This is a genomic window from Qipengyuania gaetbuli (assembly GCF_009827315.1).
Taxonomy (GTDB): domain Bacteria; phylum Pseudomonadota; class Alphaproteobacteria; order Sphingomonadales; family Sphingomonadaceae; genus Qipengyuania; species Qipengyuania gaetbuli.
In genome coordinates this window covers 1,119,917-1,344,463 of sequence record NZ_WTYF01000004.1, presented here as the reverse complement: position 1 = coordinate 1,344,463, position 224,547 = coordinate 1,119,917, and the positions used below count along the sequence as shown (strand labels likewise).

Below are 224,547 nucleotides of genomic sequence, written 5' to 3'. Positions count from 1 at the left end.
CACTGCAGCAAGACGGCCGTCGGCCAGCCATGCGGCATCGACCGCAGCTTCGGGCGCGCCCGCGTTCAGCGCACGGAAGCTGCCGCTTGCCACGTCGACGAGGTGTAGCGTCGTGTCGGCGGGGTCGTTCATGTCGACGCCCGCGATCATCGACAGCTGCTTGCCGTCGGGCGAAACCTCGATATCGCCCAGCTTGCCGGGCGTTTCGACCACGGCCAGCACCTTGCCGGTGGCAAGGTCGATCACATGGGCACGCTTGGAAGTGTATTCGTCGTCGATCTGCGGCGTGGGCGCGCTGTCGACCACGGCGGTCTTGCCGCCCGGCGCGACCTTGAAGCCGCTGACGTAGCCGGGGATGGTCACGGCCTTCGGCTCGGCATCCACTTCAGCGCCGACCTTGGCGGAGAAAAGGCGGTTAAGGCGGGCTTCCTCTTCATAGACGATGGCGTTGAACCCAGCCTTCGACTCCTTTTCGCGGTCCTTGTCCTTTTCGGCAGAGGCCAGCATCCAGATGGCCGAACCGTCGGGCGCCCAGGCATAGGAGCGCACGCTCGCGTCCTTGACTGCCGCCAGCTTGCGATGCGCGCCGCCGTCGACCGGGATGCCCCAAACGGCGCGGTCGCCATCCTTTTCGGTCCACAGGAAGCTGATTGTGCGGCCATCGGGCGAATACTGGATGGCGGAGACGTTCATGCTGTCGGGCAGAAAGTCGCGTGCATTCATGGGGCCGTAGGCGAGCTTCAATTGCTGCTCGGTCGAACCGTTTTCCTCGCCTTCGGTCACGTCGGGGAGGGCGGCAGTGGTGTAGGCGATGCTGCGGCCATCGGGCGAGACGGCCACGGTGCCCACGCTTTCGAGCGCGGCGACGTCTTCGGGCGTCATCGGGCGTGCTTGCGCCTGCGCGGCGATCGAGGCGGTGGCCAGCAGGCCTGCGGCAAGGACGGTACGGCGAATTCGGGTCAAGGTTCTCTCCTCTGGGAATCGTCTGGCGGTCTCATAGCGACCTCGCGCCGGAGGGCAAACCGGGGCTTGCGGGCGGCGGGCGGTGCAGGCATCAGGCGGCCAAGGGACAAGAGGAGATTCCATGCGCAAACTGATCGCCGGGCTGACTGCCAGCCTGCTCGCTGCCATTTCACCGCTGGCCGCAGAGACGACCATCATCCATGCCGATGGCCTGGTGGTCGATGCCGCCAGCAAGCCGATGGGCAAGGCCACCGTCACCGTGAAGGACGGCGTGATCGTCAGCGTGGAAGAGGGTTGGACCGGCGTGCCCGACGGCGCGAACATGGTCCATCTGCAGGGCCGCACGCTCGCGCCGGGCCTCATCGATTTGCACACGCACCTGACCGGCGATCCGGGCGGCGACTTCTGGAAAGCGACGACCGAACCGACCGAATGGGACGTGGTGATCGGGGCCAAGAACGCACGCCTCACCGCCAAGGCCGGCTTCACCACCGTACGCGAGGCGGGCAGCGCCCAGCATACCGCCTTCTCGCTGCGCCGCGCGACCGCAGAAGGCCTCGTCGCCGGACCGCGCATCGTCGCTGCCGGACCCTCGCTCGCCATCGTCGGCGGGCATGGCGACACCAATGGCTTCCTGCCCGAAGTGAACGCGCTGCTCGATGACGGCTACAATTGCACCGGCGCGGTCGAATGCGCGGAGAAGGTCCGGCTCGCCAGCCAGAACGGGGCCGACATCATCAAGATCACCGCGACCGGCGGCGTGCTGAGCCAGCAGGGCCGCGGGCTGGAGGCGCATTTCACCGATGCCGAGATGAAGAGCATCGTCGATACGGCCCGCTCGCTCGGCCTCAAGGTCATGGCCCATGCGCATGGCGCACGCGGCATCGAGGCCGCGGCCCGCGCCGGTGTCACCTCGATCGAGCACGGGACCTATATCGACGAGGCCGCTGCCAAGGCGATGCGCGATAACGGGACCGTGCTGGTGCCCACGCTCATGGCCTTCCAGGGCATCCGCGGCAATCTGGGCAAGGGCGTCTACACCCCGGTCGTGGAAGACAAGGTCCGCGCTGTCGCCGCCTATGCCGAAAGCATTGTCGAGCGGGCCCGCAAATGGGGCGTTACGATCGCCTTCGGCACCGATGCCGGCGTGTTCGAGCATGGCGACAATGCCAAGGAACTCGGCCTCATGCGGGCTGGCGGCATGTCCGACCGCGAAGTGCTCGCCAGCGCGACGACTGGCGCGGCCAGGGTACTGGGCATGGAAAACCAGATCGGCCGCATCGCGCCGGGCTACTCGGCGGACATCATCGCAGTGCCGGGCAACCCGCTCGAGGACGTGACGCTGGTCGAGCAGACCGACTGGGTGATGGTGCGCGGCCGCATCATCGAATGAGGGCGATCCTCGCGCTGGCTGCCGCACTTGGCCTCGCAGTCCCGGCTGCCGGGGAAGAGGGCGGCGTATGCGAGCGCGAGCTGGTCGTCCTTGGCGCAGGACAGGACGCAGGTGCGCCGCAGATCGGCAATGCGGACGACGCAGGGGAGCGCCTGCTGCCTTCCTCGCTCGCGCTGATCGATCGAGGGTCGAACAAGCGTTACCTGTTCGACGCCTCGCCCGCGATTACCGAACAGCTGGCGCTGCTCGACGGGAACGAGCCACCCACCGAAAGCCTCGGCATCGATGGCATCTTCCTGACCCATGCGCATATCGGCCACTATCTCGGCCTCGCCTGGCTCGGGCGCGAGGCGGCAGGCGCGAAAGGCGTACCGGTCTATGCCCTGCCGCGCATGGCGCAGTTCCTGCGCACGAACGGCCCGTGGAGCCAGCTGGTCGAGCTCGGCAATATCGAGGTCAGGCTACTGGCGAACGGGGGCATTACCCCGCTCGACCTCGGGCGCCTGCGCGTGCTGCCCTACGCCGTGCCTCACCGCGACGAATATTCCGAAACGGCAGGCTTCATGGTCTTCGCCGGGAAAACCGCCTTCCACTACGTGCCCGACATCGACAGCTGGGCGCAGTTCACACGCGGCGATCGCTCGGCCCTGTTCGAACTGGTCGAGACGGGGCGCTATGTCTTCATTGACGCGACCTTCTGGGACGACAACGAACTGCCCGGCCGCGACATGAGCGAGATCCCGCACCCCCGCGTCAGGGCGACGATGGACATGCTCCAGCACCTGCCCGCCGACCAGCGCGCCAAGGTGCGCTTCATCCATTACAACCACACCAACCCGATCCGCGATCCGGCCTCGGCCGAGGCGCGCGAGGTGGAAGCGCGCGGCTTCGGGATCGCGCGGCGCGGCGACCGTTTCTGCCTCGATTGAGCGGCATTGATCGACGCGGGTAGGCCGCCCGTCCGCTTTGCCGCTTGCAGGGCCTGCCGGTGCGCCATAGGCGCTGGCGCGTCAAAACAGGGATAGAGCCGATGAAACCGATCCGCCTCGCGCTGGCCTGCGCGTCCGCCATCACGCTTGCCGCCTGCGCAGCGACCCCGCCGGTTGCAGACAGCATGCCGGTGGCGCAAGCCGACGAGGTGAGCGAGCACGACAAGCTGTTCGGCCTGTTCGAGGATGCGGACGAGCGCAGCCTCAAGCTCAACCCGATCTCCGCCCTGTTCCGCGGTGACATGCGCTATGCCGACCGGCTGGGCGATTACATGACCGACGAGTTCAACAATGCGACCCGCGCCGACGCGCAGCTTAACCTTGCCAAGCTGGCCGAGATCGACCGTTCCAAGCTGTCGGCGACGGACCAGCTGGCTTACGACGTGTTCGCCTATAACCAGCGCGAGGTGCTGGCCGGGCTGACCCCTGAAATCCTCGCTGCGACCAGCGTGCGTCCGGTCAACCACTTTGCAGGCTTCCACACGTTCTATCCCAGCTTCGCCAGCGGGCAGAGCGCGGCGCCCTTCGAAACGGTCGAGGATTACGAGAACAATTTGTCGCGTCACCGCGACTATGTTGCCTTGACCGACCGCTCGATCGCGCGCTTCCGCGAAGGCATGGCGAGCGGGGTGCTGGAAACGAAGCTGACCATCGGCAATGTCATCAGCCAGCTCGACACGCAGCTGGCGATGGATATCGAGGAATCGCCCTTCTTCATGCCGGTGAAGAACTTCCCCGACAGCTTCTCCGCTGCCGACAAGGCGCGGCTGGAGGCGGAATATCGCACCGGCATTGCCGACATCTATGCCGCTCATGCGCGCCTGCGCGATTTCCTGCGCGATGAATATTACGCCGCTGCGCGGGGCACCGTGGGCCTGTCCCAGATGAAGGGCGGCGAAGCGCTCTATCGCCGGCTGGTGGAGGACACGACCACCCTGCCGCTCGAGCCCGACTATCTTCATAACCTCGGCCTGTCCGAAGTCGCGCGCATCAAGGGCGAGCTGGAAAAGGTGAAGGCGGAGGTCGGCTTTGCCGGCTCGCTCAACGAATTCTTCGACTATGTCCGCACCGATCCCAAGTTCCAGCCGAAGAGCCGCGAGGCGCTGACGCAGACCTATTACGATATCGGCAAGCAAGTCGATGCGAAGATCCCGCAGTATTTCTCGCTGACGCCCAAGACTCCGCTTGAGATCAAGCCTTACGAGGAATATCGCGAAAAGTTCGAGGCTGGCGGTTCGTACCAGGGCGGATCGCCCGACGGATCGCGTCCGGGCACCTTCTATTTCAACGCCTACGACCTGCCCAGCCGCCTGACGACGGGCAATGTCACGCTCTACCTCCACGAAGGTGCGCCGGGGCATCACTTCCAGATCAGCCTCGCGCAGGAGAACGAGGCGCTGCCCGCCTTCATGCGCTTTGGCGGGACCACGGCCTATGTCGAGGGCTGGGCGCTCTATGCCGAGACGCTGGGCTACGAGATGGGCTTCTTCGAGGACCCGTGGAACCGCTACGGCACGCTGCAGGACGAACAGCTGCGCGCGATGCGGCTGGTGGTCGACACGGGCCTTCATTCCAAGGGCTGGACGCGCGACCAGGCGATCAACTTCATGCTGGAAAACTCGGGCATGACCCGCACCGAGGTCGTGGCAGAGGTGGAACGCTATATCGCCATTCCCAGCCAGGCGCTGGCCTACAAGGTGGGCGCGCTGAAGATCCAGGAACTGCGCCGCAAGGCAGAAGCCGCGCTGGGTGACGATTTCGACATTCGCGCCTTCCATGCGCAGGTGCTCGACACTGGCGGCCTGCCGCTGCCTGTGCTGGAAGGAAAGATCGACCGCTGGATTGCAGCCGGCGGCAAGTAAGCTTGCAAGGGGACCGAGGAGAGACGATGATGAAGACTTTCGCAGCGAAGACCGCGATGGCGCTGGTTCTGGCAACTGGAGTGGGCGCCTGTTCGACCGTCGGCACCTATGCCGAAGCACCGGTGGCGGCAGCGAAGCAGGCCACGGCTGCAGTGGCGCTCGATGCCCTGCTCGACCGGAGCGAGGCGGCCTATCTCGACCGCAATCCCACCTCCGCATTCTTCCGCGGCGATTTCTCTGACGCGGATACGCTGGGCGATTTCTCGCCTGCCTATTACGCCAAGGAACGCGCTGCCGCGCAGGCGGACCTTGCCGCGCTGCGCCTGATCGATCGCAATGCGCTGAGCGAGACGGGCCGTATCGTCTACGACACCTTCGAATACACGATGCAGCGCCGGATCGCGGAAACCGATCCCGAAATCCTGCCGACCATCCTGGCAACGCCGATCGACCATTTCCGCGGCTTCCACGTGTTCTACCCGCGCCTGTCGGCCCCGGGTGCGCTGATGCCGTTCGACACGGTCACGGATTACGAGAACAACCTTGCCCGCCATGCGTCTGCGGCCAAGGGCATGGACGACATGATCACGCGGATGCGCACCGGCATGGCGCGGGGCATCACCCTGCCGCGCCTGACGGTGGAAATCATGATCCAGCAGTTCGACACGCAGCTGGGCGCAGCCGATGCCGCGAACCCATATTACGCTCCGCTGGGCGCCTTCCCGGCCAGCTTCTCGCAGGCCGAAAAGGACCGCCTGACCGCCGCCTACCGTGCGAGCGTGAAGGACACGCTGTTCCCGGCGATGAAGCGGATGCGCGATTTCCTCGCCAGTGAATACCTGCCCAAGGCCCGCGCCAGCATCGCGGCGACCGACGGCCCGGGGGGCGATGCCTATTACGCCTTCCGCATCGAGGAAATGACCACGCTGCCGTTGACGGCGGAGGAAATCCACCAGACCGGCCTTGCCGAAGTCGCGCGCATCAATGCAGCGCTCGCCAAGGCGAGGGCAGAGGCCGGCGACCGCAAGCAGGTGACCTACACCACCAAGGCGGACCTGCAGGCGGCCTGGTACGAGGTCGGCCGCAAGGTCGATCCGCTGATGGACCGCCTGTTCCTCAACCAGCCCAAGACCCCGCTGCGGATCGAGCCTTACGAAGAGTATCGCGAGGCCTTCAACCTCGCCGCCTCCTACTATCCCGGCAAGATCGACGGGTCGCGTCCGGGCACCTTCTACTTCAGCGGCTACAACGTGGCGGAGCGCAAGCTCGGTACCTCGGTCGCGCTCTACATGCACGAAGGCAATCCGGGCCATCACTTCGAGACCATGCTGGCCTACGAGAACGAGGAACTGCCCGATTTCATGCGCTACAACGGCTTTACCGCCTATGGCGAGGGCTGGGGACTTTATGCCGAAAGCCTCGGCTACGAGCTGGGCCTTTATGACGACCCGCTCGACAGGATCGGCGCGCTTGCGGGCGGCGAACTGCTGCGTGCAGTGCGCCTCGTCGTCGATACCGGCATGCATGCCAAGGGCTGGAGCCGCGAGAAGGCCATCGAATACATGGTCGCCAACGGCCAGCCGCGCGATTTCGCCGAAAGCGAGACGGCGCGCTACATCGTGATGCCGGCCCAGGCGCTGGCCTACAAGACGGGCGAACTGAAGATAAAGGCCCTGCGTGCCAAGGCCGAGAAGGCGCTGGGCAAGGATTTCGACGTCCGCCGCTTCCACGACCAGGTGCTTTCGACGGGCAATATCCCGCTGTCGGTGCTGGAAGCCAAGATCGACGCCTGGATCGCCGCTGGGGGCAAGTAAGCCGCCACGCGTGACAGCAAAGCGCCGCGCGCCCTAGACGGGTCCTCGAAGTTCCGGGGAGGGCGCGCGTGCTCACACATCTTCGCGAAGCGGACTGGCTGACCGCAAGGCGCGTGCGCGGCTATGCGGTGCTGATCGCGATCGCCTCGCTGGCGCTGCTGGCGAACAGCTACATCAAGGCGATGCAGCCGGCCGGGACCGATTTCCTCGCCTTCTGGGGCGCGGGCCATGTCGCGGCGGCAGGCAATCCGGTGGCGGCCTACGACCTTGCCGTGCAGGAAAGCGTGCAGACCGCCACGGGAAGCGAAGGCTGGTTCGTCTTCGTCAATCCGCCGCCCTTCCTGTTTGCCGTCACGCCGTTCGGCGCGCTGCCGTTCCCGATTGCGTGGATTGCCTGGGTGGGCGTGACCTATGCGCTGTGGGCCTGGGCGAGCATCCGCGCCTTCCCGCGCCTGTGGCCGCTGGTCCTCGCCTATCCGGGCGCCTTGCTGGCCGCTGGCCACGCGCAGACGGGGCTGCTGACCGGCGCGCTGCTGGTTCTGGCGGCGCAATCGCTGGCGCAGCGTCCGGCATTGTCGGGCGCGGCCATCGGGGCGCTGGTGGTAAAGCCGCACCTTGCCGTGCTCACGCCCTTCTGGCTGGCGATGGGCGGCAAGTGGCGCGCCATAGTCGCTGCGGGAGCGAGCGCGCTCGGCCTGCTGGCAGCCTCGTGGCTGGTGTTCGGCACGGACACGATGGCCGGCTACACCACCAGCTGGGAAGCCAGCCGCGCCATCATGGGCGAGCGCAGCGACGACTTCTTCCTGCGCATGGTGACCTTCTATTCGCAGGTCCGCCACTGGACGGGTGAGGGACCGGCGATGGTCGCAGGTGTCCTGAGCGGTCTTGCTGCGCTGGCGGCGGCCATGCTGGCATGGCGCAAATCCGGCGAAGACGTGCGGGCAAGCGCGTCGGCCATGCTGGCGGCCACCGCGCTCGCCTCCCCATACTTGTTCAATTACGACCTGCCCTTCCTGATCTTCCCGACACTGTGGCTGGTGGAGCAGGGGCTGGAGCGCGGCTTCAGGCCTTACGAGAAACTCGGCCTCGTCGCCTTGTGGTTCGCGCCCTACGCCACACGCGCCGCGGCGCTCCCGCTGGAGGTCAACTTCATGCCGCTGTGCTCGCTTGCGCTGCTGTGGCTCGTCTGGACGCGCGCCGGTCAGCGCTGAGGGGCCGCAGTCCCGATAGGGGACAAGCGCCCGCCCTGCCTCGATTTTCGCGGGAACCCGATAGCCGCATAGGGGGTTCTACGCGGCAGGACGGTGGGAAAGTATTTCATGGAGGAACCCCATGTCGAGCTTGTCCTTCCATAGCAGCCGCCCCGATCGGTGGGTGAAGCCGAAGCCCTATAGCGACGCGTCCCTGCGCTACAGGCAACACGGCAAGATCCTCCCGATGGAAGAGCCGGGTTTCTTCGCCCGCCTGTTCGGGGCTCGCTGAACGGTTCAGTCGGTTAGGACACCCTGAAAAGGGAAGGGGCCGGAGGTCGAAAGACCCCCGGCCCCTGATCTTTTGTGCCGTACGTGACGGCCGGAGGTCAGTATTCCTCCGGCTCTTCCGGCGTATCGGCCATGTGCGTGGGGCCGGCATCCTTGATGCCCTTGGCCAGCTTGAACACCACGCCGCTCAGCAGCGCGAGCGCCAGCAGGTTGGGCAGGGCCATCGCCGCGTTGGAAATGTCGCCGAGGCGCCAGACCAGTTCGGAAGGCTGTGCCGCGCCGAGGAAGATCACCACGCACCACAGCACGCGCCATGCCATGTGCAGCTTCTTCTCGCCCGCACGGTTGGACCCCTTCATCCGGTCGTAGAGGAAGGTGATCGCACGCTCGCCGTAATAGGACCACGTCAACAGCGTGGTGAAGACGAACAGGATCAGCGCGATCGAGGCGACCAGCGTTCCAATCGGCACGCCAGCCAGCATCATCGGGAAGGCCGCGGCAAAGGCGCCGCTGGTCATCTCGAAGCCGACCTTGTCGGATTGCCAGGCGTGGAGCACCGCCTCGCCGCCCGCGGTAAAGTCGCCGCGCACGGTGAGGATGACCAGCGCCGTCATGGTGCAGATCACGATGGTGTCGATGAATGTGCCCAGCATCGCCATGCGGCCCTGCTGTTCGGGATCGTTGGTCTGCGCCACCGCGTGGGCGATGGCAGTCGAACCCTGGCCGGCCTCGTTGGAAAACAGGCCGCGCGCGACACCGGCGCGGATGGCGATGATCATCGCCGCGCCGACGAAGCCGCCGCTTGCCGCCTGCGGGTTGAACGCCCCGTGGAAGATCAGTGCGAAGGTTTCACCCAGGTCGCCGAAGTTCAGGATCAGCGCGATCACTGCCATCACGATGTAGGCCGCGGCCATGAAGGGCACGACCTTTTCCGCCACGTTGCCGATCGACTTGATGCCGCCGATGATGACGATGAACACGAGGATCGCGACAATCAGCCCGCCGAGCCATTCCTCGATACCGAACAGCTCGTTGAGACCGTCCGCCACCGCATTGGCCTGGATCGAATTGCCCGTGACCAATGCAGAGAACAGCGTGCCGAGGCAGAAGACCACGGCGAGCCAGGTCCATTTCTTGCCCAGCCCCATCATGATGTAGGTCATCGGGCCGCCGCGCAGCACGCCGTCGCTGGTGCGCTCGCGGTAGCGGATGGCGAGGCTGCCTTCGGCGAAAGCCAGTGCCATGCCGAATAGCGCGGTGATCCACATCCAGAAGATGGCGCCGGGTCCGCCCAGCGCGATGGCGGTGGCGACACCGGCAAGGTTGCCCGTGCCGACCTGCCCGGACAGCGCGGTCGAAAGCGCCGCAAAGGGCGAAATCTCGCCTTCGCCGGCGCTCTTGCGGCCGGCAAACAGCCCCTTGATCGCCGCGCCCAGTTTCAGGATCGGATAGAATTTCAGGCCGACCATGATCCACAGGCCCATGCCCAACAGGAAGATGGTCATCGGCGGGAAGGGAATGACTTCCACCCCGTTCCACGTCCCTACCCAGATAAAATCGGAAATATTGGTGACCGGCTCTACCAGCCGTTCTCCCAAGCTCGGTGCCTGGCTTGTTGCCATGTCAGGTAACCCCTCTGTGCGTCCCTTGGATGTCAGGCGTGGCACGCTAGAGAGCGATGGCCCGCTTGAAAACCCGCAAATCCCCCGCTCTCCCCCGCTTGCCTTTTGGCGAGGTGCGGCCTACATGGCTGCCTGTCTTCCGACATCGACGATGGAAACCTGCCCCTCCCGGACTTGAACCGGGGCGGCGAAACCCCCATCCCGGAAGACAAGAGCAGTTCTATTGCGAGAGTGACGGGCCATGGCCGACAAAGACAGCAAGACCTCCCCCGCCGAATTCATCCGGCAGGTGCAGACCGAACGCCGCAAGGTCGTCTGGCCGACGCGTGAAGAGACGATCCGTATCTCGATCTTCGTCTTCATCATGATGGTCATTCTCTCGCTCTTCTTCCTCGGCGTCGATTCGATGTTCGGTGCCGTCGTGCGCTGGCTGATGACGCTGGCCTGATCCGCTAACGGGAAAACGAAAACACATGGCACGCTGGTACATCATCCACGCCTATTCCGGCTTCGAGAACAAGGTCCGCGATTCGATCATCGCCGAGGCCGAGCGCCTGGGCCTGTCCGAAGGCGTCGAAGAAGTCGAAGTCCCGACCGAGACCGTGACCGAAGTGAAGCGCGGCAAGAAGGTCCAGGTCGAACGCAAGTTCATGCCGGGCTACGTGCTCGCCAAGCTGAACATGACCGACGACATCTACCACCTGGTCAAGAACACGCCCAAGGTGACCGGCTTCCTCGGCACTAACAACAAGCCGCAGGCGATCTCCGAAAAGGAAGCCGCGCGCTATTTTGGCGGTGTGGAAGAAGCCAAGGCAGCACCCAAGAAGCAGGTCGATGTCGATTACGAAATCGGCGACCAGGTCAAGGTGCTCGACGGCCCCTTCGCCAGCTTCAACGGCCTTGTCGAGGAACTCGATTTCGACAAGCAGAAGGTCAAGGTTTCGGTCTCGATCTTCGGCCGCGCCACCCCGGTGGAACTCGACTTCGAGCAGGTCGAACTGGTCAAGTAACAGTCCGCCCGATGACGGCACGAAAAAGGGGCGCTCCTCGGATCGAGGGGCGCCCCTTTTCGTTGGCGATGCTCGTCAGCCAGCGACCGGCAGCAGGCCCATCTTCCCGGCATAGGCCGTGCCCATCATAAGCGTGTCGACCATCGCGTGGGCGATCACGCAGGCCCACAGATTGCCGCCGCTATGGGCGCGCAGGTAACCGAGGCCGAAGCCGACGACGCCGGTGATCAGCACGCCCGCAAGGCTCTGGTAGCCGTGCGAAATGCCGAACAGCACGGCCTGGATGAAGATCACCAGCCACATCTTGCCGGCAAGGCCCGGCAGGCGGTTGAGGCGGTCCATCAGGAATCCGCGGTAAAGCAGCTCTTCGCCAAGGCCGGCAGTGAACCACGCCACCACGACGATCCACAGGAGCAGGCTGGCCGGGCTTTCGGTTACGAAGTCGAGCACGGCGGCCACTTCCGGCGCGCCGAGGCCGAGCTGGCGCGTCAACAGCGTGCCGAGTTGGAACCACGCGATGATGAGGCCGGCGCCCAGTGCGCCGACGGCAAGCGTGCGGCCCCAGCCGATGGCGGGCTTGCCCATGTCCCACGCCTCGGCCAGCGCGCCGTCCCTGCGCAGCCAGAACCAGCACACGAGCAGGGCCGCAGCCATGCTGCCCGCGACCGAGCCGAGCAGGCCGGGCGAAGTCATGCCGAAGATGATGACGGCCGGCGCCGAAGCGGCCAAGAATACCAGCGTGACGGTGATGAACTGGAGGATGAAGCGCCCCCAGCCCAGTGTTGCGACCTTGCTATCGTCCATGCGTATCAGACCTCCCCGCCTGTCACCCGGCAATCGCCCGGTTGGGGCAGGGCTTCAACTCCCAAGTGCCTGCCAATCCCCGGAAACCGGGACGGCATGGCGGAGGCAGTCAGGCAGCCTTGCTGCTCTTGCCGGCCTTTTTCGGCTTGGCGGGCGCAGCACTGCGGATGGCGGCAAGCTCGTCGTCGACGAGGCGCTCGCGGCGCATTTCCTCGATCTCGCGGTCGACCGAGGCATTACCGCGGCCCACGGCGTCGTCTTCGGTCGCAAAGGCAGTGCGCTTTTCGAGGTTGGCGATGTGGTCCATCCGCTTTTCGGTCCGGCTGGCGAAGCCGCCGCGCGGGGCCGAACCGGAGGCATTGCCATCGGCGGCGAGCTGGTCGGCGAGGCGCTTGCGCACATCGTCGCGCTTCGCCTCGAGCTGGATTTCCGCTTCCTGCATCTCGGTCATCTCGGCATCAAGGCGCGCGATGTCCTGCTTGAGCTGCGCAATCTTGCTGCGACTGTCCTCGCGGGCGTGCAGTGCCTTGCGGGCCAGATCCTCGCGGCCGTTGTCCATGGCGACGCGGGCCTTGGCGCCCCAGTCGGCTTCCTGCGCATTGGCTTGCACCAGTTCGGCCTTGAGCCGATCTTGCTGGCGGCGCGCCTTGGTGGTTTCCCCGGCAAGGCCGATCAGCGCTTCCTCGATTTCCCGCTGGAGCCGGGCGAGCAGCTTGGCCGGATTGGACGCACCGTCGAGCGCGCTGGTCACGTTACTGGAAATGAGCTCTCGCACCTGGATGGCGATACGAAACATTGCAGTCCCCCTGAATTCCTGCCCCGTTTAATAGTATTCAATTCTTAATGGAAGAATATTGACGCCGATAACCGGAATTAACCTTCAAGGGGACACTTGCTTTCCTACTTGGCCGCCAAAGTCTAGCTGCGGCGAAATGCTGGTGACGCAAAAAAGGCAGGAAGGACACGAAACAGGAGCGGCGCGCGAAGGGCGGGAATTTTTCCGCAAGGACAGTGTTCCATCCGTTCCATCCTGTCGGGGTGCAGGGGAGGTTTTCCAACGCGGGTCCAACAGGGCGCTTCGCGCTTGCAATCTGCGCCCAGATCGCTATGTGCGCGCCTTCCCAAGCGACAGCGAAGGAAACCCGTGCGGGAGAAGGCCCTGTCCTTCGCTCGACCGCTCAACATGAGGCGGCGTTCGAAAAAGCACCGCCGACAGTGTGAAAGGAGGCCATCATGGCCAAGAAAATCGAAGGCTATATCAAGCTGCAGGTGCCCGCCGGCACTGCAAACCCGTCGCCCCCGATCGGCCCGGCACTGGGTCAGCGCGGCGTGAACATCATGGAATTCTGCAAGGCGTTCAACGCCGCCACGCAGGACCTCGAAAAGAGCGCCCCGATCCCGACGGTCATCACCGTCTATGCCGACCGTTCGTTCAGCTTCGTCACCAAGACGCCGCCGGCATCGTTCTACCTGAAGAAGGCTGCCAAGCTGAAGTCGGGCTCGAAGGAGCCGGGCAAGGTTTCGGCCGGGACCATCAAGCGCAGCGCCGTCAAGGAAATCGCTGAAGCCAAGATGGCCGACCTCAACGCGAACGATATCGACCAGGCCATGAAGATCATCGAAGGCTCCGCGCGTTCGATGGGCCTCGAAGTGGTGGAGGGCTAAGGACATGGCAAAGCAGACGAAGACCCAGCAGGTCCGCGCCAAGCTGGACGCTGAAAAGCTTTACACCGTGGACGAAGCCATCGCCACGCTGCGCGAGCACAAGGCCAAGTTCGACGAAACCGTCGAAGTCGCCATGAACCTCGGCGTCGATCCGCGCCACGCCGACCAGATGGTCCGCGGCATGGTCTCGCTGCCCTCGGGCACGGGCAAGGACGTTAAGGTCGCTGTCTTCGCCCGCGGCGACAACGCCGACAAGGCGCTGGCCGCCGGTGCCGACAAGGTTGGTGCCGAAGACCTCATGGAAGACATGCAGAACGGCAACCTCGACTATGACCGCGTGATCGCCACGCCGGACATGATGGGCGTCGTCGGCCGCCTCGGTAAGGTGCTGGGTCCCAAGGGCCTGATGCCGAACCCGAAGCTGGGCACCGTGACCCCGAACGTGGAACAGGCCGTGAAGGACGCCAAGAGCGGCCAGGTCGAATTCCGCGTCGAAAAGCAGGGCATCATCCACAGCGGCATCGGCAAGCTGTCGTTCAAGGACGAAGACCTGAAGGCGAACTTCAAGGCCCTGACCGACGCGATCGTCAAGTCGAAGCCCTCGGGCGCCAAGGGCAAGTACGTCCGCAAGGTCACGCTGACCTCGTCGATGGGCCCGGGCCTCAAGGTCGACCTCGGCGAAGTCGAAGGCGCTTAATAGCGCGCAGGTGATAAGCCGCTTTCCTACTTCGGTGGGATTTGACTATCCCTGCGTTCATGTAGCGAAGCGATAGCGCAAACAAGAAACGGGCCGGGGGGAAACCTCCGGCCCTTTCTCATTGTGGTGTCGGCTCGCTGCGCAATTGGCGAGAATAGAACCAGCCGATGCCAATGAGGCTAGCTCCCAGTGCCACGAAGCTGGCGATGCGCACGAGGCCTTCGAGGCCGGCGGTGTCGAAGACGAACACCTTGATCGCGGTGCCAGTCATCAGGACGAGCGACCCGACCCGCCAGCTGCGCTCTGCCCGGCGGCTGCCGATGAGCAGGAATGCGACGGCCAGCACGATGCCGACCAGCGAACGCAGCAGGTCCTCGGCCTGCGACATGGGCAGCTGAGGCAGGTAGCTCCCGGCAAAGGCCTGCCGCAGCAGGGTGATTGCCCCGAGCGTCGCGGTCGCCATGACCAGCGCGTCGATCCATACCCGCCAGCGCGGATGCCACAGGCGCAGCGACAGCAGCCCGGCGATGGCGACGGCGAAAGCGGCCAGCGCGAGGTTCGCCAGCGGGACCGGACCGACAGCCTGCAGCGCGAAGAGCGGGTTGTGCCAGAACAGCGTGAAGATCGAGAAATGCGCTAAAGAAAGGACCGCCAGGCCCGTCGCGACACGCCGGTCGGCCGGCATTTGCCCGATACCCTTTGCCGCGCCCCAGGCGAGCGAAAGCAGGAGGGCTTCGAAGACGGTCCGCTCTGCCAGGCCTGACGCGCGGAAACCGGTCATCGTCTCGATGGCGAAGATCTGCTTGAACAGGACGTGGAGCACCACGAACCCTACCGGCAGTGCGGCCCAGCCCAGCGCCATGGGCGACTTCAGGAAGCCTCGCTCCGAAATCTGGACTGCGGCAAGGGCCAAGGCAAGCGGGAGGATGTGCCCCAGCGTGCTGCGAAGCGAAGACAGCGAGGAAAGGAGGAAAGGGTCCCCGGCGAGCGAGACGGCTCCCGCTCCGGTCCAGTCGACCAGGGGCAGGAACGCCCACAGGCCGATGGCGGCAACCAGCGCAAGCATGGCCATGTCGCGCCCCGGCATGCGCCAGCGCAAGGCCAGCACCCCTGCAGTCGCGGTCCAGACGAGGGCGATTGGCGGTAGCACCTGCGCCAGCGCGGCAAAGGCTGCAAGCGCGGCAACGGCCTCGGCAATCCCGCGGCGCAGTCCGTCGCGCTCCAGATGGGCGAGGAGGGCGAATGGCGCAGCACTAGCCAGCCAGCGCAGTATGCCGGTCAGATTGGTATGGTCGGTCCCGGTCACCAGCGCGTCCATCTCCCGCATCAGGGCGTCGCTGGCGGGTACGCTCGCCAGCGCAGCAAGCGCGGCAGTCCACGTGACGGCGGCGAGCGGCAGGGTTTCCTGCAACCGGCGCCGGAGCAGCAGGCAGAGGCCGGCGGCGATAGCGCCCAAGAGGAAGGGCGTCGCCATGGCCGGCAACACGCAGAGCCCTGCAAGCACGGCGAGGACGGCAGCAGAGGCCAGATTCACCGCAAGGCTCACCGCATCCTCGCGGTTCCAGAGCAGCCAGGCGGCCGCTCCCGGCAGGGCGGCAAGCGCGAGACAGGCCAGCGCTTCCGCGATACGCAAGTTGTCGCTGTCAAGCGTCCCGAAGGTCAGCAGCATGGTGATGTCGAGCGCGAGCGGGACGAGCGCCGCGCTCAGCCGGTCGACCAGCTGGTCGGACCTTGTGTGTAGGTGGAACAGGGGCACACCGGCGAAAATCGTGGCCAGCGCGGCGGCGACTGCCGCAAAGCCCGCTTCGGGCGGGGCAGGCCAGAGACCGAGCAGCAGGACCCCGATGGTCGCTGCCATGGCACTGGCAGGGCGGACCTCGGGCTTGCGCCATCCGAACCATGCCAGCGCGCCGCCGAGCAGCAGGTAGAGGCCCCAGGCAAGCGCCGAATAGCCGCCCTCGTCGACGAGCACGGCTAGTTGCAGGCTGGCAATCGCGGCCGATGCGAGGCGGAGCGGCCGCTCGAGCTTCTCGGTTGCGAGGAGCGCGGGGAGGACTGCGCCGAGGAGGACGAAGTAGAGGCCCAGCGCGAGGATATCGACGCCCGACATCCCGCCAGTGGTCAGCAGCAGCCCGCCCCAGCCGAGGCCGCCGATTAGCGCGCCGAGGCCAAGCCATGGGCGCCGCTGGCGATTGCCGGTCTGGGTCAGCCCGCCCGTGACGAGTGCAAGGTACAGCGCCAGCAGCGGCAGGTTCGCTTCTTCCCCGCCGACCAGGGCGGGCGCTGCGAAACCGCCGACCAGACCCAGCACGGCGCTTGGCAGGCCGAAACGATAGGACAGGCCGATCGCCGCTGCAGTCACGACCGCCAGGCCGAGGAAGGCGACGGTCTGGCCGATCAGGTCGTACTGGCTGCCCGCTAGGTAGAAGCCTGCATAAAGCGTGGCGAGGCCGGCCCCGGCGAGTGCCTGGCACACCCGTTCGTCCCCGACCCGCTCGGCATTGCGATAGGCGGCTTCCGCGCCGCCGAGCAGGCCAAGCCCGAAGAGGAAGGAGAGGGCCACCCGCACGCTGGGAGTAAGCAAGCCCGCTTCGATCGAGTACCGGACCAGCAATACACCCGCCACGGCAAGCGTGACGCCGCCCGCCCAGATCGGGAGGCGGCGACCGAAGAGTTCTTCGAAGTCGAAGGCGAAGCGGCGCTCGGGTTCTTCAGGCTGTTGCTCCGGCTCCGGAAGGAGAGGCTGCGGCTGAAGGTCGGCAACCGGCTCCGGCTTCGACACCGGTTCGCCGGTTCGCCTGACCACCAGAGGAACAGATGCGGTTTTCGCTTTCGCCGGTTCCGGGGGCGCTACTGCTTCCGCGACTTCAGCGCCCTTGCCCTCTCGCAACAGGGCCAGCACATGATCGATCGCACCTTCGAGGCTTTCGACCCGGTACTGCAAGGTGCGCAGCTTCTCGCGCTGGTAGAACGCCAGAGCGAACAGGACGAGAGCCAGAAACCATTCCATCGCGACACCCCTTCCGCCCGAAGGCTAGCGCAAGCGCTAGGCGAGGCAAGGCGCGATCAGATTCCCCCGTGGGTAAAGGCGAAGCCCTGCTGCTCCAGCCCGTCGCAAAGCGCGGCCATGCAGGCATCGAGCGCGGCGCGGTCGGTCGAGCGGACCACGAAGTTCGACCCGACCTTGCCTTCGCGGAAGAAGGGGTAGCTGCCGATCTGGCAGTTTTCGTGCGCCTTTTCGACATCGCGGAGCGTCACTGCGACTTCGCTTTCGGGAATGAAGCCGCCAACCGTTTCGCTCAGCAGCGGATCGCCGCCTTCGAGCGTGCCGGTGAGCGCGTCGAGCATTCCGGCAGTTATATGCGGTACGCCGGCCATGAGGTGGAGATTGCCGATACGGATGCCGGGAGCGCCCGACATGCGGTTGGGGATCAGTTCCCCGCCTTCCGGCACGCGGGCCATGCGCAGGCGGCCTTCGTTGAGGCCGCCCTTGTCGGCGTAGTAACGTTCGAGGATCGCGCGGGCTTCGGGGTGGATGATCACCTCCACGCCCAGCGCTTTCGCCACGGCATCGACCGTGATGTCGTCATGCGTCGGGCCGATGCCGCCGGTGGTGAAGAGATAGTCGTTGTCTGCGCGCAGCGCGTTCACCGCTTCCACGATCTTGTCGATCACGTCGGGCACCACTCGCACTTCGGCCAGGCGGATGTTCTGGACCTGCAGCCAGCTGGCTACCTGCGCGATGTTCTTGTCGTGCGTGCGTCCGGACAGGATCTCGTCGCCGATGACGACGAGCCCGGCGGTATAGATGCGCTTGTTCATGCGGCCACAGTTAGGGGCGCCGCGCGCGAAATGCTACTCCGCAGCTTCGAGTGCCTCGTCCGTGCGCCGGGCATTGGCGCCCTTGCGGTAGAAGGTGAGGATGCCGTCATCGACCGGTTGCTCGCGCATGAGCTTGCGATCGGAGATGTATTCCTGGTTGAGACGCCAGGGGAAGGCGACGGCATTCTTCGGCATGATCGACTTGCCGCGCTGGATGTAGCCGGACGAGAAATCGAAGATGTCGTCTTCTTCCAGCCCGTGATCTTCGGGCAGGTTCGGCACGGCGATGTCGACGCCCATGCCTTCCATGAGGTTCAGCACGCGGCAAATGTAGTCGGAATTGACGTCCGCCCGCAGCGTCCAGCTGGCATTGAGATAGCCGAACACCACTGCAAGGTTCGGGATGTTCGAGAACATGCAGCCCTTGTAGTAGAAGCGCTGGGCGAAATCGACCTGCTCACCCTCGACCGACACCTTGATCTTGCCGGCGACGGCCAGCTTGAGGCCGGTGGCCGTGACGATGATGTCGGCGGGCAGGAAGCTATCGTCGGTGAGGCGCACGCCACCCTTTTCAAAAGCCTTGATGTGGCCGGTGACGACATCGGCCTTGCCGCTCTTGAGCGCTTCGAACAGGTCGTCGTCCGGCACGAGGCACAGGCGCTGTTCCCACGGCTTGTAGGGCGGAGTGAAGTGCTTGAGATCGTAATCCGCACCCATCGACTTGCGGATCCGCTTGTGCAGCCCTTCGCCCATTTTCTCGGGCTTGGTGCGGGCGCGCTTGAAGCCGAAATCCTGCAGCTTGATGTTCTTCCAGCGAGTGATCTTGTAGGCGGTCTTTTCGGGCAGGACCTTGCGCAGGAAGTTTGCTAGCGCGTCCTTGGCCGGGCGCGAGAACATCCATGTCGGCGTGCGCTGGAGCATGGTGACCTTGGCCGCCTTGTCCGCCATCGACGGGACGATGGTAACGGCAGTCGCGCCCGATCCGATCACGACGACATTCTTGCCCGAATAGTCGAGGTCCTTGGGCCAGAACTGGGGGTGGATGACCTGCCCTTCGAACTCGCCGAAATCGAAGCCCGGATCATAGGGTTCATCGTAATCGTAATAGCCCGATCCGAGATAGAGCCAGTTGGCGGTGAGGTGCTTGCGCTCGCCGTTTTCGCCTTCGACGGTAACGTGCCAGCGGGCGTCCGCGCCGCGCCAGTCGGCCGATACGACCTTGTGGTTGAAGCGGATGTGCCGACGGATATCGCGTTCATCGACGATGCGGTCGAGATATTCGAGAATGGCCGGACCATCGGCGATCGACTTCTCGTGCTTCCACGGTTCGAAATCGAAGCCCAGCGTGTGCATGTCGCTGTCGGAACGGATGCCGGGATAGCGGAACAGGTCCCAAGTCCCGCCCAGGTTTTCGCGGCGTTCGACGATGGCAAAGCTGCGGTTGGGCGACTTCTCCTTCATATGCGCGGCCATCCCGATGCCGGAAATGCCTGCGCCCACAATCAGGACGTCAAAATCGGTCGCGCGATCGCTCATTGGTCTCTCTCCCATCCGGACAGCGTAACCCAACATTCGGCGGTGCGCCAGCCTCGGTTGCGATGTGAAACTCGATTTCATCGTGCAGGCGTATTAGGGCAGGTTTACGCAAGGGGAGCAGCCGCGCTTGGCACCGCATTTCCATGGATTGCTGATCGTGCCGGAGGAAGGCGAACGCACGGCGAACCTGCCGCCGGGCGAATCGCCGCTCGACGTCTACCTGCGCTGTGCGGCGCTGAGTGCGCGCTCGTTCCGGCATTTCGGCTGCGATTGGACGCTGATCACGGACAGGGCCGATCTGGTCGCGGAACGGTGCGCAAGGATGGGCATCGACGATCTTACCCTGCGGGAGGAGGGCTTCCCGCTCGAGCTTCCGGCGGGCATTCCTTTCAGGCCGGCGCACTACAAGCTGGAACTGTTGGGCAAGTTCGGGAAAGGCGCATTCGGGGATGCGGTGGCGCTGGTCGATCTGGATACGCTTTGCCTTCGCGAACTGCCGGATGGAGCGCGCCTTCACGAAGGGCTTCATGGCTACCTATTAGGTCCCCGCGATGGTTCGGAAGGCGACGACGCCAGGCTACCCGACAGCTTGCGCCTGTTGCTCGGCGAGAACTTCAGGCGCGAATGGTGGGGCGGGGAATTCCTGTCAGGCGAAGCCGCCTGCTTCGCCGCGCTCTTGCGACACATAGAAGCGCTCTGGCCGACCTATGCCGAGCGGTGGACCGAAATGGTCCATGCCGGTGACGAGATGGTGCTCGGGGCAGCACTCCAGCGCTATCGTGACAGCGGCGGCTACCTCGCCGATTCCGGCGAGAAGGGTGTCATTGCGCGGTACTGGACCGCGCGAACGCAGCACCGACCAAGGGCATTTCGCGACCTCGACGACGTCGCCATCCTTCACCTTCCCGCCGACAAGGATTTCCTGGCCGGTTGGACGGAACGGCCTTTCGATCCGGCAGAATTGCGGGAAAGCCTCGATCGTCATGTGAGCAGGAAGGTACGGTATCGCCGCCTTACTGGGCTGCTGGGCCGCGGATACGCACCCCGCTATCGCTGATCGCTGGCCTGCCGGGCGAGGTTGCGGCGACGCTCTGCCGGCGTCTGCGCGAGGAAGTCGCTCACCGGGCCCTCCCATGCATGGGCTTGGGCCGCTCGTGACGGACCGAGAATGCGCAGCAATAGCATGACCACCAGCAACGGTCCGAAGTAGAAGGGCAATTGCCTGACGAAGGTCAGCAGCGTGCCGTCGCGCAGTACGTTGAAGGCCGTTGCAATCACCAGCGCATAAGCGATCTGGGCCAGCGGAGAGGTCTGGCGCATGAGCAGGCGGCGATAGGCGAAGGCATAAAGCAGCGCGAAGAATAGCGCCTGGATCGCGACGCCCGGATAGCCGAGCGACATCCACCCGGCACCGGGCAGGGACACGGTGATGCCGATCGGGCGGCCATAGTCCCACAGCCTGAAGTACTGGACCGGTGCGCCCACAGGCTTCTCCTTCCATAAGGCGCGCGGGACCGGTTCGGTGAAGACCTGCAGGTTGCTGGTGAAATAGTCGTAGGTGCCGGTTCGCTGGGGGACGGCGTAAACGACGTATTCGAAATATTCGAGATTGGCGAAATCCATGCCTTCCAGCGGTGCAAGGTCGGCAGCGCCTGCGTCGCCCGCCGAATCTGCCTGACCCACCGCATCGCGCAGGCCGGCCCCGCGGTCGACGACGATCTGGCCGAAAGCAAACAGGGCGGCGAGGGCTAGTACGGTCGTGCGCCAGTCGAACCACTGGCGGCGGGATTCCAGCAGCGACAGGATCGCAACCGCGGCAGCGGCGAAGATGATCGGCCCCCGCGTGCCGTCGCCTGCCTGCAGCACCATGAACACCGCGAAGATGCCCCAGCTCCACCAGCGATAACGGGCGAGCCAGATGAGCATGACTGTCAGCGGGGCGAGGAACATCGAGGCGTCGGTGAGCCAGCCGATGGTGTCGGTATTGGTCGCGATGCCTGTCGCCGCATCGCGGACCATCGAGGCATATTGGTCTTCGCGTCGCTGCCAGTTCAACAGCTGCGCATAGGTGCCGATCGGGGCAAGGATGACCGCCGTGATGAGGATCGGCTTGCCAAGCTGTGCACGCATCCGCCCGTAATCCTGAGGCGGGACGGGCTTCACCGGCATGGGCGCTGCGTAAACGGCGGCCGCGACGAACACTATCATCGCGAGATTGGCTGCGAGGATGACCGTGATCTTGTCGCTAACTGACGGCAGGAAATCGTACAGTCGGTATACGAAGCTGAAGTCGTAGACGCGTGCCACGATCGAGCGCAGGACGAAGACGAAGCCGTGAAACGCGAGGTAGAAACTCGCCGGGTGCATCAGGCTGGCTGCCGGATGCCGGGCATAGGCCGCGCTGACGGCCGCAAACAGTATCAGCGAGGCAAGGAGCAGCAGGTCGTACACTGTGGGCGCTTGTCTACGCCGCCGGTGTCCCTTGCGGCAAGGCGCTCAGCGGCTTCTCCGCAATTGGTTCAATAGCGCGCGGATATCCGCCAGCCTTTGTCGAGACGCGAGCATTCTCAGGAATTGTGCCGGAGTGATCGCGAGGACACGCATCGCATCGCGCATGGCGGGGACCAGCTGGCTCGCTTCGCTCAGCAGCAAGGGCACGATCACGACTGGCAAGGAAGCGCCGGACCTTGCGAGCAACAGTGCAAGGCCTAGGGCGATGGCGGAGCCAGCGAGATAGGCCGTCATGTAGCGCGAATGCAGGTTGGCCGCTGCAAGGATCGCGGTGGGAGATGCTGCCAGCGCGCGCAACGTGGCGGCCGCCAGGAGGATTGCAGCCACCAGCGGATCGAAGCTGGTCTGCCCCAGCGTGTAGAAGTCCTGCAGCCACGGACCCACGCCGAGGAGGAATGCGGAGAGCGCAAGGCAGGCCAGCAGCGACACTAGCGTCATGGTGGCGAGCAATCGGCGCTGGATATCCTCCTTGGGCCCATCGAAATGTCCGCTTTCGTAGAATTGCGATGCGTAAGTGAAATTGGTGTATAAATCGATGATCCGGGTCAGCGTACGGGTCGCGACGAACCCTGCGAGCGCGGCCGCGCCCACGCTCAGGCCAAGCACCAGCACGAAGCCTTGCAGGTTGATGCCGAAAATCAGCGGGGCAAGCATGAAAGCGAGCGAGGGCTTTACCAGTGGCCGGAAGCTCTCGCGGAGCGGCTTGCCCGAACGCCGGAACAGTTCTGGCGCGTAATTCTTGCCCAACCGGAAAATCAGCAGCGCGCCGGCGCCGCGCGACAGGGCAAGCGCCATGGCGAGCGTGGCAAAGCTGTCGCTGGTAACGACGCTGAGTGCGATGACTACGATCTCGACCAGCGAGGCCGCGTTGAAGCTGGCGATATACTCCGGGTACTTGCCCGCCGCGCGGAAGGGGATTTCCGCGATCATCGTCTGGCTGACAGCGAAGATGTAGAGCGCCAGCCAGGCCAGCGTCGCGGTCCCTTCGCTTGCCGATAGAAGGTCGAGACCCGACATCTGCGGGACCACTGCCGCCATGCCGATGAAGAAGAGCAACGCCAGTACGCCCGTTGCGATAGTGGTGACCAGCCACGAGGCATGGAAATCGGCGGCGGCCTGTTCCTTGTCTCCCGCCTGCATCGCGGCAAGAGCGCTATTGCCGCCGGCGGCCGCGAAGCCGGTGGCGGCGATCGCGACATAGGCCGGGATGGCGAAAAGGAGGAGCCAGGTCCCGACGCGGTCCGCGCTCCAGCTGGCGAAGAAGACGGGCAGCGTGACGAATTGCACCGCGATCCTCGTGACGAGGGTCGCGGCATGGGCGGCAATCCCCTTGCGTATGCGGGCCTGCGAACTCACCTGCCTGTTCCCTGCGCCGGCGCATCGTCGGACCAAGCCGACGCGAACCGCCTCAGCCTGCGTCTTCCGACATGAATTCGGCGATATGGCCCAGCACGCTGGGATGGAGGGGTGTCACGAACTCCGCGCCGACGATGTTGCCTTCGCGCCAGCGGACATGCGCCTCAAGCGGGCCGATATTGCCGAGCTTCAGGAGCACTTCGGTGCCCACCCGCAGCACGGAGAACTTGTCGAAGAAACGGCAACCATACTCCGACACGTCCTTGATCCAGATTTGCCGCGAACCGCTTTGCCGCGCGCGATAGGCGCCCGCGACATGGACCAGATGGCGATCTTCCCGGCGTGTCTCGATGGTGGCCCCCTGTTTCTGTGCGATTAAAATCTTCTCACGCCTTGGCTGGCAGCGCAAGCACCCCCCGTGTCTTTACTGGACGGGCATATCGGCTAGCTATAGGGGCAAGTGCCGAGGGAGCGCGCGGAGAGCCATGACGACAAACAGGCCGCACAGGGTAACGTCGATCGACGTCGCCGAACGGGCAGGGGTGAGCCAGTCCACCGTGAGCCGGGCGCTGTCCGGGTCCGAAACCATCACCGAGGCTACCAGGCGCCGGGTCGAACAGGCCGCGGCGGAACTCGGCTATCACGTCAACATGCGCGCCGCCGGCCTGCGCAAGGGCGAGACGGGCAGCATCGCCATCGTGGTGATCGGCCGCGACGGGCAGGGGCCGGCCGCAATCAATCCGTTCTACTATAGCTTGCTAGGCAGCACCTGCGCTGCGGCGGCCGAGCGCGGCTACGAGGCGCTGGTTTCATTCCAGGCGAAGGAAAACGAACTCTTCGGCCACTATGTCGCCCGGCGGCAGGCCGACGCGGTGGTGGTGATCGGCACGGCGACCAATTCGGCTGCATGGGATTATTTCCGCTCGGTAGCCGACGACAGCAAGGCCATCGCCTTCTGGGGCTCGCCCTTCGACGATGCCGTCTGGGTCCGCTCCGACAACCGCGAAGGCGGGCGGCTGGCAGTCGAACGGCTGGTAAAGGGCGGGGCGAAGGATATCGTCTTTGTGGGCGATCCCAATTCCTCGCAAAAGCAGTTCCGTGAACGGTTCGAAGGCTACCAGGCGGCAATGGAAAGCGCAGGACTGGACGCGCGACCGGCATTCGTGTCGATCGGTTCGGACCGCGTTTCGCAGGGCCGCAATGCGATTATCCGCCTGACCGAAAGCGGGACCAAGTTCGACGGGCTGTTCTTCGCCTGCGACGCCATGGCGCTGGGTGCGCTGGAAGAACTGGCACTGCGCGACGTGAACGTGCCGGGTGCGGTCGGAGTGGTCGGTTTCGACGGCCTCGGCTCGGGCGAATTCAGCAATCCGCCGCTCACGACAGTGGAGCCGGACTTTGCCGAAGCAGGCCGCATGCTGGTCGAAACCGCGCTTGCCGGGGGCGAGGAGCAGGCGGAACGCCGTGTCCCCGTGCGCCTGGTGGAACGCGCCAGCGTCGCCTGATTACCGTCGTTCGTCGAACAGGCGTTTGCATTCGCGCGTGAGGCACGTCTAAGCCGCTCCCGACTGTCAGGGAGAAATACATGAAGTCGAGCATTGCTTCCGCCCTCGCGCTGGTCCTGTGCGCGTCCGCCGCACACGCACAGCAGGAAGAGCCCACGCCCAGCCCCAATCCGGTCGAGGAGCAGGAAGTCGACGCCTCGCAGGCCGACCTGCCGCATGAAGGCACCGGCCAGCAGGTGCAGGCCGCCCCGGCAACCGTCCCGATTGCCGGCGAGGAAAAGAGCGACGAGAAATGGGACGTGACCGCACCGCGCGGCGCGCAGCTCAAGGAAGTGCCGATCCGTACCGATGAAGGCACGTGGATCGATGTCGACGTATCGCCCGACGGGCGCACCCTCGCTTTCGCCCTGCTCGGCGATATCTACACCATGCCGATCACCGGCGGCACGCCCACGCGCATTGCCGAAGGGCTCGCATGGGAAGTCCACCCGCAATTCTCCCCCGATGGCAGCAAGATCGCTTTCACCTCGGATCGCGGCGGCGGCGACAACATCTGGGTCATGAACCGCGACGGTTCGAACAAGCAGCAGGTCACCAAGGAAGACTTCCGCCTCATCAACCACCCCAGCTGGTCTCCCGATGGGCGGTACATCGTTGCGAAGAAGCATTTCACCACGCAGCGCAGCCTGGGCACGGGCGAGGTGTGGCTCTACCATGCATCGGGCGGCGGCGGCGTCCAGCTGGTCAAGCGCGCCAGCGAAGCCCTGCAGAAGGAACTGGGCGAGCCGGTCTACGCTCCCGACGGCAACGCGATCTACTACACGCGCAATGTCACCTCGGGCCCGATCTTCGAATATGCGCAGGATTCCAACGCCGGCATCTTCCGCGTCGAACGCTATGACATCGACACCGGCGAAGTGACGACCGCCATCGGCGGCTATGGCGGCGCCGTGCGCCCCACTCCCTCGCCCGATGGCAAGAGCATCGCCTTCGTGCGGCGAGACAAGGACCAGTCGCAGCTGTGGGTCAAGGATATCGCCAGCGGGCGCGAGCGGATGGTCTACGGCCAGCTCGATCTCGACATGCAGGAGACATGGGCAGTCTACGGCGTCTACCCGATGATGGACTGGACGCCGGACGGCTCCAGCATCGTCGCCTGGGCCGGCGGCAAGATCATGCGCATTGCTTCCGACGGGTCGGGTGCCAGCGAAATCCCATTCCGCATCGATGATACGCGGACTGTGGCCTCGGCGCCGCATCCGGTGATCGACGTCGCGCCCGATAGCTTCACGGCAAAAATCCCGCGTTTCGCCTCCGTGTCGCCCGATGGCCGCACCGTGGTCTTCGAAAGCCTCGGCAAGCTCTACACCAAGCCGGTCGGCGGCGATGCCGCGCCGCGCCGCCTGACCAGCAGCGACGACGCCAGCCTCGAGCTGTGGCCGACCTGGTCGCGCGACGGGTCGCGCCTTGCTTTCGTGCGCTGGACCGATGCCGGGCTCGGGCGGATCGTCACCATCGACAGCCGCGGGCGCGACGAACGCGCGGTGACCCGCGAGCCGGGCCATTACGCGGTCCCGCAGTTCTCGCCCGACGGCAGCACCATCGTGTTCGAAAAGCGCAGCGGCGGTTACCTCACCACGCCCGATTTCTCGGAGAACGAGGGCGTTTACGCTGTCTCCGCGTCTGGCGGTTTGCCGCGCCTCGTCACCCGTGACGGATCGGACCCGCAGTTCGGAGCGGATGGCAACCGGCTGTTCATGCTTGCCCGCTCTGGCGGCAAGCTGCAGCTGATTTCCAGCGATCTCGACGGAGAGGCGCGCCGAGTTCACGCCGAGGGCGAACTGGCCAACGATTTCCGCGTCAGCCCGCGCGGCGATTACGTCGCTTTCCGCCAGAATTACGAGGTCTTCGCCATGCCGCTGCTTCCCGGCGGGCAGGCGGTGACCGTGGGCGAGAAGTCCAGCTCGCTTCCCGTGACCAAGGTCAGCAAGGGCGGGGCGGACTATATCGGCTGGACCCAGAACGGCTCCACGCTGCACTGGTCGATGGGGCCGGTGCTTTACCGTGCGAGTACCTCGGCGCTAACGCCGAGCGCGCCGCAGGGCAAGGATGCACCCAGCTTCACCCCGCCCGACAGCGGCACCTCGCTGGCCCGCACCGTGCGCGCCGACAAGCCGAGCGGGATGGTCGCCATCACCGGTGCCCGCATCCACACCATGGCAGGCAACAGTGCCGGAACGATCGAGAACGGCACGATCCTGATCGACGGCGATCGTATCGCCGCGATCGGCTCGGCATCGGACGTGACCGTGCCGGCCGGCGCGAAGGTCGTCGATGCAGCTGGTCGCACGATCATCCCGGGCCTCGTCGATGCGCACGCGCACGGCGCGCAAGGGTCGGGCGATCTCGTCCCGCAGCAGAACTGGTCGCTGATCCAGAACCTGGCGCTGGGCACGACGACGATCCACGACCCCTCATCTTCGGCGAGCATGATCTTCTCCGCATCGGAGCGCCAGCGCGCCGGCAATCTGCTCGGTCCGCGCATCTATTCGACCGGCGAGATCATCTACGGCGCGAAATCGCCGGGCGTCTATGCGCGCGTCGACAGCTACGAGGACGCGCTGGCCCATGTCCGCCGCATCAAGGCGCAGGGCGGTATCTCGGTGAAGAACTACAACCAGCCCCGCCGTGAACAGCGCCAGCAGGTCGTCGCCGCTGCCCGGGCGGAAAACATGCTGGTGGTGGCCGAAGGCGGCTCGCTGTTCGGCATGGACATGAACCTCATCGCCGACGGCAACTCCACGCTGGAGCACAACATCCCGCTCGACGTGATGTATGAAGACGTCCTGCAGATGTTCGGCCAGTCGGACACCAATTACACCCCGACGCTGGTCGTGACCTATGGCGGCCTAGCCGGTGATCCCTACTGGCGCCAGGCGACCGACGTGTTCGACAACCCGCTGCTGGTCCACACCCCGCCCAAGATGCTGCTGGCCGCAACGGCCCGCCGCACTAAGGCGCCGGAATGGGCTTTCGTCGACGACAATTCCGCGCGCGAAGCCAAGAAGCTTGCCGAGCGCGGCGTGAAGGTCAGCATCGGGGCGCATGGCCAGCAGGCCGGCATCGGCGCGCACTGGGAGCTGTGGAGCTTCGCGCGCGGCGGCATGAGCGCGGTCGAGGCGCTGCGCGCCGGGACGATCGAGCCGGCCCGTTCGCTGGGCATGGACAAGGACATCGGCAGCCTCGAAGTCGGCAAGCTGGCCGATCTCGTCATCCTGACCGCCGATCCTGCGCAGGACATCCGCAATTCGGACGATATCGCGCAGGTCATGGTCGGCGGGCGTCTGTACGACGCGCGCACCATGAACGAGGTAACGACGGGCAACGCCCGCCGCATGCCATATTGGTGGGAGTGACGCGGGGCCGGTGAACGCCGGCCCCCGCCAGCCTTAGCCCGCGCGCACCTTCGCAAGGAAGGTGTCGACGCGGCTGCGCAGGTTCGAAGCCTGGCCCTGCAGGTCGGTAGCAGACGACAGCACCTGGCTGGCCGATGCACCGGCCGCGAGGCTGGTTTCGCGCATGATCTCGATATGGCCGGCGACCTCGTCCGTGCCGCGCGCGGCAAGGTCGATGCTGCGGGCGAGGTCCTGCCCTGCGACCGACTGCTGGTCGACCGCGCTGGCAATCGAGATGGCAGTGGTTTCGAGTTGCTTGATCTGTTCGCCGATGGAACGCAGCGCGCTGACGCTGGCGCCGGTGGAATTCTGCATGGCGCGGATCTGCTCGGCGACTTCCTCGGTCGCGCGGCTGGTCTGCGTGGCCAGTTCCTTCACCTCGCTGGCGACCACGGCAAAGCCGCGGCCCGCTTCGCCGCCGCGCGCCGCCTCGATCGAGGCGTTGAGGGCGAGCAGATTGGTGCGCTGTGCGATCGACTGGATCAGTTCGACGATCTGGCCGACCTGTTCCGCCGAGGAAGCGAGGGTGGAGATCGTCTGGTCGGCATCTTCAGCATCGTCTGCGGCCTTGCGCGCCAGTTCGGCCGAGTGCGAGGCCTGTCGGCTGATCTCGCCGATCGACATGGCGAATTCGTCGGAAGCGGCTGCTGCGGCGGTTACGCCGGTCGATGCCTGTTCCATCGCGCCGCTGACCTGCGCGGCCTGGCCCGAGGCGTGCTCGGCGGCCTTGGCCATCGCGGCGGCAGTTTCGTTGAGCTGCGTGGAAGCTGAGGCGACGGCAGACACCACTTCGCCGATCTCATGCTCGAACGAGCGGGCGAGGAGGTCGATTTCGCGCTTGCGGCGTTCGGAACTTTCCTTGCGGCCGGCGAAGAGTTCGTCGAGCTTGTGGCCCGATTTCAGGAAGACTTCGAGAGCCCGGGCAAGATCGCCGATCTCGTCGTTGCGGCCCACGCCGCTGACTTCGACGTCGCGGCCTCCGGCAGCAAGCTCCTTCATGCCATCGGCCACGGCCTTGAGCGGCTTGATGGTGTCGAGGATCATCCGGCGGGTCGCGAGATAGCCGAGTACCAGGCAGATGGCGGCGGTCACCAGGACCAGCGCCTGCATGACGGGTTGCGCGCCCTCTGCTGCAAAGCCGATATAGGCGAACAGCGACACGAGGCCCGTACCGATCATCGGTGCGAGCACGGCCAGTTTCATCTTGTTGGCGAGGGTCTGCCCATTGAACCAGTCAGCAAGCCAGTAGCGCTTGAAATTGCCGTCTTCGGCATCGGCGGAAAGCGAAACGTTGGCGATTTCTTCGGACAGCTCGGCGTCGAATTTGCTGATAGCGTTCATGTTCACCCCTCTGAGGATGCCTTCGAGGTAACCGAACAGCGTTTCGATATGGTAAACGCCGGGTTCGAAATCACTGGTTTGGCAGGGATTTGCGTGGGGCCCTTCGCCGCATCGGCGAGGTAAACGCGATGCTGCTCTCAGGCGACCTTTGCTGAAGTTTCGCGTTCGCCCGGCAAAGCTGCCCCGATCGGGTGGCCGAGGTGCTGGGCGATTTCATCGGCCGGCATGGCCTTGAAGTAGAGCCAGCCCTGGATCTGGTCGCAGCCTGCGGCCCGGACCATGGCGGCCTGTTCTTCCGTTTCCACGCCTTCAGCCGTTACGCCCATCTGCATGGCGCGGGCCACGGTAATGCTGGAAAGCATCATGGCGCGGCTGGCATCGTCTTCGCCGGCCTGCACGACGAGGCTGCGGTCGAGTTTCAGCTTCTCGAAACGGAACTGGCGCAGGAAGCCGATGGAAGCATAACCGGTTCCGAAATCGTCGAGCGCCACCCGGACGCCGAAACCGCGGATGACCGCGAGGCTGCGCTCCGCCACGATCGGGTCGAGGACGAGGCACGTCTCGGTGATTTCGAGTTCGAGCCGCTCGGCATCGAAGCCGGTTTCTTCGAGGATATGGCCCAGCTGGATCGGGAATTCCGGGTTGCGCAGTTGCGCAGCCGAAATGTTCACCGACAGAGTGATGTCGTCCCACGCCATCGCGTCCATGCAGGCCTGCCGGAGCACCCACAGCCCGATCGGATTGATCAGGCCCGATTCCTCGGCGACGGGGATGAAGATGTTCGGCCCGACGCGCTTGCCGTCGGGACGCTCCCAGCGCATCAGGCACTCGACCGCGACCACCTTGCGGGTGCGGCTGTCGACCAGCGGCTGGTAGTTGAGCCGGAATTCCTCGTTGGCGAGCGCCATGCGGAGCTCGTCGTCCAGTTCCTTGAGCTGTTCACGGCTCTGGTCGAAGGCTTCGGAGAACCAGGTGCAGCGCATCTTGCCGCCGCGCTTGGAGGCATACATCGCAACGTCGGCGCGGCGCAGCAGCTCGCTGGAGGAAATGCTGTCGTGCGGCAGGCGGCGCGCAAGCCCGATGCTGGCGCCCAGCGTGAGGCGGCGATCGTCGACCGCAACCGGCTTGGCCAGGCGTTCGATGACGCGGCGGCAAATTCCTTCGAGGAGCGTGCCCGACAGGCTGCCCGACATGAGAATAGCATATTCGTCGCCGCCGAGGCGGTGGACCTGCGCGTTGCCTTCGCAGACCTGCTCGAAAATGCGCCCGACTTCCTTAATCGCCGCATCGCCGACGAAATGGCCGTAATGGTCGTTGAGGAGCTTGAACCCGTCGAGATCGACCAGCGCCAGCGCCACTTCCTGCTGGGCGCGGATTTCCTGCTGGATGCCGATGTGCAGAGCGCGGCGGTTGGGAAGCTGGGTCAGGCTGTCGGAATTGCTGAGCTGTTCGAGCCGGCGCAGGTGCCTAATGCCGAGCCGCCCGAACAAGGCGGTGGCAAGGCCGAATGCGGCAGCGCCGGCCACGATGATGACCGGCAGGAGCGATACGTTGAGGCTGAGCGCGATCAGCGCCGCAATCGCGGTCGCCGATACGATCATTGCGAGCACGGCAAGGGGTGCGAACAGGAGAACGCGCGTATCGTGACCGGTGCTGTCACAGTTTAGGCTCACGCGTAAAAATCCCCCGATGGTAACGCGAAACTGGTAATTCCCGCTTTTCATAGAGGGGATTACCTAAGGAACGGTAAAACCGCCGTTTACCCTCGGAACGGCGAGCCGCCGCCAGCTTGGGGCCGACAAATCAGCCGTTGACCACAGCCTGCCGCGGCCTGATCGACAGGCCCAGCGGGGCGCTGCCCGCCTGCTGCCGCAGCGAGTAGAGCGCCGAGCCATGCGAGGATGGTTCGAACCGCTCTGTCTGGCCGACCACAGTTTCGCCGGCGCCCAGCATCAGGAACCCGTCCGGCGCAACCGCGCTGGCCAGTCGGTCGAAGGCCGATCGGCGCGTTTCGGGCGCAAAATAGAGCAGGACGTTGCGGCACAGGACGAGGTCGAAGCGGCCCGGCATGGGCGGGAAATCGAGGACGTTCTGCTGTTCGAAGCGGAGCATCCCGCGAATGCGGTCGCTGGCCTGCCAGCCGCCCTTCGTCTCGCTGAAGAAATTGAGCATCTGCGCGACCGAAATGCCCCGCTGGATCTCGAATTGCGAATAGGTGCCGCTGCGGGCCTGTTCGATTGCCTTGCCGGAAATATCGGTGCCGATGATGTCGATCGTCCAGTCGTGCCAGCGGCCCGGCTGTTCGGCAAAGGTCATGGCGAGCGAAAGCACTTCCTGACCGGTCGAACAGCCTGCCGACCAGATCGTCAGCTTCTTGCTGTCCGCGCGCTTGCGGGCGAGATCGGGCAGGACCGTGTTGGCGAGCGTGCCGAAATAGGCATGGTCGCGGAAGAAATAGGTCTCGTTGTTGAGCAGCGCCTCGACCACGCGGGTCGCCAGCCGGTATTCGCCCGGCCGCTCCAGCATGCAGGCAAGCTGGTCGACGTTCTGGATGCCCAGTTCGCGAAACAGGCCCGACAGCGCGGTGGAAATGCGCCACCTGCGGCTTTCGGTGAGTTGCTGCCCAGTGCGCGAGGCCAGCAGGTCGGCGATTATGCGGTTCGAGGCATCCTCTATCGCCATACCTGGGCTCCGGCGCTGGCGAGCACCGTTTCGGCCAGCTCTTCGGGAGGAAGGGCGGCAGTCGTCAGTCCCATTTCCGTAACCGCGCGGGGCATACCCCAGACGGCGCAGCTGTGCGCGTCCTGCGCGTAGATCGAGCCGCCGGCATTAACGATGGACAAGGCCCCGTCGGTGCCGTCGCGGCCCATGCCCGACAGCAGGACGCCGGCGACCTCGCCGTCATAAGCTTCGGCCAGCGTCTCGAACATCGGATCGACCGAGGGCATGCAGCCGCTCTTGACCGGATGGTAGGCGAGGCCGGTCACATGGCGCGTGCCCTTGCGGTGCACGACCATGTGGCCATGGCCCGGCGCGATCACGAGATTGCCGCGGCAGATCTCGACGCCTTCGTCGGCAAGGATCGCCTGGCGGCCCGAGGCGACTTCCATCTGGCGCGCGAAGACTGGTATGAAGCTTGCCGGAAGATGCTGGGTGATGAGGATCGGGAGTTCGAAATCCTTCGGCAGCTTGCGGAGGAATAGGTTGAGCGCGTGGATGCCGCCGGTCGATGCACCGATGGCCACGACCTGGGGGCGCTTGCCGGCACGGCGCGAGGCAGGGCGCACGCTGGCGCGGCGCACCTCTTCCACGCCCATGCCCTTGAGTGCGCGGATCTTGCCGAGCAGCTGGTCGCGATAATCGTCGTTGAACCCGCCGGGGCGCGGCTTGAGCATGGTGTCGGCCGCGCCCATGCGCAGCGCCTCGACAGTGTGCTCGGCCCCTTCGGCAGTGAGCGAGGAAATGACCAGCACCTTGGTGGAAGGCGAGAGGGCGAGGATCTTGGGCAGCGCCTCGAGCCCGCCCATGCCGGGCATTTCGAGGTCGAGCAGAATCACGTCCACTGCCTGTGCCCGTAGTTCGTCGAGCCCGCGCTCGGCAGTGCTGGCGGTGGCGACGACGCTAAGGTCGGCTTCCTTCGCCAGCATGCGGGAGAAGACGGTCCGCACAGTCAGCGAATCGTCGACCAGCATGACCTTGACGCGGGTGTCGGCCTCGTCGGCAGGTGAGTTGATGTCGGAATTCTGGCGCAGGGCGGCGACCATATCGCTGCTCCGGATCAGGCCATGCCGACAAGCTGGAGCTTGATCTGCAGGGTTTCGTGATCGAACGGCTTCATGACGTATTCGTCGGCCCCGGCACTGATCGCCTCGCGGATGTGCGCGACATCGTTTTCCGTCGTGCAGAAGACGACCTTGGGCTTGTCGCCGCCCTCATGCTTGCGCAGCTGGGTGATGAATTCGATGCCCGTCATGACCGGCATGTTCCAGTCGAGCAGGATGACGTCGGGCATGTTGACCTGGCACTTGTCCAGGCCTTCCTTGCCGTTCTCCGCCTCGTCCACGGAGAATTCGAGCGATTCGAGAATGTGCCGGGACACCTTACGGATAACGCGCGAATCGTCGATGATGAGGCAGGTCTTCATGTGGGATTTCCTTGAGTTTCAGTGCGCATCATAACCAATGGCGGTAACCAATCGCTTAAGCTGCCAGCGCGGGTGGACCCGCAATGATCGTTTCTACATCGACCAGCACCACCGGACCGCTTTCGGTCTCGACCATGCCGATGGCCGCACGCTGCCAGCCTTCACCCAGGCCACCGGGAATGGCGACGGGATCGCTGGTTGCCTGCGCCACGTCTTCGGCGGCATCGACGAGCAAGGCGTAGGTATGGCCGTCGTGCTCGATCACCGCCGCGCGGCGTTCGGGCGAGTTGCTGGGCTGGTCGAAACCCAGCGCCAGCGAACAGTCGATCACGGTCAGCGCCTGGCTGCGCAGCGGCGTGATGCCGCACACATAGTCAGGGGTGCCGGGGATCGGAGTAACGGTATCGATCTCGAGGACCGACTGGACACGCAAAGCAGGGATCGCTGCGCTGCGACCGGCGATGGTGCACATCAGAAGCAGTTCGTTCATGCCGCCCTCCCGGTGCGGACCCGCTTGAGCACGGCCATCAGGCCGTCGCGGTCGTAGCGATAGATGGAGCCGTCGCCGGTATCTTCGGGATCGGGGCGCAGGCGCACCGTTTCGCGGGCACCCGGCGTCTCGTCGGCGGTATCCCCGGCGAGCGCGATGGCGAGATCGGCCTCTTCTTCTGCGTCGCCGGCAATGCGATAGCCGGCGGCCACCACCAGCGGTTCGAGGATGGTGCGCGCCCATTCGCTGTTCTGCGGCAGGCGGCAGACCAGCGGGCTGTCGCTGCGCTGGGGAACGCCGTGGCGCTGGAACAGCGTGTGTCCGTCGATCAGCGGGACCGGCTTTCCGCCGATCAGCGTGACGCCTTCGATCGAGCGATCGTTGGCGGACGGCACGATCTCTTCCGTCATCTCGGCTGCGTCGAGCACCTCGGAGACGGCATAAACCACTTCGCTTTCCCCGTCCGAAAGGCGCAGCAAGCGGCAGCGGTCGGCGGGCAGGGCACCGTGTTCGATACCGGCGAGCGGGAAAATACGGCCTTCGATGACGGCCTGTGCGCGGTCGCCTTCGATGTCGAAAGCGTCGGCGTAGACCGTGTCGATGCGGCGAACCAGTTCGAGCCTCACGGCGCGCTTGCGGCCGTCGAGCCCGGCGAAAAGCATGACCGGCGTCGCGGCCTTTTCTTCCTTGTCCTGCGTTTCTGCGATGATCGCGGGCTTGGAGCGCAGTTCGCCGACAAGGCCGCGCATCTGGGCGATGCTCGGCAGGTCGATCAGCATCATCGGGCTGCCGTCGTCGAGCAGGGTCGTGCCGGCATATAGCCTGGTCGCCATGATCGCCGGGGCGATCGGCTTGACCACGACGTCCTCGTGGTCGTGGACGCGGTCGACTGCGAGCGCGAAAACATCGTCGCTGGCAAGGCGGATCAGCACCAGCGTCTTGCTTTCCCAGTCGCAGCGCTCGTTGCTTTCGGTGCCGAGCACATCGGCAAGCGAGATGCAGGGCACTCGGCGGCCGCGGAAGGTCACGAGGCGGCGCTCGCCTGCCTCGGCGAATTCGACGCTGCTGGAGCTGCCGAAGACGATCTCCTCGATATAGCTGCGCGGCAGGGCGTAGTGCTGGCCGTCGCTGCTGACCGTGAGCGCGGCAATGATCGACAGGGTCAGCGGAAGCTGGAGATGGAAGCTGGTTCCTTCGCCCGGCTTGCTCGACACGGCGATGGCGCCGCCGACGCGTTCGAGGTTGGAGCGCACGACATCCATGCCGACGCCCCGGCCGGAGATCGAGCTGACCTCGGCCGCGGTGGAAAGGCCCGGCTCGAAGATGAGCTGGAGTTTCTGCGCCTGCGACATCTGCTTGATTTCGGAGTGGCTGTAGATGCCCGCTGCAACAGCCTTTTCCGACAGGCGGTCGACGTCTATGCCATTGCCGTCGTCGGTCACCAGAAGGCTGATCTGGTTGCCCGACTGGCGCGCGGCGAAGCGCATCAGGCCGATCTCGCGCTTGCCCTTCTTGAGCCGGTCGACAGGCTTCTCGATCCCGTGGTCGATGGCATTGCGGATGATGTGGGTCAGCGGGTCGCGGACCATCTCGATCATCTCGCGGTCGAGCTCCACTTCTCCGCCTTCGAAATCGACCATGACCTGCTTGCCGAGTTCGTTCGACAGGTCACGGACGAGGCGCGGCAGCGAGGAGAAAAGGTGCTCGAGGCGCTGCATCCGCATCCGGGTTATCGAAGTGCGCACATCGGCAAGGATTGCGGACAGGCGCTCGAACGGGCCGTCGATGGTCGGCTGTTCGCCCGCTTCGCGCAGGCGGCGCGCTAGGTCGTTGCGGGCGAGCACCATGTCGGAGACGCCCTTCATCACCTCGTCGAGCAGGTCGACGGGCAGGCGGATGGACCGCTGCATGGACTGCCGCTGGCCCTTGGCCGGTGCGTCTTCGCCCGCCTCGTCCACCGCTTCGGGCTGGACCGTGACCTCACTCTGGATTTCGGTCGGGCCGCTTGCATCGAGCGCCGCGATCAGCGCGTCGTCATCCTTGCCGTCCAGTTCTTCGCCCGCTTCGATGGCATCGGTCATGGCGCCGATGCGGTCGATGATGGCGAGCACTGCGGAAACCAGCGCGCTGTCGGGTTCGCGGCGACCGGCGCGGCATTCGGCCAGCGCGTCCTCGGCCGCGTGACTGAGCCGTTCCAGCTGCGGGAAATCGAAAAAGCCGCAGTTGCCCTTGACCGTGTGTACGAAGCGGAAAATCGTGTCGATGCGTGCCTTGTCGGACGGATCGGCTTCCCAGGCGACCAGCTCGGTGCCGCTCTGCTCCAGCATTTCGCGCGTTTCGGCGATGAAATCGGCCAGCAACTCGTCCATGATTTTCGCGGATCCCCTGTATCTGGGGATCGCTATGGACGAAGATGGTTAACGTTTGGTTTGGCTGGAAGCCTCGCCGCCGTCGCGGTCCGGCCCTGCGCGCAGCACCCGCCACGCGATGAAGGCGGCAAGCCCGCCGCCCAGAAGGTTTGCGACCAGTTCCGCACCGTAAATGGCGCCTGCGCCCCATGCCGGGCGGAGCAGCCAGCCGAAGGGCAGCATGACGAGGAACACGCGCGCGGCGCTCTGCGTCAGTGCAAGGCCGGCCCTATCGACGGCGTTAAGCGCTCCGTTCGCGGTAATGAGCAGGCCGAAACCCGCATAACCCCAGACCGAGATGGCCAGGTAGTTCTCGAACTCAGCCACGACCTCGGGATCCTCGGTAAAGAACTGCGCGAACCAGCCGCCCGTCAGGTACAGGAGGATGGCGGTCGCAAGGCCGTAGACGAGGCAGAAGCCTGCCGCCCACTTCATCGCTGCGCGCGACCTGTCGGGCAGGCGCGCGCCCCAGTTCTGCCCGACGATGGCGCCGATCGAACCCGACAGGGCAAGCAGCGGCACAGTGGCGAAGCTCTGCAGACGACCCGCTGCTCCGAAGCCTGCAACCGCGGCCTCTCCTTGCGAGGCCAGCAGGGCGGTGAGGACGGACAGGCCGATCGGGTTGATGGCGTTGGAGAAGGCCGCCGGCCCCGCCACGCTCAGGATCGCGCGGCTCGAATCCTTGATGTTGCAGGTGCGGATCGAGGAGGGATGGATGGGCAGCTGCGCCTCGCTGATGAGGTAGAGCGCCATCAGGATCGCGATTCCGAAGCCGATGATGGAGGCATAGGCCGCGCCCGCGATGCCGAAGCCCGCAAATCCGAACGCGCCGGTGATCAGGATCGGGTCGAGGATCCAGTTTGCCACTGCAAAGGTAATGGACACGTAGCTGGTCTTGCGCGCCTCGCCCTGGCCGCGCAGCACGCCGTTGAGGCCCATTTGCAGCAGCAGGACCGGCAGGCCCAACGCATAGGGCTGCATATAGGCGCGGATCAGCGGCAGCAGCGCATCGCTTGCCTGCATCAGGCGGAACAGCGGGTCCAGCAAGGCATAGAGCACCAGTCCCAGCACGACCCCCGTGCCGAGCGCGAAGACCGCACCGAAATTGGCGCGTCTTTCCGCCCGTTCGACATCGCCTTCGCCCAGGGCACGGGCAATGACCGAGTTGATGCCGACCATCACGCCGACCCCGAGGCTCGAGATCGCGATGGTGATCGGGAAGATGAAGCTGACCGCCGCCAGTTCCTGCGAGCCCAGCTGGCCGATGAAATAGGCGTCGATCAGGCCGACCGACATGATCGCGGCCACGCCGATGATCATGGGCGCGGTCTGCCCCACGAGATGGCCGACAATGCTGCCCCGCGTCAGTTTTGCCGTCTCGCTCATCGGCTGGCAGCGCTAGCGGGGCAGAGCCCGCATGGGAAGCGCCCAATTGCGCCAGAATGCTTGCCCCTGCACGCGCGGGCGTGCGATAGAGGTTGCAAATAGAAACCCGGAGGAGAGTCCCCATGGCAACCCAGATGAAGCCCAAGTTCGAATGCACCGAAGCCGAATGGAAGGTCCGTCAGGATCTCGCGGCTTGCTATCGCATCTTCGACCACCTCGGCTGGGGCGAGAGTATCTACAACCACATTTCGGTTGCCGTGCCGGGCGAAAAGGACACTTTCCTCATCAACCCCTTCGGGCTGCTTTATGACGAAGTGACGGCCTCGAACCTGGTGAAGATCGACGTCGAGGGCAACAATGTCGGCCACTCGCAGTACATGGTGAACAAGGCGGGCTTCACCCAGCACGCCCACTTCCACAAGCACCTGGGCGAAAAGGCGACGGCCATCTGCCATGTGCACACCACGGCGACGATGGCGGTGTGCAGCCACAAGAACGGGCTGGTTCCGACCAATTTCTACGCCTGCAATTTCCAGGGCCAGATCGGCTACCATGATTTCGAAGGCGTGACCGTGCGTGCCGAAGAGGGAGACCGTCTGGTCGAGAATCTCGGCGATCACTCCATCCTGATGCTCCGCAATCACGGGCCGGTGGTGATGGACAAGACCATCCCCGGCATGTTCGTGAAGATGTGGGCGCTGCAGCGCGCCTGCGAAATCCAGGTCGCCACCCTGTCGCAGGGCGAGGCCAATGTGATCTCGCAGGAAGTGGTCGACGTCCACCAGCGCGACCTTGCCGTCATGGCGAGCCAGGGCGGCGCGGGCGTGTTCGACTTCGAGGCATGGAAGCGACGCGTCTCCAAGATCGACGACAGCTGGATGAGCTGATGGCGGCTGCGAAATCCTGCCCGAAATGCGACGGGCGGATGGAGGAAGGCTTCGGCGTCGATCGCGGTTACGGCGAAAACCACGTGGCGGGCTGGCATCCGGGCAAGCCCGACACACGCTGGTGGGGATTGAAAGCTAACCGCAAAAGCGTGCTGGCGATTTCCAAATTCCGCTGCAACAAGTGCGGCTACCTAGAAAGCTACGCGAACTGAGCCGCATCCACCCATGTCCCGCATGACCGTAAACGACCGACCGGTCGAATTCCTGATGGACGACGATACGCCCCTGCTGTGGGCGCTGCGCGATGCCGCCAACCTTACGGGGTCGAAATACGGCTGCGGGACCGGCGATTGCGGTGCATGCATGGTCCACATCGACGGCGAAGCGCTGCGTTCGTGCCTCGTCACCATCGGCGAAGCGGAAGGCCGGTTCGTCACGACCATAGAGGGGCTGAGTGGGGACCGTTCCCACCCCGTCCAGCAGGTGCTGGTGGCGGAGCAGGCGATCCAGTGCGGCTTTTGTACGCCGGGCATCGTCATGGCTGCCGCAGCACTGATCAACCGCAATCCCGCCGCCTCGGAAGAGGATATCAAGGCCGCGGTTCCAAACCTGTGCCGCTGCGGCGTCTATCCGCGCCTCGTCCGCGCCATCCAGCGGGCAGGCCGTGTCGCAAGGCGGCAGGAGCGCATCAGCGCAGCCCCGGCCCCCGGCATCAGCAGCGAGGATGCGGCCCGCGAGGTCCCGGCACTGTCCGGACAGGCGCCCGCAAAGCCGCGCAATTGATGCAATCATGAAAAAACGGCGGCAGGTCTCCCCGCCGCCGCCGCCGTTTTCCTGACAAGCGCTGCCCCGGGATCAAATCTCGAAGCGGACGCCGATACGTGCGCTCAGCGGATCGCCCGGCTGGATGTTGTTGTTGCCATGGGCCGAGGGGTAGTAATCCTCGTCGAACAGGTTCTCGACATTGAGCTGGAAGCTCAGGCGGTCGCTGACTGTGTAATAGGCGGCCGCATCGACGCGCCAGTAGCTCGGCAGGACGACCGTATTCGAGAAGCTGGCATACTGTTCCGACTGGTGGATGACGCCAAGGCCGAACCCCAGCTGTTCATTCACGTCGAAGCGGTTCCAAGCGCTGATCGAGTGCTTGGGTAGCTGCTGCAGGCGCTGGCCGGCATCGCCGAACGCGCTTTCGTTGAGCAGTTCGCCGTCGAGGTAGGTGTAGCCGAGATTCGCCTTCCAGAAATCGGCGATTTCACCGACCGCGCTGATCTCGAACCCTTCGGCGCGGCTTTCACCGGCGAGGACGGTCAGGGTCGGATCGGTCGGCGAAGGGGCCTGGATATTGGTGCGCTCGAGGCGGAAGATCGCGGCGTTGACCAGCACCTTGTCGAGCGGGGCCCACTTGGCGCCGATTTCGTAATTGGTGAACTTTTCCGGATCGAACTGCGCATCGCCCTCAGAGAGGATGAAGAACTGGTCGCCCGCCTGCGGGAGGAAGCTTTCCGAATAGGAGGCGTAGAGCGACAGGTCCGGGGTCGGCTTGACGATCAGGCCGATGCGCGGGCTGAACTTCTCGTCTACGCGGTCGGCAGCGGGTCCGCCCAAGAGGTCCTCGGTCTTGAGGTCGAAGCGATCCCAGCGCAGGCCGCCGACTAGTTCGATATGGTCGCCGATCTCGAGCTGTTCCTGCACGTATACCGACAGCGTTTCGAGGTCGCTCTGGCGCGAACGCGATACCGGGTTCAGCTGGAAGGGCGGGATGAAGAGCACGTCGGCGAGCGGGGTCTGGTTCGGCGCCAGGCCGTCGACGCCGGGCGCACGGGTGAAGCCGACCGTGCTGCGCTGGTTGGCCGAATCCTGCTTGCTCGCTTCGACGCCGAACAGGAGGGTCGATGCGATGTCCGAACCCATTTCGGCTTCCCAGACCAGGTTGGCCTGGCCGATCCAGTTGGTGCGCTGCTGGGCGTCTTCATAACCGCTCAGGAAGACGGTGCTGCCATCGGTGCTCGAAGGCACGATATTGGCATAGACCTTGTCGTAATCGGCGAACTGGACCGTGGCATTGGCAGTGAGTCCACCGTTGAAATCATGCTCCAGACGCACGCGGCCGATGTGGACCTGCGCTTCGGCGCGGTTGAAGTCGCTGTCGCCGAAGAAGGTGCTGTCGTAGCCCTGCAGCGGGCCGGTGCCGAGTGCCGGGAGGCCGCGGTCGGTGACGCGGCTGTCGTCGTCATAGGTGTAGCTGGCGACAAGCGTGGTGTCGGGGCCGAGCGCTGCGGTCAGCGTGGGCGAGAAACCGATGAAGCGGCCTTCGTAGAAATCGCGGTCGTTGTCGAATTCCTCGTAAGCGGCATTGAGGCGCAGGGCCACGCCATTGGACAGCGACTGGTTGACATCGGCAGTGACGTCGAAGGCGCTGAAAGTGTCGACCGATGCTTCGCCGGAAATGAAGCTTTCGCCCAGCTCCGCGCGCTTTGCCACGCGGTTGATCGCGCCGCCCCCTGCACCGCGTCCGAAGATCAGGGCATTGGCGCCCTTGAGCACTTCGACGCGCTCGATATTGTAAAGCGGTCGGTAGTACTGCGCATCGTCACGCAGGCCGTCGATGTAGAAGTCGGCGGTCGATTCCTGGCCGCGGATGAAGACTTCGTCGCGGTGGCCTTCGCCGCTTTCCATGCTGATGCCCGGGACATAGCGGAGCGCGTCGTTGAGCTGGCGGATCGCCTGGTCTTCCAGCTGGTCCTCGGTGATGAAGCTGACGGCCTGCGGCACGTCGATCAGCGGGGTCGGCGTCTTGGTCGCACTCGATCCGTCCTCGTTGGCATAGCCTTCGTCCCGGTCGCCGCTGACCACGATGTCGGCGGGCAGGTAGTCGCGGTCGGGCTGCACTTCCTCGGCCGCGAATGCGGGGGTGGCGAGGGCGGTTCCGGCTGCGAGCAGGGCGAGCGTGGAGGCTTTCATGGACTTCTTTCTGTTCTTGCGATTGATTCTCAAAACGTGAGCCCCTGCTATTGCGAGCCATTCGCATTAGCAACCTTCAATTGCGCAATCGCCGGTGAAAAAATCGCAACACTGCGTTTGACTGATAGGTTCAGTCGATTAGAGCGCGCTCCAAAGAGAAGGAGACACCATGAAAGCGACCATCTGGCACAACCCGAAATGCGGTACTTCGCGCAAGACGCTGGCCATTCTCGAGAACCTGTCGAGGGTCGATGTCGAAGTGGTCGAGTATCTCAAGGATCCGCCGACCAGGGAAAAGCTCGCGCAGCTTTACCGCGACGCAGGGATCACCCCGAACCAGGGTCTGCGCCTGCGCGGTACCGATGCCGAGGAACGCGGCCTGCCCGATGCCGATGCCGACTCCGTGCTCGAAGCTATGGTGGCAGACCCCATCCTGATCGAACGTCCGCTGGTGGAAACCGACAAGGGCGTGCGCCTCTGCCGCCCGCAGGACACGGTCCTCGAAATCCTCTAGCGGCGGTCCTGCGTCAGCCTGCTGTCCATCTGCAGGGTGAGCCAGCCATAGACGAAGACGATGGCGCAGATGGCCACGATCAGGCCGAAGCCCAGCCAGTCCGAATGGCCGTATAGCCACACGCCCAGCGCGGGTGCGTAGATGTAGCTCGCTCCTGCGACCGAGGCCGTGACGCCGGACGCCTGACCTTGCTCGGCGCGGGTGACTGCCAGCGAGGTGCCGGAGGTCGAGCCGGGACGGAACAGCCCGAAGCCCAACGAGGCGACGGCAAAGGCCAGCGCGATCGAGTGGATGTTGCCTGCAACGCCGAGCATGGCGACGCCGAAGCCGGCAATCGCAATGCCCGAAAGTGTCGCTGCTCTCGGACCCAGGTTCAGCCGCGGGATGAGCCCCCACTGCGCCAGCAATGTGGCGATCGCACCCGCCATCAGCACGAGGCCGACCGGGCCGGTGCCTTCCGCGGGCGTGGCGCGCAGCCCGAGCCGGTCGAGCACGAGGAAGCCCGCAATGCCGAGCACCATGGCCTGTGCGTGCCCGCCCAACAGGCCGACCACGACCCAGGGGCGCAGCCGCGGTTCGAACCAGCGCAGCTTGTGTGGTTCGACTTCTTCCTCGTCCTCGTCCTCATCGTCGGAATTGCCGGAGAAGTCGGCCGTGGGGCTGCCCGAATAGGACGGATCGTAGGTCTTGCCGCGCGCGGGGAACTGCGGCTCGTCATTGGGAAGCTTCCAGCGCAGAGCGATCAGCGTGGCCACGCCCATCAGCGAGAAGATCAGGAACGGGCCGGTCAGCCCGATGAAGGGCAGCACCATCAGCGGTGCAAGGGCAGGACCGATGACCGTGCCCAGGCCAAAGCTCGACGCGATCAGCGACAGGGCCTGCGTGCGTTCCGAACGCGGGGTGCGGCTGGCGACATAGGCCTGTACGGCAGGCGGCGCCGCGCTGCCGAACCCGCCGTAAAGGCTGCGCGCCGCAGCAAACAGGATCAGCGCCCAGAACGCGCCGATATATCCCGACAGGCCGAGCCAGAGCATCAGGCCGCACAGTGCAAAGCTGGCGATGAAGCCGACCAGTCCCAGCGCCATCATCGCCTTGCGGCCCCGGCGGTCGGACCTTTCGGCCCACAGTGGCGCGCAGAACACCCAGAGCAGCGCCGACCAGCTGTAGGCGAGGCTGATCCACACGTCGTTGATCTGCAGCGCGGTGCCGATGGACGGCATGACCGACTGCATGGCCGTATTGCCTGCCGCCGTGGTCAGCATGACCGCGAACAGCAGCGTCATGCGCCCGCGCGAAATCGACGGCTGGCGCACCGGGAGCGGTGACGTCACGGCGTCGGACGGATCGGCTTCGGCCATGGGATAAGCGGCTACGCTGCTCCACGCGCCCTTGCAATGGCGCAGGCGCACTGCCAGACGAAGTATCTGTCTTATCGTCGAAAGAGGGGTCAGTCTTGACCGGTTACGACAATGCCCCGGCGATCCCGCGGCGCAATTTCAAGGAAAAGGCCGCGCGCTTTTTCGGCCAGTGGGGCGTGTTCTTCCGCGGCTTTGTCCAACATCCCAAGATGGTCGGCTCGATCATCCCCTCCTCGCGCTTCACCATCGAGAAAATGCTGGCGCCCGTGAAGTGGGACGAATGCAAGCTGTTCGTGGAATACGGGCCTGGCGTTGGCACCTTCTGCCAGGCCGTGCTCGACCGCCTGCCGCGTGACGGCTCGCTGATCGTGATCGACACCAACCCGCTCTACATCGACTATCTGCGCAGGCATTTCCGCGACAGCCGGTTTTCTGCCGTCCACGGTTCTGCCGCGGACGTAGAGGAGATCGTGAAGGCGCATGGCCACGACCATGCCGATTACGTGCTGTCCGGCCTGCCCTTCTCGACGCTGCCCGCAGGCATCGGTCCCGCCATCGCGGCGGCGACCTACCGCGTCATCCGCCCGGGCGGCGCATTCCTCGTCTACCAGTTCTCGGCCAAGGCGCGCGATTTCATGGCGCCCCATTTCGAGCGTATCGAAAACGGCTTCGAACTGCTGAACGTGTTGCCCTGCCAGCTCTTCTGGGGTTGGAAGGAACCGAAGGGCTAGGCCTCTTCACCCTTATCTGCTGCGGACAGGCGCGAAAGCTGCGCGTGGATCGCGGCAAGGATGCTCACCACGAAGACCGCGCCGAGGGCATCGATGAGCCCTGCCGAAAGCGCCGCGCCGAAGCTGGAGGCTTCCTCCCCGCCGAGCGCGAAGACCAGGCCGACGATCCAGCCTAGGAGCAGCACCAGCACGGCGGCCGCGACCACCAGCAGGACGAAGAAGGCCAGCAGGCGCAGCGAATTGCCCTTGGTCATGGCCCAGGACCGCTTGAGCGCGGCCACCGGGTTGCGCTCTCCCTCGATGCCGATGATGGGCGTGGAGAGAGACAGCTTGATGCTGATATAGACGACCAGCGGAATGGCGAAGAGCGCGCCTAGCAGCGCAACAGGTTTGAGGCCGACTGCGGCGGGCAGGCTGATCAGCACGAAGATCGGCGCAAGATAGGCGAGGACCTGCAGCAGGTATGCGCCGATGAAGGTCGGCAGCAGCGATGCCCCCGATGCCAGCGCCTCGCCGACGGTCGGGGAAGAACGGCGGCGCAGCAGTGCCAGCATGGCCAGCTGCGCGAGGCTGGTGAGCAGGAACACGCCGAGGAACAGCCACCAGTATTCGCTGAACATCGTCACCAGCGCGCCCTGCAACTGCTCCATGGTCGGCTGGGTCGAGCCTTCGAGCGAGGATTCGATGCTCGCGCTCGGGAAGATGATCGCGGCGAAGGCCGATGGCAGGAAGATCAGCACGCCCGCGATCGTCGCCAGCAGGCTGAAATTGCCCTTGATGAGCGTCAGTGCCTCGTTCCAGCCCTTGTCGAAATCGAATTTCATCGCCGAACCCCTCTCTTTCGCTCTTGATAAGCGCGACTTGCGTCGCCACGCAATTCCCCATGTCCGAAATGCTCACCGAAACCGTCGAATGGCGTGCCGAGAAGGGGCAGGTACCCTATCGCGATGCGCTCGCGGAGATGGAGGCGCGCAACAAGGCCGTCTCCGAAGGCGAGGCGCAGGAACTGGTGTGGCTGCTCGAGCACCCGCCGGTCTATACCGCCGGGACCAGCGCCGACGGGGCCGAACTGCTCGACCCGCGCTTCGAAGTGGTCGAGGCGGGACGCGGCGGACGCTACACCTATCACGGCCCGGGCCAGCGCGTCGGCTACCTGATGCTCGACCTCAAGTCGCGCGGGCGCGACGTGCGCTGCTTCGTCCACTCGGTGGAAGGCTGGGTGATCGCCACGCTCGGCGACCTCGGCGTCGAATGCTGGCGCAGCGACGGGCGGATCGGCATCTGGACGCGCGATATCGACGGACGCGAGGCCAAGATCGGCGCGATCGGTGTGCGGGTTCGCCGCTGGGTCACGATGCACGGCTTCTCCGTGAACCTCGCCCCCGATCTCACCCACTTCACCGGCATCGTGCCCTGCGGGATCGACGAGTTCGGCGTCACCAGCATGGCGCGGCTCGGCCTCGATATTGCGCCTGATGCCTTCGATGAGGCATTGAAGCGGCGGGCAGGCGATTTCCTCGCCGCGCTCGAAGGAAAGGAATGCGCGCTGCCATGAAGCGACTGATGATTATCGCACTCGGGGCGCTGACCCTTGCCGCCTGCCAGGAGCAGGCCGGCGATCAGGGTGCGGCAGGCGATGCGCAGCGCGCTGAGGGCGAAGTGCTCGGCGGCACGATCGACGATTCCATGCTTCCGCTCGATACCGTGACCTCGCAGGCCCCTCCGCTGCGGCAGGCACCCAGCGAGGGCTCTTCCGGCGATAGCGAGGATGCGACCGGCGAAGAGGGTGACGAGGCCGATGCCGATGCAGCGCCCGAAGAGGACGCACAACCCGAACCCGCTGAAGAGGCGGAGCCGGAAGCCTAATCCTCGCCGAGCAGCTTTCGCGCGCGTGCGAGGTCGCCTTGCCGGACATAGCGGCCCCGCGACGGTAGCGCTTCCGCACCCGGATTGAGCGCGAACAGGCCGACGATTTCACGCGCTTCGGCGATTTCCTCGGACGTGGGTGCGAATGCGGCATTGATCGCTTCCACTTGCGAAGGATGGACGGCGATCATGCCGCTGAACCCGTCCCCGCGCGCGGCGAGCGCTGCGCGTTTCGCCCCCTCGGCATCGCGCGTGTCGCGAAAGCCCGCCTCGATCGCCATCAGCCCTTGCGCATGGGCGGCCAGCAGGACCTGCCCGCGGACATAGGCCAGTGCATCGGTCCATAGCCCTCCCGGACCGCGCATCCGCCGCGCGCCGACCGAACGGGCGAGCGCTGCGGCATCCCAGCCAAGCCCGACGATGCGGGCATGGATTTCCTCGGCAAAGGGTTGGAGGTGCAGGGCCGCAGCGGGATTGGCGCCGAGTTCCGGGATGATCTTGGTCGCGCCGCTGCGCACGCCTGCGCGGCTTTCGCATTCATACAGGGCCGCGGCGAACTGCTGGACTTCGTCGGTGCCGATGCATTCGGCCAGGACCACGCCGTCGGGCGCGCCTTCCATCGCAGCCTCGAGATCGGCGCGCCAGTGCGGGCTCGACACGGGGCCGATACGTACCCAGCGCGCGAAACTGCGCGCCGCCACCACTTGCGAGCGGTGCGAGACCAGCCAGTCACGCGCGGCCAGCCGGGTATGTTGCTTGGTGTCCTCGCTGGCGGCGCGGGCGAGGTCGATGACGACCGCGTCCGCGCCTGAGCCTGCTACCTGCCCCAGTGCCTTGTCCTTGTCTGCCGGGACCACGATCCACGAGCGCATTTATCGACCCTCCTGAGGGACGATCCGCGCCGGGATGGGCGAATCACCCGCCGACAGTTTCCTCGCTTTTGGTTAGCATGGGGTAATCGATGTACCCTTCCGGCCCCGGAAGGTACCAGCTTTGCGGAACGTTTACATTGGGTTGCAGCTCTGCACCCAGCCGAAAACGTTCAGGCAGATCGGGATTGGAGATGAAATCCCTGCCCCAGCTGACCGCATCGCAGCGCCCTGCCTCGATATCGGCAACCGCCTGTTCGGGCGTGTAGTCGCTGTTGAGCACCAGCGGGCCGGAATAGATCTGGCGGATCAGCGGGCTCTGCTTGGGCACGTCGGTAGCGCCGAAGGTGCCATCCGGACCCGGCTCGCGCAGTTCGAGGAAGCCGAGGCCGAGTTCCTCGACCACCCTGGCGGCCGCGCCGAAGGTCGCCGGCGGATCGCTGTCGTCGCAGCCCTGCGTCTCGCCATTGGGCGACAGGCGTACGCTGACGCGGTCTGCGCCCCAGACGTCGATCAGCGCGGTCAGCACTTCGCGCAGGAAGCGGGTGCGGTTTTCCGGGCTGCCGCCGTATTCGTCGTCGCGCAGATTGCTGCTGTCGCGCAGGAACTGGTCGACGAGATAGCCATTCGCGCCGTGCAGCTGGACACCGTCGAACCCGGCGCGCTTCGCGTTTTCGGCGGCATGGCGATAGTCGTCCACCACGCGCGCAATCTCGTCCTTGCCGAGCGCACGGGCCGGTTCGTAATCCTTGCGGCCTTCGAAGGTGTGGGCATGGCCAGGCGCGCAGGTGGCGCTGGCCGAAACAGGCGGGTTGCCGCCGAGGAAGTCGGGGTGGACCAGACGGCCCATGTGCCACAGCTGGAGGACGATGGCGCCGCCTTCTTCGTGAACGGCATCGGTCACCAGCTTCCAGCCTTCGACCTGCTCGTCGCTCCAGATGCCGGGCGCTGCGGGCCAGCCGAGGCCTTCCACGCTGATGCCGGTGGCCTCCGAAATGATCAGGCCCGCACTGGCGCGCTGGCGGTAATAGGTCGCCATCATCTCGTTCGGGATCGAGCCGGGCTGGGTCGACCTGCCGCGCGTGAGCGGAGCCATGAGGATCCGGTTTTTCGCTTCGATGGCGCCGAGTTTGAGCGGGTCGAACAGCTTTTCATGCATCGCGGCAAAGTCCCTTTTTGCTGACTTGTATGTGCAAGGGGAGCTAGGGAGCCGAAATGGGGGACACAAGCACCATCGCCGACAAGAATGGCTTTCAGCCCGGTGCATGGCACTTTGCCGCGCTGATTGCGGGCAATGTCGCGCTCGCCCTTGGCCCCTGGCTGGTGCGCCTTGCCGATACCGGCCCGGTCGCCTCGGCGTTCTGGCGCCTGTTCCTGCCGATCCCGCTGATAGCGCTCTTGGCTTGGCGGCAAAGGGCGCCCGGCCCGATCGACAAGCGGCTGGCGCTGCTGGTCGTCGCAGCGGGCTGCTTCTTCGCGCTCGACCTTGCCAGCTGGCATATCGGGATCGAGCGCACGCGGCTGGGAAATGCAGTGCTTTTCGGCAATTCGGGCAGCGTGATCCTGATGATCTGGGGGCTGGTGGCCCTGCGCCGTGCGCCATCGGGCCGCGAATATGCAGGGGTTGCGGCGGCCTTGCTGGGTGCGGCGATCCTGCTCGGCCGCAGCCTCGAAATTTCGAAAGCGAATCTGGTCGGCGACCTATTCTGCCTCGCTGCCGGCCTGTTCTATGCCTTCTACCTCCTGCCCGCCCAGAGGGCGCGCAGCGCACTCGGCCCGTGGAGCGTGCTGCTGCTTGTCAGCCTAGCCGCCTCGCCCCTGCTATTGCTCATGGCACTGGCGCATGGCGAGCCCGTCTGGCCGGGCGCGGCAGGTTGGACGCCTGTCTTCGTCCTCGCCCTGACCAGCCAGGTGGTGGGGCAGGGGCTGCTCGTCTACTCGCTGCGCCACTTCCCGCCGCTCATCATCGGCATGGCGTTGCTGCTCCAGCCTGCGGTCGGGGCGAGCGTGGGCTGGGCGGCTTTCGGCGAACTGCTGGCTCCGCTGGATGTGCTGGGCATGGCGCTGGTCGGCGCGGCACTGGTCCTTGCGCGCAGTACCACCGGCGGGGCGAGGGCCCCGCGGCCGCGCTGATCGCTACCAGAAGTTCCGGTTGAACTCGGCGTAGCGCGCCTCGAACCTTGCAAGGTCCGGGCCGACGAGGCTGACGCTCACTTGCTGCGCGAGCAGTTCACCTTCCGACTTCAGCACGGCCTGCCGGTCCTCGTGCCTCAAGGGAATCGCCGCATTGGCGAGCGTGTCGAGCATGACCTCCGCTGCAATCGGAGAGGTGGCCACCGCGCTGCGGATCGCACCGAAGCCGCGCTTCACATAATGGTCGAAGCCGTCGGGCGCGGGAATGACGGGGCAATCCTCCTCGTCGCTGCCGCACACGTCCTTCCGCAGGTCGCGGCGCCCGATCTCAGCCGTCGCCGCGCCCAGCCAGTGCAGGGCATTGATGGCGGTGAAAGGATCGTTGATGCCGGGCGACAGGGCGCGAAGGCCGATCTCCACCAGTTCGTCGATGAGGAATTGCGGGTCCTGTTCGGGTGTCCTTGTCGCGCCAAGCGTGTAGCAGTCGCGCACGCGGTCCTCGATATTCTCCGGCTTGCAGCCTTCGATCAGCATCAGCGGCATGTCGCGGTGGACGAAGTCGCCGGTCCGCACGACCAGCGAGAAGGTGCAGCCGCAGCCGCGGGCGATTTCCACCAGCCCGCCGAAGTCGATCATCTGGACATAGCCCGTGCCGGTCGCCGTAATCGGTTCACCGCCCTTGGGCTCGACCGCATCGGCGAACTCGTCCTCGACCGGATAGGTGTCGCGGATCTTGGCGAGAAGGCGCTCGCCGATCCCCTGCAGGACCTTGTTGATGCGGATGCTCGACGGGATGTGGTTGAGGAAGAACACGAGCACGGCGACGCACAGCGCCATCAGGGCATAGGCGACCAGCAGCGAAAGTTGGGGGGTGAAGCCGGGCAGCGCGGTGGCTGCCGCATCGGACAGGGCTGCGGGCGTCTCGTCCTCCGCCCGCACGGCGCGCAAGACGATCAGCGCATAGACGAAGCTTCCGATGAAGGTCGCAAGGCTCAGCTGGTTGCCCCGGTCCTCCATGAAATTGGTCAGCAGGCGCGGGCCGTAATTGCCGCTGGCATAGGCGACCGCCGCAATGGTGATGGAAAAGACCGTGGAGGCGACCCCGATCATGCTGCCTGCCATCACGGTCAGCATGTCCGCCGCGCCCTTGGGGCGTGCGGGCACGATCCAGTCGACCTCGTTCAGGAATTCGGCAAAGCCGTTCCTGTCCAGCCAGACCATGGAAAAGGCCAGCAACGCCGCCGCGATCGAGAAGAGCGCGGGGTAGAACCAGTAATTGGCGTTGAGGCGCGCCCAGAAGAAGCGGATATCTGCCGTCATGTAGCGCCCAACGCGTGGGCGCAGAGTAGGTGCCTCAGACCTTGCCGAGGTCGCCCTTGCCGATCGTGCCGCTGGCCATTTCGAGCATCCTGTCGAGGCTCTGCTTGGCTTTCAGGCGCAGGCCTTCCTCGATCTCGATACGCGGTTCGAGATCGCGCAGGCAGGCGTACATCTTCTCCATGGTGTTGAGGGCCATGTAGGGGCAGATGTTGCAGCTGCAGTTCCCGTCCGCACCCGGCGCGCCGATGAATGTCTTTTCGGGCAGTGCCTTTTCCATCTGGTGGATGATGTGCGGTTCGGTCGCCACGATCAGCGTGTCGCCTTCGAAGGTCTTGGCGAACTGCAGGATGCCGCTGGTCGAACCGACATAGTCGGCATGGTCGATGATGGTCGGCGGGCACTCGGGGTGCGCGGCCACCGGCGCATCGGGATACTGCGCCTTCAATTTGAGCAGCTCGGTCTCGCTGAAGGCCTCGTGCACGATGCACACGCCCGGCCACAGCAGCATATCGCGGCCGAACTTGCGGCTCATGTAACCGCCGAGGTGACGGTCCGGGCCGAAGATGATCTTCTGGTCTTCCGGGATCTGGCTGATGATCGTTTCGGCCGAAGAGCTGGTCACGATGATGTCGCTGAGCGCCTTCACCTCGGTCGAGCAGTTGATGTAGGTCAGCGCGATGTGATCGGGATGCGCTTCGCGGAAAGCCTTGAACTTTTCCGGCGGGCAGCTGTCTTCGAGGCTGCAGCCTGCATCCATGTCCGGCAGGACGACGATCTTTTCCGGGCTCAGGATCTTGGCGGTATCGGCCATGAACTTCACGCCGCAGAACACGATCACGTCGGCATCGGTTTCCGCTGCCTTGCGCGACAGTTCCAGGCTGTCGCCCACGAAGTCCGCGATATCCTGGATATCGGCGGTCTGGTAGTAATGAGCGAGGATGATCGCGTTCTTCTCCTTGCGGAGGCGGTTGATCTCCGCAAGCAGGTCTTCCCCGGTCGGCAGGCTGGTTTCGGCAGTCATTCTCTGTCCCGTCTGATGCGTTTGTGGCGCTTATAGACAGAACGGGCGCAGAGGCGAGGGGGTTCCTCGCCTACATCGAGAAGCCGGGCGGCAGGAACGCTTCCATCGGCCGGTCGGCGCCCGGCGTTTCCGCAATCACGCTTTCGGTCACGCCGATCCCGAAGCTGCTGTAAGCGATTGCCAAGGAGACGAGGAACACACCGACATAGATGCCGAGGCCCCACCAGTAGGCGGGATGCACACGGCCGGCGCTGCGCTTGTCGGCGATCATGCCAATGACCGGGAAGACCATCGTCGCCAGCGTCGTGATCAGCCAGGCATTGGGGATCATCAGCGGCAGGGGCAGCAGACGGCCAAGGCCCGGGCCGGTCAGGATCGCCATTGCGCACAGCATAAGGCGGCGGTGCCATCCGGTATAACGTTGCCGGCGCAGCGCCCAGAACGCGAGGAAGCCGAAGGTCCACAGGAGCATCATGTTGCTCCAGAGGAATTCGCTCACATGGAAGAAGAAAGGGCCGCCGTTGCGCCGGGCGACCACGATCATAATCGTGCTGCCGGCCAGCACCATCAGCGGGATGAGCGCATAGGCGATCTTGCCCAGCTTGCGGTGGAAGGCCCAATTGCCCGAGGACGCGCTCAGGTGCTGGGCGACGTAGAGACCGATCCAGAACATGAAGATGACGCCGTGCACGTGGTAGGGCAGCGGCACGTCGAAGCTCGAACGCCCCATCGCCAGATTCAGCGAAAAGCCCGCCACGATGACGAAGGACATGACGAGCGCCATGATGGTGAAGAAGCGGGTATTACCCCGCGTGGAATTCTGCGCCTGATCACCGGCAGCAAGACTGGCCATGGTCGGTTACTCCCCCCAAAGTTTCCGCGACCCCTTATCTTTTATGGTCTTAGGGGTATCGGCCGGGGGAGGAGGCGTCAATCAGGCGGGCGGACTTTCCCCGTCGAAGCGGACGACCACCTCGATATCCTCCCAGCCGGCAACCTGTAGCGGGATCGCGAGATTCTGGCGCACCGCTTCCTTGGCGGCGCTGCGTGCCATGGCCAGCACCTGCGGGTTCTTGGCGAAGGCGGCGGCCTTGCGTTCGGCCTGCTGCGAATTGTTGCGCGCCAGGTCGCTGCTGGCATCGCGGCTGACATAGGTGCCTTCGGTGAAGGTCGTCTGCGCCGCCTCGTCGAGATTGGGGCGCGAGATCTTCAGCGCGGGCAGGATCACCGTCAGCGTCTCGCTCGCCGCATTCCATTCGAACCGGTCGCGGTCCATGTTCGACAGGTCGAGCCGGTATTCCACCGTGGCTGGGATGACGGCCGCTTGCCGGCTCTCGAGCAGGTCGACGCCCAGCACGCCGCGCTTGTCGACGCTTTCGGCGACGACTTCGAAGCGCGACGAGAAAACGGTGAGCGAATTCTGCTTTTCGAACGCAAGCATGGCGCTGCCCACCGGATCGCCTTCTTCGTGGTAGAAGAACGCCCGCCAGCCGAGCCATGCGCAGGCGGCGATGAGCAGGATAACGATGAACCACGGACCTGCCTGCACCCGCGCCAGCGACTTGTCGCCGTAGCGGTCCGGCGTGGAAACCGTGCCCGGTTTTGCGTGCTTCAGATCGTCTGCCATATGTCCCCCGAACGTTGCACCAGCCCCCGTCGTTCCAGATCGAGGAGGTGTGCTGTCACCGACATGCGCGCCGCGCCGTGCAGCCTTTCATCGAGGCCGCGATACATCTTGGGCACGAAATCACCCGCCGCGTGCGGCCCGTCGCGCAGGTGCCGCAGGATCTGGTTCTCGCGCTGCCTTCGGTGACCGATCATGCCGCGTACCAGCTGGCGCGGCTTGTCGATCGCCTCGCCATGGGCGGGATAATAGACCCGATCCTCGCGCACGTAGAGCTTTTCGAGGCTCGCCATGTAATCGGCCATGTCGCCATCGGGCGGCACGACCACGCTGGTCGACCAGCCCATGACGTGGTCGCCGGTGAACAGCGCGCCGCTTTCTTCGAGGGCAAAACACAGGTGGTTCGAGACATGGCCGGGCGTTGCTACCGCGCGCAGCGTCCAGCCGGGGCCGGTCATCGCCTCGCCATCGGCAAGGACGCGGTCGGGCTCGTAATCCCGGTCGAAGGATGCATCGGCGCGCGGTCCGCTGTCGTCCAGCACCAGCGGCGCACAGCCGACGATGGGCGCGCCGGTGCGCTTGGCCAGAGGCCGAGCGCCGGGCGAATGGTCGCGGTGTGTGTGCGTGCACATGATCGCGCAGACGTGTTCGTCCCCGATCGCCGCATCGAGCGCGAGCAAGTGCGCCGGATCGTCCGGCCCCGGATCGATGACCGCGCAGCCGCCGCCGATCCCGACCACGTAGGTCTGCGTGCCGGTATAGGTGTAGGGCGACGGGTTGGGTGCGAGCACGCGCCGCACCAGCGGTTCCAGCTGCTGCGCTTCGCCCGTGGGCCATGGTTTGGGAGGAGGACCTGCCATGGGGTTGCATATGGGCGGTGTCGCGGTTCATGTCACCACCCGCCAGCGAGAAGGGAGATTTCATGGCCGAGTGCATTCTGGTCCTAGATGCCGGGACGACATCGACACGCGCCATGGTCTTCGGCCGCGACGGCAAGCTCGCCTCGGTCGCGCAGGCCGAATTGACGCAGCATTATCCCCGGCCCGGCTGGGTCGAACACGATGCGGAAGAAATCTGGCAGAAGACGCTGTCCTGCATGCGCGAGGCGGTAGGAGAAGAGGGTGCCGAAGACATTGCGGCGATCGGTATCACCAACCAGCGCGAGACGGTGGTGGCGTGGGATCGCGGTACGGGCGTGCCGCTTGCGCGCGCCATCGTCTGGCAGGATCGCCGGACGGCCGATTTCTGCGCCGCGCTGAAGGAAGCAGGGCACGAACCGCTGGTGCAGGAAAAGACCGGCCTGCTGCTCGACCCCTATTTTTCCGGCACCAAGATGCGCTGGCTGCTCGACAATGACGCGGGCGTAAAGGCTGCCGCAGCAGACGGCTCGCTCGCTTTCGGGACTATCGAGAGCTGGCTCGTTTTCCGGCTGACCGGCGGGGTGCACATCTCGGATGCGAGCAATGCCAGCCGCACGCTCCTGTTGCCGCTCGAAGGGGCCGATTTCGACGAGGAACTGTGCGAGCTGTTCGGTGTGCCGCGTGCAGCGCTCCCGCGCGTGGTCGACACCCACGGCCCGCTGGCGGAAGCGGGCGCGGAATGGCTGGGGCGGACGATCCCGATCTGCGGCCTCGTCGGCGACCAGCAGTCCGCCACCATCGGGCAGGGCTGCCTGTCCTTCGGGGAGACCAAGGCGACTTACGGCACGGGCGCCTTTGTGCTCACCAACAAGGGGGCGAAGGTTCCGCGTTCGGAGCATCGCCTGCTGGGGACCGTGCTGTGCCAGGGCAAAGGCAAGCGCACCTATGCGCTGGAAGGCGCGTGTTTCGTGGCCGGCAGCCTGATCCAGTACCTGCGCGACCAGCTCGGCCTGATCGGCAGCGCGGCAGAGACCGAGGATCTCGCCCGCTCGATCGAGGACAGCGGCGAGGTGGTCATCGTGCCTGCGCTTGCCGGACTTGGCGCGCCGCACTGGAAGCCCGATGCCCGCGGGGTCATTTCAGGCCTCAGCTTTGCCAGCGGACGCGCGCAGATCGCGCGTGCGGCGCTGGAGGCAATGGCCCACCAGACCCACGATCTCGCGCAGGCCTTCGCCGCCGACGGCGCGGCATGGACCCGGCTGAAGATCGACGGCGGGATGAGCGCGAACGACTGGATGGCGCAGGACCTGGCGAATATTCTCGACCTCGAGGTCGAACGGCCTGACTTCGTCGAAACGACCGCGCTTGGCGCGGCCATGTGCGCGGCCGTTGGCGCGGGGCTTCATCCCGACCTGCCTGCAGCCGCCGATGCCATGCGCGGCAATGCGGCCTGTTTCGCTCCGGATATGGACGAGGAGGTCAGGAAGGCGCGGCTGGCGCGTTACGCCCGCGCGCTGTCCGCTGCCTGATCAGCCGGCGTTGAAAGCCTGCGCGATGCGTCCGCGCAGGTCGCCGACCGGATCGTCGTTCGCGGCACGCACGCTGCGCTGTTCCGCGTCGAGGCGCGCCACACGGCCATAAAGGCGTTCGGTATCGCGAATGAGGGCGCGCATTGCGATCGGCAGGACCGCCATATTGCGCGGGTCGGACGGACGTTCGGTGCCGAGCGTGCCGGCCTTCTGCAACTGGCGAGCGGAAATCTCGCCGGCCAGGTACGCGCGCTGGTTGAGCAGCCACGCGAGCACGTGCATCACCCGCGTGGTGGTGCGAAGCCCCTCGATCGACATGGCGATGCGCGTTTCGTTGGAATTTTCGGGACCGTCTTCGGTGCCGTCGCGCAGGTCGAAGGCCGCACGCGTCTCGTCGGCCAGCAGCAGGGCTTCCGCGTAGAGGTCCTCGACGACCTTTTCGGTTACGGTGCGATCCATCGTTCTCTTCCAATGCCGCGTTACAGTCATCGATGCCCGCCTGCCAGCGCGCAGCGCGCGCCTGTCCCGAGGTGAGACGCGGGGCCTTACGCGATGATGTCGGGGATCAGATTGTCCTCGATCAGCGAGATACGGTCCTTCAGCTGCAGCTTGCGTTTCTTGAGGCGCGCGATCTGCAGCTGGTCGACGAAGCCGCCTTTCTCGCCCGCTTCGGACAGCGCCACGATCGCGACATCGAGGTCGCGATGCTCGCTCCGGAGCAATTCCAGCCTCTTGCGCAGCTCCTGTTCGTTCACCGTCGTCTTCCCCGAATCTCGCTTCGTCGCATGGCCCGAAGCGGGCGCTTTGTAAATTCGCAAGAATGTGATTTGATAATTGGCCTGCGGCTCGTTCCGCAACGGCACGAGTCGCCTTTGAGGGGTCGCAACCTACGAAGGAGACCATCCGATGCACTCATCACATGTCGACGCACTGAAGGCCAAGCATGCCGGGCTCGAAGCTCGCCTGCACGACGAACAGTCCCGACCTGCGCCCGACATCGCGATGATCCAGCAGATCAAGAAGCAGAAGCTCAGGATCAAGGAAGAACTCGCCGCGCATTAAGCGCATGATATCGCGAGCGGGGCGGGGGCAAAGACCCCGCGTCCCGCTTTCGCGGCGCCCCTTTTTGATATAGCAGCGAGCCATGTCCGCCGTTGCATCCGCTCGCCAGATTCTCACGCGCCTGCACGAAGTCATGGCAGGGCGCACTCATGCCCAGCACAAGCTCGACCGCGTGGTCGATATCATCGCCGATGCGCTGACCAGCGAGGTGTGCTCCATCTACCTCCTGCGCGAAGGGGCGCTGGAGCTTTACGCCACCCGCGGCCTCAATCCCGAAGCGGTTCACGTTACCCGCATGGCGGTGGGCGAAGGGCTGACCGGCACGATTGCCAAGAACATCGAGACGCTTAACCTCGCCGAGGCGCGGGCCCACCCGGACTTCCTCTACCGCCCGGAAACGGGGGAGGAGAAATACCATTCCTTCGCCGGGGTCCCCATCGTCTACCGCGAACGGGCGGTGGGCGTGCTCTGCGTCCAGCACGTGGAGCCGCGCCGCTACGAGGACGTGGAGATCGAGGCGCTCCAGACAACGGCGATGATCCTGTCCGAACTCATCGCCCACAAGGAACTGGTCGACGGCGAGAACGCGTTCGACCTTGGCGAGGCTTCGACCGAAACCGAAATCCTAGAAGGGCTGACCTTGGTGAAGGGACTGGCAGCAGGCGCTGCCGTCTTCCATCAGCCGCGCATCGAGATCGACCAGGTCGTCGCAGAAGACGTCGAGGCGGAACGCCAGCGCGTCTACCGCGCCTTCGACAAGATGCGCGACCAGATCGACGCCATGGCCAAGGAGCCGGAATTCGGGAAGGGCGGCGAACACGTCGAGGTCCTCGAGACCTACAAGATGTTCGCCTATGACGAAGGCTGGAGCCGCCGGATCAACGAAGCGATCGACAGCGGTCTTACTGCAGAGGCGGCGATCGAGCGGGTCCAGCAGCGCACCCGCATGCGGATGCGCGAGATCGACGATCCGCTGCTGGCCGATCGCATGCACGACCTCGAAGACCTGTCGAACCGCCTGCTGCGTATCGTGTCGGGGCAGCTCGGCACGGCGGCCTCGCAGGGGCTGAGGCGCGACACCATCCTGATCGCGCGCAATCTCGGTCCGGCCGAGCTGCTTGAATACGACCGCCGCCGCCTCAAGGGCGTGGTACTGGAGGAAGGTTCCCTCACCGCGCATGTCGTGATCGTGGCGCGGGCCATGGGTATTCCGGTCCTCGGCCGCGTGCACGGGATCAATTCGAAAGTCTCCGAGGGCGACGAAATCCTCGTCGATGCGGACAAGGGCACGGTCACCCTGCGCCCCTCGCAGCCCATGTGGGATGCTTTCGATGCGCGCTTCGCCAAGACGCGCGAGAAGCAGGCGGCCTATGCCGAACTGCGCGATGTCGAACCCTTCACGCGCGATGGCACGCGCATCACGGTGATGATCAACGCCGGCCTGCGCGACGATGTCAGCGCGCTGCAGCTCACCGGCGCTGACGGGATCGGCCTCTTCCGCACCGAGTTCCAGTTCCTCGTCTCGTCGACCCTGCCGCAGCGCGAGCGGCAGATGCGGCTCTACCGCGACGTGCTCGACGCAGCGGATGGAAAGAAGGTCATTTTCCGGACGGTCGATATCGGCGGTGATAAGGCCGTGCCCTATCTCGACAACAACACGGCCGAGCGGGACGAGAACCCGGCGATGGGCTGGCGTGCGCTGCGCCTCTCGCTCGAGCGCGAAGGCCTGCTCAAGGTCCAGGCGCGCGCCCTGCTCGAAGCGGCGGCGGGCCGCCAGCTTTCGGTCATGTTCCCCATGGTGTCCGAGCCGTGGGAATTCGATGCAGCGAAGGAAATTTTCGAAGACCAGGCCGAATTCCTGCGTGAACGGCGCAGGCAGATGCCCGACAGCATCGAATACGGCTGCATGCTCGAAGTGCCCTCGCTGGCCGAGGTGCTGGATCTGCTGCTGCCCAAGGTATCCTTCGTGTCGGTCGGCACGAACGACCTCACGCAGTTCCTGTTTGCCGCCGACCGCGCCAATCCCAAGCTCGCCGAACGCTACGACTGGCTGAGCCCTTCGATCCTGCGCTTCCTCGACCGCGTGTCGAAGGCGATGGTCGGCAGCAAGGTCCGTCTCGGCATTTGCGGCGAGATGGGCGGGCGCAGGCTCGAAGCGCTCGCGCTGATGGGCCTTGGTTATACCCGCTTCTCGATTACTCCGGCAGCGGTGGGCCCGATCAAGGAACTGGTGCGCAAGGTCTACTTGCCCGACCTCACCAAGCACATGCAGCGCCTGCTGCTCAATCCGCCGGCAGACATGCGCGCGGCGCTGACGGAATGGGCCGAGGCGAACGACATCGAACTCGACTGATTTCGTCGCTTGCGCGGTGCGCCTCGTCCCTGCGTCCGGTCTGTGATACTATCTGTGCTTGACAGGTAGGGGGTCACTCCCATTCTACCGCGCACGGGAGCGGGAAAAACCCGCCGGGTACTAACATTCGGGAATCGCATGGAAGAAGAAGACGCCATCGTCGAACAGGAAGGCACGCGTGCGCTCAGCGCTGGCGAGCGGCTGCGTCAGGCGCGCGAGGCAAAGGGCCTCGGGCTTGAGCAGGTCGCCGCAGAAACGCGCATCCCCCAAAGGCATCTCCAGGCCATCGAGGCGGGCAATTTCGCGGCCCTGCCTTCGCGCACCTATGCGATCGGTTTCAGCCGGACCTATGCGCGCACGATGGACCTCGACGAGCGCGACATCCTCGACCAGGTGCGCGAGGAACTGGCGCAGGACGGCGGCGATCATCGCAATGCACCGGCCAAGTTCGAACCGGGCGATCCGGCCCGCGTCCCCGGTCGCGGCCTCGCGTGGTTCACCGTTTTTGCCGCAATCCTGCTGATGGGCGGCATCTATGCCTTCTACCGCAGCTATTTCGCACCCGGCCTCGGCCCCGCACCGCTGCAGGACCCGGCCGAGCAAGTTGCGGCCAACGAAGGCGCGCAGCAGGCGACCCCTTCTCCGGCGGCCACGCCTACCGGCGGGCCGGTGGTATTCACCAGCGAGATGGACGGCACCTGGGTGCGTTTTTACGACGCGCAGGGCGAACGCCTGTTCGAAGGCCTGATGGACAAGGGTGACACCTTCACGGTTCCGGCAGATGCGGAAGGGCCGCAGATCCGCACCGGGCGCCCCTATGCCTTCGCCATCACGATCGGCGGACGTCCCGTCCCAAAACTGTCCGAAGAGGACACGGTGGTCAGCGACATGCCGGTTAGCGCAGAGGCGCTGCTTGCACGTCCCGCTGCCCCGGCCCCCGCGCCGACCGCATCCGCCACGCCAGCCGCCGCGGCCACTCCGGCAACCTGATCGCGGCGGAAAACCGCCTTCATCCCCTCGACAGTTTCGCGGGGCTAGGGCTAGATTCACTTTGATTTTCGACATGAGGAGAACGGGCGTGAAGATCACGCGCATTGCACGCGGATTCGGTCTCGGTGGGATCGCACTGGCCATGGCGGCAACGGCGATGCCGGTCGCCGCACAGGACGACGGCGAGGCACGCATCCGCAAGCTCGAAGCGGAAGTCCGCGCGCTCCAGCGCAAGGTCTTTCCGGGCGGGGACGGTCGCTATTTCGAGCCGCAGATTACCGGCCAGCCTGCCGCCCAGCCGAGCACGGCCAGCACCACCTCGACCACCGCAGTGACCGATATCCTAACCCGTCTCGACGCGCTCGAGGCACAGCTGCAGCGCCTGACCGCGCAATACGAAGTCGGCAGCAACGCCATGCGCCTGCTCGAAGAACGCATCGAGGTGCTCGAAGCCGGTGGCACTGCGACCTCGGCTCCTGCGCAGGTGGCTGCTGCCCAGCCGGCCACGCAGCCGTCTGCAACGCAGCGCCCCGCCGCACAGCCTGCGGCCCAGCAGCCCGCCGCTTCGCAGCCGAGCCCCGAGCGTGTCGCTGCGGTCCAGGCCATCGCCAAGCCGCAGACCGACGATCCGGCGGATGACGAATACTCCTACGGCTTCCGCCTGTGGGAAGCGGGCTTCTTCCCCGAAGCGCAGCAGCAGCTGACGCTTTTCGTCGAACGCTACCCCAGCCATTGGCGCACCACCTACGGGCGCAACCTGCTGGGCCGCGCATATTTGGACGACAAGAAGCCCAATGAAGCGGCACCGTGGTTCCTCAAGAACTACCAGTCGGACAAGGGCGGTGCCCGCGCCGGCGACAGCCTGCTCTACCTCGCCGAGACCATGATCGCGCTCAAGGACACCAAGCGGGCCTGCATCGCGCTCGCCGAATTCGGCGAAGCCTATCCGGCACTCGCTGCCGGACGCCTGCAGGGCCAGTACGAGCGCAATCTCGGCAAGGTGACCTGTAGCTGACATGCAGCTGCCACAGGGGCTCGTTGACAGGTTTCGCGCCGATCTCGAGCCCCTGTGGCCCTTCATCGACCAGCCGGAAAGCCGGATCGGCCTCGCCGTGTCAGGCGGCGGGGACAGCCTCGCGCTGCTGCTGCTCGCCCATGCGGCGCTGGCCGGCCGCGTAGAAGCGGCGACGGTCGATCACCGGCTACGGCCGGAAAGCGCGGCAGAGGCAGGACACGTCGCCGCGCTTTGCCGCGAACTCGGCGTCCCGCATCGCATCATTCCGGTGAACGTTGACGGGGGGAACCTGCAGGACCGGGCCCGTGCAGCGCGCTATGCCGCGCTTGGCAAATGGTGCGAGGAGCGCGGGCTCGACGGGCTCGCCACGGCGCACCAGATGGACGACCAGGTCGAAACCTTCATCATGCGCGCCAACCGCGGCAGCGGGGTTTCCGGCCTCTCCTCCATCCGCGCGCTCGGCACGGTTCCCGGGGCGCCACTGCGCCTGATCCGCCCGCTCCTTGGCTGGCGCCGGAAGGAACTGCGTGACATCGTCGAGGCGGCAGGCTGGGATGCGGTGGACGATCCGTCGAACGAGAACGAGGCTTTCGACCGCATCCGCATTCGCAAGGCCCTGTCCGAAGCGGACTGGATCGATTTCGACGGGGTGGCAAAATCCGCCCGCCTGCTGGGAGAAGCGGTGGCCACGATCGACTGGATGGTCGGCCGCGAATATTCCGAATGCGTGGATGCCGGGGCGGAGGAGACGACCTATCGCGCCCTGCAGACCGGCATCGGCGGAGCGCTTGTCGCAGGCGGCGTGATCAGGTCCATCTTCCGCGGTTTCGGGGCGCAGATCGACATGGGCTCGGCCGCGAAGCTGGTCGAAGCGCTGAGGGCAGGGCGCAAGTCGAACGTCGCGGGTATCGAGGCCTTTGTGCGCGATCAGGACGGCGAGCGGCTCTGGGTATTCCGGCGCGAGGTGCCGCGCCGCACGGGCTAGATGATAGGGTCGCCCACGCCGATGCGCTTGCCGTCGGTGATAATGACCTTGTCGCCCTTCTGAGCAATTTCGAACAGCTTGGCCGCCAGAGGATCGGGAATGGCCACGCAGCCGTGGCTGGCATAGCCATTCTCCACTTCCGAGCCGCCATGGATGGCAATGCCGTCCCAGGTCAGGCGCAGCGTCCAGGGCATGGGTGCATTGCCGTATTTCTCGGACACGTTGTGCCGTTCCTTGGTCAGGATCGGGAAAGTGCCGGTGGGCGTGGGATGTTCGTCCGTGCCGAGCATGACGGCGGCGGCACCGATTTCATAGCCGTCGCGGAAGATCGAGATGGTGCGCGCCTGCAGGTCCACCGTGATGAGCAGCGGGCCTTCCGGTACGGCTTCGTCGTCCCAATGCCATTCGCCGTATTTGATCGGCCCTTCGATGGGCAGGACGCGGCGGATGGTGAAGGGGCGGCGCGCATCGGCCTCGAGCTTGGCGAGGATCGCGCCTTCCGGCTCAATCGAGGCGGCTGCGGGGACTGCGATGGCTTCGGGCTCTGCCTGCGACGAGACGCCATAGGCAAGGGCGGCAATGCCCAGTGCGATCACGAATGTCGTGCCGCCAACCCATTTCAGAATCGCTGTCATGGCCGCAAGTATAGGCGGCCAAGGACCGGATTTCCAAGGCTGGACGGGGGCAGTCCCGTATCGGAACGCCCCGCAGCGCCCTTCTTACCCGCCCAGTGCGGCTGCTTCGCGCGCCACGGCCTCGACAGCCGCTTCATCGACCGGTCCGCGCGGTGCGACCCAGCTTCCGCCGACGCACAGCACGGGGTCGAATGCGAGCCATTCGGGCGCGTTTTCCAGCGTGATGCCGCCGGTGGGGCAGAACCGGCACTGGCCGAAGGGCGCCGCAAGCGCCTTCAGCGCCGGCAGGCCGCCGGCCGCCATGGCGGGGAAGAACTTGAAGTGGGTAAGTCCGAGATCGAGCCCGCGCATGATGTCGCCTGCATTGGCGATGCCGGGCAGGAAGGGAATGCCTGCCTCGATTGCCGCCTCGCCGAGCGTGTCGGTGAGGCCCGGCGAGACAATGAATTCGCTGCCTGCCTCGAAGGCCGCGTCCAGCTCCTGCCGGTTGGTGACAGTGCCTGCGCCCACGATTGCGCCTTCGACCTTGCGCATTTCGCGGATGGCATCGAGTGCGGCGGGTGTGCGCAGAGTGACCTCGAGGACGCGCAGTCCGCCTGCCACCAGGGCGCGGGCCAGCGGCGCTGCGTGTTCGACTTCGTCGACCACGATGACCGGGATCACCGGGGCGGTCTGCATGATATCGGCGATATGGGTCACTGGGCGGCCTTTGCGTGTTCGCATGCGAATGCGGCAGCCGCGCCGAACAGGCCGGGCTGCGGGTGGACGATGAGCTTGACCGGAATGCCGGCCATCATGCTCTCGAAGCGGCCTTTGGCGCGGAAGCGTTCCGCAAAGCCGGACTTGAGCAGGGTTTCGCGCAGTCGGTAGCCGAGGCCTCCGGCGATCACGACGCCCTTGGCCCCGTGCGCCAGTGCCATGTCCCCGGCGACGCTGCCGAGCGACAGGCAGAAGCGGTCCACCGCGGCTGCGGCAAGGCTGTCCTCGCCGCTCATGCCCTTGGTCCAGATCTCGATATCGTCGATCTCGGGCACGGCCTTGTGCTCCATCGCGGCGAGCGTCTGGTAGATATCGGAAATAGCGGGCCCCGCCACCACGCGTTCGACCGAAACGCGGGTGTGCCGTTTGCGCAGTCGGGCAAGGATCGCGTCCTCGATACTGTCGAGCGGGGCGAAATCGATGTGACCGCCTTCGGTGGCGGACACGCGGTAAGTGCCGTCGGGTTCGCGGTAGAGATGCGCTACGCCCAGGCCTGTCCCGGGCCCGAGAACGGTCAGGCGACCGGTGGGCGGAAGCGGACCTTCGGGGCCGGTCATATGGATGAACTGGTCCTCGCTCGCCCGCGCAACTGCATGGGCGACCGCCTCGAAATCGTTGACGATCGTGTAGTCTTCGACCCCCAGCTTTTCTTTCACGAGGGCGGGCCGGATGATCCACGGGTTGTTGGTGAAGCGGATAACTTCGCCGCCGACCGGACCGGCAATCGCCATCGACACGCGCGGAGGCAATGTGCCGCCCATGCGGTCGCGGTAATCTTCCCATGCGGTCTGGAAACTGGCGTGGTCTTCGGTGTGCAGGGTCTCCGGCTCGCTCAGGCTGATCGAGCCGTCATCCGCGATCGTGGCGATGGCGAAGCGGGCATGGGTGCCGCCGATATCGACGCTGACGAGGTCCATCACTTACAATCCTGCCATGGCTAGCATTGACGAGGCACCCTGTTCGGCGCCGTCGGCATTGGCTCTGAACATGGCATAGAATTCGCGGCCCATGCCGATTTCGGGCTGCGGTTCGGCGGCTGGCTCGCGGGCGGCGAGGTCGGCCGTCGTCGACAGCGTGCCGGTTTCGGCACAGACTTTGACGACGTCGCCATCACGCAGGAGCGAGAGCGGCCCGGCGCCCAGCGCTTCGGGGGTGCAGTGGATGGCTGCCGGCACCTTGCCGCTCGCCCCGCTCATGCGGCCGTCGGTGACGAGCGCGACGCGGTAGCCCCGGTCTTGCAACACGCCGAGGGCGGGCGTGAGCTTGTGCAGCTCGGGCATGCCGTTCGCCCGCGGCCCCTGGAAACGGACCACGACCACGACATCGCGGTCCAGTTCGCCCTTCGAGAACGCCTCGTTGACCGAATGCTGGTCCTCGAACACGCGGCAGGGCGCCTCGATGGTCCAGCGCTCACGCTCGACTGCCGAGGATTTGAAACAGGCGCGGCCAAGGTTGCCTTCGACAAGCCGCATGCCGCCATCGGGCTGGAATGGATCGGAGGCGGGACGCAGCATCTCGGTATCGCCCGAGGGCCCCGGATCGCGCCAGGTCAGCGCATCGCCGTCCATTCCCGGTTCGCGCGAATAGGCTTCGAAGCCGCCGCTCCAGACCGTGAGGATGTCGCCGTGGGCGAGGCCTTCGTCGAGCAGCGTGCCGATCACGTAGCCCATGCCGCCGGCATCGTGGAAGTGGTTCACATCGCCCGAACCGTTCGGATAGACCCGCGCCACCAGCGGAACGGCTGTCGACAGCTCGGCAAGATCGCTCCAATCGAAGCGGATGCCGGCTGCCCGCGCCATGGCGGGAATGTGGATCGCATGGTTGGTCGATCCGCCGGTCGCCAGCAGGCCGATGGCCGCGTTGATGATCGCCTTCTCGTCGACCACGCGGGCGAGGGGGCGGAAGTCGTTTCCGCACTTCCCGATGGCGGCCAGGCGGTGGGTCGCAGCGCGCGACAGTTCCTGGCGCAGCTTGGCGCCCGGCGGGACGAAGGCCGCGCCGGGGACGTGCAGGCCCATCATCTCCATCATCATCTGGTTGGAGTTGGCCGTGCCGTAGAAGGTGCAGGTGCCCGGCGAATGGTAGCTCGCGCTCTCGCTCTCGAGCAGTTCGTCGCGGCCGACCTTGCCTTCTGCGTAAAGCTGGCGGACGCGCTGCTTTTCCTTGTTGGAAATGCCGGTACCCATCGGGCCAGACGGGATGAAGATCGCCGGGACATGGCCGAACCGCAGGGCACCCATGAGGAGGCCCGGGACGATCTTGTCGCAGATGCCGAGCAGGGCCACGCCGTCGTACATGGCGTGGCTCAGCGCGACGATAGTCGAAAGGGCGATGGTGTCGCGGCTGAAGAGCGACAGTTCCATCCCCGCCTGGCCTTGCGTCACACCGTCGCACATGGCCGGCGTCGCACCCGCGACCTGGCAGGTTGCACCAACCTCGCGCGCCCAGATCTTCATCCGTTCCGGGTAGCGATAATAGGGCTGATGGGCCGAGAGCATGTCGTTGTACGAGGTCACGATGCCGAGGTTGGGCCCGCGTGCCGCCTTGATGGCCTGCTTGTCTTCTTCCGCGCCGGCAAAGGCGTGGGCGAGGTTCGAACAGGACAGCGAATGGCGGTTCACCTGCCGGTCGCCTTCACGATCGGTCAGGTCGAGATAGGCCGCGCGGCTGTCCCTCGAATTGGCGATGACGCGCTGCGTCACCTTGTGGATCACGTCATTGAGCGGCTTAGTCATCGTGCCAGGTAACCCCGTCGCGTTCGGCCAGCGCGATTGCCGCGCTCGGCCCCCAGGTGCCTGAGGAATAGGTCTTGGGCTTCATTTCATGGTCGACCCACAGCTTGCGGATCTGGTCGATCCATTCCCACTGCGCCTCGACCTCGTCACGGCGGACGAACAGCGTCTGGTCGCCTTCGATCAGGTCGAGCAGCAGGCGTTCGTAGGCAATCCGGCGCACCGTGTCCGAAAAGGCATCGGGCATGGCGATATCGAGCGGGACCGGCCGCAGGCGCAGGCCTTCGCGGCCCAGGCCCGGGACCTTTGCCATCATGGTGAGCTGGATGTTTTCCTTGGGCTGGATCTCGATCACCAGCCGGTTCGGCTGTGTCGTCGCACCGCGGCTTTCGAAGATCGAATGCGGGATGCAGCGGAACTGGATGACGATTTCGGTCACGCGCTCGGGCAGTCGCTTGCCGTGGCGAAGGTAGAAGGGGACACCGCGCCAGCGCCAGTTGTCGACGTGGGCCTTCACCGCGACAAAGGTTTCGGTGTCGCTTTCCTTGCCGAGTTCCTCGTCATAGCCGGGCACGCTTTTGCCTTCGACGGCACCGGCGCGATACTGGCCGGTCACGACTTCGTCCTTGCTGACTTCGCGCAAGGCGCGCAGCACCTTGACCTTCTCGTCACGCACGGCCGTCGCATCGAAGCTGGTCGGCGGCTCCATCGCGACGAGCGCGAGAAGCTGCAGCATATGGTTCTGCACCATGTCGCGCAGCGCGCCGCTGTCGTCGTAATAGGCAACGCGCGATTCCAGGCCGACCGTCTCGGCCACGGTAATCTGCACGTGTTCGATGTAGTTGGAGTTCCACACCGGCTCGAGCAGGATGTTCGCGAACCGCAGGGCCAGCAGGTTCTGTACCGTTTCCTTGCCCAGATAGTGGTCGATCCGGAAAATGCGGTGCTCGGGGAATGCGGCCGCGACCGCATCGTTGATCTCGCAACTGCTTTCGAGATCGACGCCGAGCGGCTTTTCGAGGCCGATGCGCACGTTGCCTTCGGTCAGGCCGGCCCTTTCGAGGCCCTTGATGGTCGTCTCGAACAGGCTTGGGGCCGTCGACAGGAAGATCGCAAGGCCGGTATAATTGCCGACCGCCTTGGCCAGCTCGTCATACCCTTCGGGCGTGGTCGCATCGACGGGCACGTAGCTGAGCCGGTTGAGGAAATCCGCCATGCCGCCGCGGCGATGTTTGGGCAGGAATTTCTCCAGCGCCTCGCGAGCGAAATTGCGGAACGCCTGCGTGTTCATGTCCGACCGCGCTGTGCACACGATGCGCAGGGCCGGATCGAGCAGGCCATCGGAGTTCAGCGCACAGAGCGAGGGAAGGAGCATGCGCTGCGACAGATCGCCGGTGGCTCCGAACAGGAGCAGTCGGTCTGCGGTGAACCCTATTTCGTGCATGGAGCGTCCATGTTCGGCAATTCTCCCCATTTCGGACTGCGGCCTACCAGCGCGCGCAGCGGCGCGCCAGACAGGTGCATTCCTATTCGTATCACCGCCTGCTTAAGGCGGCCGGCGAGCGGAGGAAACCGCTCTGCCAGAAAGACGTGAGGAAGCAGCCATCCGCGGCATCGCGGCATCGCGGCAAAGTGCGGAGACATGGCGTGAAGAGATCGAGTCAACCGGCGTCATCGATCCGAGCGTGCGCGCATCGTCGCGGCGGATGCCCCTGCATTCGACGAAACTGCTATCGATCGGAATGGCCATGCCTGACCAGCGGCGGGGCAGACAGAGAGTTTCCAGGCCGGTAGATAGAGCTAGCCGGAAACGAAAAAGGACCCCGAAGCGGGGTCCTTTAAAATTCGTGCTTGTGGCCTATTAGGCGCGCGGCGGCTTGCCGAGCAGCCATTCCCAGAAATTCCACATGGTTTGCCTCCTGTTGTGGTTTCAACAGTAAGCAATCCATTAACCAAGCTTGTTTGTAAAGCCTTAACTATGTTCCCGAAGCGACCTCTTTTGAAGAAACCTTGTATTCCAACAGGTTAGTAAGAGACAGTGGACGGGCCAAGGCATAACCTTGGACGTAGCGACAGCCGATTTCGTTAAGGATTTGAAGGGTTTTTGCGTCTTCCGCACCTTCAGCAACCACGGTGATTCGCGCGGCATTGCCCATGGCAACCATACTAGAAGTAATGGCCCTGGCCTTTGCGCTCCGACTAATAGAATCCACGAACAGTCGATCGATTTTCAGTTCATCGAAAGGCAATTCGAAAAGCGTTTCGAAATTAGCGGAGCCGACACCGAAATCATCGATGGAAATACGAAGACCGAGGGCCTTCAATTCGGTCAGGATAGCCGCTGCCGTTTCGAGGTCGCCGATACGCGATGTCTCGGTGATTTCCAGGATCAGGTAGCGTGCATCGAAGCCCGTCGCCTGCAGCGTGTTCCGCACGATACCCACGATGCGCATGTCGCCGAGCAATGTCGCCGAAATGTTGACGGACATGGAAATCGCGGTGCCACGGAAATGGAGCAACCGGCCCGCATTGCAGGCCGTCTGCAGGACGTAGCGTGTCAGGTGCTCCATCCGCCCGGCCTTTTCGCACTGGGCGATGAATTTCATCGGCGGGATGAAGCCGCGTTCGGGATCGTGCCAGCGCACCAGCGCCTCGACACCGGTAAGGGTGCCGGCGACCGTGTCGATCTTGGGCTGGTAGACGCAGAAGATCTCCCCTGCCTGCATTGCATCGTCGATGCGGGCGCGCAGGGAAATGTCCCACAATTCGTCATGGCGCGAACCGACTTCGGCGATCTTGATCGGACGATGTGCTTCGGAGGTTTCTTCGGCAGCCGCAGCGGCTGCCGGGACGGCGTTCAGTCCCACCGCGCCAAGGTCCGCGAGACCGAACGTAATGCCGACGTCGACGCTCTCCTCGCCCACCTGGATGGGCGCTGCGAAGATCGCACGCAGGCCCTCGAGGTGGTCCACGAGGCGTTCTGTTTCCGCTTCGTCGGATTGCCACGCGAGGTAGTGGCCCTCGATATATATCGTCAGTTCGCTGTCGGCAGCCCGGAGGCGGTCGACCAGCCGGTGGACGTAACGAGCGCGCTCGGTCGAACCGAGGGTCTTGATGACATGCTCGAACCCGTGGAGCCTTGCGACGACGATATGCCCCGACTGGGGCTGCGTCTTGGCGATGATCTGTTCCAGGATGCGAAGCTTGGGCAGTCCGGTCTCGCTGTCGATGCTTGCGACACGGAGCCTCCACCGCGCCCTCGAGCGAAGCGCTGCGTAAACGAGCAGGAGCGCGAGGGCATAGGTGATCTCGACCCGGACGCCGGTCTTCGCTCCGAATACCATCAGCCCCGGCAGCGCGATGACGACGCCGAGATAAAGCGCGCGCCGTACGCCCTTAACTGGATTGGCCAGAATGATCAGCGCCATCGCGGCGCAAAGGAAGGCCAGGACTGTGAGGCCGCCGACGAAGCCAATCCGTCCCGATTTGAGCGTTTCGGCCGCGTAGATCGACACGAAGCTGGGCGGCGCATCGACGAGTCCGGGGACCTTTACATTGGAAGCGCCGGCTTCGGCGGCAGGTCCGATCAGAACCGTCTTGCCCGACAGGTCGATATCCTGTTCGGTCCCGGTCTTCGCAACCTCACCCAGTTCCAGTGTGGAAATCAGCGACGGATCGAAGCCGTAATCGATCTGGAACGTCTTCGCATCGAAAGTGTCGACACCGGCAATAGAGGCAGCCAGCGACTTGCGACCTTCGCTCAGGTCCTCGTCATAAGCGAAGAAGTCCTGCCACATGTAGCCGAGGTAATTGGCCGAATGCGTCGAAGCGACGCGAGGGTGCTCGGTGCTGAAGCGATCGTTCGATTTGACCAGCTTCCGCTTAAGGCCATCGGAAGTCACTTCGATCTGGTCGACCAGCACCACCCGGGGGCCGAGCTGGGCCAGCGCTTCTGCGAGGTCGGCGTCGACCTGTTCACTGGCACCTTCAGCCAAGACGAAGTCGACATAGACCTTGCCGACACCCTGTGCGTCGAGTTCCTGCAATGCCTTGGTAAGTTCGCGGCGTTCCCCGACCTGCGAAGGTTCCTCGACCTTGGAGGAGGTTCCGACGAAGACGATATCGCCCGAAGGCTGGTGACCGCCGAGGCGGGACTGGATCAGCCAGGACAGCTGGGTGACGGGTTCGAGCAGGAATACTGCCAGCATGGCGAACGCCACCGCACCCGCCCAAAGCAGGTGTTGCAATCGCTTCAGCGTACCGGTCGAGCGGGGCCTGAAGGCCAGCCGCTGTCCGGCGCCGGGCGTGGAAGCGAGGGCGGTTTTCTCGTCCATTCCGCCCCCTATGAGGCGAATAGGATTAAGAAACTTTCAACGCGCCCCGATCTTTCCCCCGGTGGCCGTGCAAAACTGCGGGATGCGATGGTTAATTCGACTTAATGGGCTAGGCTTAACGAAACCGGCCGGATCGGTTTACCCTGCCCCTTACTGCGAGCCGTAAGCGCGCTGTTTTTCGGCGCAATTCAGCCGTTCGTCTCGCCGGACGAAACGTTAACATTGCGCCGTTCGGGGCATGTGCAGATTAGGCGATTACGCCGAAAAGATCGTGCTCGTCGGAATCTTCGACATAAACTTGCACGATATCGCCCTGCGACAGATCGGATCGAACATTACGCAGATAGACCGCGCCGTCGATTTCAGGCGCGTCGGCCTGGCTGCGACCGGTGGCACCAATATCGCCGTCCTCGTCCGGCTCGCCCACTTCGTCGATGATCACGCTCAGCGTCCTGCCGACCTTGGCAGCGAGCTTTTCCGCGCTGATGCGCGCGGTGAGGTCCATGACGCGGGCATATCGTTCTTCCTTGACCTCTTCGGGCACCGGGTTGGGCAGGGCGTTCGCCTGCGCACCCTCCACCGGCTCGAAGCGGAACGCACCGACACGGTCGAGCTGGGCCTCTTCCAGCCAGTTCAGCAGGTACTGGAAGTCCTCTTCCGTTTCGCCGGGGAAGCCGACCACGAAGCTGGAGCGGATGGCGATGTCCGGGCAAATGGTGCGCCAGGATTTGAGGCGCTCGAGCACCTTTGCCTCGTTCGCAGGGCGCTTCATGGCGCGCAGGACGGACGGGCTGGCGTGCTGAAACGGGATGTCGAGATAGGGCGTCAGCAGGCCCTCGGCCATGAGCGGGATGACCGCATCGACATGCGGATAGGGATAGACGTAATGGAGGCGCACCCAGGGCGGGGTGCCGCCGCCGATATCGAGCTGGCCCAGTTCACGCGCGAGATCGGTCATGTGCGCGCGGACGGGATGCCCCTTCCAGTCGCGCTCTTCGTGCCGCATGTCGACGCCATAAGCCGAGGTGTCCTGGCTGATGACCAGCAGTTCCTTGGTGCCGGCAGCGACCAGCTTTTCCGCCTCGCGCAGCACGGCATCGACCCGCCGGCTGGCGAGCTTCCCGCGCAGGTCCGGGATGATGCAGAAGGCGCAGGAGTGATTGCATCCCTCCGAAATCTTCAGATAGCTGTAGTGGCGCGGGGTCAGCTTGACGTCGGGCTGGGGGATCAGGTCGACGAAGGGCCCCTGGCTGGGCGGGGCATGTTCGTGCACGGCCTCGACCACCTGTTCGTACTGGTGGGCGCCGGTAATGGCGAGAACGCTGGGATGGGCTGCGCGGATCACGTCCGCTTCTTCGCCCATGCAGCCCGTCACGATCACGCGGCCGTTCTCGGCAATCGCCTCGCCGATGGCCTGCAGGCTCTCTTCCTTGGCCGAATCGAGGAAGCCGCAGGTGTTGACCAACACGACGTCCGCGCCGGTATAATCGGGGCTCATGGCATAGCCATCGGCGCGCAGCCGGGTGAGGATGCGTTCGCTGTCCACGAGTGCCTTGGGGCAGCCGAGGGAGACCATGCCGACCTTCTTCTGGTCGGGTATCGAGGTGGTTGCGGTATTCATGATTGCGCGGCCCTCTACACCAAGCCGGCATCCGGCGCTAGGAGGGACGAATGGGACCGGTAAACTGGATCGCAGTGGGCGCAGGCTGGGCGGCTGCCGCCTTGCTGGGCGTAGCATTTTATGGCCGCAAGGCGATGTTCGGCGCGAAGCCTGCATTGCATCTGCTGGCGGCCTTTCTGCTACTCGCGAGCGCGGCGATGGTCGGCCACATGCTGGCCCGCGTCGGCGTCGAAACGCTGCAGGCGAAGCCGTGGCTCCATTTTATGATGGCGGGCGGCCTGGCGCTGACCTTCATCGGGCCTGCACTGGTCATCACGGCAGTCCGCCGCGAGCAGCCCCTGCGCGAAGCCTTGTACGATTGGTCCTACTGGCTGGCCGCCTATCTGGCGATCGGGGGAACCTTCTGGCTCCTTGACTGATCAGGCGTCCTCGTCTTCGCGGATGCGGTCGTCGCGGATATGACCGTCTCCCCGCGTCTCACCATTGGGCGTGGCGATGATCTCGACGATGATGTCGCCCTTCTGCAGCTTCTGGCACTCCTCTTCCCAGAAGCCGATGGCACGGCCGTCACGATAAACACGCAGGCCGCGCCCGCCGGTCTTCAGTTCGCCGATAGCGCAGCCGCATTCCTCTTCGGTGATCTCGCGCTCGACCAGTTGGACGCGGCCGGAGACTGAGGCGAGGTCGGCGAGATATTCGGCGATGTGTTCGCCCTTGGCCGAGCCGGCGAGCAGCAGGCCGGTGAAGCGGACGGGGTTGATGACGTTGTTCGCGCCGGCCTGACGGGCAAGCGGCTCGTTGTCGTCGGCGCGCACGACTACGCTGATCGGCACGTTCGGCGCCAGGGCGCGCACCGTCAGCACGATCAGGATCGAGGTGTCGTCTCGTCCTGCCGAGACCAGCACGTTCTGTGCCTCGTTGATCCGCACGGCCTTGAGCGTAGTATCGCGGGTGGCATCGGCCGCCATGACATTGCAGCCCAGCGCCTCTGCATCGGCCAGGCGCTCCTCGCTCGGATCGATAACCACGATGCACGAAGGGTCGGTCCCCCGCTCGATCAGTTCGCCAACTGCTTCGGAGCCGGAGATGCCATAGCCGAGCACCACGATGTGGTTCGACAATTGCTCCTGGATGCGGGCCATGCGCCATTTCTCCCAGCTGCGCTTGATGATGAAATTGTATGCCGTGCCCACGAAGATGAACAGTACGGCGAAACGGACGGGGGTCACGATGACCGCTTCCACCAGCCTTGCCCGGTCCGAAATGGGCGCGATATCGCCGAAGCCGGTGGTGGTGATCGAAATCATGGTGAAATAGACGACGTCGAGGAAGCTCACATCGCCATCGAGATTGTCGACCAGCCCTTCGCGATCCCACCAGTGGATCATGATCACGGCGGTTATCAGAAGGAGGGCTAGGCCGAGGCGGATGCCGAGATCGCCCCAGACGGGGATCCTCACGGCACGGCGCAGCGGCTGGAATCGCGGACCGCGCATGCGCTTTGCGTCTCCGCCGCCCGCGGTTGGCTGTTTCCTCTCGCTCATCGGCCGCCATCCCTGCGCATCACGGGCCGCCGGGTCAATGCCTTAGCCTTCGTAGCGCTCGGCCAGCGCACCGAGCGAGGCGTGATGCGTCAGGTCGAGATGGAGCGGCGTGACCGAGACGAAGCCTTCCTCGACGGCTTCAAGGTCGGTGCCGTGGTCAAGCGTGTGCTCGATCGGTTCGAGGCCGAACCAGAAGTAGTCGAAGCCGCGCGGATCGCGCCCCTCGACGACGGTGCCGCGCGAATAGTCGTGGAAGCCCTGCCGGGTTACGCGGATGCCGCGCACCTCGCCGGCAGGACGGGCGGGGAAGTTCACGTTGATGAGCGTGCGCTTGGGCAGCGGGGTGTCGAGCAGAGGCTTCACGACGCGGGCGCCCCATTCGATCGCTGCATCGAACTGCACCGCCTCGCCGATGCCTTCGCGGGCATAGACCTGGCTCAATGCGATCGAGCGGATGCCGGCCAGCGCGCCTTCGATGGCCGCCGAAACGGTGCCCGAATAGGTGATGTCGTCGCCAAGGTTGGCACCGCGATTGACGCCCGACAGGATCAGGTCGGGCGGGCCGTCCATCACCTTGCGCAGCCCCATCGTCACCGAATCGGTCGGTGTGCCGGTGACCGAAAAGCGCCGCTCACCATGCTTGCGAAGGCGCACCGGGCGGGTGAGCGTCAGCGCATGGCCCATGCCGGACTGCTCCTCGTCGGGCGCGCAGATCCAGATGTCGTCGGAAAACTGGCGGGCAATGCCTTCGAGCACCTCGAGGCCGCGGGCACGGATGCCGTCGTCATTGGTGAGGAGGATCCTCACGCGGCAGGCTCCAGCCGGGTCACGCCGCCCATGTAGGGGGCAAGCACCCCGGGCACGGTGACGCTGCCGTCTGCGTTCTGGTAGTTCTCCATCACCGCGACCAGCGTGCGGCCCACGGCGAGGCCCGAGCCATTGAGCGTGTGGACGAACACGGTCTTCTTCTCGCCTTCCGGACGATAGCGTGCGTTCATGCGGCGCGCCTGGAATTCGCCCGTGTTCGAGCAGGACGAGATTTCGCGCCAAGCGCCCTGGCCGGGAAGCCACACTTCGAGGTCGTAGGTCTTGCGCGCGCCAAAGCCCATGTCGCCCACGCACAGCAGCACGCGGCGATAGGGCAGGTTCAGCGCCTCGAGGATGCCCTCTGCGCACTTCGTCATGCGCTCGTGCTCGGCCTCGCTGTCTTCGGGACGGCAGACGCTGACCAACTCGACCTTCTCGAACTGGTGCTGGCGTATGAAGCCGCGCGTATCGCGCCCTGCCGCGCCGGCTTCGCTGCGGAAGCACAGCGTGTGGGCGGTCATGCGGATCGGCCGAGACAGGTCGGGCAGGATCTTGTCCGCGACCGAGGCGGTCAGGCTGACTTCCGAAGTTGGGATGAGCCAGCGCCCATCGGTGGTCCTGAAGCTGTCATCGGCGAACTTTGGCAGCTTGTCGGTGCCGTACATGGCATCGTCATTGACCAGCACCGGCGGGTTGCATTCGGTGTAGCCGTTCTCGCGCGTCTGCTTGTCCAGCATGAACTGCGCGAGCCCACGGTGAAGGCGCGCCATCTCGCCGCGCAGGAAGGTAAAGCGGGCCCCCGAAAGCGCCGCACCGGTTTCGAAATCCATGCCGAGGGCGGGGCCGAGGTCGGCGTGTTCCTTGGGCTCGAAATCGAAGCTGCGCTTTTCGCCCCACTGGTGAACTTCGACATTGTCGTTCTCGTCCGCACCTTCGGGAACGTCGGCGGCAGGAATGTTGGGCAGGCGGGCGAGGAGGTCCGTCAGCTCGGCAGTCGCCGCGCGCTCGGCCCCTTCCCACTCGGGCATCGAGGCCTTGATTTCGGCCACTTCGGCCTTCAGCGCTTCGGCTTTGTCCTTGTCGCCCTGGCCCATGGCCTGGCCGATCGCCTTAGACGCATCGTTCCTGCGGCTCTGCGCTTCCTGTACGCGGGTAGTCGCCTCGCGGCGCGTGGCATCGAGAGCGATGATGCGCTCGGAAACGGCTTCGCCGCCGCGCCGCGTCATGGCGGCATCGAACTCGGCGGGATGGCTGCGGATGAAGGCAATATCGTGCATGGCGCGCGCTATGCCGCCTCTCCCCGCACATTGCCAGTGGGAATGGGGCAGGACCACCCGGCGTTCTCGCTTATCGCGTGTAGCCTATGGGCGGGCCGAGAGCGGCGATGGATGCCGGACAGCAAAAAGGGCGGCGGCCGGATCGCGCGGTCACCGCCCCTTCCGAGCCTCCTTCGATCAGTATTCGAAGGTGAGAGTTGCAAAGACCTGGCGCGGATTGCCGTAGAACGCCGTGAGCGTGCCTTCCGGCCCGAGCGTCGGGACAGGGAAGCCGTTCGCACCGTTCACGATCGCACCGGTGGTCGGGTTCACCGCCACGAAGGTGTAGCCGCTGGTCTTATATTCCTTGTCGAGCAAGTTCTTGCCGTAGAGGCCAAGGCTCCAGTTGCCGCCCGGGGCGGTCCACTTGATGCTGGCATCGACGAGCGCATAGCCGTCCTGGTCGATATAGGGGTTCGGGATCTCGAACTGCGTGGTCTTGCTGCGATAGGAGACCGAGGCGCCGAGATAGAGATCGCCGCCGCCAAGGTCGGTGTCGTAGCTGGCGGTCAGGCTGCCGGTGAATTCGGGCGTGTTCTGGACGACGCGGAAATCCGCCACATCGGTCGGCGTGTTACCGATATTGGTGATGTATTCGTCATACTGCGCGTCGATGTAACCGAGCGAGCCGGACAGGTTGAAACCGCCGCCGAACCGCGCGGTCGCTTCCAGTTCGAGGCCCTTGAAGGTGGCCTTGCCCGCGTTCGAGACGACGCCGCAGAAGGACGGCAGGCCGGCCACGGTGCAAGCGACCGAACCCGGGATCTGGACGTCGGTGTAATCAGCATAGAAGGCGGCGGCGGCAATGCTCAGCATGCCGAGGTCGCCCTTGTAGCCGACTTCGTAGCTGTCGACCTGTTCCGGGGCGAAGCTGAGGAAGGCTGCGACTTCTTCATCGGTCGGTGCGCCGGCAGTGGCCGCAGGCGCGTTCGCACCCACGCCGCGCGGGTCGAAGCCGCCGCCCTTGAAGCCCTTCGAATAGCTGGCGTAGATATTGTGATCCGGCGTCGGCATGAAGCTGATCGATGCGCGGGGGGTGAACTTCTTGAATTCGCGACTTCCGTCGAAATCGGTCGAAGGAGCGCCGAAGGGCACGCCCGCACCACCGAAGATCGGCGAGCCGCCGCCAAGGTAGTTCTGGCGCAGGATATAGGCGCTGCGTTCGTCCCAGGTGTAGCGGCCGCCGACCGAGATGCTCAGCTGCTCGCTGAGATCGAAGGTGAAGTCGCCGAAGACTGCATAGGTTTCGGTGTCGACTTCCGCCTGCGTGTAAGCGGTCAGGCCCGGGAAGGTGGTGAAGATGCGAACGTCGAACAGCGTGTCGGCCTTCGCATCGAGATAGTAGAAGCCGAGCAGGCCGGTCAGTGCGCCGCCATTGTCATAAAGCAGCTGGAATTCTTGGCTCAGCTGCTCGTTGAGATAGGCGCCCGGCACGTCGAGATCGACGGCAGGAAGCGCGTCGAAATCGATCGGCGTGTAGCTGTCGTCCTTGCGGAATGCCGAGATCGAGCGGAACATCAGCGCGTCGGACAGCTCGAGTTCGGCGTGCATGGAGACGCCGTAGCTTTCGACTTCCTGTTCCGGATCGTTGAGCGCGCCGCGCGTGTCGAACACGTTGTCGAGCACAGGTGCGCCCGAGGCGAGGCCCGGGATCAGGCGGTGGCCGCCGCGGGGGTTCGACTTGTCCTTGGTGTAATCGCCCTGGACACGGATGAAGCCGGGCTCGTCATAACCGCCCACTTCCAGGCTGAGGCGACCGGCCCAGATGTCCTTGTTGTAGTTTTCGAGGCCGGTGGTCAGGTTTTCGCCGAAACCGCCGCGCGACAGGCGCGCGACCGAACCGCCGACACGCACGAGATCACCCATCGGGAGCGAGGCGGTCAACACGCCTTCGGCCTGGTCGTAGGTGCCATAGGTGGCACGCGCCTTGAACGAGGGTTCGAGCGGCAGGCGCTTGGTCACATACTTGACCGCGCCGCCAATCGTGTTGCGGCCATAGAGCGTGCCCTGCGGACCGCGCAGCACTTCGATCCGCTCGACGTCGTAGATGTCGAGGACGGCAGCCTGCGGGCGGTTGAGGTAGATGTCGTCGAGATAGATGCCGACGCCCTGCTCGAAGCCCGAGACGGGGTCCTGCTGGCCGATGCCGCGGATGAAGGCGGACAGCGTCGAGTTGGTGGCGCGGCTCGCTTCGAGCGTCACGTTGGGAACCGACTGCGCAATGTCGGTGATGTCGAGCGCGCCGCGTTCCTCAAGCGCTTCGCCCGAGAAGGCGGAAACCGCGACCGGTACGTCGATCAGGCGTTCCTCGCGGCGGCGGGCGGTCACGACGATGACTTCGTCTTCCGCATCCTGCGAGGCGACGGTGTCCTGCTGCGACTGAGCGGCAGCGGGCGCTGCGAAGGCGATCGCGGCAGTACCGACAAGCAATGCACCCGCAAGGCGCGACGTATGGAAACGCATCGAAATTCCCTCCCTCGATATCTCTCTGAGGGGTGGATATTGAAAACTGAACCACCTTTCAAGTTTTATCTTGCATCCTTTGGTGGCAAGGGTCTAGCCACGTGCCCGGGGAGGCCATGGGATGAGCATCGAAACGGCGGAAAAGCCCAAGATACCGCGCACCGACCGGGGGCGACGCACCCAGCGCAAGCTGCTCGATGCGGCGGCGAAGGAATTCGGCGAGCGGGGTTTCCACGAGGCCTCGATCAGCTCGATCACGCGCCGCGCCGGCGTGGCTCTCGGCTCATTCTACACATATTTCGACAGCAAGGACGCGATCTTCCGGGCGCTGGTCGTCGACATGAGCGAGGCGGTGAAGACTGCCGCGCGCGATGCGATCGGCACAGAGACGGCCCCGCTCGCGGTGGAGCGCGCGGCGCTCGAGGGGTTTCTGCGCTTCGCAGCCGAACACAAGGAGATCTACCGCATCATCGACGAGGCGGAATTCGTCGATCCGGCAAGCTACCGCAATCACTACGAGACGATCGCCGAGCGTATTGCTGACCGCCTGTCTCAGGGCAGGGCAGCAGGTGCCATGCGTTCCGGTCTCGGCGAGGTTGAAGCCTGGGCCTTGATGGGCATGAACGTGTTTCTCGGGCTGCGCTACGCCATCTGGGCGCGCGACGGGGACCCCGACGCCGCCGAAATCGCGAGTGCGGCCAATGCGCTCCTCGCCAGGGGCGTCGGCAAGTAGGTTTCAGGAACACGCGCTGCTCCTGACCGTTGATGGGGCAAAGGAGATTTACACATGATCGGCAAGGTAATCGGCGCCTATGTGGGCGACAAAATTGCTAAACAGACCAGTGTGGGCATCGGCGGTGCCGGCGGCGCTGCGCTTGGCGTCATTGCAGCGACTGCGCTGCGCAGGATGAGCCTGCCCGCAATGATCGCGCTGGGTGCCGGAGGCTATTTGGCGAAGAAGCTGACCGAGAAGAAGGCAGCGCAGCCGCAGGCACCCGAAGTTCCGGCCAAGCCCGCCAAAACTGCAAAAAAGAGCCGCGCGAAAGCGGCCTGACGCTCACCGCGTTTTGACGACATCGAAAGGCCGCTCCGACCGGGGCGGCCTTTCTCTTTGGGCTAGCCGGGCAGGCTGATCGGCCGCGTCTCATATTGCTGCTGCCACTGGTGGACGTCCGACAGCATGATGTCGCTCAGCCGCCGCAGCCGGTCGACCAGCCGGTTGTAGCCGAGATCGTCGCGCATCATCGATGCCTGCAATTTGCGCAGCCGCTTGGCGATGGCCGCCGAGCGCTCTGCCGTCGCGGCGAAGTCGCCCTGCATGCGGATGCCGTAGAGGGCCGCCGCCAGCACGGGGAAGAAGGCCGTGGCGAAGGTCGTCACCGCTGTAAGGCTGATGCCGAAGAGATAGCCGGTCTTGCCGGGCAGCACGATCGTCGACAGGAACACCGCGCAGAACAGGATCGTCCCAGCGAACAGCCCGTCACCGAACCGGTGGAGCCGGTGATTGGTATGCTCCATCATGTGGGCGTTGTTTTCGTGATAGCCGATCTGGTCGCGGATCAGCTCCAGCGCCATCTCGCGCACCTTTTCGAGATAGGCCCGGTCGAGCTGGCCCGGCGGCAATTCCAGCTCGCGGGCGGTGGCGCGGGCGTACCAGGTCACCCAGCCGGGATGGGTCGTACCGTCCTCCACATCGCGCAGTTCGAGCCGGCCGAGGGTCGACGAAACAGCCAGCAAACGCAATCGCTCGGCAAGGTGTCGCCGGTCGATCCACATCTTGTGGAAGTCCGATTTGCGCGCACTCCGCGTGTTGAAGATGATGAGCAGGATCACGAGCAGTTCGGCCGCGATCAGCACGGCCTTGCCTTCCGGCCAGAACAGGCCCGACAGGGCGAGCAGCACTGCAATGGCGGCAAGCGCGAAATTGGTCACGAAGCTGCTGCGGAACCGCAGCGCGAAATAGCTGGCGGCCATGTCGGCACGGGCGAAGCGGTCGGACACCTCGTTATTGAGGCGTTCGCCGAACAGTCCGAAGTCCTTGAACGGCTCCACCATGGGCGTGAAATAGGCTCGCATGTCCTCGATCGTCGGGATCGAGAGGCGCGTTTTCGCAAGGCTCCTCGTGCCGCAGGCCAGCAGCAGCAGCGGCCAGGCGAAACTGAACTGCCGCCGCGAAGGCGTCGGCTGGTAGAACACCGACAGGGGCGCTGCCTCGAACCCTTCGGGCGGCGCGCAAAGCGCCTCGAGCAAATGGGGTAGCGCCTTGTTGAACTCCACCCGTTCGACACCGTCGATGGACGGGCGGTCGGGGATTTCATCGTGCAACCCGCTCCACAGCAGTTGCGGCGGATGGATCTCGTCCGGCCAGACATGGATCACTGGCATATGGCTCGCCACCGCCTGTGCGACGACCTCAGTCGTACCGCCGCGCCCGCGCGATGCATCCCCGTCCCAGACAGCGATCAGGATATCGGACTGGGCAATGATGAGGCGGCCGATGGATTCGTAGGCCGCGGTGTCGTTCGGGCGGTGATCGACCAGTTCGACCGTCGAATCCGCGGCATCGATCAGCGCCTTGGCGCGTACCCACTCTTCGGCGGCAAAGTCGTGGGAATAATCCTCGGCCGCGAAGGGAAGACAGGCCGACAGGGTAAGGCCCTGCTTTATCGCGGCTTCGGCTGCGACCGTGTCGGCACCCGTGGCCATGGCGGAAACAAGGCGGATCAGCGGTTCTTCGTCGGCAAAGACGGCCCGGTGCTTGGCGAAAATCCTCGCCATCGCCTCGCGGCTATGTTCGAAAATCTCTTCGCAATTGTGGCGGACCGCATCGTACCGGTCCTTCGGCAGGCGGGGCGGGCGATGGCCGGTGACACCGAAACGCAGGGTCAGCCGCGGCTTGAGATCGAGAATTTCGGCCATCTATTCCGTCACGCCCTCTTCCTCCCAATGTTCGTGCCCCCAGGCGCAAAGCCGGTCGCAATGCTCGATCATGCCGAACCAGCGGCGCAGCCTAAGTTCCAGCGTTTCGGGCGTCACATGCGGATCGTGCTGGCGCATGCGGGCCAGGTTCGCCCGGCCGTCTTCCACATTTCCTTCCAGCATGTCGACGAGGAACAGGCCGAGATAGGCGGCCGCGCTGGTGTGATTGAGCTGCAGGGCGTGACTGTATTCCTCACGGGCCTGCCCATGGTTCCCGTCGCGAAGGTGGACGCTGCCCCGCCAGACATAGGTCGCGAATTGCGTGTGGGCCCCCGGTGCGCCGGCGATCTCGAGTTCGAACTGCTCGAGCGCCTCCCGGCTGTTGCCGAGCAGCGCATGGGCGATGCCGGCGTTGTAATGGGCGAGCCCGAAATTGGGGCTGCGTTCGAGCGCGCGCTTGGCGTAAATCAGCGCATCGCGTGGCTGGCCGATATAGTTGTAGGCTTCGGCGACATGCGCCAGCACAAGCGGGTTCTCCGCATCCAGTGCCAGCGCCTGCCCGATCTCCGCATTGATCTTCGCCACAGTATCGGGGTCATCGGGTACCGCGTGCATGTAGATCGTCGCATTGGCATCGGCGAGCATGGCATGGGCAAGCCCGTAGGTGGGCGCGATCTCCACCGCCTTCTGTGCATCCTGCAAGGCCAGCATCAGCGTTTCTGCGGTGATCTGCCGGTAATTTGCCATGGCCCGCGTCACCATTTCCCAGGCCGTGAGATTGTCGGGTTTCCTCAGCGCGCGTTCCATCTCCAGCCGGTTGACCTGAGAATTGAGGTGCGCGGCGACCTCGGTAACGAGTTCCTCTTCGAGCTCGGCCAGTTCGTCTAGCGGTCGCTCGAACTTCTGGGTCCACAGGATCGTGCCGCTTTTCGCATCGAGCAGCTGCGCGGTCACACGCAGGATCGACATGCGGCGGCGCACATTGCCTTCGAGGATGTAGCGCACCCCCAGGCCGCGGGCCATCGCCTCGATATCGGCGATCTCGCCTTGCCGGAACCGTGCAATGGCGCTGCTGGACAGGACCCGCAGTTCCGCCGCCTGCGACATGGCGTCGATGATGTCTTCCACCAAGCCGATGGCGAAGACCTCGTCGTCCTCGATGCCGGAGCGGTTCTTGAACGGCAGCACCGCGAGCGAAGGAAGCGAGCCTTCGCGCGCCTGGGGCGGCGGGGCGGGAGCAACTGGTGGAGGGACGGCCAGCGTCGGAGCGGAGGAAGCGGCGGCACCAACCTGCTGCCTGCGCCGGTCGACGACCAGCCGGACATCGCCCACGAAACTGCGCCAGCGCGGATCCTCGCGGTCCCCGTTCCACCCGGTAAGATCGGCGGTCTGGGTCAGTTCGAACATGATCGGGCGTTCGCAAGGCGCGATCATGGCCGGCACCAGCGCCCCGTTGCGATCGCCGATCGTGGCTTCCGAGCGGACCCAGCGCGATTGCACGGAGGTTGCCGACCACAGGACGACCACTGCGGGGGCCTGTCGCAGTGCCGCCTCGATAACCTCGTCATAGGTGTCGCCGGACCGCAGGGTCTCGTCCCACCAGACGGCAAAGCCTTCCTGTTCCAGCGTCACGGCGAATTGCCGGGCCAAAGGCTCGTCAGCGCGTCCGTACGAAATGAACAGGTCGTGCAAGCCTAACCCCCGTTCCGCCACCGGCCTGCCTTGGCAGGCCTACTGCACCCTAACCGCATACCGGACCGATTTCCACGCTCGCGTCCTAGCCTTCCCAAAGCACTCTGCCGGGCAGGATCGTCATGTCGTAGGCAATGCGCACGCCGCGCACCTTCTGGCGGGGCGCGATGCCGAAATCCGACGCGACGGGTGAGCTGTCCAGGTGATCGAGCGCCATGTCGAAAGTGACGAGCTTCGGGAAAGCGTCGAATTTCGTCACCTCTCCCATCGCTTCGGTGATGGCCTGGTAGCAGGCACGGTTTCCGTCGTGGACGTCGCGGAACTGCTTGAGGAAAAGCTGCGGGACCCGCCGGTGAAGTGCGTCGCCGATGATTTCCAGGTCGAGGCCGAGGCTGTTGTGCCAGCCGCCCTTGCGCGTTCCCAGATGATGGAACAGGGCCTTGGCCGCCTCCCCGAAGCTGCCGACTTTGCCGAGGATGCTGCTGTCCTCTTCCCTGGGGCTGGACAAGGTAAGCAGCCGGTGGCGCGCCTGCTGTGCGTCCTTGCCGAATGCCTTCGTGGCGAAGAGGTCGACCGATAGCGCGCCGTCCTTGTTACCCTCGTCGCCGGGCAGGGTGATCCAGCCCTTCTGCTTGGCATAGCCGAAAATCTCGCGGCCCGAGGCGATGGCGACCGGATTGTCGAGCACGAGATAGGGCATGACCATGTCGAAATGCGTGGCCACTTCCTTGCCGCCGCGCTTCTCCACGCGGACGGCCGGGATCCAGAAAGTGAGTTCGCGTTCGGGCGACCAGCCCATCTGCGGTTCGTCCACGAAGCGGCCGGTGTGGATGTCGACGATGGACATCATCATCGTGGAACCCATCGGACGCACCCTCACCGCACCCCCGCTCGGTTCGTCGAACATCCTGCGGCAATAGCCTGCCATGAGGTCGTAATCCGCATCGAGCAGGAAGGCCCACATCGTCGTATTGTTCAGCGTGATCGTCCCCGGGAAGGTGGACATGCCGTGGTGCTTCACGAACAGCCCAGGCCCGTCTGCGGGCTTTTTCGGGTATTCGGCACGGGTCAGCGCTTCTGCGTCCACGCCCCTGATATCGGTCGGGAACTTCGAAATCGCATGGCTGGCGAGCATGCCGGAAATGGTCGTCGCCTCGAACGAGCCCAGATTCTGCCCGTTCTGGATCCAGTCCCCGGTCAGATAGAGGTTAGAATAGGTTGAACCGCTGGCCGTCATGCGGTGCCGCGTCGATCCGCGAACGGTCAGCGTATAACGTTCGCTCGGATCGATGTTCGCCCGGCTGTAGCGGCTCAAGATCGTACCCTTCTCCGGACCTCCCGGACCGAATTCCCGGTGCCAGAAATAGGACCCGTCGCCATTGAGGAAAACATCGGCGAGCTGGTCGACGATGGCTTGCTGGCGCGCGGGGTATTCGTGGTCGCTGCTTGGCGGCAAGGTATCCTTGCAGGGGAGTGGACCGCACATGATCTGTTCCGAGCAGACGCCTGTTTCCTTGGGCCAGCTTTCGGTCGCCAGCACCTCGCTGATGTCGCACCAGGTGTTGAGATTGACCTTGTCGTAGGCCCCGACCAGCGAGGGCTTGTCCCAGCCGAGCCCTTTCTCGGTCTTGTCCATCCAGGTCTGGAGGCTTTGCGTGGCAGTGCTGCGGATCGTGGTGTTGAACCGCCGCCATTCCGATTTCTGGCTGATGAGATCGCGGCAGATGGTCGCGTGAGCCGCCGGCGGGATAGCCAGGACCAGCGCATCGTAATCGTCGCCGCTCTTAAGGACCAGCGGGGGCAGGGGGTCCTGCCAGTCGGTCCAGTGCGATTCGAGATCGGCGCCCGATGCTTCCAGCTTCTCGCCATCCTTGATCTGGCGGTAGAGCGGCCGGTCCGGCCAGACATGTATGGCAGGGCGGTTGGCGAATTCGATCGTGCGCAGCGGATGGTAGGTTTCCCCTGCCAGTTCGACCTGTCGCCCGATCTCGACCGCGGCGATCTCGCTGCCGTCGGCGGAGGGGACCAGCCGGTCGACGCGGTGGAAGAACTCCACCTTCACCCCGCGCTGTTTCAGCACTTCGTAGATCGGCTGGACGATGGCATCGCCCGTCGCGCTGTTGAACTTCCAGATGATCGAGCCCTGGTATGTCGCCGTGTTCATCAGCGAGACCACCATGGTGCCAGCCTCGACCTCGCCCGGACCGGTCCAGTCGCCCTGCGGATAGGCGAAGATGAGGTCGTAGAGGCTGCGGATCAGCGCCGACTGGAGCGATATTTCGTCCGCCCCGTGCGAGCGCAGCCATTCGCGGTAATCGAGCTTGTTCACCCGTTCGAGGTTGGCTTCGGGGTCGAACAGCAGCCCGTCGCGTAGCGAACCGATGAGGCTGGACAGGCCGAGGTCCGCGCAGACCCAGAAATGGCGCAGCTCATCGTCCTTTTCGAGCAGCGGCCGCGCGCGGCGCTGGATCCAGCTGCGCAGCCCAGCGAGCAGTTCTGCGAGCAGGCCGTGATGGTGAGAGCCGTGCTTGCGCGGGTCTTCCACCAGAAGCTGCACCAGTTCGAGCGCGTCGCGAACCAGCACGCTGGCGGCCTGCGCGACGAGATGCTCCACACCCTGCAGCAGCCGGGTCAGGATGCGCCGCCACCACGACAGTGCCGACAGGTCCGGATGGCTGGAGAAAGCCTTGCCATGCGTGCCGAGCAGCTCGCTCTCGATCCATTCGAGCACCTGCGCCATGCGGCCCCACAGGTCCGGCGCGCGGTCGATACCCGGCGTGCCGGGCATCACCGGCACTTTCATCACCCATGGCGAGGCGTAGGAGTTTTCCTTGTCCATCAGCGTCAGCCAGTCCTGCCGCGTGAAGACATCCTCCCATTTCTCGAAGGGCCGGTTGCGCGCTTCGGCATAGGCTTCCTGCACCATGCGGAAAGCGTTCTGGTAAGCGCCCATGAAAACGTGCAGCCCGTGTTCCTGGACACGGTCGCCATGGTCCTGGTTGCGGCCCGTGGCGCACTTGCCGCCCAGCCTCCACCCGAGCTGGTAGATGGTGATGTCGTACTTCCCGCGCTGTTCGGGCGCGCTGAGGTAGAAGGCAGTGACCACGCCGGACAGGCCGCCGCCCAGGATGGCTACGCGTGTCTTGCTCATGCCCCTGTCTCCCTGCTGCTTTCGTGCCAGCCGTCGTCAGGCGGCGCCTTGCCCGGAAGCAGGGGCAGGTCGGTCCGGTTGGCGAAGAGGTGGAAGGCGGCAAAGAAGGCGGGGATGCCCATCACGAAGGGCGAGATAAGGTGCACGTCCTCAATTTCGGGATAGCCGAGCCAGGTATCAACCAGCGCCATCGCCGAATAGACGCCGACCGGGATCACGATCATGATGCGCGCGTCCATCCCGGCGAAGGTGCGCAAGGGCAGCCGGCGTTCCACCATGCGATAGGTGAAGAAGACGGTGAAGCTGGCGATCAGCCACCCGCGGAAATTTTCCAGCGGCACGCCGAAATGCGGGCCCGGTTTTACCCATATCCAGGCGGGATGACCCACATTGGCTTCGTCGAGCTTGTCGACACAGACCTTGGTAATGTCGGCGCAGATGTTGAAGCTCATCACCGGGTCCATGGTGAGGTCCCACGCGGTCATTACCAGCGCGCTCAGGATCGACAGCCAGACGACCGGCACGAAGCCGTCGCGGCGCGAGATCGGCCCGCCTTCCGCCAGCAAATTGGTGATCACGTAGCTGGGGTAGAACATCATGTACCACGCCAGCGGGATCAGATACGGGATGCGTCCGAAGGCCTTGTCGCCCAGCACATCGGTATAGAAATAGGGCCCGAAGATCAGGCCGGTGCTTTCACCGACATATTCGAACACGAAGGATATCGACACCGCCATGGCGAACAGGGTGAAGGCCCTGTGCCAGCCGAGCATCAGCAGCGAATGCGCAAAGCAGATCGCGGCGGTGGAGGGGACGAGGATGCTCCACGGTATCCTCTCCAGCGGCATGTTGAACCCGCCGGTCCTGATGCCGGCGTAGAACAGTATGATCGTGAAGAGTGTCAGGATCAGCCATACAGTTGCCGGTATGCGCGCCAGCTTGGTCGAGATCGCCCCCATGTCCCCCTCCGCGTAAGCGGGCGGTGTTCCGCCTCAAGGTCCTGCGATCCCTTGCGAAGATGGTAAGCCGGACGCGGCGAAAAGCAAGCGCGCGCCCGACGCGGGCGCACGAAGGCGACCGGTCAGGACCGGTGCTGGTGCGTATCAGGTCGGGAAAATGGTGGGCGCGGCAAGGATTGAACTTGCGACCCCACCCGTGTGAAGGGTGTGCTCTACCACTGAGCTACGCGCCCGCCCTGCGTATCGCCGGAAAGCCGGTCCGACACGGGACAGGGGCGCGCCTTTACGCGGCGAATCGCGCCTTTGCAAGCGCGATGGCCGGTCAGTCGGCGAAGAGCGAAACCAGCCGCGCGAGCCAGCCCTTGGGGGCCGACGGCGATGCCTTCACCGCCTCTGCCTGCGGGCAGGCGAGGCAATAGGCCTGCGCGCCCTGGACCGACAGCAGGCGGCTCGCCTCGCTGGCGATGGAGGACAGCGTGCGGGCTTCCTGCCGGGCGAAGAGAGCGAAGACATCGCGGCCTTCGGCATCGCCCTCGCTGTCGAGGATCTGGCGCAGCAGCGTGTCGCGCGCGCTCGGCGGGTTGCCGAGATAGGCGGCGTGCCACTTGCCATCGCCGAGTTCGGCCTGCGCGGCGACCCAGGCGAGCGCTTCTTCCATGCCGCCGTATTCGTCTACCAGCTTGAGCTGGCGGGCAGTGCCGCCGTCCCAGACGCGGCCCTGTCCGACGCGGTCGGCTTCCTCGATGGTCATGCCGCGCGCTTCGGACACGCGAGTCAGGAAGTCGCGGTAACCGTCCTCGATCGAGGCCTGGAGGATGCGATCCACTTCCGGCGTCAGTCCGCCCACCAGGTCGGGCTGGCCGGACAGCGGACCTGTCTGCACCCCGTCGCTGTTCACGCCTATGCTCCGCGCCGTTCCTTCGAAAGTCGGCAAGACGGCGAAAATGCCGATGGAACCGGTGATGGTGTCGGGCTCGGCGAAAATGCGGTCGGCGGGCGTCGAAACCCAGTAGCCGCCGCTCGCCGCGACATTGGCCATGGAGACGGCAACGGGGATGCCGCGCGCCTTGTGGCGCATGATCGCCTCGCGGATTTCCTCGCTCGCCAGCACCGATCCGCCGGGCGAATCCACGCGAACCACGAGGCCGGCGAAGTCGCGTTCCAGCGCTTCGTCGAGCAGGTCGGCGATGCGCGTGCCGCCGGCGGTGCCGGGGCCGGCCTTGCCGTCCACGATCTCGCCCGCGATGGTGACCACGCCGATCGGCTTGCCTTCCGTCTTCAGCGGGTTGTCGGCGAGCCAGGCGTCGTAATCGGTCGAGGGGAAGGCGTTTGGCAGCTTGCTCCACTTGTCCTTGCCGACCAGTTCGACAAGGCGCGCATTGAACTGGTCACGGCTGCCGAGCTTGTCGACGAGCCCTGCATCGAGCGCGGCCTTCGACAGGTCGCCCTGGGCCGCCTCGACCCATTCGGCAGGCGTCTTGGTGACGAGGTCGAGGTCCGCTGCCGGGCGGGCCTTCTTCACATTGGCCTGCCATTCCTCCCACAGTGCGCCGTACAGGGCGCGGGCGTTTTCACGCGCGGGTTCGGACATGCCGGTTTCGGTATAGGGTTCGACCGCGCTCTTGTAGGTGCCGACCTTATAGACGCGGGCGTTGACCTGCAGCTTGTCCAGCAGGCCCTTGAAATAGAGGCGGTTTCCGCCCGGTCCGGCAACGATCGCGCCGCCCAGCGGGTTGAGCCACACTTCGCTCGCATGGGCGGCGAGGAAGACGGAATCGTCGGCATAAGCGGTGGCATAGGTCAGCACCGGCTTTTCCGCCGCACGCACGCGGTCCATCGCTTCGCCGATGTCCTGCAGGTGGACCTGGCCTGCGCCCATGAAGCGGTCGAGATCGAGCACGACGGCATCGATCCGCTCGTCGCCAGCCGCCGCATCAAGCGCGCGCACGACGTCGCGGGCCTGGAATTCGCCGGTCGGTGCCTCGCCGGCCAGCAGGGCCTGCAGCGGATCGATCCGGCTCGCCTCTTCGACGATGACGCCGTCGAGTTCGAGCACCAGCGCGCCTTCGCGCACTTCGGCCGGGCTGGGGCGGGTGGTCAGGATGGCGAAGAGCAATCCGAAGAACAGCAGCATGAACAGGAGGACCAGGCCATCCTTGATCCCAACCAGCAGCCGCCAGACCTTGCCTGCAAATCGCATCGGAAACTCACCCCTGAAACTTGTGTCTGGGCCGGTTTAGGCAAGCGGTGCGGGATATGCCACCCGAATGTGCTTGAGGGTGCGATAGCACTCGACTAAGGGCGTGGCTTTAATGACAGCTTCGCAAACACCGCCCCACGCCGCCCGTTATCCTGCGGGTGCGCGGGCCTTTCCGCATCGCGACCTGCTGGGCATCGGCCAGCTGGAGCGGCACGAGATCCTCTTTCTCCTCGACGAGGCGGAACAATGGGTCGCTCTCAACCGCCAGCGCAATAAGCACACCGATACGCTGGCCGGGCTGACGATCATCAATGCCTTCTTCGAAAACAGCACGCGCACGCTGCTGAGCTTCGAGATCGCCGGCAAGCGGCTGGGCGCGGACGTGGTCAACATGCACGCGGCCACCTCCAGCGTGAAGAAGGGCGAGACGTTGATCGACACGGCGATCACGCTCAATGCCATGCGCGCCGATGCGATCGTGATCCGCCACGGGTCGAGCGGGGCGACCGGGCTGATTGCGGACAAGGTCGACTGCCCCGTCCTCAATGCGGGCGACGGCCAGCACGAACACCCGACTCAGGCTCTCCTCGATGCGCTGGCGCTGCGCCATTCGCTGCGCGAACGCGGCGCCGCGGCGGACGATTTCACCGGCCTCACCATCACCATTTGCGGCGATATCCTGCACAGCCGCGTGGCCCGGTCGAACCTCCTGTGCCTGCAGGCGCTGGGCGCGACGGTGCGGCTCTGTGCCCCGCCGGCGCTGATGCCCTCGGGTATCGAGGCGATGGGGGCCGAGGTGTTCCACGATTTCGACGCCGCGCTCGACGGGGCGGACGTGGTCATGATGCTGCGGCTCCAGACCGAACGGATGAGCGGCCAGTTCATTCCCTCTGCGCGCGAATACCACCACCGCTACGGCCTCACCGCAGCGCGGCTCGAAAAAGCCGGCAAGGACGCGCTCGTGATGCATCCCGGCCCGATGAACCGCGGTGTGGAGATCGACAGCGACGTGGCCGACATGATCGATCGCTCGATCATCACGCGGCAGGTGGAAATGGGCGTGGCCATCCGCATGGCCTGTCTCGACGTGCTGACCCGCCGTTCGCGAGGGGTCGAGGGCTGGGGAGAAGCGGCATGAAGCAGACCCGCCCGATCACGATTGCCGGCGGCCGGCTGGTTACACCCGCAGGGGTGCGCGAAGGTGCGCTGCGCATGGCCGACGGCCGGATCGCCGCTCTTGGCGATGTCACGCCCGATAATGGCGACGAGATTGTCGATGCACGGGGCGGCCTCGTGACCCCGGGCCTCGTCGACCTCGGCGTTTTTGCCATCGACAAGCCCGCCTTCCATTTCGGCGGGATCACGCGCGCTGCGCTAATGCCGGACCAATCGCCCGCGCTCGATTTGCCGAGCCGCGTTTCCTACATCGCCAAGAGCGGCAAGCCCGACCTCTGGGTCCACCCGCTGGCCGCCGCCACGCGCGGGCTGGAAGGCCGTGAAATCGCCGAGATCGCCTTGATGCGCGAGGCCGGTGCCCGCGGCGTGGCGACGGGGCGCAGCTGGATTGCGGATTCTGGCGCGATGCTGCGCCTGCTGCAGTATGCCGCCATGCTCGACATGACGGTGGTCACCCATGCCGAGGACGCAGCCCTTGTCGGCAGCGCGGTCGCAACGGCAGGCGAATACGCCACCCGCCGCGGCCTGCCGAGCGCCCCTGCCGAAGCCGAAGCGATCGCCATCGCGCGCGACCTTGCCCTCGCCGAAATGGCCGGTGCGCGCCTGCATTTCCGCCAGGTGACGACCGCCGCAGGCCTCGACCTCGTCCGGCGCGCGAAGGCACAAGGGCAGGCGGTCACTGCCGGGGTCACGCCTGCGCACTTCATGCTGTCGGACCTCGCGACTGTCGATTTCCGCACCTTTGCCCGCCTGTCGCCCCCGCTGCGCAGCGAGGCGGACCGGCAGGCGGTGCGCGAAGCCATCGCTGACGGCACGATCGACGTGATTTCGAGCGGCCACGACCCGCGCGGGCCTGAGGACAAGCGCCTGCCCTTTGCCGATGCCGAACCGGGCATGGCAGGAGCGGAAACGCTGCTCGCGATGGTGCTGTCGCTGGTCCTGGACGACGTGATCGACCTCGGCCGCGCGTTCGAACTGGTCGCAGGCAAGCCTGCGCAGTTGCTGGATGTCGAGGCAGGCCGCCTCGAAGCCGGGCTGGAGGCGGATATCGCGATCGTGGATCCCGACCGCCCGTGGGTCATCCAAAGCGCGAAGATGGCCGCGACCGCAGGCAACACACCCTTCGACGGACAGCCGACCCAGGGCCGCGTCACAGCCTTGTGGAAAGGCGGCGTCGCAATCGGCGGCTGACCAAGAAAAAGCCCCTCCCGGATCGCTCCGGCAGGGGCTTTCAGTCTTGGATTATGGCTACGCGTCTTAGCGCGTTGCGACCCTTATTGCCGCATCCCCGAGATGACCGGGAAGCGGATTTCCGGAGGCGTAGGCGATGCAACCGCCGCCCTTGCCCTTGACCGTGGAACACAGGCCGCGGGCAGAATCCTTGGCGAAGCCGGCAGCAGCCACGCGGTAGTAGATCTTGCCGTTCACGCGGGCCTTGGTGATGACCTTCTGCGCGTCGCTCAGCTGGGGGTACATGCTCTGGAACTTGCGCCAGCCTTCCTGTGCATCGGACATCGAGAAATACGAGCCCAGCTGGATGTTGTAATTGCCCTTGGCGAGCGAAAGGCTCGGTGCGGCGACAGGCGCGGTTGCACGGGCCGGAGCGGCATCGGCGACACGCGACTTGGCCGGGGCCGGAGCCGGGACCGCCTGCGCGACTTCGGCGGCGACGAACTGCTTGCGCGGCTGTGCGACCGAAAGCCCGGCATCGGCAAGGCCGGCGTCCGCGCTGTCGAGCGCGACCGGGGCATCGTCGACCGGCGGCAGTTCGCCGGCGAAGGCAAAGGCCGGAGCCTCGTCCTCGACGACGACTTCGTCGGTGGCGGTTTCTGCGGCGAGCATTTCGACGCTCGGATTGTTCGATAGCGCGAGCATGGCCGGCTGGCCCTGGTCGGCTTCGATACCGACACCCATCAGGTGGGCGACGCGAACGCGCGACATCTGCGGGCTGGCAAGCGCACCCCATTCGGCCATGCGGTCGCCAACCTGGTCGGCGGGCACGTCCTCGGCGACCATCAGGCGCGAAGCGCGCCACTGGCCCGAAAGCGCATAGGCATAGGCGAGGTTCTGGCGGGTCTTGGTGGTGTTTTCACCACCGCGAATGGCATTGCTCAGCACATGGACGCCGCGTTCCGGCTGGCCGGCAAGCGCGATGGCGAGGCCGAAGTCGGCCGGATCGATGGCGGCTTCCCAGCGTTCGAGCGTTTCGATGGCGCCGGCCTGATCGCCCGCGCCGATCTGGGCGAGGGCGAGGCTGACGACGGTGCGCGGACCATTATCACCCAGCGCGACCGCATCGGCAAAGCTCTGCGCGGCGGACTGGAAGCGACCGGATTCGAGATACGCATTGCCCAGCAGCGTGCGGGCTCCTGCATCGCGCGGGCTGGCGAGAACCGCCGCCTCGGCGTGCTGGACGGCCTTGCTGGCCTTGCCCTTCTGCAGCGCGAGTTCGGCCTTGGCGGCCGAATGCGACGCGGTCGGTGCGACCTTGCCGCTGCAGCCTGCAAGGCCTGTGGTTGCCAGGGCCGTGGTAACGGCCAGCCGGACGAAGATTTGTTTCCTGGTCTGCGTCATTGCTTACCCCCTAAAGGCGATCCCACGTCCTTGGTTGTGCTCACTGACCGTCCCGCTGCACCTGGGCAGCGAGCGCGGCGATTTCCGGCATTTCGGCCAAGAGGCCGTCGAGTGCGTCGGTCACCAACTGCTGGGCGCTGGCACCGCGAACGGTGCAGGCCAGGCGCAGCATGAGGTGCCGTTTCTGGTCGAGGCGCAGCGTGAAGGCTGCGCGCTTGCCCTGGCGCAGCGCGGAAGCGCGCTGGACGGGCTGTTTGTCTTCCGGCTTCTTTTCGAGCTGGCTCGCAATGCGGTCCAGCGAAGCGCGTACCTGGTTCGGACCGCCGCTTTCATTGGCGGCCAGCGGTGCGATCGAGACGACCTGTGCGCTCTTGCTTTCGGCAACAGGCGCGTCGTCACCCATATCGTTCCAGCCCAGGTCCTCGAGATTGGCCGCCGCTGCGGCTCCGTCCACTGGCCCGGCAATCGTCGACTGCGGACGCATGGCAGGCTTGGCGCCACCCTTCCGTGCCAGCAGGGTCGAAGAGAGCGATGCGAAATTGGCGTCAGACATCCGGCTAGCCCCGCCTTTCCTCTTTTGCTCTTACTGGGCGACCCGACGGCCGAAGCCACCGGCGGGACGATAGGCACCGGGCACGGCCGACTGCGAGTTCGGCGCGGCAAACACGGTGCGGCGGAAATTCTTCTCGAGGCGGTCCGCGATATACTTCCACAGCGCGGTGACCTCGGCAGCCGAACGGCTTTCCGGATCCACTTCCATCACCGTGCGGCCGTCGATCATCGAGGCAGCGAAGTCGGTGCGGTGGTGCAGGGTGATCGGGGCGACCGTGCCGTGCTGCGACAGCGCGACGGCGGCTTCCGAAGTGATCTTGGCCTTGGGCGTAGCTGCGTTGACCACGAAGATCAGCGGCTTGCCGGCGCGTTCGCACAGGTCGACGGTGGCACCGACGGCGCGCAGATCGTGCGGGCTGGGACGGGTCGGCACGACGATCAGCTCGGCAACCGAAATCACCGACTGGATGGCCATGGTGATCGCCGGCGGCGTGTCGATGACGGCCAGCTTGAAGCCCTGCTGGCGCAGGACCGCCAGGTCGTTGGCGAGCCGGGCGACCGTGGTCTGGGCGAAGGCGGGAAGTTCCGCCTCGCGCTCGTTCCACCAGTCGGCAAGCGAGCCTTGCGGGTCGATGTCGATCAGCACGACCGGGCCTGCGCCCGCTCGCTGTGCCTGAACGGCTAGATGTCCGGATAGGGTGGTCTTGCCCGATCCGCCCTTCTGCGATGCCAATGCCAATACACGCAAGGTTGGTCCCCCTGATTGCGCCTGTAGCCACGTCGAGCCGCGAAGGTGCGGCCCTCTCGACAGAAGGAAATCGCAGACTACCCCTAATTTAGGGTTAATTTTGCCGGACATTCATTTGCGAGGGGGCGAGGCCGCAATGTCGAGGCTTTGTTAAGCCGGGCGTTGCTATCAGACCGCCTCGGCGGGTATCCACCGGCACAGGGAAAAGGATGGGGACGTGCAGATGAAGCTCCACAAGTCAGGCATTTGCGCAGCTGTCGCAGCCCTCGCGGTGCTCCTACCTGCGGGTGCGGCGCTGGCCGACGTGAAGGCCGGTGTCGATGCGTGGAGCGCGGGCAATTACGATGTCGCGGTGCGCGAATGGCGCGAACCGGCGCGCGCAGGCGATGCCGATGCGCAGTTCAATCTCGCGCAGGCCTACCGGCTGGGACGCGGCGTACCGGCGGACGATGCGCAGGCCGAGACGCTCTATGCGCAGGCTGCGGCACAGGGGCACCTGCGCGCCGCCGACCAGTACGGCCTGCTATTGTTCCAGAAGGGAGAGCGCGAAAAGGCCATGCCCTATGTCGCGGGTGCGGCAGGGCGGGGCGATCCGCGTGCGCAATATCTCCTCGGCATCGCGCATTTCAACGGCGACCTTGCCGACAAGGACTGGCCGCGCGCCTATGCCCTGCTGACACTGGCCAACAGCACGGGCCTGCCGCAGGCGGCGAGCGCGCTGGCCCAGATGGACGAATATATACCGCTGGAGCAACGCCAGCAGGCTCAGGCCCTGGCCGTCTCGATCAGGGCGGACGCCGAATCGCGCCGCGCCCGCGACCTCGCCGCAGTCGACCTCGCGCTGGGCGCCATGGAAGAGCCCGCTGCACTTGCGCCTGCTCCCGCACCTGCGCCGAAGCCAGTCCAGGTCCACAAGGCCCCGGTGACGGTGGCGGCGCTGGCCACGCCTGCGCCCGCTTCGCCCAAGCCCGCTGCGCCGAAAGCACCTGCCACGAAGCCTGCCGGCGAATGGAAGGTCCAGCTCGGCTCGTTCGCCGTGGCCGGAAATGCCGACCGCATGTGGCGCCAGCTTGCGGCTCGACCCGAACTGGCCGGGCGTGACAAGCTCGAGAAGGCTTCGGGCAAGCTGACCGTGCTTTATGCGGCGGGCTATTCCAGCCGATCCGAGGCCGCGTCCGCCTGCGCTTCGCTCAAGCGTGGTGGGCAGGATTGCCTCGTCACCCGCTGAGCGGCGTTCGTCGAAAGCTGTGCGCAGGTCGGCTGGCGGGGCTGTCGCCTCGCCGGGCAGCGGCGTAACCCCGCTTCGGACAAGGGGGGATCATGGCCAGCGAAGCAACAACACCCGACCGGCCGCAGCCGATTGCCGAAACCGGCGGGCGGATTGCCAGCCTCGACTTCATCCGCGGCCTCGCCGTCATGGGCATCCTTGCTGCGAATATCTTCGCGATGGGCCAGCCGTTCACTGCCTACATGTTCCCCGACGGCTTCGCGACCGAGCCGGGGCCAGCCGACGGTTGGCTGTGGGTCGCCCAGTTCGTCCTGGTCGACGGCAAGATGCGGGGGCTGTTCAGCCTGCTTTTCGGTGCCGGGCTGTACCTCTTCATGGAGCGCGTCTGGGCCAAGGGCGGCACGGTCTGGCTGCAGGTCAAACGCCTGCTGTGGCTCGGCCTGTTCGGGCTGATCCATTTCTACTTCATCTGGCGCGGGGACATCCTGTTCCTCTACGCGATCAGCGGGCTGATCGCCGTGGCCGTCTTCATCGGCATGAGCGTGCGCAAGAAGCTGGTGTTCGGCATTCTCGCCTATATCGCGGGCGCACTGCTCTACGGCATGATGACGATCTTCATGCAGGTTGCCGCCGATGGTGACCATCAGGGCAATGCCGTCTTCGCCCCGATGCAGCAGGAACTGCAGGTCGCAGCAGAGGAGGACCTGGCCGACGGGCGAGCCGAAACCGTAATCCGGCAGGATGGCACCTATTTCGACTATGTCGAACACAATATCACCGAGCACGCCTCGGGGCCGGCAATGTCGCTGTTCTTCTTCGCATTCGAGACGCTGCCGCTGATGCTGTTCGGCATGGTGCTCTACCGGAAGGGCCTGTTCGACGGGCGCTGGGACAGCCGCAAGCTGCGTGGCTGGGCTTGGGCGGGCCTCTTAATAGGCGCTGCCCTCCACCTGGGGATCGCGATTGCGACGAAGAACGCAGGGCTCACCTATTATGGCACGCTCGCCGCGTTCGTCGGCTGGTCGCATATCCCGCGCCTGTTCATGGTGCTGGGCCTTGCCGTGCTGCTCGCGCTCCACGCGCCGAAGGCGGGCGGGTGGCTCGCAGACCGGGTCTCCGCCGCGGGTCGTGCAGCCTTCACCAACTACCTTGGCACCTCGATGGTGATGCTGTTCGTGTTCGGCAACTGGGGTCTCGACCTGTTCGCGCGCTTCGGGCGAATCGAGCTTTATGGCTTCGTACTGGCGGCCTGGGTGCTGATGCTGGCGTGGTCCAAGCCATGGCTGGAACGCTATCGCTACGGACCGCTCGAATGGGTGTGGCGCTGCCTGACGTATGGACGGATGTTCGCGTTGAAACGGTGAAGGCTTGCTATTGCGACTAATTCGCAATACATCTGCTCTTGCGAATCAATCGCAAGGACTTCGAGACCGTGTACACCTGCATCTGCAATGCCATCCGCGAAACCGACTTGCGTGCCACGGCGCGCCGCGTTTCGGGCGATGCGGAGGCCTGCTATGCCGCGCTCGGCAAGCGGCCCAATTGCGGCGCCTGCCTCGACGAAGCCGATGCGATCATCTTCGAAGAGCGCGAAATGGCGTTCGAACCGGCCTGCGGCCGCTAGTAAACCGCTACTGAAAATCGCTCGCAACTGGCGGATTTCCGCCATTTTTCTGCGTTTCCTGCCTTGCCCGCAGGCGTCGGTGGACGCATAGTCCGGCCCTCAATCCAGACAAAGGGACAGGGCCATGAAGGGCGATCCGAAAACCATCGAATACCTCAACAAGGCGCTGACCAACGAATTGACGGCGATCAACCAGTACTGGCTGCACTACCGCGTGCTGGCCGACTGGGGCGTCAGCAAGCTGGCCGAGTACGAGCGGCACGAATCCATCGACGAGATGAAGCACGCCGACATCCTTGCCGAACGGATCCTGTTCCTGAACGGGCTCCCCAACTTCCAGGCCATCCACAAGCTCAAGGTCGGCGAGACGGTCGAGGAAATCCTGCGCGCCGACCTCGCGATGGAAAACGAGGCGATTCCGCTGCTGCGCGACGCGATCGAACACTGCGAAAGCGTGCGCGACTATGTCAGCCGCGAGATTTTCGAGCGCATCCTCGAAAGCGAGGAAGAGCATGTCGACTTCCTCGAGACCCAGTTCGACATGATCGAACGCATGGGCCTGCAGAATTACGTCCAGCTCAACTCCAAGCCCGCCGGCGACGCGCAGGAAAACGCCGGCTAGGCCGGCCCGCTCACGACACCTCCCAGAAGGCCGCGCCGCTCGATCCGTGGCGGCGTAGGGTGGCGATGTGCCGCGTGCCTTCGCGCAATTCGGCCGGTCCCTCGGCGGCATTGATGTCGGCAATCATGAGCGCGGCGGCAATGTCAAGCGCGTCGAATTCCAGCGCGTGGTCTTCCCCGTGAGGCACGATCGAGAGGCTGATTCTCTCCATGGCAAATCTCCCTTGCTCGATAGGGAGGGTGGGGCGGCACCGATTAACGGCAGATAACGCAGGTATAGTCGCCTTTCCGTAGCGTCGGCCTGTCCCCGACCGGAGGCGGAAATACGGTCAGTCGCCGCCGATGCGCTCGACCATGCGTTCGTGATTGCGCCTTGCGGCAGTGCGCGTTTCCATGAGGAAGGCGGCAAGGCCCGCCATCAGCAGCGCCATCGTGACCAGCCACGAAAGCGCGACGAGCGTGCCCAGCGGGGTGCGGATGAAGGCGCTTACGAACAGCAGCATGATGACGATGCTGATGGTGAAAGCCGATGCGGTGCTCAGCATCACCGCGCGCTGGGCCAGCACGCGGCGCCGTTCCAGCGCGGGCAGTTCCTTTACCAGGTCGCCTGCCTCGCCCGCCTCGTCCGCGGCAAGGATGCGCTCGATCTTGTTGGCGACCCAGATCAGCCTGTTGGTCATGACGTTCATGACCGCGCCGATACCGGCGAGGAGGAACGCAGGTGCCAGCGAAAGCTGCACCACGTTCTGGACGCGGACGCTGGAACTGGTGCGCTCGATTATGTCGATCCCCGGCAGGCTGAGGAGCAGGTCGACCGGCATCGCGATCAGTCCTTCTTGTACGGGTTCTTGGGCGACTTCAGCACGACGCGGACCGGCACCGCATCGAAGCCCAGCTTCTGGCGGATGCCGTTGACGAGATAGCGCTCGTAGCTCTTCGGCAGCATGTCCAGCCGGGTGCCGAACACGACGAAGCGCGGCGGGCGGGTGCTGGCCTGGGTAATGTAACGCAGCTTGATGCGCTTGCCCTTGGGCGCGGGCGGCGGGTTTGCTTCCAGCGCGTCGTCGAACCAGCGATTGAGCGCGGCAGTCGGTACGCGGCGGCTCCACGCCTCGCGCAGTTCGAAGGCCGCGGACAGCATGGTGTCGAGGCCCTTGCCGGTCTTGGCGGACACCGCGAACAGCGGCACGCCGCGGACCTGTGCCAGCCCTTCGTTCAGCGCCTCGCGGATGCCGTTGAACAGCGAGCTCGCGTTTTCCGCGATATCCCACTTGTTGATCGCGACCATCAGTGCACGGCCTTCTTCGAGCACCTGGCTGGCGATCTTGAGGTCCTGGTGTTCGAGCCCCTTGGTCGCATCGAGCAATAGCACCACGACCTCGGCGAAATCGATCGCGCGGCGCGCGTCTGCGACCGACAGTTTCTCGAGCTTGTCGACCACACGGGCGCGCTTGCGCATACCGGCGGTGTCGATCAGGCGGATCTGGCGCGTCTCGTTGGCCTTGGGATCGAACCATTCCCAGTCCACGGCGATGGAATCGCGGGTGATCCCGGCCTCTGGACCGGTCAGCAGGCGGTCTTCGCCCAGCAGCTGGTTGATCAGCGTGGACTTGCCGGCATTGGGACGCCCGACGATCGCCAGCTTGAGCGGACCGGACAGGGCCTCTTCATCGTCCTCGGACTCGAACTCGGCAGCCGTTTCGGCTTCTTCGGCCTTGGCGCCGATCAGCGGCCACAAGCCGCCGAACAGGTCGGCCACGCCTTCGCCGTGTTCGGCCGAGATACCAAGCGGTTCTCCAAGACCCAGCGAATAGCTTTCGTAGATGCCTGCTTCTGCCGCCTTGCCTTCGGCCTTGTTGGCGACGAGCACGACCGGCACTTCCTGCTCGCGCAGCCAGCGGGCGATTTCCTCGTCCAGCGGGGTGATGCCCGCACGTGCATCGATGACGAACAGCGCGGCATCGGCGCCTTCCAGGCTGACCTCGGTCTGCTTGCGCATCCGGCCCGGCAGCGTTTCGGCGTCCTCGTCTTCCCAGCCTGCGGTGTCGACCACGGTGAACTCGAGCCCTGCGATCACGGCATCGCCCATCCGACGGTCGCGCGTGACGCCGGGCTGGTCGTCGACCAGGGCGAGTTTCTTGCCGACCAGCCTGTTGAACAGGGTGGACTTGCCCACGTTGGGCCGGCCGATGATGATGACGGTAGGTTTGGAGGCGCTCATTCTGTCGCGGCAAGTGGCCTCTTGCGGGCGAATTGGCAAGTGCGCGCGGCTTAGGCCTGTCTTAACCATGTCCAATTATGCCGGAGGCATGAGAAAGCTAGCCGCATCCACCGCCGCCTGTCTTTTCGCTGCGACCGCCATGTCGGACGCACCCGCCCATGCCAGCGACGGGTCCGAGGAACTGACCGCCTACATCCAGTGCGCGCCCTATGCGCGCGAGGTTTCGGGGATCGAGCTTTATGGCGATGCCCATACCTGGTGGGACCAGGCGCAGGGTCGCTATGCGACCGGCAGTGCGCCGCGGCCCGGCGCAGTCCTGGCCTTCAGGCCGCACCGCTCGATGGAACTCGGCCATGTCGCGACCGTGAGCCGCGTGATCGATTCGCGCCGCATCCTGCTCGACCATGCGAACTGGTCGCCAGTGAACGGCCGCCGCGGGCAGGTCGAGAAGGACGTGCTGGCACAGGACGTCTCCGCTGCAAACGACTGGAGCGAGGTGCAGGTGTGGTATGCGCCGATCGGCGACCTCGGGACTACGCGCTGGCCGACGGCCGGGTTCATCTATTCCGACAGGGCGCGCAGCCCGCGTCCGGCGGCGTCGGTGCAGATTGCGCAAGCTCCCGCACCGAGTAAGACCTCGCGCGAGTTCCTGTCGGCTTTCGCCGGTTACGCGGAGTGATCAGTCGGCCTTGTTGACCGGCGGATTGTCGCCAAGGTCTTCGTACCAGGCTTCGACCGGGCCGCTCAGCTTCAGCGTCAGCGGATTGCCCTTGCGGTCGACGGTTTTGCCGGCCTGGACGCGCACCCAGCCTTCGGAAATCGAATATTCCTCGATGTCGGTTCGCTCGCGGCCCTTGAAGCGGATTCCCACGCCGCGCTTCAGCACTTCGACGTCGAAATGCTCGCTCTTGGGGTTGACCGAAAGGTGGTCGGGCGGAAGGTCTGCTTTGGTGTCGTCGCTCATGGGTCGCGCCACTAGTCGCGCTTGAGCCTGCCCGCAAGGTCAATCCGGCGGGGGCGGCGTCTCCAGCGGGGAGGGCGAGGGCTCGTCATAGTCCGGCTGGAGCGGCTCGATGCCGGGCGGCTCTTCCATCGGGCTTTCGTTCGGCTGCTGCGGGGGCGGCATCTCCGGCGGTGCGGAGGGGTCGATCCGGTCGGGGTCGGGCTGTGTGGCCATGGGGTGTCCTTTGCTCGGTCGGCAGCAGTTTGAAAACGTCTCGCGGGGACAGGACGTTCCCGTCGTGCTGCCGCGCTTGCCCTTTTCGCCCGACCCGACTAGAGGCACGCGCCTATACGCGTGGCGCCCGTCGCCTACGTGCAGCTTCGTTCGGGTTAGCGGGCGTGGCGGAACTGGTAGACGCGCTGGTTTTAGGTACCAGTATCGAAAGATGTGGGGGTTCGAGTCCCTTCGCCCGCACCAGTCCGTCGCGGACGTATTTAGCCTTCGCGCCATATTTAGACACTTGGAAAGTCACGAGTTTTCATCCCATGCAGATCAAAGAAACCGCCAATGACGGCCTGAAGCGCGCCTATTCGATCACCATTTCGGCCAAGGAAATCGACGGCCGGATCGATAGCGAGATCAAGAAGATCGCCCCGCAGGTGAAGATGCCCGGCTTCCGCCCCGGCAAGGTCCCGGCGAATCTCGTCCGCAAGATGCATGGCGAACAGCTGCACGCGCAGGCCGTGAACGACATGATCCGCGAATCGGTCGACAAGGTCATGACCGACAACGAACTACGTCCCGCGATGCAGCCCAAGGTCGAACTCGGCGCCGACTATGCCGACGGCAAGGATGCCAAGGTCACGGTCGAGCTTGAAGTGCTCCCCCAGATCGAGGCTCCCTCGGTCGACGGTCTTGCCATCGAACGCCTGACGGTCCCCGTCAGTGACGATCAGGTCATGGACGCGATCAAGATGCTCGCCGCCAACAACAAGAGCTACAAGGATGCCGCCAAGTCGAAGAAGGCCGCCGATGGCGACCAGCTGATCATCGACTTCGTGGGCCGCGTCGACGGCGTCGAATTCGAAGGCGGCAAGGCCGAGAACACCCCGCTGGTGCTCGGCTCGGGCATGTTCATCCCCGGCTTCGAAGACCAGCTGACCGGCGTGAAGACGGGCGACAAGAAGACCATCACGGTCACCTTCCCCGAAGATTACCAGGCCGCGCACCTTGCCGGCAAGGAAGCCGAATTCGACGTGACCGTGCAGGCGGTCAAGGTCGAGGGCGAGACCGAAATCGACGATGCCTTCGCCAAGAACTTCGGCCTCGACGGTCTCGACAAGCTCAAGGAACTGATGCGCGGCCAGCTCGAGCAGGAAACTGCCGGCCTTACCCGCACCCAGATGAAGCGCTCGCTGCTCGACCAGCTGGCTGCCGGTCACGACTTCGCCGTCCCGCAGGGCATGGTGGATGCCGAGTTCGATCAGATCTGGACCCAGCTCCAGCAGGAAGCCGCCCGTTCGGACGATCCGGAAGCCATGCTGAAGGAAATAGAAGCCGAGAAGGACGACTACCGCTCGATCGCCGAACGCCGCGTGCGCCTCGGCCTGCTGCTGTCGGAAATCGGCCAGGCCAACAACGTGCAGGTCACCTCGCAGGAAATGAGCATGCTCATCCAGCAGGCTGCCCAGCAGTACCGCGCCGAAGACCGTGAACGCTTCATCCAGTACGTCCAGTCGGAGCCGATGGCCGCCGCCCAGCTGCGCGCCCCGCTCTACGAAGACAAGGTCGTCGACTTCCTGTTCGACAAGTCCGAAATCACCGACCGCGAAGTGACGCGCGAGGAACTGGAAGCTGCCATCGAAGCGGAAGAAACCGCCGAAGCGGCCAAGCCTGCCAAGAAGAAGGCCCCCGCCAAGAAGAAGGCTCCTGCCAAGAAGGCCGAAGACAAGAAGGCCGACGAGAAGCCGGCCAAGAAGGCTCCGGCGAAGAAGGCAGCCGCCAAGAAGGACGAAGGCGAGAAGAAGGCTCCCGCCAAGAAGGCCGCGGCCAAGAAGCCCGCTGCCAAGAAGGCTCCTGCGAAGAAGCCTGCCGCCAAGAAGTAATCATTCGGCGAAAAGCATTCGAGGGCGGTCGGAGTGATCCGGCCGCCCTTTTGCTTGCCTGCCGCGCTAGAGCTTGGGATCGGGCTGCACCCTCAAGCTCCTGCTTTCGGGAGTGAGGCGATCGATCGTGTCTTCCTGCCCGTCATGGATATGCGCGTTGCGACGCTCCGCATGGCGGATCAGCGGCCCTGCAAGGATGCCGTGCACGACGATCGAGGTGAGGATGATGAAGCTCGCCAGCGCCCAGAGCAGGTCCAGCCCTTGGAAATCGGCGTGGTTCTGCCCGTAGGCGAGGTAGTAGATCGACCCCATCCCCCGCACGCCGAGGAAGGCGACGGTGAGCTTGCCGACCAGCGGCAGGTTGCAATTCGCTTCCGCCATCAGCCCCGCAACCGGGCGGATGACGAAGATCAGTGCAAGCCCCACCAGCGCGGCCGGCCAGGTCAGCGCGTCCAGCACCCCGCTTGCCAGCATGGCGCCGAACCCGAACAGCACCGCGACCAGCACGATCTGCTCGATCTGGTCGATGAAGTGGTGGCTCAGCTTGTGATAGCGGCTGCGGTTCTCGCGCTGCCGGGCCGTGACCGCCCCGACAAAGACGGCGATGAAGCCATAGCCTTCGACCATCTCCGCAAGCCCATAGGCAAGCAGGAGCGTGCCGAGCACGATCAGCCCTTCGCTGGTCGAATAGGTCGGCTGGTCGACGCCGCTGTCCTCTTCGTTCTCCAGTTCTTCGATAGGAGCGTCAGCCTCGCGCTCGAACACGTACCAGGCGCCCGCGCGGCCCACGGCCCAGCCCATCGCGACGCCCGCGACGATCCGCCAGACGAGGTCGAGCGCAGCCCACTCCAGCGTCCAGGCGCCGAGCGAACTCATGCCGACCGCGGCAATCGCGAGGTAGGTGAAAGGAAAGGCGAGGCCGTCGTTGAGGCCTGCCTCGACGGTGAGCGAGAAGCGTACGTCGTGCCGCTTGTTCTCGCCCGGCGGGCCTACCTGGACGCTGCGGGCAAGCACCGGGTCGGTCGGTGCCATCGCCGCCCCCAGCAGCAAGGCGGAGGCAGGCGCAAGGCCCAGTGCCCACCAGCCGAGCCAGGCCACCGCTGCGATTGTCAGCGGCATGGCCACCAGCAGCAAGGGCCAGATCTGGCCCCAGTTCTTCCAGCTGACCGGGCGGTCGATCGCGATGCCCGCCGCCATCAGCGAGGCGATGACGATGAACTCTGTCACATATTCGAGGGCCACCGCATCGAAGCCGTCGACGGTCGGGTTGATGTGCGGCAATCCGATCGGGAGCGAGAAGACGAGATAACCCGCCGCCACATAGACGATGGGAAGCGACAGCCAGTATTTTGCCAGCCACTTTTCCAGCGTGACCGCGAGGGTCAGCCCGAGACCGAACAGGACGAACAGGAAGATGCGCGGATCGAATTCCATCCGCGCTTACTTGTCCGCCTCTGCCGGGGGACTCCACCGTTCCAGCGATGGCGTTGCCAGTTCGGCGCTGCGGACGCGTTCGTAGGCGGCGCCCAGCTGCAGGACGTCGAAATCGCGCCACTTGCCGCCGAAGAAACTGATGCCGACCGGCAGGGCCTCGATCTGGCCCATCGGCACGGTCAGGTGCGGATAGCCCGCAATCGCTGCAGGCGATCCGAAGCCGATGCTGCCATTGAAATTGTCGCCGTTGACAAGATCGGTCGTCCACGAGGGGCCGCGGGTGGGAGCTACCAGAAAGGCCACGTCATTGTCCGCCATTAGCTTGTCGAGCGTCTCGACGCCCGCGATGCGCACGGCATTCTCGCGCGCCATTTCGTAAGCGGCGCGGTCGGTGGTGGTTTCCGCAAGCTCGAACAGGTCCTGCCCGAACCAGCGCATTTCCTCGCCCGCATTGTAGGTGTTGAAGGCGATGAGCTCGGCCAAGCTGCGGGGCAGGTTTTCGCCCGGCAGGCTGGCGAGGTATTTGCCCATTTCCTCGCGCAATTCGAACATCAGCACGGTGAAGCTGTCACCGTACATTTCGGAGTTCGGATCGAACTCGATGTCGACGAGGATCGCTCCTGCTCTTTCGAGGTCCCCGAGGGCTGTCTCGAAGACGTCCTTCAGATCGTCGCGATTGCCGACCTGCTTGCGCATGACGCCGATCCGCACGCCCTGCAGGCTGAAATCGCCAAGGCCCGACCAATAGTCCGCCCGGCGCGGCACGCCGATGGTGGCCGCATCCACGCTGTCCTCGCCCGCAATGGCGCTCAGCAGCAGTGCCGCATCGGCGACGCTCTGCGTCATCGGTCCCGCCGTGTCCTGCGTGCTCGAAATCGGCACGACATGGGTGCGGCTGACAAGTCCCACGCTGGGCTTGAAACCGACGATGCCGTTGATGCTCGCTGGGCAGGTGATCGATCCGTTGGTCTCGGTCCCGATGGCGGCCCAGGCGAGGCCTGCTGCCACTGCCGCGCCGCTGCCCGAAGACGAGCCGCAGGCGTTACGGTCGATGGCGTGGGGATTGCGGGTCAGTCCGCCCACCGCGCTCCACCCGCTGGTGGAATCATTGTCGCGGATATTTGCCCATTCGGAGAGATTGGTCTTGCCCAGGACGAAACCACCATTGCGGCGCAGATTGGCAATGAGGGGCGCATCACGACCGGTCTTGTTGCCGATCAGGGCGAGGCTGCCAGCCGTGGTGGCCCATTCGCTTGTCTCGATATTGTCCTTCACCAGCACTGTGCGGCCGGCCAGCAGGCTTGCGCCGCCCAGCGCGTCTGCACCGTCACGCGGATTGGTATCGTAGACGATGACCGAATTGAGCATCGGCCCTGCATCGTCGATTGCCGCGATCCGCTCGGCATAGCGAGCGGCGGTATCGCCCGGCGAAAGCCTTTCGCCGTCAGCGGCGGAGCGTTCGGCCACGGGCGGGGTGGCAACCTCCTGCGCGGCAAGCGGGGAGGCGGCGGCGAGAAGCGCGGCGGCGCTGAGCAGGCGAGGCGTCATGCCGCCTTCCTGCCACAGGGCCGCCGCTTTGCAAACGCGCTTAGAAGTCGCCGCTCACCGTGAAGCGGAAGATCGGGCCGATACGCCGGTCGGTCACTTCGCGGAACAGGACGTCGCCATCGGGCCGCGACCCGTCGAAAACCGTGCGTTCGAAGTAGTTGCGGGCCCCCAGCACGTTACCGACGAGTGCGCGCACGGTCAGGCCCATCACGTCCTTGTGCTCGATGAACACATTGGCGAAGGTCGGCCCTTCCCAGTTGCGTCCGATCTCGTAGCGCCGCGAATAGGGCGCCTGGTTGTTCGTGAAGACGCCTGCACCATACGCGAAGTCCGTATCCGGAATGTCGTGGCGGAAATCGCCCGAGAAGCTGTCGATCAGATCGTAGGAGAAGGGTCGGTCTTCTCCGGTGAAGGGGTCGGTCACGCTCATCCAGCGCTTCACCGCCTCGAAATCGAAGCGGGCACCTTCGAGGCCCATGGGGTCGAACTTGATCGTGCCGGAAAGTGCGAGATGCAGGCGGTCGGCATCGCCGATATTGCCGCGTGCCTCGCGCCCGTCGGGCAGCGGGAACCAGTCGATGAAATCCTCGAACCAGGCCTGGCGTGCCTGGAACTTGAGCGATCCCCATGCGCCCAGCCCCTTGTTGACCTCCAGTTCGAGGTCCCAGCTCTGGTAGGGGACGAGCTCGTTGTTGCCGCCATTCTCGTTGTCCTCGTTGAGCGAGACGCTGGCGAGGAAGTCGCCGAAGGAAAGCTGGCTCACCCGCCGCGCGGCGGTCAGCGAGACGTCGAAATCCCCCTCGGGCTTCCACGTGAAGGCGAGCGAGCCCTTGGGGCGCCGGAAGCTGCGCGAATTGGCGGCAACGCCGGTCTGCTCGATGGTCGAGAATTCGCCCGAGGCGATCGCCTGCACGGACAATTTCGGCGTGATCGCCTTGGAAAAGCTCAAGGCACCTTCATAGCGGTCCTCGCTCACCTCGCCGTTGCCGAAGGGGAAGGGGACCGGCTCGAACCGGCCGTCCGGTGCCAGCGTGAACAGCGAAGCTGCCCGGTCGAGCCGGTTGAAAGCCGCCTCGCCCGACAATTGCCAGTCCGCGTCCAGCATCGACCAGCCGTATTCGAACCTGCCGATACGTTCGCCAATGCCGTTGGTCTGCTCGTAGCGGGAGCCGGTGGGTAGAGACCCGTCGTCGAAACTGTCGACTACTTCGCTCGAGAAATTGTCGCGTTCGTACCGCTCCAGCCCGATCAGCTTGAGCTTGCCCGGGCCGAGAGGGAATTCGATATCGCCGCCGATTTCGTATTCGGGGCCGTTCTCGCGCACCACCACGTCGCGAAAGCGCATGGGGCCGCTGACTGGCGTGCCAATTTCCGGCTCGTCGCGGAAGAAGAAGTCTTCGCCGTAACTCAGATTGAGATTGGCGATGGTGTGTTCGCTGAAGCGGTAGGTGAAGTTCGTGGCGAGCTTGGGATTGTCGAACCCGCCGGAAAACTTCGTGCTCTGCTCTTCTAGCAGCGCACCGTCAGGGCCGTAGATCCATGTCGGACCGTCTGCGCCGAAGCGGTTGTTGTCGTTCGAAAGGGCCACGGTGAAGTCGAGCTTGCCGCTGGTGCCCGAAAGCGAAATTTCGCCGCCGTAGAGCTGCGCCTCGGTATTGTGCGCGCGAAAGCCGGTGTTCCAGCGAAACTGGCCCGATGCGCCGGTATTCTCGTAGATCACATTGGCGACGAGGCCGGTGAGGCCGGGAATTTCCAGCATGTTGCCGTCGACCAGCTCGATCCGCACGACGTCGTCGGCGGAAATGCGCGCCAACTGGTCGCGCAGGCTGTCGGACTTGCTGGAAAACCGCTGGCCGTTGACCAGCACGTTCTGGTTCGCCTGGCCGAGACCGCGCTGGCCGTTGTCGTTGCCGCCCGAAATGGTGAAGCCCGGGATGCGGCTGACCATGTCGAGTGCATTGCGCGGCGCGAACTGGTCGAAATAGGACGGTTCGAACACCCGCGCACCGGTGGTGGCGGGTGCGGGTTCGCTGGGCGGAGCGGGATTGGTAGGTGCGGTGTTCCGCGCAAGGGCAGGGCTTGCGATCAACGCCGCAATCGCGGTCGTCGTGAGCGCTAAAGTCCTGCGAAATGGCTGTTTTGTCGTTCTCTCCATGGTTGTCGTTTACAACCGTAGCCGATTGCTTGAATCGACCTTCGACCAAAACGGGATCGATGCCGACGAAGCGCTTTGTCCCCCGACGAACGACATGGAACCCACAGGTGCGGACTGGCGGGGTGGTTAAAGGCCTTGAACATCCTGCCAGCTATCGCGACATAGGCCCGAACCAATCCAGACGAGGACCTACATGATCAACCTGTTCGGCAACGATGCGCACGGCACCCAGGGCCAGTTCACCCACGACCCCGTAACCGGGGCGCTGGTGCCCACGGTGGTCGAGCAGTCGAGCCGGGGCGAACGGGCCTTCGACATCTTCAGCCGCCTGCTGCGCGAACGTATCGTCTTCGTGACCGGCCAGGTGGAAGACAACATGGCGTCGCTGATCGTGGCGCAGCTGCTCTTCCTCGAGAGCGAGAACCCTTCGAAGCCGATCAGCATGTACATCAATTCGCCCGGCGGCGTGGTGACGGCCGGCATGGCGATCCACGACACCATGCAGTACATCAAGCCGCGCGTTTCGACCGTCTGCATCGGCCAGGCCGCCTCGATGGGCAGCTTCCTGCTGGCGGCGGGCGAGCCCGGCATGCGTATCGCGCTGCCCAACGCCCGTATCATGGTCCACCAGCCCTCGGGCGGTGCACGCGGCATGGCGTCGGACATCGAGATCCAGGCTCGCGAGATCCTGCGCATCCGCAAGCGCATGAACGATCTTTACGTAAAGTATACCGGCCAGAGCCTCACCGCGATCGAGAAGGCGATGGACCGCGACACCTTCCTCGAAGCCGACGAAGCGATGAAGTTCGGCATCGTGGACAAGGTTTTCGAAGCCCGTCCGGAAACCGAAGGCGGCGAGGAGCCGACCAAGGACGAAGACAAGGGCTCGGGCGGCGCGCCCGAGTAAGACAGCACCGTGGCGGAGCGGTTTTTACCGTCCCGCAACCGGACTGTTGCGAAATCGTCGTAGGATTTGGGCAACCTTGCCGCTTCAGCTTGTGGCAAGGGGATGACTGTACCTATGATATTGACCCAATCCCGCACCGGCCTAATGTCGGCGAATCCCCGTAAAACGGGAGAAACAGCGGGACAGAGCAGGATATGACCAAGTTGAGCGGTACCGATAGCAAATCCACGCTGTATTGCAGCTTCTGCGGCAAGTCGCAGCACGAAGTGCGCAAGCTGATCGCGGGCCCGACCGTGTTCATCTGCGACGAATGCGTCGAGCTGTGCAACGATATCATCCGCGAAGAAACGAAGGCCGGCATCTCCGGCAAGAAGGACGGGGACGTCCCGACCCCTTCGGAAATCTTCGCCACGCTGAACGATTACGTGATCGGCCAGGACCGCGCCAAGCGCGTCCTCTCGGTCGCGGTGCACAACCACTACAAGCGCCTCAAGCACAGCGGCAAGGCAGATGGCGTCGAACTCGCCAAGTCGAACATCCTGCTGGTCGGCCCGACCGGTTCGGGCAAGACGCTGCTGGCCCAGACGCTGGCGCGCACGTTCGATGTGCCCTTCACCATGGCCGACGCCACCACGCTGACCGAAGCCGGTTACGTGGGCGAGGACGTGGAGAACATCATCCTCAAGCTGCTGCAGGCGTCCGACTACAACGTCGAGAAGGCCCAGCACGGCATCGTCTACATCGACGAGATCGACAAGATTACCCGCAAGGCGGAAAATCCCTCGATCACCCGCGACGTGTCGGGTGAAGGCGTGCAGCAGGCGCTGCTCAAGCTGATGGAAGGCACCACGGCCAGCGTCCCGCCGCAGGGCGGCCGCAAGCACCCGCAGCAGGAATTCCTGCAGGTCGACACGACGAACATCCTGTTCATCTGCGGCGGCGCGTTCGCAGGGCTGGAAAAGATCATCGCCGACCGCCTGCAGAAGCGTTCGATCGGCTTCGGCGCGCATGTCGCCGATCCTGACAAGCGCCGTGTGGGCGAGCTGCTCGAAAAGGGCGAACCGGAAGATCTCCTCAAGTTCGGCCTCATCCCTGAATTCGTCGGCCGCCTGCCCGTCATCGCCACGCTGCGCGATCTCGACGTGGAAGCGCTGGTCACCATCCTGACCGAGCCGAAGAACGCACTGGTCAAGCAGTACCAGAAGCTGTTCGAGCTCGAGGACGTGGAACTGACCTTCCAGGAAGACGCGCTCAAGACGATCGCCGAAAAGGCCATCAAGCGTAAGACCGGCGCGCGCGGCCTGCGCTCGATCGTCGAAGGCATCCTGCTCGACACCATGTTCGACCTGCCCGACATGGACGGCGTGACCGAAATCGTGATCGATGCCGACGTTGTCGAAGGCAAGAAGGACCCGATCCAGGTCCACGGCGGCAAGAAGACCAAGGAAGAAGCGGCCTAAACCGCTTTTCGTCCAAGCAAACAACCGGCGGCGTCCGTCCCTGATCGGGTCGGGCGCCGTTTTGTTACAACCCGCCTTTTACGGTCACATCGCAGTCACATCCGTGCGCCATCGAAGCCTCTGCAACGGGGCTGAAGGGTGCTGCGGGTGGAAGTCATTACGATCCTCATGACCGACGAGAATGGGGCCAATTTTCCGGAATTCGATCACGGCGAGGCGATCTACCGCTTCGACCGGCTGACGCCCGCCGGCCCGCAACGGCTGATCGAGGGGCCGATATGCGCTTTCGTCGACTGGGTGCTGGAGGATCTCTCGGGCCTCGAGATGTGCCGCCGCCTGCGCGCAGACCCGCGCACGGCCCATGCGCATATCACCATGGTGCTCGAAAGCTGCGATGCTGAAGACAAGCGGCGCGCGCTGGCCGCCGGCGCCGACGATTACCTCGTCGGTCCGGTCGATCGCACCACGGTGCTTGATCGCGTGCTCGCGCTGGGGACGGGCAAGACCGGCCTTATTGCCGGGCGACCGTTCATGCTGGGCGAGCTGGAAATCGACATGGGCGCATTGCAGGCACGCTGGGCCGGCAAGGCCATATCGCTGCGGCCCAACGAATTCCGCCTCCTGCGCTATTTCGCCGAGAATGCCGACCGCGTCCTGTCACGGCAGGACTTGATCGACGGGCTCGGCAAGCAGGAACCCCCGATAGACGAGCGGACCGTGGACGTTTGGATCGGCCGACTGCGCCGGGCGCTGCGGGCCGTTGGTGCAGGAGATCCGATCAGGACCGTGCGTTCGATGGGGTATGTCTACGACAGCCACTGAGACCTTCGAAGGCACAAAAAAAGGGCCGCTCCCGAGTGGGGGCGGCCCTTTCATTTTGCTTGCGAACGATGATCAGAACTTCAGCGAAGCCCCGAGGCTGACGCTGCGACCGACCGTGTAGCTGTTCACGTCCACGCGGTTCGTGCCATTGGTCTGGAATTCCTGGTGGTCGGTTCCGGTGAGGTTGCGCGCCTCAAGCTTGAGTTCGAGCTCGCTGCCGAAGAGATCGAAACCCTGCCTTGCCACGAGGTCGAGCTGGAAGCCCGGCTCCTCGATGATGTCGGGCAGCGGGCCTGCACCGCGGCTGGTCACACGTTCGCTGGCATATTTCAGCAGCACCGTGAACTGGCTCAGCGTTTCCGTGTCCTCGAGGCCCAGCTGGACGTTCACGAGGTGGTCGGACTGACCGGTAAGCGGAACCCCGTCGTCGAAGAAGTTCGTCGCCGGCTGGCCTGCGAAGGGGAAGACCTGCGCGATATCGTCCGGCCCGACGCTGATTTCTGACTGGGTGTAGGTATAGTTCGCAATCGCCACGAAGCGTTTGGTGTCGAACCATTCGCCAAGGTCATAGAGATCGTAGTTCCACTGGATCTCGAGTTCGCCACCATACAGCTGGGCCTTGGGCGCATTGGCAAAGCCGGAAATGATGTCGTTGTCCGAGAAGCTGGTGAAGACCTCGATCGGGTTCTCGATGTCCTTGTAGAAGCCCGCGACGCTGATCCTGCTGCCGGCATCGAAGTAATATTCGAGGCGGGCTTCGGCGTTGATCAGCTCGCTGTCGACCAGGCGCGGGTTGCCGTTGAACTGGCGGTTGGTTTCCGGATCGAAATACGTCTGGAAAATGAGCTCGCGGAACTGCGGGCGCGCAATGGTCTTGGACGCGCTGGCGCGGAACTGCAGGTCGTCGGTGATCTCCCAGGTCAGCGTCGCGCCCGGCAGCCAATAGCTGTTGGCCAGCGCGGTGCTGCTGGTCGAACCGATCGGGTCGGCGAAGACCTCGACTGCCCGGACCGACTGGTCGGCATCCTCGTAGCGCACGCCGAGGTCGAGCGAGACCACGTCGATCGGGGTCAGCGTCGCCTTGGCATAGGCGCCGTGGATCGTCAGATCCGCCTGGAAGGCCGGGTCGGTCTGGGTCGTCTCGAAAATGTTGAGTTCGTAGGGCTCGAGGCCTGCGGCTGCCTGCGCCTCGCGGTCGAACGCGAGGTCGAGCAGCGCATCACCCAGCAAATTGTCGGGCCGGAAGGCGCCGAAGACCGTGGGGAAGGTGGTAGATGCGCGAATGTCGAATTCGCGGCGGCTCGATAGGCGGCTGGTGTCCGTATAGGCATAGCCGACCGTGGCCGAAAGCCAGTTGGTGAACACGTAGCCGACATCGATGCCGCCGTAGTAGAGGTCCTCGGTCAGGTCCGAAAAGGCCACTAGTGCGCCGCCGCGCTGCGGGTCGAGCGTGTTGAGGAAGATGCCGGCGAACGGATCATTCGGGTTCTTGTTGTCGGCATATTCGAAGCGGTATTCGAACGGCGCCTCGCGCTGTGTCTGGGCATAGCCGGCGCGCAGGTCGATCGAGAGATCGTTGAACTCCAGCTCGGCCACGGCCTGCGTGTTGAACAGCTGGCGTTCGTACCAGCCGGTCTCCTGGATCAGCTCGTCATCGTCATCCTGCAGGTCGGTCCCTTCCGCCAGCGATGCGCGCTTGAGCGTATCGCGGATGAAGAGGTTGGTCAGGCGGAAACGGTGCTGCCCGACTTCCAGCCCGAAACCGAGCAGTCCGTTCACGAGCATGCGGTTGTCGGTCGCGAATTCCCGGAAGTCGCTGTCGAGTTCCAGTTCGGCATTGTTGGCGGTCTGCCGCGTGATGAAGCGGTTGCGCCATTTGTTACTGATCGATGCCGTTGCGATGACGCCGAACTGGCCGTCGGAAAACACGTCCACGGCCGTGCCGGCGGTGAGGCCGGCAGAGAAATTGACCGGCAGGTCGCCGATTTTCTGGACCAGGATCAGGTTCGGGTCGTTGAGGTCGCCAAGGATGCCGCGCAGGTCGACATCGTCATCGCCGATGCGCGCACCGCTGTCGAAGAAGCCCTGCAGCGCGGCATAGTTGGAAATGTCGCGGCGGCCATTGTCGAAGCCGGTCCAGTCGTAGGCGCCGCCGTAATAGCTGTAGCCGGGACCGAAAGTGGTCTCGCTGTCGCCGCTGATCGAGCCGGAAATGGTGACGAAGCTTTCCGTCGGGATGGCGCGGGTCGTGAGGTTGATCACGCCGCCGCCGAATTCACCGGGGAAGTTGGCCGAATAGGTTTTCTGGACGAGGCTCGATGCGACCACGTTGGTCGGGAAAATGTCGAGCGGGACCACGCGGCTAAGCGGCTCGGGCGAGGGCAGCGGGAGGCCGTTGAGCAGCGCCAGCGAATAGCGGTCGCCGAGGCCGCGCACGTAAACGAGACCGTTGCCCTGTGTCGAAAGGCCGGTCACGCGGCCCAATGCGCCTGCAATGTCGCCTTCGCCAGTGCGGGCGATGCTCTCGGTGTCGAGCACGGTGATGACCTGGCTCGACGAACGCGTGACGTCGCGCTGGCGGCGACCGGTCACGATGATCGCGCCGCCCGGCACGGAAATATCGGGCTGCGCCTGTTCTTCGACCTGCTCTTCTTCCGCGGCCTCTTCAGCCGGCTGGGTGTCGAAAACCTCATCCTCATCACCGGTGCTCTGCGCGATCGCGGCGGCGGGATAGGTGAGGGCGGTGGTAAGCAGGAGCAGCCCTGCAAGCTGCTTGCCAGTGGACATTGGAATGACCCCCTTGAACTAGGTCGGTGTCGTTACGGGAGACGTGCCCCCGCTGATTGGATTGAAGGCGGGAGCGATGCGTCGATGCACCGCTCCCGCCCCGCAAAGGCGATTAGTTGTAGACCGGCAGGCTGGTGCAGGCGGTCACGGCATTGTCGAAGGTCACCGTGGCCGAGTTGCAGGTCCAGCCGTTCACCCAGCTGTTGTTGCCCGGGTAAGCGGCGCCGATGTTGGTCGGGAGCTCGAAGAAGCTAGACCAGGCGGTCACGTTGAACACCGGCACGGCATTCTCGTTCGCCCCGTTCACGAACAGCATCGAGAGCGTGTTGGTGAAGGCCGAATTGTTGTTCGTGCCGGCATCGAACACCGCCTTGATGTCGGCTGCGGTCGCGCCCGAGCTGTCGCGGAAGGGCATGGCACAGTCGAGAACCAGCGAGTCGAAGGCGACGGGGCCGGCTTCGTCGATGGCGGCATTGGCGGCGCGGGTCAGTTCTTCCTGGCCGTCGATGCGCAGGCAACGCGTGTCGTTGCGCGACCAGATGACCGAGTTGGCAATGCGGTAGTCGGCAAAGCCGCGGATACGCACGACCTGGTCGATGGCGTTCTGGTGGACGAAGGTCGCATTCGAGATGCGGGTGTCCTGACGCGGGGTTGAATCGTTGAAGGCGTTGTCGGAATCGGCCTCGATGATCGTGTCGCCGGCGCCGGGGCGCTGGATGGCGATGACGTACTGCATGTTGGCCTTCACGCCCGTGTCGGTGTCGAGGCTGTCGTCTTCCGCGCCGACCACGACGAGGCGCTTCACGTTGACGCGACCGCCGAAGAATTCGACGCCGTCATCCGAGCTGTTGTAGCTCATGATGTTCTCCAGCGTCGTGCCCGAACCGATGCCGCCGGTGGTGAGCGACTGCAGTTCGTTGTCGCCCGACAGGACGAAGCCCGAATAGCGGATCTGGACGAACTTCATGCTGCCCGAGCTGTCGCCCGGCGTCGCGCCGCCGAAGATCGCCGGATCGGCGGCACCCTCGACCTGACGCTCGCAGTTCACGCTACCTGGGGTCGCGCCCGAAGCGATACAGTCGGTCACCGGTGCACGGCCTGACAGGACGACACCGCCCCACTGGCCCGAGGAGCTGCCGCCGTTGAGGCCGAGGACGTTGTCGCGGCTGGTGAAGACGATCGGGCGCTCGGCCGTGCCGTTGGCTTCGATCGTGTTGCCGCGGTTTACGTTGAGGAAGCTCGATCCCGATGCGTAGAGGATCACGCCCGGCTCGATGGTCAGTTCGACATTGGTGTCCGACAAGCCGTCGCTGGCGTCCGGAGCCGGACCGCCATCGGTGCCGACATCGACGCGGCCGTTGATGCGATAGAGCAAGCCCTTGATGTAGGGCAGGGTCGAGCTGGCGTTGAAGCGCGCCGGCAGCGTGCAGACGCGGTATTCGCCGGTCGGGCCGGTGATGGTCCCGCTGTCGGTCAGGCCCTGCGGGTCGCTGATCGTCGGGCAGCCGTTGGCCGGGGTGACGAGCGAGCTTGTCGGGGTGGGCGTCGGCGTCGGCGTGGGAGTCGGCGTCGGGTTGTTGATGGTGATGTTGCCGCCGGTGCCGGGCGAAACGATTTCGTCGGCCCCGCAGGCGCTCAGCGCCAGTGCGGAGCAGCCAAGAACAAGCGAACGGTAAAAATTGGTCACGGATACGGTCCCCTCAAAAACCGGGTGAATCGGAAAACTCGAATGCGAATTCGTGATCGCGATTCGCCGGCTAGGGGCGGCGTGTGACAGTTTGTGATGCTTCGTGACCGTTCTGTTGCAGTTTCAACAGGAAATCCGGCTCAGGCCCTCCATTGCAGATTTGTGACAATGTTACGGTTTTGTTGCAGGCGCTAAAACAAACCCGCATATTCTCATCAAAGAACTTGGGAGAAAAATCATATGTCGCTCATCGCTGCCGCTACGCTGATGGTCATGGGTTCGGGCCCGATCGAGGTCGTGGCGAGCCCCGCACCTTCGATGGATGTGGGCTACGAGGAACTGGTCGCCGGCAATGACCTCGCCGCGCTCGCCGCGATCGAGAACAGCGACCTTGCCAATGACGATCCGGCGAGGCTGATCAATCACGGCATCGCGCTTGCGCGCCTGGGCCAGGAAGACGCGGCGCGCGCCAAGTTTGCCGAGGCTGCTGCCCTAAGGGATCGCTATCGGCTCGAGACTGCGGGCGGCCAGTGGGTCGACTCGCGCGTCCTTGCACGGCGGGGGCTGGCCATGGTCGATGGGCAGGACTTCAAGGATTACGCGGCACTCGCCAGCCGCTGACAGGTTAAACACCGAGCCTTTGCGGCCCGCTTTCCGACCTGGGAGGCGGGCCGTTTCCTTTTGCGGCTACGTCGAAAGCTGAGGATTTCCCCTGCATTCAGCTTCTTGTCACCTTGATGTCATGTAAGGTCCGCAGAGGGGCCGCACGGAGGGTGTTCGACGATGATTCGTACACACTGGGCAATAGCTGCAGGACTGGCCTGTACGCTGCCCGCCGCCTTCCCGGCGAAGGCGGATGTCATGGAGATCGATGCGGACGGCGCGCGCTGGATATCCGGTGCTGGCGCCGCGCAGCCGGCTGACCTTTCGGAAATCGCGACAACCAACGAGCTTTCCGCAGTCCCGGCGGAAGTCGAAATTCCGGACCATATTATCGGCGATACCGCGCGCCATGCAGCAGGCGTTCCCGATGCCTACCGCGCCAAGGTCAATGAACTGGCTGCCCGTTTCGACCTCTCGCCCTCGCTAATCGAAGCCGTGGTTTGGCAGGAAAGCCGCTGGCGGCACAATGCCGTCTCCCCTGTCGGGGCGCAGGGCCTGGCGCAGTTGATGCCCGGCACCGCGCGCGACCTAGGTGTCGACCCGCGCGATCCCTTCGCCAATCTGGAAGGCGGCGCGCGGTACCTTCGCGAACAGCTCGACCGCTTCGACGGCGACCTCGAAAAGGCGCTTGCCGCCTACAATGCCGGCCCCGGCCGGGTGGAGCGAGCGAACGGCATTCCGCGCATCCGCGAAACGCAGAATTACGTGGCCGCGATCATGGGTCGCTTGGCCGATCACTCAAGGGAGTAGTCCGACTTGAAATCGATCGTTACCCGCGCGGCCGCACTGGCCCTGCTTCTCAGCCCCACCGCCGCCATGGCGCAGGCTGCCGATCCGGCCGGCTCCGGCCCGATCGTTAATGCGCTCGGCTGGCTGCAGGGCACGCTACTCGGCAATGTTGCCACTGCAGTTGCGGTGATGGCCGTGGCCGCCGTCGGCTTCATGATGTTGACCGGTCGCCTCAACTGGCGCTTCGGTGCGACCGTCATCATCGGTGTCTTCATCCTGTTCGGTGCCGCATCGATCGTCGCCGGTATCCAGGGCGTCGCGGCCTGACATGACCGCGCTCGTCCGCCATCCCGTCCACAGAGCGCTCACCCGCCCACAGATGTTCGCGGGCGTGACGTTCAACTACTTCATCATCAACGGGGTGGTGACAACAGAGGCATTCCTGATCACCGGCAGCTGGCTCGCGGTGCTGACCTTCGTGGTCATGCACGGCGTCGGCTATTTCGCCTGCCTGCGCGAACCGCGCATCTTCGATCTGTGGATCACCAAGGTGTCGAAGTGCCCGCGCGTGCCGAATTACAAGCGCTGGGGATGCAACAGCTATGCCGCGTGATCACAAATGGATCGGCCCGGCCTCGTGGAGCGCCAAGGAAGCCCGTGCGGGCGACCGCCTGCCCTATGCACGCCTCGTCGACGAGAACACGCTGCTGCTGCGCGACGGCAGCGTGATGACCGCCATCCAGGTCCCCGGCCTCCTTTTCGAGACCGAGGATAGCGAGGCGCTAAACGCCCATGCCGCCACGCGCGAAGTGATGCTGCGCTCGACTCTCGATGCGCGCTTCGTCCTCTATCATCACGTGATCCGCCGCCGCGTCGCGGTGGAACTCGACGCCCAGTTCCCCGATCCGATCAGCCGACACATCGATGCGCGCTGGAAGGAGCGCCTCGGGTCCGGACAGCTGTTCGTGAACGACCAGTTCATCACGCTCATCCGCCGCCCCGCGCGCGGCAAGGCGGGCTGGGTCGAGAAGATTTCGAAGAAAGCCCGGCGTAACAAGGAAGGGCTCGAACCCGATCCCAAGGACCTGCGCTCGCTGCGCGCTGCCTCGCAGGGCCTGGTGGCTTCGCTGCAGGCCTATGGCGCGGTGCCGCTGGGCGAATATGTCGGGCCGCAGGGCAATTTGAACTCGGAACTGCTCGAATTGCTCTCGGCGCTCTACAACGGCGAGATGCGCCCCGTGCGCAAGCCTTCGGACGATGTCGATATCGGCCTTATGCTGCCCTATCGCCGCGTCAGCTTCGGCCTCGACGCGATGGAACTGCGCGGGTCGGGCTCGCCCGATTTCGGTGCGATCCTAGGCCTCAAGGACTATCCCGAAGCGACCAGCCCGGGCCTGCTCGATGGCCTGCTGCGCCTTCCCTACGAGATGGTCGTATCGGAAAGCTACGCCCCGGCAGAACGCCAGACCGCGCGCGAGCGGATGGATCTCTCGATCCGCCGCCTGAAGTCCGCGGACGAGGAAGCGATGGCGGAACGGGCCGACATGATGGCCGCGCGCGACGCGCTGGGTAACGGCGCGGTCGGGTTCGGCGATCATCACCTGACCGTTATGGTGCGCGAACGCGACCTCGGCCGCCTCGATGACGCGACCGCCGCCTGCGCCGCCGCGCTGGCAGACACGGGCGCGATCGCGGTGCGCGAGGACACCAATCTCGAGCCTGCTTTCTGGGGCCAGTTCCCCGGCAACGAGGGTTATCTCGTGCGCCGCGCGCTGATTTCCAGCGCCAACATGGCCAGCTTCGGTTCGCTCCACGGTTTCGCCCTGGGGCAGGCGCAGGGCAATCACTGGGGCGACGCGGTCACGCTGCTGGAAACCACCAGCGCGACGCCGTTCTTCTTCAATTTCCACCACGGCGATCTCGGCAATTTCTCGGTCATCGGGCCGAGCGGATCGGGCAAGACCGTGGTGATGAATTTCCTCGCCGCGCAGGCGCAGAAGTTCAGCCCGCGCACGATCCTGTTCGACAAGGATCGCGGCGCGGAACTGTTCGTGCGCGGCATTGGTGGGCGTTACGACAGCATCCGCAGCGGGGAGCCGACCGGCTTCAACCCGCTGGCCCTGCCCGATACGCCCGGCAACAGGGCGTTCCTGCGCGACTGGCTGGGTGTCCTTCTCAAGGCCGAAGGGCCGGAAGAGGACACCACGATCGCCCATGCGGTCGACGCTGCTTATGCCAATGACGCTTCGCTGCGCCGCCTGCGCCACTTCCGCGAACTGCTGTCCGGCAGCAAGCGCCCACAGCCGGGCGATCTGGCGGACCGTCTCTCGGCGTGGATCGGAGAGGGCGAGAACGCCTGGCTGTTCGACAACCGGGAGGACAAGCTGGACCTCACCGCGCGCGTGCTGGGTTTCGACATGACCGCGCTGCTGGAAAACCCCAAGCTGCGCACGCCGACGATGATGTACCTCTTCCACCGGATCGAGGAACGCCTTGACGGCAAGCCCACGATGATCCTCATCGACGAGGGCTGGAAGGCGCTCGACGACGAGGTTTTCGCCGCCCGTATCCGCGACTGGCTGAAGACGCTGCGCAAACGCAATGCGCTGGTCGGCTTCGCCACCCAGTCGGCGCGTGACGCGCTGGAAAGCCGTATCTCGACCGCGCTGGTCGAACAGACGGCGACCATGGTCTTCATGCCCAACAGCCGCGCGCGGGCAGAGGATTATTGCGACGGCTTCGGTCTAACGAGCCACGAACTCGCACTCATCCGCACGCTGCCGGCACACAGCCGCTGCTTCCTCGTGCGCCAGCCGGATGCCAGCGTGGTGGTCCGCCTCGACCTGTCGGGTGCGCCCGAAGTGCTGACGCTGCTCTCGGGCCGCGAAAGTTCGGTCCGCCGCCTCGACCTGCTGCGCGAAGCGATGGGCGATGCGCCTGCCGACTGGTTCCCGGCCCTCACCGGCAAGGCCTGGCCGGGCGGGGCGAACGATCTGCTGCATGACGACGACCTCAATCTCGCATTGGCGGCAGAATGACGAGCGCGACCTGCCAGCAGGCCGCCGAGCAGGTAGGCAACGGCGTCGCCGCCGCCCTGCGCGGTGTGGACTGCGTGGCGGGCGAGGCCTCGGCCATGGCCTTCGGGCGCCTGTTCGCGCCCGGCGGCGCGCTCGGCATGACGCTGACCATCATCCTCACGCTCTATATCGCGATCTTCGGCTTCCTGCTGCTGACCGGGCGCACCAATCTCGGCGTGCGCAGCCTGGTACCGCGCATGATGACGCTGGGACTGGTGCTGACCTTCGCGACGAGCTGGGTCGCCTACCAGAGCGTGGTGTGGAACCTCGCCATCGGGACCCCCGATTACCTCGCCGGAATTCTTACCGGCACGCGTGGCTCGGCCACCGACACATTCGCGCAGAAGATCGACGTGGTCTTCATGGCGATCCAGGAGGCAAGCGGCGGCAATTCCGACTTCTCCGCCTTCTCGCCCGACGGAATGATGTGGCTTGGCGCCATGCTGTTCATGCTCGGCACGGTGGGCCTGCTGGTCACGACCAAGATCGCGCTCGGCATCCTGATCGCGCTGGGGCCGGTATTCGTCGTCATGGCGCTGTTCAACGGGACGCGCGGCCTGTTCACCGGCTGGATCAAGGGCGTGGTGATGTGCGCGCTCGCGCCGCTGTTCGCGGTGCTGGGCGGATCGATCATGCTCGAACTCGCCGTGCCGATCCTGACCTCGCTCACCGCCAACCCCGGGTTCGTCCCAGCGCAGGCAGGCATGGCCTTCTTCATGATCGGCGCGGTCCATGTGGCGCTGATGGTGCTGGTGCTCAAGGTTGCCGGAGCCATGGTGGCAGGCTGGACCGTGTTCGGTCTCGCCAATAGCGGCGAGGAGCGCGACAGCGCGCCGGCTCCTGCTGCATCGCCCCTCTACCACCAGCAGCTTGCGGCAGCACAGGCCGCCACCCAGGCGAGCGAACAGGCACGCCGTATCGATGTCTCGGCCACCGCGACCGCTCCTGCCGCAAACGATGCGGGCGGATCGTCAAGCACCGTGCGCACCACCAAGGTCTATGCGACCGCTTCAGCCGCCGGTCAGCCGAAACCGGCCAGTGAAGGGCCCAGCCGGACGATGGGTATCGGCAGCCGCTTCAAGCCCGCGCCCGCGCGCGGTCCCGCTTCTTCGACGGAGAAATCACGATGAAACGCGCAGTGCTCCCCGCGCTCGCCCTGACCCTGGCAGCGACGCCCGCATTTGCGGACTCCCGCCTCGTCGAGGTCACCTATGACGAGTTCAGCGTCGTCACCATTCCGGGCCGCGTGAACGTGCAGGCCAGCATCGTCTTCGGCGAGGACGAGGTGATCGAGAATGTCGCCATCGGCAATTCGACCACCTGGCAGGTCACGCCCAACAAGCGCGCCAATATCCTGTTCGTGAAACCGCTCGAGGCGCGCGCCACGACCAACCTCACGGTCGTGACCAGCAAGCGCACCTATCTGTTCGACCTCGTCGCCTCGCCGACGGCCAAGCCGCTGTATGTCCTGCGCTTCGATTATCCGGTCGATCCCGAGGAGGAGGCCCGGAAAACCCAGCTGGCGCAGTCCGCTGCCGAACCGCAAGCGCAAGCGGAACCCTTCGCGGCGGTCGATCCGGCAGACCTCAACTTCGCCTGGAGCGGGGACGGCGATGCAGCCCTTCTGCCCGAGCGTGCTTTCGATGACGGACAGGCGGTTTTCCTCAGCTGGCCGACCGGCAAGGATGTGCCCGCAATTCTCGTGACCAACGCCAAGGGTGACGAGGGGCCGGTGAATTACACCGTTCGCGGCGAAACCATCGTCATCGACGGAGTGCCGCGCACGATCATACTGCGAGCGGGCAAGGAAAGCGCCACGCTGGTCAACACCGGGCCCGAACGGGCGGCGACGCCTGCGCGCAGCCCCGATGCGGCGCTGGCCCAGAAGGGGAATAACTGATGCGTCTCGCCATGCGCCTTCCCGAGAAGAAGCCCGGCAGCGCCGGAATCGCCAATGATGTCGACCCGCGCGACGAAGCCGATGCGGACGTCATCGACCTGGCCCAGCGCAATGCATTTCCGGCAGTCGCCCGCCCGGGCGGCAAGTCCGATGCGCTCGGCATGGTGGCCGGTATCGCCATCGTGGCTGGTCTAGGCGCGATCACGCTGTGGAGCATGAATTCGGCCCGCCTTCCCGAACCTGAAGGCGTGGGCAATCCGCAGGTCCAGGCACCTGTCGCGGCTGCACCGGTCGAAGCGCCGGCGGCCGACGCGGCCATCGCGCCGCCCACGCCGCAGCAGCAGGCCGCCATGGCCGATCCTGCACCTGCGCCGGTGCTCGCGGCGGCTCCGCAGACGATGCCCGGGCCCAACCCCTACAGCAATCCGACGGTGGTCTTCGATTCCGGCAGCGGTGTCGTGAGCGGCCCGGCAGCCGCCCTTGCGGAGGCAACGAGCGAAGGCGCAGCCAGCGCCACGGGCAATTCCGCATCCGATTTCGCCAGCCGCGTGGGCGGGGTGGGCGGCGCGCCCGCCCAGGCGAAAGCCATGACCAATCCCTCGACCACGGTCACGCAGGGCACGCTTATTCCCGCGATCCTCGAAACCGCGATCGATACGAATGTACCCGGTTATGTCCGCGCAGTCGTCAGCCAGGATGTGCGCAGCTTCGACGGGACCAAGGTGCTGGTGCCGCGTTCGAGCCGCCTCATCGGTCAGTACCAGTCGGGCATGCAGAACGGCCAGAAGCGCGCCTATGTCATCTGGACGCGCCTGATCCGTCCGGATGGAGCTTCCGTCAATCTCGCCTCGCCCGCCATCGGTTTCGATGGCACTACGGGCCTCGAAGGCAAGGTTTCGGGCGCCGGTTTCTTCCAGCGTTTCGGCTCCGCGCTCCTCCTCTCGGTCGTCGGCGGGCTCGGCACCATCGCCAGCGGCGGTGCAGGCGGCGTGATCATCGGCGGAGCGGGCCAGTCGGCCGCTTCCACTGCGGCACAGCAGGACGGTCAGCGCGGACCGACGGTGCGCGTGCGCATGGGCGAACCGATCCGCATCTTCACTGCGCGCGACCTCGATTTCTCGCGGGTCAGCTGAGGGCTGGCTGGGGCGATGAGCGCCGATATCCATCCCTTTGCCCACCAGGGCGCCGCTGACGAGGGTGAACCGCCAGTCGACCTGCACGGCGAACGCAGCGTCTATCTCGACGCGTACCTCAAGCCCTTCGCCGAATGGCTCGAACGCGACACGGTAACGGAAATCCTCGTCAACCGGCCGGGCGAGGTCTGGATCGAGGACGCCTCGGCCGGCGGGATGCAGAAGCTCCGCCGCCCCGAAATCGATGACCGCCTGATCCAGCGCCTTGCCGAGCAGGTCGCCCGCGTCAGCCACCAGGGCATCAACCGCGAACACCCGCTGCTGGGTGCGACCCTGCCGGGCGGTGCACGTGTCCAGTTCTGCGGTCCGCCTGCTGCCCGCAAGCACTGGGCCATGGCGATCCGCCGTCATCGCAGGCTCGACCTGCCGCTCGATGCCTATGACACCGGCCCGCTTTCCCGTCCGGAGCGCGGGGCCATGCCCGACCCGCAGGCCGAGCCTGTCGCGTTCCTGCGCGAAGCGATCCGCCAGCGCCGCACGATCCTCGTCTCCGGCGGCACCAGCACGGGCAAGACGACCTTCCTCAACGCCATGCTGGGCGAAATCCCGCGCCACGAACGCGTCGTGCTGGTTGAAGATACGCCGGAGCTAAAACTGCCGGGCGAAAACGGCGTCGGCCTAGTGGCGGTGAAGGGCGAACTCGGCGAAGCCAAGGTCACTTCCAACGAATTGCTTCAGGCGGCACTGCGCCTGCGACCCGACCGGATCGTGCTGGGCGAATTGCGCGGAGCCGAGAGCGTCAGCTTCCTTCGCGCCATCAACACGGGCCATCCCGGCAGCTTCTCGACCATCCACGCAAACAGCCTGCGCGGGGCGCTGGAGCAGCTTGCGCTGATGGTGATGCAGACCGGCATCGGCCTCACGCGGCAGGACACGATTGCCTATGCCGCAAGCGTCATCGATGTGGTCGTGCAGCTGTCGCGCGACCCCGATGGGCGTCGCGGGATCGCGCAAATCGCCGAAAGTCGCGATTTGCTCGAAAGTGGCCGATAATCGCCGGACTCCGCGCCAAACCGCCATGCCGTAGCGTCACCCGAGCCTGGGCTTGTTTCGCTATCGCAACATATCCATTGCAAAACGCTGCTGCAGCGCAACATTACTGCGCAATCCCTTGCCTGAATACGATTTCATGTTAGCTTTCTGCCCCTAGGCCGACATCAGAGCGGTCAGGGGAAGAGGAGAGGGAATATGAAAATCAGGGCAGGCCTCCTGGCCGGCATCTGTGCGGGCGCGCTCGCCGTTCCGGCCTATGCGCAGGACACCACCGGCGATTCCAGCGAGTCCGGGATTGCAGAAACCACCGACAATACCCGCGTCATCATCGTTACCGCACAGCGTCAGGCACAGAGCCTGCAGGAAGTTCCGATCGCGGTCAGCGCCTTCGATGCCGAAGCGCTCGAAGCGCAGCAGATCGAAAATGCGAGCGACCTCCAGCTGACGCTGCCGAACGTCTCGTTCACAAAGTCGAACTTCACCAGCTCCAGCTTCACCATCCGCGGCATCGGCGACCTCTGCGTCGGTGTGACCTGCGATGCCGCAACGGCAATCCACGTAAACGGTTCGCCGCTGTTCGGCACCCGCCTGTTCGAAACCGAGTATTTCGATCTCGAGCGTATCGAAGTCCTTCGTGGCCCGCAGGGCACGCTGTTCGGACGTAACGCGACGTCGGGCGTGGTCAACGTCGTGACGGCGAAGCCCGACCTATCCGGCTTCGGCGCCGCTGCCGAATTCGAATACGGCAGCTTCGACAGCATGCGCGTGAAGGGCATGGTCAACATTCCGATCGGCGATTCGGTCGGTATGCGCGTCGCGGGCTACTATCTCGACCGCGACGGTTTCACGGAGAACCTGTACGACGGCTCGAATATCGATGGCCGCGAGATGTATGCGATCCGCGGTTCGCTGCGGTTCGAACCGACCGCAACCACCACTATCGACCTCATGGGCTTCTACTTCCGTGAAGACGACGATCGCATGCGTATCCAGAAGCAGACCTGTCAGCGCGATCCCACGGGCGTCTTGGGCTGTCTTGCGGGGCGCCGCGATTTCGACAGCACCAATGCCAACTCGACACTGGCTTCGGTCCTGACCTCGGCCGAACTCTTCGCCATCCAAGGCCTGCCGACCGCGCTTGCACTGGGCAGCGTCTACGGTCCAGACGGGTTCGCCAATTTCGACGAGCCGGACGACGTGCGCGTCGTGAATACGCCGTTCACGCCGGAATATTACGCCGACGAATTGCAGATCCAGGCACACCTCGACCAGGCAATCGGCGCAATGAACCTGTCGGTGACCGGTATCTACCAGGAAACCACGGTCGACAGCCGCCAGGACTACAACCTCGGCATCCTCGACCGCAGCGGGTATGCCACTGGCCTGAATACCTTGGCATTCTTTGCCGCGAACGGGATTCCGACGGGCGTCGCCTCGCCGGCGTTCATCCCGGGTTCCAGCGCATATTTCGCACCCATTGCGGCTGCGCTGATCCCCAACGGGCCGAACGGCGTGCTGTGTACCTCGGACAACCTGACCGAAAACCAGGGCGTATTCGAAGGCCAATCGATCTGTTCGGACGCGCCGCTGGCATTCGACCGTTCCTACCAGGAACAGACCTCGTGGTCGGGTGAAGTCATCCTGTCGAGCGACTATGACGGGCCGTTCAACTTCCTCGTCGGCGGCATCTATGCCGAATCCGAGGTGGGCGAGAATAGCTATTACGTGAACTCGTTCGGTCTCGATTATGCCACCGCCATGCTCGGCACGTTCTCGTCCTTTGCGAACGGTCTGCCGCCGTCCTATCTTGCCACGTCGATGTACCGGAACAACACGACTGACTTCAAACTGCAGAGCTTCGGCATCTTCGGTGAAGTCTACTTCGACATCAGCGATCGCCTGAAGTTCACCGGCGGCCTGCGCTACAACGACGACAAGAAGACCGTCGAAGCACGCACCACGCTGGCAAGCTTCCTCAACCCCTTCAGCAACGATGGCGATCCTTTCGATTCGCCGTTCGCAGGAGGGTTCGATGCCGACCCCGGTATCGACGGAGCGCAACCGTTCCAGGTCCGTGAGGTGTCGTTCAACGAGATAACCGGTCGTGCCGTGCTCGACTACGAGATCTCGCCAGACAACACGCTCTACGTCTCCTACTCGCGCGGCTACAAGTCGGGCGGTATCAACCCGCCGCTGTCGCCGATCTTCGCTGTGTCGGAAAGCTTCGGTCCGGAATCAATCAATGCGTTCGAAATCGGCTCGAAGAACACTTTCCTCGACGGCACTGCGCAGGTGAACCTGACCGGTTTCTACTACGACTACAGCGGCCTGCAGCTTAGCCGCATCGTCGCACGTACCTCGGTCAACGACACGATCGATGCCAAGATCTGGGGTGTCGAACTCGAAACCGTCCTGTCGCCGAGCAGGAACTGGCTCATCAACCTGAACCTCAGCTACCTCAATGCAGAGGTTGCCGGCGACCAGTTCTTCTCGAACCCGCGCGATCCGGGCGGCGGCGATCCCGACGCCGTGATCATCAAGGATCTGGGCAACGGTTCGCACTGCGCACTCACCGGTGCGGGGGCCGATGGCCTGGTCAACTTCCTGAACCCCTATTTCGGGCTTCAGGGCACCAGCGAATTCCCGGCTGACGGCGGTATCGCCTCCTCCGGCGCATTCGGTATCTGCTCGATCTACCAGGCAGCGACTGCCGGGGCGATCGGACTGGTGAACCCGGCTCTGGCTCCGCTGCAGCCCTTCATCGATGCCTTCGGCCCCGTCTCGGTGCTGAGCCCCGGTGTGGAAGTGAACCTTAAGGGCAACAAGCTCCCGCAGGCGCCGGAATACAAGGCGTCGCTGGGCGTGCAGTATACGGCGGAATTCGGCAGCGGCATGACGCTGGTGCCGCGCTTCGACATCGCCCTGACCGGCGAACAGTACGGCAACGTGTTCAACGGCAATGTGAACCGGATCGAACCTTTCGTTCAGGCGAATGCGCAGATCCAGCTCAATTCCGCCGACGAGCGCTGGTACGTCCGGGCATTCGTCCAGAACATGTTCGATTCGGACTCGGTCACGGGCCTTTACCTGACCGATGCCTCATCGGGTAACTTCACCAATATCTTCACGCTCGACCCGCGCCGCTACGGCGTCGCGATCGGTGCGAAGTTCTAAGTAACCCTGTCAAAGGGAGGGGGAAGGGGCGGCCTTGTGCCGCCCCTTTTTTTATGCGCGGTTGCTACTGGTCGCAAAGGGCGAGAAGTCGGTGTCCGTATCGAACACCTCGGTGCCTTCGGCGCGCTTGAGCGAATTGATGACGAGATAGGTGACCGGCGTCAGGATCGCTTCCCATGCGGTCTTGATCAGCCACTGGGACAGGACGACCTGCCACAGCAGTTCGGGTGGCCAACCGGCGAGGCCCCAGAAGGCAAGCGGATAGAAGATCAGGCTGTCGAGCCCCTGGCCCACCACGGTCGAGCCGATGGTGCGCATCCACAAATGGCGCCCCTGCGTCCACACTTTCATCTTCGCAAGGACGAAGCTGTTGGCGAACTCGCCGGCCCAGAAGGCGACCATGGACGCCAGCACGATGCGCCAGCTGTTTCCGAACACGAACTCGTAGGCTTCCTGCCCCGGCCAGCCATCCGCCGGTGGGAGTTGCACCACAACCCAGGCCATGAAGGCCATGAACAACAGCGCTGCAAAACCGGTCCAGATCACACGCCGAGCGCGGGCGTATCCGTAGACCTCGGTCAGCACGTCGCCGATAATATAGCTGACGGGAAAAAACAGCACGCCCGCCCCGAAAGACCATTCGCCGATCCCCGGCAGGGTGACGTAACTGGGCTTGGATGCGCCAATCAGGTTCGACAGCAGGAGGATAGTGACGAAAGCCGCCATCACCAGGTCGTAATAGCGAAACTGCGGCGCCTGCGCCGGGGCGGGGTGGTCCTGCTTTTCCATAGCGCGCTGACTATCGCCGATTGGCGCAATCGCAAAGCCGCGTTATGGCTCGCCCCGCGCGCGCCCGTAGCTCATCTGGATAGAGCGCGAGACTTCTAATCTTGAGGCAGCAGGTTCGAGTCCTGCCGGGCGCGCCAGCCTTGCCTCACCCCCGCATCGCGCTGGTCAGCTGTTCCCGGGTCACCGGATAGCCGAGATCGTCGGGAATGGTGAGGAACGAACCCTCCGCTTCCTTGACGATTTCCGGCGTTATGGTCCTGACCGGCGTCGCGCGGGCATGATCGCGCGCTTCGTCGAAGGATGCGAACTGCGCCAGGCGTTCCAGATTGCGGCGGGTGGGGAAGATCAGCGCGATTTCGCCCGTATCGGCCATGGCCAGCGCTTCCCTCGCGCTGACCCAGAACAGGCGCGTGTTCTCCGTCTCGTCAACCTCGACTTCCACCGCTCCAGTACCAAGGTCGGCGAGGTAGAACATGGTGTCGAAGATGCGGTTGTGTGCGAGGCCAAGGGGCAACCAGCGCGCAAAAGGCGTCAGCGCATCAAGGTCCAGAGTGAGGTCGAAACTGGCAAGCACGGGCGCTAGTTCGCCGCGTTCGAGCAGCATTGCGCGCGCTTCGGCTGCGCGGCCTGCATCCATGTCGCCGGTAAGCCCGAGCGCGAGCCCCGTTTCCTCAAGGGTTTCGCGGATCGCAGCGATGCGATGGGCGACCTCGTCTTCGCGATCATGCGATGCAAGCGTGCGCGCCAATGCGCGGTCCTGCGGGTCCACACGCCCGCCGGGGAATACGGCCATGCCGCCGGCAAAGCTCATGTTGCGCGATCGGACGGTCATGAGGATCTGCGGGTCGGGTCCGGTGCGGCCCTTGCGGAAGATGACCAGCGTTGCGGCCGGAATCGGTTCGACAGTCTGGTCAGGTGCGCTCATCGGGAGATGTTGTGCCGCGCGGCTCGCAGCTTGCCAAGCGCCTCTTTCCCGGACGTGTCGGGAATATTTACAGAACGATCAGAGTGAATCCGGGTGTTAACCATCGTGAGCGGCCAGAACAGGCGCTTTCGCTGTTTTGGCACGGGGTCTGCATCATTTCTGTCAGAACGTTTGGTCTTCACGAGACGGACCACCCTGGTCTCCCGGTGCGTCTCGAACCAAATAAAAGGCCCGCCAGGACGTCCCCCCGGCGGGCCTTACCCGTTTCAGGATCGGAAAGTCAGCTTTCGGCTTTGGCGACCTGCTTTTCTTCCATCATCTGCTGAAGTTCACCTGCTTCGAACATTTCCATCATGATGTCGCTGCCGCCGACGAATTCGCCCTTCACGTAGAGCTGGGGGATGGTCGGCCAGTCTGAAAAGCTCTTGATGCCCTGGCGGATTTCCATGTCCTGCAGGACGTCGACGCTTTCATAAGCCACGCCGCAATGGTCGAGGATGGCGACCGCGCGGTTGGAAAAGCCGCACTGCGGGAAAAGTGGCGTGCCCTTCATGAAGAGGACCACGTCGTTGCTGCCGACCAGATCGGCGATGCGCGAATTTACATCGGACATGATTGCCCTGCCTTTGTCTGAAGTGAATCTTGCTTAAATCGTCAGTTGGGAACTTGGGTCGTCAGTTGCAAGGCGTGGAGTTCCCCGCCCATCCTGCCGCCCAGTGCATCGTAGACCAGCTTGTGCTGGGCGACGCGGGTCTTGCCGACGAACTGGGGGGCGATGACCTTCGCCGCCCAGTGATCATTGTCGCCGGCAAGGTCGCGCATCTCGACGACTGCGCCGGGCAGCGCTTCCTCGATCAGCGCGACGATATCCTCGGATTTCATCGGCATGGGATTACTTCTGGTCGCTCATGAACTGGCGGCGTGCCTCGACGGCGCATTCCTCGACCTTGGAGCGGATATCGGCTTCACTGATATCGCATTCCGCGGCAGTCAGGTCGCCGAGCAGCTTGCGGATCACATCCTCGTCACCCGCTTCCTCGAAGTCCGCCTGCACGACGGCCTTCTTGTAGGCGTCGGTTTCTTCCTCGGTCAGGCTCATCAGGCCCGCAGCCCATTCGCCCAGCAGGCGGTTACGGCGCGCCGCGATCTTGAATTCGGTTTCCTGGTCGAATGCGAACTTGGTTTCCTCGCCGCGTTCGCGATCCTTGAAGTCGGTCATGTCTATCCCCTTGGAAGAAGCTGCCTTGCCGAATAGGGGCGCTGCCGCCGAGCGGCAAGGCCCCCGACAGGCAAAATCAGTCCATCGTCACCACGAGCTTGCCGATCGCGCCGCGGTTTTCGAGCTTGGCGATGGCTTCGTGGGCCCGGTCGATCGGATAGGTTTCGCTGACCAGCGGGTTGATCTTGCCGGCCTTCCAGAGGTCGAACAGCTCGGCGATATTGGCGTTGTTGCGCTTCGGCTCGCGCGCGGTGAACGCGCCCCAGAACACGCCGCGAATGTCGCAGCTCTTCAGCAAGGTCAAGTTTAGCGGCATCTTGGCGATACCGGCGGGGAAACCGATGACGAGGAAGCGGCCTTCCCAGGCGATGGAGCGCAGCGCCGGTTCGGAATAGTCGCCGCCGACGATGTCGTAGACGATGTCCGCGCCATTGGGCCCGACCGCGTCCTTGAAAGCCTGCGCCAGCGCCTTGGACTGGTCCTTGTCGAACGGTGCGCGCGGATAGATGACGACTTCGTCCGCGCCCGCTTTCCTTGCGACCTCGCCTTTCTCTTCAGTCGAGACGGCTGCGACCACGCGGCAGCCGTAGGCCTTGGCCAGTTCGACGGCCGAGAGGCCGACGCCGCCGGCAGCGCCGAGGACGAGGACGGTTTCGCCTTCCTTGATGTCGCCGCGGTCTTTCAAACCATGGATGGTCGTACCGTAGGTCATCAGCAGTGCCGACGCCTGCACGAGGTCGATACCGACGGGCACGCGGAACAGGCGGGCTGCGGAAACCGCGACCTTTTCCTGCAGGCCGCCATTGCCGACGCCGCAGATCACCCGGTCACCGACGGCAAAGCCTTCGACGCCTTCACCCAGCGCCTCGATCGTGCCCGAGATTTCGCCGCCCGGACTGAACGGGCGGGGCGGCTTGAACTGGTACATGTCGCGGATGATTAGCGTGTCGGGGAAATTGATCGCGCAGGCGGCGACCTTGATCAGCACCTCGCCCGCGCCGGGCACGGGTTCTGCAATGTCCTCTACGACAAGGGTTTCGGGGCCGCCGACCTCTTTCGACAGGACTGCTTTCATGCTGCATCTCTCCTCTGCGGCGCGTCGAGCCAGGGTAGGTCCGCCGCGCGCTTTCTCTCATGATTTTCGATGGCATCGACGCTTTCGAGCGTGAGGCCGATTTCGTCCAGCCCTTCGAGCAGGCAGTGCTTGCGGAACGGATCCACTTCGAATTCGAAGCGGTCTTGAAAGGGCGTAGTGACGGTCTGTGTTTCAAGGTCCACCGTGATCGGGTGATCCTTGGCCACTTCGAGCAGGCGATCGACCTGTTCGGGCGGCAGGACAACGGTCAGGATGCCGTTCTTGAAGGCATTGCCTGAGAAGATGTCCGAAAAGCTCGGCGCGATAACCGCGCGAATGCCAAGGTCGAGCATAGCCCATGCGGCATGTTCGCGGCTGGACCCGCAACCGAAATTGTCGCCCGCGATCAGGATCGGCGCACCGGCGAAATCCTCGACATCGAAGGGATTGCCGGGTGCCTGGCGGATCGTTTCGAACGCGCCCTTGCCAAGCCCTTCGCGGCTAACGGTTTTCAGCCAGTGCGCGGGAATGATGACGTCGGTGTCGACATTCTTGAGCCCCAGCGGGATCGCCCGGCCTGCAATGGTCGACACCTTGTCCATCAGTCTGTCTCCGGCTTCTCGCCCGAAGGGATCGGTCCGGGCTGCTTGGGCTGGTTTTTCTTTTCGCGGCGCTTGTTCGCATAGAGCAGCGCTGCGGCGATTGCAGCCGAACCGATCGCACCGGCGATGGCGGCCTTGCCTTTGGGTAGCTTGGTCATGCTGCCCTCATGGGATGGCGAACGGGGAAGGGCAAGAGGGTTACGAGCCGACCAGCTTGCGAACGTCGGTCAGCCGTCCCGTAACCGCAGCAGCGGCAGCCATCGCCGGGCTCATCAGGTGGGTGCGCGCACCCGGGCCCTGACGGCCGACGAAATTGCGGTTGCTGGTGGAGGCGCAGCGTTCACCCGGCGGGACCTTGTCGGGGTTCATCGCGAGACAGGCGGAACAGCCCGGTTCGCGCCATTCGAAACCGGCATCGGTGAAAATCCGGTCGAGCCCTTCTTCCTCCGCTTGCCGCTTGACGAGGCCGGAGCCGGGCACGGCAATAGCCCAGCGTACGCCTGGCGCTTTCCGGCGGCCCTTGAGGACCTCCGCCGCGGCCCGCAGGTCTTCGATCCGGCTGTTGGTGCACGAACCGATGAAGACATTCTCGATGGCGACTTCTTCCAGCGGCACACCGGGCTCGAGCCCCATGTAATCGAGGCTCTTGCGGGCAGCCTGCTGCTTGGACGGGTCGGAGAAGCTTTCGGGCGCCGGCACCGCGCCGCCGATCGGCACGACGTCTTCGGGGCTCGTGCCCCAGCTGACGGTTGGTTCGATATCGGCGGCGTCGATCACCACGGTCTTGTCGAATTGCGCCCCTTCGTCCGTTGCCAGCGAACGCCACCATTCGACCGCGCGGTCCCAGTCGGCACCCTGCGGTGCGTATTTGCGTCCAGCCAGATAGGCGAAGACCTTGTCGTCGGGCGCGATGAGGCCGGCTCGCGCGCCGCCCTCGATGCTCATGTTGCACACGGTCAGCCGTCCCTCGACGCTCATACGTTCGAACACCTTGCCGCGGTATTCGATCACGTGGCCGGTACCGCCGGCGGTCCCGATGACGCCGATGATATGGAGGATGAGGTCCTTCGGCGTCACGCCGGGGCCGAGTTCGCCCTCGACGCGGATTTCCATGGTCTTGCTCTGACGCAAGAGCAGCGTCTGAGTCGCCAAGACATGCTCGACCTCGCTCGTGCCGATGCCGAAGGCCAGCGCGCCGATCCCGCCATGGGCGGCGGTATGGCTGTCACCGCAGACGATAGTCGTGCCTGGGAGCGAGAAGCCCTGTTCGGGGCCGACCACGTGGACGATGCCCTGCTCGGGCGCGACGGCATCGATATAATCGATCCCGAATGCCGGTGCGTTGGCTTCGAGAGCGGCGAGCTGCGCGGCGCTTTGCGGGTCGGCGATTGGAAGCCGGTTGCCGGCAGCATCGAGACGCGCGGTCGTCGGCAAATTGTGGTCTGGCACGGCCAGCGTGAGGTCGGGGCGGCGCACTGTGCGGCCCGAAACCCGCAGCGCCTCGAAGGCTTGCGGACTGGTGACCTCGTGAACGAGATGCCGGTCTATATAGAGGAGGCAGGTGCCATCGTCGCTGCGTTCGACGACGTGGGCATCCCAGATCTTTTCGTAGAGTGTGCGCGGTTTGCTGGCCATGTCGGGGCAAGATGTGCGGCACGATTGTCACGCGCGCAAAAAGGCAATTCCAGAGTCTTCCAAACTTAACCTTTCTCTGCTTTACTGACACTCATGTCAGCAAAGCCATTCGCCTTCCCGATCAAGGTCATCCCCACGGACATCGACTTCATGGGTCACGTCAACAACGCCCGCTATCTCAGCTGGGTGCAGGACGTGGTGCTTGCGCACTGGCAGAAGCTGGCCCCGGCAGAAGAAGTGGCGAGCAAGGCGTGGGTCGCGCTCAAGCACGAGATTACCTATCGCAAGCCCGCTTTCCTCGATGACGAGGTGATCGCCGAAACCGTGCTCGAAAAGATCAAGGGCGCGCGCAGCTTCTACAACACGGTCATTCGCCGCGGCGAAGACGTTCTGGCCGAAGTGAAGAGCATGTGGTGCTGCCTCGATAGCGAAACCCACCGTCCGGCGCGTATCAGCAGCGAAGTGGCGGAAAAGTTCTTCGGCCTCACTTCTGCGCGCAAGGCCCGCGCAGAATAGCGTTTTGCACTGGCCCGCAGCGGCCACTATATCCGCGATATGGCAAGCGCTCAGCAAATCCGGCTTTCGGCTGCCCCGCGCAGCGGGCAGGCCACCATCGGCCTGACCCTAGCGCTCGGCATCGTGGCAAGCTGGCTGGCGATCCACGCCTACGCCATGTTCGTGTTCGATCTCACCTGGACGAGCCTGCCTTTCGCGCTCCTGATGGCGGTGGTGCAATGCTGGCTTTCCGTCGGCCTCTTCATCGTCAGTCATGACGCGATGCACGGCTCGCTGGTGCCGGGGCACAAGCGCATCAACGGGGCGATCGGCGGCAGCCTGCTGTTCCTTTACGCAGGCTTCGGCTGGACCCGGATGCGCGATGCCCATTTCGACCATCACAAGGCCCCGGGGACCGAGCGCGATCCCGACTTCAGCGCCGACCACCCGACCAGCTTCTGGCCATGGTACGCGACATTCCTCAGGCGCTATTTCGGCTGGCGGTCGATCCTCTTCGTCAGCACCGTGGTTACGGTCTACTGGCTGGTGCTGGGTATTCCGGTAGAGAAGATCGTCCTGCTCTACGGCGCACCCGCCATCGCATCGTCCATGCAGCTGTTCTATTTCGGCACCTTCCGCCCGCACCGCCATGACGGGGAGGGGTTCGCCGATGAACACAATGCCCGCAGCGACGGGTTCGGCGTGCTCGCCTCGCTCGCCAGCTGCTTCCATTTCGGCTATCATCACGAACATCACCGCGCCCCGCACGTCCCCTGGTGGGGCCTTCCGCGGGCGCGCCGCGCGATGTCGCAAACAGAGTTAAACGCATGAGCCTGCTTGCCATCCTCCTGACCGTGTTCCTGTCGATCGTCGGCATGGAACTGTTCGCCTGGTGGGCGCACAAATACATCATGCACGGCTGGGGCTGGGGCTGGCACCGCGACCACCACGACCCGCATGACAATACTTTCGAGAAGAACGACCTCTACGCCGTCACTTTCGGTACGATCGTCTTCGCGATGTTCGCCATCGGCTATGTCGTGTCGGACCTGCTGTGGTGGATTGCCTTCGGCATCACCTGCTACGGCGTCATCTACACGCTGGTTCACGACGGGCTCGTCCACCAGCGCTACTTCCGCTGGGTCCCGAAAAAGGGCTACGCCAAGCGGCTGGTGCAGGCGCACAAGCTGCACCACGCGACCATCGGCAAGGAAGGCGGCGTCAGCTTCGGCTTCGTCTTCGCGCGCGATCCCGCCAGGCTGAAGGCGGAACTCAAGGCACAGAAGGAAGCGGGCATCGCGGTCGTACGCGAAAGCGCCGGAGCCTGAGGCCCCGGCGCTTCCGTCAAATCCCGATCGCTATTAGCGGGCGTAGTTCACGTAGAGACCGTGAATAAGGCCCGGAATGAAGCCCAGCAGCGTCAGCACCAGGTTGAGCAGCGTCGTTCCGCCTAGGCCGTGCTTGGCTGCCACGCCGAGCGGGGGAAGCAGGATCGTGGCGATGAGAATCAGAATTGCCATTGAGGGTGTTCCTTTCAGTCGACCCTCCCGTCTTGTGGCACTCTAACGGGCTGAAACTGCGCGCGTTCCCGCAAGCCTATTCATTGCGTGTCGCGATCCAGCTTCCGGCAATCACCAGGATGGCGAGCGAGATGTAGTACCAGGGCGCGCCCAGCGTGAACCAGGTGAACACCGCGCCTGTCGCCATGGCGCCGATAGCCATCGTCTTTGCACGCCGACTGATGGCGCGCCGCTCGCGCCAGTCGAGCACCTGCGGGCCCCAGTGCGGATGGTCGAGGATTTTCTTTTCGAGTTCCGGGCTTGAGCGGGCGAAGAAATAGACCGCCAGCAGTAGGAAAGGCACGGTCGGCATGATCGGCAGGAACGCGCCGATCGCGCCGAGGCCGACGGCAAGGAAACCGAATGCGCGGTAGATATGCCGGCGCATCCTACCCCGCAGCTATCCGCGCCGCATGCTCTTTGACGAGCGCGATCATGTTGGGCACACCCTGCGTACGGTTGCTCGACAGCTGGTTCCTGAGGTCGAAGGGTTCGAGCGCGGCGGTCACGTCCATCTGCGCCACTTCCGCCGCCGGCTTGTCCTGCACGGCCGCGATGACGAGCGACACGATGCCCTTGGTGATGGCCGCATTGCTGTCGGCAAGGAAATGCAGCCGCTCCGCGTCGCCCGTGGGATAGACCCAGACTGCTGCGGAGCATCCGCGCACAAGCGTCGCATCGGTCTTGAGCGCGTCGGGCATGGGCTCGAGTTCGCGGCCCAGCTCGATCAGCAGGCGATAGCGTTCGTCGCCTTCGAGAAAGTCGTATTCGTCGGCAATGTCGGAAAGAGTGCGCATGGGCGCGGCATCTAGCCAGCGAAACACGCTGCGTCCATCGGCGTCAGCCGGACAGCCCGCCGGGACGGGTGAATGCATAATAGATGACGTAGAACCATCCGAAGAAGCCCTGGAGGATGGCCCAGAGGATCGACTGGTGCTGGCTCCACGAGATGGCGACCGCGATGGCGCTGCCAAGGCCGATGCCGGCCTGCGCGGCATTGTTGGTCGCGCTCACAGGTCCACCCCGCTGGCAATCGCCTCGAGCTTCTTGATGCGTTCGCGCAGGTCGGCGAGCTCGATCCGGGCGGCGCCCATCGCGCTGCCCTCGTCGTCGCGCGGGCCTTCCTCGCGTTCGAGTTCGCGGCGCTTGTACTCCATCCAGTCATGCCATGCGCGGAGCAGGGCTCCTGCCACGATGACCAGGCCGATCAGCGAAGCTGCCGCGACGACGATAGTCGGTTCGAACATTTCCCCATGTCCTCCTTGACCGTGTTATTCCTTGCTGCCGGTCGGAGCCTGCTTGTCGCGCAGGGCCTCGATTTCGGCAGCGATCCTTTTCGTTTCGGTCGTGTCGAGCGAATTGCCGTCGGTGGCGATCCGTTCGAGCACCTTGATGCGTTCGCGCAAGTCCTCCAGCTCGCGCTGGGCCGCTTCGTCGACCTGCGGGCTGCCGAAAGTCTCGTTGCCCATGAAGTCGCGGGTGATGCCTTTTTCCGAGCGGTACCGGGCCTTGAAGACCTCGGCGACCGCGCAGACGACGGCGATCAGGAAGACTGCGGTCCAGAAATTCATCGGGCTGCCTCGCGCGGTGCGGTGCGGTCCTCGATCGCCTGCAGGTCTCGCAGTTCCTCGATCTGCGAGGCGAGAGCGTGATTGCTGTCGGTCGCGATGCGTTCGAGGACCCGGACCCGCTCTTCGAGCGTGCCGTAGTCGCCCTTGGTGTAGCGGGCCTTTTCCGCCTTCGCCTCTTCGGCGCGGGCCTGCAGTTCGAGCTTGCGCTCTTCATGCCGGACCTGGCTGCGGTGGATCACGATCCCGGTCGCGAAAGCGAGGGTCGAGATAACCAGCACGAAGCCGAAAATGACGAGCAGGTTTGCGTCCATCAGTTGGTTTCCTTGCGGTCGCGCAGGCGGTCGATCTCGCTGGTGAGGTGATAGCCGCTGTCGGTCACGATGCGCTCGACATTGCCGAGGCGGTCCTTGAGCGAGCCGAGTTCGGCGCGCAGTTCGGCGTTCTCCTGCGTCAGCAGTTTCACGCGCTCGACCGCCTGGTCGTTCTTCGGGTAGATCGGCTTGCCCCAACTGCTTTCCAGCGGATAGCCGTTCTTGATCCGCATCCAGGTGGTAACCAGCCAGCCAACCGTGAGCATACCCACGCCGGCGATCACCGCAGTTTCGGTAATCGGAAATTCCATCACACGTTCTCCCGCTTGGCCATGTCGAGCGGCACGCCGCTGCCGGTTTCGTCTACGCGGCGCTGGTCACGCAGCGCTTCGATCTGGGTGGCGACGTCGTAGCCCTTGTCGGTCACGATCCGCTCGAGCACCTTCACGCGGTCTTCGAGCTGCTGGACCTTGCTGGCGTATTGTGCGGCCTGCTCGGCGGTTGCCTGGGCCGTCGACTGGATGTTCATCTCGGCCAGTTTCTGCTGGTGCTTGGTCCAGATCGCGACGATCGGGATCATCAGGGCGATGATGGGAATGAATACCCCGACGTTTTCCATTGCTAACTCCCTCCCCTAAGCCAGGCGCTCAGCGCAGGCGTTCGATTTCCGCGTTAAGACGCGGGTTGCTGCTGACGTAGAAGGTTTCGACGTCGGCCAGGCGGCGATCAATGTCCTTCATCCGGGCGCGGATTTCGCGAGCGGTCCGCTTGGGGTTCTGGCGCACGCCCTGCCAGTAGCGCTGCTCGGCAGGCTCGGAGTAGAGGTGCGGGGGCTTCTTGTTCAACAGGATGCCGGCAATGAAGTAGAACGGGATGGTCGAACCGCCGGTCATGAAGGTCAGGCCCAGGAAACCGAGACGGATCCAGAAAACGTTGACGCCGGTGTAGTCCGCGATGCCCGAGCACACGCCCATGAGCTTCGCATTCTGCTTGTCCCTGTAGAGAGTGGTGCGGGGCGAATTCACTGCGATGCTCCTTTCTTTTCGGCGATCAGCTGTTCGAGTTCGCGCAGCTGCTGGTTGTCCTTTTCGCTGTCGTGGACGAGGCGGGCGGGACGGAAATCGGGGTTGTCGGAAGCGACCAGGCGCTCGACCGTGTCCATGCGATCATCGAGACGCTTGGCGAGGTTGTAGAGCTCTTCGAGCAGGGCCTCGTCGTCGGTCGTGATCGTCGCCGCGGTCTTCCACTTGGTTACGTAGTGGAGGATGATCCACGGCAGGAAGACGAAGATCGCCATGATTGCCAGGATGTCTTCGAAGTCCATGTCTTAATTCCCCTGTTCGTCGGCGCTGCCCTTGCCGAGCGCCTTTTTCATTTCTGCAAGTTCGTCGTCGATCGCATCGGCGCCTTCCAGCGCGGCGATTTCGTCGGCGAGGCTGGGCTTGCCGCTGTTGTCGGCAATCGAGAGCGCATCGGCGCGGCCTTCGGCATAGTCGACGCGGCGTTCCAGCTGGTCGAAGCGGCTGAGCGCATCGTCCACGCGTTCTTCGGTCATCAGGCTGCGCAGCTTGACGCGGTTCTCGGCGCTTTCGAGGCGCGCCGCGATGGCGGTCTGGCGGCTGCGCGCCTCGCGCAGGCGGTTCTGCAGCTTCTGGATGTCCTGCTCGTAAGCGCGCAGTGCATCGTCGAGCACCGCGATTTCCTGCTTGAGCTGGTCGGACATGTCCGCAGCCTTCTTCTTTTCGACCAGCGCCGCACGGGCGAGGTCTTCGCGGTCCTTCGACAGGGCCAGCTGCGCCTTCTCGGCCCAGTCGGCCTGGAGCCTGTCCAGCTTCACCGTGTGGCGATGCATCTCCTTCTGGTCGGCGATGGTGCGCGCGGCACTGGCGCGAACCTCGACCAGGGTTTCCTCCATTTCGAGGATGATCATGCGGATCATCTTCTGGGGGTCGTCCGCCTTATCGAGCATGTCGTTGAAGTTGGCGGCGATGATGTCGCGGGTTCGGCTGAAAATGCCCATCAAGGGTGCTCCGGTTGAAAAGAACTCGTTGATTTTCGTATTCACTGCTTCGGGATTGGTCCACTCGCGTGCCCGCTGCGCCTCGCGGTCGATCCGTGCGAGACGGACGCCGCCATGAGCGCGGGGTCGGGCCGGAGCGCGGGGACTGTCGGGAGTTGTGCGCTCCGGCCCTAGGGGTGAATTGTCGGTCACGCGATCTCTACCTGTTCGTAGGACGCCAAGGTCGCCACGGGCGCAGTCACCGCGATCTGCGAACTCAGCACGACGAAGGCGGTCATCGCAGCGATGCTGGCGAGTGCGGCCTGTCCGAGCTGGCTGCGGAAGAATTGGCGGCTGTACATTGTGGTCCTCCCTGACATCGATTGCTTGGTTGTCCTGTGTTCAGCAAAGGCCGTGCCAAACTCGATTTTGCCCCGAATTCCGCCCTTTTTACGGAAATTCGACGAACGACATATTGGCGCCTGTTGCCAACCCTTGGTGAAATTCACTATCTATTGGCCATGGAGCGGGAAACCCAGTTCATCGGCCAGTCCGGCGCCTTCCTCGATGCGGTCGAGCGGACAAGCCGTGCGGCCCCCATGCGACGTCCCGTGCTCGTCATTGGTGAGCGCGGCACGGGCAAGGAACTCATCGCTGAGCGTCTCCATCGCCTGTCAACACGGTGGGGTGAACCGCTCGTCACCATGAACTGCGCCGCGCTGCCCGAAACCCTGATCGAATCCGAACTGTTCGGTCACGAGGCGGGTGCGTTTACCGGCGCTACCAGATCCCGCGCGGGCAGGTTTGAGGAAGCCGACAAAGGCACACTGTTTCTCGACGAACTGGGCACGCTGTCGATGGGTGCTCAAGAACGCCTGCTGCGCGCCGTGGAATATGGCGAGGTAACGCGCATCGGTTCCTCGCGGCCGATCCGGGTCGACGTGCGCATTGTCGCCGCCACCAACGAGGACCTGCCCGCCAAGGCTGAGCGCGGCGAGTTTCGCGCCGACTTGCTCGACCGGCTCAGTTTCGAGGTCATCACCCTTCCGCCCCTGCGCGTACGCGAAGGGGATATCGGCGTGCTGGCCGATTATTTCGGGCGCCGCATGGGTGCTGAACTCGGCTGGGAGGCTTGGCCGGGCTTCAGCGAGCACGTGAGCGAACAGCTCGAAAACTATCCCTGGCCGGGCAATGTGCGCGAACTACGCAACGTGGTGGAACGCGCGGTCTATCGCTGGGACGACTGGAGCAACCCGATCGGCCACGTCCAGTTCGACCCTTTCGACAGCCCGTGGAAACCGCTCTCGCCCACTCCGGCCAAGCCGCGCACCGATGCCGCGCCCGCTGCTTCCGTCGCAGAGCCTGCGGCGGAGCTCGACAATGTCGACGATTTACGTTCCGCGGTCGATGCGCACGAGCGCCTGATCCTGGAGCACGCGCTGGGCAAGCACCGCTGGAACCAGCGGCAGACGGCGAAAGCCCTCGGCCTCAGCTACGACCAGCTGCGTCATGCTATCAAGAAGCACGGCATGATGGAAGAGCAGGGCTAGCGCGGCAGCAGGGTTACCGCTGGGGCCCGTTTCGTTAGGCTTCTTTCTCAGCCATCCTCCTTATGCCGCGGTTAGCCGTTGGCGCGCATTCTCCCCGCTCGAACGCAAATGCATCGGGGGGATACCATGACCACTACTCGCCTGCGCCGCTTCGGTATGATCACCGCACTGGGCTGCGCCACGCTGGCAGCAACCGGCGCTTCGGCGCATCATGCCTGGAGTACCTATGCGTGGAATTTCGACGGCACCGCAGTGAGCGTCGCGGTGGTCGACAACACCAGCGCCCAGTGGCGCTCCTACGTGCAGGAAGCCGTCGGAGACTGGAATGCCTCGGAAGTGATCGAGGCTCCGCTGGAATACGGCAACAACTCGTCTTGCGCGATGACGACCAACACCATCCAGGTTTGCAATGCCGACTACGGGGCGAACGGCTGGCTCGGCCTTGCGAGCATAGCGCTGTCGAACGGCAAGATCGTCGCCGGCACGACCAAGCTGAACGACAATTACTTCAACCGCGAAGCCTATGACACCTATAGCTGGCGCCAGCTCGTCACCTGCCAGGAAATCGGCCACGACTACGGCCTTGGTCACCAGAACGAGAATTTCAGCACCGACGAGACGACGTCCTGCATGGAATACACCAGCTGGCCGCAAGATAACGAGCATCCCGACTTCCACGACTACGATGAGCTGGTGGCAATCTACACCGGTTCGACCGGTGGCGGGGGCGACACCGGCGGCGGTGGCAAGGGCGGCGGCAAGGGCGGCGGCGGAAAGGGCGGCGGCAAGGGCAAGAACACCCGAATGAGCCTGCCCGATGTCGGCAACACGCCGACCAACTGGGGGCGCCCCGTCGCCTATCTCCCCAACGGCAAGCCGCATGTCTTCGTGAAGGAAAGCAACGGCATGAAATTCGTCACCCATGTCACCTGGGCGCCCGACGAGGGCGAACATGACCACGGCCATTGAGAAGGTCGCGCCGGGTCCAAGTGTCTGGCCCGCCCCGGTCGATGCCGCGGCGGGGCAGTCTCTATTTGGTGCAGGTGCAAGAAATCGTCGCGAACCGATTGTCGGACTGTCGTAATCTTGCCACGATACGGGGGATTTCTTCCCGAGAGTGTTGCCGTGCGTAAGGAGTGCGGTATGCAGGGGGCTGGGACTGGGAATACGTAATCGATGGCACTGGTGAGGGCCCGGGTCGCAGGGCGCCATACCCTACTTGTTTATTGCCTGATGGCAGCCGCTGCATTTGCAGCGCTTGCCGGCGCACCCTTGCACGCGCAGGTGGTGCCCTCGGTGCTGGAAGAGGTTCGCTTGGTGTCGGAAGACGCGGGCGGTTCGGATTTCCTCCTGCGCTTTTCCCCTGCCGAGCCCCGTATCGCCACGCTCGATGAAAATCCTACCCGTCCCGAACTGGTTATGGCGACGACGCTCAAGGTCGGGCGTGTGCCCAACCGCCAGAGCTACCGCGGTCTCGTGCGCTCGATCCAGTTCGTGACCGAGGGAAGCAGCCTCGTGATGCGGTTCGACACCGCGCGTCCCGCGCGTATCCGGGCGGAGCAGATGGGCAATCTGGCCGTGCAGGTCCGCGTGGAACAGGTCAGCAATGAAGAGACGATCGGCACGCGTCCCATCGGCTCTGAAGGCGAGGACGTGGTGCCGCAGCAGGAATTGCAGCGCGGGCCGGTCGACAGTTACCAGCCGGGCGATTCCTACGAACTCGTGTTTCTGAAATACGCCGACGTGTCGGAAATCGTCGGGCTCCTCGCCGAGGGCGCGGAAATTGCGCCCAATGATGTGTTCATCCGCCGCGAACCCGGCTTCGGGTCGCCGGGTGCAACGCAGGCCAACTCCTATATCGGGCAGAGCCGTCCGGTCGAACAGGAGGCCAAACCGCTGGGCCAGAACGTCGGCAGCGGTCTTGCTGTCGACCGCCGCCTCAACGCGATCTGGATCACCGGCACGCCCGAGCGGATCGAGCGGGTCAAGCGCCAGATCGAGCTAATCGACGTGCCCGTGGACAGCGTCATTCTCGAAACACAATTCGTTGAACTGACCGAAACCGGTGCGCGCAACCTCGGCATCGACTTCACCAATTCGAACGGCCAGATCGCGGTTGGCAATATCGCGACCGGCGGCTTCCTGCCTTTCGGGGTCGATCCGGAAGACATCCTGCCGTCGGGTCAGATCCAGGCCGCCATCTATGCCCAGATCCAGAAAGGGGAGGGGCGGATCGTTTCGCGCCCGCGGATTGCGGCGCAGAGCGGGTCAACCGCGAAGATCATCACCGGCGATGCCTTGCCGATCCTGACCTCGATCCAGCTGTCGGGCGTCAACGGCGTGTCGCAGCAGGTCCAGTACGTGAATGTCGGCGTGACCCTGCAGATCGCACCGCGCGTCAGCACTGACGGCTACATCACCTCGAAAATCTATGGCGTCGTCTCGAGCGTGACGGGTTTCAGCCAGGGCTATCCCACCATCAGCCAGCGCGAGGCGGAAACCAGCGCCTCGGTGCGTGACGGGGAAACCTTCGTGATCGGCGGGCTGACGCAGGAGAACGTGCTGACCACCAAGTCGAAGATCCCGCTGCTCGGCGACATCCCGCTGATCGGCAATGTCTTCCGCACCGAAAGGTCGACCAGCACGACCACCGAACTCTACATCGTTATAACTCCGCGCATCGTTCGCCATCGCCGGTTCGAGAACCGGCCACCGAATGAAGACGAGACGGAAGTGCCCGGAGAATTGCAGCCCGAATAAGAGAACGTTATCAATTATTGCTGCTTTTTACTTGCAAGGCTATGAGCGTTAGTTCTCGGCCCGCTCTCTGCGCGAGTAAAAAATTCCAGAACTGTGATAAATTCACAACAGATATATATTTAATTGAAAATTAGTCTTGTTTTCGCCCGGCGCTCGACTCGACAGGTCGGAATTGCCGGTTAGAACTTCCCCATCAGTTCAGTGCGGGTCGCGCGCTGCTGAATTTCGGAGGGACTACATGAAAGCCAAGACTCTGGCCGCTCTGGCGGCTCTTCCCATGCTGGCGCTCGCTGCCCCGGCTCAGGCCCAGCAGGCCGGCGACAAGATCGCCAACAGCTACATCTGCGTCTTCGACAAGACCGTCTCGCGCGGCAATGCGAAGGCCGAAGCCATGCGTGCCGCCCAGGCCGAAGGTGCCCAGATCAAGCACGTCTATTCGGTTGCGGTGAAGGGCTTTGCCGTGAACGCGGCTCCGCAGGCTGTCGAGAACATGCAGCGCAAGAATGCCAACATCGCCTATTGCGAGCAGGACCAGGTCATCACGGCTATCGGCGTCCAGAGTCGCGGCAAGCCCGGCGGTGGCGGCGGCACGCAGCCTGCGCAGGAAACGCCCTGGGGCATCGCCCGCGTCAACGGCGGCGGCGCCGGTAACTTCGCCACTGCATGGGTCATCGACAGCGGCATCCAGCTCGACCACCCCGATCTCAACGTCGACGTTGCGCGTTCGGCCAGCTTCCTCTCGCGCGGCGATGCCAATGACGAGAACGGCCACGGTACGCACGTCGCCGGCACGATCGCAGCCATCGACAACAGCATCGGCGTCATCGGCGTTGCACCGGGTGCGCCGGTCGTTTCGGTCCGTGTGCTCGACCGCCGCGGCTCGGGCTCGACCTCGGGCGTCGTCGCCGGCATCGACTACGTGGCGCAGTTTGGCCGTCCGGGCGACGTTGCCAACATGAGCCTTGGCGGCGGTGTCAGCACCACGCTCGACAATGCAGTCATCGCAGCCGCAGCTGGCGGTGTCCGCTTCGCCCTGGCAGCAGGCAACGAGCGTGACGATGCGAACAACCACTCACCGGCCCGTGCCAACGGCCCGAACGTCTACACCGTCTCGTCCTTCGCGATCGGTGACAACTGGTCGAGCTTCTCGAACTACGGCAACCCGCCGGTCGACTATGCGGAGCCGGGTTCGTCGATCAAGTCGACCTGGACCGGCAGCGGCTACAACACCATCAGCGGCACCTCGATGGCAACGCCGCACCTCGCCGGCATCCTGCTGCAGGGTGCTGTCGGCAACGGTGGCCGCGTCAACGGCGATCCGGACGGCAACTCCGACGTGATCGGCGTCGTCCAGTAAGGTCGACCGCCAATCGGAAAATGGGAAGGGCCCGGTTCACGCCGGGCCCTTTCTCTTTGCGCTTGATTTACGCGGTCCCTGCGCCTATCTGCCCCTAATCCCGACATTGTCGATGACAGAGTGGGGCTGGCGCCGAAAGGGGCCGGCCGAAAACCCTTTGTCGCAACGCCAGTGTCGCAATGAAACCGTAACCGGAGACCGAATGGCCGATCTTGCACGCTTGAACGAAGTCATCGAACCCGAAGCCAAGGCGCTGGGTTTCGATCTCGTGCGCGTGAAGATGATGCCTTCGGAAGCCGGCGACGGCGGGCAGGCTCTGCAGATCATGGCGGAAGACCCGGCGACCGGCCAGCTGGTGATCGACCAGTGCGCCGCGCTTTCGCGCCGTGTGTCCGACCGGATCGACGAGCTGGAGGAGCAGGGCGAGGTGCTGATCGAAGGCGCCTATCACCTCGAAGTCAGCTCGCCCGGCATCGACCGGCCGCTCACCCGTCCCAAGGATTACGCCAACTGGGCCGGGCACGAAGCCAAGATCTCCATGGTCAAGGGCTATGACGGTCAGCGCACCTACAAGGGCGACCTCAAGGGCCTCCAAGACGGCCGCGTGACGATCGTCGATACCAAGGCGGGCGAAGTATCGCTCCCGCTCGAAGAAATCCATTCCGCGAAGCTCGTCCTGACCGACGCGCTCATCGCCGCCACCCAGCCGCTCGACACGAGCGGTGCCGAAGACATCGAAGAAGAAAAGGCAGACGACTGATGGCCAGTGCCATTTCCGCCAACAAGGCAGAACTCCTCGCGATCGCGAACGCGGTTGCTTCGGAAAAGATGATCGACAAGTCCATCGTCATCGAGGCGATGGAAGAAGCGATCCAGAAGTCGGCCCGCAACCGTTACGGCGCGGAAAACGACATCCGTGCAAAACTCGACCCGCAGACCGGCGACCTGCGCCTGTGGCGCGTCGTCGAGGTCGTCGAAGAGGTCGAGGACTACTTCAAGCAGGTGGACCTGAAGCAGGCCGCCAAGCTCGACGCCAATGCCAAGGTCGGCGACTTCATCGTCGATCCGCTGCCGCCGGTCGACCTCGGCCGTATCGACGCGCAGTCGGCCAAGCAGGTGATCTTCCAGAAGGTCCGCGATGCCGAGCGTGAGCGCCAGTTCAACGAATTCCAGGACCGCGCCGGCGAAGTCATCACCGGCGTGATCAAGTCGGTCGAATTCGGCCACGTGATCGTCAACCTTGGCCGTGCCGAAGGCGTCATCCGCCGCGACCAGCAGATCCCGCGCGAAGCCGCCCGTGTCGGCGAGCGTGTCCGCGCGCTCATCACCAAGGTGGAACGCAACAACCGCGGTCCGCAGATCTTCCTCAGCCGCGCGCACCCCGACTTCATGAAGAAACTGTTCGCGCAGGAAGTGCCCGAAATCTACGACGGCATCATCGAGATCAAGGCTGCCGCCCGCGACCCGGGCAGCCGCGCGAAGATCGGCGTGATCAGCCACGACAGCAGCATCGACCCCGTCGGCGCCTGCGTCGGCATGAAGGGGAGCCGCGTCCAGGCCGTCGTGCAGGAACTGCAGGGCGAAAAGATCGACATCATCCCCTGGTCGGAAGACGGCGCGACCTTCATCGTGAACGCGCTGCAGCCGGCCACTGTCAGCCGCGTGGTCCTCGATGAAGAAGACGGCCGCATCGAAGTCGTCGTGCCCGACGACCAGCTGTCGCTTGCCATCGGCCGCCGCGGCCAGAACGTGCGCCTTGCCAGCCAGCTGACCGGCAACCAGATCGACATCATGACCGAGGAAGAAGCCTCGGAGAAGCGCCAGAAGGAATTCGCCGAGCGCTCGAAGATGTTCGAAGAGGAACTGGATGTCGACGAAACGCTTTCGCAGCTGCTCGTCGCCGAAGGCTTCGCCGACCTCGAGGAAGTCGCCTATGTCGAGCTGGAAGAACTCGCCGGCATCGAAGGCTTCGACGAGGAACTGGCCGAGGAACTCCAGAGCCGTGCGCAGGAAGCGCTCGATCGCCAGGAAGCCGCGCACCGCGAAACGCGCCGCGAGCTGGGCGTCGAGGATGATCTGGCAGAACTGCCGCACCTCAGCGAAGCCATGCTGGTGACGCTGGGCAAGGCGGGCATCAAGACGCTCGACGACCTGGCCGACCTCGCCACCGACGAACTCATCGCCAAGAAGCGCGAAGCGCCGCGCCGCCGCAACAATGCCGACGGCCCGCCGATGCGCCGCGACCGTCCGATGCGCGAGCAGGACAAGGGCGGCGTGCTGGGCGAATACGGCCTGACCGAAGAGCAGGGCAACGAGATCATCATGGCTGCCCGCGCCCACTGGTTCGAAGACGAAGAGGACGCTGCGGCCCCGGCCGAGGCAACCGACACGCAGGAGGCCGCCGATGCGGACTCCACCCAATGAGCGCCTGAGCCCAGACATCGCTGAAGACTTGCGGCCCCGTAAACCGGAGCCCGCCAAGTCTCGTCCGGAACGCCGCTGCATCCTGACAGGGGAGAGCGGACCGCGCGCGACGCTGGTCCGCCTCGCCGTCTCGCCCTCCGGCCTGGTCCTGCCCGATGCCCATGAAAAGGCACCGGGGCGGGGCGCATGGGTCTGTGCCTCGCGCACGATGGTCGAGGAGGCGCTGGCCAACGGCAAGCTCAAGGGCGCGCTGTCGCGTGCCTTCAAGACGAGCGAGCTGGAAATCCCGCAGGACCTGCCGGCCAAGATCGAGGATGCGCTACGGCGCGTCTTTCTCGACCGGCTGGGGCTCGAAATGCGCGTCGGAGCCCTTATCTTGGGCACGCAGCGCATCGCCGAAACGGCGCGCGGCGGGGGCGTGGCCCTGCTGCTGCACGCCAGCGATGCGAGCGAGGACGGGCGCAAGAAACTCGACCAGGCCTGGCGCGTCGGCGAAGAAGCCGAAGGCTCGGGCATGCGCGGGTGGGAACTCCCACTGGACCGTGACGCATTGTCTGTGGCATTGGGCCGCGACAATGTCGTCCACATGGCGCTGGCCGACGATGCTGCGGTCGCAAGGGTGCTGAGGCCCCTGGAGCGCCTGATGCATTACCTGGGGCAAGACATCCCGGCCGACAATGGGCGCGCGATTGCGCGCGCCGCTGACGATACGAACGATAAGACGAAGAGAAACGAGCAAGAATGAGCGACGACGACAAGAAACCTGCCCGCAAGCCGCTGACCCTGAAGGGCGCTCAGCCGGGCGAGGTCAAGCAGACCTTCAGCCACGGCCGCACCAACAAGGTTGCGGTCGAGGTGAAGCGCCGCCGCAAGCTCGTGAAACCGGGCGAGGCGCCGCCGCCTCCGCCGCCCGCGGCCCCTGAACCGGCACCTGCGCCAGCCCCGGCTCCGGTGGCGAAGAAGGCTGAGCCCAAGAAGCCCGCTCCGCCATCCGAAACGCCGCAGGAACGCGTCGCCCGCCTCCAGCGCGAGGCCGAGGAAGATCGCCTGAAGCTGGCCGAAGAAGCGCGCAAGCGCGACGAGGAAGCCGCCAAGAAGGCTGCCGAGGACGAGAAGAAGCGCGCCGAGGACAACCGCAAGGCAGAAGAAGCCGCCGAAAAGCAGGCCAAGGAAGCTGCCAAGGCCGCTCCTGCCGAACAGCCTGTCGATGCGGAAGAAACCTCCGACGACGGCACGCCGACGCCTGCCCCGCGCAAGTTCACGCCGGTCAAGCGCCCCGAAATCAAGAAGCCCGAGCGCAAGAAGAAGGACGACAAGCCGGTTCGCGCCGAAGAACGTCCGGACAAGCGCCGTTCGGGCAAGCTGACGGTCAACAAGGCCCTCAACGACGACGAAGGCCGCCGTGCACGCAGCCTCGCCGCGCTGAAGCGTGCCCGCGAGAAGGAACGCCGCCTGCAGGGTGGCGGTTCGAACAAGCCGCGTGAAAAGCAGGTCCGCGACGTGGTCGTGCCCGAAGCGATCACGGTCGGCGAACTGGCCAAGCGCATGGGCGAGAAGGGTGCCGACCTGGTGAAGGAACTCTTCAACCTCGACATGATGGTCACCGTCAACCAGACGATCGACCAGGATACGGCGGAACTGCTCGTCGAACAGTTCGGCCACAATATCCAGAAGGTGTCCGAGGCCGACGTCGATATCCAGAACGAAGAGGACGTCGATCCGGAAGATACGCTGAAGCCGCGTCCGCCGGTGGTCACCATCATGGGCCACGTCGACCACGGCAAGACCAGCCTGCTCGACGCGCTTCGCGGCGCCAATGTCGTGAAGGGCGAAGCCGGCGGCATAACGCAGCACATCGGCAGTTACCAGGTGAAGACCAAGGGCGGCGATCTGATCACCTTCCTCGACACACCGGGCCACGCCGCGTTCACCGAAATGCGCCAGCGCGGCGCCAACGTGACCGACATCGTGGTGTTGGTGGTCGCGGCCGACGACGGCATCATGCCGCAGACGATCGAGGCCATCAATCACACCAAGGCTGCTGGCGTCCCGATGATCGTCGCCATCAACAAGATGGACAAGCCGGAAGCCGATCCGAACAACATCCGCAGCCGCCTGCTCGAGCACGAGGTCATCGTAGAAGCCATGTCGGGCGACGTGCAGGACGTGGAAATCTCGGCCAAGGCCAAGACCGGTCTCGACGATTTGCTCGAAAAGATCGCGCTCCAGGCCGAACTGCTCGAACTGAAGGCGAACCCCGACCGCATGGCGGAAGCGACCGTCATCGAAGCGCAGCTCGACAAGGGCCGTGGTCCGGTGGCGACCGTGCTGGTCAATCGCGGTACGCTGAAGCGCGGCGACACCTTCGTCGTGGGTACCGAGAGCGGCCGCGTCCGCGCAATCGTCAACGACCAGGGCAAGCAGATCAAGGAAGCCGGCCCCTCCATGCCGGTCGAGGTCCTCGGCCTCGGCGGCGTGCCGCGTGCAGGCGATGTCCTGACCGTGGTCGAGAACGAACAGCGTGCCCGTGAAGTCGCGGCCTATCGCCAGGAAAAGGCGACCGAAAAGCGCACCGCGCTCGCCCCGACCAGCTTCGACACCATGTTCAACAACCTCGCTTCGAACGTGATCGAATTCCCGGTCGTCGTGAAGGCGGACGTGCAGGGTTCGGTCGAAGCGATCGTGACCGCGCTGCACAACCTCTCGAACGACGAGATTAAGGTCCGCGTCCTGCATGCAGGCGTGGGTGCGATCACCGAAAGCGACGTGACGCTGGCTTCGGCCTCGAACGCGCCGATCATCGGCTTCAACGTCCGTCCGAACGCCAAGGCGCGCGAACTGGTGAAGCGCGACGGCGTGGAGATGAAGTACTACGACGTCATCTACCACCTGACCGAGGAAATCGCGAAGGAGATGGCTGGCGAGCTGGGTCCGGAGCGGATCGAGAACGTCGTCGGCCGTGCGGCCGTCAAGGAAGTCTTCCGTTCGGGCAAGCGCGACAAGGCCGCCGGCCTGCTGGTCGAGGAAGGCGTCATCCGCAAGGGCCTCCATGCCCGTCTCACGCGCGAGGACGTCATCGTCTCGGCCACCACCATCGCCTCGCTGCGGCGCTTCAAGGACGACGTGGACGAAGTCCGCGCCGGCCTCGAATGCGGCGTGGTCCTCGCCGACACCAACGACATCAAGCCGGGCGACCAGCTCGAGGTGTTCGAGGTCGAGGAGCGTGAACGCACGCTGTGAGCGAAGACCTGACCCGGCACGCCCTCGGCGCCGCACATGCGGACCTGATGGGCGTCGCCTTCGACAGCTTCGATGCGGAGCGTGAGGAAATCACGCTCCGCTTCAATGCCCCGGCCAGTTTCATCACCCCGCGCGGCAGCGTGCAGGGCGGCCTCATTGCAGGTTTCCTCGACGAGGTGATGGGCTGGGCGCACGTCTGGGCGACCGACCACGCCGAAGCCCCGTTGAACCTCGAAATCAGCATGACCCTTCTGCGCCCGGTCCAGGCTGGACCGCTCATCGGCAAGGGGCGCGTGGTGCGCCGCGGCCGCCGCGTGATCTTCCTCGAAGGCGAATTGTTCGACGAGGCAGGCACGCTGCTTGCACGGTCGACCAGCACCGCCATTCCAACCCCGCGCCCGACAGGAGACGCCTGATGGCCCGCAACCAGTCCACTCCCGAACAGCAGTCGGTCCGCGTGCTCAAGGTGGGCGAGCGGGTGCGACACATCCTGTCCGAACTGCTTGCCCGCGGCGAAGCGCATGACGAGGTGCTGTCCGCCTCCAACATCGCCGTGACCGAAGTGCGCATGACACCGGACCTGCGCAATGCGAAAGCATATGTGAAGCCGCTGCTCGGCCAGGACGAGGAGAAGGTACTGAAGGCGCTGCGCACCAATACCGCCTTCTTCCAGAAGGAAGTCGCCAAGCGCCTCGGCCTCAAGTTCGCGCCGAAGCTGTCCTTCCAGCCGGACGAGAGCTTCGACGAGGCCGACCGGATCGAGCGCCTGCTCGACGACCCGCGCGTGGCCCGCGACCTCGACGAAGACTGAGCGCCTAGCCGGCGATCACTGCGCGATCGCCGGCGCAGCCATTTCGGGCAGCGTGTAGCCGACCGGTGCATCCGGTCCCAGCGGTATGCCGAGATAGACCCAACCGACGATCAACAGCGTGCCCGAGACGAGCAGCCATAGCGAGTACGGCAGCATCATCGCGGTAAGGCTGCCGAGGCCGAAATCCTTCTGCCAGCGCTGCGCGAAGACGAGGATCAGCGGGAAATAGACCATCAGCGGCGTGATGATGTTGGTCGCGCTGTCGCCCACGCGGTAGGCTGCGGTGGCGCCTTCCGGACTGATACCGAGCAGCATGAGCATGGGCACCAGGATCGGAGCCAGCAGCGCCCATTTCGCGCTGGCCGAGCCGACGAAGAGATTGAGCAAGGCAGCAAACAGCACCATCAGCCCAATCACCAGCGGCAGCGGCAGGCCCGTACTCTCGATCCCTGCAGCGCCGTGCACGGCGGTAATCAGGCCGAGGTTCGACCAGCCGAACATGGCCACGAAATGCGCGGCGGCGAAAGCAAGGACGAGGTAATAGCCCATGTCCTTCATGCTTTCGGCCATCATGTTCACCAGATCTCGGTGGTCCTTGATCGTCCCTGCGGCACGGCCATAGGCCCAGCCGGTCAGCAGGAAGAGCAGGAAGAAGGCCGCGACCAGCGACTGGTAGAGCGGGGCAAGCTGGGTGTGGATCGAGCAATTGGCGGCCGGGATCGTGTCGCAGGCAGCTTCGTCGATCAGGGGCGTGCCCGGCGCGAAGACCATCACAAGCCAAAGGGCGATGACGAAAAGTGCGGCCAGCCCGGCATGGCGCAGGCCCTTGCTCGCCTGCTCGTCACCGGGAATGGCGACATCGGCTGTGTCGGCCGCGCCGGCGGTCGCGCCGCCTTTCCAAGGGCCCAGCCGCGGCTCGATGACCTTGTCGGTCACGTACCAGATGATCGGCAGGAACAGCACTGTCATGGCAGTGATGAAGTACCAGTTGCCCGCTATGTTCGCGGTCCAGGTCGGATCGAGCGCGCTCGCGCCGACCGCTTCCTCGGTGATGCCGAACAGCAAGGCGTCTAGCTGGCCGGGAGAGATATTGGCCGAAAAGCCGCCCGAAACGCCGGCGAATGCGGCAGCGATCCCGGCCAGCGGATGGCGACCCGCGGCGGCGAACAGGATGCCTGCGAGAGGGATCAGCACGACATAGCCGGCATCGGCCGCGTGGTTGCCGATCATGGCAACAAGCGCAACGACAGGCGTCAGAAGCGCCTTCGGAGCGCTTTTCACGGCCTTGGACATGCCTGCCGCAAAGAAGCCTGAACGTTCCGCCACGCCTGCGCCCAGCATCACTACCAGCACGTAACCGAGCGGGTGGAAGTGAGTGAAGGTCTTGGGCATTTCGACCCAGAGCCGCTGGATATTTTCCGGCGCCAGCAGGCTGACGGCATCGATGCGCAGCGCTGCGCCCGTGGCCTCGTCGATCGCGGTGGGATGCAGGGCGGAAACCCCCGCCATCGCTGCAATGATCGACACGACAACAAGGGCCAGGATCAGGTAGAAGAAGATAAAGACGGGGTCGGGCAGCTTATTGCCGGTCCTTTCCACCCATCCGAGAATTCCGGTCTGCGTGCTGGTCGCGGTCCTCGCTTCTGCCATCTTTGTAGTGCCTCGCCTTTTACTTGCGCGGGATTGTCATCCCCAATCCTGTCTGACGGTCTCCTTAACAGGCCTGGCGCAGCAGGCTAGGACCCAGCGATGGCCAAGCTCTATTTCTACTATGCCAGCATGAATGCGGGGAAGAGTTCCACGCTCCTCCAGACCGCGTTCAACTATGGCGAGCGGGGGATGAAGGTTTCGCTGTGGACCGCGGCCATCGACGATCGCCCGGGTTTCGGCGCGATTTCCAGCCGCATCGGCCTGGCCAGCGATGCCAACCGGTTCGAGAGCAGCACTGATATTGCGGGCCATGTGCTTGCCCAGCACGCCGAAACGCCGCTCGCCTGCGTGCTGGTGGACGAGGCGCAGTTCCTGACCAAGGAGCAGGTGTGGCAGCTGGCCGATCTTGCCGACAGGCACGGGATCCCGGTGCTGTGCTATGGCCTGCGCACCGATTTCCAGGGCGAGCTGTTTCCCGGTTCCGCTGCCCTCCTTGGCATTGCCGATGCGCTGGTCGAAATGAAGGCCGTGTGCGACTGCGGGCGCAAGGCGACGATGAACCTGCGCGTCGATGCAACCGGCAAGGCTGTCAGCGAAGGCGCGCAGACCGAAATCGGAGGCAACGACCGCTATGTCGCCATGTGCCGCAGGCATTTCTCGCAGGCACTGGCGGGCGAGGGGTGAAGCCGGCGGTCCGACTTCCTACATTCCGGCAATGACAGATACTCTCATCCTCGCGGCGATCCTGATCCCGTGCCTCGTCATCGCAATCGTGTTCCACGAGGTGGCTCACGGGTGGACCGCGCTGGCTCTCGGCGACACCACTGCCCGCGACATGGGGCGCCTGACGCTCAACCCGATCAAGCATGTCGATCCCGTCGGCACGCTGCTGGTGCCGGGCGCGCTGGCGCTTTTCGGCGGGCCGGTGTTCGGCTGGGCCAAGCCTGTGCCGGTCAATGCGAACCGGCTCAACAATCCGCGCTACGGCATGATGGCGGTCGCGGCCGCGGGGCCGGGGACCAATATCCTGCTGGCCTTCGTCGGCGCGGTGCTGGTCGGCATTGCCTCGGGCCTGGCGACGAACTGGGGCACGCAGCTGCCCGAATTCGCGATGACCGCTTTCGGCGCGTTCATCCTGATCAATGCCTTCCTCGCCTTCTTCAATCTGCTGCCGATCCCGCCCTTCGACGGGTCGCACATCCTGGGCGGCCTCCTGCCGCGGCGCTGGGCGAGGCACTGGCAGCAATTGCAGGCCTTCGGCATGTTGCTGCTCGTCGTGATCATCGCGGCCAGCTGGGCCTTTCCCGACGCCCGCTGGATCGAGAATACCGTCTGGCCGCCGGTCGAATGGATGAGCGGACTGTTCTTTTCGGTCGCCGATTCCATCGCCCGCTTCCTCGCCTGATGTCAGAGCGTACCAAGCCTGCGCCGCATGGCTGGCTCGTCCTCGACAAGCCGCGCGGCCTCGGCTCGACCCAGGCGGTCGGCATGGTCAAGCGCGTGCTGCGGCAGGGCGGTCATGCCAAGACCAAGGTGGGGCATGGCGGCACGCTCGACCCGCTGGCCGAAGGCGTGCTGCCCATCGCGCTGGGCGAGGCGACCAAGCTGGCTGGCCGGATGCTCGATGCGAGCAAGATCTACGATTTCACGATCCGCTTCGGCGAACAGACCGACACGCTCGATACCGAAGGCGAGGTGGTCGCGCGGAGCGAGGTCATCCCTTCCGCCGCCGAGGTTTCCGCCATCCTCCCGCACTTCACCGGCCCGATCGAGCAGGCACCGCCTGCCTATTCGGCGATCAAGGTCGACGGCAAGCGCGCTTACGACCGCGCGCGGGCCGGCGAGCAGGTGGAGATGAAACTGCGTGCTGTGACCATTTACTCGTTCGACCTCGTCCAAGCTGGCGAAGGCGAGGTGACGCTGCGTGCCCACGTGTCCAAGGGCACCTACATCCGCTCCCTTGCACGGGATATCGCACAGGCGCTTGGAAGCTGCGGACACGTCACCTATTTACGTCGCGTCAAGGCGGGCCCTTTCCTCCAGGAACAGGCGATTTCGCTGGACAAGCTGGAGGAAATCGCTAAGGGCGCGCCTCTTGAACACCTACTCCTGCCGCTAGAGGCGGGGCTGGACGACATCCCGGCTCTATCCCTCGATCCCGACAGCGCGCAGGCGGTCCGCCAGGGCCGGGTATTGTCGGAACTGCCCCATACCGACGGGCTCTATCTCGCGAAGCTGGAGGATACTCCCGTAGCGCTGATGGAACTCACCGGTGGCTCGGCCAAGGTCGTGCGGGGTTTCAACCTGCCGGATGTCGCGGAGTGAATGAAATGTCGGTTACCGCCGAAAAGAAGCAAGTGATCATCAAGGACAACGCCCAGGGTTCGAACGACACGGGCAGCCCCGAAGTACAGGTCGCGATCCTCACCGAGCGTATCCGCAACCTGACCGATCACTTCAAGGACCACCACAAGGACAACCATTCGCGTCGTGGCCTGCTCATGATGGTCAACAAGCGCCGCAACCTGCTCGCCTATCTCAAGAAGAAAGACGTCGAGCGGTACAATGCGCTGATCGCGAAGCTGGGTCTTCGCAAGTAAGAGTTTCCGGAGGGCGGCTCATCGGGCCGCCCTTCGTTTATCCGGCTCCCGAGCAATCCGGCTGGGAGCGGACAATGGGGCGCAGACAGCCCCGCACCGGACCGGGACGGAATACCCGGCACAGTAGGCCCCGCGAGCGCAATGTGGCCCCGCGGGTTCAGAAGGAATATCAATGTTCGACACGAAAACCGTATCGGTGGAGTGGGGCGGAAAGACCCTCACTCTGGAAACCGGCCGTATCGCCCGTCAGGCTGACGGTGCCGTTCTGGCCACCTATGGCGAAACCGTGGTGCTGTGCGCCGTGACCGCCGCCAAGAGCGTCAAGGAAGGCCAGGACTTCTTCCCGCTCACCGTCCACTACCAGGAAAAATTCTCGGCAGCAGGCCGTATCCCGGGTGGTTTCTTCAAGCGTGAGCGCGGCGCGACCGAAAAGGAAACGCTGACCAGCCGCCTGATCGACCGTCCGATCCGCCCGCTGTTCCCCGAAGGTTTCTACAACGAAATCAACGTCATCTGCCAGGTCCTGTCGTTCGACGGCGAGACCGAGGCCGACATCGTCGCCATGGTCGCCGCTTCGGCTGCGCTGACCATCTCGGGCGTGCCCTTCATGGGCCCGATCGGCGCCTGCCGCGTCGGCTTCATCGATGGCGAATACGTCCTCAACCCGAAGCAGGACAAGGCGCTGGAAGACGGCCGCCTCGACCTCGTCGTCGCTGCGACTCAGGACGCCGTGATGATGGTCGAATCCGAAGCCAAGGAGCTGACCGAAGAGGAAATGCTCGGCGCCGTGATGTTCGCGCATGACGAAAGCCGCAAGGTCATCGGTGCGATCATCGACCTGGCCGAACAGGCTGCCAAGGACCCGTGGGAAATCGACCAGTCGGACGACAAGTCGGCGATGAAGTCGGAACTCATGAGCCTGATCGGCGACGATATCGCCGCTGCCTACAAGCTTACCGACAAGTCGGCCCGTGCCAACGCGCTCAACGAAGCGCGTGCCAAGGCCAAGGCGCATTACGCCGAAGCCGACGGCCAGACCGCCATGGTCGCCACCAAGCTCGTCAAGAAGCTGGAAGCGGACATCGTGCGCACCGCCATCCTCAAGGACGGCCAGCGTATCGACGGTCGCAAGCTCGACCAGGTCCGCCCGATCGAGGCGATGGTCGGCTTCCTGCCGCGCGCGCATGGTTCGGCCCTGTTCACCCGCGGTGAAACGCAGGCGATCTGCACCACGACACTGGGCACCAAGGACAGCGAGCAGATGATCGACGGGCTGGAGGGTCTCTCCTACTCGAACTTCATGCTGCACTATAACTTCCCGCCGTACTCGGTCGGTGAAGTGGGCCGCTTCGGCGCGCCGGGCCGTCGCGAGATCGGCCATGGCAAGCTGGCGTGGCGTGCGCTGCACCCCGTCCTGCCCTCGCATGACGATTTCCCCTACACCATCCGTATCCTGTCGGACATCACCGAGTCGAACGGCTCGTCCTCGATGGCGACGGTCTGCGGCGGCTGCCTGTCCATGATGGACGCCGGCGTGCCGATCGAACGCCCGGTTTCGGGCATCGCGATGGGCCTCATCCTCGAAGGCGACGAGTTCGCCGTCCTGTCGGACATCCTGGGTGACGAAGATCACCTCGGCGACATGGACTTCAAGGTCGCAGGCACCGAGAACGGCATCACCACCATGCAGATGGACATCAAGGTGGCCGGTATCACGCAGGAAATCATGGCCAAGGCGCTGGAACAGGCCAAGGCCGGTCGCCAGCACATCCTCGGCGAAATGCAGAAGGCCCTGGGTTCGGCCCGTACCGAGCTTTCGGCCCATGCCCCGCGCATCGAGACCATGCAGATCGACAAGTCGAAGATCCGCGACGTCATCGGCACGGGCGGCAAGGTGATCCGCGAGATCGTCGCCGAAACCGGCGCCAAGGTCGACATCGACGACGAAGGCGTGATCAAGATCAGCTCGTCGAACGCCGATGAAATCGCCGCTGCACGCGCGTGGATCGAAGGCATCGTCGAGGAAGCCGAAGTAGGCAAGATCTACAACGGCAAGGTCGTCAACATCGTCGATTTCGGTGCTTTCGTGAACTTCATGGGCGGCAAGGACGGTCTCGTCCACGTCAGCGAAATGAAGAACGAGCGCGTCGAGAAGCCGACCGACGTCGTGTCGGAAGGCCAGGAAGTTAAGGTCAAGGTCCTCGAGATCGACAACCGCGGCAAGGTCCGCCTGTCGATGCGCGTCGTCGACCAGGAAACCGGCGAAGAGCTGGAGGACACCCGTCCGCCGCGCGAACCGCGCGGTGACCGCGGTGACCGTGGCCCGCGCGGCGACCGTGGCGGCGACCGCCGTGGCGGTCGTGGTGGCCGTGGCGGCGACCGTGACCGCGGCCCGCGTCGCGATCGCGGCGACCGTGGCGGCGACCACGGGGGCGGCGAAGCCCATGTGCCAGACTTCCTGAAGGACTGATCCTTCGCGGAACGAAACAAGAGGGGGCTGCCGGCTTTCCGGCGGCCCCTTTTTTCATGCCTGCCCCCGTTAGCTTGCGCGGTTTGGGGGCCTGACTAAGGCGTGGCGCACCCCGGCCGGGGGCGCTACTGCACCGCCATCCCCATCAAGCCTGCCGAGAAAGCCTGCCCATGCTCCCCCGCGAAACCATTGCCACCGCCCAGATACCCGGCGGAGATACGCTGACGCTGGTAAGCCACGGGCGCGACTTCATCATCATGCTGGGGCGTGACGAGCTGATGGGCACGCGCATGCAGTTCAGCGAGGAACAGCTGGCCGAACTGACGCTCGCCGAACTTGGCAAGGAGAGGCCGCGCGTGCTGATCGGCGGATACGGCATGGGCTTCACCTTCCGCGCCGCGCTGGCGGCGGCGGGAGAGGGGGCAGAGGTGGTGGTCGCCGAAGTGGTCCCCGAAATCCTCGAATGGGCCGAAGGGCCGCTTGCGGAACTTACGGGCGAGACGTTGGCCGACCCGCGCGGACAGGTGGTTCTGTGCGACGTGGCGGCGCTGATCGACGATGCCAATGACGGCACCTGCGACAAGTGGGACGCGATCCTGCTCGACGTCGACAACGGCCCGGACGGCATCGTGCGCGACGGCAACCAGCGGCTTTATTCATCCACCGGTCTGGGCAAGGCGCGCGACGCGCTGCGCCCGGGCGGGATACTGGCGGTATGGTCGGCGGCGCCCGACCACAAGTTCACCCGCCGGCTGAAGGAAGCAGGCTTCACTGTCGAGGAGCGGATCGTTCGTGCCCGGCCCAACAACAAGGGGCCGCGGCACACCATCTGGTTCGCCCGCAAGCGCAATTCGGCGTCAGGCGACCTCGAATAGCGGCGCCTTGTCGGGGCGGAACTCGGTAAGAGCGAGGCTGCGGTTGCGACCGCCTTCCTTGGCTGCATAGAGCGCGCGATCGGCTCGCTTCAGCGCGCTGCCCAGCGTGTCGCTGGCGGCAATGGCGGTAAGCCCTGCGCTCGCGGTGACCGCATTGGGCATTTCGGGCACGGCCAAGCGCACCACATGGGTAATCCGGCGGCGTGCGGTTTCGGCGAGGTTCTGCCAGTCGTCGCTGTAGATCAGGACGACGAATTCCTCGCCCCCGAGACGGGCCTCGAACAGGTCATGCCCTTTCAGCGCCTGCGCCACGGCAGCAAGCACGCGGTCGCCCATGTCATGGCCGAAATTGTCGTTGATCTGCTTGAAGTGGTCGCAGTCGATCAGTGCCAGGCCGACCGGGCGCTTGCCAGGGGCGTGGACGAAGTGATGCTCCAACCCGCGGCGGTTGGCGATGTTGGTCAGCGGGTCGATATGCATCATTTGCTCGGCCGCCTCGATATTGGCGACGGCGCGGTCGCGTTCGAGCATGATCTGCCCGAAATTGCGGATGATGCCGGCAAAGGTGACGAGCAGGTCGAGCGTCAGGCCCGCGAGCACGGCCACCTGCCAGTAGGGCAAGTCTTCGCGAACGAAGAACTCGTAGCTAAAGGCGCCGATGCCCAGCAGGATCAGCGGTGCCCAGCCGACCGCCTGGATCTGCGCCACGCGGCTGCCGCGGCGGACCGCCGCCCAGAGGCCGGAGGCCAGCAGGAAGGTCGCCAGCAGCAGCGCGAAATCGTGGAACTGGTGGAACATCGGCAGGCGTTCGCCCAGCGCCGTGGCGATGGCCGCGAACAGGCCCAGCGGCAGGATGTACCACAGGTGGCGGCGGTGCTGGCCGAGGGTGATGTGCTTCTCGATATAGGTTGCCAGGAACGGGCCCGTACAGGCGACGCCCAGCGACAGCGCGATTTCACTCAGCCGCAGTCCGTCGAGACCCATATCGGGCAGGAGCGGTGCGCTGGTTAGCAGGAGCGCCAGTGCCATGGCCGCGAAGAAGGCCATGCGCATCGCGCCCCATACAAGGTAGCTGCGACGGACGAGGGGATAGAGCGCCAGGGCACCTGCCCCGACGACCCCAGCTATTCCCAAGAATGCACCGAATGCGGCGCTAGCCCATTCCATTGCTCAGGTCCCGTATCGATAACCCGCAACTGGGCATCGCTCCGTCATCGTTTTTGACAGGCAACCGTGACAAGCTGGTCAACCGATATGGTTGCCAAGGATGAAATATTTCCTCCAAAATGGCGGAAATATCCCATTTTCCGATGAAATGGCCCGTTTAGGTTTTGACGAGAACCCGCCTCAGCGGACGCGCGGACCGCCGAACGGCAGCGGCGGAGGGGGCCGGCGTGCACCACGCGGCAGCTGTGCCTGGTAGGCCCGGCCGCAATGCTGGACGCAATAGGGGAAGCCGGGGTTCACGGCATCGCCGCAGAAGTGGAAATCCGGTTCGCCCGGATGGCCCATCGGCCAGCGGCAGACCTTGTCCGACAGGTCGAGCAGGCTCGTCTTGTCGGCGATCGAGGGATCGGGCTTGGCCGGCACGAGACGGCGCGGCGGTGCCGGCGGGATCGGCGGCTGCTGGTCGCCCGGACCCTGGCGCAGGAACCCGCCGGGGCCGACCGACACGATCTTGGGCAGGTCGGGCGTCTTGTTGGGCAGTGGCTGCGAGGGCACGGCATCGGCCTTCGTCGCCGGGGCGGCAGGCTTTGCAACCGGTGCGGCGGCAGGCTTGGCCGGCTTTGCAACCGGACGCGGCGCGGCCTTCTTGGGCGCGGCCTTGGGTGCGGCGGCGGCAGGCTTGGCAGCCTTCTTCTTTTCGCCGGCCTTGACCGGGGAAGGGCGCGATTTCAGGCCGAGGCGATGTGCCTTGCCGATGACGGCGTTGCGGCTGACGCCGCCAAGTTCGTCGGCGATCTGGCTGGCGGTCGACCCGCTTTCCCACATCTTCTTCAGCGTCGCGATCCGTTCGTCGGTCCAGCTCATACTCGTTCCGTATTCCTTCACTGCGCCCGGCACGGCTTGCCAGCCGGGTAGCTTGGCCCTAGGCGCACGCCCATGGCCGATCAAGTCCAACCCGCGTCCCCGGACATGCCACAAGGCGATGCCTCTTTCACCGAAGAGAATGCCGGGAGGAAGGGTCGTTTCCCCGAACGCGGTCAGCCGGTCATCACCGGGATCAACCGCGTGGGTCTATGGAGCCTCTATATTAAGGAGGTTCGCCGTTTTCTCAAGGTCCAGACGCAGACGATCTGGGCACCTGCGGTTACCACCCTGCTGTTCCTTGTCATCTTCACCGTGGCACTGGGCAGGACGGACCGCGAAATCCTCGGCGTGAACTTCGCCACCTTCGTCGCGCCGGGGCTGATTGTCATGGGCATGATGCAGAACGCCTTTGCCAATTCCAGCTTTTCGCTGCTGTCGGGCAAGATCCAGGGGACCATCATCGACCTCCTCATGCCGCCCCTGTCGGTGGGCGAACTGATGGGCGGCATCGTCGCCGCCGCGATCACGCGCGCGATCATGGTGGGCGGGGCCGTGGCGCTGGCCATGGCCTTCTATCCGGGCGTCGACCTGTCGCTCGCCCATCCCTGGGCGGTCGCCTGGTTCGGGCTGATGGGGGCGGCCATGCTCGCCATCCTCGGCCTGCTGGCGTCGATCTGGGCGGAGAAGTTCGACCACAACGCCGCGGTCACCAATTTCGTCATCGCGCCGCTCAGCCTGCTGTCGGGCACTTTCTACGTGATCGACAACCTTGCGCCGGCTTTCCAGGCGGTCAGCCGGGTGAACCCGTTCTTCTATGTCATCAGCGGTTTCCGCTTCGGTTTCCTCGGCGAAAGTGACATCGGCGACACGAACGAGGCGGTCATCTCCAGCGCGCTCGGCCTCGGCCTGTTCAACCTCGTGCTGGCCTATCTGGTCTACCGTGTTCTCAAGTCCGGCTGGAAGATCCGCAGTTAGGATTTTGCCCTTTTCGGGCGCTTTTCTTTTCGCTAATTGCGTGCGCCTTGCCTGGAACGGGGCCGTAGCTCAGTTGGGAGAGCGCGTCGTTCGCAATGACGAGGTCAGCGGTTCGATCCCGCTCGGCTCCACCAGGTTCCCCGCCCGGTAAATCCCCGCTAGACCCGCCCGATGGATGGCAGGACCCTCCTTCTGGTGGGCGCAGGAAATGCGCATCTCGGGGTCATCGACGACATCCGCAAGAAGGGCGCGCCATCCGCGCGCGTGATCCTCGTCGAGCCGCGCGACGCGATGTATTATTCGGGCATGGTGCCCGGCTGGCTGGCAGGGGAATACCGGGCCAGCGAGGCGATGATCCCGCTGGCGCCGCTGGTCGAGGAAACCGGCATCGAATGGCACAGGTCGGAACTGGTCGCGCTCGACGCGCAGGCCAGGAAGGCGACCCTCGCCGATGGCGCCGTACTCGAATTCGACGTGTGCTCAATCGCGACGGGCGGAGCGGGACAGGCGGCGAGGCTGCTGGGTGACGATCCCCGCCTGCTCGACATCCGGCCGATCGACGCCTTCGTCGAGCGGTGGCGGGCCCTGCGCGATTCGCCCGCCCCGCCGCGGCGGATCGCCGTGGTCGGCGGCGGGGCGGGCGGCGTCGAACTCGCCTTCGGGGCCGCCAATGCGCCGCTGCCGCATGCGGCGCGGGTAATCCTGGTGACCGGCGACAAGGGTCTCCTGCCCGACCATTCGGCGGCTGTTCGCCGGTCGGTTGCGAAGGAGCTGGCATCGCAGGAAATCAGGACAATCGCCGTGGAGGCGCAATTCCGTGACGGCAAACTCGTCGCCGGGGCCGAGCCGCTGGGCCGCATCGACCTCGTCATCGCGGCCGTGGGAAGCGGAGCGCCGGACTGGCCGCGGCAGAGCGGTCTGCCGGTGGACGGGGACGGGTTTATAGAGGTCGACGCTCACCAGCGGGTCTGCGGCCATCCGCATATCTTTGCTGCCGGCGACATCGCCCGCCGCACGGATCGCGACCTGCCGCATTCGGGCGTCCATGCCGTCTATGCCGGACCTGTGCTGGCCAAGAACCTGCGCGCTGCGCTTGCGGGACGCGAGCCGTCAGGCGCGTACCGCGGGCGCGGGATGGACTTCTACCTGCTGAACACGGGTCGCGGCGAGGCGATCGTGAGTTATGGCAGAGTCGCCCTGCGAGCCCGCTGGTTGCGACGGCTCAAGGACTGGCTCGACCGCCGCTGGATCCGGCGGTTCACTCGCCCAGGCGGGCCCTGATCTCTTCCGACAGCTTCTTGAGGCGCGCGCCGTTGTAGCCCAAGTCGGACAGGCCGACCCGGCTGACCGAGCGCAGGTCGATCTCGCCGTCGCGCACGCGGGCTACAACGTCGTCCTTGAAGCCGAACAGGAAGGTTTCCGCGACGCCTTCCACGCGTCCACCGGCAACGTCGCTGGTGACGTCCTTCAGGCCGATTTCCTCCATCGCGAGCGTGACGACCACCATCGCCTCGCTCTGTTCGACGGAATAGGGAATGGTCGCCAGCTCGGGATAGCCATCGCGGATGAGCTGCGCGTGCGTGCTGGAGGCGACCGGCTCTTCGGCGTCCCTCCAGGGGTCGAGCTGGCCGAGCGGGACCGAATAGTCGTTGAGCGGATTGGCCTGCACCTGCGCGCGCTTTTCCAGCGTCAGCTGCGAGAATTGCGGCGGGTCGTCGACATCGGTCGACACGTCATGGATCGGCGGCACGCTTTCGGCCGTGGTGCGGACCGAATTGAGACCTGCCATCAGGGCAGCGGGAATGGCCAGCGCGACCACGGCCTTCCACCATTCGCCGCGCGGTCCCTTCCACAGGATCGCAACGAGGGCGACCAGTGCCACCAATGCGGTGATGCCGATCAGGATGGGGCCGACGCTGCGGACCATCGTGCCGAGGGCAAAGCGCCAGTCGATTATCCCGAACTTGGGTCCGAATACCGCTGCGAGGAACCACAGGGTCAGCAGGACAGCCAGCCACAGGGCGAGTCTGGGTAGCTTTGCGATCATTCGGACAACCTCCTTACTCGTTAGCCGCGCCCACGATAGGACGAGACGCCCTGATCGGGAAGCCATAGTCCTTCGGGCGGCGCACCGCTCTGCCAGAAAACGTCGATCGGGATGCCGCCGCGCGGGTACCAGTAACCGCCGATGCGCAGCCAGCGGGGCTTCATTTCCCCGAACAGGCGCTGGCCGATGCCGACCGTCACGTCCTCGTGGAACCCGTTGTGGTTGCGGAACGAGCCGAGGAAGAGCTTCAGGCTCTTCGATTCGACGATCGTGTCACCCGGTGCATAATCGATGACGAGATGCGCAAAGTCCGGCTGGCCGGTGACCGGGCACAGCGAGGTGAACTCCGGCGCGGCAAAGCGCACGAGGTAAAGCTGGCCCTTGCGCGGGTTGGGGACGTAGTCGAGTTCGGCTTCTTCGGGCGATGCCGGAAGCGGGCTGTTTTCGCCCAGGAACTTGGGGGTCGGTGTGTCGCTCATGCCGCGCATCTGCCGCGAATGGCGCGCTTGCGCAAGGCGAGGCTTGGACAGGGTCGCTTCACGGCCTATTCAGCGCGGCTTCCCGATCAGACCCGACCGATCCCATGACCAAGCGTTTCTGCCTCCCTCTCGCCGCGCTCGTCCTTGCCATGCCAGCGTCCCTGGCCGCGCAGGGCGTGCAGGATTTCCAGCTTCCTCCGGCGCCGACGCCGACGCCCAGCCCGAATGTGCAGGGTCCGGTCGATACCGAAGGCGCCAGCGTGCCGCGCCGTCCGCGCGCGATCCCGACTGCGAGGCCCACGACCACGCCGACTCCGGCTCCGACCGCGACGCAATCACCGACCCCCCGGATCACGCCCGAGCCCCTCACCGGCAGCACGCCGCGTCCGGCGCAGGCCGTGCGGCCCACCCCCACGCCTTCGGTTCGAGCCACGTCCGCACCGGTTTCAGGCGAAATTGCACCGACGCCGGAGGCATCCACCCAACCCGAGACGCCACCCACCCCGACGCCATTCCCCGATATCGAGCCGATCGCACCGCCCGCCGACGCCGGTGCCGAGACGGTTGAGGAGCAGGCAGGCCTGCCGTGGACATGGTTCGGCGGCGGCGCAGGGCTCCTCGTCCTGCTTGGCGGGCTATGCTTTGTCTGGCGCCGCAGGACGGCTAACGCGGCACCGCCCGAGATCGAGCGGCCTGTCGTCGTGAAGCCGACAGTCAATGCTCCTGCCGCGCCCGCCCTTGCGGACATCCAGATCAGGGCAGAGGCGATCAGGCTGACGCGTTCTTTCGCCAATGCGACGCTCGATTACCGCGTTACGCTGATCAACCGGTCGACCTCGGCGCTTTCCAACGTGAAGCTGTCGGCGGACCTGATTTCAGCCCATGGCGATTTGCCTGCCGAACAGCAGGTGGCAACGCCTGCCTCCATGCTCGACCAGCGCCATGCCTTCGACCGGATCGCTCCGGGCCAGAGCGTGCGCCACGAAGGCAAGCTGATCCTCTCGCTGGCGCAGGCAAAGGTCATCCGTCAGGGCCCGATGGCGCTGCTCGTGCCTCTGCTGCGGGTCCGTGTCGACGGCGCAGGCGATGCGCCGCAGGTGAAGACCTTCGTCATCGGCCAGGGCGTCGAGGATGGCGGGCGCGTCGCTCCCTTCAGGCTGGACGAGGGGCTGCGCAGCTGGTCGCCGGTCGCGGCGCGGGCGCTCGACTGACATCGACACTGCCGTGCGGCCACGCTAGCACGGCCCGATGGACAAGCTCGTCTCGACCGAATGGCTCGCCGCCCGCCTGGGGGCGCAGGATCTCGTCATCCTCGATGCGACCATGCATCTCCCCGGCAGCGAGCGCGATGCGCAGGCCGAGTTCGCGCAGCGCCACATACCCGGCGCGCGTTTCCTCGACCTTGCCAGCTTCATCGACCCTGCCTCCAGCGTACCCAAGGCGGTGCCCACTCCGGCGCAATTCGCCGAACGGATGCGCGAACTGGGCGTGACCCACGGCAGCCGGATCGTTCTTTACGACGACAGCGCCATCCGCAGTGCCGCGCGCGCGTGGTTCCTGTTCGACCATGCGGGCGAGCCCGATGTGGCGATCCTCGACGGCGGGCTGGGCAAGTGGGTGGCGGAGGGCCGCGAGGTGGACGAAGGCTGCGCGGACCATGCGCCGCGCGATTACGCCGAACCCCCGCAAACGCGCGCCATTGCCGACAAGGATGACATGCTGGCCAATCTAGACAGCGGAGCGGCGCAGGTGGTCGACGCGCGCGATGCCGCGAGGTTCGCCGGCGAGGAAGGGAGCGGGTCGGAAGGGCATATCCCGGGCGCGGCAAATGTGCCCTTCGGATCGCTCCTGAACGAGGACGGCACCTATCGCTCTCCGGGCGCAATCCGCGCCCGCTTCGAAGCGGCGGGGGTCGATCTCGACAGGCCGGTCATCACCAGCTGCAACAGCGGCATGACCGCTTGCGTCCTGCTGTTCGGGCTCGAACTGGCAGGCAAGGACGATGCCGTCCTGTACGACGGAAGCTGGATGGAATGGGGCGCAGACCCCGACACACCGAAGGAAAGCGGGGCGCGAAACTGACTATGGCAGGCAATCGGGACAAGGACCTTCGCGCGGGCACGCGGCTGGTCACAACGGGGCGCTCTGGCAGTTTCTCGGCCCACGTCGTCAATCCGCCCGTCTGGCGCGCCAGCACGCATCTCTATGCCGATTGCGCTTCGCTGCGGGAGGGCCAGAAGTCGAATGACGACGGCCATTTCTTCTACGGCCGCCGCGGCGCGCCGACCCAATGGGCGCTGAGCGATGCGCTCACCGAACTGGAGCCCGGGGCGGCCGGCACCGTGCTCTATCCGAGCGGCCTTGCAGCAATCGTCGCCGCGTTGATGGCGGTCCTGAAGCCCGGAGACGTGCTGCTGGTGGCCGACAATGCCTACGAGCCGACCCGCAATACCGCGATGGGAATACTCAAGCGCTACGGCGTGCAGCACCGCTTCTTCGACCCGCTCGACGTGGACGGCTTTGCCGCTGCCTTCTGCGAGAACACGAAGGCAGTCATGCTGGAAAATCCGGGCAGCCTGTCGATGGAGGTGTGCGATGTCCCGGCGCTGGCGCGGATTGCCCGCGAGAAGGGTGCGGTCAGCCTGGTGGACAACACCTGGGCGACCTCGCTCGGCTTCACCGCGCTCGCGCATGGCTGCGATATCGCGATCACCGCGCTGACCAAGCATGTCGGCGGCCATTCGGACCTCATGCTCGGCGCGGCCAGTGCCGGCGAGCGGTGGTATCGCAAGCTGCGCATGACGGCGCAACAGCTCGGCCATGTCGTCTCGCCCGACGATGCCGCGCTCGCATTGCGGGGGCTGCGCACCATGGGCGTGCGGCTGGAGCGAGAGACGGCCACCGCGCTCGCACTCGCCCTATGGCTCGATGCGCGCGACGATGTGGCGCATGTGCTGTGCCCGATGCTGCCGGGCGCACCCGGCCATGAGCTGTGGAAGCGCGATTTTACCGGCGGGTGCGGGCTGTTCAGCTTCGTGCTGAAGGATCGTGACGATGCCGCGCGCTGCCGCCTCGTCGACGCGCTCGACCTGTTCGGCCTCGGTTACAGCTGGGGCGGCTTCGAAAGCCTTGCCATCCCCTTCGACATTCCCCCGATCCGCAGCACCATGCCTTGGCCCAAGGATGGCTGGGGGGTTGGCGAATGCTGCGGCATTCGCCTATCGATCGGTCTCGAGGATGCGAGCGACCTGATTGCCGATCTGGATCAGGCATTTGCCGCGATGGACAAGGGGTAGACGTGCAGGGCGAAACACCACCCGCAAGCAGTGAAACGGCAGCACCGGTCGAACAGGCGTGGAGCCTTGCAGAACCTGCACCGCCCGAAACGGCGGTTGCGGCGTCGGAAGGCATCAAGGAAGCGGTCAGCGGCAAGAGCGAGACGGTCGGCTCGATCGTCGACACGCTGGACGGGCTGGCGATCAGCCTCGGCCATATGCGCGTGTCGGTGTTCGACGTGCTCATCGTGGCATCCATCGTTTTCGGCGTCATCGCCTTCGCCTGGTTCGCCAGCAGGGTTGCCCGCCGCATGGTGCGCAGGGTCCAGCGCCTCGACGACACGCAGCAATTGCTGGTCGAGAAGATCATCACCATCGCCATCTGGGCAGCGGCGTTCTTCATGGGGATCGACCTGCTCGGCATCGATCTTACCGCGCTGGCCGTGTTCTCGGGCGCGTTCGGCCTGGCAATCGGTTTCGGCCTCCAGAAAACCTTCGGCAACCTCATCGCCGGGATCATCCTGCTGATGGACAAGTCGATCAAGCCGGGCGACGTCATCGCAGTCACCGACATGGCGGGCAATGAAAGCTTCGGCCAGATCCGCAAGATCGGCGTGCGCGCGGTTTCGGTGACGACCCGCGACCAGCGCGAATACCTGATCCCGAACGAGAACCTGATGATCAACCAGGTCGAAAACTGGTCCTATTCGTCGAAGAACGTGCGGATGCAGGTCCCGGTCGGGGTCAGCTACGAAGCCGACATGAACCTCGTCGAAAAGCTCATGCTGGAAGCGGCGGCCAGCTGCGACCGCGTGCTCAAGGCCCCGCCGCCGACCGTGTGGATGAACGAGTACGGCGACAATTCGGTCAATTTCACCATCCATTGCTGGATCATGGATCCCGAAGACGGGGTAGGGAACGTGCGCAGCGCCGTGCTCAAGAAGCTGTGGTGGCTGTTCAAGGAAAACGGGATCGAAATTCCCTTCCCGCAGCGCGACCTGCACATCCGGTCGAGCGACCAGCTGGACAAGCTGCTGGCGATCATGGCCAAGGAAAAGGGCGAATAGCCGCATCTCGATATTAGAAGATGCTGGAATAGCTGACCTTCTCGCCTGCGCAGCGCCGGTTTTGAAATTTCGCCTTTCATGGCGGACATTTCCGATTTCAAAATTTCCACTTCCCTGATGCGCACTCATTCTGGTTGGCGCGGGAGGCCGGTGCCGATCATCTTGGCGCAATGGCAAAACCCGGAACCATCCATCTCGTCGGCGCGGGGCCGGGCGATCCCGACCTCCTGACGCTGCGCGCTGCCCGCCTGATCGAACGGGCGGCGGTCATCGTGCACGACGGCCTGGTCGATCCCAGCATTTTGGCGCTCGCACGGCCCGATGCGGAGCTCGTCTCCGTGGCCAAGCAGCGTGCGCGCCACACCATGCCGCAGGAAGACATCAATGCCCTCTTGGTGCGCATCGCGCTGTCGGGCGTCGACGTGGTCCGCCTGAAGGGCGGCGATCCCTTCATCTTCGGTCGCGGCGGCGAGGAAGCCGAGGCGGCACGCGCCGCCGGCGTTCCCGTCGAGGTCGTCCCCGGCATCAGTGCAGCCAACGGCGCCGCAGCAGCCGCGCAGATCGCGCTCACCCACCGGGATGCATCGTCCATCGTCAGCTTCGTTGCCGGCCAGTGCAAAGGGCTGAAGCAGCAAAATTGGGCAGGCCTTGCCGGCAAGGGCCGCACGCTTGTGATTTACATGGGCGTCAAGACGGCCCCGATGATCGCCGAGAAGCTGATGGAAGACGGCCTTGCGCCCGACATGCCGGTTGCGGTGATCGAAAACGGCGCGCGCCCGCAAATGCGTGTGCTCCGCGCACCGCTTGCTTGGCTGCCCGAGCTTGTCGAGGCCGAAGCCGTGGTGAGCCCTGCGCTCATCGTGATCGGCGAAGTGACCGCGCGCGACGACATCACCCTTTCAACCCTTGCACAGGAGGTGGCGCGATGAGGCTGCTGACCGGAAACGACCTCAGGACCGGAGCCGTGACCTGGTGGACCGGCAATGACTGGTCGCTCCACGTAGAGGATGCGGTCGATGTGACCGGCACCGAGGACGAGATCGCACGGCGCGAGGAAGCGGCCCGCCGCGTCAACGCGCCCTATGCCATCGATGCTTCGCTGCACCAGGGCCGCCCGCGCCCTTCGCATATCAAGGACCGCGTTCGGGCGCTTGGCCCCACCGTGCGCCCCGACCTGACGCTCAAACCGGCCGATCCCGATATCGGCAGCTGGGTAATCTGACATGTATCGCTATGACCAATACGACCAGGCCATGGTCGATGCCCGCGTGGAGGAATTCCGCGACCAGGCCCGTCGCCGCCTCGAAGGCAGGCTGACCGAAGAACAGTTCAAGCCGCTGCGACTGATGAACGGCCTTTACCTGCAGCTGCACGCCTACATGCTGCGCGTCGCCATCCCCTATGGCACGCTCGACAGCCGGCAGATGCACATGCTTGCCGACATCGCGGACAAGTACGACCGCGGCTACGGCCATTTTACGACGCGCCAGAACATCCAATACAACTGGATCAAGCTGGAAGATGCGGGCGATATCCTCGCCGATCTTGCCGGCGTCGAGATGCATGCCATCCAGACCAGCGGCAATTGCATCCGCAACATCTCTTCCGACCACTTTGCCGGAGCCGTGGCGGACGAGGTCGTCGACCCGCGTCCCTATGCCGAGCTGCTGCGCCAGTGGTCGAGCTTCCATCCCGAATTCAGCTACCTGCCGCGCAAGTTCAAGATCGCGGTCATCGCCAGCGATACCGACCGGGCGGCAATGCGGCTGCACGACATCGGCATCCAGATCGTGCGCAACGCAGCAGGCGAGCTGGGCGCGGCGTTCTATGTCGGGGGCGGGATGGGCCGCACGCCGATGATCGCGCCCTGCATCAACGCCTTCGTCCCGCTCGACCGGATGGTGACCTACGCCGAAGCGGCGCTCAGGGTCTACAACCGCCACGGACGACGCGACAACAAGTACAAGGCGCGCATCAAGATCCTCGTCCACGAACTGGGCGCGGAGGAATATACGCGCCAGGTCGAGGAGGAATTCGCCCACCTGCTCGGGCAGGGCGTCGAACCGCCCTTCGCCGAACTGGAGCGTATCCGCGGCTATTTCGAGGACCCGCTGTTCGAGGACGGCCTGTCCGACGAAATCGACCGGAGCGATCCCGATTTCGCGCTGTGGGTCGATCGCAACACGATCGCGCACAAGGCGCCGGGCTATGTTTCAGCGGTGATCAGCCTGAAGCCGGTCGGCGGCATTCCGGGCGATGCCACGGCCGAGCAGATGCACCTGATGGCCGACCTCGCCAGGGATTACAGCTTCGACGAGCTGCGCGTCATGCACACGCAGAACATCGTCCTGCCGCATGTCCGCAAGGCCGACCTGTACGCGCTGTGGACCGCGCTGGAGGCAGCGGGGCTGGGCAGTCCCAATCTCGACACGATCGAAGACATCATCGCCTGCCCGGGGCTCGATTATTGCAGCCTCGCCAATGCGCGTTCGATCCCCGTCGCGCAGAAGATTTCCGAACGCTTCGCCGCAAACGGCAAGACCGAGGCGCTGGGCCAGCTCAAGCTGAAGATTTCCGGCTGCATCAATGCCTGCGGGCATCACCATGCAGGCCACATCGGCATCCTCGGCGTCGACAAGAAGGGCGTCGAAAACTACCAGCTCCTGCTTGGCGGGAGCGAGGCGGAAGACGTGAGCCTCGCCAAGATCACCGGCCCCGGCTTCGACGAGGCTGGCATCGTCGACGCGGTGGAAACGGCCGCTGACGTCTATTTGCGCGAGCGCCGGGACGGCGAGCGCTTCCTCGACACCTATCGCCGTATCGGCATGACCCCGTTCAAGGAGGCCCTGTATGGCTGACTTCGTTTCCGACACCGACACGCTGATCCGCTTCCGCGACGACGAACAGGTCGACGATGCGGCGGTGACGGTCGATTCCTTCCTCGACCAGCAGGATGCCAGCGCGGTCCGCGTGGAACCGGGCGACGACGCACGCGCGCTCATCCCGCACCTTGGACGCCTGTCGCTGGTCGAGGTGAACTTCCCCGCCTTCGGTGACGGGCGCGGCTATTCCTCCGCCCGCATCCTGCGCGAAGCAGGATATGAAGGCGAGCTCAGGGCAGTGGGCGACGTGCTGGTCGACCAGGTCGCCTACATGCGGCGCTGCGGTTTCGATGCCTTCGAACCCGATGCCGCGCTCGACGAAGGCGATCTGGAATCGGCGCTCGATCGCTGGCCCGAAGTATACCAGCCTGCAGCTGATGCCCGCCAGCCTATCTGGGCCAAGCGACATGAGGGCGCGCGCCCCGCATGAACGAGACGCGGCCCATAGATCGGCTCGATACAGGGCCGCGGTTCACGGACCATGACGCGGTCCGGCTGAACCGCATGTTCCGCGGCAGCGAGACCGAGGAATGGCTGCGCGCGGTCATCGAGGGCAATCTGGTGGGCGACATGGCGATCGTCTCCAGCTTCGGCGCGGAGAGCGCTGTTCTGTTGCATCTCGTGTCCGAAATCGACCACTCGATCCCGGTGCTGTTCCTGGAAACGGGCAAGCATTTCCCCGAAACGCTGGCCTATCGCGACGAGCTTACCGACCTGCTCGGGCTCAACCGGGTGGATGTTTATCCCGACCTTGCCGATCTCCAGTCCCGCGACGAGACGGGGCTTCGCTGGTCCTACGATCCCGACGGTTGCTGCGAATTGCGCAAGGTGCGGCCGCTGGAAAAGGCGCTTGCGCGGTTCGATGCCAGCCTTACCGGGCGCAAGGCGTTCCAGTCTTCCACCAGGGCGAACCTGCCGCGCTTCGAGGTCGATACCTCCGATGCGCAGGGGCGGCTCAAGGTCAACCCGCTGATCGACTGGAAAGCGGAAGACATCGCCGCCTACATGAGCGTGCACGAACTGCCGCGCCACCCGCTGGTCGAACGCGGCTTTCCCTCCATCGGCTGCTCGCCCTGCACACGCGCCGTCGCCCCCGGCGAAGACCCGCGCGCGGGGCGCTGGTCGGGCTGGGACAAGGTGGAATGCGGCATCCACAAGCCGGGCGAGGAGCCCTTCCTGTAAAGGAACAGGCGGGCGCCGCCCGGCGACGCCCGCCCGAATGTTATTCGGCGGCGGCTACGCGCTCGACCGTGACCGTGTTTCCTTCCGGATCGACAGCGGTCCAGACACCGTTCGCATCTACGGATTCGGTGTGGCAGACCTCGGTCGCGCCTTCTTCGTCCTTGGTGGTGCAATACTGGTTGCCGCGCTGGACCCAGCGGCCGGTTTCGGTTTCGCCGGTGGGCGAGGTGGAAGTGTAGGTGCCGTCTTCGCTGACCGCTTCGGTCCACACTTCACCTTCGGCGGTTGTCACCTTGAAATCGCCATAGGGCGGGCCGCCATCGGCAGCCATTGCGGCCGCTTCCTCGGCTGCGGGCTCTTCGACTGCGGCTTCGTCGGTTGCTTCGGTGGCGGGCTCGGAACAGGCGGAGACAGCCGCCAGTGCAGCGACAAGTACAAGTCTTTTCATGCTTTTTCCCCAAATCGTGATCGTTGAGGCGGTCGTTCCCGCCAATGCGACTCGCGATCCCTGGCAGCACGCTATGCCTGTGCGCGGCCTATGCCAAGCCTATCGCAGCCAGCCTTCGCGCCGATACCACTCGGCAGTCTCGCGCAGGCCCTCCTCGCCGGGGATGACCGGCTCCCACACGGCGCGGGGCACCTTGCGATCGGAACGGGCGACCCAGTTGGGATGGGTCATGTAGCCGACCCGGTCCGCAGTGAGCCGGGCCTTGTCGCCGCGCAGCATCCGGTCGCCCTTGGCCGCGAGTTCCAGCACGGTTTTGGGCAAGTGCGGGGCGAAGACCCGCCGGTTCACCGCCGCGCCGATGGCCTTGGCGAGTTCCTTGTGCGACCAGCCGCCCTCGCGCCCGTCATCGGGCTCGAAGGTGCGGCGGCGCACCAGCGCGGGCTGGGCGTCGACCAGGTCGAGCAGCAGGCGCGCCAGGTCGTGGACGTGGATGATCGAGCTGGCCCCGCCCGGCGGCAGCGGCACGAAACCCCATGAGGCGGTGCGGAACATCTCGAAGTAGTCGACGTCGCGCGGGCCATAGACGCCCGGCGGACGGATGATCGTCCAGTCGAGCCCGCTCGCTTCCACCAGCGTCTCGGCCTCCGCCTTGGATGCGCCATAGGCGGACAGGGCCGGCTCTCGCGCCGAGAGCGAGGAAACGAAGACGAAGCGCTTCACCCGCGCTTCCTTGGCGGCGGCGATCAGCCTCCCGGTCCCGGCGACATTGGCCTCATGGAAGGCGGCAGGTTCGGGTGCGTTGGTCAGCCCCGCGACGTGCACGATGGCCTCGGTCCCTTCGCACAGGGCCGCCAGCGCTGCCTCGTCCGAGAGTGTGCCCGGCAGCCATTCCACGCCCTTTCGCGGCGGCTGCGGCTTGCGGGTGAGCGCGCGCACGGTGATGTCGCGCTGCTGCGCCACGTCGAGCACGGCCTGCCCGACGAACCCCGTTGCCCCGGACAGCGCGATTGTCATGCGCGCACCATGTGGTCGCGGTGGACGACTGCGGCGCGCGGCACGTAGCCGAGCCGTGCCGCTTGCTCGTCTTCGCGCAGGCCGAGGATGGCGCGGCATTCCGCGGCATCGTATTCGACGAGGCCCTGTCCGAGCCGCTCGCCTTTCGCGCCGTGGATCGCAACAAGGTCACCGCGGCGGAAATCGCCTTCGACCTCGGTCAGGCCCGCGGCCAGCAGGCTGGCCCCACGCTCCAGCGCAAGGGTGCAGCCGGCATCGACCGTCAGCACGCCTGCAGGCGCGAGGCGGCCCGAAAGCCAGGCCTTGCGCGCGCTTTCATCGCCCTGTGCGACGAACAGCGTGCCGATGCCGGCGTCGAGCGCCCGCGAGATAGGCTTGTCGTGGGTCCCGTTGACGATCGCCAGCGCAATGCCTGCCCGTTCCGCGATGCGCGCGGCCTGCAGCTTCGCAAGCATTCCGCCCGAACCGAGGCCCGATCCCGAGTCCGCGCTCGCCATGGCGATGATTTCGGGCGTGACACCTTCAACACGGGGGATGAGCGCCGCATCCGGCTCTTTCGGATTGCGGTCGTAGAGGCCGTTCACGTCGGACAGCAGCAAGACCGCTTCCGCACCTGCCGCCTGCGCCACGCGCGCGGCCAGCCGGTCGTTGTCTCCGAAGCGGATTTCTTCGGTTGCGACGCTGTCGTTCTCGTTCACCACCGGGATGGCGCCTGTCTCGACGAGGCGGCCCAAAGTGGCGGCGGCATTGAGATAGCGCCTGCGGTCTTCAAGGTCGCCCAGCGTCACCAGCATCTGCGCGGCAAGGAGACCCTGCGCGCCCAGCGCATCGGCCCAGAGGCGCGCGAGTTCCACTTGCCCGACCGAAGCAGCGGCCTGCGCATCGGCAAGGCTCGCCCGGCCGCCCTTTTCGAGGCCGAGCTTGGCCGCGCCCAGCGCGATCGCGCCTGAAGAGACGACGATGATCTCGGTCCCGCCGGCGCGAAGCTGCGCCAGTTCCTCCGCCAGAGTGGCGAGCCAGGTCCGGCGCGGCTGTCCCCGCTCGACCAGCAGTGCCGAGCCGATCTTGACGATCAGGCGGCGGGTGCTGCGGATCTCGGCGAGGGACGCGATGGCCATGACGGTGTCAGATGGGCGACCAGTCGGCCGCGTCGTCGGCGTCCATGTCCTCGACCTCGGCGGCCTTGGTTTCGGTCGAAGTGCGGTCGGGCAGATAGCCGAGCACGGCGTCGAGCAATTCGTCGATGCCTTCGCCCGTGGCGCCGGAAATGGAGAACACCTTGTCAGCACCCGCGGCCAGCAATTCGTCCGCAAAGGCCTTGCCAAGTTCGCTGTCGGCGAGGTCGAGCTTGTTCAGCGCGACCAGCTGCGGCTTGTCGATCAGGCCTTCGCCATAGGCTTCCAGCTCGGCATTCACAGTCTGGTAGGCGTCGGCCGGGTCCTGTCCGGCAATGTCGATCAGGTGGATGAGCACGCGGCAACGTTCGATATGGCCGAGGAAGCGGTCGCCGATGCCCGCGCCATCGGCTGCGCCCTCGATCAGGCCCGGAATGTCGGCAAGGACGAACTCGCGGCCCTTGTGGCGCACCACGCCGAGCTTGGGCACCAGCGTGGTGAAGGCGTAGGCGCCGACCTTGGCCTTGGTATTGGTGACCTGGTTGATGAAGGTCGACTTGCCCGCATTGGGCAGGCCGAGTAGGCCCACGTCGGCGAGCAGCTTCAGCCGCAGCCAGACCCACATTTCCTCGCCCTGTTCGCCCGGCTGGTGCTGGCGCGGGGCGCGGTTGGTGGAGCTCTTGTAGCTGGCGTTGCCGCGGCCACCCATGCCGCCTTCGAGGAAGACGACGCGCTGGCCGACCTCGGTGAAATCGGCGAGGACTTCCTCCTTGTCTTCCGACAGGATCTGCGTCCCGACAGGCACGTGGATCACAAGGTCGTCCGCGCCTGCGCCGGTGCGGTCGCGGCCCATGCCGTGGCCGCCGCGCTTGGCCTTGAAGTGCTGCGAATAGCGGAAGTCGATCAGCGTGTTCAGGCCCTGCACGGCTTCGAACACGATGTCGCCGCCCTTGCCGCCGTTGCCGCCGTCGGGTCCGCCGTATTCGATATACTTCTCGCGGCGGAAGCTGACGGCGCCGGGGCCGCCCGCGCCGCTCTTGAGATAGATCTTGGCCTGGTCGAGGAAATGCATGGGAGCGCCCCTAGTCGGTTTTGTCGGTAATGGCGAGTATCGGCGCACGTCGGAACGCCAAATGTCTTTGCGGGCACGGCCAAACGCATCTACGCCGCCTGCCATGCAGTTCGACGATCTGATGCGCCGCTATTTCGGCACCGACGACCTTGGCGAAGTCACGCCCCCCGCGCTCGAAGCGGGGATCGAGCGTGCCCGCGTCGACCTGGGCCTGGAAAAGGACCGGGGCCGACGCTTTGCCCTGTGGTCGCTGCTGTTCATTCTCGGCGCCGCGCCCGACCTCGACGTCGCCTTCAAGAGCGAGGAGGACCGCGAGGCGGCACGGAATTTCATGGATCTCCTCGCCGCGAGCGAGGCGGCGGAAGAGGACGAATAAGGGGGGGTGGTGCCGGCTGCAGGAGTCGAACCCGCGACCTGATGATTACAAATCAACTGCTCTACCAACTGAGCTAAGCCGGCATTCCCTATTGTCCTAACGCTTCGCTGCTTGAGGACGGGTGTTTTTCCCATCCTATAGCTTCGCTGCTTGAGGACGGGGTGCGCCTTTCGGTCAAAGCGTCCCGAAAGTCCAGCCTTCTGTTCGGGCGATGCCCTTGGTGAGGCCGCTGGGCTGCCAGCGTGACGGATCGCCTGCAACCTTGCGCAGCCAAGCGGCGGACAGCAGGGCATCGGACGCATGGTCGTCGAGCGGGCCCGCACCGCTTACCGGCGGCGAACCGAGAGCCGATTGCGCCGCGTTCAATTCCTCGAAGCTGCGCATCTTCGCGCGCCCTGCGCTCCGTCCCGCTTCGATAGCAGCGAGGCTGGTGTAGATTTCAACCAGCGCAGAGCCTTCGCCCGGCAGCGGATCGACGGGCCAGACGGGCAGGCGCCCGCGCAGGCGGTTCAGCATCCGCATCCCCGTCAGGCTCGACTTGCCGACCTGCGCCGCGCCGACGAGATTGAAGTTCGAATAGGGTTTGCAGCCCATCTTGGCCTGCGCCGTCTCGGTGGCGCGGAAGCGTCCGCGACCATGCGCGGCATTGTCGCATCCGAAGAAGCGGCCGGTCTCGATCCCGTCGCGGAAATAGGGGCGGAAATCGGGATGCTCCAAGAAGGGTTGCGCACCGAGATGCGGCTCCGACCGGCAGACGTCGTCGATCACCGACCAGAGTGCAGGCGCATCGGGAATATCCTCGCGATGGCCCGGGAAGAAGGCGCCGCAATCAACGTGCGGCAAGGCAATGCCGAGATCGACGCCGACCAGCGTATCGCCGGGCAGGTCCTCGGCAAGTACCGCGAGCACGTCCTCGCGCCCCCAGCCTGCGCCACGTTCGACGAGGACGGGCGGGCCGCCCGTGGCATCGGCGATGGCGAGGGCGATGCCCTTCTGGCGCGGCCCCTTCGCACCCGACCAGTCGATCGCGAGGAAGTGGCTGAACCTAGCCACGATCGCGCCTGAGCTTGTCCCAATAGTCGAGCCGTTTCCTGACCTCCCGCTCGAAGCCGCGTTCGACGGGCTCGTAATAGGTCTGCGGCTCCATTTCTTCGGGCCAGTAATTGTCGCCCGAAAATCCGTCCTCGGCATCGTGGTCGTAGCTATAGCCCGAGCCGTAGCCGATATCCTTCATCAGCTTGGTCGGCGCATTGAGGATGTTCTGCGGTGGCATCAGGCTGCCGGTTTCATTCGCGGATTTGAACGAGGCCTTCTGCGCCTTGTAGACCGCGTTCGATTTGGGCGCGGTGGCAAGGTAGGTGCAGGCCTGTACCAGCGCGAGCTCGCCCTCGGGGCTGCCGAGGAATTCATAGGCGTCCTTCGCCGCCATGCACTGAACCAGCGCCTGCGGGTCGGCCATGCCGATATCCTCGACCGCCATGCGCACCAGCCGGCGGGCAAGGAAACGCGGTTCTTCGCCCGCGGTCAGCATCCGCGCGAGATAATAGAGGCTCGCCTGCACGTCGCTGCCGCGCACCGCCTTGTGGAGCGCGGAAATCAGGTTGTAGTGCCCCTCGCGGTCCTTGTCGTAGACCGCGACGCGGCGCTGGAGGAACTTGCCGAGTGCCGCCGGGTCGAGCGGCTCGGGAATTTTCGCATTGTAGAGCATCTCTGCCTGGTTGAGCAGGAACCGCCCGTCGCCATCGGCGCTTGCGACCAGCGCGTCGCGCGCCTCGGGAGTGAGGGGCAGGGGGCCTTCGAGTTCTTCCGCCCGGTCTAGCAACTGGCCGAGCGCGGCATGGTCGAGCCGCTGGAGGATCAGGACCTGCGCGCGGCTGAGCAGTGCGGCGTTGAGGGCGAAGCTGGGGTTCTCCGTCGTCGCACCGACGAGTGTGACCGTGCCGCGCTCGACGAAGGGCAGGAAGCCGTCCTGTTGCGCGCGGTTGAAGCGGTGGATTTCGTCCACGAACAGCAGCGTGCGCTGCCCGGCCTCGGCGGCCTTGTCGGCCGCGGCGAAGGCTTTCTTGAGGTCCGCGACACCGCTGAATACGGCGCTGACGCTTTCGAAGCGCATGCCCACGCTGTCAGCCAGCAGCCGGGCGATGGTGGTCTTGCCGGTACCGGGCGGCCCCCACAGGATCATGCTCGACAGGCGGCCGGCGGCGACCATGCGCCCGATTGCGCCTTCGGGACCGGTCAGATGGTCCTGCCCGATTACGTCGTCCAGCGAGGCAGGGCGTAGGCGGTCGGCCAGCGGCGCGTCCTCTCGGACGGCATCCGTTGCAGGCGTCGGGGGCAGATCATCGGGAAACAGGTCGGTCATTCGTCGGCTGACATAGGGCGTCGGCAGACAAATTGCAGCGCCCTCTTGTGTATCGCTTTTTGTAAGATATATCTTAGTGCTATCGAAGATATGAAGGAATTGCCAATGCACAAGGCATACAAGTGGCGCAAGTTCGGAAAGATGCCCTACGTCGACATGATGGCGGGCGGATGGGACGAGGCTTTCGGCCGCGACGGCCCGTTTGGCCCCGATGGTCCGTTCGGTCCGGGCGGGCCTTTCGGCAGGCGCGGAGGATCGCGTCGTCGCCGCATGTTCGGCTCGGGCGAATTGCGGCTCGTACTGCTCAAGCTACTCGCGGACGAGGCACGGCACGGGTACGAACTGATCAAGGCGGTCGAGGAACTGACCGGTGGCAGCTACGCACCCAGCCCGGGCACGGTCTATCCGACCCTGTCGCTGCTGGAAGACGAAGGCGCGATCGCGCAGGCCAAGGGTGACGAGACGCGCAAGGCGTTCGAGGCGACCGAAGCGGGCCGGGCCGAACTGGCCGATCGCGCCGACGAGGTGGAGGCACTTTTCGCGCGTCTCGAAGGCCACGGCGAGCGCCGCCGGGCTTATGCCACCCCAGAGATGTTCAGAGCGGTCGGAAACCTCGCCACCGTTCTCAAGAACAAGGCCCGGAGCGGCGAACTCGACGACGCCATGATCCGTGAAATCGTGGATCTGGTCGACGATCTGGCAAAGAAGGTCGAACGGCTCTGACACGCTCCTGCTTGCGCCTCCAGTCCGCGCCGCTAGTCTGCGCGGCGGAGAGGTCGCAAATCGGAGGGAAGTGATATGGACGCTTCTGCGAAAGCGCCGGTGCACCTGTGGGTGGTCGGCCTGTTGTCCTTGGTTTGGAATGGTTTCGGTGCCTACGACTATTTCATGTCGAAAACCGAGAACCGCGAGTATCTCGCCGGCATGATGGAGCCGACCGGCGTTACGGTCGATGCCGCCATCGAATACATGAATGCCATGCCGCTGTGGGCCAATATCGGCTGGGGCCTCGGCGTATGGGGCGCGGTGGCAGGTTCGGTCCTGCTGCTGATGCGCAAGCGCCATGCTTTCCACGCATTCGTCGCCTCGCTGATCGGCCTTGTGCTGGGGATGCTCCACCAGTGGTCCAGCCCGATGCCGGGCATGACCGACACGACCACGCCAATGATTTTCACGCTGGTGATCTTCGGGATCACGCTGTTCCTGCTGTGGTATTCGCGCAGGATGACAGCGTCGGGCGTCCTGTCCTGACCTGAAACCTACCGGCCTGTGGCTGCGCGACCGGTGTGCAGCCGCAGGTAGGTATCGATTACCGCCTGGTTGATCGCGTCCCAGCTGTAGGCGCGGGCTGCGCGTTCGCCTGCCGCGCCATGCGCAAGGCGCAGCGCGTCGTCCGTGCAATAGGGAGCCAGCGCTACTGCGCAGCCCTTGGCAAAGGCATCGGTCTTGCTCGGCGGGACCAGGCGGCCGGTTTCCCCGTCGCGGACAAGGCTGGCCGCGCCGGTCGCGCCCGCGGCAACCACGGGCAGGCCGCAGGCCATCGCTTCCAGTGTGACGTTGCCGAAGGTCTCCGTGATAGACGGGTTGAAGAAGATGTCGCCACTGGCGAGCGCGCGGCCAAGGTCCTTGCCGGTCTGGAAGCCGACGAAAATGCCGCCGGGCAGCGTTTTCTCGAACCAGCCGCGAGCCGGGCCGTCACCGATGACGAGGACCTTGTGCGGCACCTGCCGCTTGCGCAGTTCGACGATGGTGTCGGCGAACACGTCGAGCCCTTTTTCCATGACCAACCGGCCGAGGAAGACGATCGCCACGTCATCGTCTGCCAGCCCGTTAGCGCGGCGCCATTCCATATCGCGGCTGGACGGATCGAAAATCTCGCGGTCGACGCCGCGCGACCAGATGCTGATGTCCTCGTGCATGCGCTGCGCCTTCAGTTCGGCGATCTGGCTGTCGGAGGGTGCGACCAGCGCGTCGCAGCGATTGTAGAACCGGCGCAGTCCTGCCTCGACCACCGGTTCGAGGAAGGAAAGGCCGTAATAGCGCGGATAGGTTTCGAAGCGGGTATGGACGCTCGCCAGCACGGGCAGGTCGCGCTTGCGGGCCCATCTCAACGCCCCGTGCGCAGCCGGGTCGGGCGAGGAGAGGTGCATGGTGTTCGGCGCGAAGCGGGCAAGGTCTTCCTCTACCGCGCTGCCTAGCCGCAGGGGCAGACGGTATTCGCCGCGCCCCTTTACCGGCATCCGGACGTTCGGGATGTCGACGAGATCACCCGTAGCCTCGAAATCGGGCGCTTCGACGACCGGCGAATAGACGCGCAGCTTCGCCCCCTGCCGCAGGATGTAATCCGCCAGCCGGTTCAGTGCCTGATTCGCCCCGTCGCGGGTGTAATTGTAGTTCCCGCTGAACAGGGCGATGCGAAGATCCGTTACGTCCATTGCCTGCGCCCATAAGGCGCAGGACCGTTTTTGGCGAGAGGGCGTTGATCCGGCAGGGCGAACGGCCTGTCGATGGATTCCTATTTCGCATTGACTTGCTGCGTTGCAACATTATTGCCGCCAGCGGGCCACGCGGTCCCAACGCCGCGCGTGCTCTCTGCAAGGAGAGAATACATGACTGCCGAACCGACGCTCAAGCCTGAGCGCCCTTTCTTTTCGTCGGGTCCGACCGCCAAGCATCTCGGCTGGTCGGCTTCCAACCTCAAAACCGAATCGCTCGGACGCTCGCATCGCAGCGCCCTCGGCAAGTCGCGGCTGAAATATGCCATCGACCTGTCGAAGGAGATGCTCGGCGTGCCCGAGGATTACCTGGTCGGCATCATGCCCGCCTCGGACACCGGCGCGCTGGAATGCGCCATGTGGACGATGCTGCGCCCCGACCGCCCGGCCACGGTCGCGGCATGGGAAAGCTTCGGAAATGTCTGGATCCAGGATGCGGTCAAGCAGCTCAAGCTGCCGAAGCTGACCGCGCTCGATGCCGATTACGGCGAAATCCCCGACCTCGCGTCGATCCCGCAGGACAATGACGTCGTCTTCACCTGGAACGGCACCACCTCGGGCGCCAAGATCCCGAACACCGACTGGCTGGCCGAAGGCCGGGAAGGCGTGACCATCAACGACGCTACCAGCGCTGTCTTCGCGATGGAGATGGACTGGGGCAAGCTGGATGCCACGACCTACAGCTGGCAGAAGGTGATGGGCAGCGAAGCCCAACACGGTATGCTGATCCTCAGCCCCAAGGCAGTGAACCGGATCGAGGAATATGATCCCAAATGGCCGCTGCCCAAGCTCTTCCGTCTCAAGAAGGGCGGCAAGATCAACGAAGGCATCTTCCGCGGCGAGACGATCAACACGCCCTCGATGCTGGCGACCGAAGACTACATCGACGCGCTCGAATGGGCGCAGGCGCTCGGTGGCCGCAAGGCCATGTTCGAACGCGCCGACGCCAATGCCAAGATCGTCAAGGACTGGATCGAGGCGACCCCGTGGCTGCGCAACATGGTCTCCGACCCTGCCAAGCAGACCAACACTGGCGTGTGCTTCGTCTTCCAGGGCGACTGGTACGAAAGCCTGTCCGACGAGGATAAGGCGGGCGTTCCGAAGAAGATCGTCAAGCTGCTCGAAGACCGCGATGTAGGTTACGACTTCAACGGCTACCGCGATGCCCCGCCGAGCTTGCGCATCTGGTGCGGCGGCACGGTCGAACAGGAAGACCTGAAGCGTCTCCTGCCGTGGATCGAATGGGCCTACGAGCAGGTCAAGAACGGCTGATCCGGCTGGCGGCCCCACTGCGGGCCGCCGCCTCTTCTCACAATATCAATGCCCGGCCGATCGCCGGGAGAACGACAGGAATATTCCGTCATGAGCAAACCCAAAGTCCTCATCAGCGACAAGATGGACCCGAATGCCGCCCGCATCTTCGAAGAGCGTGGCTGCGATGTCGACGTGAAGCCGGGCATGACCCCGGATGAACTCAAATCCGTGATCGGCCAGTACGATGGCCTCGCCATCCGTTCGGCGACCAAGGTCACGCCCGAAATCCTCGATGCCGCGACCAATCTCAAGGTCGTGGGCCGCGCCGGTATCGGCGTCGACAACGTCGATATCCCCTATGCCAGCGGCAAGGGCGTCGTCGTGATGAACACGCCGTTCGGCAACTCGATCACCACGGCCGAACACGCCATCGCCATGATCATGGCGCTGGCCCGCCAGATCCCTGCTGCCGACCGCCGCACGCAGGCAGGCGAATGGCCGAAGAACGATTTCATGGGCGTCGAAGTGACCGGCAAGACGCTGGGCCTTATCGGCGCGGGCAACATCGGCTCGATCGTAGCCAGCCGCGCGCTCGGCCTGAAGATGAAGGTCGTCGCTTTCGACCCCTTCCTGACGCCCGAACGCGCCATCGAGATCGGGGTCGAAAAGGTCGATCTCGACACGCTGCTGGCCCGCGCGGATTTCATCACGCTGCACACGCCGCTGACCGACGAAACGCGCAACATCCTCAGCCGTGAAAACCTCGCCAAGACGAAGAAGGGCGTGCGCATCGTCAACTGTGCGCGCGGCGGACTGATCGACGAGGAAGCGCTCGCCGATGCACTCGACAGCGGCCAGGTGGCAGGTGCGGCACTGGACGTGTTCCAGACCGAACCGGCCAACGAGAGCCCGCTGTTCGGCAAGCCCAATTTCATCTGCACCCCGCACCTCGGCGCCAGCACGACCGAAGCGCAGGTCAATGTCGCGCTGCAGGTGGCAGAGCAGATGGCCGATTTCCTGGTCAACGGCGGCGTCACCAACGCGCTCAACATGCCGAGCCTGAGCGCAGAAGAAGCGCCCAAGCTGAAGCCCTACATGGGTCTTGCCGAAAACCTCGGCAGCCTCGTCGGCCAGCTGGCGCATGGCAACCTCACCAAGATCAGCATCGAGCGCGAAGGCGCTGCTGCCGAACTGTCGGGCAAGCCGATCGAAGGCGCGGTGCTGGCAGGGCTGATGCGCCAGTATTCGGACACGGTGAACATGGTCAACGCGCCCTTCCTCGCCAAGGAACGCGGCCTCGACATCCGTTCGATCCGGCACGAGAAGGAAGGCGCGTACAACACCCTCCTGCGCGTGACGGTCGGCACCGATGCAGGCGACCGTTCGGTTGCAGGCACGCTGTTCGGGGCCGAGGCGCCGCGCCTCGTCGAGATTTTCGGCGTGCGCATCGAGGCCGAACTGGACGGGCACATGCTCTACATCGTCAATCAGGACGCGCCGGGCTTCATCGGCCGTATCGGTTCGCTGCTGGGTGAGAGCGGCATCAACATCGGCACCTTCAACCTCGGCCGCCGCGAAGCGGGCGGGGAAGCGGTGCTGCTGCTAAGTGTCGACCAGCCGATCCCACAGGACGTGGTCAAGGCGGCTTGCGCGCTGGAAGGCGTGAAGACTGTTATCCCGCTGGAATTCTGAGACGCGATAGGGCAGGGGGCGGCGCGATGACCCATCCAGACGATCTCCTGCCCGTCGGCCTCGAAGACGCCCTCCCTGCGCGCGCCGCAGCGATAACGCGCGCCCTGCGCGAAATCCTCGGCGCGATGGATGCCCACGGTTACGACCGCGTGCGCCCGCCGCTGGTGGAGTTTGAGCATTCGCTGGCAGGCCGCATGGAAGGCGTGGCGACGCGCCGCATGGTGCGCTTCACCGATCCGGAAAGCCTGCGCACGCTGGCCCTGCGCAGCGACATGACCGTGCAGGTCGGTCGCATCGCGGCCACCTCGCTGCGCGAAGCTCCGCGCCCGCTGCGCCTGTGCTATGCGGGCGAGGTTGCGACCATCAAGGCAGACCAGCTCGACCCCGCTCGCCAGCGCCTCCAGCTGGGCGCGGAACTGGTGGGCAGCGATAGCGTCGCGGCGGCAGCCGAGGCCGTTGCCGTTGCGCTCGACGCGCTCGACGCGGCGGGCGTCACCGGCCTGTCGGTCGATCTCACCATGCCCGACCTCGTCGATACGTTGAGCGAGGAGGCGCTCCCGCTCGCGCCCGAACAGCGCGAAGCGGTTCGCCGCGAACTCGATATGAAGGATGCGGCCGGGCTGAAGGCGGCAGGCGGCGAGGCCTACTTGCCGCTGATCTATGCCGCCGGTCCTTTCGAGCAGGCGCTCGACAAGCTGTCAGCGCTGGACGCTGGCGGTGTGCTCGCCAGCCGGACCTCGGCGCTGCGCGAAGTCGCCGCGACACTGGGCGACCGCGTGCGCCTGACACTCGATCCTTCTGAACGCCACGGCTTCGGCTACCAGAGCTGGTTCGGCTTCACGCTGCACGCCGACAATGCACGCGGCGCGCTGGGGCGCGGCGGCACCTATGCCATCAAGGGCAGCGAGGAGGCGGCAACGGGCTTCTCACTATATATGGAGCCGATCCTCGAAGCGCTGGGCGCGCTAGCTACCGATATGCGCAAGGCCGTGTTCCTGCCGCTCGATCACGACCGGGCAGCAGCTCGCCGCTTTCGTTCCGACGGCTGGCGGACGGTCGCTGCGGTAACGGGCGACGAAGATCCGCAGGCGCTGGGCTGCACGCACAGCCTCCGCGGCGGCGAGGCGACCCCGCTCTAGGCCTCGGCTGGCTCCCACTTCGGGAACTTGGCCATGATGGCTGCAAACAGTTCAGATCCGGTGAGGCCGTCCAGCCAAGCGCGGGTGCGGGGCAGGTTCTCGGCCTCGAACCGCTCGGCATCGTGATTGGCGAACTGCCGAACGAAGGGAAAAATCGCGATATCGGTAAAGCCGCGTGCCTGCCCTGACAGGAAGGGCTGGTCTGCCAGCCGTTCCTCGAGCCGAGCAAGGTGCGCGATGCATTGTTCGCGGTGCGCCTCGGGATTTACGTCCTCGTAACGCGTATGGTACTTGTACCGGTCGAGGCTGTGCTTGAACGGTCCGTCATTGGCTGCGACGAGATCATCGTCCTTGCGGTCCAGCCAGCGTTCGGGGTCGTCCTGCGCGAGCGCCCAAAACATGACTTCTAGGCTCTCCTCGATCACCGAACCATCCGGCAGGACCAGCACCGGCACCGTGCCCTTGGGCGAGGCTTCAAGCATGGCCGCGGGCTTGTCGCGTAGCACCACTTCGCGGTGTTCGTATTCGGCGCCGCTGACCTTGAGCGCCATGCGGGCCCGCATCGCATAGGGGCAGCGGCGGAAGCTGTAGAGGACGGTCTCAGCCGTCACCGCGAGGCTCCAGCTTGCGCCCGACATGGGCCTCGCCGCGCTGGCGGGCGAGCTTCGACTGGCGGTGCCGCTCCGCATAGCGGGCGCGCTGTTCGTCGGTGCGTGTCGAATGGCAGTGGTGGCACGACACGCCCTCGACATAGGTGTCGCGTGCCTTGTCTTCTTCCGACAGGGGCATCCGGCACGCACGGCACAGGCTGTGTTCGCCCACTTCCAGGCCGTGCTTCACGCTGACGCGCTCGTCGAAAACGAAGCATTCGCCGCGCCACAGGCTCTCTTCCTCGGGGATGTCCTCGAGGTATTTGAGGATGCCGCCCTTGAGGTGATAGACCTCGTCCAGTCCCTCGGCCTTTACGAAGGCGGTCGACTTCTCGCAGCGGATGCCGCCGGTGCAGAACATGGCGATGCGCGGTGTCTTGCCTTCTGCCTCGAATTCGGCGCGCCTGGCGCGGAACCACTCGGGAAATTCGCGGAAACTCTTCGTTTCGGGGTCGATCGCGCCTTCGAACGTGCCGATCTGCACCTCGTAGTCGTTGCGCGTGTCGATCAGGATCGTGTCGGGGTCCGAAATCAGCGCGTTCCAGTCTTCCGGCGCGACATAGGTGCCGACGCCATCCACCGGATCGAGGTCCGGCTGGCCCATGGTCACAATCTCTTTCTTCAGCCGCACCTTGCTGCGGTAGAAGGGCATCCTCTCGGCTCGCGATTCCTTCACTTCGAGGTCGGCGCAGCCGGGCAGGGCGCGGATATGCTCGAGCACCGCCTGGATGCCCTCGTCGCTGCCTGCGATCGTCCCGTTGATGCCTTCGCCTGCCAGCAGAAGCGTGCCGCGCACGCCTTGTTCCTCGCACAACGCCTGCAGCGGCGCGCGCAGCGAAGCGGGATCGTCGAGCCGCGTGAAGTGGTAGAGCGCGGCGATGCGGATGGGGTGCTCGGTCATTTCGGCGCGCCTTTAGCACCGCATTTGCGACCCCGCACCCCCTTCGCATCAGCCGAAGTCGGACGGATCGGGTCCCATGCGCCCGTCCTCGCTGTCGAGCGCGTCGATCCGCGCCATCTGCTCATCGGACAAGGTGAAAGACAGGGCCTTGAAATTCGCCTCGATATGGTCGCGGCTGCTGGCCTTCGGGATCGTCGAGAAGCCGTGCTGGATGTGCCAGCGGATGATCACCGCGCTGGCGGGCTGGCCGGTCTCCTCGGCGATGGCGGCGATGGTCTCGTCTTCCAATCCCTTGCCTTGGCCGAGCGGCGACCAGCTCTGCGTGACGATGCCGAGTTCCTCGTGGACCTTGCGCAGCGAACGTTGCTGGAAGCTGGGATGCAGTTCGACCTGGTTGAGTGCGGGGACGACACCGGTCTCATCCACCAGCCGGCGCAGGTCCTGTTCGCGGAAATTCGACACGCCGATCGACTTGGCCAAGCCTTCCTCACGCAGTTCGATGAAGGCTCTCCACGTGTCCACGAACAAGTCCTTTTCCGGACACGGCCAGTGGATCAGCAGCATGTCGACGTGGTCGCGGCCCAGCCGCTCGAGGCATTTCTCGGCAGCGCGCTTCGCTCGCTCGTAACCTTGGCTCTCGTTCCACACCTTGGTCTGGAGGAAGATGTCAGACCATTCGCCGACGCCTTCGCCCACGCCCCGCTCGTTCTCGTAGATCGCGGCCGTGTCGATCAGCCAGTAGCCGACATCGATAGCGGTGGAGACGGCCTTGGCCGCCTCGTCCTCGGGGATCTGCCATGTCCCGAAGCCCAGTCGGGGGATCTGGCGGCCGTCGTTGAGATTGAGGGTGGGGTAATCGGTCATAAGGTCTCCTTTGGAGGAACAATGGAGAAGTGCGCCTGAAGTTTCCCCGATGCGCCTTGCCCCGCGCCGTGCAAGCGCCTAACGCGACGCGCGTTTGTGCATCCGTGAAATACGAGAATCCTTCCAATGGCAAATGTGACCGTGATCGGCGCCCAGTGGGGCGATGAGGGCAAGGGCAAGATCGTCGACTGGCTCGCCAGCCGCGCCGACGCCGTCGTCCGTTTCCAGGGCGGCCACAATGCCGGCCATACGCTGGTTATTGACGGGAACGTCTTCAAGCTCTCGCTGCTGCCCTCGGGCATCGTGTCAGGCACGCTGTCGATCATCGGCAATGGTGTGGTGTTGGACCCCTGGGCACTCAAGGCCGAGGTCGAGAAGATCGAAGGCCAGGGTGTCGACATCAATCCCGACAATCTTGCCGTTGCCGACAACTGCCCGCTGATCCTGCCGATCCACCGCGATCTCGACGGCCTGCGCGAAACCGCTGCCGGATCGGGCAAGATCGGCACGACCGGTCGCGGCATCGGCCCGGCTTACGAAGACAAGGTCGGCCGCCGCGCGATCCGCGTGTGCGACCTGGCCCATCTCGACAGCCTCGAGCCGCAGCTCGACCGCCTGTGCGCGCACCATGACGCATTGCGCGCCGGCTTCAACGAGCCTCCGGTCGACCGCGAGCGCCTGCTGAACGACCTGCGCGAAATCGCGCCCTTCGTGCTCAAGTTCGCCCAGCCGGTGTGGAAACGCTTGAAGAAGGTCCGCAAGGCCGGCGCGAAAATCCTGTTCGAAGGCGCGCAGGGCGTCCTGCTCGACATCGATCACGGCACCTATCCCTTCGTGACCAGTTCGAACACGGTCAGCGGCACGGCGGCTGCCGGCAGCGGTCTCGGTCCCAATGCGACCGGCTATGTGCTGGGCATCGTCAAGGCCTACACCACCCGCGTCGGCAGCGGTCCGTTCCCGACCGAGCTGACCGACGAAATCGGCAAGGGCATCGGCGAACGCGGGCATGAATTCGGCACTGTCACCGGTCGCCAGCGCCGCGTCGGCTGGTTCGACGCGGTAATCGTGCGCCAGAGCTGCGCGATCAGCGGAGTGACCGGCATCGCGCTCACCAAGATCGACGTGCTCGACGGGCTCGACGAGGTGAAGATCTGCACCGGCTACCGTCTGCGCGGGAATGTCTACGACTACCTGCCCAGCCACGCCGCCGACCAGGCGGAAGTCGAGCCGATCTACGAATCGATGGACGGCTGGAAGGAATCGACTGCCGGGGCGCGCAGCTTCGCGGACCTGCCGGCTAATGCGGTGAAATATATCCAGCGCGTGCAGGAACTGATCGAAACGCCCGTTTCGCTGGTTTCGACCAGCCCGGAACGCGACGATACCATCCTGATGCGCGATCCCTTCATAGACTGATCAGGCTGCGGGTGGCAGGATGCGCACGATGCGTCTTCTGCCTCTCCTCGCCGTCCTGTCGCTGACCGCTTGTTCGCAAGTGGTGCCCGAGGCGCGCGCCCAGCAGGCACAGGATGGGGAGCGGGCCGACTTCCTGCTGGTGGACAAGTCGGACCGCACGCTCTGGGTGTATCAGGCCGGAGAGGTGATCCGCACTTATCGCGGCCTGCAATACGGAGACCAGCCAGTCGGCCACAAGCGCTTCGAAGGCGACGAGAAGACGCCCGAAGGCCGCTATAGGATTACCTATGGCAACGAGCAGTCGAGCTACTACCTCAGCCTCTACATCGACTATCCCAACGATGCCGACCGCGCATATGCCAAGGGGCAGGGGCGTTCGCCGGGCGGGCTGATTTTCCTCCACGGCCAGCCCAACGGCCTGCCGTTCGATGCGCGCGTACCGGGGGACTGGACCGATGGCTGCATCGCTCTGTCGAACAGCGAGATTGCAGAGCTGTGGTCGCTAGTCCCCGACGGCACGCCGATCGAGATCAGGCCCTAGGGGCGCTTTCGCTAAGCATCGCTACTTGTACCTGCAGGCGCTTCACTTCGCGAAGCACGCTCAGCATGTTCATTCGCGAATAGAACCATTCCTTGATGAAGCCCTGCATCAGCAGCGCGCCCAGAGTGACGATACCCCACCATACGGAATCCTCGAACGCGGTGGCGGTGAAGAAGCGATAGGCGAAGTAAACCAGCGCAATCCCGAGCACGAAGGCGATGGCGAAGATGAGCTTCGACCATCCGCCCAACGGGCCGGTCAGGACATCCCCGATCTGGCTGAACATTCCCCGCCCTTCGTCCAGCGAGGCAAGGAAGGCCCTGTCGTCCTCGTCCAGCGCGCCGCGGATGCGGTCGTCGATGTCGGTCATGTGTCGTCTCCTTCAAGAGCCGCCTTCAGTTTCTGGCGGGCATGGAACAGCCGGGTCTTGGCCGTGCCGAGGGGCACGTCGTGGACGGCGGCGATCTCGGCGAGGGTCAGGCCCTCGACGAAGTGAAGTTGTGCGGCGAGCCGCTGGTCGGGCGACAGCGCGGCAAAGGCCTGGTCGATGGCAACCCGCTCGTCGGCAACCGCCGGAAGGGACTGCTCCACCTCGCTTGTCGCCTCGTGGCTCCGCCTGTTTTGCGCGCTGCGTATCCGGTCGATGCAGCGGCGCCGCAGGATGCCGAATGCCCAGGGCGCAAAGCGGGACGGCTCGCGCAAGCCGCCAATACCGCGAAGGATCGAAATCCACGTATCCTGCACCGCCACCAACGCCATCTCGTCACTGCGCAACACGCGCCTGGCCGACCGGGCAAGACGGGGCTGCCAGCGGCGCGCCAGCCGCTCTCCGGCCGCGCGGTCGCCGGACTGGACCAGCGTGACGAGCCATTCGTCATACAGCCGTTCGGCATCGCCCTGTCCTGTCGCCCGTCCTGTCATGACCCTTTAGTCGCAGGCCAGCGCCAAAAGGTTCAATCGAAATCCGCAAATCGCTGAAATTCTTGACACGGACACCGTTTGTTCTCACTACGTTCGCCAATCAGACCCTCGAAAGGTGATTCCATGCAGGCGGACTTTTCCTACGAACCGGTGTGCGACGGTGCCGGATGCCAGCTGGGTGTGACCATTCTTGCCGACCGTGAGGTCCTGCGCGAACAGATGCGGGAAGATGCGGTGGCGGCCGGTTTCCGCGTAATGGAATGCTGCGGGCTCGACGAATACGCCAGCGGGTCTGTCGGATCGCTCGGCGACCTGGTGCTGGTTGACTGCGTGGCGGCCGATGCCGGCGTGATGGCGCTGCTCTCGCGGCTGGATATGCGCGCGGGCAAATCCGGTGCTCAACTGGTCGTGTCGACCGGCATGGACGCGCTCGACACCGTGTTCGGCTGCTTTGCCGTGTCGGGCGCGCAAATCCTCGTGGACCCGGGCAGGGCGGAACGCATCGTCGCTATCGGCCGGGTGCTCGCCCACGTTCCGAACCTTCGCCTGCGCGAATTGGCCGAAGAAGACCGCTTGATGCTGCTCAGGCTGACAGAGCAGGTCGGCAAGATGGCCGAACGGCTCGAACGGCTTTCGCCCGGTCAGCGGGCAGGCGGTGGGGCTTTCAGGCTGGAAGCGGCTGCCGATGCGTGGCGCGCAGCCGGAGACGAATATGTCGCCCATGGCGGTGCATCGCCGCGTCCGGCCTTACCCGATGCCTCGGTCATCCGTGCGGTCATCCGCAACCGGCAGGAGCGAGCGCGGTATTTCGATCCCGAACTTTTCGCCGATCCCGCCTGGGACATACTGCTCGACCTTGCTGCAGCCCGGGCTGAGAGAAAGCGGGTTTCGGTCACTTCGCTCTGCATTGCTGCTGGCGTGCCGGCGACCACCGCCCTGCGCTGGATTTCGCAGATGGTGGAGTTGGGGCTTTTGCTGCGCATTCCCGACCCCCTCGATCGCCGCAGGGCACACATTGCGCTCTCCGACGACACGGCCGACGCGATGGCCCGTTATTTCGCGGAGACCCGGGCTGCTGTTGCGGCGCCCATGGCAGCCGCGCTCTAGCCTTTCCTTAGAATGACCGTCCGCCCTTCAGGCGGCGGATCTGCAGGCAAGAGCACTCTTGCCGCATCGGCGCGTGCCCGCACGAGAATGGCTTCGGCGACGCCCGCATAGTGCATCACCGTGTCGGCTTCCCCAAGCGCGCGCGCCTGGCGCAGGGTCAGGTCGTCCGGATCGTCGCTTGTCAGAGTGATTTCCAGGACGGCACGGGATTCCGGCGTCTCGCCGCAATCAAGCCATTGGTCGAGCCTTGCATCGCTGCCTTCCACCATCGGATCGAGCGGGCCGCCTTGCGACAGCGCTGCATCGATTGCTCGGCGCCTGTCGTCGCTGCGGGGAAACCGGTCGCGGATGCGGTCGCGGGCCGTGGAAAGGGCAGTGGCCAGCGGTCCCAGCGACTGGGGCAGCAGGCGCTCGAGCCGTAGCCGCAAGTGCTTGGCAAGACCCGCCGATGCGCCGCCAGTGCTAACCGCCACAAGCACATCGCCGCGCTCGAGCACGCTCGGTAGGGTGAAATCGCACAGGTCCGGGCGGTCGGCGACGTTCACGAGCAGGCCCGCCCGCTTCAGCCGCAGGGCTGCTGCCTCGGCCGCGCGTTCGTCTTCCAGCGCGACGAAAGCGAGACGGGCGTGGTGGGCTTCGGTCTCTCCGCAGGGAATGCCGCCCGCCCGTTCCACGAGCCTCGCCTTCGCATCGGCCATGTCGCCGCTGCCAACGACCACCACCCGCTGCCCCGCGATCCGGTGGAACAGGGGCAGCGAATGCAGCATCAGGCGAGCCACTCCGGCACGCGCTCGGCATCCATGATCGCGCTGGCGGCGATGCGATCGGCCACGACAGCGAATTTGTCGCCATCGACCAGCACTTCGGCCACGAAGCCGCGCGAATTGTAGGACGAGGCCATGGTCGCGCCATAGGCGCCGGCGGTGCGGAACACGGCGAGGTCGCCTGCGACCAGCGCATCGCATTCACGGTCCATGGCGAAGGTATCGCCGGTCTCGCAGATCGGCCCGACGATGTGCGCGGTCATCCGGTCGCCGGTCGGCACCACTGCGTCGAAATCGTGCCACGCGCCATACATAGCCGGGCGTGCGAGATCGTTCATGGCCGCATCGACCACCACGAAGGGCGGGCCGTTGCCGCTGCGCTTGGAGCGGATCACGCGGCTCAGCAGGATGCCGGCATTGCCCGCGATGACGCGGCCCGGTTCGAACATCAGCTGGACGCTCCAGCCCTTGGTCACGCGAGCGACCATCTCGCCATACTCCGCCGGGGAGGGCAGTTCCTCGCCCGCCTTATACGGCACGCCGAGCCCCCCGCCGAGATCGGCATGGGTCACGGTGCAACCCTGGCCGCGCAATTCGGCGATAAGAGCGCCGACCTTGCCGAAAGCGGTTTCCAGCGGCTCGAGGTCGGCAAGCTGGCTGCCGATGTGCACGGCCACGCCGCGCATATCGAGACCATCTTCCTGCGCCAGGCGCGCATAGATATCGGCTGCCCGGTCGAGCGGGACGCCGAACTTGTTCTCGCGCTTGCCGGTCGAGATCTTTTCGTGCGTGCGCGCATCGACGTCGGGATTGACCCGCAAGGCGCAGGCTGCGCGCTTGCCGTGCCGCGCCGCGATGGCGGCTAATTCGTAGCCTTCTTCCTCGCTCTCGATGTTGAACTGGCCGATGCCTTCTTCGAGGCCCTGGAGCAGTTCGGCGTGGGTCTTGCCGACGCCAGAGAACACGATGTCTTCCGGCTTCATCCCGGCCTTGAGCGCGCGCGTCAGTTCGCCGCCCGACACGACGTCGGCACCGTAGCCCATGTTGGCGAGCACGCGCAGCACTGCGAGGTTCGGATTGGATTTGACCGCGAAGGCGATGTGCGGGTTCTCGACACCGGACAGCGCATCGCGGAACACGCGCGCGTGCCGTTCGAGGGTGGCGCGCGAATAGACGTAGACAGGCGTGCCGACCTGTTCGGCAATGAGCGGAAGCGGCACGTCTTCGGCGTGCAGGACGCCGTCACGAAGCTGGAAATGGTCCATGGTCAGCGCCTCTGCACAAGCCGTGCACCGGAGTCGAGCAAGGCTTGCTTGCCGGGGCGCAACCTATTCGGGCGGCAGGTCGAAGGGATCGTCCTCGCGCTCTTCCGAACGGGTGCGCAGTTCAACACTGCGTTCCGGGGCGGCCTGCGGCTTCAGCTCGAGCAGATCGTCTGCATCGGGGCGAACTTCGGACCCGAACGGAGCCGGCGGGAGCGCATTGCCTTCGAGCGGCTTCAACTGCGCCTTCTGGCCGCAGGCTCCGAGCAGGAGCAGGGCGGTGACAAGGGCAATGGTGCGCATCAGATCTTCTCCAGCCGCCTGCGGGCATCTTCGACCTGCTCCCTTACCCTGACCGGCGCGGTCCCGCCATAGGAAGCGCGCGCAGCGACCGAGGCATCGACCGAGAGCGCGTCGAACACCCGCTCATCGATCCGCTCGTCGATGGCCTTGAGGTCCGCGATCGTCAGCCCGTCGAGAGCGACGCCCTTCTGGTCGGCCAGCTTCACAGCCGCACCGGTAATGTGATGCGCCTCGCGGAAGGGTATATCCGCCTGCCGGACCAGCCAGTCGGCAAGGTCGGTCGCAGTCGCATGGCCGGCCTCTGCCGCCTTGCGCATGCGTGCGGTGTCGAACCCGCTGTCGGCGACCATGCCGGCCATGGCGGCAAGGCTGAGATCGAGGAGGCCAGCGGCCTCGAACACGGGCGGCTTGTCGTCCTGCATGTCCTTCGAATAGGCGAGCGGGAGACCCTTCATGGTGATCATCAGGCTGGTCGCACAACCGATCACGCGGCCTGCGTGACCGCGCACCAGTTCGGCCGCGTCGGGGTTACGCTTTTGCGGCATGATGCTGCTGCCGGTCGACAGCGTATCGGGCAGTTTGACGAAGCCGAAGGGCTGGCTTGCCCAGATGATGAATTCTTCCGCGAGGCGCGAGAGGTGGAGCGAGCACTGGCTGGCCGCCATCAGGTAATCGAGCGCGAAATCGCGGTCCGATACGGCATCGAGGCTGTTTCGCGTCGGTCGTGCAAAGCCCAGCGCATGGGCAGTCATTTCGCGGTCGAGGTCGAAGCCCGTACCTGCAAGTGCGGCGGAGCCGAGCGGGCATTCGTCCATCCGCGCCAGCGCATCGGCAAAGCGCGATCGGTCGCGCATCAGCATCTCGAAATAGGCGAGCAGGTGATGGCCCAGCGTGACCGGCTGTGCGGTCTGGAGATGGGTGAAGCCGGGCATGATGCTGCCGGCGTGCTCGTCCGCCCGCCCGACTAGCGCGGCCAGTACCGTGTCGACCCCGCCGATCGCGCGGCGCGTCGCCTCGCGCACCCACATGCGGAAGTCGGTCGCCACCTGGTCGTTGCGGCTGCGTGCTGTGTGGAGGCGTCCGGCTGCAGGTCCGACGATTTCGGTGAGGCGCGATTCCACGGTCATGTGGATGTCTTCGAGGTCCCAGTTCTCGGGCACCCCGTCGCGGGCGTATTCCTCGGCGATCTGGTTGAGGCCCCTGATGATGGCGTCCGCATCCCCCTCGCTGACGATGCCCTGCTTTGCCAGCATCGCCACATGGGCGAGACTGCCCGAGATGTCCTCACGCCAAAGCGCCTTGTCGAAGGGAATGGAGGCGTTGATTTCGCGCATGATCGCGCTAGGTCCTTCGGCGAACCTGCCGCCCCACATCGAATTGGAGCCTTGATTGTCCCGCTTTTCGCTCACGCTGCTCGTCACCTTGGGTCTTGCCGTTTCCGCCTGCGATAGGAGCGAGCCGGAGCCGGCGCAAGAAAGTGGTGCTTCGGCGCAGGCAACAGGCGAAATCGACCGGAGCAATGCAGGCGATCTGATGCCTGCCTCCAATGTCCGCGATCTCGATGGCCGCGTGCTCAATCTCGGCGCTTTGCAGGGCAGGCCCGTGCTGCTTAATCTCTGGGCCACCTGGTGTGCGCCCTGCAAGAAGGAGATGCCGCTGCTCGACCAGCTGGCTGCCGACTATGACGACCAGTTGCAGGTCATCACGGTCAGCCAGGACCTGAACGGCCAGGAAAAGGTCGCCGCCTTCTTTGCGGAAAACGAGTTCGGCTATCTGGAGCCATGGATGGACCCCGATGCCGAGCTGGGTTTCCATTACGACAACACGCCGCTGCCCACCACTGTGCTATACGATGCATCGGGCGTCGAAGTCTGGCGCGTGCGCGGCGATTACGACTGGTCGAGCGAAGAGGCACGGGCCGCGATCGACGAGGTAACGGGGCTTTGAATTGCCTCTTGCACAAAGGCTTGGCCCAATACATAAGGATTATCTAATATAGCAGGGAGAAGGCCGGTGGCAGGTAGCAAAGCCGAATTCGAAGTCGTCATCGTGGGTGGCGGTTCATCGGGGATCGCCACGGCAGCATCCTTGCACAAGCGCGAGCCGAGCCTGCGCATCGCCATCGTCGAACCCGCGGCCAAGCACTATTACCAGCCTGGCTGGACCATGGTTGGCGGCGGCGTCTTCAAGGCGTCGCAGACCGAGCGCGATATGGCATCGGTCATGCCCGACTATGTCTCGTGGATTTCGCAAGCGGCGACGGCATTCGAGCCGGACAAGAACGAGGTCGTGCTCGAGGACGGAAGCCGGGTCGGCTACATCTTCCTCGTGGTGGCCGCCGGTCTGAAGCTCGACTGGGACGGTATCGAGGGGCTGACCGATACTCTCGGCCGTAACGGCGTTACTTCGAACTACCGCTATGACCTTGCGCCCTACACCTGGGACCTTGTCCAACGCACGCGGTCGGGCAGGGCGCTCTTCACCCAGCCGCCCATGCCGATCAAATGTGCAGGTGCGCCGCAAAAGGCCATGTACCTGTCCTGCTCCGAATGGGAGCGGCGGGGCTGCCTGAAGGACATGGACGTGCATTTCCACAATGCCGGAGGCGTGCTGTTCGGCGTGGCCGATTACGTCCCCGCGCTGATGGAATATGTCGAACGCTATGGCATCACGCTCGACCTCAACGAGCGGCTGACTGCCGTCGACGGCAGCGCCAAGACCGCGACTTTCGCTACCGAAAGCGGCACCAAGACAGTCGATTTCGACATGATCCACGTCGTCCCGCCGCAGACCGCGCCCGATTTCATCAAAGCCAGCCCGCTCGCAGGAGACGGCGGCTGGGTCGATGTCGATCCGGCAACCTTGCGCCACACGAAGTTCGACAATGTCTTCGGACTTGGTGATTGCACCAATACGCCTAATGCCAAGACCGCCGCCGCCGCGCGCAAGCAGGCGCCGATCGTGGCAGAGAACCTGATTGCGGCCATTCTCGATAAGTCCCTGCCTGCTGCCTACGACGGCTATGGCAGCTGCCCGCTGACGGTGGAGCACGGCAAGATCGTGCTCGCCGAATTCGGCTATGGAGGCAAACTGCTGCCGAGCTTCCCCGAATGGATGCTCGACGGGCGCAAACCGACCCGGCGCGCCTGGACGCTCAAGGCCGATATCCTGCCCAAGATCTATTGGGAGGCGATGCTCAAGGGCCGCGAATGGCTGGTCAAGCCGGGCAAGCTGGGCTGATTGCGCCCTGGCCGTGATGCACCGCGCGCACCATCCGGTGCATTGCTTTCATCCCACCGCTGCCGGCGTGACTGTATAGGGTGACCATGTTCGAGAACGCCGATGCGCTGATGCTCGCCCGGATACAGTTCGCCTTCACGGTGAGCTTCCACTTCATTTTCCCAGCATTCTCGATCGGGCTGGCGAGCTACCTCGCCGTGCTCGAAGGGCTGTGGCTGAAGACCGGCAAGCAGGTCTACCAGGACCTGTTCAAGTACTGGCTCAAGATCTTCGCCATCGCCTTTGCCATGGGCGTCGTGTCGGGCATCGTCATGAGCTACCAGTTCGGGACCAACTGGTCGGTGTTCTCTGACAAGGCGGGGCCGGTGATCGGGCCGCTTATGGCCTACGAAGTGCTGACCGCCTTCTTCCTCGAGGCGGGGTTCCTCGGGGTGATGCTGTTCGGGATGAACCGCGTCGGCAAGGGGCTGCACTTTACCGCAACACTGATGGTCGCCGTGGGCACCTTCATCTCGGCATTCTGGATCCTGTCGGTGAACAGCTGGATGCAGACTCCGGTGGGTTTCGTCGAAGGCGCGAACGGCCAGTTCCTGCCCGAGGCGAGCTGGTTCGAAATCGTCTTCAACCCCAGCTTCCCCTACCGCCTCGTCCACACGGTGATTGCCGCCTATCTGACAACCGCTTTCGTGGTTGGCGGGGTCGGGGCGTGGCACCTGCTGAAGGACAGCGCCAACCAGCACGCACGCAAGATGTTCTCGATGGCCATGTGGATGGCTGCGCTGGTCGCGCCGGTGCAGATTTTTGCCGGAGACATGCATGGCCTCAACACGCTGGAGCACCAGCCCGCCAAGGTCATGGCGATGGAAGGGCATTACGAAAGCCATCCCGACGGGGCGCCGCTCTACCTGTTCGGCATACCCAATGACGAAGAGCAGCGGCTGGACTACGCCTTCGGCATTCCCAAGCTTTCGAGCCTGATCCTCAAGCACGAACTCGACGCCCCGCTCGACGGGCTCGACACGATCGCGGACGAGGAACAGCCGCCCGTCTTCCCTGTGTTCTGGGCCTTCCGCGTCATGGTCGGGATCGGTTTCCTGATGCTGGGCATCGGCGCGTGGAGCCTGCTCGCAAGGCTGCGCGGCAAGCTTTACGACTGGCGCTGGCTCCACCGCGCTGCGATTGCGATGGGGCCGTCGGGCTTCGTTGCGGTAATTGCGGGCTGGATAACGACCGAGGTCGGCCGCCAGCCCTGGACGATCTACGGCGTGCTGCGCACTGCGGACAGCGCCAGCCCGCTCGACGCACCAGCCGTCGCGACCTCGCTGATCGCGTTCGTGATCGTCTACTTCGCGGTCTTCGGTGTAGGCACCTGGTACATATTGCGCCTGATGAGTCAGTCCCCGCACACCGGCGAGAAGGGCGTGAAGCGCACCGAAAAGGGCCCGGTCAGGACCGCCGGCATCACGCCGGGGCCGACGCAGAACCCGGGCCGCGACCCGGATGTCCTTCCCGCAGGCAAGGAGGAGGCGACCGATGGGCGTTGATGTCGACCTGACAGTCATCTGGGCGTTCGTCATCGCCTTTGCCGTCTTCGCCTATGTCGTGATGGACGGCTTCGACCTCGGCATCGGCGTGCTGTTCCCAACCTTCGAGCCGGGGCAGGAACGCGACCAGGCGATGAATTCGATCGCGCCGGTGTGGGACGGGAACGAGACCTGGCTGGTGCTTGGCGGGGGCGGACTGTTTGCCGCTTTCCCGCTGGCCTATGCCATCATCCTGCCGGCGACTTACCCGCTGGTAATCGCCATGTTGCTGGGCCTCGTCTTTCGCGGGGTCGCGTTCGAATTCCGCTGGCGCGACAAGGCGCACGAGAGGTTCTGGGACTTCAGCTTCACCGCCGGATCCTTCGTCGCGGCCATGGCACAGGGCATGATCCTCGGTGCGCTGCTGCAGGGGATCGAGGTGCAGGACCGCGCCTATGCCGGCAGTTGGTGGGACTGGCTGACGCCCTATACGTTGCTGACCGGCCTCGGGACCGTGGTCGGCTATGCGCTACTCGGCGCGACTTGGCTGATCTGGAAGCTGGAGGGCAAGGCGCAGGTCCATGCGCGCAATCTGGCCAAGCGCGCGGCGCTGGGCACGCTCGCCCTGATGGGCGCGGTGAGCGCCTACAATCTCGCGCTCGATCCCGAATATGCGGCGCGCTGGCTCTCGGCCCCCGAAATCTACCTCACCGCGTGGGTGCCGGTGGCCACACTGGTGCTGGCTGCCCTGCTGCTGCGCTCGCTGGGCGGGGAGGGGCAGAGCCTGCCTTTCTGGCTCAGCATCGCGCTGTTCCTGCTCGGCATGGCGGGCCTCGGCCTGACGATCTGGCCCAATGTCGTGCCGCCCGACGTGTCCATCTGGGATGCTGCCGCGCCTCAGCGGAGCCAGACCTTCATGCTGGTCGGCGTCGCCATCACCATGCCGCTGATCCTCGCCTACACGGCCTGGGCCTACTGGGTGTTTCGCGGCAAGGTCGGGACGGAAGGCTATCATTGATGGCGTTCGACCCGCTGTCCGGTTCGCAGGATGCGCAAGCCCGCCCGCTGTGGCAGCGGCTGGGCTGGATGGTGCTGATCTGGATCGTAAGCGTGACGGTGCTGGGGGCCGTGGCCTACGCCCTGCGCCTGTGGCTTGCCTGAGGGGGGATGGTGGGCGCTGACGGGCTCGAACCGCCGACCCTCTCGGTGTAAACGAGATGCTCTACCAACTGAGCTAAGCGCCCCCTTGCGGGAGAAGCGGGCATGTAGCGCGCTTTGCGGCAGCGTCAAGCGCGCCGATCAGTACCAGCCCTTGTCCAGCTTCAGCGAGCCATCGCCATAGAGATAGTCGGGATCGAAGCGCGCATAGCGGCGCAGGCGGTCCCAATCTTCGCAGAACAGGTCGCCGCGGCGGATTTCCGCGATGCCGAGATCGCGCAGCTTGCCGACCGCGCGGTTGGCGTGGATCGCACTGACCCCGCACATGTCGGCAAGGTCGAGCTGGGTGAAAGGGGTGCGCAATGCGCGCGGGGCATCGCGGCCCACCATTTCGAGCCGCGTCTGCAATTCGGCATAGAGGTGGGCGATCCGCTTGGGCGCGTCGAGCTGTTCGAGGATCTGGATCCACTTGCGATGGATGGCCGCGTCCAGCAGGGTCGCGAACCACATGGCACGTGCGACATTGGGCCTCTCGTGCATGACCTTGCGCAGGCTGTCATGGCTGACCGTGCCCACCTTGACCGGTCCGGCAGCGACGATCGAATGGTCCAGTCGTTTCAGCGCAAAGCCGTGCAGATCGACGAAATCGCCTGGCACCTGCACGCCCACGATGTAGCGCCGGTCCCCGCTTTCGATCGTGCGGAAGACGAAGCCTTCGATCAGCATGGTGCTGCGGTCGGTAACCGTGCCTCTTTCGAGCAGGCGCGCGCCGTCGCCGTGATCCTGCACGGTCTCGATCAGGTCTTCGATATATTGCAGGTCGTCCCGGTCGAGCTGGTCCCGCAGGCGCCCGGCGAGGAAGTCGCCGGTCAGCGGGAACGGGGAAGACCTGATGTCACCTCTTATCGCGTCCATTGCGGGGCTGATTAACCAAGTCCGAAGTTTGCGGTCTATTGACGGATGTTAGCTTTCTGTTCTTTTCAGGAATTCATACGCACAAAGCATGCTGTCCGCATTGTCATTTGTTATAATCGCAAGACTTACTGCCTGCTGCATGTGCGCCCGGTCATGAAGGCGTGACCCCGTGACGGCTTGCCGCTATCCCTCGCGCCCATGACTACCAGACTGACCGTGCTTGCCACCGGGGGCACCATCGCCGGGATCGCGGGTTCCGCCATCGCGCAGGACTATCGCGCGGGCGAGATCGGGATCGATGACTATCTCGAAAAGGTCGGTGGGCTGGGGCTGGCGGCGGAACTGTCCGGCCGCCAGATCGCCAATATCGATTCGGCTGAAATCGGGCCCGAGGTCTGGAACCCGCTGCACGCGGCTATCCTGGAGGCGCTCGGTCGTGGCGATTGCGACGGGGTCGTCGTCACGCACGGCACCGACACGCTCGAGGAAACCGCCTTTCTGCTCGACCTGACCCTGCCCGCGACCAAGCCGGTGGTGCTGGTGGGCGCAATGCGGCCTGCCGATGCGGTCGGCTATGACGGCTTGCGCAATTTCGCCAATGCCGTGCGCGTCGCCAGCGATGGCGATGCGTCGGGGCGCGGCGTGCTCGTGGTGATGGGCGACCGTGTCTTCGCCGCGCGCGATGTGCGCAAAGTGCGGACGCGCGGCACCGATGCCTTCCGCGGGTTTCCGCGCGAATCCATCGGCTTCGTCACTCCTGCAACGCTCGAATGGTTCGGTGCGCCTTGGCGACAGGGCGGGGAAGCGCTGTTCCCTTGGTACGGCGACCTGCCCGAAGTGCCGATCCTGTTCGTCCACGTCGGCATGCGCGCGGACGAGGCGCTGCGGCTGGTGGGCGAGGCAACGCGCGGCATCGTCGTGGCCGGCGTGGGCGAGGGGAACATGCCCGAAGCCGTGCGGCGCGAACTTGCTCGCCTGGCAAGCAGCGGCATTGCCGTCGTCCGGTCGAGCCGTGTCGATGAAGGGCTCGTCGACCGCGAGGGCGAGGACGAAGCCAACCGCTTCGTCGCCGCGCGGGCGCTCAACCCGCAAAAGGCGCGGATCCTGCTGCAATTGCTGCTGGCGAGCGGGACCAGCGATCCCGCCGCCATCCAGCAGGCCTTCGACGGGCGCTAGGCCTCAGCCGTTGGGCGTGACGAGGTATTTCTCGCCCGTCTTCATCTGGCGGTAGTCGAGGATCGCGTCCTTCGTCAGCATGCCTTCGAGGTCGACCTTCGTCTTGTAGCTGCTGGCAAAGGTGGTCGTCAGGTTGTCGAGCACGCGCTTGCGCATCCGCATGACCGTTTCCATGCCTGCGGTCTGCAGGAACGGGGTTAGCAGCCAGCCCGACAGCGTCCAGCCGAAGCCGTAGGCAGGTGTCAGGATGGTCGGACCGAAGTCGAGGCGGCCGTAGATGAACATGCGCTTCGCCTGGTTCGAACCGTAGCGCGAATATTCGGTCATCTTCGACACGGCGACCTGTTCCATCGCCTTGAAACAGGTGTCGACCATCTGGCCGCCGCCGATCGGGTCGAAGCCATAGAAGGCGTCGGTTTCGTCGATTGCAGCCTTGAGCTTGGCCATGAAGTCGTCGTCGGAGGAATTGACCACGTGCGTGGCGCCCTGCGACTTGAGCAGTTCTGCCTGGTCGTCCTTGCGCACGATATTCACGAGGCCCATTCCGTCCTCGAGACAGATGCGGTTGAGCATCTGGCCGAGGTTCGATGCGCCCACCGTGTGGAGGATCGCCTTCTGGCCATCCATCTTCGCATTCTCGACAAAACCGAGCGCCGTCATCGGATTGACGAAGCTCGATGCGCCCGCTTCCGAACTGTGATCGCCCAACGGCAGGCACATGGCAGCATCGGCCATGGCGTACTGGCTGAAGGCATTGCCCGGGACGCAGGCGACGCGCTGGCCCATGAGCGCCTTGGCCATGTCGCTGTCGCCCGTGGCGATAACGGTGCCTGCGCCTTCATTGCCTGCGGGCAGGCGCTGGCCGTGGCGCGCCTTCTGGCCCGAATTGAAGGGTTCGGGCATCTTGGCGACAACCTTGCCGGGCGAATATTCAGCGTTCTCGAAATCCGCCGCGCCGGTCAGGATCGCGAGGTCGGACGGGTTGATAGGCGCCGCTTCCATGCGCACGAGGACCTGGTTGCCGGTCGGGTCAGGGAAAGTCGCATCGGCGATTTCGACGGTCAGCGTGCCGTCTGCTGCGAGAGTGGTGAAAAGCTGCTTGCCGGTAGTGGTCATGTCATGTCTCCCAAACCTGTCCCGTCCGTGTGCGGCCATCGCTAGGCCCCTCGTCGCGGCTTGGCTAGGGTGACGTTACGTCAGGTTTCGTCAGGGTAGATCGCCTCGACGAAATAGAGCCCGTGCGGCGGAGCGTTGAGCCCCAGTTCCTGCCGGTCGCGCGCTTCCAGTGCCTGCTTCACGCGGCCGACTTCCCATCGGCCCATCCCGACCAGCGCCAGGCAGCCGACCATAGAGCGCACCTGGTGGTGCAGGAAACTGCGCGCCGATGCATGGATCAGCACGTGTTCGCCATCGCGCTCCACATCGAGCCGGTCGAGCGTTTTCACCGGACTGGCCGACTGACACTGCACCGATCGGAAAGTGGTGAAGTCATGATGGCCGACCAGCGCCTGCGCCGCTTCATGCATGGCGCCTGCGTCGAGCGGCTGGGGCACTTGCCAGGCGCGGTCGCGTTCCAGCGTCAGCGGCGCGCGGCGGTTGGCGATACGGTAGACATAGCTGCGCCCGATGCAGGAAAAACGCGCGTGCCAGTCGTCGGGCACTACCTCGCAATGCGTCACGGCGACCGGGTCGGGTCGCAGCTGTGCGTTCAGCGCCTCCATGAGGCGGAAGGGCTCGATGTCCTTCTCGATATCGATATGGCTGCGCATGGCGAGCGCGTGGACGCCGGTATCGGTCCGCCCCGCGCTGGCCAGCGTCACCTCCTCGCCCGTGATACGCTGCGCCGCATTCTCGACCGATTGCTGCACGCTCGGCCCGTGCGGCTGGCGCTGCAGCCCGAAGAACGGCGTGCCGTCGAACTCGAGAGTGAGCGCGAACCGGGTCACGAAAGGATCATGCCTTTCGCGACCGCATTGCCGCGCAGGAAGGTGTCGAGGTTCATTCGAGGCTTGCCGGCCTTCTGCAATTCGACCGGGCGGATGGCTCCTGACCCGCAAGCGATGGCGAGGGTATCGTCCAGCACTTCGCCGGGCTTGCCCGAACCTTCGGCCACCTCCGCGCGCAGCAGCTTCACGCGCACCCCGTCGAGGTCGAACCATGCGCCTGGGAAGGGCGAGAGGCCATGGACCTGCCGGACCACTTCTGCGGCCGGTCGCGCGAAATCGATCCGCGCCTCGGCCTTGTCGATCTTCTTCGCATAGGTCGCCGCATCATGGTCCTGCTCGACCGGGTGCAGCGCGTCGAGGTCGATCAGCGTGCCGACCATCAGCTGCGCGCCGAGTTCCGCCAGTTCCTCGGTCAGTTCGCCAGTTGTCTTGTCCTCAACCGGCGTGCGCACGGTGGCGAGCATCGAGCCGGTATCGAGCCCCGCTTCCATCTGCATGATGGTGACGCCGGTCACCTCGTCGCCCGCCATGATCGAACGGTGGATCGGCGCCGCCCCGCGCCAGTGCGGCAGGATCGAGGCGTGGACGTTGAGGCAGCCGTGCTTCGGCGCATCGAGCACCGCTTGCGGCAGGATCAGGCCATAGGCCGCGACCACCGCCACGTCGGCTTCCAGCGCGGCGAATTTCTCCTGCTCCTCGGCCGATTTGAGCGAGACGGGGTGACGCACCTCGATGCCGAGCCGTTCGGCCAGCCGGTGCACGGCAGTCTTGGTCAGTTCCTTGCCGCGGCGGCCGCCGGGGCGCGGCGGCTGGGTGTAGACGCAGACCACCTCGTGCGCGGCATCGACCAGCGCCTGCAGCGTCGGCACCGCGAATTCCGGGCTACCCATGAAGATTATGCGCATGACGGGCCTTGTGGTCTTTCTCTGCTGTGCCCGCGCCCCTATCTGTCACTCCATGGCATCGCAAGAGATCGAGACACTGGCCTCCGCGCTGGCCCGCCTGCCCGGCCTCGGTCCGCGCAGCGCGCGGCGTGCCGTGCTGTGGCTGGTCAAGCGCCGCGAAAGCGCGCTCCCTGCCCTGCTGGAGGCGCTGGCAACGGTGGGAGAGGCGCTGGTCGAGTGCGAGACCTGCGGCAATGTCGACACTCGCAACCCCTGCGGCATTTGCGCCGATCCGCGTCGCGACACGAAATCGCTCTGCGTGGTGGAAGACGTGGCCGATCTCTGGGCGCTCGACCGTGCGAAACTCTTCACCGGCAAGTACCACGTGCTCGGCGGCAAGCTTTCGGCATTAGACGGCATCCGGCCCGAGGATCTCAACATCGCCAGCCTGCTCGCCCGCGTCGAAGCAGGCGGGGTGGACGAGGTCGTGCTCGCGATGAACGCCACGCTCGAAGGCCAGACCACCGCACACTACCTTGCCGAGCGGCTGGAAGATTTCCCCGTCCGCATCACACAGCTGGCCCACGGCCTGCCGGTCGGCGGGGAACTAGACTACCTCGATGAAGGCACGCTCGCACAGGCGCTCCGCGCACGCAGGCCTCTGGGGTGAGGCGATCAGTCTGGCCGATCCAATTCGATTGAATTGGTCGCATTCAGCGCCTATCTGACCCCGCATGGCTATCCGTGAAATCCTCGAAGTGCCGGATCCCCGGCTCAAGGTCGTGTCCGAACCCGTCACCGAGTTCGACGACGAGTTGAAGACGCTTGTCGAAGACATGTTCGAAACCATGTATGCCGCGCCCGGCATTGGCCTCGCCGCGATCCAGGTCGGCGTGCCGAAACGCCTGCTTGTCATCGATCTCCAGCCGGAAGACACCGATGCGGAGCCGGAAGAGTGCAACCACGGGGGCCATCACCACCACCACTATCCGACGAAGAAGGAACCGCGGGTTTTCGTGAACCCCGAAATCCTCGATCCGGCGGATGAGCTGGCGACCTACCAGGAAGGCTGCCTGTCGGTCCCCGACATCTTCGCCGATGTCGATCGCCCGGCGACCTGCCGCGTGCGCTACCAGGATCTCGACGGGAACGTGCACGAGGAAGAGATGGAAGGCCTGATGGCCACCTGCATCCAGCACGAGATGGACCACCTCGAAGGCATCCTCTTCATCGACCACCTGTCGCGCCTCAAGCGCAACATGGCGCTGAAGAAGCTGAAGAAACTGCGCGAAGCGGCGTAGCGGGTGAGCTGGATCGACCATCTGGGCAGCGGGTTCCTCGTTCTAGCCTGTTTGACGGTCCTCTTCGTCATAGTCGGGTTCTTGCAGTCGGAGGTTGGCGATGACTACTCTCGCGACAGCAAGCCTTCGGCACGCGAGTTTGCGGTATACAGCCTGATCGCAATTCTTCTTGGCATCGTATGGGCCTATTGGGCTTTTGCCGAGTTCATGGCAGGAGGGAGCGCGTGGTACTGGGTAGCAATGCTCACCTTGTTCGCCGTCTCCCAGCTTGTCAGCGGGTATAGCTATGCGCGGCAGGCATTGAGCCGATCATGATTTAAAGCTTTGTCGGCGCGTCGTTCGGCCGAGTGGATAAAAACCCCCAAATCTTGAGTAGCGTTCCCTCTCCGTTCCGCATAAGGTGGCGGGATGGACACGACTGCTATCATTCTGATTTTCGCTGCCCTCGTCATCGGGGGCGCACTCGGCTGGTTCATCGGCTCGCGCCCCGTGGGTGACTGGAAGGCCCGCCATGGACAGGCGGAGGGGGAGGCCAAGGCGGCTGAAGAAAAGCTCGCGCGAATGGTGCCGGAACTGGCGACCATGTCCGAACGGGCAGCGCGGGCGGACGATCTGGCCTTGAAGCTCGACGCCGCGCGCGAAGAGGCCTCCGCGCTCAAGGCGGAACGCGCCGCTTTTGAGGAGCAAAAACGCCTGCTGGAAGAATCGCGCGCCAACCTGCTCAAGGAATTTGAGAATACCGGTGCAAAGGTGCTCGAAGCGGCACGGGAACGGTTCAGCAATGAAGCGTCCACGCGGCTTGGCGAAGCAGAGGCCAAGCACAAGGAAGCGGTCGCCTCGCTCCTGCAACCGGTGACCGAACGCCTCCAGAAATACGAAGAGCAGGTCGGCTCGCTCGAGCGCCAGCGTGCCGATGCCTTCTCGCGGCTGCATCAGCAAATCGAAGGTATGCGTCTTTCGCAGGAAGAGGTGCGTAAGGAAGCACAGCGCCTTGGCAATAGCCTGACCAATGCTCCCAAGGCGCGCGGCCGCTGGGGGGAAAGGGCGCTGCAGAACGTGCTCGAGCAGTGCGGCCTGTCGGAGCACACCGATTTCATCCTCGAACAGTCGGTCGATACCGAAAGCGGGCGGCTGCGGCCCGATGCCATCGTCAACGTGCCGGGCCAGAAGAAGCTGGTTATCGACGCGAAGGTCTCGCTCAATGCCTATCAGGCAGCGTTCGAGGCGGACGACGAAAGCGAACGCGCCAGGCACATGGACCTGCATGCGAAATCGATGCGCGGCCACGTCCAGACCCTCGGGTCGAAGGGCTACCAGAGCCAGTTCGACGACGCGCCGGACTATGTGGTGATGTTCGTGCCCGGTGAACATTTCGTGGCTGCCGCGCTCGAACACGATCCGGAACTGTGGGACTTCGCCTTCCGCAACAAGGTGCTGCTTGCGACGCCCACCAACTTAGTCGCCATTGCGCGCACGGTCGCGCAGGTCTGGCGGCAGGACACGATTGCCAAGGAAGCGATGGAGATCGGCAAGGCCGGGGCGGAGCTTTACGACCGCCTCGCGGTGGCCGCCGAACATATGAAGCGAGTGGGCGGCGGTCTCGAAACCGCGGTCAACAATTACAACAAGTTCGTCGGCAGTTTCGAACGCAATGTCCTGTCCTCGGGACGCCGTCTTGCGGAGAAGGGCATCGAAATCGGCAAGCGCGAGATCGAGGAAGTGCCGAAGGTCGAGGCTACGCCGCGCTACAATAATGACGACCTGCTGACCGATGGGACGGGTGAAGCCGCCGAATAGGCCCAGACCCTACCGCTCGTAGACCACTGCGCCGTTCACGACGGTCATCATGATGCGTCCGTTCAGCATGTCGCCCGGCCTGTCCTTCGCGAGAGCGAAGGGATCGATGTCCATCACTGTCAGATCGGCCCAGCGGCCCTGCGCGATGATGCCGGTCTCTTTCTCGCGGAAAGCGGCGTAGGCTGACCAGATCGTATAGGCGCGGATCGCTTCCTCGATGGTCACTGCCTCTTGGCCGTACCAGCCACCTTCGGGTTGCCTGTCCTTGTCGCGCCGCGTGACGGCTGCGTGGAGGCCGTAGAAGATGCTGTGATCCGACCCCGGATTATCGGCATTGAAGGTCAACATCGCGCCGCTGCGCCGCAGGGTTCGCCAGGCATAGGCGCCGAGGATACGCTCGGGGCCGAGGCGGTCTTCGGCCCAGGTCTTGTCTTCCACTGCATGCGGCGGCTCCATCGACGCGATCACGCCGAGCTGAGCGAAACGCCCCATGTCCAGCGGAGAAATTACCTGTGCGTGCTCGATCCGGTGGCGGTTGGCCTGCGTATGCGGATGCTGCCGGAATTCCGCCTCGAGTATGTCCAGCGCCTCGCGATTGCCCGCATCGCCGATCGCGTGGATGCCGGTCTGGAAGCCCGCCTGCATGGCCGTATCGTTCAGCGCGCGGTCGAAGCCGTAGCCGCTACCGCTCACCCCGCGGTGGCCGGGCTTGTCAGAGTAATCCTCCAGCAGACGCGCCCCGCGCGATCCCAGCGCGCCATCGTAATAGGCCTTTACCGAACGCGTCACGAGCATGCTGCCGGCATCGCCGTCGGGCCCGCGCGCAATCCAGCGCCGCATCAGGGGCTCGTCGCGCAGCGAGAGCATCGCATAGACCCTGATCGGAAGCTTGCTCTCGGCTTCCAGCGCCTCGAAAGTCTCCATCGAGCGCGTGTCCGCCCCGGCCTCGTGCACAGTCACGAAGCCGTCACGCGCCATCTGCATAAGCCCTGCGCGCGTCTGGCGCTTCGCGGTTTCCAGCGGGGTGGGCGGGATGGCTGCATCGAGCATGGTGGTCGCACGGTTGAGGAACAGGCCATTTGGCCGTCCGTCCGCGCCAAGCTGCATCTCACCGCCTTCGGGAACTGCGCCTGTCGCCGTGAGGCCGCCGGCATCGAGCGCCGCCTGGTTGGCCCACAATGCGAACCCGTGAAGGCTGCGCAGCACCACCGGGTGGTCGGGAACGGCCGCGCTCAGCAAGGCCTTGTCCGGATAATCGTTCGCCCAGGCGCCTTCGTCCCAGCCTGCGCCGAAGATCCATTCGCCCTTGGGCACCGATTTGGCGCGCTCAGCAACCAGGGCGACCGCCTGGGCTTCGGTCGCAACGTCTGTCAGGTCGACGGCGTCGAGCTTTGCCCCGAATTCCACCACGTGGGTATGCGAATCGACGAGGCCGGGCAGCACGGTCGCGCCTTCGAGGTCCACCACCCGCGTATCGCTTCCGCGCAGCGCCAGCGCATTACGGACGTCGCCTGCAAACACGATGCGCCCGTCATCGATCGCCACCGCTTCGGCATCGGGATGCCATTCCCCGCCGCGATAGGGGGCGTCGGCTGCGGGTTTGCCCTCTCCGTCCGGATCGCCCCACGAAAGCGTATAGACCCGCGCATTGACGAGGATGAGATCGGCAGGGTCGTCGAGCGCGGGACCGGTCGCGCAACCGGCAAGCAAAGCGCTCGCCGCGATGGTCGTCAGTGCAGCGCCTCTGGCCTGCCGTCCCCTGTTGCCCATCACGCTTCCTCCCTCGACGCCTCTCGGACGACTAGGCAGCAAGTTTTCCGCGCAAGATCAAGCGGAAGCGGTATCGAGGGCGGCCAGCACCTCGTAGCCGAGCACCGCAGCAGCGACTGCCGCGTTGAGGCTGTCGGCCCGGCCCTTCATCGGCATGGTGACGCGCAGGTCGCAGGCCATCTCGTATTCCTCGGGCAAGCCGCGGCTTTCATTGCCCACCATGACGAAGCACGGCGCGGCATAGGGCGCCCCGCGATAGGGCTGCGCGTCCCGCAGGCTGGCAGCGACCAGCTGGCCTGGACCGGTGCGCAGCCAGGCCTCGAACCCGGGCCATTCCGCCCGGGCGATCTTCTGGGTGAACACCGCGCCCATGCTGGCCCGCACCGCCTCGACGCTGAACGGGTCCGCGCAATCGTCGATGAGGATGAGGCCGCCGGCGCCGATGGCATCGCCCGTGCGCAACATGGTGCCGAGATTGCCCGGATCGCGCAGCGCCTGCGCCACCAGCCAGATGTCTGCACCGCCGCGGTCGAGCGATGCGAGCGAAGTATCGAATTCGGCAAACACGCCGGCAACCGCCTGCGGATTGTCCTTGCCGGTAATCTTGGAAAGGATGTCGGGCGATGTTTCGATCACCTCGCCGCCCGCAGCCTCCACCGCCGCTTCCAGTTCGGCAAGCAACGGGTGCGGATCGCGGGCGCTGGCAAGGACCAGCGTCTCGGGCACATGGCCGCATTCGCGCGCATCGGTCAGCAGGCGCAGGCCCTCGGCGAGGAATTTGCCGGCCGCCTTGCGGTGCTTCTTTTCGCGCAGCGCGCGCAGCGCCTTTACCGTGGGGTTGGAAAAACCGGTGATCACCCGGCGATGGTCGGGCATCTCAAGGCTCCCCGAAGCCGTCCTCCACCATGGCGGAGAGTTCGGCCATCACGCCTTCGGCATTCTCGCCCGCGACGATGATCTCGATCGTGTCGCCCTTGGCCGCGCCGAGCATCATCAGCCCGAGGATGGAGCCACCGGCAGCCTCGTTGCCGCCCTTGGCAACGCGAACCGAACAGCCGTCCGGTGCCGACGCGACCGCGCCGACGAATTTCGCGCTCGCCCGCGCGTGGAGACCGCGCTGGTTGACGACGGTGAGCTGCTTGCGGAACTCGCTCAACTTGCCTTCCGCGCGTTGCCGATTTCCTGGCCGAGAAATTCGCTGGCCACGGTGATGTAGTTGCGACCTGCGGTCTGCGCAGCGTGAACGGCATCGACGACGTTCATCGACTTGCGCGCGCCGGCAAGGCGGATGAGCATGGGAAGGTTGATACCCGCGATCACCTCGATCCGGCCGGTGTCGAGCAGCGAGATGGCGAGGTTCGAGGGCGTGCCGCCGAACAGGTCGGTCAGGATGATCGCGCCATCGCCGTCGTCGACGGTTTCGATGGCATCGGCGATATCCTTGCGCCGCTGTTCCATGTCGTCATTGGGGCCGATGCAGATAGTCGCGACGCCTTCCTGGCGGCCCACGACATGCTCCATCGCGTCGATGAAATGTTCGGCCAGCTTGCCGTGTGTAACGAGGATCATGCCGATCATGCGATGTTGGCCGTGCGCTGCTTTCCGAAGGTCTTAGATATGTCTGTCGACTATTGTCCGGCTAGGGAATCAGCGGCGCTCGAGCGGATCGGCGGGGCGGCTTCCCAGATTTCGGTGTATGACCGTGGGCGAAAATCCCGCCTCGCGCAAGACCTGAGCAGCACGTTCCGCACTGTAGACCGACCTGTGTCTCCCGCCGGTACAGCCGAACGCGATGTTCAGGTAGCTGCGGCCTTGTGCGGCGTAGCGCGGGAGGAGGTCGCGCAGGGTATCGGCGATGCGCTCGAAAGACGGGGCGAAGGCGGGATCGTTCTCGATGTGGGCGCCGACAGCCGGATCAAGCCCGGTCTGTTCGCGCAAGCCATCGATCCAATGCGGATTGTCGAGGAAGCGCATGTCGAAGACGAGGTCGGCCAGTGGCGGCATGCCGCGGGCAAACCCGAAGCTGGAGACTGTCACGGTCATGTCGCGCGCCTCGCTGTCGGCGAAGCGATCGCGCACTATTTGCTGCAACTGGTTGGTCGCGAAACCGGTCGTGTCGATGACGATATCGGCCCAGCGTCGCAGCGGTTCGAGCAGCTCGCGTTCCGCGACGATGCCGCCTGCAACCGGGCGACCGCGGGCCATCGGGTGCGGGCGGCGCGTCTCATTGTAGCGCCGCTCGATCTCGGCGGTCGCACAGTCGATGTAGAGGGTGACGAGTTCGATATCGGCCCGTTCCGACAGCGCCTTGCACTGGTCGATAATCTCGCGCGGGACGAAGCCGCGGGTGCGGGAATCGAAGCCGATGGCAAGCGGTGCGGGCTGGTCCGTTTCGGTGCCGACGAGGCCCGAGAGCAAGCGGATCGGAAAGTTGTCGATCGCCTCCCAGCCGAGGTCCTCCAGCACCTGTAGCGCAGTCGTCTTGCCCGCGCCGGACAGGCCGGTGACGAGCAGGATACGCTGGCGGGACGAGTCGCTCATGCTTGCAGCATATCATTGCTGCCGCCCTCATGAGGAAGAGCCAGGCCGTGCTTTTCCAGCGCATATTCGGCGCGCAGGGCCTGTATGGCATCGCCGGCGGTGAACGGCAGGCAGGGAACGGCCACGCCCGCAATTTGGCTCGTGCCAATCTCGAGCGGATAACGTGGCGCTTCTTCCACTACACGCAGGACGAGGGCGATCGGGGCCGAGGTGGTCGGGAGGTCGATTATCCCCACGCCGCGCACCTCCAGCTTGCCCGCTGTGTTTGGCGGAGGGGAAGCGATGGCCTGACCGCCGCTGACCTCGACCGTAATGCCGTCGTCGCCCACCAGAACGGCGCCGCGGTCGATCAGGGCGAGGGCCAGTTCGCTCTTGCCGCTTCCCGGCACGCCTTCGATCACGATGCCGCGGCCACGCACCGCAACGCAGGTCACATTGGCGATTGTCGTGCTCACCGGGCTGCCGGAAGGGTCAGTACCATGCAGGCACCGGGCGCACCGTCCGGGCGTGCTTCTGCATGGAGCGAACCGTCATGCGCTTCCGCGATGGTGCGACCGATTGCCAGGCCAAGGCCCGAGTGATTGCCAAAGTCTTCTTCCTCCGGCCGGTCGGAATGGAAGCGGTGGAACACTTTCTCGCGCTTCTCTTCCGGAATGCCCGGACCGGAATCGAGCACAGCGAGATCGACCGAACCATTGCGGCGCGACAGCGACACTTCGATGGCCCCTTCGGGCGGCGAGAAGGATACCGCATTATCGAGCAGGTTTTCGATGACGCGTTCCAGGCGGATACCGACACCCATTACGACGAAGGGCCCGTCGGACTTGAGAACCGTGACCTTGCGCCCATCGTTCTCGCCGCGCTCCTCTCGGCTGGCGACGATATTGGCAACCAGCCTGTCGAGTTCCACGCGCTCGAATTCGGCGCGGGAGAGTTCGGCATCAATACGGCTGGCGTCGGAAATCTCGGTCACCAGCCGGTCGATCCGGCGCACGTCATGCACCGCGATGTCGAGCAATTGGGCACGCAAGGTCGGGTCTTCGACCTTGCTCAGGGATTCGGTCGCGCTGCGCAAGCTGGCAAGCGGGTTCTTGATCTCGTGCGCCACGTCGGCTGCGAAGCTTTCGACCGCGTCGATGCGGTGACGCAGTGCGCCGGTCATGTCCGAGATGGCGCGCGCCAGCATCCCGATCTCGTCGCGGCGATCGGGCAGGCGCGGCACTTCGACTGCGCGGTCGCGGCCCTGCCGCACGCGGACCGCCGCCTGCACTAGCTCGCGCAAGGGCCGCACAATGGTCTGGGCTAGGAAGAAGGACAGCATGGTCGACACGGCGAGGAACAGCAGCACGATCAACGCCACCGAAGTGCGCGCGGAGCGAACGCTTTCGGTGATGTCCACCGGGTTGCGGGTCAGCAGCAGCGTATCGCCATCGAGGCCGACGGGCGCCGCCGCATTGATCACGTGCGTGCCGTCGGGAGCATCGCGCAGCACGATCTGCGTCAGACTTTCTTCCCGCGCGCGGACCAGTTCGGGCCAGGCGGAGGCCATGTCCTCTCCCGGCTCGATATAGTCGGGCAGGGCAGGCGCTCCGACGATCCGGTCGAACCAGCGGTCCATGCGCAGCGCGAATTCGCGCTGGTCGACCTCGGCCGGTTCGGGAAGATCGAAGCTGGGCGGGGCAAGGGCGAAACTGTCGGATTCGAGATTGCCGTCGGGCCCGTAGACCCTGAGGCGCAAGCGCTGCTCCTTGCCGATCTGGATCAGCAGAGCTTCCTGTCGCTGCACAGTTGCACCGGCAAGCGCTTCTGCCGTGATCTGCGCCTCGACCAGCGCGAGCTTGAACCGCTCGTCGAGCAGCTGCTTGCGGTAGCTGTCGAGATAGAGAACCCCGCCGCCCAGCAGCACCAGGGGCAGGACGTTGACGAAGAGGATGCGGCTGGTGAGCGACAGGCGGCGCGACCAGCGCAGCTTGTCGAGCCTCGGGTCGCCCCTGAGGACGCTGCCCTGTTCAGCCATCGCTGAAGCTGTAACCCGCGCCGTAAAGCGTCTCGATGGCGGAGAATGTGCCATCGACGCTGCGGAACTTGCGGCGCATGCGCTTGATATGGCTGTCCACCGTGCGGTCATCGACGAAGACATCGTCGGGATAGGCCGCGTCCATCAGCTGGTTGCGGCTCTTGATGACGCCGGGATGGAGCGCGAGCGCCTCGAGGAGGAGGAACTCGGTCACGGTTAGCGAAACCGGCCTGTCGTCCCAGGTCACGTGATGGCGTGCAGGGTCCATCCGCAGGCGACCACGCTCGATGATCTCGACGGGGCTTTCGCCAGGCTCCAGCGGAAGCGGCCGGCGTGCATCGCTGCGGCGCAGGATCGCGCGAATGCGGGCCAGCAGCAGGCGGAGCGAGAACGGCTTGGCGATGTAATCGTCGGCGCCCATCTGGAAGCCGGCTTCCTCGTCCTGCTCGTCGTCCTTGCTGGTGAGGAAGATGACCGGCAGCGAGGAGCGTTCGCGCAGGCGGCGCAGCAGTTCCATGCCGTCCATCTTGGGCATCTTGATGTCAAAGATCGCAAGGTCCGGCGGGTTGTGAAGAAGGGCGGACAACGCGGCCTCCCCGTCGGAATAGACGCGGGTGGCGAATCCTTCCGCCTGCAGCGCGATCGATACGGTGGTCAGGATGTTCCTGTCGTCGTCGACCAGCGCGATAACGGTGCGGTCGTCGGCCTGTGGGGAAGGTCCGGTGGCAGGTTCGTTTTCCATCGCCCTGTCGGGTAACGCTTTTCGCGCGGCAAGACAACGCAGGCTCTGCCCGGCCCAAGGGAAAATGGGGGTCGGCGGGTTTGACGTTGCGGAAAGGCGGGACTAAAGGCGGGTCCAAGGGCGGCGCATTCGTATGCGCCAGCGATTCCCGGACATGAAACGCTCACCAGCGCTGGAGATTTCAGTGACCTTTCCGCTTTCCCACTCGCTTGCCGCGCAGGGCATCGAGACTTCTGCCACGATCCATCCGAACCTGACTTCGGAAGAACTCACTGCAGCGGCCCTCGAACGCGGCGAAGGCCGCCGCGCGAAGCATGGCCCGCTGGTGGTGGAAACGGGCAAGCACACCGGCCGCAGCGCGAAAGACAAGTTCATCGTCCGCAATTCCGAAACCGAAAATACGGTCTGGTGGGACAACAATGCCTCGATGCAGCCGGACCATTTCGCCGCTCTCAAGGCGGACTTCATGGCTGCCGTCGCCGACAAGGGCGAGCTGTTCGTGGCCGATTTGTTCGGCGGTTCGCAGCCGGAGTACCGCGTCAACGTGCGCGTCATCAACGAGCTCGCCTGGCACAACCAGTTCATCCGCACTCTGCTGGTGCGTCCGACCGAAGCCGAACTCGACGGGTTCGTGCCGGAATACACGATCATCGACCTGCCCAGCTTCAAGGCCGATCCCGAGCGCCACGGCTGCCGCAGCGAGACGGTGATCGCGGTCAACCTGGAAGAGAAGCTGATCCTCATCGGCGGCACCAAATATGCCGGCGAAATGAAGAAGAGCGTGTTCGGCATCCTCAACTACCTGCTTCCGCCCAAGGGCGTGATGCCGATGCACTGCTCGGCCAACATCGGCCCCGATGGCAAGAGCGCGGTCTTCTTCGGCCTGTCGGGCACCGGCAAAACGACGCTGTCGGCCGATGCCAGCCGCACGCTGATCGGCGATGACGAGCATGGCTGGTCGGACACGGCGGTCTTCAACTTCGAAGGCGGCTGCTATGCCAAGATGATCCGCCTCAACCCCGAGGCCGAGCCGGAAATCTACGCCACTACGCGCATGGAAGGCACGGTCCTCGAAAACGTGGTGATGGACGAAAACGGCGAGATCGATCTCGACGACAACAGCCTCGCGGAAAACACCCGCGGTGCCTATCCGCTGTCCTCGATCCCGAATACCTCGGCCGAGAATATGGGGCCGCCGCCGTCCAACGTGATCATGCTGACCGCCGACGCCTTCGGCGTGCTGCCCCCGATCGCGCGCCTCACGCCGGACCAGGCGATGTACCACTTCCTGTCGGGTTATACCGCCAAGGTCGCTGGCACCGAAATCGGCGTGACCGAGCCGGAAGCCACTTTTTCGACCTGTTTCGGCGCGCCCTTCATGCCGCGTCATCCCTCGGTCTATGGCAATCTGCTGAAAAAGCGCATCGCTGACGGCGGCGTGCAGTGCTGGCTGGTCAATACCGGCTGGACCGGCGGCAAGTACGGCACCGGCCACCGCATGCCGATCAAGGCCACCCGCGCGCTGCTCAACGCCGCGCTCGACGGTTCGCTGAACGAGGCGGAATTCCGCAAGGACCCGAACTTCGGCTTCGAAGTTCCGATCGCGGTTCCGGGCGTCGACAGCCAGATCCTCGACCCGCGTTCGACCTGGGCCGACAAGGACGAATACGACCGCACCGCCCACAAGCTGGTGCAGCTCTTCGTCGACAATTTCGAGCCCTTCGCGGCCCATGTCGACCAAGGCGTGCGCGACGCGGCACCAGCGGCCGCCTGACCGCTACCTAGAGTTTGGAGAGGAGAGCCCCCGGGCCGCGAGTAATCGCGGACCGGGGGTTTCTTTGCCTAGCTGGCGACCTTCAATCTGAGGCCGCGGCTTCGCCAGCCTCTGCCGCGTCCAACAGGACGGGCGAGGGATACCAGGCTTCCCCCTCGGTCGATATCGCCAGCTGCGCGACGTACTGCTTTGCGCTTTCGGCAAGCTCACCGCCGTGCGGGTTTGCAGCAAGCGGCTTGAGGGTCTGGATCGCCATGGCGATCTTGCCTTGCTGGGCCTGCACGAGCGCAACATCCATCGCTAAGCCCATATCGAAGGGGGCAAGCTGCGACGCACGCTCGAGAGCCTGGAAGGCACCGTCTGTCGGGGCTTGCCCGCGATCGACGAAGCTGCGGTAATAGTAGATTAGAGGTAGCGGATGATCTTTCTCCAGCGCATTAAGCCTGGTGAAGGGTGCCATGGCCTGCCGGTAGGCGGTCGCTTCGTCGGCGGCATCGTCTGCTTGCCGGAAGAGCGCTTGACCCTTCTGAACGAGCGCATTTCTGTTTACAGGATCGAGAATCAGCGCTGCCTCCGCCGCAGCGACGGCGGCTCCATCGTTCCCTGCATCGAATTCCGCTTCGGCCAGTGCGGCCTGCACTGCCGCATCTGAGGGAAACTGCGCCGCGACCTCGCGTGCTTCCACGACCAGCGCGGCCGCTTCTTCCTCGTCCACGCCGCGTTGCGACCTCATGCGCACTGCCATCATCGCGGCTTCGCCATCGGGCAGGACGCGCAGGGTGATCGGGCTGGTCGTGATGGCGTCGGGCTGGAGAACATAGTTCATCAGCCGCTTGCGCTTAAGATATTTGTCGAGATCGCGCTGCAGCTGATCGAGATCGCCGAAGGCTTCGCGCCCGGCCTCGATCGAAGTTTTTCCATCCGCGATCAGGCGAATGTAGTGCGGGAGCTGGCCGCTGCGATCGTCGGAGAACCGCAGCATGTGGAAGAGGCCCCAGCTTCGGCCATAGAACGCGTCGTACCGCTTGCCCTTGCGCGCCTCGTAAAGGTCCGCATCGAGCAGTTCCTCCACACTGACGTCCTTGGCGTAGATCAGTTCGCTCGCGCGGTGCATCGCGGGCCTGCCGATATTGACGCTGCCGTCACCATTGAATCCTGCCGAAGCGAAGAATTCGGCGGCACCTTCCGACAGCCAGCGCGGCATGGCCTCGCGCAGGGATGAGATCAGGAAATGGTGGGCATATTCATGCAACAGAACGGTAGTCGAAAAGCTGGGATAGCCCTTTTCCTGCGTGATATCCTGAACGAAGGCGCGCGACGCACCGGCACGCGGCAAATAGAAACCGGCGATCGTCCGGCTTTCGGTCCCCGCCAGTTCGCGAATGTCGCCCTGGTCGCCGGCAACGAAGATGACCAGCCTGTTCGACGGGCTGGGGGTCGCCTGCTCCCAGCCGAGCACGACCTCGAGCGCGGAATGGTAGCGCTCCAGATCTTCCGCAAACTCGCGGATATTCCGTTCGCCGTCATCGGCATAGATGACGAAATGCTCCGAAGAAGCCTCATGCCATTTTGCGCTCGCTGGCGTTGCGAGCGCCAGAAAGGCAGTAAAAGCGATCCATTTTTTCATGCGCGACCCCTGAATATGCAAGAATGATACGAATCAGGGGCCGCAAGGCAAGCAATTCGTGACTAATTTCCTCCGGCTGCTGCAATATGACGGCCGACGTTCTTTTCCAGCACGTCCATCGGTACATTGCCGCCTAGGACCACTGCGTCGTTGAAAGCCTTGAGGTCGTAGGCGCTGCCCAGTTCCGCCTGTGCCCGTGCGCGCTGGGCGACGATGCGGCTGTGGCCCAGCTTGTATCCCGTCGCCTGGCCCGGCCAGCTGCAATAGCGGTCCACCTCGCTCTGCACCTCGTCGGGCTTGGAGCCGTTGCGTTCGACGAAGAAGCGGTTGGCCTGTTCGCGGCTCCACCCCTTGGCGTGGAGGCCGGTGTCGACGACCATGCGGCAGGCGCGGAAGGCGAGCGACTGGAGATAGCCGAGCTGGCCGACCTCGAAACCATCGTAGGCGCCCAGTTCGTCCGCCAGCTGTTCGCCATAGAGTGCCCAGCCTTCGCTGAAGGGGTTGAAGGCGAGGATCGAGCGGATCAGCGGCAGGCGGTTGGAATATTCGCCCTCCCACACGTGGCCGGGAATCGTCTCGTGATAGGTGAGGTCCGCTAGGTCGTATTTGCGGTGCAGGTCGGTCGACCTCAGGTTGATCCAGAAGCGGCCCGGGATCTTGCCGTCCTTGCTGCCCGCCCCGCCATAGGCGCCGGGCGCGCCGACCTCCTCTGCCGGAGGGATGCGCACGACTTCAAGGTTCGGATCAACCAGCGTGTTGAAGGCGCGCGGCATCTGCGCCTTTATCCAGTCGATCCGCTCGGCGATGAATTCCATGATCTGCGCGCGGCCGGCATCGCCTTCGGCAAACTTGTACCGCGGGTCTTCGGACAGCGCGGTCATGCGCGCGCCGACGCTGCCTTCGGTGTAGCCGATCTTGCGCAGGATCGGGTCCATGCGGGCGTGTAGCGCCTCGAGCTCTTCGAGGCCCTGGCGGTGCACCTCGTCGGGGCTGAGCCGTGTGGTCGTGCTCGACCGCAGAGCCCAGGCGTAGAATTCCTCGCCGCGCGGCCGAGCCGAGATGCCCGGCGCGGAGGTGGCGACACGGCGTTCGGCCTTCAGTTCTTCCAGCTGGCGCGACAGGGCTTCGGCAATCGGGCCTGTCTCCAGGGTCAGTGCGCGGTTCGCGTGGCTTTCGGGCATGCCCTTGGCATTCAGCTTGGTGCGCAGATCGTCGGCGAACAGCTCGCCCTTGCCGGCGCTGGCTAGGGTCTGCTCCATCTGGCGGATGGCCTTGTCGAGCAGGAAGTCGGGTGGCACCACGCCCATGGCGCGCGCGCTCTGGATGCGGGCCAGTTCCCCGTCGAGCGAAGCCGGAAAGGCCTCGAGCCGTTCGATATAGGCATCCGCATCATCGCCGTTCGCCACCTGGTGGGTGGACTGCATGAAGCGCGGCATGGCGAGATATTCGCCCACGTTCTGGATCACCACGTAAGGGGCGGTGCGCCAGCTGCCGACAGGTGTGTCGCCATAGGGCAGGGCAAGGCCATCGGTCGCAAGTTCATAGGCGCTCTGCACCACATCGAGATTGGTGACCGTCGTGCTGTCGAGCCCCTCGCGGCTGTAGGCGCGCACCCGCTCCAGGTCCTGCTTCAGCGTGGCAGCAAGCGCCTGTTGGCCGCCGGGGGACTGGTCCTCGATCTTGCCGCGCAGATGCGCATAGCGGCCAGTGTCGACCCCAAGTCCGGTGGCGCGTTCGGGCTCGTGTTCGAGGAGGTTGTAGGCAACCACTTCCAGCAGGCGCTCGGCGCCGATGACGCGGGCCTGCGCGATGCCGTCCGGGCGCGGCGTAAGCGTGCATCCACCTAGGGTAAGGGCGGTCGTCGCGCCAAGTCCGGCAAGGGCCTGGCGACGGGTGAGTTCGAAGCTTGTCTGGTTCATGCGCGCGGGTTTGATGCCCGCGCGCATGCCTGTCAAATCAATCGAGAAATTCTGCAGGAACCTTGCCGCCATTGGCCGAAAGTTCGCGCATCGTACGCTTGTGCAGCCACACATTGTCATCGGCCGAACCGGAGTAGTTCTCGCGGCCGAGTTCCTGGGCCAGCGCCTTTCGGTTCTCGTAGCTGGAATCTACCCCGATTAGCTTCATCAGGTCGACGATGCTGGTCCGCCAGTTCAGGCGGTCCGCGCCGGGCATGGAGTCGAGACTGTTCTCGACGTCGACGATCGGCTTGGGTTCGGGCTTGGCCGGGGCCTGACCCGGGACCGTGACAGGCGGCATTGTCTTCTGCTCGCTCTTCTTCTTGCCGAAGATTGCATCCCTGATGCTGCTGAAAATACCCATGTGCGACTCCTGAAAAAACATGGCCTTGCATTGTGCAGGGCCTTTCCGGATCAACTGTCGCGGGGAGTTGGCGTTCCTCGCAGGCTTGTCTCGCGCGCAGGTGCGGCTAGGTAGGCGGGATGCTCGACACCGTCCTCTCGCTCGTCGTCCTTGCTGCCGCCCTGCTGCTGTTCGGGGCCTACATGCTGTGGAAGCGTACCGGGAACGTGAAGAATGCGGCGCTCATGGTGGTGCTGGCGGTGATTGCAGTGGTCAATGTCATGATCTGGACCGTGCCCACCGCTGACGGCGAAGCCCCGCTCGACAAGGTCGAACGGGGCACGCGCTGACGCTGCTTTCCTGCAGGAGGATCAGTCCGGCAGCTGCCAGAGCACCGAGCCGGTATAGCTACCTGCCACCGGCTCGCCCGAGCGACCCCGGGCCGGTTCGAACTTCGCACGCTTCTGGACCAGTACGCAGGTCGCATCGTCCAGTTCGGAGTGCCCGGTCGAACGGATGACCTGGCAGCCCGAGACCTTGCCGGTCGCGGCGATATCGAGCTTGAAGGTCGCCGTTCCGGTCAGGTCGCGGCGCGCCCAGCTGGGTTTGTAGTCGCGGTCACTGAGCCATGCGCCCGGATCGTTGCGCGGTTTCGCGCCTACCGGATCGAAGCCGGTCGGGACGGGTGCCGGCGGGGCAAGCTTCGTCGGGCCCGGTTGAGGGATCGGGACCGGCGGAAGGATCTGGTCCGTCGTCGGGAAAAGCGGTTTTGAATCGCTCAGGCTGATATCGGGCTTGGGCACCGTCAGCGGTGGCGAGGAAGTGACCTCGGGCGTGGTGCGCGTGTCCGGTTCCGGTGGCGGCGGTGCCGGGGGCGGCGGTTCGTCCTTGATATCCCAGGTTTCGATGATCGGCGGCTTCTCGATGATGCCTGCCGTAACGCTCAAGCCTGTTATGACAGCGAAGCCGATTGTGGCCTGGACGCCGATTGCGGCGGCCATGCCGGCGGGCGATGCCTTGCGGTTGTCTGCGTAAGCCATAGGCCTTTCCTCTCCATTGCGACTCTAGAGAGCAATGTTACAACATAACACACAAATTGCAAGCGCGCATGGTCGAGGGCGCGGAAACGCGCGTTGCAACTAGGATTGGGAAGACAATCCCGGGCGCACTTGGGTCGCGCCCGGGCCTGGTCAGGTCACTTGATCGGGCAGGCCGGATCGAGGCGGAAGTCGAGATAATTGTCGACCGACTTCATCAGCTCTTCCTGCTCGTTCTCGAAGAAGTGGTTGGCGCGCGGGATTTCCTCGTGGTGCACGGTGATGTGCTTCTGCGTGCGCAGCTTTTCCACCAGCTTGGTCACTGCGCCCGGCTGGACGACCGTGTCCTGCGCACCGTGGATGAAGATGCCGCTGGCCGGGCAGGGGGCGAGGAAGGAGAAGTCGTACATGCTCGCCGGTGCGCCGATGCTGATCCAGCCACGGATTTCCGGGCGGCGCATGAGCAGCTGCATGCCGATGAGCGAACCGAAGCTGACGCCGGCGATCCAGGTCACCTGCGCTTCGGGGTGGATCTGCTGCACCCAGTCGAGCGCTGCAGCGGCATCGGACAGTTCCCCGATACCGTTGTCGAAGCTGCCCTGGCTGCGGCCGACGCCGCGGAAATTGAAGCGCAGCGTGGCGAAGCCGCGGTTGACGAAGGTCTTGTAGAGACGCTGCGTGATCTGCTCGTTCATCGTGCCGCCGCCCTGCGGATGCGGGTGGAGGATCATCGCCACGGGCGCGCGCGGACGCGGTGCGGGAGAGAAACGGCCTTCGAGGCGGCCTTCGGGGCCGGGAAAGATCACGGTCGGCATGGGGAGGTTTACCCTGTCGGAAATTTTCGGGTCGCGAGGCCTTTTGGGGGCTTGCGCGAGGTTGCGCGCTATATAGGGTTTCGCGTCCAAATCGCAATAATTTCGAGCATCCTCCCATTCCGGAACGCATCTACCTCGATCATGCCGCCACCACGCCCCTGCGCCCCGAAGCGCGGGCGGCGCTGGAAGAAGGCTTTGCGCTCTGGGCCAATCCCAGCAGCCCGCATGCCGAAGGACGCAAGGCGAGGGCGGCGCTGGAGGATGCGCGCGAGCGGGTGAAGCGTGCGCTCGGCTGGGAGGGCGAGGTCATCTTTACCTCCGGCGCCAGCGAGGCGGCAGCGCTGGCGCTGGGCCACGCACAGGCAGGCGCGCGGCTGGTTTCTGCGGTCGAACATGATGCGATCCTCAAGGCTGCGCCCGATGCCGAAAGGCTACCGGTCCGACCCAATGGCGCGCTCGACCTCGAATTGCTGACCGAAGCCGTGCAACGCGAACGCCCGCTGGTGGCAGTGCAGCAGGTCAATTCCGAAACGGGCAACCGGCAGGACCTCGCTGCCGTCGCCGGACTTGTCCACGAGGCCGGCGGATTGCTGCTGGCGGATTGTGCGCAGAGCGCGGGCAAGATGCCGCTGCCGCCCTGCGACTTG

The 224,547-nt window shown here is 64.9% G+C and carries 222 protein-coding genes and 6 tRNA genes (2 of these 228 only partly in view); 106 read left to right on the top strand and 122 right to left on the bottom strand.

The window, feature by feature from the left end:
• Positions 1-963 carry the 5' portion of a S9 family peptidase gene (locus GRI42_RS09025; RefSeq protein ID WP_234033923.1) on the bottom strand. It extends 1,098 nt beyond the left edge of the window, so 963 of the gene's 2,061 nt are visible here — the first part of the coding sequence; it begins with the start codon at positions 961-963; its stop codon lies off the left edge, out of view.
• Positions 964-1,084: 121 nt separating this feature from the next.
• Here GRI42_RS09025 and GRI42_RS09020 point away from each other — a divergent pair, with 121 nt between their 5' ends.
• From GRI42_RS09020 to GRI42_RS13855, 6 genes are all read left to right on the top strand, one after another.
• Positions 1,085-2,356, top strand: coding sequence for a metal-dependent hydrolase family protein (locus tag GRI42_RS09020; protein ID WP_160608181.1), 1,272 nt, complete (start codon positions 1,085-1,087; stop codon positions 2,354-2,356).
• Positions 2,353-3,285, top strand: a complete 933-nt coding sequence (locus GRI42_RS09015) for an MBL fold metallo-hydrolase (RefSeq protein ID WP_160608180.1) — start codon at positions 2,353-2,355, stop codon at positions 3,283-3,285. Before GRI42_RS09020 ends, GRI42_RS09015 begins: the two co-directional genes overlap by 4 nt.
• Before the next feature lie 101 nt (positions 3,286-3,386).
• The gene (locus tag GRI42_RS09010) at positions 3,387-5,207 is read left to right on the top strand and encodes a DUF885 domain-containing protein (RefSeq protein ID WP_160608179.1); all 1,821 of its coding nucleotides are present in this window, start codon (positions 3,387-3,389) and stop codon (positions 5,205-5,207) included.
• Between the two features lie 26 nt (positions 5,208-5,233).
• On the top strand, positions 5,234-7,021 hold the full coding sequence (locus GRI42_RS09005) for a DUF885 domain-containing protein (RefSeq protein WP_234033922.1): 1,788 nt from the start codon (positions 5,234-5,236) through the stop codon (positions 7,019-7,021).
• A 68-nt stretch (positions 7,022-7,089) separates the two neighbouring features.
• On the top strand, positions 7,090-8,232 hold the full coding sequence (locus GRI42_RS09000) for a glycosyltransferase family 87 protein (protein WP_160608177.1): 1,143 nt from the start codon (positions 7,090-7,092) through the stop codon (positions 8,230-8,232).
• Between the two features lie 121 nt (positions 8,233-8,353).
• Positions 8,354-8,503, top strand: a complete 150-nt coding sequence (locus GRI42_RS13855; RefSeq protein WP_170290012.1) for a hypothetical protein — start codon at positions 8,354-8,356, stop codon at positions 8,501-8,503.
• Positions 8,504-8,600: 97 nt separating this feature from the next.
• Here GRI42_RS13855 and GRI42_RS08995 read toward each other — a convergent pair whose 3' ends face one another.
• A complete protein-coding gene (locus tag GRI42_RS08995) occupies positions 8,601-10,124 on the bottom strand; it encodes an alanine/glycine:cation symporter family protein (protein ID WP_160608176.1) in 1,524 nt (507 codons plus the stop codon).
• 241 nt (positions 10,125-10,365) lie between these two features.
• On the opposite strand from GRI42_RS08995, the gene secE reads away from it, so the two are divergent.
• Positions 10,366-10,572 carry a preprotein translocase subunit SecE gene (secE, locus tag GRI42_RS08990; protein ID WP_160608175.1) on the top strand — a complete coding sequence of 69 codons (207 nt, stop codon included), beginning with the start codon at positions 10,366-10,368 and terminating at the stop codon, positions 10,570-10,572.
• A 25-nt stretch (positions 10,573-10,597) separates the two neighbouring features.
• The gene (nusG, locus tag GRI42_RS08985; RefSeq protein WP_160608174.1) at positions 10,598-11,134 is read left to right on the top strand and encodes a transcription termination/antitermination protein NusG; all 537 of its coding nucleotides are present in this window, start codon (positions 10,598-10,600) and stop codon (positions 11,132-11,134) included.
• A gap of 75 nt (positions 11,135-11,209) precedes the next feature.
• Here nusG and GRI42_RS08980 read toward each other — a convergent pair whose 3' ends face one another.
• Positions 11,210-11,938 carry a CPBP family intramembrane glutamic endopeptidase gene (locus GRI42_RS08980; protein WP_160608173.1) on the bottom strand — a complete coding sequence of 243 codons (729 nt, stop codon included), beginning with the start codon at positions 11,936-11,938 and terminating at the stop codon, positions 11,210-11,212.
• 109 nt (positions 11,939-12,047) lie between these two features.
• Positions 12,048-12,734, bottom strand: coding sequence for a PspA/IM30 family protein (locus tag GRI42_RS08975; RefSeq protein WP_160608172.1), 687 nt, complete (start codon positions 12,732-12,734; stop codon positions 12,048-12,050).
• 437 nt (positions 12,735-13,171) lie between these two features.
• On the opposite strand from GRI42_RS08975, the gene rplK reads away from it, so the two are divergent.
• Positions 13,172-13,603, top strand: a complete 432-nt coding sequence (gene rplK, locus GRI42_RS08970) for a 50S ribosomal protein L11 (protein WP_160608171.1) — start codon at positions 13,172-13,174, stop codon at positions 13,601-13,603.
• A 4-nt stretch (positions 13,604-13,607) separates the two neighbouring features.
• Positions 13,608-14,300 (top strand): 50S ribosomal protein L1, encoded by a 693-nt coding sequence (gene rplA, locus GRI42_RS08965; RefSeq protein WP_160608170.1) that lies wholly within the window; start codon positions 13,608-13,610, stop codon positions 14,298-14,300.
• 118 nt (positions 14,301-14,418) lie between these two features.
• Here rplA and GRI42_RS08960 read toward each other — a convergent pair whose 3' ends face one another.
• The 3 genes from GRI42_RS08960 to GRI42_RS08950 are packed head-to-tail and all read right to left on the bottom strand — an operon-like array spanning position 14,419 to position 19,658.
• Positions 14,419-17,310 (bottom strand): DUF2339 domain-containing protein, encoded by a 2,892-nt coding sequence (locus GRI42_RS08960; RefSeq protein ID WP_160608169.1) that lies wholly within the window; start codon positions 17,308-17,310, stop codon positions 14,419-14,421.
• A gap of 56 nt (positions 17,311-17,366) precedes the next feature.
• Positions 17,367-18,122, bottom strand: a complete 756-nt coding sequence (locus tag GRI42_RS08955; protein ID WP_160608168.1) for a competence/damage-inducible protein A — start codon at positions 18,120-18,122, stop codon at positions 17,367-17,369.
• A gap of 33 nt (positions 18,123-18,155) precedes the next feature.
• A complete protein-coding gene (locus GRI42_RS08950) occupies positions 18,156-19,658 on the bottom strand; it encodes a flavin-containing monooxygenase (RefSeq protein WP_234033921.1) in 1,503 nt (500 codons plus the stop codon).
• 127 nt (positions 19,659-19,785) lie between these two features.
• Between GRI42_RS08950 and GRI42_RS08945 the strand changes: the two genes are divergently transcribed.
• Entirely contained in the window at positions 19,786-20,715 is a 930-nt protein-coding gene (locus GRI42_RS08945; RefSeq protein ID WP_160608166.1) for a hypothetical protein, read from the top strand.
• Here GRI42_RS08945 and GRI42_RS08940 read toward each other — a convergent pair.
• From GRI42_RS08940 to GRI42_RS08930, 3 genes are read right to left on the bottom strand one after another with little or no spacing between them, the layout of a single operon-like run.
• Complete coding sequence (locus GRI42_RS08940; protein ID WP_160608165.1) at positions 20,706-22,109, bottom strand: O-antigen polymerase; 1,404 nt, start codon at positions 22,107-22,109, stop codon at positions 20,706-20,708. The two genes, GRI42_RS08945 and GRI42_RS08940, sit on opposite strands and share 10 nt — an antisense overlap.
• Positions 22,110-22,154: 45 nt before the next feature.
• A complete protein-coding gene (locus GRI42_RS08935) occupies positions 22,155-23,525 on the bottom strand; it encodes a hypothetical protein (protein WP_160608164.1) in 1,371 nt (456 codons plus the stop codon).
• A 52-nt stretch (positions 23,526-23,577) separates the two neighbouring features.
• Positions 23,578-23,934, bottom strand: a complete 357-nt coding sequence (locus tag GRI42_RS08930) for a PilZ domain-containing protein (protein ID WP_160608163.1) — start codon at positions 23,932-23,934, stop codon at positions 23,578-23,580.
• 76 nt (positions 23,935-24,010) lie between these two features.
• Between GRI42_RS08930 and GRI42_RS08925 the strand changes: the two genes are divergently transcribed.
• Together GRI42_RS08925 and GRI42_RS08920 are read left to right on the top strand one after the other, a co-directional pair.
• Positions 24,011-25,030 carry a LacI family DNA-binding transcriptional regulator gene (locus GRI42_RS08925; RefSeq protein WP_160608162.1) on the top strand — a complete coding sequence of 340 codons (1,020 nt, stop codon included), beginning with the start codon at positions 24,011-24,013 and terminating at the stop codon, positions 25,028-25,030.
• Positions 25,031-25,110: 80 nt separating this feature from the next.
• On the top strand, positions 25,111-28,446 hold the full coding sequence (locus GRI42_RS08920) for an amidohydrolase family protein (RefSeq protein ID WP_160608161.1): 3,336 nt from the start codon (positions 25,111-25,113) through the stop codon (positions 28,444-28,446).
• A gap of 33 nt (positions 28,447-28,479) precedes the next feature.
• Here GRI42_RS08920 and GRI42_RS08915 read toward each other — a convergent pair whose 3' ends face one another.
• From GRI42_RS08915 to GRI42_RS08880, 8 genes are all read right to left on the bottom strand, one after another.
• A complete protein-coding gene (locus GRI42_RS08915) occupies positions 28,480-29,826 on the bottom strand; it encodes a methyl-accepting chemotaxis protein (protein ID WP_160608160.1) in 1,347 nt (448 codons plus the stop codon).
• A 137-nt stretch (positions 29,827-29,963) separates the two neighbouring features.
• Positions 29,964-31,499 carry a putative bifunctional diguanylate cyclase/phosphodiesterase gene (locus GRI42_RS08910; RefSeq protein WP_325065316.1) on the bottom strand — a complete coding sequence of 512 codons (1,536 nt, stop codon included), beginning with the start codon at positions 31,497-31,499 and terminating at the stop codon, positions 29,964-29,966.
• A 130-nt stretch (positions 31,500-31,629) separates the two neighbouring features.
• Positions 31,630-32,508: a CheR family methyltransferase gene (locus GRI42_RS08905; protein ID WP_160608159.1), complete on the bottom strand. Its 879-nt coding sequence runs from the start codon at positions 32,506-32,508 to the stop codon at positions 31,630-31,632.
• A complete protein-coding gene (gene cheB / locus GRI42_RS08900; RefSeq protein WP_234033920.1) occupies positions 32,499-33,590 on the bottom strand; it encodes a chemotaxis-specific protein-glutamate methyltransferase CheB in 1,092 nt (363 codons plus the stop codon). The genes GRI42_RS08905 and cheB overlap by 10 nt, the downstream gene beginning before the upstream one ends.
• Positions 33,591-33,604: 14 nt before the next feature.
• Entirely contained in the window at positions 33,605-33,970 is a 366-nt protein-coding gene (locus GRI42_RS08895; RefSeq protein WP_160608158.1) for a response regulator, read from the bottom strand.
• Between the two features lie 55 nt (positions 33,971-34,025).
• Entirely contained in the window at positions 34,026-34,460 is a 435-nt protein-coding gene (locus GRI42_RS08890; RefSeq protein WP_160608157.1) for a chemotaxis protein CheW, read from the bottom strand.
• Complete coding sequence (locus GRI42_RS08885) at positions 34,457-36,829, bottom strand: chemotaxis protein CheA (RefSeq protein ID WP_160608156.1); 2,373 nt, start codon at positions 36,827-36,829, stop codon at positions 34,457-34,459. Before GRI42_RS08885 ends, GRI42_RS08890 begins: the two co-directional genes overlap by 4 nt.
• Before the next feature lie 48 nt (positions 36,830-36,877).
• Positions 36,878-38,254 carry an MATE family efflux transporter gene (locus tag GRI42_RS08880; protein ID WP_160608155.1) on the bottom strand — a complete coding sequence of 459 codons (1,377 nt, stop codon included), beginning with the start codon at positions 38,252-38,254 and terminating at the stop codon, positions 36,878-36,880.
• 122 nt (positions 38,255-38,376) lie between these two features.
• Between GRI42_RS08880 and GRI42_RS08875 the strand changes: the two genes are divergently transcribed.
• From GRI42_RS08875 to GRI42_RS08865, 3 genes are read left to right on the top strand one after another with little or no spacing between them, the layout of a single operon-like run.
• Positions 38,377-39,141: a class II aldolase/adducin family protein gene (locus GRI42_RS08875; protein ID WP_160608154.1), complete on the top strand. Its 765-nt coding sequence runs from the start codon at positions 38,377-38,379 to the stop codon at positions 39,139-39,141.
• Positions 39,141-39,353: a hypothetical protein gene (locus GRI42_RS08870; RefSeq protein WP_160608153.1), complete on the top strand. Its 213-nt coding sequence runs from the start codon at positions 39,141-39,143 to the stop codon at positions 39,351-39,353. Before GRI42_RS08875 ends, GRI42_RS08870 begins: the two co-directional genes overlap by 1 nt.
• Before the next feature lie 13 nt (positions 39,354-39,366).
• The gene (locus GRI42_RS08865) at positions 39,367-39,924 is read left to right on the top strand and encodes a (2Fe-2S)-binding protein (RefSeq protein WP_160608152.1); all 558 of its coding nucleotides are present in this window, start codon (positions 39,367-39,369) and stop codon (positions 39,922-39,924) included.
• Between the two features lie 72 nt (positions 39,925-39,996).
• Here GRI42_RS08865 and GRI42_RS08860 read toward each other — a convergent pair whose 3' ends face one another.
• Positions 39,997-42,102 carry a TonB-dependent receptor gene (locus GRI42_RS08860; RefSeq protein ID WP_160608151.1) on the bottom strand — a complete coding sequence of 702 codons (2,106 nt, stop codon included), beginning with the start codon at positions 42,100-42,102 and terminating at the stop codon, positions 39,997-39,999.
• A 169-nt stretch (positions 42,103-42,271) separates the two neighbouring features.
• Here GRI42_RS08860 and arsC point away from each other — a divergent pair, with 169 nt between their 5' ends.
• A complete protein-coding gene (gene arsC / locus GRI42_RS08855) occupies positions 42,272-42,616 on the top strand; it encodes an arsenate reductase (glutaredoxin) (protein WP_160608150.1) in 345 nt (114 codons plus the stop codon).
• On the opposite strand, the gene GRI42_RS08850 is transcribed toward arsC, so the two are convergent.
• Positions 42,613-43,974 (bottom strand): MFS transporter, encoded by a 1,362-nt coding sequence (locus tag GRI42_RS08850; RefSeq protein WP_160608149.1) that lies wholly within the window; start codon positions 43,972-43,974, stop codon positions 42,613-42,615. The genes arsC and GRI42_RS08850 overlap by 4 nt on opposite strands.
• Before the next feature lie 95 nt (positions 43,975-44,069).
• Here GRI42_RS08850 and GRI42_RS08845 point away from each other — a divergent pair, with 95 nt between their 5' ends.
• Positions 44,070-44,705: a class I SAM-dependent methyltransferase gene (locus GRI42_RS08845; RefSeq protein WP_160608148.1), complete on the top strand. Its 636-nt coding sequence runs from the start codon at positions 44,070-44,072 to the stop codon at positions 44,703-44,705.
• On the opposite strand, the gene GRI42_RS08840 is transcribed toward GRI42_RS08845, so the two are convergent.
• Positions 44,702-45,529 (bottom strand): glycerophosphoryl diester phosphodiesterase membrane domain-containing protein, encoded by an 828-nt coding sequence (locus GRI42_RS08840; RefSeq protein WP_160608147.1) that lies wholly within the window; start codon positions 45,527-45,529, stop codon positions 44,702-44,704. The two genes, GRI42_RS08845 and GRI42_RS08840, sit on opposite strands and share 4 nt — an antisense overlap.
• 59 nt (positions 45,530-45,588) lie before the next feature.
• Here GRI42_RS08840 and lipB point away from each other — a divergent pair, with 59 nt between their 5' ends.
• Complete coding sequence (gene lipB / locus GRI42_RS08835) at positions 45,589-46,260, top strand: lipoyl(octanoyl) transferase LipB (protein ID WP_160608146.1); 672 nt, start codon at positions 45,589-45,591, stop codon at positions 46,258-46,260.
• On the top strand, positions 46,257-46,571 hold the full coding sequence (locus tag GRI42_RS08830; protein ID WP_160608145.1) for a hypothetical protein: 315 nt from the start codon (positions 46,257-46,259) through the stop codon (positions 46,569-46,571). The genes lipB and GRI42_RS08830 overlap by 4 nt, the downstream gene beginning before the upstream one ends.
• Here GRI42_RS08830 and GRI42_RS08825 read toward each other — a convergent pair.
• Both GRI42_RS08825 and GRI42_RS08820 read right to left on the bottom strand, forming a co-directional pair.
• Positions 46,568-47,443, bottom strand: coding sequence for an HpcH/HpaI aldolase/citrate lyase family protein (locus GRI42_RS08825; RefSeq protein WP_160608144.1), 876 nt, complete (start codon positions 47,441-47,443; stop codon positions 46,568-46,570). The two genes, GRI42_RS08830 and GRI42_RS08825, sit on opposite strands and share 4 nt — an antisense overlap.
• Positions 47,444-47,486: 43 nt before the next feature.
• Positions 47,487-48,599 (bottom strand): alkene reductase, encoded by a 1,113-nt coding sequence (locus GRI42_RS08820; protein ID WP_160608143.1) that lies wholly within the window; start codon positions 48,597-48,599, stop codon positions 47,487-47,489.
• A gap of 56 nt (positions 48,600-48,655) precedes the next feature.
• Between GRI42_RS08820 and GRI42_RS08815 the strand changes: the two genes are divergently transcribed.
• Complete coding sequence (locus tag GRI42_RS08815) at positions 48,656-49,573, top strand: DMT family transporter (protein ID WP_160608142.1); 918 nt, start codon at positions 48,656-48,658, stop codon at positions 49,571-49,573.
• Between the two features lie 3 nt (positions 49,574-49,576).
• On the opposite strand, the gene GRI42_RS08810 is transcribed toward GRI42_RS08815, so the two are convergent.
• The 5 genes from GRI42_RS08810 to GRI42_RS08790 form a co-directional block, all read right to left on the bottom strand.
• Positions 49,577-50,893 (bottom strand): DUF2254 domain-containing protein, encoded by a 1,317-nt coding sequence (locus tag GRI42_RS08810; protein WP_160608141.1) that lies wholly within the window; start codon positions 50,891-50,893, stop codon positions 49,577-49,579.
• A 34-nt stretch (positions 50,894-50,927) separates the two neighbouring features.
• Positions 50,928-51,914, bottom strand: coding sequence for a quinolinate synthase NadA (nadA, locus tag GRI42_RS08805; RefSeq protein ID WP_160608140.1), 987 nt, complete (start codon positions 51,912-51,914; stop codon positions 50,928-50,930).
• 70 nt (positions 51,915-51,984) lie between these two features.
• On the bottom strand, positions 51,985-52,767 hold the full coding sequence (locus GRI42_RS08800) for a hypothetical protein (protein ID WP_160608139.1): 783 nt from the start codon (positions 52,765-52,767) through the stop codon (positions 51,985-51,987).
• Between the two features lie 81 nt (positions 52,768-52,848).
• Positions 52,849-53,541 carry a DUF4230 domain-containing protein gene (locus GRI42_RS08795; RefSeq protein ID WP_160608138.1) on the bottom strand — a complete coding sequence of 231 codons (693 nt, stop codon included), beginning with the start codon at positions 53,539-53,541 and terminating at the stop codon, positions 52,849-52,851.
• Entirely contained in the window at positions 53,526-54,398 is an 873-nt protein-coding gene (locus GRI42_RS08790) for an MBL fold metallo-hydrolase (RefSeq protein WP_160608137.1), read from the bottom strand. Before GRI42_RS08790 ends, GRI42_RS08795 begins: the two co-directional genes overlap by 16 nt.
• A 62-nt stretch (positions 54,399-54,460) precedes the next feature.
• On the opposite strand from GRI42_RS08790, the gene GRI42_RS08785 reads away from it, so the two are divergent.
• Entirely contained in the window at positions 54,461-55,927 is a 1,467-nt protein-coding gene (locus GRI42_RS08785) for a glycerol kinase (protein WP_160608136.1), read from the top strand.
• Here the strand turns inward: GRI42_RS08785 and GRI42_RS08780 are convergent, their stop codons facing one another.
• Together GRI42_RS08780 and GRI42_RS08775 are read right to left on the bottom strand one after the other, a co-directional pair.
• Entirely contained in the window at positions 55,928-56,386 is a 459-nt protein-coding gene (locus GRI42_RS08780; RefSeq protein WP_160608135.1) for a DUF1465 family protein, read from the bottom strand.
• Positions 56,387-56,472: 86 nt separating this feature from the next.
• Positions 56,473-56,682 carry a YdcH family protein gene (locus GRI42_RS08775; protein ID WP_160608134.1) on the bottom strand — a complete coding sequence of 70 codons (210 nt, stop codon included), beginning with the start codon at positions 56,680-56,682 and terminating at the stop codon, positions 56,473-56,475.
• Positions 56,683-56,833: 151 nt separating this feature from the next.
• Here GRI42_RS08775 and GRI42_RS08770 point away from each other — a divergent pair, with 151 nt between their 5' ends.
• The 5 genes from GRI42_RS08770 (at position 56,834) to tilS (ending at position 62,332) form a co-directional block, all read left to right on the top strand.
• On the top strand, positions 56,834-56,989 hold the full coding sequence (locus tag GRI42_RS08770; protein ID WP_160608133.1) for a YdcH family protein: 156 nt from the start codon (positions 56,834-56,836) through the stop codon (positions 56,987-56,989).
• An 82-nt stretch (positions 56,990-57,071) separates the two neighbouring features.
• Positions 57,072-59,342, top strand: a complete 2,271-nt coding sequence (gene ptsP / locus GRI42_RS08765; protein WP_160608132.1) for a phosphoenolpyruvate--protein phosphotransferase — start codon at positions 57,072-57,074, stop codon at positions 59,340-59,342.
• Between the two features lie 138 nt (positions 59,343-59,480).
• Positions 59,481-60,332: a helix-turn-helix domain-containing protein gene (locus tag GRI42_RS08760; RefSeq protein WP_160608131.1), complete on the top strand. Its 852-nt coding sequence runs from the start codon at positions 59,481-59,483 to the stop codon at positions 60,330-60,332.
• Between the two features lie 73 nt (positions 60,333-60,405).
• A complete protein-coding gene (locus tag GRI42_RS08755; RefSeq protein ID WP_407692158.1) occupies positions 60,406-61,347 on the top strand; it encodes a tetratricopeptide repeat protein in 942 nt (313 codons plus the stop codon).
• Between the two features lies 1 nt (position 61,348).
• Positions 61,349-62,332: a tRNA lysidine(34) synthetase TilS gene (gene tilS / locus GRI42_RS08750; protein ID WP_160608129.1), complete on the top strand. Its 984-nt coding sequence runs from the start codon at positions 61,349-61,351 to the stop codon at positions 62,330-62,332.
• Here the strand turns inward: tilS and GRI42_RS08745 are convergent.
• The 7 genes from GRI42_RS08745 to rimO all read right to left on the bottom strand — a co-directional run bounded on the left by GRI42_RS08745 (position 62,329) and on the right by rimO (position 72,413).
• Entirely contained in the window at positions 62,329-62,967 is a 639-nt protein-coding gene (locus GRI42_RS08745; protein ID WP_160608127.1) for a L,D-transpeptidase family protein, read from the bottom strand. The two genes, tilS and GRI42_RS08745, sit on opposite strands and share 4 nt — an antisense overlap.
• An 84-nt stretch (positions 62,968-63,051) precedes the next feature.
• Positions 63,052-63,690: a bifunctional 4-hydroxy-2-oxoglutarate aldolase/2-dehydro-3-deoxy-phosphogluconate aldolase gene (eda, locus tag GRI42_RS08740; RefSeq protein WP_160608125.1), complete on the bottom strand. Its 639-nt coding sequence runs from the start codon at positions 63,688-63,690 to the stop codon at positions 63,052-63,054.
• Positions 63,663-64,643, bottom strand: a complete 981-nt coding sequence (gene glk, locus GRI42_RS08735; protein WP_160608123.1) for a glucokinase — start codon at positions 64,641-64,643, stop codon at positions 63,663-63,665. Before glk ends, eda begins: the two co-directional genes overlap by 28 nt.
• Positions 64,644-64,646: 3 nt before the next feature.
• Complete coding sequence (gene edd, locus GRI42_RS08730) at positions 64,647-66,461, bottom strand: phosphogluconate dehydratase (protein ID WP_160608121.1); 1,815 nt, start codon at positions 66,459-66,461, stop codon at positions 64,647-64,649.
• Positions 66,454-67,902, bottom strand: coding sequence for a glucose-6-phosphate dehydrogenase (gene zwf / locus GRI42_RS08725; RefSeq protein ID WP_160608119.1), 1,449 nt, complete (start codon positions 67,900-67,902; stop codon positions 66,454-66,456). Before zwf ends, edd begins: the two co-directional genes overlap by 8 nt.
• Positions 67,903-68,434: 532 nt before the next feature.
• Entirely contained in the window at positions 68,435-70,792 is a 2,358-nt protein-coding gene (locus GRI42_RS08715) for an EAL domain-containing protein (protein WP_160608115.1), read from the bottom strand.
• 247 nt (positions 70,793-71,039) lie between these two features.
• Positions 71,040-72,413 (bottom strand): 30S ribosomal protein S12 methylthiotransferase RimO, encoded by a 1,374-nt coding sequence (rimO, locus tag GRI42_RS08710; RefSeq protein WP_160608113.1) that lies wholly within the window; start codon positions 72,411-72,413, stop codon positions 71,040-71,042.
• Between the two features lie 50 nt (positions 72,414-72,463).
• On the opposite strand from rimO, the gene GRI42_RS08705 reads away from it, so the two are divergent.
• Complete coding sequence (locus GRI42_RS08705; protein ID WP_160608111.1) at positions 72,464-72,832, top strand: DUF1761 domain-containing protein; 369 nt, start codon at positions 72,464-72,466, stop codon at positions 72,830-72,832.
• On the opposite strand, the gene GRI42_RS08700 is transcribed toward GRI42_RS08705, so the two are convergent.
• The 4 genes from GRI42_RS08700 to GRI42_RS08685 all read right to left on the bottom strand — a co-directional run bounded on the left by GRI42_RS08700 (position 72,833) and on the right by GRI42_RS08685 (position 78,543).
• A complete protein-coding gene (locus tag GRI42_RS08700; RefSeq protein ID WP_199800451.1) occupies positions 72,833-73,957 on the bottom strand; it encodes a potassium channel family protein in 1,125 nt (374 codons plus the stop codon). It abuts the gene before it with no gap.
• A 42-nt stretch (positions 73,958-73,999) separates the two neighbouring features.
• Positions 74,000-74,764: a 5'/3'-nucleotidase SurE gene (surE, locus tag GRI42_RS08695; RefSeq protein ID WP_160608109.1), complete on the bottom strand. Its 765-nt coding sequence runs from the start codon at positions 74,762-74,764 to the stop codon at positions 74,000-74,002.
• On the bottom strand, positions 74,761-76,041 hold the full coding sequence (gene serS, locus GRI42_RS08690) for a serine--tRNA ligase (RefSeq protein ID WP_160608107.1): 1,281 nt from the start codon (positions 76,039-76,041) through the stop codon (positions 74,761-74,763). Before serS ends, surE begins: the two co-directional genes overlap by 4 nt.
• A 177-nt stretch (positions 76,042-76,218) precedes the next feature.
• A complete protein-coding gene (locus GRI42_RS08685; protein ID WP_160608105.1) occupies positions 76,219-78,543 on the bottom strand; it encodes a TonB-dependent receptor in 2,325 nt (774 codons plus the stop codon).
• Between the two features lie 121 nt (positions 78,544-78,664).
• Between GRI42_RS08685 and GRI42_RS08680 the strand changes: the two genes are divergently transcribed.
• On the top strand, positions 78,665-79,276 hold the full coding sequence (locus tag GRI42_RS08680; RefSeq protein WP_160608103.1) for a TetR/AcrR family transcriptional regulator: 612 nt from the start codon (positions 78,665-78,667) through the stop codon (positions 79,274-79,276).
• Between the two features lie 54 nt (positions 79,277-79,330).
• Positions 79,331-79,597 carry a hypothetical protein gene (locus tag GRI42_RS08675; RefSeq protein ID WP_199800450.1) on the top strand — a complete coding sequence of 89 codons (267 nt, stop codon included), beginning with the start codon at positions 79,331-79,333 and terminating at the stop codon, positions 79,595-79,597.
• A gap of 62 nt (positions 79,598-79,659) precedes the next feature.
• On the opposite strand, the gene GRI42_RS08670 is transcribed toward GRI42_RS08675, so the two are convergent.
• From GRI42_RS08670 to sppA, 6 genes are all read right to left on the bottom strand, one after another.
• Positions 79,660-81,462: a hypothetical protein gene (locus GRI42_RS08670; RefSeq protein WP_160608101.1), complete on the bottom strand. Its 1,803-nt coding sequence runs from the start codon at positions 81,460-81,462 to the stop codon at positions 79,660-79,662.
• The gene (locus tag GRI42_RS08665) at positions 81,463-83,154 is read right to left on the bottom strand and encodes a TIR domain-containing protein (RefSeq protein ID WP_160608099.1); all 1,692 of its coding nucleotides are present in this window, start codon (positions 83,152-83,154) and stop codon (positions 81,463-81,465) included. It lies immediately after the preceding gene.
• Positions 83,155-83,239: 85 nt separating this feature from the next.
• Positions 83,240-86,305 carry an NAD(P)-binding protein gene (locus GRI42_RS08660; RefSeq protein WP_160608097.1) on the bottom strand — a complete coding sequence of 1,022 codons (3,066 nt, stop codon included), beginning with the start codon at positions 86,303-86,305 and terminating at the stop codon, positions 83,240-83,242.
• Positions 86,302-87,264, bottom strand: coding sequence for a carotenoid biosynthesis protein (locus tag GRI42_RS08655; RefSeq protein WP_160608095.1), 963 nt, complete (start codon positions 87,262-87,264; stop codon positions 86,302-86,304). Before GRI42_RS08655 ends, GRI42_RS08660 begins: the two co-directional genes overlap by 4 nt.
• A gap of 158 nt (positions 87,265-87,422) precedes the next feature.
• Positions 87,423-87,497, bottom strand: a tRNA-Val gene (locus GRI42_RS08650).
• A gap of 89 nt (positions 87,498-87,586) precedes the next feature.
• Entirely contained in the window at positions 87,587-89,464 is a 1,878-nt protein-coding gene (gene sppA, locus GRI42_RS08645) for a signal peptide peptidase SppA (RefSeq protein WP_160608093.1), read from the bottom strand.
• Positions 89,465-89,576: 112 nt separating this feature from the next.
• Here sppA and GRI42_RS08640 point away from each other — a divergent pair, with 112 nt between their 5' ends.
• On the top strand, positions 89,577-90,602 hold the full coding sequence (locus tag GRI42_RS08640) for an aspartate carbamoyltransferase catalytic subunit (RefSeq protein WP_160608091.1): 1,026 nt from the start codon (positions 89,577-89,579) through the stop codon (positions 90,600-90,602).
• The gene (locus GRI42_RS08635) at positions 90,599-91,831 is read left to right on the top strand and encodes a dihydroorotase (RefSeq protein WP_160608087.1); all 1,233 of its coding nucleotides are present in this window, start codon (positions 90,599-90,601) and stop codon (positions 91,829-91,831) included. The genes GRI42_RS08640 and GRI42_RS08635 overlap by 4 nt, the downstream gene beginning before the upstream one ends.
• A gap of 66 nt (positions 91,832-91,897) precedes the next feature.
• Here GRI42_RS08635 and GRI42_RS08630 read toward each other — a convergent pair whose 3' ends face one another.
• From GRI42_RS08630 to GRI42_RS08620, 3 genes are read right to left on the bottom strand one after another with little or no spacing between them, the layout of a single operon-like run.
• A complete protein-coding gene (locus tag GRI42_RS08630; protein WP_160608085.1) occupies positions 91,898-93,214 on the bottom strand; it encodes an SPOR domain-containing protein in 1,317 nt (438 codons plus the stop codon).
• A 40-nt stretch (positions 93,215-93,254) separates the two neighbouring features.
• Positions 93,255-93,767 (bottom strand): hypothetical protein, encoded by a 513-nt coding sequence (locus tag GRI42_RS08625; protein ID WP_160608083.1) that lies wholly within the window; start codon positions 93,765-93,767, stop codon positions 93,255-93,257.
• Positions 93,768-93,797: 30 nt separating this feature from the next.
• Positions 93,798-94,514 (bottom strand): ParA family protein, encoded by a 717-nt coding sequence (locus GRI42_RS08620; protein ID WP_160608081.1) that lies wholly within the window; start codon positions 94,512-94,514, stop codon positions 93,798-93,800.
• Between the two features lie 223 nt (positions 94,515-94,737).
• Here GRI42_RS08620 and GRI42_RS08615 point away from each other — a divergent pair, with 223 nt between their 5' ends.
• The 4 genes from GRI42_RS08615 to bfr all read left to right on the top strand — a co-directional run bounded on the left by GRI42_RS08615 (position 94,738) and on the right by bfr (position 97,988).
• Positions 94,738-95,742, top strand: a complete 1,005-nt coding sequence (locus GRI42_RS08615; RefSeq protein ID WP_160609153.1) for an SPOR domain-containing protein — start codon at positions 94,738-94,740, stop codon at positions 95,740-95,742.
• Between the two features lie 92 nt (positions 95,743-95,834).
• Positions 95,835-97,106 carry a DUF418 domain-containing protein gene (locus GRI42_RS08610; RefSeq protein WP_234033919.1) on the top strand — a complete coding sequence of 424 codons (1,272 nt, stop codon included), beginning with the start codon at positions 95,835-95,837 and terminating at the stop codon, positions 97,104-97,106.
• A 68-nt stretch (positions 97,107-97,174) separates the two neighbouring features.
• Positions 97,175-97,366, top strand: a complete 192-nt coding sequence (locus GRI42_RS08605) for a (2Fe-2S)-binding protein (protein WP_160609151.1) — start codon at positions 97,175-97,177, stop codon at positions 97,364-97,366.
• A gap of 124 nt (positions 97,367-97,490) precedes the next feature.
• Positions 97,491-97,988, top strand: coding sequence for a bacterioferritin (gene bfr, locus GRI42_RS08600; protein ID WP_160608079.1), 498 nt, complete (start codon positions 97,491-97,493; stop codon positions 97,986-97,988).
• 10 nt (positions 97,989-97,998) lie between these two features.
• On the opposite strand, the gene GRI42_RS08595 is transcribed toward bfr, so the two are convergent.
• The 3 genes from GRI42_RS08595 to der all read right to left on the bottom strand — a co-directional run bounded on the left by GRI42_RS08595 (position 97,999) and on the right by der (position 100,208).
• Positions 97,999-98,199 carry a hypothetical protein gene (locus GRI42_RS08595; protein ID WP_160608077.1) on the bottom strand — a complete coding sequence of 67 codons (201 nt, stop codon included), beginning with the start codon at positions 98,197-98,199 and terminating at the stop codon, positions 97,999-98,001.
• 117 nt (positions 98,200-98,316) lie between these two features.
• On the bottom strand, positions 98,317-98,808 hold the full coding sequence (locus GRI42_RS08590) for a DUF2721 domain-containing protein (RefSeq protein ID WP_160608075.1): 492 nt from the start codon (positions 98,806-98,808) through the stop codon (positions 98,317-98,319).
• 5 nt (positions 98,809-98,813) lie between these two features.
• On the bottom strand, positions 98,814-100,208 hold the full coding sequence (der, locus tag GRI42_RS08585) for a ribosome biogenesis GTPase Der (protein WP_160608073.1): 1,395 nt from the start codon (positions 100,206-100,208) through the stop codon (positions 98,814-98,816).
• 88 nt (positions 100,209-100,296) lie between these two features.
• Between der and GRI42_RS08580 the strand changes: the two genes are divergently transcribed.
• Positions 100,297-100,887 (top strand): CHAP domain-containing protein, encoded by a 591-nt coding sequence (locus tag GRI42_RS08580; protein ID WP_160608071.1) that lies wholly within the window; start codon positions 100,297-100,299, stop codon positions 100,885-100,887.
• Here the strand turns inward: GRI42_RS08580 and GRI42_RS08575 are convergent, their stop codons facing one another.
• The gene (locus GRI42_RS08575; RefSeq protein WP_160608069.1) at positions 100,888-101,172 is read right to left on the bottom strand and encodes a DUF3297 family protein; all 285 of its coding nucleotides are present in this window, start codon (positions 101,170-101,172) and stop codon (positions 100,888-100,890) included.
• 39 nt (positions 101,173-101,211) lie between these two features.
• Positions 101,212-101,385 carry a hypothetical protein gene (locus GRI42_RS13850; RefSeq protein WP_170290011.1) on the bottom strand — a complete coding sequence of 58 codons (174 nt, stop codon included), beginning with the start codon at positions 101,383-101,385 and terminating at the stop codon, positions 101,212-101,214.
• A gap of 158 nt (positions 101,386-101,543) precedes the next feature.
• On the opposite strand from GRI42_RS13850, the gene GRI42_RS08570 reads away from it, so the two are divergent.
• Both GRI42_RS08570 and tig read left to right on the top strand, forming a co-directional pair.
• A tRNA-Leu gene (locus tag GRI42_RS08570) sits at positions 101,544-101,628 on the top strand.
• A 68-nt stretch (positions 101,629-101,696) separates the two neighbouring features.
• Complete coding sequence (tig, locus tag GRI42_RS08565; RefSeq protein ID WP_160608067.1) at positions 101,697-103,256, top strand: trigger factor; 1,560 nt, start codon at positions 101,697-101,699, stop codon at positions 103,254-103,256.
• Positions 103,257-103,322: 66 nt separating this feature from the next.
• On the opposite strand, the gene GRI42_RS08560 is transcribed toward tig, so the two are convergent.
• Genes GRI42_RS08560 through GRI42_RS08550 form a run of 3 tightly spaced genes read right to left on the bottom strand, consistent with a single transcriptional unit; the run spans position 103,323 to position 108,327 of the window.
• Positions 103,323-104,690, bottom strand: a complete 1,368-nt coding sequence (locus GRI42_RS08560; RefSeq protein WP_160608065.1) for a cation:proton antiporter — start codon at positions 104,688-104,690, stop codon at positions 103,323-103,325.
• Positions 104,691-104,696: 6 nt separating this feature from the next.
• Entirely contained in the window at positions 104,697-106,238 is a 1,542-nt protein-coding gene (locus GRI42_RS08555; RefSeq protein WP_160608063.1) for an amidase, read from the bottom strand.
• Between the two features lie 40 nt (positions 106,239-106,278).
• The gene (locus GRI42_RS08550) at positions 106,279-108,327 is read right to left on the bottom strand and encodes a TonB-dependent receptor plug domain-containing protein (protein ID WP_234033918.1); all 2,049 of its coding nucleotides are present in this window, start codon (positions 108,325-108,327) and stop codon (positions 106,279-106,281) included.
• 259 nt (positions 108,328-108,586) lie between these two features.
• On the opposite strand from GRI42_RS08550, the gene GRI42_RS08545 reads away from it, so the two are divergent.
• The 3 genes from GRI42_RS08545 to GRI42_RS08535 all read left to right on the top strand — a co-directional run bounded on the left by GRI42_RS08545 (position 108,587) and on the right by GRI42_RS08535 (position 111,582).
• Entirely contained in the window at positions 108,587-109,300 is a 714-nt protein-coding gene (locus GRI42_RS08545; protein WP_160608059.1) for an ATP-dependent Clp protease proteolytic subunit, read from the top strand.
• 194 nt (positions 109,301-109,494) lie between these two features.
• A complete protein-coding gene (gene clpX, locus GRI42_RS08540; RefSeq protein ID WP_160608057.1) occupies positions 109,495-110,760 on the top strand; it encodes an ATP-dependent Clp protease ATP-binding subunit ClpX in 1,266 nt (421 codons plus the stop codon).
• A 147-nt stretch (positions 110,761-110,907) separates the two neighbouring features.
• Positions 110,908-111,582, top strand: coding sequence for a response regulator transcription factor (locus tag GRI42_RS08535; RefSeq protein WP_325065315.1), 675 nt, complete (start codon positions 110,908-110,910; stop codon positions 111,580-111,582).
• Positions 111,583-111,654: 72 nt separating this feature from the next.
• Here the strand turns inward: GRI42_RS08535 and GRI42_RS08530 are convergent, their stop codons facing one another.
• The gene (locus tag GRI42_RS08530; RefSeq protein ID WP_160608055.1) at positions 111,655-114,369 is read right to left on the bottom strand and encodes a TonB-dependent receptor domain-containing protein; all 2,715 of its coding nucleotides are present in this window, start codon (positions 114,367-114,369) and stop codon (positions 111,655-111,657) included.
• A gap of 112 nt (positions 114,370-114,481) precedes the next feature.
• The gene (locus GRI42_RS08525; protein ID WP_160608053.1) at positions 114,482-116,056 is read right to left on the bottom strand and encodes a hypothetical protein; all 1,575 of its coding nucleotides are present in this window, start codon (positions 116,054-116,056) and stop codon (positions 114,482-114,484) included.
• 240 nt (positions 116,057-116,296) lie between these two features.
• Between GRI42_RS08525 and GRI42_RS08520 the strand changes: the two genes are divergently transcribed.
• The 10 genes from GRI42_RS08520 to GRI42_RS08475 all read left to right on the top strand — a co-directional run bounded on the left by GRI42_RS08520 (position 116,297) and on the right by GRI42_RS08475 (position 127,785).
• Complete coding sequence (locus GRI42_RS08520; RefSeq protein WP_160608051.1) at positions 116,297-116,677, top strand: hypothetical protein; 381 nt, start codon at positions 116,297-116,299, stop codon at positions 116,675-116,677.
• A 162-nt stretch (positions 116,678-116,839) separates the two neighbouring features.
• Positions 116,840-117,469 carry a lytic transglycosylase domain-containing protein gene (locus GRI42_RS08515; protein ID WP_234033916.1) on the top strand — a complete coding sequence of 210 codons (630 nt, stop codon included), beginning with the start codon at positions 116,840-116,842 and terminating at the stop codon, positions 117,467-117,469.
• A gap of 15 nt (positions 117,470-117,484) precedes the next feature.
• Complete coding sequence (locus GRI42_RS08510) at positions 117,485-117,775, top strand: TrbC/VirB2 family protein (protein ID WP_407692164.1); 291 nt, start codon at positions 117,485-117,487, stop codon at positions 117,773-117,775.
• Position 117,776: 1 nt separating this feature from the next.
• On the top strand, positions 117,777-118,061 hold the full coding sequence (locus GRI42_RS08505; protein WP_160608047.1) for a type IV secretion system protein VirB3: 285 nt from the start codon (positions 117,777-117,779) through the stop codon (positions 118,059-118,061).
• A complete protein-coding gene (locus GRI42_RS08500) occupies positions 118,051-120,486 on the top strand; it encodes a VirB4 family type IV secretion/conjugal transfer ATPase (protein WP_160608045.1) in 2,436 nt (811 codons plus the stop codon). Before GRI42_RS08505 ends, GRI42_RS08500 begins: the two co-directional genes overlap by 11 nt.
• Positions 120,483-121,655: a type IV secretion system protein gene (locus GRI42_RS08495; protein WP_160608043.1), complete on the top strand. Its 1,173-nt coding sequence runs from the start codon at positions 120,483-120,485 to the stop codon at positions 121,653-121,655. The genes GRI42_RS08500 and GRI42_RS08495 overlap by 4 nt, the downstream gene beginning before the upstream one ends.
• Positions 121,652-122,425 carry a TrbG/VirB9 family P-type conjugative transfer protein gene (locus GRI42_RS08490; protein WP_160608041.1) on the top strand — a complete coding sequence of 258 codons (774 nt, stop codon included), beginning with the start codon at positions 121,652-121,654 and terminating at the stop codon, positions 122,423-122,425. The genes GRI42_RS08495 and GRI42_RS08490 overlap by 4 nt, the downstream gene beginning before the upstream one ends.
• Complete coding sequence (locus GRI42_RS08485) at positions 122,425-123,558, top strand: TrbI/VirB10 family protein (protein WP_160608039.1); 1,134 nt, start codon at positions 122,425-122,427, stop codon at positions 123,556-123,558. The genes GRI42_RS08490 and GRI42_RS08485 overlap by 1 nt, the downstream gene beginning before the upstream one ends.
• 15 nt (positions 123,559-123,573) lie before the next feature.
• The gene (gene virB11, locus GRI42_RS08480; protein ID WP_160608037.1) at positions 123,574-124,611 is read left to right on the top strand and encodes a P-type DNA transfer ATPase VirB11; all 1,038 of its coding nucleotides are present in this window, start codon (positions 123,574-123,576) and stop codon (positions 124,609-124,611) included.
• 195 nt (positions 124,612-124,806) lie between these two features.
• Complete coding sequence (locus GRI42_RS08475; protein ID WP_160608035.1) at positions 124,807-127,785, top strand: TonB-dependent receptor; 2,979 nt, start codon at positions 124,807-124,809, stop codon at positions 127,783-127,785.
• A 51-nt stretch (positions 127,786-127,836) separates the two neighbouring features.
• Here the strand turns inward: GRI42_RS08475 and GRI42_RS08470 are convergent, their stop codons facing one another.
• Entirely contained in the window at positions 127,837-128,574 is a 738-nt protein-coding gene (locus GRI42_RS08470; RefSeq protein ID WP_160608033.1) for a queuosine precursor transporter, read from the bottom strand.
• Positions 128,575-128,634: 60 nt separating this feature from the next.
• On the opposite strand from GRI42_RS08470, the gene GRI42_RS08465 reads away from it, so the two are divergent.
• A tRNA-Arg gene (locus tag GRI42_RS08465) sits at positions 128,635-128,711 on the top strand.
• Between the two features lie 8 nt (positions 128,712-128,719).
• Here GRI42_RS08465 and GRI42_RS08460 read toward each other — a convergent pair.
• From GRI42_RS08460 to leuC, 8 genes are all read right to left on the bottom strand, one after another.
• A complete protein-coding gene (locus GRI42_RS08460) occupies positions 128,720-129,499 on the bottom strand; it encodes an NUDIX hydrolase (RefSeq protein ID WP_160608031.1) in 780 nt (259 codons plus the stop codon).
• Positions 129,500-129,779: 280 nt separating this feature from the next.
• Positions 129,780-130,112 carry a Grx4 family monothiol glutaredoxin gene (gene grxD, locus GRI42_RS08455; RefSeq protein WP_160608029.1) on the bottom strand — a complete coding sequence of 111 codons (333 nt, stop codon included), beginning with the start codon at positions 130,110-130,112 and terminating at the stop codon, positions 129,780-129,782.
• Between the two features lie 41 nt (positions 130,113-130,153).
• The gene (locus GRI42_RS08450; RefSeq protein ID WP_160608027.1) at positions 130,154-130,387 is read right to left on the bottom strand and encodes a BolA family protein; all 234 of its coding nucleotides are present in this window, start codon (positions 130,385-130,387) and stop codon (positions 130,154-130,156) included.
• A 4-nt stretch (positions 130,388-130,391) separates the two neighbouring features.
• A complete protein-coding gene (locus GRI42_RS08445; protein ID WP_160608016.1) occupies positions 130,392-130,718 on the bottom strand; it encodes a DUF1476 domain-containing protein in 327 nt (108 codons plus the stop codon).
• 76 nt (positions 130,719-130,794) lie between these two features.
• On the bottom strand, positions 130,795-131,793 hold the full coding sequence (locus GRI42_RS08440; RefSeq protein ID WP_160608014.1) for an NADPH:quinone oxidoreductase family protein: 999 nt from the start codon (positions 131,791-131,793) through the stop codon (positions 130,795-130,797).
• Positions 131,790-132,395, bottom strand: coding sequence for a 3-isopropylmalate dehydratase small subunit (gene leuD, locus GRI42_RS08435; RefSeq protein ID WP_160608012.1), 606 nt, complete (start codon positions 132,393-132,395; stop codon positions 131,790-131,792). The genes GRI42_RS08440 and leuD overlap by 4 nt, the downstream gene beginning before the upstream one ends.
• Positions 132,395-132,553, bottom strand: a complete 159-nt coding sequence (locus tag GRI42_RS08430) for an isopropylmalate isomerase (RefSeq protein WP_160608011.1) — start codon at positions 132,551-132,553, stop codon at positions 132,395-132,397. The genes leuD and GRI42_RS08430 overlap by 1 nt, the downstream gene beginning before the upstream one ends.
• Positions 132,554-132,593: 40 nt before the next feature.
• A complete protein-coding gene (gene leuC / locus GRI42_RS08425; RefSeq protein WP_160608009.1) occupies positions 132,594-134,030 on the bottom strand; it encodes a 3-isopropylmalate dehydratase large subunit in 1,437 nt (478 codons plus the stop codon).
• 93 nt (positions 134,031-134,123) lie between these two features.
• Between leuC and GRI42_RS08420 the strand changes: the two genes are divergently transcribed.
• The 3 genes from GRI42_RS08420 to GRI42_RS08410 are packed head-to-tail and all read left to right on the top strand — an operon-like array spanning position 134,124 to position 135,853.
• Positions 134,124-134,546, top strand: a complete 423-nt coding sequence (locus GRI42_RS08420; protein WP_160608007.1) for an acyl-CoA thioesterase — start codon at positions 134,124-134,126, stop codon at positions 134,544-134,546.
• 39 nt (positions 134,547-134,585) lie between these two features.
• The gene (locus GRI42_RS08415; protein WP_160608005.1) at positions 134,586-135,356 is read left to right on the top strand and encodes a fatty acid desaturase; all 771 of its coding nucleotides are present in this window, start codon (positions 134,586-134,588) and stop codon (positions 135,354-135,356) included.
• The gene (locus GRI42_RS08410) at positions 135,353-135,853 is read left to right on the top strand and encodes a sterol desaturase family protein (protein ID WP_160608003.1); all 501 of its coding nucleotides are present in this window, start codon (positions 135,353-135,355) and stop codon (positions 135,851-135,853) included. Before GRI42_RS08415 ends, GRI42_RS08410 begins: the two co-directional genes overlap by 4 nt.
• Before the next feature lie 33 nt (positions 135,854-135,886).
• Here the strand turns inward: GRI42_RS08410 and GRI42_RS08405 are convergent, their stop codons facing one another.
• From GRI42_RS08405 to GRI42_RS13840, 13 genes are all read right to left on the bottom strand, one after another.
• Complete coding sequence (locus tag GRI42_RS08405) at positions 135,887-136,045, bottom strand: YqaE/Pmp3 family membrane protein (RefSeq protein WP_160608000.1); 159 nt, start codon at positions 136,043-136,045, stop codon at positions 135,887-135,889.
• Positions 136,046-136,121: 76 nt separating this feature from the next.
• On the bottom strand, positions 136,122-136,472 hold the full coding sequence (locus tag GRI42_RS08400) for a YbaN family protein (RefSeq protein ID WP_160607998.1): 351 nt from the start codon (positions 136,470-136,472) through the stop codon (positions 136,122-136,124).
• 1 nt (position 136,473) lies between these two features.
• Entirely contained in the window at positions 136,474-136,881 is a 408-nt protein-coding gene (locus tag GRI42_RS08395; protein ID WP_160607996.1) for a SufE family protein, read from the bottom strand.
• A gap of 43 nt (positions 136,882-136,924) precedes the next feature.
• On the bottom strand, positions 136,925-137,098 hold the full coding sequence (locus tag GRI42_RS13845) for a hypothetical protein (protein WP_170290010.1): 174 nt from the start codon (positions 137,096-137,098) through the stop codon (positions 136,925-136,927).
• The gene (locus GRI42_RS08390; protein ID WP_160607994.1) at positions 137,095-137,331 is read right to left on the bottom strand and encodes a hypothetical protein; all 237 of its coding nucleotides are present in this window, start codon (positions 137,329-137,331) and stop codon (positions 137,095-137,097) included. Before GRI42_RS08390 ends, GRI42_RS13845 begins: the two co-directional genes overlap by 4 nt.
• A 24-nt stretch (positions 137,332-137,355) precedes the next feature.
• Entirely contained in the window at positions 137,356-137,655 is a 300-nt protein-coding gene (locus GRI42_RS08385) for a hypothetical protein (RefSeq protein ID WP_160607992.1), read from the bottom strand.
• On the bottom strand, positions 137,652-137,966 hold the full coding sequence (locus tag GRI42_RS08380; protein WP_160607990.1) for a hypothetical protein: 315 nt from the start codon (positions 137,964-137,966) through the stop codon (positions 137,652-137,654). Before GRI42_RS08380 ends, GRI42_RS08385 begins: the two co-directional genes overlap by 4 nt.
• The gene (locus GRI42_RS08375) at positions 137,966-138,277 is read right to left on the bottom strand and encodes a hypothetical protein (protein WP_160607988.1); all 312 of its coding nucleotides are present in this window, start codon (positions 138,275-138,277) and stop codon (positions 137,966-137,968) included. Before GRI42_RS08375 ends, GRI42_RS08380 begins: the two co-directional genes overlap by 1 nt.
• Complete coding sequence (locus GRI42_RS08370; RefSeq protein ID WP_160607986.1) at positions 138,277-138,585, bottom strand: hypothetical protein; 309 nt, start codon at positions 138,583-138,585, stop codon at positions 138,277-138,279. Before GRI42_RS08370 ends, GRI42_RS08375 begins: the two co-directional genes overlap by 1 nt.
• A 28-nt stretch (positions 138,586-138,613) precedes the next feature.
• The gene (pspC, locus tag GRI42_RS08365) at positions 138,614-138,991 is read right to left on the bottom strand and encodes an envelope stress response membrane protein PspC (RefSeq protein WP_160607984.1); all 378 of its coding nucleotides are present in this window, start codon (positions 138,989-138,991) and stop codon (positions 138,614-138,616) included.
• Entirely contained in the window at positions 138,988-139,290 is a 303-nt protein-coding gene (gene pspB, locus GRI42_RS08360; RefSeq protein WP_160607982.1) for an envelope stress response membrane protein PspB, read from the bottom strand. Before pspB ends, pspC begins: the two co-directional genes overlap by 4 nt.
• Positions 139,291-139,293: 3 nt before the next feature.
• Positions 139,294-140,079 carry a phage shock protein PspA gene (gene pspA / locus GRI42_RS08355; protein WP_226700009.1) on the bottom strand — a complete coding sequence of 262 codons (786 nt, stop codon included), beginning with the start codon at positions 140,077-140,079 and terminating at the stop codon, positions 139,294-139,296.
• Between the two features lie 95 nt (positions 140,080-140,174).
• The gene (locus GRI42_RS13840) at positions 140,175-140,327 is read right to left on the bottom strand and encodes a hypothetical protein (protein WP_170290009.1); all 153 of its coding nucleotides are present in this window, start codon (positions 140,325-140,327) and stop codon (positions 140,175-140,177) included.
• 159 nt (positions 140,328-140,486) lie between these two features.
• On the opposite strand from GRI42_RS13840, the gene pspF reads away from it, so the two are divergent.
• The 10 genes from pspF (at position 140,487) to rbfA (ending at position 152,107) form a co-directional block, all read left to right on the top strand.
• Positions 140,487-141,515 (top strand): phage shock protein operon transcriptional activator, encoded by a 1,029-nt coding sequence (gene pspF / locus GRI42_RS08350; protein WP_160607980.1) that lies wholly within the window; start codon positions 140,487-140,489, stop codon positions 141,513-141,515.
• Between the two features lie 126 nt (positions 141,516-141,641).
• Positions 141,642-142,484 (top strand): hypothetical protein, encoded by an 843-nt coding sequence (locus tag GRI42_RS13900; protein WP_199800448.1) that lies wholly within the window; start codon positions 141,642-141,644, stop codon positions 142,482-142,484.
• A 264-nt stretch (positions 142,485-142,748) separates the two neighbouring features.
• Entirely contained in the window at positions 142,749-144,275 is a 1,527-nt protein-coding gene (locus tag GRI42_RS08340) for a type II secretion system protein GspD (RefSeq protein ID WP_160607978.1), read from the top strand.
• A gap of 238 nt (positions 144,276-144,513) precedes the next feature.
• Entirely contained in the window at positions 144,514-145,632 is a 1,119-nt protein-coding gene (locus GRI42_RS08335) for a S8 family serine peptidase (protein WP_160607976.1), read from the top strand.
• A gap of 202 nt (positions 145,633-145,834) precedes the next feature.
• Positions 145,835-146,392, top strand: a complete 558-nt coding sequence (gene rimP / locus GRI42_RS08330; RefSeq protein ID WP_160607974.1) for a ribosome maturation protein RimP — start codon at positions 145,835-145,837, stop codon at positions 146,390-146,392.
• Positions 146,392-148,056: a transcription termination factor NusA gene (gene nusA, locus GRI42_RS08325; protein WP_160607972.1), complete on the top strand. Its 1,665-nt coding sequence runs from the start codon at positions 146,392-146,394 to the stop codon at positions 148,054-148,056. The genes rimP and nusA overlap by 1 nt, the downstream gene beginning before the upstream one ends.
• Entirely contained in the window at positions 148,037-148,801 is a 765-nt protein-coding gene (locus GRI42_RS08320; RefSeq protein ID WP_160607970.1) for a DUF448 domain-containing protein, read from the top strand. Before nusA ends, GRI42_RS08320 begins: the two co-directional genes overlap by 20 nt.
• A complete protein-coding gene (gene infB, locus GRI42_RS08315) occupies positions 148,798-151,296 on the top strand; it encodes a translation initiation factor IF-2 (RefSeq protein WP_160607968.1) in 2,499 nt (832 codons plus the stop codon). The genes GRI42_RS08320 and infB overlap by 4 nt, the downstream gene beginning before the upstream one ends.
• Entirely contained in the window at positions 151,293-151,712 is a 420-nt protein-coding gene (locus tag GRI42_RS08310) for a PaaI family thioesterase (RefSeq protein WP_325065314.1), read from the top strand. Before infB ends, GRI42_RS08310 begins: the two co-directional genes overlap by 4 nt.
• Entirely contained in the window at positions 151,712-152,107 is a 396-nt protein-coding gene (gene rbfA / locus GRI42_RS08305) for a 30S ribosome-binding factor RbfA (protein WP_160607966.1), read from the top strand. The genes GRI42_RS08310 and rbfA overlap by 1 nt, the downstream gene beginning before the upstream one ends.
• A gap of 15 nt (positions 152,108-152,122) precedes the next feature.
• Here rbfA and GRI42_RS08300 read toward each other — a convergent pair whose 3' ends face one another.
• Positions 152,123-153,757, bottom strand: coding sequence for an AbgT family transporter (locus GRI42_RS08300; RefSeq protein ID WP_160607964.1), 1,635 nt, complete (start codon positions 153,755-153,757; stop codon positions 152,123-152,125).
• A 99-nt stretch (positions 153,758-153,856) separates the two neighbouring features.
• On the opposite strand from GRI42_RS08300, the gene GRI42_RS08295 reads away from it, so the two are divergent.
• The 6 genes from GRI42_RS08295 (at position 153,857) to GRI42_RS08270 (ending at position 159,702) form a co-directional block, all read left to right on the top strand.
• Complete coding sequence (locus GRI42_RS08295) at positions 153,857-154,441, top strand: thymidine kinase (protein WP_160607962.1); 585 nt, start codon at positions 153,857-153,859, stop codon at positions 154,439-154,441.
• Between the two features lie 31 nt (positions 154,442-154,472).
• On the top strand, positions 154,473-155,162 hold the full coding sequence (locus GRI42_RS08290; RefSeq protein ID WP_160607960.1) for a site-2 protease family protein: 690 nt from the start codon (positions 154,473-154,475) through the stop codon (positions 155,160-155,162).
• Entirely contained in the window at positions 155,162-156,082 is a 921-nt protein-coding gene (truB, locus tag GRI42_RS08285; RefSeq protein WP_160607958.1) for a tRNA pseudouridine(55) synthase TruB, read from the top strand. Before GRI42_RS08290 ends, truB begins: the two co-directional genes overlap by 1 nt.
• A gap of 5 nt (positions 156,083-156,087) precedes the next feature.
• Entirely contained in the window at positions 156,088-156,357 is a 270-nt protein-coding gene (gene rpsO / locus GRI42_RS08280; RefSeq protein WP_160607956.1) for a 30S ribosomal protein S15, read from the top strand.
• A 172-nt stretch (positions 156,358-156,529) separates the two neighbouring features.
• On the top strand, positions 156,530-158,827 hold the full coding sequence (gene pnp, locus GRI42_RS08275; protein WP_160607954.1) for a polyribonucleotide nucleotidyltransferase: 2,298 nt from the start codon (positions 156,530-156,532) through the stop codon (positions 158,825-158,827).
• Positions 158,828-158,997: 170 nt separating this feature from the next.
• Entirely contained in the window at positions 158,998-159,702 is a 705-nt protein-coding gene (locus GRI42_RS08270; protein WP_160607952.1) for a spermidine synthase family protein, read from the top strand.
• Here GRI42_RS08270 and GRI42_RS08265 read toward each other — a convergent pair.
• On the bottom strand, positions 159,685-160,869 hold the full coding sequence (locus GRI42_RS08265) for a GGDEF domain-containing protein (protein WP_160607950.1): 1,185 nt from the start codon (positions 160,867-160,869) through the stop codon (positions 159,685-159,687). The two genes, GRI42_RS08270 and GRI42_RS08265, sit on opposite strands and share 18 nt — an antisense overlap.
• A 180-nt stretch (positions 160,870-161,049) precedes the next feature.
• Complete coding sequence (locus tag GRI42_RS08260; RefSeq protein WP_160607948.1) at positions 161,050-161,733, bottom strand: GcrA family cell cycle regulator; 684 nt, start codon at positions 161,731-161,733, stop codon at positions 161,050-161,052.
• A gap of 72 nt (positions 161,734-161,805) precedes the next feature.
• Here GRI42_RS08260 and GRI42_RS08255 point away from each other — a divergent pair, with 72 nt between their 5' ends.
• The 3 genes from GRI42_RS08255 to GRI42_RS08245 all read left to right on the top strand — a co-directional run bounded on the left by GRI42_RS08255 (position 161,806) and on the right by GRI42_RS08245 (position 163,989).
• The gene (locus GRI42_RS08255; protein WP_199800447.1) at positions 161,806-162,708 is read left to right on the top strand and encodes an ABC transporter permease; all 903 of its coding nucleotides are present in this window, start codon (positions 161,806-161,808) and stop codon (positions 162,706-162,708) included.
• A 58-nt stretch (positions 162,709-162,766) separates the two neighbouring features.
• A tRNA-Ala gene (locus GRI42_RS08250) sits at positions 162,767-162,842 on the top strand.
• 37 nt (positions 162,843-162,879) lie between these two features.
• On the top strand, positions 162,880-163,989 hold the full coding sequence (locus GRI42_RS08245; protein WP_160607946.1) for an NAD(P)/FAD-dependent oxidoreductase: 1,110 nt from the start codon (positions 162,880-162,882) through the stop codon (positions 163,987-163,989).
• On the opposite strand, the gene GRI42_RS08240 is transcribed toward GRI42_RS08245, so the two are convergent.
• Both GRI42_RS08240 and queF read right to left on the bottom strand, forming a co-directional pair.
• On the bottom strand, positions 163,967-164,755 hold the full coding sequence (locus tag GRI42_RS08240; RefSeq protein ID WP_160607944.1) for a DUF1499 domain-containing protein: 789 nt from the start codon (positions 164,753-164,755) through the stop codon (positions 163,967-163,969). The genes GRI42_RS08245 and GRI42_RS08240 overlap by 23 nt on opposite strands.
• Before the next feature lie 20 nt (positions 164,756-164,775).
• On the bottom strand, positions 164,776-165,234 hold the full coding sequence (gene queF / locus GRI42_RS08235) for a preQ(1) synthase (protein WP_160607942.1): 459 nt from the start codon (positions 165,232-165,234) through the stop codon (positions 164,776-164,778).
• Between the two features lie 104 nt (positions 165,235-165,338).
• Between queF and GRI42_RS08230 the strand changes: the two genes are divergently transcribed.
• The 9 genes from GRI42_RS08230 to GRI42_RS08190 all read left to right on the top strand — a co-directional run bounded on the left by GRI42_RS08230 (position 165,339) and on the right by GRI42_RS08190 (position 173,640).
• On the top strand, positions 165,339-166,445 hold the full coding sequence (locus GRI42_RS08230) for a hypothetical protein (protein ID WP_160607940.1): 1,107 nt from the start codon (positions 165,339-165,341) through the stop codon (positions 166,443-166,445).
• A 37-nt stretch (positions 166,446-166,482) separates the two neighbouring features.
• Positions 166,483-167,316: a sulfurtransferase gene (locus tag GRI42_RS08225; protein ID WP_160607937.1), complete on the top strand. Its 834-nt coding sequence runs from the start codon at positions 166,483-166,485 to the stop codon at positions 167,314-167,316.
• A 2-nt stretch (positions 167,317-167,318) separates the two neighbouring features.
• The gene (metC, locus tag GRI42_RS08220; RefSeq protein WP_160607935.1) at positions 167,319-168,530 is read left to right on the top strand and encodes a cystathionine beta-lyase; all 1,212 of its coding nucleotides are present in this window, start codon (positions 167,319-167,321) and stop codon (positions 168,528-168,530) included.
• Positions 168,531-168,532: 2 nt separating this feature from the next.
• A complete protein-coding gene (locus GRI42_RS08215) occupies positions 168,533-169,576 on the top strand; it encodes a mechanosensitive ion channel family protein (RefSeq protein ID WP_160607933.1) in 1,044 nt (347 codons plus the stop codon).
• Between the two features lie 170 nt (positions 169,577-169,746).
• Complete coding sequence (cobA, locus tag GRI42_RS08210) at positions 169,747-170,505, top strand: uroporphyrinogen-III C-methyltransferase (protein WP_160607931.1); 759 nt, start codon at positions 169,747-169,749, stop codon at positions 170,503-170,505.
• The gene (locus GRI42_RS08205; protein WP_160607929.1) at positions 170,502-170,798 is read left to right on the top strand and encodes a DUF2849 domain-containing protein; all 297 of its coding nucleotides are present in this window, start codon (positions 170,502-170,504) and stop codon (positions 170,796-170,798) included. Before cobA ends, GRI42_RS08205 begins: the two co-directional genes overlap by 4 nt.
• 1 nt (position 170,799) lies before the next feature.
• A complete protein-coding gene (locus GRI42_RS08200) occupies positions 170,800-172,434 on the top strand; it encodes a nitrite/sulfite reductase (protein WP_160607927.1) in 1,635 nt (544 codons plus the stop codon).
• Complete coding sequence (locus tag GRI42_RS08195) at positions 172,427-172,888, top strand: DUF934 domain-containing protein (protein WP_160607925.1); 462 nt, start codon at positions 172,427-172,429, stop codon at positions 172,886-172,888. The genes GRI42_RS08200 and GRI42_RS08195 overlap by 8 nt, the downstream gene beginning before the upstream one ends.
• On the top strand, positions 172,885-173,640 hold the full coding sequence (locus GRI42_RS08190; RefSeq protein WP_160607923.1) for a phosphoadenylyl-sulfate reductase: 756 nt from the start codon (positions 172,885-172,887) through the stop codon (positions 173,638-173,640). The genes GRI42_RS08195 and GRI42_RS08190 overlap by 4 nt, the downstream gene beginning before the upstream one ends.
• A gap of 40 nt (positions 173,641-173,680) precedes the next feature.
• Here GRI42_RS08190 and GRI42_RS08185 read toward each other — a convergent pair whose 3' ends face one another.
• The 4 genes from GRI42_RS08185 to obgE all read right to left on the bottom strand — a co-directional run bounded on the left by GRI42_RS08185 (position 173,681) and on the right by obgE (position 177,289).
• Complete coding sequence (locus tag GRI42_RS08185) at positions 173,681-174,088, bottom strand: hypothetical protein (RefSeq protein WP_160607921.1); 408 nt, start codon at positions 174,086-174,088, stop codon at positions 173,681-173,683.
• A 99-nt stretch (positions 174,089-174,187) separates the two neighbouring features.
• Positions 174,188-175,102: an NAD-dependent epimerase/dehydratase family protein gene (locus GRI42_RS08180; protein ID WP_160607919.1), complete on the bottom strand. Its 915-nt coding sequence runs from the start codon at positions 175,100-175,102 to the stop codon at positions 174,188-174,190.
• Positions 175,099-176,220: a glutamate 5-kinase gene (proB, locus tag GRI42_RS08175; RefSeq protein WP_160607917.1), complete on the bottom strand. Its 1,122-nt coding sequence runs from the start codon at positions 176,218-176,220 to the stop codon at positions 175,099-175,101. The genes GRI42_RS08180 and proB overlap by 4 nt, the downstream gene beginning before the upstream one ends.
• A gap of 7 nt (positions 176,221-176,227) precedes the next feature.
• Positions 176,228-177,289 (bottom strand): GTPase ObgE, encoded by a 1,062-nt coding sequence (obgE, locus tag GRI42_RS08170; RefSeq protein WP_160607915.1) that lies wholly within the window; start codon positions 177,287-177,289, stop codon positions 176,228-176,230.
• 103 nt (positions 177,290-177,392) lie between these two features.
• On the opposite strand from obgE, the gene GRI42_RS08165 reads away from it, so the two are divergent.
• Positions 177,393-177,665: a hypothetical protein gene (locus tag GRI42_RS08165; RefSeq protein WP_160607913.1), complete on the top strand. Its 273-nt coding sequence runs from the start codon at positions 177,393-177,395 to the stop codon at positions 177,663-177,665.
• A gap of 7 nt (positions 177,666-177,672) precedes the next feature.
• Here GRI42_RS08165 and GRI42_RS08160 read toward each other — a convergent pair.
• The 3 genes from GRI42_RS08160 to GRI42_RS08150 all read right to left on the bottom strand — a co-directional run bounded on the left by GRI42_RS08160 (position 177,673) and on the right by GRI42_RS08150 (position 180,027).
• Positions 177,673-177,748: transfer RNA gene (locus tag GRI42_RS08160), tRNA-Thr, on the bottom strand.
• Positions 177,749-177,839: 91 nt separating this feature from the next.
• On the bottom strand, positions 177,840-178,718 hold the full coding sequence (locus GRI42_RS08155; protein WP_160607911.1) for a hypothetical protein: 879 nt from the start codon (positions 178,716-178,718) through the stop codon (positions 177,840-177,842).
• The gene (locus tag GRI42_RS08150; RefSeq protein WP_160607909.1) at positions 178,711-180,027 is read right to left on the bottom strand and encodes a replication-associated recombination protein A; all 1,317 of its coding nucleotides are present in this window, start codon (positions 180,025-180,027) and stop codon (positions 178,711-178,713) included. Before GRI42_RS08150 ends, GRI42_RS08155 begins: the two co-directional genes overlap by 8 nt.
• A 105-nt stretch (positions 180,028-180,132) precedes the next feature.
• Between GRI42_RS08150 and GRI42_RS08145 the strand changes: the two genes are divergently transcribed.
• Positions 180,133-180,750: a PadR family transcriptional regulator gene (locus tag GRI42_RS08145; RefSeq protein WP_234033914.1), complete on the top strand. Its 618-nt coding sequence runs from the start codon at positions 180,133-180,135 to the stop codon at positions 180,748-180,750.
• Between the two features lie 75 nt (positions 180,751-180,825).
• On the top strand, positions 180,826-181,278 hold the full coding sequence (locus GRI42_RS08140) for a hypothetical protein (protein WP_160607907.1): 453 nt from the start codon (positions 180,826-180,828) through the stop codon (positions 181,276-181,278).
• Between the two features lie 8 nt (positions 181,279-181,286).
• Here GRI42_RS08140 and GRI42_RS08135 read toward each other — a convergent pair whose 3' ends face one another.
• The gene (locus tag GRI42_RS08135; protein ID WP_160607905.1) at positions 181,287-182,462 is read right to left on the bottom strand and encodes a glycosyltransferase family 4 protein; all 1,176 of its coding nucleotides are present in this window, start codon (positions 182,460-182,462) and stop codon (positions 181,287-181,289) included.
• A 174-nt stretch (positions 182,463-182,636) separates the two neighbouring features.
• Here GRI42_RS08135 and GRI42_RS08130 point away from each other — a divergent pair, with 174 nt between their 5' ends.
• From GRI42_RS08130 to GRI42_RS08120, 3 genes are all read left to right on the top strand, one after another.
• Positions 182,637-183,794: a phosphoserine transaminase gene (locus GRI42_RS08130; RefSeq protein ID WP_160607903.1), complete on the top strand. Its 1,158-nt coding sequence runs from the start codon at positions 182,637-182,639 to the stop codon at positions 183,792-183,794.
• Positions 183,795-183,884: 90 nt separating this feature from the next.
• Complete coding sequence (serA, locus tag GRI42_RS08125; protein ID WP_160607901.1) at positions 183,885-185,468, top strand: phosphoglycerate dehydrogenase; 1,584 nt, start codon at positions 183,885-183,887, stop codon at positions 185,466-185,468.
• Between the two features lie 26 nt (positions 185,469-185,494).
• Complete coding sequence (locus tag GRI42_RS08120) at positions 185,495-186,607, top strand: ATP phosphoribosyltransferase regulatory subunit (RefSeq protein WP_160607899.1); 1,113 nt, start codon at positions 185,495-185,497, stop codon at positions 186,605-186,607.
• Here GRI42_RS08120 and GRI42_RS08115 read toward each other — a convergent pair.
• Genes GRI42_RS08115 through GRI42_RS08105 form a run of 3 tightly spaced genes read right to left on the bottom strand, consistent with a single transcriptional unit; the run spans position 186,604 to position 189,022 of the window.
• A complete protein-coding gene (locus GRI42_RS08115) occupies positions 186,604-187,218 on the bottom strand; it encodes a glutathione S-transferase (RefSeq protein WP_407692157.1) in 615 nt (204 codons plus the stop codon). The genes GRI42_RS08120 and GRI42_RS08115 overlap by 4 nt on opposite strands.
• Positions 187,208-188,158: an oxygen-dependent tRNA uridine(34) hydroxylase TrhO gene (gene trhO / locus GRI42_RS08110; protein WP_160607895.1), complete on the bottom strand. Its 951-nt coding sequence runs from the start codon at positions 188,156-188,158 to the stop codon at positions 187,208-187,210. Before trhO ends, GRI42_RS08115 begins: the two co-directional genes overlap by 11 nt.
• Positions 188,159-188,206: 48 nt before the next feature.
• Positions 188,207-189,022, bottom strand: coding sequence for an aldo/keto reductase (locus GRI42_RS08105; protein WP_160607893.1), 816 nt, complete (start codon positions 189,020-189,022; stop codon positions 188,207-188,209).
• A gap of 126 nt (positions 189,023-189,148) precedes the next feature.
• Between GRI42_RS08105 and GRI42_RS08100 the strand changes: the two genes are divergently transcribed.
• Together GRI42_RS08100 and GRI42_RS08095 are read left to right on the top strand one after the other, a co-directional pair.
• Positions 189,149-190,438: an adenylosuccinate synthase gene (locus tag GRI42_RS08100; protein WP_160607891.1), complete on the top strand. Its 1,290-nt coding sequence runs from the start codon at positions 189,149-189,151 to the stop codon at positions 190,436-190,438.
• A gap of 28 nt (positions 190,439-190,466) precedes the next feature.
• Positions 190,467-190,979, top strand: coding sequence for a L,D-transpeptidase family protein (locus GRI42_RS08095; protein WP_234033912.1), 513 nt, complete (start codon positions 190,467-190,469; stop codon positions 190,977-190,979).
• On the opposite strand, the gene GRI42_RS08090 is transcribed toward GRI42_RS08095, so the two are convergent.
• Both GRI42_RS08090 and GRI42_RS08085 read right to left on the bottom strand, forming a co-directional pair.
• On the bottom strand, positions 190,969-191,349 hold the full coding sequence (locus GRI42_RS08090; protein ID WP_160607887.1) for a DUF6768 family protein: 381 nt from the start codon (positions 191,347-191,349) through the stop codon (positions 190,969-190,971). The two genes, GRI42_RS08095 and GRI42_RS08090, sit on opposite strands and share 11 nt — an antisense overlap.
• Positions 191,346-191,900, bottom strand: a complete 555-nt coding sequence (locus GRI42_RS08085) for an RNA polymerase sigma factor (protein WP_160607885.1) — start codon at positions 191,898-191,900, stop codon at positions 191,346-191,348. The genes GRI42_RS08090 and GRI42_RS08085 overlap by 4 nt, the downstream gene beginning before the upstream one ends.
• Before the next feature lie 123 nt (positions 191,901-192,023).
• On the opposite strand from GRI42_RS08085, the gene GRI42_RS08080 reads away from it, so the two are divergent.
• Positions 192,024-193,007, top strand: a complete 984-nt coding sequence (locus GRI42_RS08080) for a helix-turn-helix domain-containing protein (protein ID WP_160607883.1) — start codon at positions 192,024-192,026, stop codon at positions 193,005-193,007.
• Here GRI42_RS08080 and GRI42_RS08075 read toward each other — a convergent pair.
• The 4 genes from GRI42_RS08075 to argH all read right to left on the bottom strand — a co-directional run bounded on the left by GRI42_RS08075 (position 193,004) and on the right by argH (position 196,670).
• Complete coding sequence (locus tag GRI42_RS08075) at positions 193,004-193,774, bottom strand: precorrin-2 dehydrogenase/sirohydrochlorin ferrochelatase family protein (protein ID WP_160607881.1); 771 nt, start codon at positions 193,772-193,774, stop codon at positions 193,004-193,006. The genes GRI42_RS08080 and GRI42_RS08075 overlap by 4 nt on opposite strands.
• Positions 193,774-195,036, bottom strand: coding sequence for a diaminopimelate decarboxylase (gene lysA / locus GRI42_RS08070; protein WP_160607879.1), 1,263 nt, complete (start codon positions 195,034-195,036; stop codon positions 193,774-193,776). The genes GRI42_RS08075 and lysA overlap by 1 nt, the downstream gene beginning before the upstream one ends.
• Before the next feature lie 63 nt (positions 195,037-195,099).
• Positions 195,100-195,336, bottom strand: a complete 237-nt coding sequence (locus GRI42_RS08065; protein ID WP_160607877.1) for a hypothetical protein — start codon at positions 195,334-195,336, stop codon at positions 195,100-195,102.
• On the bottom strand, positions 195,336-196,670 hold the full coding sequence (gene argH / locus GRI42_RS08060) for an argininosuccinate lyase (protein WP_234033910.1): 1,335 nt from the start codon (positions 196,668-196,670) through the stop codon (positions 195,336-195,338). Before argH ends, GRI42_RS08065 begins: the two co-directional genes overlap by 1 nt.
• Positions 196,671-196,725: 55 nt before the next feature.
• Here argH and GRI42_RS08055 point away from each other — a divergent pair, with 55 nt between their 5' ends.
• The 5 genes from GRI42_RS08055 (at position 196,726) to GRI42_RS08035 (ending at position 201,260) form a co-directional block, all read left to right on the top strand.
• Positions 196,726-197,283, top strand: a complete 558-nt coding sequence (locus tag GRI42_RS08055; RefSeq protein ID WP_160607875.1) for a TlpA family protein disulfide reductase — start codon at positions 196,726-196,728, stop codon at positions 197,281-197,283.
• A gap of 66 nt (positions 197,284-197,349) precedes the next feature.
• The gene (locus tag GRI42_RS08050) at positions 197,350-198,576 is read left to right on the top strand and encodes an NAD(P)/FAD-dependent oxidoreductase (RefSeq protein WP_160607873.1); all 1,227 of its coding nucleotides are present in this window, start codon (positions 197,350-197,352) and stop codon (positions 198,574-198,576) included.
• An 86-nt stretch (positions 198,577-198,662) separates the two neighbouring features.
• Positions 198,663-200,120 carry a cytochrome ubiquinol oxidase subunit I gene (locus tag GRI42_RS08045; protein WP_160609143.1) on the top strand — a complete coding sequence of 486 codons (1,458 nt, stop codon included), beginning with the start codon at positions 198,663-198,665 and terminating at the stop codon, positions 200,118-200,120.
• The gene (gene cydB / locus GRI42_RS08040; protein WP_160607871.1) at positions 200,110-201,117 is read left to right on the top strand and encodes a cytochrome d ubiquinol oxidase subunit II; all 1,008 of its coding nucleotides are present in this window, start codon (positions 200,110-200,112) and stop codon (positions 201,115-201,117) included. Before GRI42_RS08045 ends, cydB begins: the two co-directional genes overlap by 11 nt.
• Positions 201,117-201,260, top strand: a complete 144-nt coding sequence (locus tag GRI42_RS08035) for a DUF2474 domain-containing protein (RefSeq protein ID WP_160609142.1) — start codon at positions 201,117-201,119, stop codon at positions 201,258-201,260. The genes cydB and GRI42_RS08035 overlap by 1 nt, the downstream gene beginning before the upstream one ends.
• Before the next feature lie 7 nt (positions 201,261-201,267).
• Here the strand turns inward: GRI42_RS08035 and GRI42_RS08030 are convergent.
• A tRNA-Val gene (locus tag GRI42_RS08030) sits at positions 201,268-201,343 on the bottom strand.
• Between the two features lie 55 nt (positions 201,344-201,398).
• On the bottom strand, positions 201,399-202,172 hold the full coding sequence (locus tag GRI42_RS08025) for a Crp/Fnr family transcriptional regulator (protein ID WP_160607869.1): 774 nt from the start codon (positions 202,170-202,172) through the stop codon (positions 201,399-201,401).
• Positions 202,173-202,370: 198 nt separating this feature from the next.
• Here GRI42_RS08025 and GRI42_RS08020 point away from each other — a divergent pair, with 198 nt between their 5' ends.
• Entirely contained in the window at positions 202,371-203,348 is a 978-nt protein-coding gene (locus GRI42_RS08020) for an asparaginase (RefSeq protein ID WP_160607867.1), read from the top strand.
• Positions 203,349-203,351: 3 nt separating this feature from the next.
• Here the strand turns inward: GRI42_RS08020 and GRI42_RS08015 are convergent, their stop codons facing one another.
• From GRI42_RS08015 to fmt, 3 genes are all read right to left on the bottom strand, one after another.
• Complete coding sequence (locus tag GRI42_RS08015) at positions 203,352-204,464, bottom strand: zinc-binding dehydrogenase (protein ID WP_160607865.1); 1,113 nt, start codon at positions 204,462-204,464, stop codon at positions 203,352-203,354.
• Between the two features lie 80 nt (positions 204,465-204,544).
• Positions 204,545-205,294, bottom strand: coding sequence for a tRNA pseudouridine(38-40) synthase TruA (truA, locus tag GRI42_RS08010; protein ID WP_160607863.1), 750 nt, complete (start codon positions 205,292-205,294; stop codon positions 204,545-204,547).
• Positions 205,291-206,199 (bottom strand): methionyl-tRNA formyltransferase, encoded by a 909-nt coding sequence (fmt, locus tag GRI42_RS08005; protein WP_160607861.1) that lies wholly within the window; start codon positions 206,197-206,199, stop codon positions 205,291-205,293. The genes truA and fmt overlap by 4 nt, the downstream gene beginning before the upstream one ends.
• 52 nt (positions 206,200-206,251) lie before the next feature.
• On the opposite strand from fmt, the gene recR reads away from it, so the two are divergent.
• The 4 genes from recR to rmuC all read left to right on the top strand — a co-directional run bounded on the left by recR (position 206,252) and on the right by rmuC (position 209,276).
• The gene (gene recR, locus GRI42_RS08000) at positions 206,252-206,848 is read left to right on the top strand and encodes a recombination mediator RecR (RefSeq protein WP_160607859.1); all 597 of its coding nucleotides are present in this window, start codon (positions 206,252-206,254) and stop codon (positions 206,846-206,848) included.
• A 64-nt stretch (positions 206,849-206,912) separates the two neighbouring features.
• A complete protein-coding gene (locus GRI42_RS07995; protein ID WP_160607857.1) occupies positions 206,913-207,479 on the top strand; it encodes a peptide deformylase in 567 nt (188 codons plus the stop codon).
• A gap of 3 nt (positions 207,480-207,482) precedes the next feature.
• Positions 207,483-207,794: a hypothetical protein gene (locus tag GRI42_RS07990; protein WP_160607855.1), complete on the top strand. Its 312-nt coding sequence runs from the start codon at positions 207,483-207,485 to the stop codon at positions 207,792-207,794.
• Between the two features lie 93 nt (positions 207,795-207,887).
• Positions 207,888-209,276, top strand: coding sequence for a DNA recombination protein RmuC (gene rmuC / locus GRI42_RS07985; RefSeq protein ID WP_160607853.1), 1,389 nt, complete (start codon positions 207,888-207,890; stop codon positions 209,274-209,276).
• A gap of 9 nt (positions 209,277-209,285) precedes the next feature.
• On the opposite strand, the gene GRI42_RS07980 is transcribed toward rmuC, so the two are convergent.
• From GRI42_RS07980 to GRI42_RS07945, 8 genes are all read right to left on the bottom strand, one after another.
• The gene (locus GRI42_RS07980; RefSeq protein WP_160607851.1) at positions 209,286-211,046 is read right to left on the bottom strand and encodes an amidohydrolase; all 1,761 of its coding nucleotides are present in this window, start codon (positions 211,044-211,046) and stop codon (positions 209,286-209,288) included.
• Between the two features lie 57 nt (positions 211,047-211,103).
• Positions 211,104-211,922 (bottom strand): TrmH family RNA methyltransferase, encoded by an 819-nt coding sequence (locus GRI42_RS07975; protein WP_160607849.1) that lies wholly within the window; start codon positions 211,920-211,922, stop codon positions 211,104-211,106.
• Between the two features lies 1 nt (position 211,923).
• The gene (locus GRI42_RS07970) at positions 211,924-212,202 is read right to left on the bottom strand and encodes an HPr family phosphocarrier protein (protein ID WP_160607847.1); all 279 of its coding nucleotides are present in this window, start codon (positions 212,200-212,202) and stop codon (positions 211,924-211,926) included.
• Complete coding sequence (locus GRI42_RS07965) at positions 212,199-212,624, bottom strand: PTS sugar transporter subunit IIA (protein WP_160607845.1); 426 nt, start codon at positions 212,622-212,624, stop codon at positions 212,199-212,201. Before GRI42_RS07965 ends, GRI42_RS07970 begins: the two co-directional genes overlap by 4 nt.
• 69 nt (positions 212,625-212,693) lie before the next feature.
• Positions 212,694-213,587, bottom strand: coding sequence for an RNase adapter RapZ (gene rapZ / locus GRI42_RS07960; protein WP_160607843.1), 894 nt, complete (start codon positions 213,585-213,587; stop codon positions 212,694-212,696).
• A complete protein-coding gene (locus GRI42_RS07955; RefSeq protein WP_325065313.1) occupies positions 213,584-214,042 on the bottom strand; it encodes an HPr kinase/phosphorylase in 459 nt (152 codons plus the stop codon). Before GRI42_RS07955 ends, rapZ begins: the two co-directional genes overlap by 4 nt.
• The gene (locus GRI42_RS07950; protein ID WP_160607841.1) at positions 214,039-215,604 is read right to left on the bottom strand and encodes a sensor histidine kinase; all 1,566 of its coding nucleotides are present in this window, start codon (positions 215,602-215,604) and stop codon (positions 214,039-214,041) included. Before GRI42_RS07950 ends, GRI42_RS07955 begins: the two co-directional genes overlap by 4 nt.
• Complete coding sequence (locus GRI42_RS07945) at positions 215,597-216,346, bottom strand: response regulator transcription factor (RefSeq protein ID WP_160607839.1); 750 nt, start codon at positions 216,344-216,346, stop codon at positions 215,597-215,599. Before GRI42_RS07945 ends, GRI42_RS07950 begins: the two co-directional genes overlap by 8 nt.
• A 154-nt stretch (positions 216,347-216,500) precedes the next feature.
• Between GRI42_RS07945 and GRI42_RS07940 the strand changes: the two genes are divergently transcribed.
• On the top strand, positions 216,501-218,120 hold the full coding sequence (locus GRI42_RS07940; protein WP_160607837.1) for a phosphoenolpyruvate carboxykinase: 1,620 nt from the start codon (positions 216,501-216,503) through the stop codon (positions 218,118-218,120).
• A gap of 82 nt (positions 218,121-218,202) precedes the next feature.
• Here GRI42_RS07940 and GRI42_RS07935 read toward each other — a convergent pair whose 3' ends face one another.
• From GRI42_RS07935 to GRI42_RS07925, 3 genes are all read right to left on the bottom strand, one after another.
• On the bottom strand, positions 218,203-219,747 hold the full coding sequence (locus GRI42_RS07935) for a DUF1570 domain-containing protein (protein WP_160607835.1): 1,545 nt from the start codon (positions 219,745-219,747) through the stop codon (positions 218,203-218,205).
• 62 nt (positions 219,748-219,809) lie between these two features.
• Positions 219,810-221,666, bottom strand: a complete 1,857-nt coding sequence (locus GRI42_RS07930) for a DUF885 domain-containing protein (protein ID WP_160607833.1) — start codon at positions 221,664-221,666, stop codon at positions 219,810-219,812.
• Between the two features lie 37 nt (positions 221,667-221,703).
• Positions 221,704-222,069 (bottom strand): DUF3597 domain-containing protein, encoded by a 366-nt coding sequence (locus tag GRI42_RS07925; protein ID WP_160607831.1) that lies wholly within the window; start codon positions 222,067-222,069, stop codon positions 221,704-221,706.
• A gap of 119 nt (positions 222,070-222,188) precedes the next feature.
• Here GRI42_RS07925 and GRI42_RS07920 point away from each other — a divergent pair, with 119 nt between their 5' ends.
• Positions 222,189-222,398, top strand: a complete 210-nt coding sequence (locus GRI42_RS07920) for a hypothetical protein (protein WP_160607829.1) — start codon at positions 222,189-222,191, stop codon at positions 222,396-222,398.
• 21 nt (positions 222,399-222,419) lie between these two features.
• On the opposite strand, the gene GRI42_RS07915 is transcribed toward GRI42_RS07920, so the two are convergent.
• Both GRI42_RS07915 and GRI42_RS07910 read right to left on the bottom strand, forming a co-directional pair.
• On the bottom strand, positions 222,420-223,088 hold the full coding sequence (locus GRI42_RS07915) for an energy transducer TonB (RefSeq protein ID WP_160607827.1): 669 nt from the start codon (positions 223,086-223,088) through the stop codon (positions 222,420-222,422).
• A 155-nt stretch (positions 223,089-223,243) separates the two neighbouring features.
• On the bottom strand, positions 223,244-223,900 hold the full coding sequence (locus tag GRI42_RS07910) for an alpha/beta hydrolase (protein WP_160607825.1): 657 nt from the start codon (positions 223,898-223,900) through the stop codon (positions 223,244-223,246).
• 116 nt (positions 223,901-224,016) lie between these two features.
• Between GRI42_RS07910 and GRI42_RS07905 the strand changes: the two genes are divergently transcribed.
• Positions 224,017-224,547, top strand: partial view of a cysteine desulfurase family protein gene (locus tag GRI42_RS07905; protein WP_160609140.1) — the 5' portion only. 528 nt of this gene lie beyond the right edge of the window; the window shows 531 of its 1,059 coding nt (coding positions 1-531); it begins with the start codon at positions 224,017-224,019; its stop codon lies beyond the right edge, outside the window.

Coding starts and splice junctions, on each gene's coding strand:
- der (WP_160608073.1), bottom strand. CDS start 100,208: ATGAGCGCCTCCAAACCTACCGTCATCATCATCGGCCGGCCCAACGTG.
- GRI42_RS08840 (WP_160608147.1), bottom strand. CDS start 45,529: ATGAAATTCGATTTCGACAAGGGCTGGAACGAGGCACTGACGCTCATC.
- metC (WP_160607935.1), top strand. CDS start 167,319: ATGGCAGGCAATCGGGACAAGGACCTTCGCGCGGGCACGCGGCTGGTC.
- GRI42_RS08450 (WP_160608027.1), bottom strand. CDS start 130,387: ATGCCGATGAAATCCGAGGATATCGTCGCGCTGATCGAGGAAGCGCTG.
- GRI42_RS07950 (WP_160607841.1), bottom strand. CDS start 215,604: ATGGCTGAACAGGGCAGCGTCCTCAGGGGCGACCCGAGGCTCGACAAG.
- eda (WP_160608125.1), bottom strand. CDS start 63,690: ATGCGAACACGCAAAGGCCGCCCAGTGACCCATATCGCCGATATCATG.
- clpX (WP_160608057.1), top strand. CDS start 109,495: ATGACCAAGTTGAGCGGTACCGATAGCAAATCCACGCTGTATTGCAGC.
- GRI42_RS08190 (WP_160607923.1), top strand. CDS start 172,885: ATGAACGAGACGCGGCCCATAGATCGGCTCGATACAGGGCCGCGGTTC.
- GRI42_RS08100 (WP_160607891.1), top strand. CDS start 189,149: ATGGCAAATGTGACCGTGATCGGCGCCCAGTGGGGCGATGAGGGCAAG.
- GRI42_RS08820 (WP_160608143.1), bottom strand. CDS start 48,599: ATGCATGAAAAGCTGTTCGACCCGCTCAAACTCGGCGCCATCGAAGCG.
- GRI42_RS08980 (WP_160608173.1), bottom strand. CDS start 11,938: ATGGACGATAGCAAGGTCGCAACACTGGGCTGGGGGCGCTTCATCCTC.
- GRI42_RS08075 (WP_160607881.1), bottom strand. CDS start 193,774: ATGCTGCATTCGCTGCCCCTGTTCCACCGGATCGCGGGGCAGCGGGTG.
- GRI42_RS08870 (WP_160608153.1), top strand. CDS start 39,141: ATGGCGGCTGCGAAATCCTGCCCGAAATGCGACGGGCGGATGGAGGAA.
- virB11 (WP_160608037.1), top strand. CDS start 123,574: ATGAGCGCCGATATCCATCCCTTTGCCCACCAGGGCGCCGCTGACGAG.
- GRI42_RS08255 (WP_199800447.1), top strand. CDS start 161,806: ATGGCCGATCAAGTCCAACCCGCGTCCCCGGACATGCCACAAGGCGAT.
- GRI42_RS08880 (WP_160608155.1), bottom strand. CDS start 38,254: ATGAGCGAGACGGCAAAACTGACGCGGGGCAGCATTGTCGGCCATCTC.
- GRI42_RS08755 (WP_407692158.1), top strand. CDS start 60,406: ATGAGGAGAACGGGCGTGAAGATCACGCGCATTGCACGCGGATTCGGT.
- pspF (WP_160607980.1), top strand. CDS start 140,487: ATGGAGCGGGAAACCCAGTTCATCGGCCAGTCCGGCGCCTTCCTCGAT.
- GRI42_RS07965 (WP_160607845.1), bottom strand. CDS start 212,624: ATGATCGGCATGATCCTCGTTACACACGGCAAGCTGGCCGAACATTTC.
- GRI42_RS08615 (WP_160609153.1), top strand. CDS start 94,738: ATGAAGCTCCACAAGTCAGGCATTTGCGCAGCTGTCGCAGCCCTCGCG.
- GRI42_RS08320 (WP_160607970.1), top strand. CDS start 148,037: ATGCGGACTCCACCCAATGAGCGCCTGAGCCCAGACATCGCTGAAGAC.
- GRI42_RS08035 (WP_160609142.1), top strand. CDS start 201,117: ATGGCGTTCGACCCGCTGTCCGGTTCGCAGGATGCGCAAGCCCGCCCG.
- GRI42_RS07930 (WP_160607833.1), bottom strand. CDS start 221,666: ATGAACCAGACAAGCTTCGAACTCACCCGTCGCCAGGCCCTTGCCGGA.
- GRI42_RS07975 (WP_160607849.1), bottom strand. CDS start 211,922: ATGCCCGACCATCGCCGGGTGATCACCGGTTTTTCCAACCCCACGGTA.
- GRI42_RS08205 (WP_160607929.1), top strand. CDS start 170,502: ATGAGGCTGCTGACCGGAAACGACCTCAGGACCGGAGCCGTGACCTGG.
- grxD (WP_160608029.1), bottom strand. CDS start 130,112: ATGTCCGATGTAAATTCGCGCATCGCCGATCTGGTCGGCAGCAACGAC.
- GRI42_RS08015 (WP_160607865.1), bottom strand. CDS start 204,464: ATGACCACTACCGGCAAGCAGCTTTTCACCACTCTCGCAGCAGACGGC.
- cobA (WP_160607931.1), top strand. CDS start 169,747: ATGGCAAAACCCGGAACCATCCATCTCGTCGGCGCGGGGCCGGGCGAT.
- nusA (WP_160607972.1), top strand. CDS start 146,392: ATGGCCAGTGCCATTTCCGCCAACAAGGCAGAACTCCTCGCGATCGCG.
- fmt (WP_160607861.1), bottom strand. CDS start 206,199: ATGCGCATAATCTTCATGGGTAGCCCGGAATTCGCGGTGCCGACGCTG.
- GRI42_RS08140 (WP_160607907.1), top strand. CDS start 180,826: ATGGACGCTTCTGCGAAAGCGCCGGTGCACCTGTGGGTGGTCGGCCTG.
- rpsO (WP_160607956.1), top strand. CDS start 156,088: ATGTCGGTTACCGCCGAAAAGAAGCAAGTGATCATCAAGGACAACGCC.
- GRI42_RS08595 (WP_160608077.1), bottom strand. CDS start 98,199: ATGGAGAGAATCAGCCTCTCGATCGTGCCTCACGGGGAAGACCACGCG.
- rimO (WP_160608113.1), bottom strand. CDS start 72,413: ATGAATACCGCAACCACCTCGATACCCGACCAGAAGAAGGTCGGCATG.
- GRI42_RS13840 (WP_170290009.1), bottom strand. CDS start 140,327: ATGTACAGCCGCCAATTCTTCCGCAGCCAGCTCGGACAGGCCGCACTC.
- GRI42_RS08380 (WP_160607990.1), bottom strand. CDS start 137,966: ATGGACGCAAACCTGCTCGTCATTTTCGGCTTCGTGCTGGTTATCTCG.
- serA (WP_160607901.1), top strand. CDS start 183,885: ATGAGCAAACCCAAAGTCCTCATCAGCGACAAGATGGACCCGAATGCC.
- GRI42_RS07945 (WP_160607839.1), bottom strand. CDS start 216,346: ATGGAAAACGAACCTGCCACCGGACCTTCCCCACAGGCCGACGACCGC.
- GRI42_RS08445 (WP_160608016.1), bottom strand. CDS start 130,718: ATGACCGACTTCAAGGATCGCGAACGCGGCGAGGAAACCAAGTTCGCA.
- nusG (WP_160608174.1), top strand. CDS start 10,598: ATGGCACGCTGGTACATCATCCACGCCTATTCCGGCTTCGAGAACAAG.
- GRI42_RS08590 (WP_160608075.1), bottom strand. CDS start 98,808: ATGCCGGTCGACCTGCTCCTCAGCCTGCCGGGGATCGACATAATCGAG.
- GRI42_RS08240 (WP_160607944.1), bottom strand. CDS start 164,755: ATGATCGCAAAGCTACCCAGACTCGCCCTGTGGCTGGCTGTCCTGCTG.
- GRI42_RS08400 (WP_160607998.1), bottom strand. CDS start 136,472: ATGCGCCGGCATATCTACCGCGCATTCGGTTTCCTTGCCGTCGGCCTC.
- GRI42_RS08395 (WP_160607996.1), bottom strand. CDS start 136,881: ATGCGCACTCTTTCCGACATTGCCGACGAATACGACTTTCTCGAAGGC.
- GRI42_RS08025 (WP_160607869.1), bottom strand. CDS start 202,172: ATGGACGCGATAAGAGGTGACATCAGGTCTTCCCCGTTCCCGCTGACC.
- GRI42_RS08300 (WP_160607964.1), bottom strand. CDS start 153,757: ATGGCAGAAGCGAGGACCGCGACCAGCACGCAGACCGGAATTCTCGGA.
- GRI42_RS08295 (WP_160607962.1), top strand. CDS start 153,857: ATGGCCAAGCTCTATTTCTACTATGCCAGCATGAATGCGGGGAAGAGT.
- GRI42_RS08340 (WP_160607978.1), top strand. CDS start 142,749: ATGGCAGCCGCTGCATTTGCAGCGCTTGCCGGCGCACCCTTGCACGCG.
- GRI42_RS07940 (WP_160607837.1), top strand. CDS start 216,501: ATGAAACGCTCACCAGCGCTGGAGATTTCAGTGACCTTTCCGCTTTCC.
- GRI42_RS08020 (WP_160607867.1), top strand. CDS start 202,371: ATGACTACCAGACTGACCGTGCTTGCCACCGGGGGCACCATCGCCGGG.
- GRI42_RS08415 (WP_160608005.1), top strand. CDS start 134,586: ATGGCAAGCGCTCAGCAAATCCGGCTTTCGGCTGCCCCGCGCAGCGGG.
- obgE (WP_160607915.1), bottom strand. CDS start 177,289: ATGCATTTCCTCGACCAGGCCAAGATCTATCTCAAGAGCGGCGCGGGC.
- GRI42_RS08470 (WP_160608033.1), bottom strand. CDS start 128,574: ATGGAAAAGCAGGACCACCCCGCCCCGGCGCAGGCGCCGCAGTTTCGC.
- GRI42_RS08995 (WP_160608176.1), bottom strand. CDS start 10,124: ATGGCAACAAGCCAGGCACCGAGCTTGGGAGAACGGCTGGTAGAGCCG.
- GRI42_RS08105 (WP_160607893.1), bottom strand. CDS start 189,022: ATGACCGATTACCCCACCCTCAATCTCAACGACGGCCGCCAGATCCCC.
- pspB (WP_160607982.1), bottom strand. CDS start 139,290: ATGGACTTCGAAGACATCCTGGCAATCATGGCGATCTTCGTCTTCCTG.
- lysA (WP_160607879.1), bottom strand. CDS start 195,036: ATGGACCATTTCCAGCTTCGTGACGGCGTCCTGCACGCCGAAGACGTG.
- GRI42_RS08655 (WP_160608095.1), bottom strand. CDS start 87,264: ATGGGGGCGATCTCGACCAAGCTGGCGCGCATACCGGCAACTGTATGG.
- GRI42_RS08950 (WP_234033921.1), bottom strand. CDS start 19,658: ATGAGCGATCGCGCGACCGATTTTGACGTCCTGATTGTGGGCGCAGGC.
- GRI42_RS08895 (WP_160608158.1), bottom strand. CDS start 33,970: ATGAAGACCTGCCTCATCATCGACGATTCGCGCGTTATCCGTAAGGTG.
- GRI42_RS08810 (WP_160608141.1), bottom strand. CDS start 50,893: ATGACGGCAGATATCCGCTTCTTCTGGGCGCGCCTCAACGCCAATTAC.
- GRI42_RS08955 (WP_160608168.1), bottom strand. CDS start 18,122: ATGAACAAGCGCATCTATACCGCCGGGCTCGTCGTCATCGGCGACGAG.
- GRI42_RS07995 (WP_160607857.1), top strand. CDS start 206,913: ATGGCTATCCGTGAAATCCTCGAAGTGCCGGATCCCCGGCTCAAGGTC.
- edd (WP_160608121.1), bottom strand. CDS start 66,461: ATGACTAAGCCGCTCAATGACGTGATCCACAAGGTGACGCAGCGCGTC.
- GRI42_RS08185 (WP_160607921.1), bottom strand. CDS start 174,088: ATGAAAAGACTTGTACTTGTCGCTGCACTGGCGGCTGTCTCCGCCTGT.
- queF (WP_160607942.1), bottom strand. CDS start 165,234: ATGAGCGACACACCGACCCCCAAGTTCCTGGGCGAAAACAGCCCGCTT.
- GRI42_RS08825 (WP_160608144.1), bottom strand. CDS start 47,443: ATGCGCTCGTGGATCGTGGTCCCGGCAGACAAGGACAAGGCACTGGGG.
- rmuC (WP_160607853.1), top strand. CDS start 207,888: ATGGACACGACTGCTATCATTCTGATTTTCGCTGCCCTCGTCATCGGG.
- GRI42_RS08575 (WP_160608069.1), bottom strand. CDS start 101,172: ATGAGCGACGACACCAAAGCAGACCTTCCGCCCGACCACCTTTCGGTC.
- GRI42_RS08925 (WP_160608162.1), top strand. CDS start 24,011: ATGACGACAAACAGGCCGCACAGGGTAACGTCGATCGACGTCGCCGAA.
- GRI42_RS08430 (WP_160608011.1), bottom strand. CDS start 132,553: ATGACCAAGCTACCCAAAGGCAAGGCCGCCATCGCCGGTGCGATCGGT.
- GRI42_RS08975 (WP_160608172.1), bottom strand. CDS start 12,734: ATGTTTCGTATCGCCATCCAGGTGCGAGAGCTCATTTCCAGTAACGTG.
- GRI42_RS08890 (WP_160608157.1), bottom strand. CDS start 34,460: ATGAACGAACTGCTTCTGATGTGCACCATCGCCGGTCGCAGCGCAGCG.
- GRI42_RS08745 (WP_160608127.1), bottom strand. CDS start 62,967: ATGACAGCGATTCTGAAATGGGTTGGCGGCACGACATTCGTGATCGCA.
- GRI42_RS08165 (WP_160607913.1), top strand. CDS start 177,393: ATGCAGTTCGACGATCTGATGCGCCGCTATTTCGGCACCGACGACCTT.
- lipB (WP_160608146.1), top strand. CDS start 45,589: ATGTCCGAAATGCTCACCGAAACCGTCGAATGGCGTGCCGAGAAGGGG.
- GRI42_RS13900 (WP_199800448.1), top strand. CDS start 141,642: ATGACCACTACTCGCCTGCGCCGCTTCGGTATGATCACCGCACTGGGC.
- GRI42_RS08515 (WP_234033916.1), top strand. CDS start 116,840: ATGATTCGTACACACTGGGCAATAGCTGCAGGACTGGCCTGTACGCTG.
- GRI42_RS08195 (WP_160607925.1), top strand. CDS start 172,427: ATGGCTGACTTCGTTTCCGACACCGACACGCTGATCCGCTTCCGCGAC.
- zwf (WP_160608119.1), bottom strand. CDS start 67,902: ATGCACGAAATAGGGTTCACCGCAGACCGACTGCTCCTGTTCGGAGCC.
- GRI42_RS08120 (WP_160607899.1), top strand. CDS start 185,495: ATGACCCATCCAGACGATCTCCTGCCCGTCGGCCTCGAAGACGCCCTC.
- GRI42_RS08505 (WP_160608047.1), top strand. CDS start 117,777: ATGACCGCGCTCGTCCGCCATCCCGTCCACAGAGCGCTCACCCGCCCA.
- GRI42_RS08080 (WP_160607883.1), top strand. CDS start 192,024: ATGCAGGCGGACTTTTCCTACGAACCGGTGTGCGACGGTGCCGGATGC.
- GRI42_RS07935 (WP_160607835.1), bottom strand. CDS start 219,747: ATGAAAAAATGGATCGCTTTTACTGCCTTTCTGGCGCTCGCAACGCCA.
- rplA (WP_160608170.1), top strand. CDS start 13,608: ATGGCAAAGCAGACGAAGACCCAGCAGGTCCGCGCCAAGCTGGACGCT.
- leuD (WP_160608012.1), bottom strand. CDS start 132,395: ATGGACAAGGTGTCGACCATTGCAGGCCGGGCGATCCCGCTGGGGCTC.
- GRI42_RS09015 (WP_160608180.1), top strand. CDS start 2,353: ATGAGGGCGATCCTCGCGCTGGCTGCCGCACTTGGCCTCGCAGTCCCG.
- GRI42_RS08475 (WP_160608035.1), top strand. CDS start 124,807: ATGAAAATCAGGGCAGGCCTCCTGGCCGGCATCTGTGCGGGCGCGCTC.
- GRI42_RS08760 (WP_160608131.1), top strand. CDS start 59,481: ATGGAAGAAGAAGACGCCATCGTCGAACAGGAAGGCACGCGTGCGCTC.
- glk (WP_160608123.1), bottom strand. CDS start 64,643: ATGGACCTCGTCAGCGTCGATATCGGCGGCACCCATGCCCGCTTCGCC.
- sppA (WP_160608093.1), bottom strand. CDS start 89,464: ATGCGATTTGCAGGCAAGGTCTGGCGGCTGCTGGTTGGGATCAAGGAT.
- rapZ (WP_160607843.1), bottom strand. CDS start 213,587: ATGAGCGACTCGTCCCGCCAGCGTATCCTGCTCGTCACCGGCCTGTCC.
- GRI42_RS07910 (WP_160607825.1), bottom strand. CDS start 223,900: ATGCCGACCGTGATCTTTCCCGGCCCCGAAGGCCGCCTCGAAGGCCGT.
- pnp (WP_160607954.1), top strand. CDS start 156,530: ATGTTCGACACGAAAACCGTATCGGTGGAGTGGGGCGGAAAGACCCTC.
- recR (WP_160607859.1), top strand. CDS start 206,252: ATGGCATCGCAAGAGATCGAGACACTGGCCTCCGCGCTGGCCCGCCTG.
- GRI42_RS08135 (WP_160607905.1), bottom strand. CDS start 182,462: ATGGACGTAACGGATCTTCGCATCGCCCTGTTCAGCGGGAACTACAAT.
- GRI42_RS08560 (WP_160608065.1), bottom strand. CDS start 104,690: ATGGAATTCGATCCGCGCATCTTCCTGTTCGTCCTGTTCGGTCTCGGG.
- rimP (WP_160607974.1), top strand. CDS start 145,835: ATGGCCGATCTTGCACGCTTGAACGAAGTCATCGAACCCGAAGCCAAG.
- GRI42_RS08630 (WP_160608085.1), bottom strand. CDS start 93,214: ATGACGCAGACCAGGAAACAAATCTTCGTCCGGCTGGCCGTTACCACG.
- GRI42_RS08460 (WP_160608031.1), bottom strand. CDS start 129,499: ATGAGCGCACCTGACCAGACTGTCGAACCGATTCCGGCCGCAACGCTG.
- GRI42_RS13850 (WP_170290011.1), bottom strand. CDS start 101,385: ATGGCCACACAGCCCGACCCCGACCGGATCGACCCCTCCGCACCGCCG.
- secE (WP_160608175.1), top strand. CDS start 10,366: ATGGCCGACAAAGACAGCAAGACCTCCCCCGCCGAATTCATCCGGCAG.
- GRI42_RS08555 (WP_160608063.1), bottom strand. CDS start 106,238: ATGACGCCTCGCCTGCTCAGCGCCGCCGCGCTTCTCGCCGCCGCCTCC.
- GRI42_RS08960 (WP_160608169.1), bottom strand. CDS start 17,310: ATGGAATGGTTTCTGGCTCTCGTCCTGTTCGCTCTGGCGTTCTACCAG.
- GRI42_RS08245 (WP_160607946.1), top strand. CDS start 162,880: ATGGATGGCAGGACCCTCCTTCTGGTGGGCGCAGGAAATGCGCATCTC.
- GRI42_RS08700 (WP_199800451.1), bottom strand. CDS start 73,957: ATGAGCGAGAGGAAACAGCCAACCGCGGGCGGCGGAGACGCAAAGCGC.
- GRI42_RS08705 (WP_160608111.1), top strand. CDS start 72,464: ATGGGACCGGTAAACTGGATCGCAGTGGGCGCAGGCTGGGCGGCTGCC.
- tilS (WP_160608129.1), top strand. CDS start 61,349: ATGCAGCTGCCACAGGGGCTCGTTGACAGGTTTCGCGCCGATCTCGAG.
- nadA (WP_160608140.1), bottom strand. CDS start 51,914: ATGACTGCCGAAACCAGCCTGCCGACCGGGGAAGACCTGCTTGCGGAG.
- leuC (WP_160608009.1), bottom strand. CDS start 134,030: ATGGCCAGCAAACCGCGCACACTCTACGAAAAGATCTGGGATGCCCAC.
- GRI42_RS07920 (WP_160607829.1), top strand. CDS start 222,189: ATGCTCGACACCGTCCTCTCGCTCGTCGTCCTTGCTGCCGCCCTGCTG.
- truB (WP_160607958.1), top strand. CDS start 155,162: ATGTCAGAGCGTACCAAGCCTGCGCCGCATGGCTGGCTCGTCCTCGAC.
- serS (WP_160608107.1), bottom strand. CDS start 76,041: ATGCACGATATTGCCTTCATCCGCAGCCATCCCGCCGAGTTCGATGCC.
- GRI42_RS08145 (WP_234033914.1), top strand. CDS start 180,133: ATGCACAAGGCATACAAGTGGCGCAAGTTCGGAAAGATGCCCTACGTC.
- GRI42_RS08095 (WP_234033912.1), top strand. CDS start 190,467: ATGCGTCTTCTGCCTCTCCTCGCCGTCCTGTCGCTGACCGCTTGTTCG.
- GRI42_RS08850 (WP_160608149.1), bottom strand. CDS start 43,974: ATGGCCGAAGCCGATCCGTCCGACGCCGTGACGTCACCGCTCCCGGTG.
- GRI42_RS08260 (WP_160607948.1), bottom strand. CDS start 161,733: ATGAGCTGGACCGACGAACGGATCGCGACGCTGAAGAAGATGTGGGAA.
- GRI42_RS08715 (WP_160608115.1), bottom strand. CDS start 70,792: ATGGACGAGAAAACCGCCCTCGCTTCCACGCCCGGCGCCGGACAGCGG.
- GRI42_RS08625 (WP_160608083.1), bottom strand. CDS start 93,767: ATGTCTGACGCCAATTTCGCATCGCTCTCTTCGACCCTGCTGGCACGG.
- GRI42_RS09020 (WP_160608181.1), top strand. CDS start 1,085: ATGCGCAAACTGATCGCCGGGCTGACTGCCAGCCTGCTCGCTGCCATT.
- GRI42_RS08520 (WP_160608051.1), top strand. CDS start 116,297: ATGTCGCTCATCGCTGCCGCTACGCTGATGGTCATGGGTTCGGGCCCG.
- GRI42_RS08090 (WP_160607887.1), bottom strand. CDS start 191,349: ATGACCGACATCGACGACCGCATCCGCGGCGCGCTGGACGAGGACGAC.
- tig (WP_160608067.1), top strand. CDS start 101,697: ATGCAGATCAAAGAAACCGCCAATGACGGCCTGAAGCGCGCCTATTCG.
- GRI42_RS08440 (WP_160608014.1), bottom strand. CDS start 131,793: ATGAAAGCAGTCCTGTCGAAAGAGGTCGGCGGCCCCGAAACCCTTGTC.
- GRI42_RS08130 (WP_160607903.1), top strand. CDS start 182,637: ATGACTGCCGAACCGACGCTCAAGCCTGAGCGCCCTTTCTTTTCGTCG.
- GRI42_RS07925 (WP_160607831.1), bottom strand. CDS start 222,069: ATGGGTATTTTCAGCAGCATCAGGGATGCAATCTTCGGCAAGAAGAAG.
- GRI42_RS08770 (WP_160608133.1), top strand. CDS start 56,834: ATGCACTCATCACATGTCGACGCACTGAAGGCCAAGCATGCCGGGCTC.
- GRI42_RS08335 (WP_160607976.1), top strand. CDS start 144,514: ATGAAAGCCAAGACTCTGGCCGCTCTGGCGGCTCTTCCCATGCTGGCG.
- bfr (WP_160608079.1), top strand. CDS start 97,491: ATGAAGGGCGATCCGAAAACCATCGAATACCTCAACAAGGCGCTGACC.
- GRI42_RS09010 (WP_160608179.1), top strand. CDS start 3,387: ATGAAACCGATCCGCCTCGCGCTGGCCTGCGCGTCCGCCATCACGCTT.
- GRI42_RS08920 (WP_160608161.1), top strand. CDS start 25,111: ATGAAGTCGAGCATTGCTTCCGCCCTCGCGCTGGTCCTGTGCGCGTCC.
- GRI42_RS08490 (WP_160608041.1), top strand. CDS start 121,652: ATGAAACGCGCAGTGCTCCCCGCGCTCGCCCTGACCCTGGCAGCGACG.
- rplK (WP_160608171.1), top strand. CDS start 13,172: ATGGCCAAGAAAATCGAAGGCTATATCAAGCTGCAGGTGCCCGCCGGC.
- GRI42_RS08915 (WP_160608160.1), bottom strand. CDS start 29,826: ATGAACGCTATCAGCAAATTCGACGCCGAGCTGTCCGAAGAAATCGCC.
- GRI42_RS08230 (WP_160607940.1), top strand. CDS start 165,339: ATGACCAAGCGTTTCTGCCTCCCTCTCGCCGCGCTCGTCCTTGCCATG.
- GRI42_RS08905 (WP_160608159.1), bottom strand. CDS start 32,508: ATGGCGATAGAGGATGCCTCGAACCGCATAATCGCCGACCTGCTGGCC.
- GRI42_RS07915 (WP_160607827.1), bottom strand. CDS start 223,088: ATGGCTTACGCAGACAACCGCAAGGCATCGCCCGCCGGCATGGCCGCC.
- GRI42_RS08045 (WP_160609143.1), top strand. CDS start 198,663: ATGTTCGAGAACGCCGATGCGCTGATGCTCGCCCGGATACAGTTCGCC.
- GRI42_RS08225 (WP_160607937.1), top strand. CDS start 166,483: ATGGACAAGCTCGTCTCGACCGAATGGCTCGCCGCCCGCCTGGGGGCG.
- GRI42_RS08610 (WP_234033919.1), top strand. CDS start 95,835: ATGGCCAGCGAAGCAACAACACCCGACCGGCCGCAGCCGATTGCCGAA.
- argH (WP_234033910.1), bottom strand. CDS start 196,670: ATGCGCGAAATCAACGCCTCCATTCCCTTCGACAAGGCGCTTTGGCGT.
- proB (WP_160607917.1), bottom strand. CDS start 176,220: ATGGCCATCGCGTCCCTCGCCGAGATCCGCAGCACCCGCCGCCTGATC.
- GRI42_RS08860 (WP_160608151.1), bottom strand. CDS start 42,102: ATGAAAGCCTCCACGCTCGCCCTGCTCGCAGCCGGAACCGCCCTCGCC.
- GRI42_RS08385 (WP_160607992.1), bottom strand. CDS start 137,655: ATGAATTTCTGGACCGCAGTCTTCCTGATCGCCGTCGTCTGCGCGGTC.
- cydB (WP_160607871.1), top strand. CDS start 200,110: ATGGGCGTTGATGTCGACCTGACAGTCATCTGGGCGTTCGTCATCGCC.
- GRI42_RS08500 (WP_160608045.1), top strand. CDS start 118,051: ATGCCGCGTGATCACAAATGGATCGGCCCGGCCTCGTGGAGCGCCAAG.
- GRI42_RS08885 (WP_160608156.1), bottom strand. CDS start 36,829: ATGGACGAGTTGCTGGCCGATTTCATCGCCGAAACGCGCGAAATGCTG.
- GRI42_RS08530 (WP_160608055.1), bottom strand. CDS start 114,369: ATGTCCACTGGCAAGCAGCTTGCAGGGCTGCTCCTGCTTACCACCGCC.
- GRI42_RS08815 (WP_160608142.1), top strand. CDS start 48,656: ATGGGGGACACAAGCACCATCGCCGACAAGAATGGCTTTCAGCCCGGT.
- GRI42_RS08865 (WP_160608152.1), top strand. CDS start 39,367: ATGTCCCGCATGACCGTAAACGACCGACCGGTCGAATTCCTGATGGAC.
- GRI42_RS13855 (WP_170290012.1), top strand. CDS start 8,354: ATGTCGAGCTTGTCCTTCCATAGCAGCCGCCCCGATCGGTGGGTGAAG.
- GRI42_RS09005 (WP_234033922.1), top strand. CDS start 5,234: ATGATGAAGACTTTCGCAGCGAAGACCGCGATGGCGCTGGTTCTGGCA.
- infB (WP_160607968.1), top strand. CDS start 148,798: ATGAGCGACGACGACAAGAAACCTGCCCGCAAGCCGCTGACCCTGAAG.
- GRI42_RS08795 (WP_160608138.1), bottom strand. CDS start 53,541: ATGGCAGACGATCTGAAGCACGCAAAACCGGGCACGGTTTCCACGCCG.
- GRI42_RS08270 (WP_160607952.1), top strand. CDS start 158,998: ATGCTCCCCCGCGAAACCATTGCCACCGCCCAGATACCCGGCGGAGAT.
- GRI42_RS08495 (WP_160608043.1), top strand. CDS start 120,483: ATGACGAGCGCGACCTGCCAGCAGGCCGCCGAGCAGGTAGGCAACGGC.
- rbfA (WP_160607966.1), top strand. CDS start 151,712: ATGGCCCGCAACCAGTCCACTCCCGAACAGCAGTCGGTCCGCGTGCTC.
- GRI42_RS08780 (WP_160608135.1), bottom strand. CDS start 56,386: ATGGATCGCACCGTAACCGAAAAGGTCGTCGAGGACCTCTACGCGGAA.
- GRI42_RS08785 (WP_160608136.1), top strand. CDS start 54,461: ATGGCCGAGTGCATTCTGGTCCTAGATGCCGGGACGACATCGACACGC.
- GRI42_RS08265 (WP_160607950.1), bottom strand. CDS start 160,869: ATGGAATGGGCTAGCGCCGCATTCGGTGCATTCTTGGGAATAGCTGGG.
- GRI42_RS08370 (WP_160607986.1), bottom strand. CDS start 138,585: ATGGAAAACGTCGGGGTATTCATTCCCATCATCGCCCTGATGATCCCG.
- GRI42_RS08150 (WP_160607909.1), bottom strand. CDS start 180,027: ATGACCGACCTGTTTCCCGATGATCTGCCCCCGACGCCTGCAACGGAT.
- GRI42_RS08410 (WP_160608003.1), top strand. CDS start 135,353: ATGAGCCTGCTTGCCATCCTCCTGACCGTGTTCCTGTCGATCGTCGGC.
- GRI42_RS08200 (WP_160607927.1), top strand. CDS start 170,800: ATGTATCGCTATGACCAATACGACCAGGCCATGGTCGATGCCCGCGTG.
- GRI42_RS08660 (WP_160608097.1), bottom strand. CDS start 86,305: ATGAGCAAGACACGCGTAGCCATCCTGGGCGGCGGCCTGTCCGGCGTG.
- GRI42_RS08670 (WP_160608101.1), bottom strand. CDS start 81,462: ATGGCCGAAATTCTCGATCTCAAGCCGCGGCTGACCCTGCGTTTCGGT.
- GRI42_RS07980 (WP_160607851.1), bottom strand. CDS start 211,046: ATGGGCAACAGGGGACGGCAGGCCAGAGGCGCTGCACTGACGACCATC.
- cheB (WP_234033920.1), bottom strand. CDS start 33,590: ATGGTCGCCGCCCTGCGCCAGAATTCCGACATCAACTCACCTGCCGAC.
- trhO (WP_160607895.1), bottom strand. CDS start 188,158: ATGACCGAGCACCCCATCCGCATCGCCGCGCTCTACCACTTCACGCGG.
- GRI42_RS08065 (WP_160607877.1), bottom strand. CDS start 195,336: ATGCGCACCATTGCCCTTGTCACCGCCCTGCTCCTGCTCGGAGCCTGC.
- GRI42_RS08675 (WP_199800450.1), top strand. CDS start 79,331: ATGATCGGCAAGGTAATCGGCGCCTATGTGGGCGACAAAATTGCTAAA.
- GRI42_RS08180 (WP_160607919.1), bottom strand. CDS start 175,102: ATGACAATCGCGCTGTCCGGGGCAACGGGGTTCGTCGGGCAGGCCGTG.
- GRI42_RS08680 (WP_160608103.1), top strand. CDS start 78,665: ATGAGCATCGAAACGGCGGAAAAGCCCAAGATACCGCGCACCGACCGG.
- GRI42_RS08390 (WP_160607994.1), bottom strand. CDS start 137,331: ATGTTCGAACCGACTATCGTCGTCGCGGCAGCTTCGCTGATCGGCCTG.
- GRI42_RS08640 (WP_160608091.1), top strand. CDS start 89,577: ATGACAGCTTCGCAAACACCGCCCCACGCCGCCCGTTATCCTGCGGGT.
- ptsP (WP_160608132.1), top strand. CDS start 57,072: ATGTCCGCCGTTGCATCCGCTCGCCAGATTCTCACGCGCCTGCACGAA.
- GRI42_RS08405 (WP_160608000.1), bottom strand. CDS start 136,045: ATGGCAATTCTGATTCTCATCGCCACGATCCTGCTTCCCCCGCTCGGC.
- GRI42_RS08420 (WP_160608007.1), top strand. CDS start 134,124: ATGTCAGCAAAGCCATTCGCCTTCCCGATCAAGGTCATCCCCACGGAC.
- GRI42_RS08545 (WP_160608059.1), top strand. CDS start 108,587: ATGATCAACCTGTTCGGCAACGATGCGCACGGCACCCAGGGCCAGTTC.
- GRI42_RS08830 (WP_160608145.1), top strand. CDS start 46,257: ATGAAGCGACTGATGATTATCGCACTCGGGGCGCTGACCCTTGCCGCC.
- GRI42_RS08790 (WP_160608137.1), bottom strand. CDS start 54,398: ATGGCAGGTCCTCCTCCCAAACCATGGCCCACGGGCGAAGCGCAGCAG.
- GRI42_RS08800 (WP_160608139.1), bottom strand. CDS start 52,767: ATGGCCAGTCTTGCTGCCGGTGATCAGGCGCAGAATTCCACGCGGGGT.
- GRI42_RS08290 (WP_160607960.1), top strand. CDS start 154,473: ATGACAGATACTCTCATCCTCGCGGCGATCCTGATCCCGTGCCTCGTC.
- GRI42_RS08635 (WP_160608087.1), top strand. CDS start 90,599: ATGAAGCAGACCCGCCCGATCACGATTGCCGGCGGCCGGCTGGTTACA.
- GRI42_RS08580 (WP_160608071.1), top strand. CDS start 100,297: ATGAGAAAGCTAGCCGCATCCACCGCCGCCTGTCTTTTCGCTGCGACC.
- GRI42_RS08875 (WP_160608154.1), top strand. CDS start 38,377: ATGGCAACCCAGATGAAGCCCAAGTTCGAATGCACCGAAGCCGAATGG.
- GRI42_RS08485 (WP_160608039.1), top strand. CDS start 122,425: ATGCGTCTCGCCATGCGCCTTCCCGAGAAGAAGCCCGGCAGCGCCGGA.
- arsC (WP_160608150.1), top strand. CDS start 42,272: ATGAAAGCGACCATCTGGCACAACCCGAAATGCGGTACTTCGCGCAAG.
- GRI42_RS08685 (WP_160608105.1), bottom strand. CDS start 78,543: ATGCGTTTCCATACGTCGCGCCTTGCGGGTGCATTGCTTGTCGGTACT.
- GRI42_RS08085 (WP_160607885.1), bottom strand. CDS start 191,900: ATGACAGGACGGGCGACAGGACAGGGCGATGCCGAACGGCTGTATGAC.
- GRI42_RS08375 (WP_160607988.1), bottom strand. CDS start 138,277: ATGGAATTTCCGATTACCGAAACTGCGGTGATCGCCGGCGTGGGTATG.